Annotated in this window: 234 protein-coding genes, 9 tRNA genes and 4 pseudogenes (1 of these 247 only partly in view); 108 read left to right on the top strand and 139 right to left on the bottom strand. The window is 64.6% G+C overall.

The genetic code is table 11. The annotated features are described in order from the left end of the window. From BM167_RS08830 to BM167_RS08815, 4 genes are all read right to left on the bottom strand, one after another. Positions 1-732, bottom strand: the 5' portion of a protein-coding gene (locus BM167_RS08830; RefSeq protein ID WP_092891607.1) for an ABC transporter ATP-binding protein. 456 nt of this gene lie to the left of the window's left edge; 732 of the gene's 1,188 nt are visible here — the first part of the coding sequence; it begins with the start codon at positions 730-732; its stop codon lies off the left edge, out of view. A 4-nt stretch (positions 733-736) separates the two neighbouring features. Beyond that, positions 737-1,708 carry a carbohydrate ABC transporter permease gene (locus tag BM167_RS08825; protein WP_092891605.1) on the bottom strand — a complete coding sequence of 324 codons (972 nt, stop codon included), beginning with the start codon at positions 1,706-1,708 and terminating at the stop codon, positions 737-739. A 2-nt stretch (positions 1,709-1,710) separates the two neighbouring features. Then, the gene (locus BM167_RS08820) at positions 1,711-2,670 is read right to left on the bottom strand and encodes a carbohydrate ABC transporter permease (RefSeq protein ID WP_218153791.1); all 960 of its coding nucleotides are present in this window, start codon (positions 2,668-2,670) and stop codon (positions 1,711-1,713) included. 124 nt (positions 2,671-2,794) lie between these two features. Then, entirely contained in the window at positions 2,795-4,252 is a 1,458-nt protein-coding gene (locus BM167_RS08815; RefSeq protein WP_092891601.1) for an extracellular solute-binding protein, read from the bottom strand. Between the two features lie 420 nt (positions 4,253-4,672). On the opposite strand from BM167_RS08815, the gene priS reads away from it, so the two are divergent. From priS to bcp, 3 genes are read left to right on the top strand one after another with little or no spacing between them, the layout of a single operon-like run. Then, a complete protein-coding gene (priS, locus tag BM167_RS08810; protein WP_092891599.1) occupies positions 4,673-5,830 on the top strand; it encodes a DNA primase small subunit PriS in 1,158 nt (385 codons plus the stop codon). Next, positions 5,827-6,750, top strand: coding sequence for a DNA replication complex subunit Gins51 (locus BM167_RS08805; RefSeq protein WP_092891597.1), 924 nt, complete (start codon positions 5,827-5,829; stop codon positions 6,748-6,750). Before priS ends, BM167_RS08805 begins: the two co-directional genes overlap by 4 nt. Positions 6,751-6,798: 48 nt before the next feature. Then, positions 6,799-7,266 (top strand): thioredoxin-dependent thiol peroxidase, encoded by a 468-nt coding sequence (bcp, locus tag BM167_RS08800; RefSeq protein ID WP_092891595.1) that lies wholly within the window; start codon positions 6,799-6,801, stop codon positions 7,264-7,266. 264 nt (positions 7,267-7,530) lie between these two features. Here bcp and BM167_RS08795 read toward each other — a convergent pair whose 3' ends face one another. Beyond that, on the bottom strand, positions 7,531-9,795 hold the full coding sequence (locus BM167_RS08795) for a CDC48 family AAA ATPase (protein WP_092891593.1): 2,265 nt from the start codon (positions 9,793-9,795) through the stop codon (positions 7,531-7,533). Beyond that, the gene (locus BM167_RS08790; RefSeq protein WP_092891591.1) at positions 9,792-10,040 is read right to left on the bottom strand and encodes an Hsp20/alpha crystallin family protein; all 249 of its coding nucleotides are present in this window, start codon (positions 10,038-10,040) and stop codon (positions 9,792-9,794) included. The genes BM167_RS08795 and BM167_RS08790 overlap by 4 nt, the downstream gene beginning before the upstream one ends. Positions 10,041-10,203: 163 nt before the next feature. Between BM167_RS08790 and BM167_RS08785 the strand changes: the two genes are divergently transcribed. Further along, positions 10,204-10,980 (top strand): alpha/beta fold hydrolase, encoded by a 777-nt coding sequence (locus tag BM167_RS08785; RefSeq protein ID WP_092891589.1) that lies wholly within the window; start codon positions 10,204-10,206, stop codon positions 10,978-10,980. A gap of 271 nt (positions 10,981-11,251) precedes the next feature. Here the strand turns inward: BM167_RS08785 and panB are convergent, their stop codons facing one another. After that, on the bottom strand, positions 11,252-12,061 hold the full coding sequence (gene panB / locus BM167_RS08780) for a 3-methyl-2-oxobutanoate hydroxymethyltransferase (protein ID WP_092891587.1): 810 nt from the start codon (positions 12,059-12,061) through the stop codon (positions 11,252-11,254). A gap of 123 nt (positions 12,062-12,184) precedes the next feature. On the opposite strand from panB, the gene BM167_RS08775 reads away from it, so the two are divergent. From BM167_RS08775 to BM167_RS08765, 3 genes are all read left to right on the top strand, one after another. After that, positions 12,185-12,691 (top strand): type IV pilin domain-containing protein, encoded by a 507-nt coding sequence (locus tag BM167_RS08775; protein WP_092891585.1) that lies wholly within the window; start codon positions 12,185-12,187, stop codon positions 12,689-12,691. Between the two features lie 58 nt (positions 12,692-12,749). Beyond that, positions 12,750-13,034 (top strand): DUF5822 domain-containing protein, encoded by a 285-nt coding sequence (locus BM167_RS08770; RefSeq protein WP_092891583.1) that lies wholly within the window; start codon positions 12,750-12,752, stop codon positions 13,032-13,034. A gap of 92 nt (positions 13,035-13,126) precedes the next feature. Further along, a complete protein-coding gene (locus BM167_RS08765; RefSeq protein ID WP_092891581.1) occupies positions 13,127-13,975 on the top strand; it encodes an eIF2B alpha/beta/delta subunit family protein in 849 nt (282 codons plus the stop codon). Between the two features lie 33 nt (positions 13,976-14,008). Here BM167_RS08765 and BM167_RS08760 read toward each other — a convergent pair whose 3' ends face one another. The 3 genes from BM167_RS08760 to BM167_RS08750 form a co-directional block, all read right to left on the bottom strand. Beyond that, complete coding sequence (locus tag BM167_RS08760; protein ID WP_092891579.1) at positions 14,009-15,121, bottom strand: Gfo/Idh/MocA family protein; 1,113 nt, start codon at positions 15,119-15,121, stop codon at positions 14,009-14,011. A 13-nt stretch (positions 15,122-15,134) separates the two neighbouring features. Next, on the bottom strand, positions 15,135-16,103 hold the full coding sequence (locus tag BM167_RS08755) for a sugar phosphate isomerase/epimerase family protein (RefSeq protein ID WP_092891577.1): 969 nt from the start codon (positions 16,101-16,103) through the stop codon (positions 15,135-15,137). 146 nt (positions 16,104-16,249) lie between these two features. Then, entirely contained in the window at positions 16,250-16,726 is a 477-nt protein-coding gene (locus BM167_RS08750; protein ID WP_092891575.1) for a GNAT family N-acetyltransferase, read from the bottom strand. Between the two features lie 143 nt (positions 16,727-16,869). Here BM167_RS08750 and BM167_RS08745 point away from each other — a divergent pair, with 143 nt between their 5' ends. Next, positions 16,870-17,307: an archease gene (locus BM167_RS08745; RefSeq protein WP_092891573.1), complete on the top strand. Its 438-nt coding sequence runs from the start codon at positions 16,870-16,872 to the stop codon at positions 17,305-17,307. Between the two features lie 10 nt (positions 17,308-17,317). Here BM167_RS08745 and BM167_RS08740 read toward each other — a convergent pair whose 3' ends face one another. Beyond that, complete coding sequence (locus tag BM167_RS08740) at positions 17,318-17,542, bottom strand: hypothetical protein (RefSeq protein ID WP_092891571.1); 225 nt, start codon at positions 17,540-17,542, stop codon at positions 17,318-17,320. 132 nt (positions 17,543-17,674) lie between these two features. Between BM167_RS08740 and BM167_RS08735 the strand changes: the two genes are divergently transcribed. The 3 genes and pseudogenes from BM167_RS08735 (at position 17,675) to BM167_RS08730 (ending at position 21,767) form a co-directional block, all read left to right on the top strand. Beyond that, a complete protein-coding gene (locus BM167_RS08735; protein WP_092891569.1) occupies positions 17,675-18,799 on the top strand; it encodes a DoxX family protein in 1,125 nt (374 codons plus the stop codon). 64 nt (positions 18,800-18,863) lie between these two features. Continuing rightward, positions 18,864-19,184, top strand: a pseudogene (locus tag BM167_RS18920) (RtcB family protein); the annotation flags it as partial. Further along, positions 19,176-21,767 (top strand): RtcB family protein, encoded by a 2,592-nt coding sequence (locus BM167_RS08730; protein WP_342708170.1) that lies wholly within the window; start codon positions 19,176-19,178, stop codon positions 21,765-21,767. The pseudogene BM167_RS18920 and the gene BM167_RS08730, both read left to right, overlap by 9 nt. A gap of 10 nt (positions 21,768-21,777) precedes the next feature. Here BM167_RS08730 and BM167_RS08725 read toward each other — a convergent pair whose 3' ends face one another. The 7 genes from BM167_RS08725 to BM167_RS08695 all read right to left on the bottom strand — a co-directional run bounded on the left by BM167_RS08725 (position 21,778) and on the right by BM167_RS08695 (position 26,664). Then, entirely contained in the window at positions 21,778-22,143 is a 366-nt protein-coding gene (locus BM167_RS08725) for a hypothetical protein (RefSeq protein ID WP_092891565.1), read from the bottom strand. Positions 22,144-22,212: 69 nt separating this feature from the next. Next, complete coding sequence (locus BM167_RS08720; protein WP_092891563.1) at positions 22,213-22,563, bottom strand: DUF7969 family protein; 351 nt, start codon at positions 22,561-22,563, stop codon at positions 22,213-22,215. A 177-nt stretch (positions 22,564-22,740) separates the two neighbouring features. Beyond that, on the bottom strand, positions 22,741-23,304 hold the full coding sequence (locus BM167_RS08715) for an HAD family hydrolase (protein ID WP_092891561.1): 564 nt from the start codon (positions 23,302-23,304) through the stop codon (positions 22,741-22,743). Positions 23,305-23,390: 86 nt separating this feature from the next. After that, positions 23,391-24,536: an acyl-CoA dehydrogenase family protein gene (locus BM167_RS08710; protein WP_092891559.1), complete on the bottom strand. Its 1,146-nt coding sequence runs from the start codon at positions 24,534-24,536 to the stop codon at positions 23,391-23,393. A 53-nt stretch (positions 24,537-24,589) separates the two neighbouring features. Beyond that, positions 24,590-25,789 (bottom strand): alanyl-tRNA editing protein, encoded by a 1,200-nt coding sequence (locus BM167_RS08705; RefSeq protein WP_092891557.1) that lies wholly within the window; start codon positions 25,787-25,789, stop codon positions 24,590-24,592. A gap of 57 nt (positions 25,790-25,846) precedes the next feature. Beyond that, entirely contained in the window at positions 25,847-26,368 is a 522-nt protein-coding gene (locus BM167_RS08700; protein ID WP_092891555.1) for a helix-turn-helix domain-containing protein, read from the bottom strand. A 211-nt stretch (positions 26,369-26,579) separates the two neighbouring features. Then, positions 26,580-26,664, bottom strand: a tRNA-Leu gene (locus BM167_RS08695). A gap of 151 nt (positions 26,665-26,815) precedes the next feature. On the opposite strand from BM167_RS08695, the gene BM167_RS08690 reads away from it, so the two are divergent. Together BM167_RS08690 and BM167_RS08685 are read left to right on the top strand one after the other, a co-directional pair. Further along, positions 26,816-27,376 (top strand): DUF420 domain-containing protein, encoded by a 561-nt coding sequence (locus BM167_RS08690; protein ID WP_092891553.1) that lies wholly within the window; start codon positions 26,816-26,818, stop codon positions 27,374-27,376. Positions 27,377-27,435: 59 nt separating this feature from the next. After that, on the top strand, positions 27,436-27,954 hold the full coding sequence (locus BM167_RS08685) for a hypothetical protein (RefSeq protein WP_092891551.1): 519 nt from the start codon (positions 27,436-27,438) through the stop codon (positions 27,952-27,954). 52 nt (positions 27,955-28,006) lie between these two features. Here BM167_RS08685 and BM167_RS08680 read toward each other — a convergent pair whose 3' ends face one another. Next, positions 28,007-28,510 (bottom strand): YciE/YciF ferroxidase family protein, encoded by a 504-nt coding sequence (locus BM167_RS08680; RefSeq protein ID WP_092891549.1) that lies wholly within the window; start codon positions 28,508-28,510, stop codon positions 28,007-28,009. 238 nt (positions 28,511-28,748) lie between these two features. Between BM167_RS08680 and BM167_RS08675 the strand changes: the two genes are divergently transcribed. Further along, positions 28,749-29,156, top strand: coding sequence for a MoaD/ThiS family protein (locus BM167_RS08675; protein ID WP_092893031.1), 408 nt, complete (start codon positions 28,749-28,751; stop codon positions 29,154-29,156). 58 nt (positions 29,157-29,214) lie between these two features. Here the strand turns inward: BM167_RS08675 and BM167_RS08670 are convergent, their stop codons facing one another. From BM167_RS08670 to BM167_RS08660, 3 genes are all read right to left on the bottom strand, one after another. Beyond that, on the bottom strand, positions 29,215-30,816 hold the full coding sequence (locus BM167_RS08670; RefSeq protein WP_092891547.1) for an amidophosphoribosyltransferase: 1,602 nt from the start codon (positions 30,814-30,816) through the stop codon (positions 29,215-29,217). A gap of 238 nt (positions 30,817-31,054) precedes the next feature. Beyond that, entirely contained in the window at positions 31,055-31,231 is a 177-nt protein-coding gene (locus BM167_RS08665) for a 50S ribosomal protein L37e (protein ID WP_092891545.1), read from the bottom strand. Next, positions 31,228-31,464, bottom strand: coding sequence for an LSM domain-containing protein (locus BM167_RS08660; protein ID WP_092891543.1), 237 nt, complete (start codon positions 31,462-31,464; stop codon positions 31,228-31,230). Before BM167_RS08660 ends, BM167_RS08665 begins: the two co-directional genes overlap by 4 nt. A gap of 474 nt (positions 31,465-31,938) precedes the next feature. On the opposite strand from BM167_RS08660, the gene BM167_RS08655 reads away from it, so the two are divergent. From BM167_RS08655 to BM167_RS08635, 5 genes are all read left to right on the top strand, one after another. Next, positions 31,939-33,291, top strand: coding sequence for a ribonuclease J (locus BM167_RS08655; protein ID WP_092891541.1), 1,353 nt, complete (start codon positions 31,939-31,941; stop codon positions 33,289-33,291). Between the two features lies 1 nt (position 33,292). Beyond that, positions 33,293-34,339 carry a geranylfarnesyl diphosphate synthase gene (gene idsA3 / locus BM167_RS08650; RefSeq protein ID WP_092891539.1) on the top strand — a complete coding sequence of 349 codons (1,047 nt, stop codon included), beginning with the start codon at positions 33,293-33,295 and terminating at the stop codon, positions 34,337-34,339. Positions 34,340-34,431: 92 nt separating this feature from the next. After that, entirely contained in the window at positions 34,432-35,205 is a 774-nt protein-coding gene (locus BM167_RS08645; protein WP_092891537.1) for a helix-turn-helix transcriptional regulator, read from the top strand. 106 nt (positions 35,206-35,311) lie between these two features. Next, positions 35,312-37,027, top strand: coding sequence for a glutamate--tRNA ligase (locus BM167_RS08640; RefSeq protein WP_092891535.1), 1,716 nt, complete (start codon positions 35,312-35,314; stop codon positions 37,025-37,027). 69 nt (positions 37,028-37,096) lie between these two features. Further along, positions 37,097-37,711 (top strand): cyclase family protein, encoded by a 615-nt coding sequence (locus BM167_RS08635; RefSeq protein ID WP_092891533.1) that lies wholly within the window; start codon positions 37,097-37,099, stop codon positions 37,709-37,711. Here BM167_RS08635 and BM167_RS08630 read toward each other — a convergent pair. Then, the gene (locus BM167_RS08630) at positions 37,708-38,187 is read right to left on the bottom strand and encodes a DUF456 family protein (RefSeq protein ID WP_092891531.1); all 480 of its coding nucleotides are present in this window, start codon (positions 38,185-38,187) and stop codon (positions 37,708-37,710) included. The two genes, BM167_RS08635 and BM167_RS08630, sit on opposite strands and share 4 nt — an antisense overlap. Positions 38,188-38,294: 107 nt before the next feature. On the opposite strand from BM167_RS08630, the gene BM167_RS08625 reads away from it, so the two are divergent. From BM167_RS08625 to BM167_RS08600, 6 genes are all read left to right on the top strand, one after another. Further along, a complete protein-coding gene (locus BM167_RS08625; RefSeq protein ID WP_092891529.1) occupies positions 38,295-38,624 on the top strand; it encodes a 4Fe-4S dicluster domain-containing protein in 330 nt (109 codons plus the stop codon). 109 nt (positions 38,625-38,733) lie between these two features. Continuing rightward, entirely contained in the window at positions 38,734-39,606 is an 873-nt protein-coding gene (locus tag BM167_RS08620) for an electron transfer flavoprotein subunit beta/FixA family protein (RefSeq protein WP_092891527.1), read from the top strand. A 2-nt stretch (positions 39,607-39,608) separates the two neighbouring features. Then, complete coding sequence (locus BM167_RS08615; RefSeq protein WP_092891525.1) at positions 39,609-41,351, top strand: electron transfer flavoprotein subunit alpha/FixB family protein; 1,743 nt, start codon at positions 39,609-39,611, stop codon at positions 41,349-41,351. Further along, the gene (locus BM167_RS08610; protein ID WP_092891523.1) at positions 41,344-43,014 is read left to right on the top strand and encodes an FAD-dependent monooxygenase; all 1,671 of its coding nucleotides are present in this window, start codon (positions 41,344-41,346) and stop codon (positions 43,012-43,014) included. Before BM167_RS08615 ends, BM167_RS08610 begins: the two co-directional genes overlap by 8 nt. A 4-nt stretch (positions 43,015-43,018) precedes the next feature. Beyond that, on the top strand, positions 43,019-43,444 hold the full coding sequence (locus BM167_RS08605; protein WP_245781333.1) for a DUF8055 family protein: 426 nt from the start codon (positions 43,019-43,021) through the stop codon (positions 43,442-43,444). A 73-nt stretch (positions 43,445-43,517) separates the two neighbouring features. Beyond that, positions 43,518-44,252, top strand: coding sequence for a GNAT family N-acetyltransferase (locus BM167_RS08600; RefSeq protein WP_092891521.1), 735 nt, complete (start codon positions 43,518-43,520; stop codon positions 44,250-44,252). A gap of 9 nt (positions 44,253-44,261) precedes the next feature. Here BM167_RS08600 and BM167_RS18455 read toward each other — a convergent pair whose 3' ends face one another. Both BM167_RS18455 and tmcA read right to left on the bottom strand, forming a co-directional pair. Further along, positions 44,262-44,426, bottom strand: a complete 165-nt coding sequence (locus BM167_RS18455; RefSeq protein WP_177213324.1) for a DUF8014 family protein — start codon at positions 44,424-44,426, stop codon at positions 44,262-44,264. A gap of 57 nt (positions 44,427-44,483) precedes the next feature. Further along, positions 44,484-46,736: a tRNA(Met) cytidine acetyltransferase TmcA gene (gene tmcA / locus BM167_RS08595; RefSeq protein WP_092891519.1), complete on the bottom strand. Its 2,253-nt coding sequence runs from the start codon at positions 46,734-46,736 to the stop codon at positions 44,484-44,486. Between the two features lie 303 nt (positions 46,737-47,039). Here tmcA and rpl7ae point away from each other — a divergent pair, with 303 nt between their 5' ends. The 5 genes and pseudogenes from rpl7ae (at position 47,040) to BM167_RS08570 (ending at position 49,038) form a co-directional block, all read left to right on the top strand. Continuing rightward, entirely contained in the window at positions 47,040-47,402 is a 363-nt protein-coding gene (gene rpl7ae / locus BM167_RS08590; protein ID WP_092891517.1) for a 50S ribosomal protein L7Ae, read from the top strand. A gap of 6 nt (positions 47,403-47,408) precedes the next feature. Next, positions 47,409-47,633 carry a 30S ribosomal protein S28e gene (locus tag BM167_RS08585; RefSeq protein WP_006054022.1) on the top strand — a complete coding sequence of 75 codons (225 nt, stop codon included), beginning with the start codon at positions 47,409-47,411 and terminating at the stop codon, positions 47,631-47,633. 3 nt (positions 47,634-47,636) lie between these two features. Then, positions 47,637-47,834 (top strand): annotated as a pseudogene (locus BM167_RS08580) (50S ribosomal protein L24e); the annotation flags it as partial. Between the two features lie 5 nt (positions 47,835-47,839). After that, positions 47,840-48,319 (top strand): nucleoside-diphosphate kinase, encoded by a 480-nt coding sequence (ndk, locus tag BM167_RS08575; protein WP_092891514.1) that lies wholly within the window; start codon positions 47,840-47,842, stop codon positions 48,317-48,319. 182 nt (positions 48,320-48,501) lie between these two features. Next, a complete protein-coding gene (locus BM167_RS08570; protein WP_092891512.1) occupies positions 48,502-49,038 on the top strand; it encodes a hypothetical protein in 537 nt (178 codons plus the stop codon). 26 nt (positions 49,039-49,064) lie between these two features. Here the strand turns inward: BM167_RS08570 and BM167_RS08565 are convergent, their stop codons facing one another. From BM167_RS08565 to BM167_RS08525, 9 genes are all read right to left on the bottom strand, one after another. After that, on the bottom strand, positions 49,065-50,081 hold the full coding sequence (locus BM167_RS08565) for a plastocyanin/azurin family copper-binding protein (RefSeq protein ID WP_218153781.1): 1,017 nt from the start codon (positions 50,079-50,081) through the stop codon (positions 49,065-49,067). A 204-nt stretch (positions 50,082-50,285) separates the two neighbouring features. Continuing rightward, entirely contained in the window at positions 50,286-51,371 is a 1,086-nt protein-coding gene (locus BM167_RS08560; protein WP_092891510.1) for a methionine synthase, read from the bottom strand. Further along, a complete protein-coding gene (locus BM167_RS08555) occupies positions 51,371-52,378 on the bottom strand; it encodes a 5-methyltetrahydropteroyltriglutamate--homocysteine methyltransferase (protein ID WP_092891508.1) in 1,008 nt (335 codons plus the stop codon). Before BM167_RS08555 ends, BM167_RS08560 begins: the two co-directional genes overlap by 1 nt. 59 nt (positions 52,379-52,437) lie before the next feature. After that, positions 52,438-53,013 (bottom strand): HemK2/MTQ2 family protein methyltransferase, encoded by a 576-nt coding sequence (locus tag BM167_RS08550; RefSeq protein WP_245781350.1) that lies wholly within the window; start codon positions 53,011-53,013, stop codon positions 52,438-52,440. Positions 53,014-53,042: 29 nt separating this feature from the next. Beyond that, on the bottom strand, positions 53,043-54,278 hold the full coding sequence (locus tag BM167_RS08545; protein ID WP_092891504.1) for a mechanosensitive ion channel family protein: 1,236 nt from the start codon (positions 54,276-54,278) through the stop codon (positions 53,043-53,045). A 4-nt stretch (positions 54,279-54,282) separates the two neighbouring features. Beyond that, complete coding sequence (locus BM167_RS08540; protein ID WP_092891502.1) at positions 54,283-55,155, bottom strand: 16S ribosomal RNA methyltransferase A; 873 nt, start codon at positions 55,153-55,155, stop codon at positions 54,283-54,285. 75 nt (positions 55,156-55,230) lie between these two features. Continuing rightward, on the bottom strand, positions 55,231-55,851 hold the full coding sequence (locus tag BM167_RS08535) for a DUF655 domain-containing protein (RefSeq protein ID WP_092891500.1): 621 nt from the start codon (positions 55,849-55,851) through the stop codon (positions 55,231-55,233). Between the two features lie 42 nt (positions 55,852-55,893). Continuing rightward, a complete protein-coding gene (locus BM167_RS08530) occupies positions 55,894-56,250 on the bottom strand; it encodes an RNA polymerase Rpb4 family protein (protein WP_092891498.1) in 357 nt (118 codons plus the stop codon). Positions 56,251-56,262: 12 nt separating this feature from the next. Next, complete coding sequence (locus BM167_RS08525) at positions 56,263-56,553, bottom strand: 50S ribosomal protein L21e (RefSeq protein WP_092891496.1); 291 nt, start codon at positions 56,551-56,553, stop codon at positions 56,263-56,265. 141 nt (positions 56,554-56,694) lie between these two features. On the opposite strand from BM167_RS08525, the gene BM167_RS08520 reads away from it, so the two are divergent. Further along, a complete protein-coding gene (locus BM167_RS08520; RefSeq protein WP_092891494.1) occupies positions 56,695-57,858 on the top strand; it encodes a cystathionine gamma-synthase in 1,164 nt (387 codons plus the stop codon). Between the two features lie 84 nt (positions 57,859-57,942). Then, a complete protein-coding gene (locus BM167_RS08515; RefSeq protein ID WP_092891492.1) occupies positions 57,943-58,158 on the top strand; it encodes a glycine zipper domain-containing protein in 216 nt (71 codons plus the stop codon). Between the two features lie 12 nt (positions 58,159-58,170). Here BM167_RS08515 and BM167_RS08510 read toward each other — a convergent pair whose 3' ends face one another. The 8 genes from BM167_RS08510 to BM167_RS08475 all read right to left on the bottom strand — a co-directional run bounded on the left by BM167_RS08510 (position 58,171) and on the right by BM167_RS08475 (position 64,131). Further along, complete coding sequence (locus BM167_RS08510; RefSeq protein ID WP_092891490.1) at positions 58,171-58,437, bottom strand: elongation factor 1-beta; 267 nt, start codon at positions 58,435-58,437, stop codon at positions 58,171-58,173. 3 nt (positions 58,438-58,440) lie between these two features. After that, entirely contained in the window at positions 58,441-58,620 is a 180-nt protein-coding gene (locus tag BM167_RS08505) for an HVO_2753 family zinc finger protein (RefSeq protein ID WP_092891488.1), read from the bottom strand. Positions 58,621-58,665: 45 nt separating this feature from the next. Further along, positions 58,666-59,967: a tripartite tricarboxylate transporter permease gene (locus tag BM167_RS08500; RefSeq protein WP_092891486.1), complete on the bottom strand. Its 1,302-nt coding sequence runs from the start codon at positions 59,965-59,967 to the stop codon at positions 58,666-58,668. Positions 59,968-60,123: 156 nt separating this feature from the next. Continuing rightward, complete coding sequence (gene rpl12p, locus BM167_RS08495; RefSeq protein ID WP_092891484.1) at positions 60,124-60,459, bottom strand: 50S ribosomal protein P1; 336 nt, start codon at positions 60,457-60,459, stop codon at positions 60,124-60,126. A gap of 18 nt (positions 60,460-60,477) precedes the next feature. Beyond that, positions 60,478-61,533: a 50S ribosomal protein L10 gene (locus tag BM167_RS08490; RefSeq protein ID WP_092891482.1), complete on the bottom strand. Its 1,056-nt coding sequence runs from the start codon at positions 61,531-61,533 to the stop codon at positions 60,478-60,480. Then, positions 61,530-62,168: a 50S ribosomal protein L1 gene (locus BM167_RS08485; protein ID WP_092891480.1), complete on the bottom strand. Its 639-nt coding sequence runs from the start codon at positions 62,166-62,168 to the stop codon at positions 61,530-61,532. Before BM167_RS08485 ends, BM167_RS08490 begins: the two co-directional genes overlap by 4 nt. A 290-nt stretch (positions 62,169-62,458) precedes the next feature. Continuing rightward, positions 62,459-62,938: a 50S ribosomal protein L11 gene (locus tag BM167_RS08480; RefSeq protein ID WP_092891478.1), complete on the bottom strand. Its 480-nt coding sequence runs from the start codon at positions 62,936-62,938 to the stop codon at positions 62,459-62,461. Between the two features lie 107 nt (positions 62,939-63,045). Then, positions 63,046-64,131 (bottom strand): zinc-binding metallopeptidase family protein, encoded by a 1,086-nt coding sequence (locus BM167_RS08475; RefSeq protein WP_092891476.1) that lies wholly within the window; start codon positions 64,129-64,131, stop codon positions 63,046-63,048. Between the two features lie 82 nt (positions 64,132-64,213). On the opposite strand from BM167_RS08475, the gene BM167_RS08470 reads away from it, so the two are divergent. The 3 genes from BM167_RS08470 to BM167_RS08460 all read left to right on the top strand — a co-directional run bounded on the left by BM167_RS08470 (position 64,214) and on the right by BM167_RS08460 (position 66,544). Beyond that, positions 64,214-64,639: a hypothetical protein gene (locus BM167_RS08470; protein WP_092891474.1), complete on the top strand. Its 426-nt coding sequence runs from the start codon at positions 64,214-64,216 to the stop codon at positions 64,637-64,639. A gap of 117 nt (positions 64,640-64,756) precedes the next feature. After that, positions 64,757-65,773, top strand: a complete 1,017-nt coding sequence (gene mvk, locus BM167_RS08465; RefSeq protein WP_092891472.1) for a mevalonate kinase — start codon at positions 64,757-64,759, stop codon at positions 65,771-65,773. A 3-nt stretch (positions 65,774-65,776) separates the two neighbouring features. Beyond that, positions 65,777-66,544, top strand: coding sequence for an isopentenyl phosphate kinase (locus BM167_RS08460; protein WP_092891470.1), 768 nt, complete (start codon positions 65,777-65,779; stop codon positions 66,542-66,544). Positions 66,545-66,993: 449 nt separating this feature from the next. On the opposite strand, the gene BM167_RS08450 is transcribed toward BM167_RS08460, so the two are convergent. After that, the gene (locus BM167_RS08450; protein ID WP_092891466.1) at positions 66,994-67,608 is read right to left on the bottom strand and encodes a hypothetical protein; all 615 of its coding nucleotides are present in this window, start codon (positions 67,606-67,608) and stop codon (positions 66,994-66,996) included. Between the two features lie 38 nt (positions 67,609-67,646). Further along, positions 67,647-68,399 (bottom strand): MBL fold metallo-hydrolase, encoded by a 753-nt coding sequence (locus BM167_RS08445; protein WP_092891464.1) that lies wholly within the window; start codon positions 68,397-68,399, stop codon positions 67,647-67,649. A gap of 151 nt (positions 68,400-68,550) precedes the next feature. Here BM167_RS08445 and BM167_RS08440 point away from each other — a divergent pair, with 151 nt between their 5' ends. Continuing rightward, positions 68,551-71,376 carry an ATP-dependent helicase gene (locus BM167_RS08440; protein WP_092891462.1) on the top strand — a complete coding sequence of 942 codons (2,826 nt, stop codon included), beginning with the start codon at positions 68,551-68,553 and terminating at the stop codon, positions 71,374-71,376. Here the strand turns inward: BM167_RS08440 and BM167_RS08435 are convergent. Beyond that, the gene (locus BM167_RS08435; protein ID WP_092891460.1) at positions 71,373-71,558 is read right to left on the bottom strand and encodes a hypothetical protein; all 186 of its coding nucleotides are present in this window, start codon (positions 71,556-71,558) and stop codon (positions 71,373-71,375) included. The two genes, BM167_RS08440 and BM167_RS08435, sit on opposite strands and share 4 nt — an antisense overlap. Positions 71,559-71,614: 56 nt before the next feature. Beyond that, complete coding sequence (locus BM167_RS08430) at positions 71,615-74,353, bottom strand: AAA domain-containing protein (RefSeq protein ID WP_092893025.1); 2,739 nt, start codon at positions 74,351-74,353, stop codon at positions 71,615-71,617. A 99-nt stretch (positions 74,354-74,452) separates the two neighbouring features. Here BM167_RS08430 and BM167_RS08425 point away from each other — a divergent pair, with 99 nt between their 5' ends. The 3 genes from BM167_RS08425 (at position 74,453) to BM167_RS08415 (ending at position 75,762) form a co-directional block, all read left to right on the top strand. Continuing rightward, positions 74,453-75,007: a hypothetical protein gene (locus BM167_RS08425; RefSeq protein WP_092891458.1), complete on the top strand. Its 555-nt coding sequence runs from the start codon at positions 74,453-74,455 to the stop codon at positions 75,005-75,007. Positions 75,008-75,082: 75 nt separating this feature from the next. Next, positions 75,083-75,355, top strand: a complete 273-nt coding sequence (locus BM167_RS08420) for a HalOD1 output domain-containing protein (RefSeq protein WP_092893023.1) — start codon at positions 75,083-75,085, stop codon at positions 75,353-75,355. A gap of 164 nt (positions 75,356-75,519) precedes the next feature. Then, complete coding sequence (locus BM167_RS08415; protein WP_092891457.1) at positions 75,520-75,762, top strand: hypothetical protein; 243 nt, start codon at positions 75,520-75,522, stop codon at positions 75,760-75,762. Between the two features lie 4 nt (positions 75,763-75,766). Here the strand turns inward: BM167_RS08415 and BM167_RS08410 are convergent, their stop codons facing one another. Further along, positions 75,767-76,750, bottom strand: coding sequence for a zinc-dependent metalloprotease (locus BM167_RS08410; RefSeq protein WP_092891455.1), 984 nt, complete (start codon positions 76,748-76,750; stop codon positions 75,767-75,769). Positions 76,751-76,885: 135 nt separating this feature from the next. Between BM167_RS08410 and BM167_RS08405 the strand changes: the two genes are divergently transcribed. Continuing rightward, on the top strand, positions 76,886-77,725 hold the full coding sequence (locus BM167_RS08405) for a VOC family protein (RefSeq protein ID WP_092891453.1): 840 nt from the start codon (positions 76,886-76,888) through the stop codon (positions 77,723-77,725). 6 nt (positions 77,726-77,731) lie between these two features. Here BM167_RS08405 and BM167_RS08400 read toward each other — a convergent pair whose 3' ends face one another. The 14 genes from BM167_RS08400 to BM167_RS08335 all read right to left on the bottom strand — a co-directional run bounded on the left by BM167_RS08400 (position 77,732) and on the right by BM167_RS08335 (position 85,235). Further along, a complete protein-coding gene (locus BM167_RS08400; protein WP_092891451.1) occupies positions 77,732-78,892 on the bottom strand; it encodes an MBL fold metallo-hydrolase in 1,161 nt (386 codons plus the stop codon). A gap of 100 nt (positions 78,893-78,992) precedes the next feature. Then, on the bottom strand, positions 78,993-79,817 hold the full coding sequence (gene rpsB, locus BM167_RS08395) for a 30S ribosomal protein S2 (protein WP_092891449.1): 825 nt from the start codon (positions 79,815-79,817) through the stop codon (positions 78,993-78,995). Further along, positions 79,814-81,019, bottom strand: coding sequence for a phosphopyruvate hydratase (gene eno, locus BM167_RS08390; protein ID WP_092891447.1), 1,206 nt, complete (start codon positions 81,017-81,019; stop codon positions 79,814-79,816). Before eno ends, rpsB begins: the two co-directional genes overlap by 4 nt. Further along, the gene (locus tag BM167_RS08385; RefSeq protein ID WP_177213358.1) at positions 81,016-81,198 is read right to left on the bottom strand and encodes a DNA-directed RNA polymerase subunit K; all 183 of its coding nucleotides are present in this window, start codon (positions 81,196-81,198) and stop codon (positions 81,016-81,018) included. Before BM167_RS08385 ends, eno begins: the two co-directional genes overlap by 4 nt. After that, positions 81,195-81,389: a DNA-directed RNA polymerase subunit N gene (locus BM167_RS08380; protein WP_092891443.1), complete on the bottom strand. Its 195-nt coding sequence runs from the start codon at positions 81,387-81,389 to the stop codon at positions 81,195-81,197. Before BM167_RS08380 ends, BM167_RS08385 begins: the two co-directional genes overlap by 4 nt. 12 nt (positions 81,390-81,401) lie before the next feature. After that, positions 81,402-81,800 (bottom strand): 30S ribosomal protein S9, encoded by a 399-nt coding sequence (locus BM167_RS08375; protein WP_092891441.1) that lies wholly within the window; start codon positions 81,798-81,800, stop codon positions 81,402-81,404. Then, complete coding sequence (locus tag BM167_RS08370; protein ID WP_092891439.1) at positions 81,794-82,231, bottom strand: 50S ribosomal protein L13; 438 nt, start codon at positions 82,229-82,231, stop codon at positions 81,794-81,796. The genes BM167_RS08375 and BM167_RS08370 overlap by 7 nt, the downstream gene beginning before the upstream one ends. Further along, positions 82,228-82,578 carry a 50S ribosomal protein L18e gene (locus tag BM167_RS08365; protein ID WP_092891437.1) on the bottom strand — a complete coding sequence of 117 codons (351 nt, stop codon included), beginning with the start codon at positions 82,576-82,578 and terminating at the stop codon, positions 82,228-82,230. Before BM167_RS08365 ends, BM167_RS08370 begins: the two co-directional genes overlap by 4 nt. A gap of 27 nt (positions 82,579-82,605) precedes the next feature. Then, positions 82,606-82,690, bottom strand: a tRNA-Leu gene (locus BM167_RS08360). A gap of 193 nt (positions 82,691-82,883) precedes the next feature. Beyond that, a complete protein-coding gene (locus BM167_RS08355; RefSeq protein ID WP_092891435.1) occupies positions 82,884-83,666 on the bottom strand; it encodes a DNA-directed RNA polymerase subunit D in 783 nt (260 codons plus the stop codon). Positions 83,667-83,678: 12 nt separating this feature from the next. After that, positions 83,679-84,074, bottom strand: a complete 396-nt coding sequence (locus BM167_RS08350) for a 30S ribosomal protein S11 (RefSeq protein WP_092891433.1) — start codon at positions 84,072-84,074, stop codon at positions 83,679-83,681. A 3-nt stretch (positions 84,075-84,077) separates the two neighbouring features. Further along, on the bottom strand, positions 84,078-84,605 hold the full coding sequence (locus BM167_RS08345; protein WP_092891431.1) for a 30S ribosomal protein S4: 528 nt from the start codon (positions 84,603-84,605) through the stop codon (positions 84,078-84,080). Continuing rightward, positions 84,605-85,129 carry a 30S ribosomal protein S13 gene (locus BM167_RS08340; protein WP_092891429.1) on the bottom strand — a complete coding sequence of 175 codons (525 nt, stop codon included), beginning with the start codon at positions 85,127-85,129 and terminating at the stop codon, positions 84,605-84,607. The genes BM167_RS08345 and BM167_RS08340 overlap by 1 nt, the downstream gene beginning before the upstream one ends. A 20-nt stretch (positions 85,130-85,149) precedes the next feature. Then, a tRNA-Ser gene (locus BM167_RS08335) sits at positions 85,150-85,235 on the bottom strand. A 260-nt stretch (positions 85,236-85,495) separates the two neighbouring features. On the opposite strand from BM167_RS08335, the gene BM167_RS08330 reads away from it, so the two are divergent. Together BM167_RS08330 and BM167_RS08325 are read left to right on the top strand one after the other, a co-directional pair. Continuing rightward, positions 85,496-85,870 (top strand): thioredoxin family protein, encoded by a 375-nt coding sequence (locus tag BM167_RS08330; RefSeq protein WP_092891427.1) that lies wholly within the window; start codon positions 85,496-85,498, stop codon positions 85,868-85,870. Positions 85,871-85,953: 83 nt separating this feature from the next. Next, positions 85,954-86,178 (top strand): DUF7130 family rubredoxin-like protein, encoded by a 225-nt coding sequence (locus BM167_RS08325; RefSeq protein WP_092891425.1) that lies wholly within the window; start codon positions 85,954-85,956, stop codon positions 86,176-86,178. A gap of 83 nt (positions 86,179-86,261) precedes the next feature. On the opposite strand, the gene moaA is transcribed toward BM167_RS08325, so the two are convergent. After that, positions 86,262-87,221, bottom strand: a complete 960-nt coding sequence (gene moaA / locus BM167_RS08320; protein WP_092891423.1) for a GTP 3',8-cyclase MoaA — start codon at positions 87,219-87,221, stop codon at positions 86,262-86,264. 204 nt (positions 87,222-87,425) lie between these two features. Between moaA and BM167_RS08315 the strand changes: the two genes are divergently transcribed. The 3 genes from BM167_RS08315 to BM167_RS08305 all read left to right on the top strand — a co-directional run bounded on the left by BM167_RS08315 (position 87,426) and on the right by BM167_RS08305 (position 89,586). Continuing rightward, entirely contained in the window at positions 87,426-88,472 is a 1,047-nt protein-coding gene (locus BM167_RS08315; RefSeq protein WP_092891421.1) for an Mrp/NBP35 family ATP-binding protein, read from the top strand. After that, on the top strand, positions 88,469-88,738 hold the full coding sequence (locus BM167_RS08310; RefSeq protein WP_092891419.1) for a DUF7976 family protein: 270 nt from the start codon (positions 88,469-88,471) through the stop codon (positions 88,736-88,738). The genes BM167_RS08315 and BM167_RS08310 overlap by 4 nt, the downstream gene beginning before the upstream one ends. A 212-nt stretch (positions 88,739-88,950) precedes the next feature. Further along, entirely contained in the window at positions 88,951-89,586 is a 636-nt protein-coding gene (locus BM167_RS08305) for a uracil-DNA glycosylase (protein ID WP_394327236.1), read from the top strand. A gap of 12 nt (positions 89,587-89,598) precedes the next feature. Here the strand turns inward: BM167_RS08305 and BM167_RS08300 are convergent, their stop codons facing one another. Further along, positions 89,599-89,955 carry a hypothetical protein gene (locus tag BM167_RS08300; RefSeq protein ID WP_092891417.1) on the bottom strand — a complete coding sequence of 119 codons (357 nt, stop codon included), beginning with the start codon at positions 89,953-89,955 and terminating at the stop codon, positions 89,599-89,601. Positions 89,956-90,075: 120 nt separating this feature from the next. Then, positions 90,076-90,351 (bottom strand): HalOD1 output domain-containing protein, encoded by a 276-nt coding sequence (locus BM167_RS08295; protein WP_092891415.1) that lies wholly within the window; start codon positions 90,349-90,351, stop codon positions 90,076-90,078. 374 nt (positions 90,352-90,725) lie between these two features. On the opposite strand from BM167_RS08295, the gene BM167_RS08290 reads away from it, so the two are divergent. Beyond that, positions 90,726-91,730: a potassium channel family protein gene (locus BM167_RS08290; RefSeq protein ID WP_092891413.1), complete on the top strand. Its 1,005-nt coding sequence runs from the start codon at positions 90,726-90,728 to the stop codon at positions 91,728-91,730. A gap of 60 nt (positions 91,731-91,790) precedes the next feature. Here the strand turns inward: BM167_RS08290 and BM167_RS08285 are convergent, their stop codons facing one another. The 3 genes from BM167_RS08285 to BM167_RS08275 form a co-directional block, all read right to left on the bottom strand. Next, on the bottom strand, positions 91,791-93,347 hold the full coding sequence (locus tag BM167_RS08285) for a hypothetical protein (protein ID WP_092891411.1): 1,557 nt from the start codon (positions 93,345-93,347) through the stop codon (positions 91,791-91,793). A gap of 122 nt (positions 93,348-93,469) precedes the next feature. Then, entirely contained in the window at positions 93,470-94,300 is an 831-nt protein-coding gene (locus tag BM167_RS08280; protein WP_092893019.1) for an ABC transporter permease, read from the bottom strand. 32 nt (positions 94,301-94,332) lie between these two features. Further along, a complete protein-coding gene (locus tag BM167_RS08275) occupies positions 94,333-95,415 on the bottom strand; it encodes an ABC transporter ATP-binding protein (protein ID WP_092891409.1) in 1,083 nt (360 codons plus the stop codon). A 444-nt stretch (positions 95,416-95,859) separates the two neighbouring features. Here BM167_RS08275 and BM167_RS08270 point away from each other — a divergent pair, with 444 nt between their 5' ends. The 4 genes from BM167_RS08270 to BM167_RS08255 all read left to right on the top strand — a co-directional run bounded on the left by BM167_RS08270 (position 95,860) and on the right by BM167_RS08255 (position 98,477). Further along, entirely contained in the window at positions 95,860-96,621 is a 762-nt protein-coding gene (locus tag BM167_RS08270; protein ID WP_092893017.1) for a glycosyltransferase family protein, read from the top strand. Positions 96,622-96,699: 78 nt separating this feature from the next. After that, on the top strand, positions 96,700-97,785 hold the full coding sequence (locus BM167_RS08265) for a YihY/virulence factor BrkB family protein (RefSeq protein ID WP_092891407.1): 1,086 nt from the start codon (positions 96,700-96,702) through the stop codon (positions 97,783-97,785). 57 nt (positions 97,786-97,842) lie between these two features. Then, positions 97,843-97,925, top strand: a tRNA-Ser gene (locus tag BM167_RS08260). Positions 97,926-98,171: 246 nt separating this feature from the next. Continuing rightward, complete coding sequence (locus BM167_RS08255) at positions 98,172-98,477, top strand: DUF5785 family protein (protein ID WP_092891405.1); 306 nt, start codon at positions 98,172-98,174, stop codon at positions 98,475-98,477. An 82-nt stretch (positions 98,478-98,559) separates the two neighbouring features. On the opposite strand, the gene udk is transcribed toward BM167_RS08255, so the two are convergent. Then, complete coding sequence (gene udk / locus BM167_RS08250; RefSeq protein ID WP_092891403.1) at positions 98,560-99,249, bottom strand: uridine kinase; 690 nt, start codon at positions 99,247-99,249, stop codon at positions 98,560-98,562. A 200-nt stretch (positions 99,250-99,449) separates the two neighbouring features. Between udk and BM167_RS08245 the strand changes: the two genes are divergently transcribed. Beyond that, positions 99,450-100,781 carry an ABC transporter substrate-binding protein gene (locus BM167_RS08245; RefSeq protein WP_092891401.1) on the top strand — a complete coding sequence of 444 codons (1,332 nt, stop codon included), beginning with the start codon at positions 99,450-99,452 and terminating at the stop codon, positions 100,779-100,781. Between the two features lie 165 nt (positions 100,782-100,946). Continuing rightward, positions 100,947-102,053: an Ig-like domain-containing protein gene (locus BM167_RS08240; RefSeq protein WP_092891399.1), complete on the top strand. Its 1,107-nt coding sequence runs from the start codon at positions 100,947-100,949 to the stop codon at positions 102,051-102,053. A 39-nt stretch (positions 102,054-102,092) separates the two neighbouring features. Here BM167_RS08240 and BM167_RS08235 read toward each other — a convergent pair whose 3' ends face one another. The 4 genes from BM167_RS08235 to BM167_RS08220 are packed head-to-tail and all read right to left on the bottom strand — an operon-like array spanning position 102,093 to position 106,000. After that, positions 102,093-102,845, bottom strand: coding sequence for an ABC transporter ATP-binding protein (locus BM167_RS08235; protein ID WP_092891397.1), 753 nt, complete (start codon positions 102,843-102,845; stop codon positions 102,093-102,095). After that, the gene (locus tag BM167_RS08230; RefSeq protein WP_092891395.1) at positions 102,842-103,705 is read right to left on the bottom strand and encodes an ABC transporter ATP-binding protein; all 864 of its coding nucleotides are present in this window, start codon (positions 103,703-103,705) and stop codon (positions 102,842-102,844) included. Before BM167_RS08230 ends, BM167_RS08235 begins: the two co-directional genes overlap by 4 nt. Further along, on the bottom strand, positions 103,698-105,065 hold the full coding sequence (locus BM167_RS08225) for a branched-chain amino acid ABC transporter permease (RefSeq protein ID WP_092891393.1): 1,368 nt from the start codon (positions 105,063-105,065) through the stop codon (positions 103,698-103,700). The genes BM167_RS08230 and BM167_RS08225 overlap by 8 nt, the downstream gene beginning before the upstream one ends. Next, positions 105,062-106,000 carry a branched-chain amino acid ABC transporter permease gene (locus BM167_RS08220; RefSeq protein WP_177213357.1) on the bottom strand — a complete coding sequence of 313 codons (939 nt, stop codon included), beginning with the start codon at positions 105,998-106,000 and terminating at the stop codon, positions 105,062-105,064. Before BM167_RS08220 ends, BM167_RS08225 begins: the two co-directional genes overlap by 4 nt. 337 nt (positions 106,001-106,337) lie before the next feature. On the opposite strand from BM167_RS08220, the gene BM167_RS08215 reads away from it, so the two are divergent. Both BM167_RS08215 and BM167_RS08210 read left to right on the top strand, forming a co-directional pair. Continuing rightward, positions 106,338-106,853 (top strand): GNAT family N-acetyltransferase, encoded by a 516-nt coding sequence (locus BM167_RS08215; RefSeq protein WP_394327235.1) that lies wholly within the window; start codon positions 106,338-106,340, stop codon positions 106,851-106,853. Between the two features lie 14 nt (positions 106,854-106,867). Next, a tRNA-Thr gene (locus BM167_RS08210) sits at positions 106,868-106,941 on the top strand. A 77-nt stretch (positions 106,942-107,018) separates the two neighbouring features. Here BM167_RS08210 and BM167_RS08205 read toward each other — a convergent pair. From BM167_RS08205 to BM167_RS08195, 3 genes are all read right to left on the bottom strand, one after another. Beyond that, the gene (locus BM167_RS08205; RefSeq protein WP_092891389.1) at positions 107,019-107,441 is read right to left on the bottom strand and encodes a DUF8133 family membrane protein; all 423 of its coding nucleotides are present in this window, start codon (positions 107,439-107,441) and stop codon (positions 107,019-107,021) included. 160 nt (positions 107,442-107,601) lie between these two features. Further along, entirely contained in the window at positions 107,602-108,666 is a 1,065-nt protein-coding gene (locus BM167_RS08200; protein WP_092891387.1) for a DUF7096 domain-containing protein, read from the bottom strand. A gap of 146 nt (positions 108,667-108,812) precedes the next feature. Beyond that, a complete protein-coding gene (locus BM167_RS08195) occupies positions 108,813-110,024 on the bottom strand; it encodes a helix-turn-helix transcriptional regulator (RefSeq protein ID WP_092891385.1) in 1,212 nt (403 codons plus the stop codon). A gap of 86 nt (positions 110,025-110,110) precedes the next feature. Between BM167_RS08195 and BM167_RS18450 the strand changes: the two genes are divergently transcribed. Both BM167_RS18450 and BM167_RS18445 read left to right on the top strand, forming a co-directional pair. After that, positions 110,111-110,251, top strand: a complete 141-nt coding sequence (locus BM167_RS18450) for a hypothetical protein (RefSeq protein WP_177213323.1) — start codon at positions 110,111-110,113, stop codon at positions 110,249-110,251. A gap of 49 nt (positions 110,252-110,300) precedes the next feature. Then, a complete protein-coding gene (locus tag BM167_RS18445) occupies positions 110,301-110,459 on the top strand; it encodes a DUF7563 family protein (protein WP_177213322.1) in 159 nt (52 codons plus the stop codon). Between the two features lie 9 nt (positions 110,460-110,468). Here the strand turns inward: BM167_RS18445 and BM167_RS08190 are convergent, their stop codons facing one another. The 7 genes from BM167_RS08190 to BM167_RS08160 form a co-directional block, all read right to left on the bottom strand. Next, positions 110,469-110,708, bottom strand: a complete 240-nt coding sequence (locus tag BM167_RS08190; protein WP_092891383.1) for a helix-turn-helix domain-containing protein — start codon at positions 110,706-110,708, stop codon at positions 110,469-110,471. Between the two features lie 220 nt (positions 110,709-110,928). Further along, positions 110,929-111,023 (bottom strand) — tRNA-OTHER (locus BM167_RS08185). Positions 111,024-111,147: 124 nt separating this feature from the next. Then, positions 111,148-113,001 (bottom strand): FAD-binding protein, encoded by a 1,854-nt coding sequence (locus tag BM167_RS08180; RefSeq protein WP_092891381.1) that lies wholly within the window; start codon positions 112,999-113,001, stop codon positions 111,148-111,150. Between the two features lie 46 nt (positions 113,002-113,047). Continuing rightward, on the bottom strand, positions 113,048-113,938 hold the full coding sequence (gene sdhB, locus BM167_RS08175) for a succinate dehydrogenase/fumarate reductase iron-sulfur subunit (protein ID WP_092891379.1): 891 nt from the start codon (positions 113,936-113,938) through the stop codon (positions 113,048-113,050). A 1-nt stretch (position 113,939) separates the two neighbouring features. Beyond that, positions 113,940-114,317: a succinate dehydrogenase hydrophobic membrane anchor subunit gene (locus tag BM167_RS08170; protein ID WP_092891377.1), complete on the bottom strand. Its 378-nt coding sequence runs from the start codon at positions 114,315-114,317 to the stop codon at positions 113,940-113,942. 1 nt (position 114,318) lies between these two features. Further along, positions 114,319-114,711, bottom strand: a complete 393-nt coding sequence (gene sdhC, locus BM167_RS08165) for a succinate dehydrogenase, cytochrome b556 subunit (RefSeq protein WP_092891373.1) — start codon at positions 114,709-114,711, stop codon at positions 114,319-114,321. 146 nt (positions 114,712-114,857) lie between these two features. Beyond that, complete coding sequence (locus BM167_RS08160; RefSeq protein WP_092891371.1) at positions 114,858-115,883, bottom strand: succinylglutamate desuccinylase/aspartoacylase family protein; 1,026 nt, start codon at positions 115,881-115,883, stop codon at positions 114,858-114,860. Between the two features lie 141 nt (positions 115,884-116,024). Here BM167_RS08160 and BM167_RS08155 point away from each other — a divergent pair, with 141 nt between their 5' ends. The 3 genes from BM167_RS08155 (at position 116,025) to BM167_RS08145 (ending at position 118,982) form a co-directional block, all read left to right on the top strand. Then, on the top strand, positions 116,025-117,383 hold the full coding sequence (locus BM167_RS08155) for a putative ATP-dependent zinc protease (RefSeq protein ID WP_092891369.1): 1,359 nt from the start codon (positions 116,025-116,027) through the stop codon (positions 117,381-117,383). Between the two features lie 81 nt (positions 117,384-117,464). Beyond that, the gene (locus BM167_RS08150) at positions 117,465-118,163 is read left to right on the top strand and encodes a universal stress protein (RefSeq protein WP_092891367.1); all 699 of its coding nucleotides are present in this window, start codon (positions 117,465-117,467) and stop codon (positions 118,161-118,163) included. Between the two features lie 75 nt (positions 118,164-118,238). Beyond that, positions 118,239-118,982, top strand: coding sequence for a winged helix-turn-helix transcriptional regulator (locus BM167_RS08145; RefSeq protein WP_092891365.1), 744 nt, complete (start codon positions 118,239-118,241; stop codon positions 118,980-118,982). On the opposite strand, the gene BM167_RS08140 is transcribed toward BM167_RS08145, so the two are convergent. The 3 genes from BM167_RS08140 to BM167_RS08130 are packed head-to-tail and all read right to left on the bottom strand — an operon-like array spanning position 118,979 to position 121,451. Next, positions 118,979-119,191 carry a hypothetical protein gene (locus BM167_RS08140; protein WP_092891363.1) on the bottom strand — a complete coding sequence of 71 codons (213 nt, stop codon included), beginning with the start codon at positions 119,189-119,191 and terminating at the stop codon, positions 118,979-118,981. The genes BM167_RS08145 and BM167_RS08140 overlap by 4 nt on opposite strands. Next, complete coding sequence (locus tag BM167_RS08135) at positions 119,188-120,735, bottom strand: TrkH family potassium uptake protein (RefSeq protein WP_092891361.1); 1,548 nt, start codon at positions 120,733-120,735, stop codon at positions 119,188-119,190. The genes BM167_RS08140 and BM167_RS08135 overlap by 4 nt, the downstream gene beginning before the upstream one ends. Further along, a complete protein-coding gene (locus BM167_RS08130) occupies positions 120,732-121,451 on the bottom strand; it encodes a potassium channel family protein (protein WP_092891359.1) in 720 nt (239 codons plus the stop codon). Before BM167_RS08130 ends, BM167_RS08135 begins: the two co-directional genes overlap by 4 nt. A 128-nt stretch (positions 121,452-121,579) precedes the next feature. On the opposite strand from BM167_RS08130, the gene BM167_RS08125 reads away from it, so the two are divergent. After that, positions 121,580-121,945: a hypothetical protein gene (locus BM167_RS08125; RefSeq protein ID WP_092891357.1), complete on the top strand. Its 366-nt coding sequence runs from the start codon at positions 121,580-121,582 to the stop codon at positions 121,943-121,945. A gap of 70 nt (positions 121,946-122,015) precedes the next feature. Here BM167_RS08125 and BM167_RS08120 read toward each other — a convergent pair whose 3' ends face one another. Further along, complete coding sequence (locus BM167_RS08120) at positions 122,016-122,600, bottom strand: DNA-3-methyladenine glycosylase family protein (RefSeq protein WP_092891355.1); 585 nt, start codon at positions 122,598-122,600, stop codon at positions 122,016-122,018. Positions 122,601-122,889: 289 nt separating this feature from the next. Between BM167_RS08120 and BM167_RS08110 the strand changes: the two genes are divergently transcribed. The 3 genes from BM167_RS08110 (at position 122,890) to BM167_RS08100 (ending at position 126,267) form a co-directional block, all read left to right on the top strand. Continuing rightward, positions 122,890-124,872 carry a 3-hydroxyacyl-CoA dehydrogenase/enoyl-CoA hydratase family protein gene (locus tag BM167_RS08110; RefSeq protein ID WP_092891351.1) on the top strand — a complete coding sequence of 661 codons (1,983 nt, stop codon included), beginning with the start codon at positions 122,890-122,892 and terminating at the stop codon, positions 124,870-124,872. Between the two features lie 69 nt (positions 124,873-124,941). Beyond that, a tRNA-Glu gene (locus tag BM167_RS08105) sits at positions 124,942-125,016 on the top strand. A gap of 150 nt (positions 125,017-125,166) precedes the next feature. Next, complete coding sequence (locus tag BM167_RS08100) at positions 125,167-126,267, top strand: tyrosine-type recombinase/integrase (protein WP_092891349.1); 1,101 nt, start codon at positions 125,167-125,169, stop codon at positions 126,265-126,267. Here BM167_RS08100 and BM167_RS08095 read toward each other — a convergent pair. Beyond that, positions 126,264-127,166, bottom strand: coding sequence for an AlbA family DNA-binding domain-containing protein (locus tag BM167_RS08095; RefSeq protein WP_092891347.1), 903 nt, complete (start codon positions 127,164-127,166; stop codon positions 126,264-126,266). The two genes, BM167_RS08100 and BM167_RS08095, sit on opposite strands and share 4 nt — an antisense overlap. 182 nt (positions 127,167-127,348) lie before the next feature. On the opposite strand from BM167_RS08095, the gene BM167_RS18440 reads away from it, so the two are divergent. Continuing rightward, the gene (locus BM167_RS18440) at positions 127,349-127,516 is read left to right on the top strand and encodes a hypothetical protein (RefSeq protein WP_177213321.1); all 168 of its coding nucleotides are present in this window, start codon (positions 127,349-127,351) and stop codon (positions 127,514-127,516) included. A 328-nt stretch (positions 127,517-127,844) separates the two neighbouring features. Further along, entirely contained in the window at positions 127,845-129,071 is a 1,227-nt protein-coding gene (locus BM167_RS08090; protein WP_092891345.1) for a helix-turn-helix transcriptional regulator, read from the top strand. A gap of 171 nt (positions 129,072-129,242) precedes the next feature. On the opposite strand, the gene BM167_RS19010 is transcribed toward BM167_RS08090, so the two are convergent. Continuing rightward, positions 129,243-129,407, bottom strand: coding sequence for a DUF7837 family putative zinc-binding protein (locus BM167_RS19010; protein WP_449271681.1), 165 nt, complete (start codon positions 129,405-129,407; stop codon positions 129,243-129,245). A gap of 206 nt (positions 129,408-129,613) precedes the next feature. On the opposite strand from BM167_RS19010, the gene BM167_RS18110 reads away from it, so the two are divergent. After that, positions 129,614-129,886, top strand: a complete 273-nt coding sequence (locus BM167_RS18110) for a hypothetical protein (protein WP_143095488.1) — start codon at positions 129,614-129,616, stop codon at positions 129,884-129,886. A gap of 743 nt (positions 129,887-130,629) precedes the next feature. Here the strand turns inward: BM167_RS18110 and BM167_RS08080 are convergent. Further along, the gene (locus BM167_RS08080; protein WP_143095487.1) at positions 130,630-130,815 is read right to left on the bottom strand and encodes a hypothetical protein; all 186 of its coding nucleotides are present in this window, start codon (positions 130,813-130,815) and stop codon (positions 130,630-130,632) included. A 326-nt stretch (positions 130,816-131,141) separates the two neighbouring features. Between BM167_RS08080 and BM167_RS08075 the strand changes: the two genes are divergently transcribed. The 3 genes from BM167_RS08075 (at position 131,142) to BM167_RS08060 (ending at position 133,088) form a co-directional block, all read left to right on the top strand. Further along, positions 131,142-131,798, top strand: a complete 657-nt coding sequence (locus BM167_RS08075) for a uracil-DNA glycosylase family protein (protein ID WP_177213320.1) — start codon at positions 131,142-131,144, stop codon at positions 131,796-131,798. Positions 131,799-132,123: 325 nt separating this feature from the next. After that, positions 132,124-132,789 (top strand): HNH endonuclease, encoded by a 666-nt coding sequence (locus tag BM167_RS08065; RefSeq protein WP_092891335.1) that lies wholly within the window; start codon positions 132,124-132,126, stop codon positions 132,787-132,789. After that, the gene (locus tag BM167_RS08060; RefSeq protein ID WP_092891333.1) at positions 132,786-133,088 is read left to right on the top strand and encodes a hypothetical protein; all 303 of its coding nucleotides are present in this window, start codon (positions 132,786-132,788) and stop codon (positions 133,086-133,088) included. Before BM167_RS08065 ends, BM167_RS08060 begins: the two co-directional genes overlap by 4 nt. Before the next feature lie 490 nt (positions 133,089-133,578). On the opposite strand, the gene BM167_RS18105 is transcribed toward BM167_RS08060, so the two are convergent. Beyond that, positions 133,579-134,862 carry a hypothetical protein gene (locus BM167_RS18105; protein WP_143095486.1) on the bottom strand — a complete coding sequence of 428 codons (1,284 nt, stop codon included), beginning with the start codon at positions 134,860-134,862 and terminating at the stop codon, positions 133,579-133,581. Positions 134,863-135,010: 148 nt separating this feature from the next. On the opposite strand from BM167_RS18105, the gene BM167_RS18435 reads away from it, so the two are divergent. The 3 genes from BM167_RS18435 to BM167_RS08055 all read left to right on the top strand — a co-directional run bounded on the left by BM167_RS18435 (position 135,011) and on the right by BM167_RS08055 (position 135,655). Further along, positions 135,011-135,079: transfer RNA gene (locus BM167_RS18435), tRNA-Glu, on the top strand. A gap of 47 nt (positions 135,080-135,126) precedes the next feature. Continuing rightward, on the top strand, positions 135,127-135,285 hold the full coding sequence (locus tag BM167_RS18430; protein ID WP_177213319.1) for a hypothetical protein: 159 nt from the start codon (positions 135,127-135,129) through the stop codon (positions 135,283-135,285). Positions 135,286-135,367: 82 nt separating this feature from the next. Further along, complete coding sequence (locus BM167_RS08055) at positions 135,368-135,655, top strand: hypothetical protein (RefSeq protein WP_092891331.1); 288 nt, start codon at positions 135,368-135,370, stop codon at positions 135,653-135,655. A gap of 96 nt (positions 135,656-135,751) precedes the next feature. Here the strand turns inward: BM167_RS08055 and BM167_RS08050 are convergent, their stop codons facing one another. From BM167_RS08050 to BM167_RS08040, 3 genes and pseudogenes are all read right to left on the bottom strand, one after another. Beyond that, complete coding sequence (locus BM167_RS08050) at positions 135,752-136,111, bottom strand: SHOCT domain-containing protein (RefSeq protein WP_245781349.1); 360 nt, start codon at positions 136,109-136,111, stop codon at positions 135,752-135,754. 118 nt (positions 136,112-136,229) lie between these two features. Continuing rightward, on the bottom strand, positions 136,230-138,458 hold the full coding sequence (locus tag BM167_RS08045) for a copper-translocating P-type ATPase (RefSeq protein WP_177213318.1): 2,229 nt from the start codon (positions 138,456-138,458) through the stop codon (positions 136,230-136,232). A gap of 98 nt (positions 138,459-138,556) precedes the next feature. Further along, positions 138,557-138,865: pseudogene (locus tag BM167_RS08040) on the bottom strand (permease); the annotation flags it as partial. Between the two features lie 176 nt (positions 138,866-139,041). On the opposite strand from BM167_RS08040, the gene BM167_RS08035 reads away from it, so the two are divergent. The 3 genes from BM167_RS08035 to BM167_RS08025 all read left to right on the top strand — a co-directional run bounded on the left by BM167_RS08035 (position 139,042) and on the right by BM167_RS08025 (position 140,913). Further along, entirely contained in the window at positions 139,042-139,293 is a 252-nt protein-coding gene (locus BM167_RS08035; protein ID WP_092891327.1) for a hypothetical protein, read from the top strand. Positions 139,294-139,749: 456 nt separating this feature from the next. Continuing rightward, entirely contained in the window at positions 139,750-140,379 is a 630-nt protein-coding gene (locus tag BM167_RS08030; protein ID WP_092891325.1) for a DUF7344 domain-containing protein, read from the top strand. An 84-nt stretch (positions 140,380-140,463) separates the two neighbouring features. Beyond that, the gene (locus BM167_RS08025) at positions 140,464-140,913 is read left to right on the top strand and encodes a disulfide bond formation protein B (protein WP_092891323.1); all 450 of its coding nucleotides are present in this window, start codon (positions 140,464-140,466) and stop codon (positions 140,911-140,913) included. A 45-nt stretch (positions 140,914-140,958) separates the two neighbouring features. Here the strand turns inward: BM167_RS08025 and BM167_RS08020 are convergent, their stop codons facing one another. From BM167_RS08020 to BM167_RS08000, 5 genes are all read right to left on the bottom strand, one after another. Continuing rightward, a complete protein-coding gene (locus tag BM167_RS08020; protein WP_092891321.1) occupies positions 140,959-141,522 on the bottom strand; it encodes a DUF7344 domain-containing protein in 564 nt (187 codons plus the stop codon). Between the two features lie 89 nt (positions 141,523-141,611). After that, on the bottom strand, positions 141,612-143,621 hold the full coding sequence (locus BM167_RS08015) for a SpoVR family protein (protein WP_092891319.1): 2,010 nt from the start codon (positions 143,619-143,621) through the stop codon (positions 141,612-141,614). After that, a complete protein-coding gene (locus BM167_RS08010; protein WP_092891317.1) occupies positions 143,618-144,940 on the bottom strand; it encodes a YeaH/YhbH family protein in 1,323 nt (440 codons plus the stop codon). Before BM167_RS08010 ends, BM167_RS08015 begins: the two co-directional genes overlap by 4 nt. Further along, entirely contained in the window at positions 144,931-147,210 is a 2,280-nt protein-coding gene (locus BM167_RS08005; RefSeq protein WP_092891315.1) for a PrkA family serine protein kinase, read from the bottom strand. The genes BM167_RS08010 and BM167_RS08005 overlap by 10 nt, the downstream gene beginning before the upstream one ends. A 7-nt stretch (positions 147,211-147,217) precedes the next feature. Further along, a complete protein-coding gene (locus tag BM167_RS08000; protein WP_092891313.1) occupies positions 147,218-149,290 on the bottom strand; it encodes a PrkA family serine protein kinase in 2,073 nt (690 codons plus the stop codon). Between the two features lie 496 nt (positions 149,291-149,786). Here BM167_RS08000 and BM167_RS07995 point away from each other — a divergent pair, with 496 nt between their 5' ends. Both BM167_RS07995 and BM167_RS07990 read left to right on the top strand, forming a co-directional pair. Beyond that, complete coding sequence (locus tag BM167_RS07995) at positions 149,787-150,236, top strand: DUF5820 family protein (protein WP_092891311.1); 450 nt, start codon at positions 149,787-149,789, stop codon at positions 150,234-150,236. After that, on the top strand, positions 150,233-150,682 hold the full coding sequence (locus BM167_RS07990) for a UPF0179 family protein (RefSeq protein WP_092891309.1): 450 nt from the start codon (positions 150,233-150,235) through the stop codon (positions 150,680-150,682). Before BM167_RS07995 ends, BM167_RS07990 begins: the two co-directional genes overlap by 4 nt. A 55-nt stretch (positions 150,683-150,737) precedes the next feature. Here the strand turns inward: BM167_RS07990 and BM167_RS07985 are convergent, their stop codons facing one another. Beyond that, positions 150,738-151,556, bottom strand: coding sequence for a M14 family metallopeptidase (locus tag BM167_RS07985; protein WP_092891307.1), 819 nt, complete (start codon positions 151,554-151,556; stop codon positions 150,738-150,740). A gap of 70 nt (positions 151,557-151,626) precedes the next feature. Beyond that, positions 151,627-152,109, bottom strand: coding sequence for a DUF309 domain-containing protein (locus BM167_RS07980; protein ID WP_092891305.1), 483 nt, complete (start codon positions 152,107-152,109; stop codon positions 151,627-151,629). A 103-nt stretch (positions 152,110-152,212) separates the two neighbouring features. On the opposite strand from BM167_RS07980, the gene BM167_RS07975 reads away from it, so the two are divergent. Then, positions 152,213-152,536 (top strand): hypothetical protein, encoded by a 324-nt coding sequence (locus tag BM167_RS07975; RefSeq protein WP_092891303.1) that lies wholly within the window; start codon positions 152,213-152,215, stop codon positions 152,534-152,536. Between the two features lie 62 nt (positions 152,537-152,598). Continuing rightward, a tRNA-Leu gene (locus BM167_RS07970) sits at positions 152,599-152,682 on the top strand. Positions 152,683-152,959: 277 nt separating this feature from the next. Here BM167_RS07970 and BM167_RS07965 read toward each other — a convergent pair. Next, on the bottom strand, positions 152,960-153,250 hold the full coding sequence (locus BM167_RS07965; RefSeq protein ID WP_092891301.1) for a hypothetical protein: 291 nt from the start codon (positions 153,248-153,250) through the stop codon (positions 152,960-152,962). A gap of 155 nt (positions 153,251-153,405) precedes the next feature. Next, positions 153,406-153,753 carry a DUF8101 family protein gene (locus tag BM167_RS07960; protein WP_092891299.1) on the bottom strand — a complete coding sequence of 116 codons (348 nt, stop codon included), beginning with the start codon at positions 153,751-153,753 and terminating at the stop codon, positions 153,406-153,408. 100 nt (positions 153,754-153,853) lie between these two features. On the opposite strand from BM167_RS07960, the gene BM167_RS07955 reads away from it, so the two are divergent. Together BM167_RS07955 and BM167_RS07950 are read left to right on the top strand one after the other, a co-directional pair. Beyond that, positions 153,854-154,303, top strand: a complete 450-nt coding sequence (locus BM167_RS07955; RefSeq protein ID WP_092891297.1) for an Lrp/AsnC family transcriptional regulator — start codon at positions 153,854-153,856, stop codon at positions 154,301-154,303. 90 nt (positions 154,304-154,393) lie between these two features. Further along, a complete protein-coding gene (locus BM167_RS07950; protein WP_092891295.1) occupies positions 154,394-155,533 on the top strand; it encodes a DUF63 family protein in 1,140 nt (379 codons plus the stop codon). Between the two features lie 123 nt (positions 155,534-155,656). Here BM167_RS07950 and BM167_RS07945 read toward each other — a convergent pair whose 3' ends face one another. Both BM167_RS07945 and tbsP read right to left on the bottom strand, forming a co-directional pair. Continuing rightward, positions 155,657-157,369 (bottom strand): YcaO-like family protein, encoded by a 1,713-nt coding sequence (locus BM167_RS07945; protein WP_092891293.1) that lies wholly within the window; start codon positions 157,367-157,369, stop codon positions 155,657-155,659. 102 nt (positions 157,370-157,471) lie between these two features. After that, positions 157,472-158,296: a transcriptional regulator TbsP gene (gene tbsP, locus BM167_RS07940; protein ID WP_092891291.1), complete on the bottom strand. Its 825-nt coding sequence runs from the start codon at positions 158,294-158,296 to the stop codon at positions 157,472-157,474. Positions 158,297-158,635: 339 nt separating this feature from the next. Between tbsP and glyA the strand changes: the two genes are divergently transcribed. The 3 genes from glyA to folD all read left to right on the top strand — a co-directional run bounded on the left by glyA (position 158,636) and on the right by folD (position 161,613). Beyond that, the gene (gene glyA / locus BM167_RS07935) at positions 158,636-159,886 is read left to right on the top strand and encodes a serine hydroxymethyltransferase (RefSeq protein WP_092891289.1); all 1,251 of its coding nucleotides are present in this window, start codon (positions 158,636-158,638) and stop codon (positions 159,884-159,886) included. 87 nt (positions 159,887-159,973) lie between these two features. Beyond that, positions 159,974-160,621: a hypothetical protein gene (locus BM167_RS07930; RefSeq protein ID WP_092891287.1), complete on the top strand. Its 648-nt coding sequence runs from the start codon at positions 159,974-159,976 to the stop codon at positions 160,619-160,621. Between the two features lie 98 nt (positions 160,622-160,719). Then, positions 160,720-161,613, top strand: coding sequence for a bifunctional methylenetetrahydrofolate dehydrogenase/methenyltetrahydrofolate cyclohydrolase FolD (folD, locus tag BM167_RS07925; protein ID WP_092893011.1), 894 nt, complete (start codon positions 160,720-160,722; stop codon positions 161,611-161,613). A gap of 35 nt (positions 161,614-161,648) precedes the next feature. Here folD and BM167_RS07920 read toward each other — a convergent pair whose 3' ends face one another. After that, positions 161,649-161,879, bottom strand: a complete 231-nt coding sequence (locus BM167_RS07920) for a DUF7385 family protein (protein WP_092891285.1) — start codon at positions 161,877-161,879, stop codon at positions 161,649-161,651. A gap of 32 nt (positions 161,880-161,911) precedes the next feature. Continuing rightward, the gene (locus tag BM167_RS07915; protein WP_092891283.1) at positions 161,912-162,652 is read right to left on the bottom strand and encodes a DUF7117 family protein; all 741 of its coding nucleotides are present in this window, start codon (positions 162,650-162,652) and stop codon (positions 161,912-161,914) included. Between the two features lie 94 nt (positions 162,653-162,746). Between BM167_RS07915 and BM167_RS18425 the strand changes: the two genes are divergently transcribed. Continuing rightward, entirely contained in the window at positions 162,747-162,893 is a 147-nt protein-coding gene (locus tag BM167_RS18425; protein ID WP_177213317.1) for a hypothetical protein, read from the top strand. A gap of 298 nt (positions 162,894-163,191) precedes the next feature. Here the strand turns inward: BM167_RS18425 and BM167_RS07910 are convergent, their stop codons facing one another. Then, positions 163,192-163,482 carry an amphi-Trp domain-containing protein gene (locus BM167_RS07910; RefSeq protein WP_092891281.1) on the bottom strand — a complete coding sequence of 97 codons (291 nt, stop codon included), beginning with the start codon at positions 163,480-163,482 and terminating at the stop codon, positions 163,192-163,194. A gap of 240 nt (positions 163,483-163,722) precedes the next feature. Between BM167_RS07910 and BM167_RS07905 the strand changes: the two genes are divergently transcribed. After that, positions 163,723-164,019 (top strand): PadR family transcriptional regulator, encoded by a 297-nt coding sequence (locus tag BM167_RS07905; RefSeq protein ID WP_092891279.1) that lies wholly within the window; start codon positions 163,723-163,725, stop codon positions 164,017-164,019. A 93-nt stretch (positions 164,020-164,112) separates the two neighbouring features. On the opposite strand, the gene BM167_RS07900 is transcribed toward BM167_RS07905, so the two are convergent. Continuing rightward, on the bottom strand, positions 164,113-165,393 hold the full coding sequence (locus BM167_RS07900) for an AI-2E family transporter (protein WP_092891277.1): 1,281 nt from the start codon (positions 165,391-165,393) through the stop codon (positions 164,113-164,115). A gap of 101 nt (positions 165,394-165,494) precedes the next feature. On the opposite strand from BM167_RS07900, the gene BM167_RS07895 reads away from it, so the two are divergent. The 3 genes from BM167_RS07895 to BM167_RS18100 all read left to right on the top strand — a co-directional run bounded on the left by BM167_RS07895 (position 165,495) and on the right by BM167_RS18100 (position 168,706). Continuing rightward, a complete protein-coding gene (locus BM167_RS07895; RefSeq protein WP_092891275.1) occupies positions 165,495-166,814 on the top strand; it encodes an MgtC/SapB family protein in 1,320 nt (439 codons plus the stop codon). A 59-nt stretch (positions 166,815-166,873) separates the two neighbouring features. Beyond that, positions 166,874-168,226, top strand: a complete 1,353-nt coding sequence (locus tag BM167_RS07890; RefSeq protein WP_092891273.1) for a class-III pyridoxal-phosphate-dependent aminotransferase — start codon at positions 166,874-166,876, stop codon at positions 168,224-168,226. A gap of 117 nt (positions 168,227-168,343) precedes the next feature. Next, entirely contained in the window at positions 168,344-168,706 is a 363-nt protein-coding gene (locus BM167_RS18100; protein WP_143095484.1) for a DUF7344 domain-containing protein, read from the top strand. 24 nt (positions 168,707-168,730) lie between these two features. Here the strand turns inward: BM167_RS18100 and fen are convergent, their stop codons facing one another. Together fen and BM167_RS07875 are read right to left on the bottom strand one after the other, a co-directional pair. Further along, the gene (gene fen / locus BM167_RS07880) at positions 168,731-169,711 is read right to left on the bottom strand and encodes a flap endonuclease-1 (protein WP_092891269.1); all 981 of its coding nucleotides are present in this window, start codon (positions 169,709-169,711) and stop codon (positions 168,731-168,733) included. A 26-nt stretch (positions 169,712-169,737) separates the two neighbouring features. After that, positions 169,738-170,352: a GNAT family N-acetyltransferase gene (locus BM167_RS07875; protein ID WP_092891267.1), complete on the bottom strand. Its 615-nt coding sequence runs from the start codon at positions 170,350-170,352 to the stop codon at positions 169,738-169,740. Positions 170,353-170,428: 76 nt separating this feature from the next. Here BM167_RS07875 and BM167_RS07870 point away from each other — a divergent pair, with 76 nt between their 5' ends. Then, a complete protein-coding gene (locus BM167_RS07870; RefSeq protein WP_177213356.1) occupies positions 170,429-171,052 on the top strand; it encodes a class I SAM-dependent methyltransferase in 624 nt (207 codons plus the stop codon). A gap of 22 nt (positions 171,053-171,074) precedes the next feature. Then, a complete protein-coding gene (locus tag BM167_RS07865; RefSeq protein WP_092891263.1) occupies positions 171,075-171,497 on the top strand; it encodes a DUF3054 domain-containing protein in 423 nt (140 codons plus the stop codon). A 54-nt stretch (positions 171,498-171,551) separates the two neighbouring features. Here the strand turns inward: BM167_RS07865 and BM167_RS07860 are convergent, their stop codons facing one another. Next, entirely contained in the window at positions 171,552-172,892 is a 1,341-nt protein-coding gene (locus tag BM167_RS07860; protein WP_092891261.1) for an MFS transporter, read from the bottom strand. Between the two features lie 300 nt (positions 172,893-173,192). Between BM167_RS07860 and BM167_RS07855 the strand changes: the two genes are divergently transcribed. Together BM167_RS07855 and BM167_RS07850 are read left to right on the top strand one after the other, a co-directional pair. Continuing rightward, entirely contained in the window at positions 173,193-173,447 is a 255-nt protein-coding gene (locus BM167_RS07855) for a DUF8015 family protein (protein ID WP_092891259.1), read from the top strand. A gap of 130 nt (positions 173,448-173,577) precedes the next feature. Beyond that, complete coding sequence (locus tag BM167_RS07850) at positions 173,578-174,576, top strand: ornithine cyclodeaminase family protein (RefSeq protein WP_092891257.1); 999 nt, start codon at positions 173,578-173,580, stop codon at positions 174,574-174,576. Between the two features lie 116 nt (positions 174,577-174,692). Here the strand turns inward: BM167_RS07850 and BM167_RS07845 are convergent, their stop codons facing one another. From BM167_RS07845 to rqcH, 6 genes are all read right to left on the bottom strand, one after another. Beyond that, a complete protein-coding gene (locus BM167_RS07845) occupies positions 174,693-175,208 on the bottom strand; it encodes a DUF8162 family protein (protein WP_143095483.1) in 516 nt (171 codons plus the stop codon). A gap of 81 nt (positions 175,209-175,289) precedes the next feature. Then, entirely contained in the window at positions 175,290-176,357 is a 1,068-nt protein-coding gene (locus tag BM167_RS07840; protein WP_092891253.1) for an mRNA surveillance protein pelota, read from the bottom strand. Between the two features lie 94 nt (positions 176,358-176,451). Further along, a complete protein-coding gene (locus BM167_RS18420; RefSeq protein WP_177213316.1) occupies positions 176,452-176,601 on the bottom strand; it encodes a hypothetical protein in 150 nt (49 codons plus the stop codon). 43 nt (positions 176,602-176,644) lie between these two features. Then, entirely contained in the window at positions 176,645-177,331 is a 687-nt protein-coding gene (locus tag BM167_RS07835) for a DUF4013 domain-containing protein (protein WP_092891251.1), read from the bottom strand. Between the two features lie 71 nt (positions 177,332-177,402). Further along, complete coding sequence (locus tag BM167_RS07830) at positions 177,403-178,119, bottom strand: DUF4013 domain-containing protein (RefSeq protein ID WP_092891249.1); 717 nt, start codon at positions 178,117-178,119, stop codon at positions 177,403-177,405. 205 nt (positions 178,120-178,324) lie between these two features. Next, positions 178,325-180,427: a ribosome rescue protein RqcH gene (rqcH, locus tag BM167_RS07820; RefSeq protein ID WP_092891245.1), complete on the bottom strand. Its 2,103-nt coding sequence runs from the start codon at positions 180,425-180,427 to the stop codon at positions 178,325-178,327. Between the two features lie 102 nt (positions 180,428-180,529). Here rqcH and BM167_RS07815 point away from each other — a divergent pair, with 102 nt between their 5' ends. Both BM167_RS07815 and BM167_RS07810 read left to right on the top strand, forming a co-directional pair. Then, the gene (locus BM167_RS07815) at positions 180,530-181,852 is read left to right on the top strand and encodes a hypothetical protein (protein ID WP_092891243.1); all 1,323 of its coding nucleotides are present in this window, start codon (positions 180,530-180,532) and stop codon (positions 181,850-181,852) included. A 48-nt stretch (positions 181,853-181,900) separates the two neighbouring features. After that, complete coding sequence (locus BM167_RS07810) at positions 181,901-182,344, top strand: GNAT family N-acetyltransferase (RefSeq protein ID WP_092891241.1); 444 nt, start codon at positions 181,901-181,903, stop codon at positions 182,342-182,344. Between the two features lie 43 nt (positions 182,345-182,387). Here the strand turns inward: BM167_RS07810 and BM167_RS07805 are convergent, their stop codons facing one another. The 11 genes from BM167_RS07805 to BM167_RS07755 form a co-directional block, all read right to left on the bottom strand. Next, positions 182,388-183,605, bottom strand: coding sequence for a mechanosensitive ion channel family protein (locus BM167_RS07805; RefSeq protein WP_092891239.1), 1,218 nt, complete (start codon positions 183,603-183,605; stop codon positions 182,388-182,390). Positions 183,606-183,799: 194 nt separating this feature from the next. After that, positions 183,800-185,473, bottom strand: a complete 1,674-nt coding sequence (locus BM167_RS07800) for a tRNA uridine(34) 5-carboxymethylaminomethyl modification radical SAM/GNAT enzyme Elp3 (protein ID WP_092891237.1) — start codon at positions 185,471-185,473, stop codon at positions 183,800-183,802. Positions 185,474-185,700: 227 nt separating this feature from the next. After that, complete coding sequence (locus BM167_RS07795) at positions 185,701-187,872, bottom strand: DHH family phosphoesterase (RefSeq protein ID WP_092891235.1); 2,172 nt, start codon at positions 187,870-187,872, stop codon at positions 185,701-185,703. 206 nt (positions 187,873-188,078) lie between these two features. After that, positions 188,079-188,681 (bottom strand): YIP1 family protein, encoded by a 603-nt coding sequence (locus tag BM167_RS07790; protein ID WP_092891233.1) that lies wholly within the window; start codon positions 188,679-188,681, stop codon positions 188,079-188,081. A 10-nt stretch (positions 188,682-188,691) separates the two neighbouring features. Beyond that, the gene (locus BM167_RS07785) at positions 188,692-189,279 is read right to left on the bottom strand and encodes a thymidine kinase (protein WP_092891231.1); all 588 of its coding nucleotides are present in this window, start codon (positions 189,277-189,279) and stop codon (positions 188,692-188,694) included. Positions 189,280-189,394: 115 nt separating this feature from the next. Beyond that, positions 189,395-189,976 (bottom strand): NADPH-dependent FMN reductase, encoded by a 582-nt coding sequence (locus tag BM167_RS07780; protein WP_092891229.1) that lies wholly within the window; start codon positions 189,974-189,976, stop codon positions 189,395-189,397. 126 nt (positions 189,977-190,102) lie between these two features. Continuing rightward, a complete protein-coding gene (locus BM167_RS07775) occupies positions 190,103-191,419 on the bottom strand; it encodes a hydroxyacid-oxoacid transhydrogenase (protein ID WP_092891227.1) in 1,317 nt (438 codons plus the stop codon). 3 nt (positions 191,420-191,422) lie between these two features. After that, positions 191,423-192,223 carry an N-acyl homoserine lactonase family protein gene (locus BM167_RS07770; RefSeq protein WP_092891225.1) on the bottom strand — a complete coding sequence of 267 codons (801 nt, stop codon included), beginning with the start codon at positions 192,221-192,223 and terminating at the stop codon, positions 191,423-191,425. 142 nt (positions 192,224-192,365) lie between these two features. Next, positions 192,366-192,689, bottom strand: coding sequence for a rhodanese-like domain-containing protein (locus BM167_RS07765; protein WP_092891223.1), 324 nt, complete (start codon positions 192,687-192,689; stop codon positions 192,366-192,368). Beyond that, positions 192,689-192,982 (bottom strand): sulfurtransferase TusA family protein, encoded by a 294-nt coding sequence (locus BM167_RS07760; RefSeq protein ID WP_092891221.1) that lies wholly within the window; start codon positions 192,980-192,982, stop codon positions 192,689-192,691. The genes BM167_RS07765 and BM167_RS07760 overlap by 1 nt, the downstream gene beginning before the upstream one ends. 55 nt (positions 192,983-193,037) lie before the next feature. After that, complete coding sequence (locus tag BM167_RS07755; RefSeq protein ID WP_092891219.1) at positions 193,038-194,210, bottom strand: YeeE/YedE family protein; 1,173 nt, start codon at positions 194,208-194,210, stop codon at positions 193,038-193,040. 296 nt (positions 194,211-194,506) lie between these two features. Here BM167_RS07755 and BM167_RS07750 point away from each other — a divergent pair, with 296 nt between their 5' ends. Then, positions 194,507-198,328 carry a PAS domain-containing sensor histidine kinase gene (locus BM167_RS07750; protein ID WP_218153779.1) on the top strand — a complete coding sequence of 1,274 codons (3,822 nt, stop codon included), beginning with the start codon at positions 194,507-194,509 and terminating at the stop codon, positions 198,326-198,328. Positions 198,329-198,349: 21 nt separating this feature from the next. On the opposite strand, the gene BM167_RS07745 is transcribed toward BM167_RS07750, so the two are convergent. Further along, positions 198,350-199,342, bottom strand: coding sequence for an HhH-GPD family protein (locus BM167_RS07745; protein WP_092893007.1), 993 nt, complete (start codon positions 199,340-199,342; stop codon positions 198,350-198,352). A gap of 123 nt (positions 199,343-199,465) precedes the next feature. Between BM167_RS07745 and BM167_RS07740 the strand changes: the two genes are divergently transcribed. Continuing rightward, the gene (locus tag BM167_RS07740) at positions 199,466-199,789 is read left to right on the top strand and encodes a ribbon-helix-helix protein (RefSeq protein ID WP_092891217.1); all 324 of its coding nucleotides are present in this window, start codon (positions 199,466-199,468) and stop codon (positions 199,787-199,789) included. Positions 199,790-199,798: 9 nt separating this feature from the next. On the opposite strand, the gene BM167_RS18410 is transcribed toward BM167_RS07740, so the two are convergent. Continuing rightward, entirely contained in the window at positions 199,799-200,254 is a 456-nt protein-coding gene (locus tag BM167_RS18410) for a DUF7988 family protein (protein ID WP_177213315.1), read from the bottom strand. 84 nt (positions 200,255-200,338) lie between these two features. On the opposite strand from BM167_RS18410, the gene BM167_RS07730 reads away from it, so the two are divergent. Beyond that, complete coding sequence (locus BM167_RS07730; protein ID WP_092891215.1) at positions 200,339-200,599, top strand: BolA family protein; 261 nt, start codon at positions 200,339-200,341, stop codon at positions 200,597-200,599. Here the strand turns inward: BM167_RS07730 and BM167_RS07725 are convergent, their stop codons facing one another. From BM167_RS07725 to BM167_RS07710, 4 genes are read right to left on the bottom strand one after another with little or no spacing between them, the layout of a single operon-like run. Beyond that, a complete protein-coding gene (locus BM167_RS07725) occupies positions 200,600-201,787 on the bottom strand; it encodes an ABC transporter ATP-binding protein (protein ID WP_092891213.1) in 1,188 nt (395 codons plus the stop codon). Then, positions 201,787-202,683: a carbohydrate ABC transporter permease gene (locus BM167_RS07720; RefSeq protein ID WP_092891211.1), complete on the bottom strand. Its 897-nt coding sequence runs from the start codon at positions 202,681-202,683 to the stop codon at positions 201,787-201,789. Before BM167_RS07720 ends, BM167_RS07725 begins: the two co-directional genes overlap by 1 nt. Then, positions 202,680-203,687, bottom strand: coding sequence for a carbohydrate ABC transporter permease (locus BM167_RS07715; RefSeq protein WP_092891209.1), 1,008 nt, complete (start codon positions 203,685-203,687; stop codon positions 202,680-202,682). The genes BM167_RS07720 and BM167_RS07715 overlap by 4 nt, the downstream gene beginning before the upstream one ends. Positions 203,688-203,699: 12 nt before the next feature. Continuing rightward, positions 203,700-205,076: an ABC transporter substrate-binding protein gene (locus tag BM167_RS07710; RefSeq protein ID WP_092891207.1), complete on the bottom strand. Its 1,377-nt coding sequence runs from the start codon at positions 205,074-205,076 to the stop codon at positions 203,700-203,702. Between the two features lie 324 nt (positions 205,077-205,400). On the opposite strand from BM167_RS07710, the gene BM167_RS07705 reads away from it, so the two are divergent. The 3 genes from BM167_RS07705 to gatE all read left to right on the top strand — a co-directional run bounded on the left by BM167_RS07705 (position 205,401) and on the right by gatE (position 209,134). Continuing rightward, on the top strand, positions 205,401-206,810 hold the full coding sequence (locus BM167_RS07705; RefSeq protein ID WP_092891205.1) for a class II fumarate hydratase: 1,410 nt from the start codon (positions 205,401-205,403) through the stop codon (positions 206,808-206,810). A gap of 157 nt (positions 206,811-206,967) precedes the next feature. Next, positions 206,968-207,132, top strand: coding sequence for an HVO_2901 family zinc finger protein (locus BM167_RS18405; protein WP_177213314.1), 165 nt, complete (start codon positions 206,968-206,970; stop codon positions 207,130-207,132). 133 nt (positions 207,133-207,265) lie between these two features. After that, the gene (gene gatE, locus BM167_RS07700; RefSeq protein ID WP_092891203.1) at positions 207,266-209,134 is read left to right on the top strand and encodes a Glu-tRNA(Gln) amidotransferase subunit GatE; all 1,869 of its coding nucleotides are present in this window, start codon (positions 207,266-207,268) and stop codon (positions 209,132-209,134) included. Between the two features lie 37 nt (positions 209,135-209,171). Here gatE and BM167_RS07695 read toward each other — a convergent pair whose 3' ends face one another. Both BM167_RS07695 and BM167_RS07690 read right to left on the bottom strand, forming a co-directional pair. Further along, complete coding sequence (locus tag BM167_RS07695; protein WP_092891201.1) at positions 209,172-209,414, bottom strand: DUF2249 domain-containing protein; 243 nt, start codon at positions 209,412-209,414, stop codon at positions 209,172-209,174. Positions 209,415-209,504: 90 nt separating this feature from the next. Next, positions 209,505-210,434: a M48 family metallopeptidase gene (locus BM167_RS07690; RefSeq protein WP_092891199.1), complete on the bottom strand. Its 930-nt coding sequence runs from the start codon at positions 210,432-210,434 to the stop codon at positions 209,505-209,507. A 160-nt stretch (positions 210,435-210,594) separates the two neighbouring features. Here BM167_RS07690 and BM167_RS07685 point away from each other — a divergent pair, with 160 nt between their 5' ends. Next, positions 210,595-211,053 carry a MaoC family dehydratase gene (locus BM167_RS07685; RefSeq protein ID WP_092891197.1) on the top strand — a complete coding sequence of 153 codons (459 nt, stop codon included), beginning with the start codon at positions 210,595-210,597 and terminating at the stop codon, positions 211,051-211,053. Positions 211,054-211,091: 38 nt separating this feature from the next. Here BM167_RS07685 and BM167_RS07680 read toward each other — a convergent pair whose 3' ends face one another. Further along, positions 211,092-211,925: an RNA methyltransferase gene (locus BM167_RS07680; protein ID WP_092891192.1), complete on the bottom strand. Its 834-nt coding sequence runs from the start codon at positions 211,923-211,925 to the stop codon at positions 211,092-211,094. Further along, entirely contained in the window at positions 211,926-212,534 is a 609-nt protein-coding gene (locus BM167_RS07675) for a DUF8114 family protein (RefSeq protein ID WP_092891190.1), read from the bottom strand. 95 nt (positions 212,535-212,629) lie between these two features. On the opposite strand from BM167_RS07675, the gene folP reads away from it, so the two are divergent. Both folP and BM167_RS07665 read left to right on the top strand, forming a co-directional pair. Beyond that, positions 212,630-213,772 (top strand): dihydropteroate synthase, encoded by a 1,143-nt coding sequence (folP, locus tag BM167_RS07670; protein WP_092891188.1) that lies wholly within the window; start codon positions 212,630-212,632, stop codon positions 213,770-213,772. A gap of 209 nt (positions 213,773-213,981) precedes the next feature. Beyond that, positions 213,982-214,665 carry a 6-hydroxymethylpterin diphosphokinase MptE-like protein gene (locus BM167_RS07665; RefSeq protein WP_092891186.1) on the top strand — a complete coding sequence of 228 codons (684 nt, stop codon included), beginning with the start codon at positions 213,982-213,984 and terminating at the stop codon, positions 214,663-214,665. Between the two features lie 7 nt (positions 214,666-214,672). Here the strand turns inward: BM167_RS07665 and BM167_RS07660 are convergent, their stop codons facing one another. Beyond that, on the bottom strand, positions 214,673-215,563 hold the full coding sequence (locus BM167_RS07660) for a DUF8054 domain-containing protein (RefSeq protein WP_245781331.1): 891 nt from the start codon (positions 215,561-215,563) through the stop codon (positions 214,673-214,675). A 242-nt stretch (positions 215,564-215,805) separates the two neighbouring features. Between BM167_RS07660 and BM167_RS07655 the strand changes: the two genes are divergently transcribed. From BM167_RS07655 to sod, 4 genes and pseudogenes are all read left to right on the top strand, one after another. Beyond that, positions 215,806-217,200, top strand: coding sequence for a cryptochrome/photolyase family protein (locus BM167_RS07655; RefSeq protein WP_092891184.1), 1,395 nt, complete (start codon positions 215,806-215,808; stop codon positions 217,198-217,200). Between the two features lie 37 nt (positions 217,201-217,237). Beyond that, positions 217,238-217,861 (top strand): DJ-1/PfpI family protein, encoded by a 624-nt coding sequence (locus BM167_RS07650; RefSeq protein ID WP_092891182.1) that lies wholly within the window; start codon positions 217,238-217,240, stop codon positions 217,859-217,861. A gap of 103 nt (positions 217,862-217,964) precedes the next feature. Continuing rightward, a complete protein-coding gene (locus BM167_RS07645) occupies positions 217,965-218,591 on the top strand; it encodes a superoxide dismutase (protein ID WP_092891180.1) in 627 nt (208 codons plus the stop codon). Between the two features lie 177 nt (positions 218,592-218,768). After that, positions 218,769-219,114, top strand: a pseudogene (sod, locus tag BM167_RS07640) (superoxide dismutase [Mn]); the annotation flags it as partial.

Below are 219,114 nucleotides of genomic sequence, written 5' to 3'. Positions count from 1 at the left end.
CCCGTCTACGAAGTTCATCGCCGGAGAGCCGATAAAGCCCGCGACGAACAGGTTCTTCGGTTCGTTGTAGCAGGTCAACGGCGGGTCTATCTGCTGGAGTTCACCCGAGTCGATGACCGCGATGCGGTCGGACATCGTCATCGCCTCCGCTTGGTCGTGAGTGACGTAGATGATGGTCGTGTCCAGTTCCTTGTGGAGTCGCTGGAGTTCCGTCCGCATGTGGACGCGGAGTTTCGCGTCGAGGTTCGCGAGGGGTTCGTCCATCAGGAACACTTCGGGGTTGCGGACGATGGCGCGTGCGATGGCGACGCGTTGTCGCTGTCCGCCCGACATCTCGTCGGGCATCCGGTCGAGCATCCCCTCCAACTGGACGATGTCGGAAGCGCGTTCGACCCGTCGGTCTATCTCCTCTTTCTCGAAGTCGCGGAGGCGCAGACCGAACGAGATGTTGTCGTAGACGTCCATGTGCGGGAACAGCGCGATGTTCTGGAACACCATCGCGATGCCGCGGTCTTTCGGCGGCAGGTTCGTCACGTCGTGACCGGCGATGAACACCTTCCCCTCCGTGGGTTTGGTGAGGCCGGCTATCATCTCCATGGTCGTGGACTTCCCACACCCGGAGGGTCCGACGAGGCAGACGAACTCGTTGTCCCTGATTTCGACGTTCATGTCGTCGACGGCCGTTACGTCGGCGTAGCGTTTCGTTACGTGTTCGAGTTTGACTTCTCCCATTGTATTACTCCTTGAGTGCTCCGGCGGTTAGTCCGCTGACGATCTTTTCCTGTGCGATGATGACGAGGATGGCGACCGGGAGGACCCCGACGATGCTCGCCGCCGCCATCAGGTTGTAGGGCGTGTCGAACTGCCCTTGGTACTTCAGGATGCCCGCGACGATTGGCGCCCACGAGTTCGCCTCCCCGTTGTTCATGAGGAACGAGAAGAAGAACTCGTTGTACACGCTAATAAACGTGAGGACGCCCGCGGTGGCGACCCCCGGCGCGGAGAGGGGGATGATGACCCGGAACAGCGCTCCGAGTCGCGTCGTCCCCTCGACCCGCGCCGCGTCCTCTAACCCGTCGGGAATCTGCCCGTAGAAGGTCGTGAGGATGAAGATGGAAAGCGGCATGAACAGCGCGCTAAACGGGAGCACCATCGGTGCCGGCGTGTTGAACAGGTCCGGACTGGAGATGGTGAGCGGTCCCAGCGAGACGGCGAGGTTGCCGGTGAAAAGCTCGAACAGCGGCAGGAAGAACGCCGCCGGCGGGAAGTACGATATCGCCAGGATGGCGAGCATCAGCACGGACTTCCCGGGGAATCGGAGGCGTCCGAAGACGTACCCCGCGAGGCTGGCCAACAGCAACACGATGACCGTCGTGGCGATGCCGAGCACGAAGCTGTTGAACATGAACAGGTGGAACGGCACCCGCTCGAACATCAGAACGAACACCTCGGGGTTGAACCCCTTCGGGACCAGCCCCATGTTCGAGATGAGGTTGTTCGGCGTCAGCGCGAGCACCAACAGCCAGTAGAACGGGAACAGCGTGGTCACCAAGAAGAAGAACGTGGCGACGTAGAACATCGCTCTGTACGCCCGTTTCGGGTTCTTGATGACTTTGCCGACCCACCGTTCGAGCGGACCCCTGGAGATGTCCGCGTCCTGCGCCGTCCCAACGTTCGTTCCGCCGTCAGTTTGTTTCTTTCCGGGCATGGTCAGAACCCTCCTTCAGCGTCCGCGAACTTGACGATGTAGACGGAGACGACGATGCCGATGAGCGCCGCCGTGACGAACGCCACCGTCGCGGACGTGGCGTACAATGAGTTGTTGAACGTCGACACCACGAGACACGACAGCGAGGGCACGGTCGTACACCCCGCCATCGTCTCGATGATACCGTACACCCGCATCGCCGCGATGGTGCGGAACAGCATCGCGACCAGCACCGTCGGCAGGATGAGCGGGAAGGTGATCATCTTGAACTGCTGCCACTTCGTCGCGCCCGACACCTTCGCGACGTCGTACAGAGACCGGTCGATGCTCTGCAGACCCGCGAGGATGAGAAGCGCCATGAACGCCGTCGTCTTCCAGACGTCGGCGATGATGATGAGAAACAGCGAGTCGGCGGTGTTTCTCAGCGGCGTGAAGCTGATGCTCAGCGGCCCGAGCTGGTTCATTATCGACGGATTTCCGGGCGTTCCGACGAGGAACCCGATGTTCGGCTGGAACATCAGGAAGAAGATCATCCCCTGGATGACGATGGGGACGGCCCACGGGATGATGATGGCCACGCGCACCCACCGCCGACCGCGGAAGTCCTGGTCGAGGATGAGCGCCTGACCGAAGCCGATGATTGTCTCGAACAGCACGCTGAAGACGGTGAATATGAGCGTCACCATCAGCGCGCTGTTGAACCAGTTCGTCACGAACGGGAACTGCGACGAGAACGTCGGGAGGAAACTCGACGGGAGCGACGCGTCGCGTGCACCCGTGAAGAGAGCCACGTAGTTTTGGAAGCCGACGAACTCCCCGAGTCGTTCGACGCCCGTCAGCTGATTTGCGAACAGCGAGTAGCTGAACGTCTGAATCAGCGGATAGACGGCGATGACTGTCATGAGGAGTAGCGCCGGAGCCAAAAGGAAGTACGCGAACGCGCTCTCCGATAGAGACTCCATCCATCGGATGAACGCCACGTACGGGCCACTCCGGGTGCTCTCCCGCAGTGTCTCGCCTGACTCCTGTTCAGTTGCCATGACAAATAATAACGTAGTCGAGGTAACTTATGTCTATGCGCTTAGTTTAAGTGCTCTGTTCTATCTCTTCGAGCGAAGACTTGAGGTCCGACATCGCCTGCTCGGGAGCTTTCTCCCCGGCGTACGCGGCGTTGACCTCCTTTGCGATCTGACTGGACTGCTGGGGCCAGACGACGGTCACGGGGCGCGGCACCGCGTTCTCGCCGGCCACCTTCAACTGCGGCAGGTAGCGGCCGATGACGTCGACTTCCTGTGCCTGGTCGGCCTCGAGGAGTTCCGGGCGCGGCGGAATCCAACCCATGATGCCGAAGATGTCGAGTTGGAACTGTTCTGTCATCATCGCCTTCATCACTTCCACGGCCGCCCGCTTGTGCTGTTGCGACGAGTTCGGGTTCAGCGCCATGTGCCATCCGCCGAGGGCGGCGACCGGACCGCCGGTGCCCTCGTACTCGGCTTCGCTCTCCTCGACGCCGTACGGGATGGGCATGACGCCCAAGTCCTCGCCGTACACGTCCTCTGCGCCGGCCGCGATGATCGAGTACGGCCAGTTCCGGTGCATGATGGCGTCGCCGTTCATGAACGGCTTTCGCGACGGTTCTTCGGTCCACTGGAGGACCGCCTCGGGGGCGATGTTGCCCGTGATTCCGTCGAGGGCGTGTTCGTCGTCCTCGCCGTTGATGAGCGTTCGGACCATCTTGATGGAGTCGATGACCGGTTGCTCGTCGACGGTGATGGGTCGGTCGCCGATGGGGCCGAAGAGGTTGTCGTGAGAGCCGAAGTACGCCCCGCCGTAGGAGGTCATGAACTCGTTGAAGTCACAACAGGAGAGACCCTCGTAGGTGTTGGCTTGGAACGTGTATCCGTACTGGGCGTCGTTTGCGTCCAGCGCCTCCTTCGTGATTTTCGAGAACTCCTCCCACGACATCGACTCGGTCGCCCACGTCTCGAAGTCGGAGTCGCCGTAGCCCGCCTCTCGGAGCAGGTCCTTTCGGTACTGCATCGTCGGGAAGTCGGGGAACAGCGGAATCCCGAACAGGTCGCCCGAGTCCGGGCTCTGTGCCGTCTGGACGGACGCTTGGAAGTAGTTGTCTTCGACGGTCGAAACCATCTCGTCGGGCAGCGACTGCGAGAGGTTCTGCAGTTGGTCGCGGGCGATGAACGGAATCATCCACCCGCTGTCCATCATCATCAGCGTCGGCTCCTCGCGGCCGCCCGAGAGCCACTGCTGGTACTGGTTCTGCCGGTTGTTCGTCACCTGCGAACCGGCGATAATCTCGACCGAGATGTTGTCCGGAAGACCGGCGTCGTGAAGCGCCTTCTTCGTGGCCTCCGCGTTGTCTGCGGCGCGCGAGTCCGCGGCCCACTGGACGGTGATGTCCTCGGTGGGTGCGCCCGTCTCGATGGGCGTATCTGTCTCTTGGTTACCGCCCCCGTCGCCGCCTCCGCCGGTACTCACACAGCCAGCGAGACCGACTGCAACTCCGGATGCACCTGCCGCCTTCACGAAGCGTCGCCGCGAGACGCGGCTTCGCCTTTCCTGCGATGAATCAGTATCAACCATTACAGTCTGTCTTCTTCGAATCAAGATTATTTATAGTTTTGGTCACGCTTACTACTATTGTTGTGGTAAACTGGATACTACCGGTGTTGTGGTCGATCTGTCAGCTCGCTCTATACCGCGTTTTTTGCGGTTTTTGACCGTTCTATCTGCAGTTGTCTCGTTCGACGAACGTCCCGCCCGGACTGCTACGCGTTCGAGTCAGATAATTCTTTCTCGTCACAATGTATGTAAGAATGTTTATCAGAATTAGTCATTATGTTTTGTCCGGGCGCGGAATCGCGCTCTCTGACGGGCCGCCCGCGAGTGGGGGACGAAATCCGAGACGCAATTGCTTTATCCGCCCCTTCGGAATCACCGAGAGACATGGAGGCGCGCACACGCGAGTATCTGGAGGGGCGTTTCGGCGACTACTACCGGAGCGTCGACGCTTCGTTGCCTCCCGCGCCCGAACGCCGCGAGTGGGGGTACATCCCGTGGAGTGCGGGCGGGACGACCATGATTCGCCACCAGTCGCTTCTGGACGTGGGCGACTTGGGTGACTTCCTCCACCGGACGGCACCTCGACACGTCTACTTCTCGTCTGCGCGGTTCGACGACCCCGGCGCGGGAACGATGGAGGAGAAAGGCTGGCGCGACGCCGACCTCGTCTTCGACCTGGACGCCGACCACCTGCCGGGCGTCGACCCCGAGGAGACGTCCTACGCCGACATGCTCGCGGCGTGCAAAGACGCGCTCGTTCGCCTGCTCGACTTTCTCGACGACGACTTCGCGTTCGAGGAGACGCAGGTCGTCTTCTCCGGCGGGCGGGGGTACCACGTGCACGTCCGGGACGAGAGCGTCCGCCACCTCGACAGCGAGGCCCGCCGCGAAATCGTCGATTACGTCCGCGCGATAGATTTAGACGTGGACGGGCTAATCGAAACCGCGTCGGTTCGCGGGACGACTCGCCGCGTCCTCCGGCGCCGCGGCGGATGGGGCGCACGCGTCCACGACAGACTGCTCGAACTCGCCGCCACCCTCAGAGAGATGGACGAGGCGTCGGCGCTCGAACGACTACAGGAACTGCAGGGCATCGGCGAGGGCCGAGCGAAGACCATCTACGGGCAACTCCGGCACAACTTCGACGCCATCCGCGAGGGCAACGTCGAGGCGGGCGGTCCGGGGACGCGCATCCTCGTGGACGCCCTCGCGGCCGAGGCGATGCGAGAGGAGACGGCCCCGATCGACGAACCGGTCACGACGGACACGAAGCGCCTCATCCGACTGCCCGAGAGCCTCCACGGCGGGTCCGGACTCTGCGTTCGGTCTCTCGACCGCGACGACGTCGATTCGTTCGAACCGCTCGTGGACGCGATTCCCGACCGGTTCCGCGGGCGCGACATCAAAATCGAAGTGACGGACCCCGGGCCGACGGAGTTCGGTGGCGATAGCTTTACACTCAGCGGCGGACCACAGTCCGTCGAAGAGTGCCTCGGGGTGTTTCTGATGACCCGCGGCAGAGCCGAGAAGGTGAGAGAATGAACCTAGACGAGTTACGGAGCGTCCGACGGACCGAACGGCAGAAGGACAGCCTCCAGCATCTTCGGGACTCGTTCTACGAGGACGTCGCCGACTACATCGCAGAGCGGAAAGCCGAACGGAAACGCGCGGCGGACGACGCCGAAGACCCCTTCTCGGACCCCGACGTGGGGCGACTCACGGACGAGATAGAGACGGCAGAAGAGGTCGTCGAGGCGATATACGAGCGTCGAGTCGGGAAAGTCGTCAAACTCGCCTCGTTCGCCGCCGCCGACATGAGCACGGACACGAACGGTCTCACGGCCGAGGAGCGAGCGCTGTTCGACGACATGGTGCGTCGCATCAAAGAGAACCGGCGGACGGTCCTCGAAGTGCTCGGCGGCAAGCGGAAAGTGTCCGAACACGAGACGACGCAACCGACGCCGACGCACGACCAGACGAACGAAACCGACGGTGCGGCCGTCGTCCGCGACGCGGCACCGACTCCGGAGTCGGACGCGCCGACGGCCGACGACGCCGACGCCGCGGGCGAGGACGGTTCGGGCCCTCCGACCGCATCCGACGCCGAGTCGGGCGACGCCGACGGCGGCGTCCTCGCGGACGCGATGGGCGGCGATTCGGCGGACGAGGCGGACCCAGACTCCTCGACCGAGGAGATACCGGACCGACCGGCGGAGGGCGAGGCGGCCGCGGTGACGGGGGCCGACGACTCGCCCGACGAACCCGGAGACGCGGCGGAACCCGCCGCACCCGCCCCGACGGACGGGACGGACCGGGTGACGCTCCGAATCACGAGCGACGTGGGCCAGATTTTCGGCGTCGACGAACGGGAGTACGACCTCGCGACGGAGGACGTGGTGACCCTGCCGACGACGAACGCCGAACCCCTCGTCGAACGCGGGGCGGCCGAACGACTCGACTGACCGTCCGGAACCGGCGAGATTTTCACGCGCGGTGCCGACCGTCGAGGCATGCTCAGCGTCGGCGACGAGGCACCCGATTTCGAACTGCACGATCAAGACGGCGAGACGGTTTCGCTGTCGGACTACCGCGGCGACTACGTCGTGGTCTACTTTTACCCTCGGGCGGACACGCCCGGATGTACGACCGAAGCCTGCGGGTTCCGCGACGAGTGGAGCGAGTTCGAAGACCGCGACGTGGCCGTCGTCGGCATCAGCGACGACCCCGTCTCGGACCTCGCGGAGTTCGAAGACGACTACGACCTTCCGTTTCCCCTCCTCTCGGACGAGGACGGCGCAGTCGCGTCGGCGTACGATTCCTACGGCGAGAAGAACATGTTCGGAAACACCTTCGACGGCGTCTTCCGTAACACGTACGTCGTCGGCCCCGAGGGTCGTATCGTCCTCGCGTACGAGGCCGTCTCACCCGACGGCCACGCCGACGAGATTCTCTCGGACGTCGACGACCTGACGGCGTGAGACCGGTCGCGCCTTCGGAGCGGTCGCGAAGTGAAAACTGACTGTGACACACCACGTTTCCGGTGAAATAAACTTGCAACTAGTTGTCCGTGTCCGGACGGGAGAAGACGTACCTCTACGTAGTCGACGTGAGTGATAAAAACCCATCGTGTCCGCGTCGGCGGCGGGACGATACGAGAGCGAGACCGGTGGTGACGAGCGACGAGGCGGCGACGAGAAACCGGAGAGAAAAGCGGCGAGAACGGCGAGAACCGCGTCGGCCGCTTACTGGAACGTGCGGCTGACTTCGGCTTCCTTGCCCTTTTTGACCTCGCTGGTCTGGAACCGCTCTTCTATCTCGTCGTAGCGTTCGCGCACCTCTTGGGTGACGCTCGGGCCGACTTCGTCGAGAGCGTCCTCGAAGTGGTCCATCGTGACGCGGACGTTGTCGAGGGAGTCGCCGACTTCCTCGGGCGAGACGCTGTGGATGAACTCGCGACTCGCGGCCATCGACGCCTCGCGGCAGAGCGCTTCGATGTCCGCGCCGACGTAGCCGTCGGTGCGTTCTGCGAGTTCGTCCAAGTCCACGTCGTCCGCCAGCGGTTTACGCTCGGTGTGCACGGCGAAGATGGCGCGGCGCGCGTCCTCGTCGGGCACGGGCACGTGGATGTGCCTGTCGAGACGACCCGGTCGGAGGAGGGCCGAGTCGATGAGGTCCGGGCGGTTCGACGTCGCGATGACGACCACGTCTTCGAGGGCTTCGAGGCCGTCGAGTTCGGTCAGCAGTTGCGAGACGACGCGTTCGGAGACGCCCGAGTCGCCGGTGTTGCTGCCGCGTTCGGTCGCGATGGAGTCTATCTCGTCGAAGAACACCACCGTGGGGGCGTTCTCCCGAGCCTTCGAGAACACCTCGCGGACGCCCTTCTCGGACTCCCCGACGAACTTGTTGAGGAGTTCGGGGCCCTTGATCGAGATGAAGTTTGACTCGGCCTCGTTGGCGACGGCCTTCGCGAGGAGCGTCTTCCCGGTCCCCGGCGGGCCGTAGAGCATGACGCCCTTCGCGGACTGCATGTCCATGGCCTCGAACACTTCGGGGTACTCGAGGGGCCACTGGATGGTCTCGCGGAGACGCTCTTTCGTGTCTTCGAGTCCGCCGACGTTCTCCCACGTGACGTCGGGAACCTCGACGAACACCTCGCGGAGCGCGGAGGGTTCGATACCCTTCATCGCCTCCTTGAAGTCTCCGGGGCGGACTTCGAGCGATTCGAGCACTTCGGCGTCTATCTCTTCGGCCTCCAAGTCGAGTTGCGGGCGGATGCGGCGAAGCGCGGTCATCGCCGCCTCCTTCGCCAGCGATTCGAGGTCCGCGCCGACGAACCCGTGCGTGTTGTCGGCGTACGCGTCGATGTCCACGTCGTCGGTCAGCGGCATGTTCCGCGTGTGGACCTGGAGAATCTCCTTGCGGCCCTCGCGGTCCGGGACGCCGATTTCGATTTCGCGGTCGAACCGCCCGCCGCGGCGGAGAGCGGGGTCGATGGCGTCGACGCGGTTGGTCGCCCCGATGACGACCACTTCGCCGCGTTCGTCGAGTCCGTCCATCAGAGAGAGCAGTTGCGCGACGACGCGGCGTTCGACGTCGCCGCCGGCCTCACCGCGCTTGGGCGCGATGGAGTCTATCTCGTCGATGAAGACGATGGCTGGCGCGCTCTCTTCTGCCTCCTCGAATATCTCGCGGAGCTGCTCTTCGGACTCCCCGTAGTACTTCGACATTATCTCGGGGCCCGAGATGGTGTGGAACGAGGCGTCTATCTCGTTTGCGACGGCCTTCGCGATGAGGGTCTTGCCCGTCCCCGGCGGCCCGTGGAGGAGCACGCCCTGCGGCGGTTGGATGCCGAGGCGCTTGAACAGTTCCGGGTGGCGCATCGGGAGTTCGATCATCTCCCGGACCTGTTCGAGTTCCCTGTCGAGGCCGCCGATGTCCTCGTACGCGACGGACGGGCCTTCGCCGGTGCCGCCGCCGCCCGTCTGCTGTATCTCCTCTGCGGGTTTCTGGCTTATCTGGACCTCGGTCGAGTCCGTGATGACGACCGTCCCCTGCGGTTGAGTGGAGGCGACGCGGACGGGGACCGTCTGGTTCGAGGAGGCCATAAAGCCGAACCCGAGCGGAAGCTGGAGGCTCTGGCCCTTCGTGACGGGCTGACCCGAGAGCTTGTCTCGGATGTACGTCCCGACGTTACCGCCGATACGGAGGTTCTGCGGGAGCGCGATGGAGACCCGCTGTGCGGGCTTTACGTCGGCTTTCTCCACCTCGACGCGGTCGTCTATGCCAGCGCCCGCCTGCTGGCGGAGTCGTCCGTCGATGCGGATGACGCCGGTTCCCCGGTCTTCGGGGTAGCCGGGCCAGACGCGAGCGATAGCGGTATCGTCGTCGTTCTCGATGCGGATGTAGTCGCCGCCTTCGAGACCGAGCGATTCGGCCGCCTCGCGGTCGATGGCCGCGAGTCCGCGGCCAGCGTCCTTCTGCTTTAGGGGTTTGACGATGAGTTTCATTTTTGAACGGTGATCGTGAGTACGCCGTTTTTCGTCTCGGCCGATGCGTCCTCTCCGGGGAGTTCGAGTTCCGTTTCGGTAATTCTATCGCCCGTTTCGGCGACCACGATGGCCGTCGTGCCCACGATGTCCACGTCCAGGCTCTCGTCGTCGAGACCGGTGTCTGCGGCGATTACCCAACTGTCGTCGTACTCGTAGCGGCGGATGAAGCGCTCGTTTCCGCCGGCGAACTGTTGCGTATCCATGTTGGTTCCTAACCACAAGTTAGGTGCTTAAGTATTTAAATCTGTCGCCCACAAATCGGCCGACGGCGTCGGGATGAGTAATCGCGAGTTGAATTGCGGTTCACAGTCGATGGTCGGCGCGGACCGGAGTTGGGTTTATACGCCGACGGAGAGACGGTTCAGTATGGAATCGGTCACACACCACGGGCGAGAGACTGCCTATCGGACGGCGAACCGCGGTGGCGAAGGGCCGACGGTCCTGTTGGTCCACGGAAGCGGTGGTACGAGCGACGTCTGGAAGTCGCAACTCAGAATCGCGGACGACTACCCCGTCGTCGCAGTCGACCTGAGCGGCCACGGCGAGAGCGACGACGCGAACGCCGACGCCGGGTACGAAGCGCTCTCGGCGTACGTCGACGACGTCCTCGCCGTGGCCGAGGAGACGGACGCCACCGTCTTCGTCGGCAACTCTCTGGGCGGCGCAGTCGCTCTCAGCGCCGTCCTCCAACGCGAGGTATCGCTCGACGCCCTCGTCCTCGCGGGCACGGGCGCGAAACTATCTGTTTTGGACGACTTGCTCGCGTGGCTTCGCGACGACTTCGAACGCGCGGTGGAGTTCCTCCACGAACCGGACCGACTGTTCCACGACGCCTCCGAAGCGTACGTCGAACACTCCCGCGAAGCGATGTTCGAGGTGGGTCGGGAGGTCACGGAGCGCGACTTCCTGACGTCCCACGACTTCGACGTGCGCGGGAAACTGGACGACGTCGAGGTTCCGACCCTCGCTCTCGTCGGCGAACACGACCACCTCACGCCCCGGTCGTATCACGAGTACTTCGTCAGAGAGATACCCGACTGCGAACTCGCAGTCGTCGAGGACGCCGCCCACCTCGCGATGCTCGAAGAACCGACGGCGTTCAACGCCGCCCTGACGGACTTTCTCGACCGGCGAGTGAAGTGACTCCCACTCTCCGTCGAGAGGCGAGTCGTGTATCGCGTTCGCCGCCGTCGCCGCCTGCGTCGTCGGGACGGGCGGGTTCGTCGTGGGGACGGCGGCGAGGCGGTTACGGAGCGATGCAGGTAGTCGAGAAGCGGACTGACCGAATGCGTCGGCAAAGCGTCGTCTGACTCACTCACCGCGAACGAGCGAAGCGAGTGAGCGGCCCTTTTTGGTCCAGCTTTTTGCGAGGAGTGGTCGCGCTCTGCGCGACCCGACGAAGTAAAAAGGTGGGTTAGTAGAGGTCTTCGAGTTCGTCTTGGACGTGTTCGTGTTCGTCGGCCGGGAACTCCCCGGACTCGACGGCGTCGCGGTACGCTTCGACGGCCGACGTCATCTCCTCGCGCACGTTTCCGAACTGCCGTGCGAACGGCGGCGACCGGTCGCTGAGTCCGAGAACGTCGTCTACGACGAGCACCTGCCCGTCGCACTCCGCGCCCGCGCCGATACCGATGGTCGGAATCGAGAGCGCTTGGGTCACCTGTTTTGCGAGGTTCGCCGGGACGTGTTCGAGGACGAGAGAGAACGCGCCCGCCTGTTCGTGTTGGCGCGCCAAGTCGAGAATCCCGTGGGCCTCGTCGCGGTTCGTCCCCTGTCGCCCGTAGCCCGTCTCTTTCATCCGTTGGGGCGTCAAGCCGAGGTGCGCCATCACGGGGATGCCGAGTTCCACGAGTCGTTCGGTCAACTCGACGGTGTGGGGGCCCGATTCGAGTTTCACCGCGTCGGCGTTGGCCTCCTTGAGCATCCGCCCGCAGTGTTCGATGCTCGACGCCTCGTCGACGCCGACGGAGAGAAACGGCATGTCCGCGACGACCAGAGCGTCCGTCGTCGCCCGCCCCACGGCCGCCGTCCGCGACGCGACGTCTTCGACGGTCACGGGAAGCGTCGTGTCGTACCCGAGCGCCGTGTTCCCCATGCTGTCGCCCACGAGAACGACGTCGATACCCGCTTCGTCCACGACTGCCGCCGTCGTCGCGTCGTACGCGGTCAACATCGTTATCGGTTCGGTCCCCGCCTTCTCGCGGACGTCACGTACCGTCGTCATACCCAGTCGGTGTGGCGGCACCGCGTTAAATCGCTCGCTGTCCGTCGTTCGGCCGCCGCGCCCGAGACTGCGGACCGTCCGCACGAAGTTTTACTTACGCTGAAAGTGGGGTATATCTATACGATGTCCCCGTCCGGTCGCCCCACTCCATCGCTCCACCAGAACCGCGGCGTCTCGCCCGTCGTCGGCGCGGCGTTGATGCTCGTCGTCGTCGTCCTCCTCGCGGCGACGTTCGCGGTCATGGCGTTCGGGTTCGCCGACGCCCTGCGGGAACCGACGCCGCAAGTCGCCTTCGAGACGGCGTACGTCGCCGACGGGGCGGGAAACGGCGGTAACGGCGCGTACGTCAACGTCTCGCACGTCGCCGGCGACGTCGCCGACGGGTCGACGGTGTACGTGCGCGACGAGTCGGGGAACGAAATCGCGTGGGAAGACGTCTGGATGGGGTCGTCCACCATCTCTCCCGGCGGATACGTCCACATCGACGGCCACGGAACCGACGGCGTCCTTGACCCCATCTGCGAGGCCGGACAGACGTACTACGTCGTCGTCGAGCAGTCCGACGGCGGTTCCGCCGTCCTCCGCGAGGTAACGGTTCCGACGAAGCCGACGGCCACCAGCGGTTGCTGACGGCCCTCGCGGTGCGACGAACCGGCACGCATTAACCCCCGCCGTCCAACAGACGACCGTGCAACCGGTCGAACGGACGAACCCCGAGGGCGTCGATTACGGATGGGTGATGCAGACGACGTTCGTGGTCACCATCCTCGTCGGCGCGCCCATCGTCGCGGTTCTCTCGACGGGCGTGACGCTTTCGACGTGGGAAGCGCGCGTCAGTTTCGCCGTCAGAGTCGGAGCCATCATCTGGTTTCTCACCGCCGTCGCCGTCTTCGCGTACGCGAAGCGAACCGACGCCGGAGACGGCGGCACCGACCCAGATAGCGTCGCCGAGAGCGGGACCGACGGCGACTGACCGGGCGGCGCGGACGGCCCGGACGCCGCGTCCGAACTGCGACTGCTCCGCATTCCCGGAAGGCCTTTGACGCGTCTTGATGAGGTCAACGTATGATAGACGAGACGATAGAGGAAATCCGGGAGATGCAGACGCACAGTTCCTCGGTCGTCGCCATCAAGGCAGCACGGTCGTTGCGGGAACTGCTCGACCGTGACCACGCGACGGTCGAGGACTTCGAACGCGACTTAGAGCGTAACGCGAGCGCACTCCGGCGGGCGAACCCGTCGCACGCGTCGCTGTACAACGCGATGCAGGGCATCCTCCGGAACGTCGTCGGACGCGCCGACACCGTCGCGGAGTCGAAGTCTCTCACCGAGGAGATAATCGAACGCGTCGTCGAGGACGTCGACCACGGGAAATCTCGCGCCGCAGAGAACGCCGTCGAGATGTTCGAAGACGGCGACGTGTTTCTCACCCACGACTACTCTTCGACGGTGTTGGAAGCCGTCGAACTCGCCGCCGCCGAGGGGATGGACCTGACCGCGTACGTCACCGAGGCGCGCCCGCGGTTTCTCGGCCGAAAGACAGCCAGAACGCTCGCCGCCATCGACAGCGTGGAGACGCACCTGCTCGTCGACGGCGCAGTCGGAATGGTGTTAGGAGAGTGCGACCGTGTCGTCATCGGGATGGACTGCATCGTAGACGACACTCTGTACAACCGCGTCGGCACGTTCCCCATCGCCGCGACGGCCGCCAGACTCGACGTTCCCGTCGTCGTCGTCGGCTCCGGCGCGAAGCTAGTCGACGACGGGTTCGCCTTCGAGAACGAACACCGCTCGTCGGCCGAGGTGTCGTTGGAGCCGTTGGAGAACGTCGAAATCGAGAACCCCGCCTACGACGCCACGCCAATGGAACTCGTCGACGAAGTCGTCACCGACTCCGGCGTCGAACCGCAGTAAGGCGAAACTGCCTCGCGGATGTCGCTCTCGAACTCAGCCGAGAGCGACCCACTCGCCAGTTTCGTCCGACCGCTCTATCGCGTCGAGAATCTCCTGTACCTCGTAGGCGTCCTCGAACGACGGGTGGAACTCGCCGCCGTCGGCCACCGCAGAGAGGAACTCGTAGTTCTCGTGGACGAAGGTGTGTTCCCACCCGAGGACGTGACCCGGCGGCCACCAGTGGTCGAGATAGGGGTCGGACTCGTCTGTCACCAGAATCGTCTCGTACCCTCGGTGGTCCGAACCTTTGTACTCCAGTTCGTTCAGCCGTTCCAAGGAAAACTTCAGGCTCCCCTCGGACCCCTGTATCTCTATCGTGTGGTCGTTTTTGTGTCCGTTCGCGAACCTCGACGCCTCGAACGAGCCCATCGCGCCGTTTTCGAACTCGGCCTGCGCGGTGTAGGCGTCGTCTACGGTCACCGGCTTCGTCTCGCCCGTGTCGGGGACGGGGCGTTCCTCCACGAACGTCTGGAGATGCCCGGAGATGCGGTCGATGTCGCCCGCGACGCTACCGACGAGGAAGGAAACGAGGTCGATGGTGTGTGCGCCCAAGTCGCCGAGTGCGCCGCTTCCGGCCAGTTCCTCGTCCATCCGCCACGCCCACGGCGCGTCGGGGTCAACGAGCCAGTCTTGGAGGTAGCGCCCGCGGACGTGGTGAATCTCGCCGAGTTTGCCGTCCTCGATGAGACCTTTCGCGTACCGAATCGCGGGGACGAACCGGTAGTTGAACGCGCATCCGGCGGGCACGTCGGCGTCCGCCGCGGCGTCGCGCATCGGTTCGGCCTCTTCGAGCGTCGGCGCGAGCGGTTTCTCACAGAACACCGGGACGCCCGCGTCGAGGGCGGCGATGGAGGGTTCGGCGTGGAGGTGGTTCGGCCCGAGGTTGTAGAACACGTCCACCTCGTCTACGGCGTCCGCCCAGTCGGTGGCGGTGTTCTCGAAGCCGAACCGATCTGCGGCGTCGGCGAGTGCCTCCTCGTCGCGCCCGACGAGAGTGTGTCGGTTGACGTCGGGCGCGTCCGGGAAGAACATCGGCAGTCGCGCAATCGCGTTCGAGTGCGCCTGCCCCATGAAGCGATACCCCAACATTCCGATGTCGAGTGTCATCTGTCTATCCTCCTCACTCCGCCCAGTAGGCGTCGCCCGGTTGCGTCTCGAAGACGGCGCGGTCCAACACGTCGACTGCCTTCTCTAACCCCTCCGTCGAAGAGGTCAAAGAGTCCTCGTGTTCGATGGAGAGAGCGCCCTCGTAGCCGACCATCCGGAGGGTCGAGACGACGTCCTTCCAGTGGCCTTCGTCGTGGCCGTATCCGATCGAACGGAACAGCCACGAGCGCTCGGGTTCGTCCGTGTAGTCCGTGGTGTCGAGGACGCCCTTGACGCGCGACTTCGGCTCGTACACCTTCGTGTCCTTGGCGTGGAAGTGGTGAATGGCGTCGCGTTCGCCGAGGAAGCGAATCGCGTCCGTCACCTCGATGCCCTGCCAGTAGAGATGCGAGGGGTCGAAGTTCGCGCCGATTCTGTCGTTCGTCGCCTCGCGGAGTTCGAGCATCCCCGTCGGTTCGTAGACGAGCATGTTCGGGTGCATCTCGATCGCGATATCGACGCCCTGCTCGTCGGCGAACTCGGCGAGTTCGGACCAGTAGTCGACGGCAACCTCCCACTGGTAGTCGTGCGCATCCGCGTGTTCGGTCGGCCACGGGGCGGTAATCCAGTTCGGCACCTCGTCGTTCGGGCCGCCCGCCGGAAGCCCCGAAAAGCAGGTGACCGTGTTCACGTCCAGTTGCGCGGCGAGTCGAATCGCCTCGCGCAGTTCGGTGTCCGCCTCCTCTGCGGTGTCGTCGTCGGGGTGGAGGGGGTTGTTGTGCGTCGCGAGAGCGCTGACCTGCATGTCGTGTTCGTCGAGTGTCTCGCGGAGTTCCTCCTGTGCGCCGTCGTCGTCCAGCATCTCCTGCCGGTCGACGTGCGCTTCGCCGGGGTGTCCTCCGACGCCGAGTTCGACGCCCTCGACGCCGATATCGTCGAGATACGACAGAGCGTCGGGGAGCGATTCGCCTCCGAGCGGAACGGTGAGTACGCCGATGTACATACCCGACGTACAGAGAGCGTTTGAATAAAAGTTTATGAGATACGTAGTAAAGACAGGATGTCGGCGACGCGGGCCGCAACGGCCGGGTGAGTGGGTCCGTCGGTGTCAACGAAAGCGGGTGTCGGGCGTGCGCGAACGGCCTCCGCTCACCGTCTCAACAGGTCGGAGAACTTCTCGCGGAGCCCCGACTTCTCCCCGAGTCGGAGATAGTACGCGTTGCCGCCGTCCTCGTAGTAACTCGTGATTTCTCGCTCCACCTCGAACCCGATGTGCTTGTAGAACGATAGCGCCTCCTCGTTGGTCGTTCGGGCGTGACAGGAGACGGAGCCGTGGTCGTTCGCGACTTCGGCGACGAGTCGCTTTCCGAGTCCCTCGCCGCGCGCCTCGGGCGCGACGGCGAGAAAGAGTATGTAGCCGTCGCGCCGCGCGGACGCGAAGGCGATGAGGTCCTCCTCCAAGAAGAGAAGATGCGTCTTCGAGCGACGGTACGCGTCCGCGAAGAACCGCCGTCGCTGCTTCAGGACGCCCTCCTCGCCGCGGATTCGCTCTTTCAGCTCCCACGCCTGGTCGGCGTACTCTTCGGAACCCGGCCCGTCTACCCGCTTTTGAACGTTGACACTCACGCACACGGATAGTGGGGTGACGAATATAACTCCACCGTCGTCGTGGCGATATCGCGGCCGCGGGCGCCCCGTATCGCTCGCTCTGACGGCCCCGACGGCGTCGGACCGGAAGACAGACGGCGGGGCGAGAGAGAGCCGTCTGTATGAGCTTCGAACTCCGAGACCACACGGCCGACGTGGCCGTCGAGGCGACGGCGTCGGACCTCTCGGGGGTGTTCGCCGCCGTCGCGGACGGACTCGCCGCGGCCGGATGCGACTCCATCCCGGAGACGGGCGGCGAACGATTCGACGTCGCGGTGCGGGCGGAGGGCGTCGAAGCCCTGTTGTTCGACTACCTCGACCAACTCATCTACGAACGGGACGTTCGAGGCGTCCTCCCCGCGGACAACGCCGCGGCGGTTCGCGGGCCCGACGACGGGGCGGAACGCTGCGACGACGAGGCGTGGAGGCTCGAAGGGTCCGCGCGCGGAATTCCGCTCTCGGCGGTGGACGCCCGGGAGATAAAGGCGGTGACCTACTCCGAGATGGCCGTCGCGGAGACGGACGACGGGTGGCGCGCGTACGTCGTCCTCGACGTGTGACCGGGCTGACTCACCGCCTGCGTGACTCCTGTTCGTGGTACGTCTCGATGTGGTGTACCGCCTGCGGGGAGATGAGACGACCGCTCGGGAGTTCGACCCACCCGTTCGCGAGGACGCGAACGTCTCCTCTGTGGAGCACCGTCTCTCCGGCGTCGGCGTACACGACGGCATCTCGGCGCTCTTCGACGAGGAGAGCCGTCAGTTCGTTCCAGAGGGATTCGGGCGAGATGACCATGCGCCATCGTCCTCGTGACAGATACTAAACGTTACTGCGCCTCGTAAACGGGCGCGAGCGTCTCCTCTCGTACCGTCTGCGGCTTCCGAACGAGCCGAGAGTCTTACCAGCGGTCGGCCGTAAGACTCTCGTATGAGATACGGACAGTCGGTCCGACGGGGGGGAGCGTCGCTCCTCGCATCGGTCGTTCTCCTCGCGTTCGCCGGGCGCGCGAGCGCACACGTGAAGTACGTCACGCCCGGAAGCGACCCTATCGCCGTCGCCGAGTTCCTCGCGAACGCCCTCTCGGACCCGTTGAATCTGGCCGTCCTCCTCGGCGGGGCGGCGTCCGTTGTCGCCCTCCTCGTCGGCTATCTGGCCGTCCGCCCGGCGCGACGGGACGTGACGGTGTTCCGCGAGACGATGGAGAGCTACCGGGACCTGTTGCCGTGGCTGCTCCGCCTGAGCATGGGCCTTCCGCTGGTCGGCGCGGGCTTTGCGGGCTACTTCTTCTCGCCCGTCGTCCAACCCGCCGCGCCGACGTTCGTGCGACTGTTCGGCGTCACCGTCGGCTTTCTCCTCCTGTTCGGGTTCGGGACGCGCATCGTCGCCACCGTCGGCCTCGTCTCGTACCTCGTCGGACTGGCTTTCGAACCGGCGCTGTTTCTCGCAGTCGAGTACGTGCCGGGCTTTCTGGCCATCGCACTCACGGGCGGCGGGCGTCCGAGCGCAGACCACGCCGTCTCGCGGATGGCGGCGGACGACGGGACGGTGTACTCGCGAATCGACCCGTTCTACCGCGCCGTCGCGGTGCCGTTCGTAAAGCGCGTCCAACCGTTCGCGTCGCTCGTTCCCCTCGTCCTTCGCGTCGGCGTCGGTATCTCGTTCGTCTACCTCGGCGTCGCACAGAAGATAATGAACCCCGGCGAGGCGCTTTCGGTCGTCGCCAAGTACAACCTCACCGCCGTCGTCCCCGTCTCGGCCGAACTGTGGGTCGTCGGCGCGGGACTAACCGAAGCGCTCGTGGGCGTCCTCCTCGTCGCCGGCGCGTTCACCCGCGCCGCGTCGCTGACGGCCTTCGCCCTCTTCACGACGACGCTCTTCGGACTGCCCGACGACCCCGTCTTGGCGCACGTCACGCTGTTCGGCCTCGTCTCGGCGCTTCTCGTGACGGGTGCGGGACCGTTCTCGGTGGACGAGTGGCTCCGGTACTGGGCCGCGCGGCGCGACAGTGACGCCGCCGCGACGACGACGCGACGCCCGCGGACCGACACCTGAGAGCGAGTTTCGGAGCGGTCCTCGTGACGGAATCCTTTCGTGGCGGCCGACCGACTGTCCACGTATGACAGACGACGCCGACGTGCGAGAGTTCGACGGTATCCGACTCGAACGCGTGCGCGACTACGTGTGGGAGATTCCCCGAGAGGGTGATATGCGCGTTCCAGCGCGCGTCCTCGCGAGCGAAGAACTCCTCGAACAGATAGGGGGCGACAAGACGCTCCAGCAGTTGCGCAACGCGACGCACCTGCCCGGTATCGCAAAGCACGCTCTCTGCATGCCCGACGGACACCAAGGCTACGGCTTCCCCGTCGGCGGCGTCGGCGCGACGGACGTAGAGACCGGCTGTATCTCGCCCGGAAGCGTCGGCTACGACATCAACTGCCTCTCGGGTGACAGCGAGGTTCTCCTCTCTTTCGGAAGACGACGTAAAATACGCAACCTCTGGCGCGACTTCGACGAGCAAGACGCGGTTGTCGCGACCGACGAGGGAGAGCGCGACTCTCGAATCCGCCTCTACACCGAGACGGACGATCGGACGGTTCACGAGGTAGAGACGACGGTGGGAGAGACTATCGAAGCGACGGCAGACCATCCGTTCTCGACGCCGAACGGGATGGTCGAACTCGGTGACCTCGGTCCCGGTGATGCGGTCTTCAGACACCCGTTCGTCGGAATCGAAGACGAAGAACCGCCGGAGTTCACCGTCCTTGACGAAGACGACTTTGCCGACGAAAACCCGCAACTCGTGCGAGGACTCCGAGAGCGCGGTCTCCTCCCGCTGAAATCGACCGACGACGCGTTTAACCGACTCCTGAAGCTCGTCGGTCATCATACGGGAGACGGGTCGTTCAGTCGGGAGCAGTCGTGGTTTTACGGCGACCCCGGGGACTTGAAATCGATTCGAGAGGACATCGAGGCGGTCGGGTACACACCGTCTCGCATCTACGAACGAGAGCGGAAACACGAAATCGACGGAAACGAGTTCGAACGGACCGAGTACAGCGTTCGTGCGACCGCGAACGGGTTCCGACTCCTGCTAACTAAGCTCGGCGCACCGGCGGGAAAGAAGGTCGAGTCCGCCTTCGGTGTCCCGGACTATCTCGACCGCGTTGCGGACTGGCAGAAGGCGCTCTACCTGTCGGCGTTCTTCGGCGCGGAGATGAGTGCTCCCGCGGCGATGACGGCGAAGAATCTGTACTGTCCGTCCGTCTCGCACAACCGACTCGCCAACGAGTACGACGCCGGCGAACGGTTTATGAGCGACCTCATGCGCCACCTGAACGAGCTCGGTGTACGGACGAACGGACTCGAAGAGGTGGAGCGAACGACGACGGCGAGCGGAGAGACCGTTCGGTTCCGCTTCGGCGTGAAGAACGACTCGGAGAACCTCATCCGCTTCTTCACTCGCATCGGGTACCGTTACAACCGCGAAAAACAGAAGCGTGCGGTACTCGCGGCCGAGTATCTCTCGCGAAAGGAGCGCATCATCGACGAGAGAGCACGAATCGCAGAGGAGGTGCGGGCGCTCGCTGATGGCGGCGTCGCGCCAAAAGATATCAAGACGCGATTCGACGAAGTGAACGACCGATTCGTCGAACGAAGCTTGTACGGCGGTCGGACGGGTCGCCCGCGTCCACCGAGAACGTTCCCCGACTTCGACGAGTTCGCGGAGACGACGTCGGTCAGAGAGGACATGACGGTCGAGTCCGAGATAGTCTCGATAACGGAGCGCGGGACGAAGACGGTGTACGACATCGGCGTCGAACACGAGGCCCACAACTTCGTCGCGAACGGGTTCGTCGTATCGAACTGCGGCGTCAGAATGATGAAAACGAACCTCACCTACGACGACGTGAAGGGACGCGAGGAGGAACTCGTCGAGTCCCTCTTTGCGAACGTCCCCTCCGGCCTCGGCGGCGGCGGCGTCGTCCAAGGCGACACGGACGCCGTCGAGGGCGTCCTCGAACGCGGGATGGACTGGGCACTCGAAGAGGGGTGGGCCGTGAGAGACGACTTGGCCCACTGCGAGGACGAGGGCGTCCGCCACGACGCCGACGCCGACGCGGTGTCGAAGAAAGCCAAAGACCGCGGGAAAAACCAGTTGGGCAGTCTCGGGTCGGGAAACCACTTTCTCGAAGTCCAGCGAGTCACCGACGTGTTCCGCGAGGAGGTGGCGGACTCGTTCGGCCTGTTCGACGACCAGATAGTCGTCCTCATCCACTGCGGGTCGCGCGGACTCGGCCATCAGGTGTGTTCGGACTACTTGCGGCGAATCGAGAAGGAACACGGCGACTTGCTCGCGGACCTGCCGGACAAGGAACTGGCCGCCGCGCCCGCCGGGTCCGAACTGGCCGAGGAGTACTACGGCGCGATGTGCGCCGCCATCAACTTCGCGTGGGTGAACCGCCAACTCGTCATGCACCGCACGCGGCAGGTGTTCGAACGCGTCTTCGGGCGCGACTGGGAGGAGATGGAGATGGAGTTGCTCTACGACGTGGCCCACAACATCGCGAAGAAGGAAGTCCACGACGTGGACGGAGAAGAGAGGGAACTGTACGTCCACCGGAAGGGCGCGACGCGGGCGTTCCCGGCGGGCCGACCGGAACTTCCCTCCGCGTACCGCGACGTGGGCCAACCCGTCATCATCCCCGGGAGCATGGGTGCGGGGTCGTACGTCCTCCGCGGCGGGGAGAACTCCTTGGACCTGACGTTCGGTTCCACCGCCCACGGCGCGGGCCGGACGATGAGTCGAACGCAGGCGAAACAGGAGTACTGGGGCGAGACGGTCCAGAACGAACTGCGCGACCAAGAGAAGATATACGTCAAGGCGCAGTCGGGCGCGACGGTGGCCGAGGAGGCACCCGGCGTCTACAAGGACGTAGACGAGGTGGTCCGCGTCTCGGACGAACTCGGCATCGGCGACAAGGTGGCTCGGACGTTCCCGGTCTGCAACATCAAAGGCTGAGTCGCGCGGGTCAGGACCGAGTCGCCGACTCGGGCGCGGGTCGTTCGCTCACGCGGCGCTTGTAGAAGTAGTACGCAAGCGCCGCGAGGCCGACGAACGTCGCCGCGACTCCCTCCTGCGGGACGCCGCCGGCGAGGAGCGTGGTCGTCACGTCCGCGAGGCCGAGAGCGAGGGCGACGAGTCCGCCGCCGAGTATCCACGCGCGCGGGTCGGCCGCCTCGGGGTCGTACATCCCCGCGTCGATGAGGGCCATCTCCTTTCTGTGTTCGAGGTAGGTTATCCCGCCCGCCAACGCCACCATCGCGAGTACGAGGACGAAAAACGGGACGAGGAACATCGCGTCGTCGAGTCCGAAACCGATCTGTAAGGGGATCATACCCTACTACACGCGCGCTCAGGAGATATCCTTACTGTGACAGTTCGTATCCGGCGGCGCGGCAGCGATTCACAGACCGATGTCGACGTACTCGCTTTCGGGCACCGACTCCACTTCTCTGCCGTCCTCGTAGCGGACGAACGAGAGGTAGAACTCCCGGCCGCACGGCGAGTCGCCGTGCGGATTCTCCACGTCGTCCGCCTCGCTTCTCTCGCCCGTCCACGTCAGGCCGGGGGCGTCGCTCTCGCCGCAGACGAACTGGACGCCGTCCGCGTCGCCTTCGAACTCCGCTTCGGGCGCGGCGTACTCCCACCCGACGAGGGGGTACGGCGTGACGGACTTGTCGGCGAGATAGCCCTCGCGTTCGATTTCGACGAGTGCGCCGCAGTGCGGGCAGTAGTAACTGACCGGGAAGCTCATCGGAGATAGGTACGGCGCAGACCGACTTAACGCCCGCGTCTGTCCCGCCCCGCGGTCGCCGAACGTTTATCAGCGATGCGGGGGCCAGACGCCGCGTGCGCTGAGTTCGACCCGGCGGCGAGAGCGGTTGTTCGGCACACCGCCGCCGGCGCGACGACGTGCCGACTGCAAGCCAACTCAGCCGAGTGACGACGGCCGACCGCCCACGTACAGGAACTCGACGCCCGCGCGGTCTGCGGCCTGTTCGTCGGTGAGAGAGTCGCCGACGAAGACGGTCGAGTCGGGGTCGGCACCGATTCTGTCTATCGTCTCCAACAGCGGTTTCGGGTCGGGTTTTCTGGTGGCGACGGAGTCGCGCCCGACGACGGCGTCGACGTGTTCAGTGAGGCCGTGGACGTCGAGTGCGGTGCGGCAGGCGTCCTCGCAGTTGAGCGAGCAGACGCCCTCTGCCGCGCCGTTCGCGCCGAGTGCGTCCGCGTGGGGGAGTCGCCCGGACTCCCGCGCACCCACGGACTCGTACTCTGCGATGACCGCTTCTACCTCGTCGCGGACCGTCGCCTCGTCCGCGAGGTCCAACATCGCCCAGAGGTCCATCCCGCCGGCGTCTACGCCGTGTGCGTCGAGCGTCTCCGTCACGTCGGCCGCCACGTCGTCCCAATCGACCGTCAGGTGGACGAGCGTCCCGTCCAGGTCCCACACGACGGCGTCGAACGCCGCGAGGTCCGTCTTCGTCGGATTCACGTTCGGAGTTGCATCCGCACCGGAAAGACGGCTTCGGTCCGCGAGAAACGGCGCTTACTCTCGGTCTCCGACGTCCCGGCGACGCGTCAATCGAGGACGCCCCGCGCGATTATCTCCTTTTGTATCTCGGAGGTGCCCTCGTAGATGGTCGTTATCTTCGCGTCGCGGTAGAACCGTTCGACGTCGAAATCCGTCGTGTAGCCGTATCCGCCGTGAATCTGGACCGCCTCGTTGGTCACGTCAACGGCCGTCTCGCTGGCGGTGTACTTCGCCATCGCGGCGGCCACGCGCGTGTCTTCGCCCTCGTCGTCGAGTCTGGCCGCCTCGCGGACCGTAAGACGCGCGGCGTGGACGTCAGTCGCCATGTCGGCTATCTTGTGTCGAATCGTCTGTATCTCGCCGATGGGGTTCCCGAACTGCTCTCTCTCCGTCGCGTACGCTTTCGCCTCGTCGAGGGCGGCCTGCGCGAGTCCGACCGCCTGCGCGGCGATGCCGATTCGCCCGCCGGTGAGGATGTGGAACGCCGCGGAGAGACCCGCACCTTCGTCGGTGAGTCGGTTCTCCGCGGGGATACGCACGTCGTCGAAGGAAAGTCCCGTCGTGTCGGACGCGCGGAGACCGAGTTTGTGTTCTTTCTTTCCCACCTCGAACCCGGCGTCCTTCGGGACGAGAAACTGCGTGACCGAGTTCGGGTCGTCGGGGTCCGTCTTCGCGAAGACGATGCACACCTCGCCGCGCGCGCCGTTCGTTATCCACTGTTTCTCGCCGTTCAGGACGTACTCGTCGCCCTCTCGCCGCGCGACGGTGGACATCTCCGCCGGGTTCGACCCGGCGTGCGGTTCCGAGAGCGCGAACATCCCCACCGGCCGACCGGACGCCATCTCGGGAAGCCAGCGTTCCCTCTGCGATTCGGAGCCGAACTCGGCGATGCAGGACGTGGCCAGACAGTGAACGGAGAGGGCCGTGGCGACGGCGAGTTGACCGTGTGCCACCTCCTCGTTGACGAGGGCGTACGTCGTTCGGTCGGCGTCGACGCCGCCGTACCTCTCCGGAACCGTCAACCCCGTCAGATCGAGTTCGGCGAGTCCGTCCCACACCTCTTCGGGGAACCGTTCGTCGTCGTCCGCCGCCGCGGCGGTGGGACGAATCTCCTGCTCTGCGAACTCACGCACCACGTCGCGTACCGCGCGTTGTTCGTCCGTGAGCGCCGAACCGGCGTCTGCGAGTGTCATGCCTCCGAATCGTATCTCCCATGGAAAAAGATGATCGAATCGCGGGCGGAGGGTTACTCCTCCTCGCGGACGTGGGAGACGACGTCCTGGGGGTCGGCGTCGAGTCCGCCGCCCTGCGCGAACGCGGCCCCGCCGCCCCCGCCGCCGCCGAAGGCGTCGGTGACGTTCGAGACGACTGTTCCGGCGTCCACGTCGGCGTTTTCGGCCGCCGCGACGACGACGAAGGGGCTGTCGCCGTCGCCCACCGCGACGACCACGTCTTCCCCGTCCGCGACGGCGTCTTTCGCCGCCTCGCCGACGTCGTTCGGACCGAACCCGCCGATGGTTCCGACGCGCCACGTCGCGCCGTCGCGTTCGACGGCCTCCAACTCGGAGATTCGCCCGGCGAGGAGGTCCGATTCGAGTTCTCGCAGGTCGCTCTCTAACGACTCCGTCTCGGCGCGAAGCGACGCCGCGGCGTCGCCCACCTCTTCGACGGCCGTCCCGAGTTCGCGCGCCGCGTCGAGGGCGGCACCGTGGACGTTCGCGCGTCGTTCGATGCCCGAGGGTCCGACGGCGAACTCGACGCGGGTGAGTCCCTCGCCGGGGTTCGACCGCCCGACGACGGTTACGGGTCCGATTTCGAGCGTGTTCGCGACGTGCGTCCCGCCGCAGGCGGCCACGTCCCACTCGTCTATCGTCACGAGGCGAACGGTATCCGCGTCGGCCATCACCCCCTCTTCTGTCTTCGTGTTGAACGCCACGTCGTCTCGGGCCGCCGCCTCGTCGGCCGGCACCTCCTCCCACGTCACCTCTCGGGCGTCCCAGACGGCCCGGTTCGCCAGTCGTTCGAGTTCGACCAACACCTCGTCGTCGATGTCTGTCGTCGTGGCGAAGTCCACGCGAACCTTCTCTTCGCCGATGTCGAACCCGCCGTACCCCAACTCGTCGAGGAGTCGGCGGCCTGCGCCGTAGAGGACGTGACTGGCGGTGTGCGCTCGCATGCAGTAAGTCCGGAAGTCGTCGTCTACGACGCCCGCCACCTCGTCGCCGACGCCGAACTCGGGCGCGTCCGCGAGGACGTGGCGGACGTCGTTTCCGCTCTTTTGGACGTCCGCGACGGGGACGCCGCCGAGGGTTCCTCTGTCGGCCGGTTGGCCGCCGCTCTCGGCGTAGAAGTACGTCTCTTCGAGTGTGACGGTTCGCCCGTCGACGCCCGTGACTTCGGACTCGAACTGACGAACGTCGGGTTCAGCCGGGGCACGCGTTAGCATGGGTTTCGGTGAAGCGGTCGTCGGAGAAAAAAGTGACCGGTCGCGGTCCGCCCCGACTCACTCGTCGACGAGGACCACGTCGAGTCGGTCTTCGAGGGCGCGGATGACCGACCCGCCGACGTTCGCACGTGCCGCACGGCCCTCCTCGATGGCTGCGATGTCGGACTCCGGGACGTCCAGTTCTTCTGCGAGTTCCGCCGCGGTCAGGTCGGCGTCCTCGCGCGCCGACTCGACGACGCCGCCGTACCCCGAGACGAGGTACGGGAGTCTGTCTTTCTCGTAGTTCGTCCCCTTCTTCTCCCAGTGCGAGGAGTCGCCCTTCGATTGGTCGTACATCTTCGCCGTCCGTTGGGCCGCCCGCTTGCGACGGTTCGGTTCGCCGTCGTCGCGTTGCGAGGACGTGTCGCGCTTCTTTTGGTCTTTGTGTCGGTTGTCGTCGTGCGGCGCGCAGTCGGGGCAGACGAGCAACTGGGCGCCCTCGACGTTGGCGTGCCGGAGTTTGGCGGTGGTGCGACCGCAGAGTTCGCAACTGTCGCCGTCTCCTCCGCCGCCACCCCCTCCGGTGGAGTACTTTGCCATGACACGTCATATCGTCTCTACGCTTTTAAAACCGCGGCTGAGTCGGCGTCGGACGACCGGTATCGGGCGATACGCGGACGCGCGTCTCCGGTCGTCTGCGTCCGTAGAACGAAAGCCGACGCTACGGGATGTAGCGTCGGAAGGATTGTGCGTGGGTGATGTCCCGGAAGGGAATCACCTGCATCGGTGTGGCGGGTGTGCCGCCGTGCGATGCGTGGGACCGGATTTGAACCGGCGGACTCCTACGAGACAGCGCCCTCAACGCTGCGCCGTTGGCCTGGCTTGGCTACCCACGCTCGCTGTGTCGTGTGCAACTCCACGTTGTCCGGGGTAATTTAAATGAGTTTCCTTTCCAGCGCGGAGTGTCGGGCGTTCGCAGTCGACATCTCCGGGCGGACGCCGGCATTCGAGGGGAACCGTTTTGTCCGCGCGGGCGCCCGATTACGTATGGAACGCGGCGTTCGAAATCACGTCCCGGGTCTGACTGCTATCCTGACGGCGGTATCACTCGCGCTCGTCTTCGGGGCGGTGCTCGGTGCGATTCCGGAGACGGTTCTCCCGGGGGCGTCCGACGGCGTCTTAGACGCCATCCCCCACGTCAACGCCGCCGTCAGCACCGTCGCTATCGGCACGATTCTCCTCGGCGTGCGCTCGATTCGCCGCGGAAACGTCCGCAGACACCGGACGCTCATGCTCACTTCCGCCGGCCTGTTCGCTATCTTCCTCGTGTTGTACCTCTATCGAATCATCCTACAGGGCGCAGCGGAGTTCCCCGGCCCCGAGAGCGTCTACCAGTTCGTCTACCTGCCGACGCTGGCCGTCCACATCCTCTTGGCTATCGTCTGTATCCCGCTTCTGTACTACGTGCTCTTGTTGGCGGTTACCCGTCCCGTGAGCGAAATCTACGACACGCGACACCGGTCGCTCGGTCGAATCGCGGCGGCGCTTTGGCTCGTCTCCTTTTTCCTCGGGAACGTCGTCTACACGCTACTATACGTGGTTTACTGACAGAAACGCGGCCGACGAATGCCAATCGTTATTCCTCCGGAGCCGTCACCTCGACCCGAATGGACGACTCGACTTTGCAGAACCGGCGGCGGTTTCTCGAAGGCGTGACCGTCGGCGGCGGCGTGCTTTTGGCCGGATGTACCGACCAGTTCGGAGGAGACACGCAGGACAACGTACAGGAGGGCACCGAGACCGGCGGCGGCGCAAACGGCGGTGCAAACAGCGCCGCCGCAATCGCCGCCGTCGACCAGCAGGCGATGCGGGAGGAACAAGCCGCCATCCGAGAGGAGGTCCAAAGCGGCGAGATGAACCAGACGGAGGCGCGAGAAGAGATGTCGAGCGTTCAACAGAAGTACGTCGGCGAGGCGATGGACTCGCTGACTGCGACCGTAGAGGAGACGGACGGCGTCTCCGCCGGACAGACGTACGACGAGTTCGGCGTCGTCACCGTCGAGGGCGGCGCGGGGGCGATTCTCGGGATTCTCGACTCCGACGACGTGAACGCTCTCGTCTCGATAGCGGACGTCGAAGAGCAGATACAGGGTCAGGGGACGACCACGACCGAATCCGGCGCGTAACGCCGCGGACGACGCGCGCGAAAAAGAGATTCAGCGGAGCGTCGAAGTCGGACTACAGGAGGTTCTGAATCGCGTTCTTGATGTTCGAACCCTTCTGCATCGTCGTCAGCGTCTTCAGGGTGTCCTTCTCTTCGTCCAAGTTCTCCTTGAGGGGCCCTTTCACGTCGCCGTCGAAGTCGATTTCGTTCGCGAGCGTGATGAGGCTCTGATAGCCCGTTATCTCCATTCGCTCGGTTTTGATGCCCGCCGCGAGGTGGTACGGCGTCTTCAGGTCGTCCGACGCGACTTCGCGTTTGAACTCCTCGTGGTCCTGTTTCATCCCGTCGAGAGCGCCGCTTCCGCTCGCGTCCGGCGTCTCGTGAATCTCTCGGAAGACGGCTTCGAGACGCTCGACTTGCTGTCGCGTCTCCTCGCGGTGGGACTCGAACCCTTTCGCGAGTTTCTCGTCCGGCGTGTCGGACGCGAGTTCGTCCAACATATCGACGAGTTGGTTCTCGATGTAGTACATCTCTTTGAGGTTGTGAACGAACAGGTCACGGGGTGTTTCGAGAGCCATTGATGTCACCGTCGGTACCTGCTCGCGCGACGCGGATAAACGGCTCCGGCCGCGATACTGACTGTCGGACTCTCTCTGGTAATCGGGCGAACCCGTCGGCGAAACGACCCGTCTCGTCGGCGTCTCTCCGGCACGAGAAACGTGAACAGATCAACGACGAGCCGAACATGTCAGGTCGGCGTCCCACAACGTGAGAGCTAGCGCCGCGGCGATGCGCCCCGCGGACGTACCGTCGGTCATGGCTCAAAGTGGAGCACGCGAGGCGGAGGAGGTACCGCGGGAGACGACGACCGTAGAGGTGCGCGCCACCGGTCACATCCGCGACGCACTCGGGACGCCCCGGATGGAGTTCGCGTTCGAAGGCGACACGCTCCGGGAGTTCGTCGGCGCGTTCCTCGAAGAACACGACGTTCGAGAACTCCTCATCGCGGAGACGACGGCGGACGCCACCGCGTCCGGATGGGTGCCCGCCGACGCCGACGACGTCCGGGGGTCGCTCCGCAAGAACCCGGACGGCGAACAGACGAGAGCGTACGCTCGCATCCTCGTCAACGGGCGATTCAACGAGAACCGACGCGGGTTCGACACGGAACTGAAAGACGGTGACCGCGTCGCTCTCGTCAACCCGTTTATCTTCTGTTGTTGAGGCGACGAGAGGGATTCGGGCGGCGAGAGGCGCGTCGGGGCGGGTTCGTCGCGGGGCCTCAGTCGTCTGCGGGCGTCGCTTCGGTTCCGATAGTCGGACGAGAGACGTCCCGGTCGGTCTCCTCGTCGTCTATGTCGTAAGGGTACTCGCCGGTGACGCATCCGAGACAGAGGTCCGCGCGCGAACGTTCGAGCACGTCGGCGACGGCGTCGATAGAGAGGTACGCGAGACTGTCCGCGCCGATGTCCTCGCGAATCTCCTCGGTGGACTTGTCCGAGGCGATGAGTTCCTCGCGGGTGGCCATGTCGATGCCCATGTAACAGGGCGCGACGATGGGCGGCGCGCCGATGCGGACGTGTACTTCCTCCGCGCCGGCGTCGCGGACGAGTTGGACGAGTTGCCGGGAGGTGGTGCCGCGGACGATGCTGTCGTCGATGATGGTGACGGAGCGACCTTCGATGGTGCTCTTTATCGGGTTGAGTTTGAGTCGGACCGCGCGTTCGCGTTCGTCCTGCGTCGGCATGATGAACGTCCGACCGACGTATCGGTTCTTCATCAGGCCCTCCGCGAACTCGACGCCCGCGTCACCAGACCGCGTCTGGTTGGCTGACGAGCGTTGCTCGTCAACGTCGCCGTCGGGGCGTTCGTCGCCGTCCGCCGTCGTCTCGTTGGCCGCCTCGGCGTACCCCGACGCGAAGGCGCGTCCGGAGTCGGGAACCGGCATCACCACGTCCGTCTCGATACCCGACTCCTCCCAGAGTTTCCGGCCGAGGTTGCGGCGCGCCTCGTAGACGAGGGTGTCGTCGATGACGGAGTCCGGTCGGGCGAAGTAGACGTGCTCGAAAAAGCAGTGAGCGGTGTTCTCCTCTTCGACGAGTTGGTAGGAGTCGAATCCGGAGCCGTCGGGTTCGAGGACGACGAGTTCGCCCGGTCGAACGTCGCGGACGAGTTCGCCGTCGAGGGTGTCGATGGCGGCGGACTCCGAGGCGAGGACGTAGCCGTCTTCGACTTCTCCGATGCAGAGCGGTCGGTTCCCCTGCGGGTCGCGCACCCCGAGAACCGTCTCGTCGTGCATGATCGTCAGCGAGTACGACCCGTGGATACGTTGCATCGTGCGCTTGACCGCGCGGACGAGGTCCTCGTTCAGGAGGTTGCGCGCTAAGTCGTGTGCGATGACCTCCGTGTCGCCCGTCGAGGTGAACGCGTGGCCGAGTCCCTCCAGTTCGTCGCGGAGTTCGTCGGCGTTGACGAGGTTGCCGTTGTGCGCGAGTCCGAGCGACCCCGACTTGAAGGAGACCGAGAAAGGCTGGGCACAACAGGAGTTGACGCCGCCCGAGGTGGGGTATCGGACGTGACCGATGCCGCCCGTTCCGGCGAGCGAATCGAGGTCCGACTCGTCGAAGGCGTCGCCGACGAGTCCCATCTCGACGTGGCTGTGCTGTTGGAAGCCGTCGTGAGTGACGATACCCGCCGACTCCTGGCCGCGGTGTTGGAGTGCGTACAGGGAGTAGTACAACGGCCGCGACGCGGCGCGGTCGGAGAGAGAGACGCCGACGACGCCGCACTTCTCGGTCGGTCCCGAGAGGTCGGCCGGTGTCTGTCGGTCCGCGTGACCACCGCGTCCGGATGTGGGATTCGGGGAGTCCCGCCCGTCAGGCATAGTCGAAGGTAGGGTGCCCAGAGGGTAAAAAACCCGTCCTTGTGCACTCTCTGCCGTATCCGCAACCCGAAGATATCCACAACCATGCATAGGTACTCCGTGGCACAACGGAGGAGGCGTGCGGTCTGCGGAGCGCGAACTGTCCGGGGGTGAGAGACAACGGGAAAGAAGACGTCGGACGACGCAGTCGCTGAGAGAGGAGAGTCGAGAGTGAGAACGGAGTGAGAGTCCGGGCCGGTTAGTTGTCGCCGGCTTTCGACTGCCACTCGTAGCCGCGCTGTTTCGCGGACTTACCGAAGCCGCAAGACGAACAGACCTTCTTTCTGCTGTGGTAGGACTTCTCGCCGCAGCGACGGCACTTCACGTGCGTCGTCTTGTTCTTCTTGCCTTGGCTTGGGGTTCCTGCGCCCGTCATGCTTTGATTGTGACGACGTTATCGCCGCGTATAATCGTTGTGTCTTCGACCGGGGTGAGCTCTATCTCGCCGAGAACGTCGTCTTCCTCGTCCGCCTCGGGCGGTTCGAGAACGACGTTCATGTGTTGGTCGTACCCGGCGAGTGTGCCGTAGTATGCGCTCCCGTCCTTGAGATTGACCGTGACAGGCTCCGTCAGAGAAGCCTCGAGCACGTCTAGGGGTCGTCCGCTCATGACACAGACGCATCCCGTTTCGGTATTAAATGTGCCGAACCCGACGATACCGGACGTTCGTTCGCGCATACCGGTTCAGTCGCCGCCTGGAGCCGGTATTCGGAGCGTGACGACGCTTCCGCCCCCTCTCGGTCGGTCACGGAGACGTGTTCGCCCGCGTGTGTCGTCGGACGACTCGGGCCGGGTGACGACGAACATGACCGGAAACTGGTCGAACAGGTCGTCGACGCGCACGAGACAACCCACGTAGTTTTTAATACCCCGGCGTGTAGCCTCACGTACCGAGATTCCCGCGGGTAAGTGCGGCGGATGCGACCGCCGCACGCGGGACCGACGACCGACGCGCTGTAAGACGCCGGGGCCGTTCGGTCCCACGGGAGCGTCCGGCCGATTTGCGGCTGGACGACGCCCACCGACGGGACGTTTACGTGAGCAACCGCGCCACGACTGTGGCTTTCAATGCTCGGACCAACAATGGAAATCGAAATTGCGACAATCGGCGGATACGAAGAAGTCGGTCGACAGATGACGGCCGTTCGCGCGGGCGACGACGTCGTCGTCTTCGACATGGGCCTGAACCTGTCTCAGGTTCTCATCCACGACAACGTGGAGACCGAAAAGATGCACAGTCTCGACCTCATCGACATGGGTGCGATTCCGGACGACCGCATCATGTCGGACTTAGAGGGCGACGTGAAGGCCATCGTTCCGACACACGGCCACCTCGACCACATCGGTGCCATCTCCAAACTGGCCCACCGCTACGATGCGCCCATCGTGGCCACGCCCTTTACCATCGAACTGGTGAAACAGCAGGTCGAAGGCGAGAACAAGTTCAACGTCGGCAACGACCTGGTGAAGATGAGCGCGGGCGAGACGATGTCCATCGGGGACTCGGAGCAGGTCGAACTGGAGTTCGTCAACGTGACTCACTCCATCATCGACGCCATCAACCCCGTCCTCCACACGCCGGAGGGAGCCGTCGTCTACGGCCTCGACAAGCGGATGGACCACACGCCGGTCCTCGGGGACCCCATCGACATGAAGCGCTTCCGCGAAATCGGTCGCGAGGGCGAGGGCGTCCTCTGTTACATCGAGGACTGCACGAACGCCGGACGGAAGGGTCGAACGCCCTCCGAGTCCGTCGCGCGCCGTCACCTCAAAGACGTGATGACGAGCATCGAGGACTACGACGGCGGCATCGTGGCGACGACGTTCTCCTCTCATATCGCCCGCGTGAAGTCCCTCGTCGAGTTCGCGAAGGACATCGGCCGCCAGCCCGTCCTCTTGGGTCGGTCGATGGAGAAGTACTCCGGAACCGCAGAACGCCTCGGCTTCGTCGACATTCCGGACGACGTCGGCATGTACGGCCACCGTAAGTCCGTCGACCGGGCGTTCAAGCGAATCATGAAGGAGGGCAAAGAGAACTACCTGCCCATCGTCACGGGCCACCAGGGCGAACCGCGCGCGATGCTCACTCGGATGGGCCGCGGCGAGACGCCGTACGAAATCGAGAACGGCGACAAGGTCATCTTCTCGGCGCGCGTCATCCCGGAGCCGACGAACGAGGGCCAGCGCTACCAGTCCGAACGCCTCCTGAAGATGCAGGGCGCTCGCATCTACGACGAAATCCACGTCTCGGGCCACCTGCGCGAGGAGGGACACTTCGAGATGCTCGACGCGCTTCAGCCCCAGCACATCATCCCGGCTCACCAGAACCTCAAAGGCTTCGCGCCGTACGTGGACCTCTGTGAGTCGCAGGGCTACGCGTTGGGTCGTGACCTTCACGTCACGCGCAACGGGAACATGATCCAGCTGGTGGAGTAAGATGAACTCGGAAGCGACGGAGGAACGGGTGCTCGAAGCGGTCAAACAGCGGCGCGAACTCGTCAACGACGCATTGGACGAGGATATCCCGCTGGAAGAGCCACAGCGGCTCTACGAGGCGACGCGCTACCTGCTTCAGGCGGGCGGCAAGCGCCTCCGACCGACCGTGACGCTCCTCACGGCGGAGGCGCTCGCGGACGTCGAACCCCTCTCTGCGGACTACCGTGCGTTTCCGTCACTCGACTCCCGCGAGATAGACGTGATGACCGCCGCCGCGAGCATCGAGGTCATCCAGTCGTTCACGCTCATCCACGACGACATCATGGACGACGACGACCTCCGTCGCGGCGTCCCCGCAGTTCACAAAGAGTACGACACGGAGACGGCCATCCTCGCGGGTGACACGCTCTACGCGAAGGCGTTCGAGCTGATGACGCACACGGGCGCAGACCCCGAGAACGGACTCGAGGCCGTCCGCATGCTCGCGACCACCTGTACGCAGATCTGTGAGGGGCAGGCCATCGACGTCGAGTTCGAACGACGGACCGAGGTGTTGCCCGACGAGTATCTCGAGATGATAGAGCTGAAGACGGCCGTCCTCTACGGCGCCGCGGCGGCGACGGCGGGCGTCTTGATGGGCGCCAGCGACGACGTGGTCGAAGCGCTCTACCGGTACGGCATCGATTCGGGCTGTGCGTTCCAGATTCAAGACGACGTGTTGGATCTGACGGTGCCGTCGGAGAAACTCGGCAAACAGCGCGGCTCGGACCTCGTCGAGAACAAAGAGACCATGATCACGCTCCACGCCCGGCAACAGGGCGTCGACGTCGACGGCCTCCTCGACGCGTCGGACATCGACGACGTGACGGAAGCGGCGGTCGAAGAGGCGGTCTCCGAACTCGACGACGCCGGCTCTATCGACTTCGCCCGCGAGAAGGCCCAAGAACTCACCGACAGAGCGAAAGACCACCTCGAAGTCCTCCCCGACAACGAGGCTCGGTCGCTCCTGCGCGACATCGCCGACTACCTCATCACGCGCGGCTACTGACGTCGGCGCTGCAGTCGGGCTTTTTTTGTCGCCGGACGGTCGGAAATCCCGACGCATCGAAGGTATATACCGCTGGAACCCGTCCCCGGTGTATGGCGGATGCACTGACCGTCGTCCGGCGACGCCGCCGCATCCTCGAATATCTCTCGGACCGGACGGCGTCGAAGCGCGATATCGTCGCGGCGACGGATTCGTCGCGTTCGACCGTCAACCGCGCCATCTCCGAACTCTCGTCGCTCGGGTTGGTCGAACGAGTCGAGGGCGGGTTCCGGACGACGACGCCCGGGCGACTCTCATTGGGGGTGGTGGTGGAGGCGACAGAGACGATGCGGACGATAGAGGAGTGGAGTGACGTGCTCTCGAACGTCCCCGTCGATGCGTCCGTCTCGCACCGGTTTCTCGTCGGGGCGGACGTCGCCGCCGGAGATTCGGCCGCGCCCTACTCGGGCATCGACGACCTGTTCGACAGACTCCGGCGGGCCGACCGTATCCGCGGATTCTCCGTCACCGACAACGACCCCCGATGGACCCGGACGCTACACGAACGGGCGGCGTCGGGGGCGATGAGGGCCGATATCGCTCTCACCCGCCCGATGGCGGAGTACATCATCGAGGAGTACGCAGAGCAGTTCGACGAGTACCTCGCCGCGGACGGGTACGAGATTCGGGTCTGCGAGACGCTCCCGTTCGGTCTGATTCTCCTCGACGTGGACGGCCGGACGGTGGCGCACCTCCTCGTCCACGACGACCGGGGGTCGTTGGTCGCGCAGGTCGAAAACGCCCGCCCGGACGCCGTCGAGTGGGCCGAGTCGCGCTTTATCGACCGGTTCGAGGACGGCACTCCGCTCTCTGCGTTCGTCGAGTGAGTCGGCGCGAAACCCATATGTGTCTGCGTGTGGTACTGTCTACCGTACCCCTGCCCGTGACCCTAATCCGGGCCTGTTTTTATCCGCGGCGGAGAATCGACTTGCAATGAACGACGAGTTACGCGAACGCGTCGAGCGAGCCGCAGAGAAGCACGCCCTGCTCAACGCGGTCAAATACGAGAGCGACGCCGACGTGGGTGCGGTGATGGGACCGCTCATGGGAGAGAACCCGGACTTTCGGCCCCACGGAGACGAGATTCCGGGAGTCATCGGCGGCGTCGTCGCGCGGGTCAACGACCTCTCGACCGAAGAAAAGCGCGACAGACTCGCCGAACTCGCGCCCGAGGAACTCGCGGAACTCGAAGCCGACGACGAGAGCGAGGAGGCGGTGCTTCCGGACCTCCCGAACGCAGAGGAGTACGACGAGGTTCGGATGCGGGCGGCCCCGAACCCGAACGGCCCGTGGCACGTCGGCCACGCGCGGATGCCCGCGGTCATCGGGACGTACAAAGAGCTCTACGACGGGTCCTTTATCGTCCGCTTCGACGACACCGACCCGGAGACGAAGCGTCCGGACCTCTCGGCGTACGACGCCATCCTCGACGACATCGACTACCTCGGCTTCGAACCGGACGACGTCCTCCTCGCCTCCGACCGAGTGGAGACGTACTACGAGTACGCTCGGGACCTCATCGAGGCGGGCGGCGCGTACACCTGTTCGTGTTCGGGCGAGGCGTTCTCGGAGTTGAAAAACTCCGCGGAGGCCTGCCCGCACCGGGACAAAGACGCAGAGACGACGCTGTCCGAGTTCGAGGCGATGGTCGACGGAGAGTACGACTCCGGCGAGATGGTCCTGCGGGTGAAGACGGACATCGAACACAAGAACCCCGCCCTCCGCGACTGGGTGGCGTTCCGGATGGTCGATACGCCGCACCCCCGCGAGGAGGCCGAAGAGTACCGCGCGTGGCCGATGCTCGACTTCCAGTCCGGCGTCGACGACCACCTCACGGGCGTCACGCACATCGTCCGCGGCATCGACCTGCAGGACTCGGCCAAGCGCCAGCAGTTCGTCTACGACTACTTCGGGTGGGAGTACCCCGAGGTCATCCACTGGGGCCACGTCCAAGTCGACGAGTACGACGTGAAACTCTCCACCTCGACCATCAAGGAACTCATAGACGAGGGCGAACTCGACGGGTGGGACGACCCGCGCGCGCCGACGCTCAAGAGCCTCCGGCGGCGGGGTATCCGCGGTGAGGCCATCGTCGATGCGATGGTCGGACTCGGCACCTCCACCTCGAACGTCGACCTCTCTATGTCCGCCATCTACGCGAACAATCGCGAACTCGTGGACGACGAGTCGGACCGGTACTTCCTCGTCCGCGAGGGCGAGGTGTTCGCCGTCGAGGGCGGACCCGAGGCGGGACACCCGGCACTCCATCCGGACCACGAGGAACGCGGCGACCGGACCGTCCCCGCGGCGGGCGGCGTCGTCGTCGAATCCGAAGACGTGCCCGCGGAAGACGAACGCGTCTGGCTGAAAGGCTACGGATGCGTCCGTCGCGAGGGAGAGACGTTCGTCCACACCGGCGACGACATAGCGGCGGTTCGCTCCGGCGAGGTGGACGTGATTCACTGGGCGCCCGCCACCGACAACGTCCCCGTCCGCATGCGGACGCCCGATGGCGACGTGGCGGGCGTCGCGGAACCCGACTTCACGGACGCCGAGGTGGACGAGGTGATTCAGTTCGAACGCCTCGGGTTCGTCCGCGTGGACGAACGGGGCGAAGACGAGACGGTCGTCTACTGGGCGCACAAGTAGTCGCAGTCGCGTCTCGCGGTTCTCCTCGGAGGCGGTAGAGCTTTGCCGCGGGGTGGGCCATCCTCTCGCATGACGCTCGTGGACCTCACCCGGCGGGTGGAATCGGGAATGCCCGTCTACCCCGGTGACCCCGACGTCGAAGTCGAACCGCACGCCGACTTCGAGGCGGACGGCTACCGCGTCTCTCGACTCGAACTGGGGACGCACGCCGGGACGCACGTGGACGCGCCCTCGCACACCGAACCCGACGGGGACTCTCTGGGCGCGTTCGACGCCGACGACTTCCGGTTCGACGCGCGACTCGCAGACTGCCGCGACGCGGGCGAAAACGGGCTCGTCGGACCCGACGCGGTGCCGGACGACCCCTCCATCGAGATGGTCGTCTTCCGGACGGGGTGGGAGACGGAGTGGGGGACAGACCGGATGACGGACCATCCCGCCCTCGCGCCCGAGACGGCGCGACTGTGCGCAGACCGGGGGTACGCGGTGGCGACCGACGCGTTGAGTCCGGACCCGACGGGCGGCGACGGGGTGCCCGCACACCGCGCGATACTCGGCGCGGGACGACTCGTCGTCGAGAACCTCCGGAACCTCGACTCCGTGCCGGAACGGTTCGAGATGCTCGCGTTCCCGATACGGGTGGACGCCGACGGCGCGCCCGCCCGCGTCGTCGCGGCGGTTTAAAAGAAGAGGACGAAGAGGAACGCGACGAGCATCGCGCCCGTCAGGAGAACTTGGGCCGCGGTGGAGGCGAGGACGCCGACCGTCGCGTACAGGGCCGCTTTACCGCTCTGTTCCGCGTTCTGGTTCCGAGCGAACTCCGCGACGAACACGGTGACCGCGATGCCGACCAGAAATCCCACCGGCCCCGTCACGAAGAGGAGGACGAAGCCGACGACGACGGCGATACCGGTCGTGAGCGTCGACGCGCCCGCCGCCTTCGCGGCCACCGCCCCGCCCGCGTAGTCGATGACCATCGTCGCAACGCCGACGAGAAGCAACGAGACGAAGACGGGAAGGCTCGGATCGCTGAAGCCCGTAGACCACCAGTAGAGCACCACACCGGCCACGGACAGGAGTGCGCCGGGCACGAGTGGGGCGACGGTTCCGACGACGCCGAGGACGAGAAGCGCCAGTGCGATCCACGCGAATATATCCATACGTCGAGGTCGTCTTCCGGCGTGTTAACGCCGGTGCCCGATTCCTCCGAGGGCGGAGGCGTTCGGAGTATAATTTAATACCCCACGAAAGATTGTTATGGTATATCATGGCAATCGATCCGAACTTCGAGACGAACCGCGAGAAGGTCGGCGAGGAGAACGGCGTCGCCGTCTGGGGACCGGTGGACCCGCCCGAACAACGCGGCATCCACGGAACGCACGTCGCCGTCGACTACGACATCTGCATCGCCGACGGCGCGTGCCTGGAAGACTGCCCCGTGGACGTGTTCACGTGGGTAGACACCCCCGGTCACCCCGAGTCGGAGATAAAAGTCGAACCGACGCACGAAGACCAGTGCATCGACTGCATGCTCTGTGTCGACGTCTGTCCGGTGGACGCCATCGACGTAGACCCCGGACGCGCCGGACGGACCTGAAGCGTCCACCCGGCGCGCGGGTCTCGTTCTCCTCTCCCTGACTGTTTCGTATAGCTCACAAAAGATTATTATAAATACCTAGTGGCAGTTACCGTGGGAGTTAGTACCAATGCACGTGGTCACTCTGACCAAGGGCGTCCCCGACTTTCGAGAGGGACAGGTATCGTTCGACGAGGACGGCCACCTCGAACGAGGGAAGACACCGACGGTGATGAATCCGAACGACTCGCACGCCCTCGACGCGGCCCTCCAGACGCACGTCCGCCACGGCGGCCGTGCGAGCGTCGTGAGCATGGGTCCGCCGGGGTACAAAGACGTGCTTCGGGAGGCGATGGAGACGGCGTACGCCGACGACCTGCTTCTCGTCTCGGACCGAGAGATGGCCGCGGCGGACACGTGGGCGACGGCCATCACGCTCAGCGCCGGAATCGAGAGGCTCGGCGACCCCGACATCGTCTTTGCGGGGTTCAAGACGGCCGACGGCGAGACGGGTCACACCGGCCCGCAGACGGCGTGGTGTCTCGACATGCCCATCGTGACGCACGTCGTCTCGTTGGACGTCGACGAGGAAAGCGAGACGCTCCGCGCGAGACGCCTCGTCGAGGGCGACATCGCGGAGATGGAGACGGTCGAACTGTCGCTTCCGGCGTTCGTCGTCGCCGACCCCGAGTTCGAACCGTCGTATCGCACGGCCGAACACAGACTCACGCTGAAGGACAAACGCGCCGAGGCGGCGGCCCGCGCCGAGGAGTACGAAGAACATCTGACGGTGTGGGACCACGCCGATTTGAATCTCGACCCGGACTACATCGGCCTCGACGGCTCTCCGACTATCGTCTCCTCTGTGGACCCCATCCCGAAAGCGCCCGCCGAACGCGAGGCGACGATGGTAGACCCCGGAGACGCGGAAGGGATGACCGAGGTACTGGAGACGATGCAGTCGCACGCCGCGGGCGACGCGGCGGCCGCGGGGGGTGACTGACCGTGCCCGCAATCGACCCCGGCGAGTACGACATCTCGGCGCTCGGCCCGGAACTGCGGGAGATAGAGGACGCCGAGGAACTCAGAGAAATTCTCGCGGCCGAACGCGACGGGAAGGACCGCGACGCCGTGATTTCGCTCGTCGAGAGCCGCATCGAGAAGTTCGAGGGCGACGACGGGGAGACGGACGCCGACGCTCTCGACCTGACGGAGATGAGCACGGCGGAGGTGGGCAACGCTCTCACCGACATCGACGACCCGGCGGAGTTAGAGTCCATCCTCGAACGCGAGGAGTCCGGAGAGAACCGAGACGGCGTCAAGCGACTCGTGGAGAACCGCCTCGACTCCGTTCGCGGAAGCGAGGAAGGAGGCGAACGCGAGGAGCGAGAACCGCCCGAGGAGAGACATCCCGAACTCGACCATCCGACGAACGACAAGCGACACGTCAGAGCGTTGGAGGGCGGCGTCTACCGCGACATGTGGGTGTACTGCGAGACGCAGGCGGGCGACCTCGTCGACGTGTCCAAGGAGATGCTCGGGAAGGCCCGCGAACTGATGGACGGCTACAACGAGGAGTACGGCGGAGACGAACGCGTCGTGGCCGTTCTCATCGGCGACGACGTCGAGAAACATACCGACGACGTGATAGCCTACGGCGCGGACGTCGTCGTCTCCCACGAGGACGCGCGACTGTCGCGGTTCCAGCACAAGCCGTACACGGAGATATTCTGCGACATGGCCCGCGCGGGCGCGACGCACGAGGACGGCGAGTCGCGCGGCGGCCGAGACGAGGCGTGGCGCGACTACGACAAACCGCGGTACGTCCTCTTCCCGGCGACGAACAACGGCCGGGACCTGTCGGCGTTGGTGCAGGCCGAGTTAGATTCGGGTCTCGCGAGCGACTGCTCGGGTCTCTACATCGAAGACGAGGTCATCTCGAACCCCGTCAAGACCGGCGCGGCGGGCGACAAGAAGAACTTCGAGCGCGTGTTGCACATGAAGCGGCCGGATTTCTCGGGGTTCGAGTACTCGACGATTCTCTGTCTCGACAACCCCACCCGCGAGTTCCACCCGCAGGGCGCGTCGGTCATCCCGGGAAGTTTCGACGTGCCCGAACCCGACGCCGAACGCGACGGCGAGGTGGTCGAACACGACGTCCCACTCGACGACGAGTGGTTCCGCGTCTCCGTAACGGACCACGACCGGTTGGACGAGGGCGTGGACCTGACGGGCAACGACGTCGTCGTCGCCGTCGGGCGCGGTATCGGCGACGCGCCGACGCGCGGGATGGAACTGGCTCTCGAACTCGCAGACCAGTTCGAGGAGGCGGACGTCGGCGTCTCTCGCGGCATCGTCACCGGTTCGTACCAGTTCGAGGGCCACGTCGAACGGTACACGACCGAGGACCGCCAAATCGGCGAGACGGGACAGGTCGTCGCGCCGGACCTGTACGTCGCCGCGGGCATCTCGGGGGCCGTCCAGCACAAAGTCGGTATGGACGAGTCAGACACCATCGTCGCCGTCAACACCGACCCCGACGCGCGCATCCGCGACTTCTCCGATTACTTCGTCGAGGGCGACCTGTTCGAGGTACTCCCCCGACTGACGGAGGCGTTGAAGGAGGGGCGCACGGACTTCGCGTCCGTCGCCGCCGCGGGCGACGCCGCCGCCACGGACGGCGGCCGACCCGCGGGGACGACACCCGACTCGGACGCGCGACGGACGGGAGGTGAGGCCGGTGAGTGAGACTCCCGACGAACACTACGAAGCAGTCGTCGTCGGCGCGGGACCGGGCGGTGCCGCCGCGGCGGCGACACTCGCGAACTACGGCGTCGAGACGTTGGTGCTCGAACGCGGCGTCGAGGCGGGGTCGAAGAACGTCTCCGGCGGCCTCATCTACGCCGAGGAGTCCGCGCCGTACACGATAGACGACATCTTCGACGGCTTCCGCGAGGAGGCGACGGAGCGTCCGGTCACGCGGTACTACCTCCACAACGTCGCGGGCGAGATGGTGGAAACGTTCGACATCACCTCGCTTCACGACCACGACACGGCGTGGGCCGACGCCGTCCTGCGCCGGAAGATGGACTCGTGGCTCGAAGACAGAGTCCACGAGATGACCCGCGAGACGGGCGGCGGCCTGTTGACCGACGTTCGCGTGAACGGACTGCTCAGAGAGGGCGGCGACATCGTGGGCGTCACCTGCGACGAACTCGACCCGATACGCGCGGACGTTGTCGTCGCCGCCGACGGGGTGAACTCCGAACTCGCGCGCGACGCGGGGTTGATGGACTGGGAAGAACCCGACGAGTGGTTCCAAGGCGTCAAAGCCGTCGTCGATATGCCCGAAGAGATCATAGAGGACCGCTTCGCCGTCCGAGCGGACGACGGAGTCGCGCACCTGTTCTCGGGCGACCTGTTCGAGGGCGTCCGCGGCGGCGGCTTCCTCTACACGAACCGCGATTCGCTCTCCATCGGGACGGTGTTTCACCTCGATAGCCTCGTCGCCCGCGAGGCGGAACCGCACGAACTGCTCGACGCCCTTCTCACGCACCCGCTCCTCGCGAAGTGGTTGGGCGACGACTACCGCGAACGCGAGTACAGCGCGAAACTCGTCCCTGACTCGAAGAAGGTGGCACTGCGCGAACCGCACGAGGGCCGACTGCTCGTCGTCGGCGACGCGGCGGGGCAGATGCAGGCGCAAGGCCCCATCATCAAGGGGATGAACCACGCCGTCACCGCGGGCGCACTCGCCGCCGAGGCGTTCGGGAAGGCCAAAGCCGGGGGGAAGCCGGAACTCGCCGGGAGGCTGTACGCGAAGAAACTCCGCGACGAGGGCGTGATGGGGAAACTCCGGCCGCGGGGGTACGAACTCCTCGGACGCCTCGGCGAACGCGAGTCGATGACCGAGATAGCCGACAGCGTGCTCACCTCTCGCGTCGGACGGATGGGCGTGCGGGCGTTGTCCGGGCGACTCGAAGAGCTGTACGGGTCGCCGACGCTCTCGGCTTTGGTCCCGGACACGCAGACGCCGTACGTCACGCTCCCGACGGTCATCGCAGAGGAGTTGGGAACGCGCGTCACGGAGCGGAACCGAATCGAACCGCCGAGCCTCGAAGCGCGAATCGGCGACTTGACGTACGACACCGACGTGGGGAACCCCCACATCGAACTCCGCGACGAGTCCTACGAGGCGAGCGGAGCCGCCGTCTCGGCCTGTCCGGTCAGCGCCGAGGAGTTCGGCGGCGGCTGTTACCGCGAGGAGCTGAGACGGACGAACGGTCAGGAGGAACGCGTCGTCAGCCTCGACACCCAACCGTGCATCGAGTGCGGCACCTGCGCCGTCGTCGCCGACACGGAGTGGACGCACCCCGCGGGCGGCAAAGGCGTCCAGTTCGAGGAGGGGTAAGCGGATGGCGACGGAGGAGTCGGCCGCGGGCGGTGGCGGTGACGGGCCCGAGGCGCGGGCCGAAGCGGAGTCGGTCTACGCCGAGCGAATCCGCGAACTCGCGGCGGAAGCGCGGCGGAAGCGCGAGGCGTTCGACGCGCCCGAAGGTGACGAGAGGGTCGAGAGGGCCGCGGAGTGCGCCCGAGACGGCGTCGGACCCGTTCTCTCCGTCTACGTCGAGGCGCGGACGGCGGCGGCGGACGTCGCGTTCTCCGCGGCGGAGCACCGACTGCTTCGCCGCGCGCTGAACGACTGGCTGACGCTGTACGCGCGGTGTCACGGCGTCGAACTCGACGCCGACTTCGCGGTTCGCGCGGCGGCCGAACTGCTCGTGGAGACGCACGACGTCCACGATACCGTCCAACTCCTCACGCGCGTCCCGGAACGGTAGCGAGCCGTCCGTTCGGGCGACCGTTCTATGTTGCCGAATAAACGTTATGGTTCGGTATGTGGTATTCGGTAGCATGGAGGTAACAGAGGCGCTCGACTTCGACCACGGAGACAGAAAAGACATCTACGAGTACATCGAACGGCACGGAATCGTCCGCGAGGACGACCTGCGCCGGAAACTCAACTTCGACCCCGGGGCGCTGGGGACGCATTTGACCATCCTCCGGCGCGACGGCTACGTCAGGAAGGTCGGCGACAAGTACGAAGTCGCCTATCAGCGAGACGACGCGGAGATGCACGAATCGGAGGGGACCGAATACACCATCCGGATGGCCCAAGAGGTCGATTTAGAGAGTCTGGTCGAGGCCATCCGCGAGGTGGCCCAAGAGGGGACGTACATCGAAGCCGAAACCGTCGCCGACGTGGTGGACCACGAGGAGGTCATCATCCGGCACAACGACGTTCACTCGCGGATGTTCTTCGTCGCCACCGTCGGCGACGAACTCGTCGGCTGGGTTCACCTCGACCTCCCGGAGACGGCGAAACTGAGCCACACCGCCGTCCTCACGGTCGGCGTGCGCTCGGAGCACCGAGGGAACGGTATCGGCGCTGCGCTCCTCGAACGCGGCGTTCGCTGGGCGCGCGAACACGAGTACGAGAAACTGTACAACAGCGTTCCCGCGACCAACGAGGAGGCCATCGACTTCCTCGAAGCCCACTACTGGGAGACGGAAGCGGTCCGCGAGGACCACTACAAGATAGACGGCGAGTACGTCGACGAGGTGATGATGGGCGTGGAACTCCGCTGAGACGACGCTCTACCGCCACTCGTCGCTCTCGCCCGCCAACGGTTCGGCGACCACGCCGTCCCGTTGGACGAGTGCCCGACCGTGGGCCGCACAGACGTCTCTGTCGTCGTCCCACGGGACGTACAATCTGACCGACGCCTCGTTCTCACAGTCCGGTTGGCTACACTGCGCCATGGCGAAGATTACGACGCCGAGACGCTTCGGTGTACCGTCCGAGTCGTTCGGCCCGACTCACTCCGTGTACCGCGCACGCTCCTCACGGGCGCTCTCGGTCCCGTACTCGTCGACCAGCGGTTTGTACGCGTCGCCGAGGGCACGCATGCACTGGCCCTCCGAGACGTAGCCGAGTTCCTCGGAGACGGGCGTCCACGGGCGGCCCTGTAACACCTTCCGCACGAGCAGTCGCTCCGCTCTGGCGTCGAGGGGCGCGCGGTCAGGCGACACGAGGTGCGCGAGCGCGAGTCGGCGGAACGCTTCGGGGGCGGCGCTGTAGATGCCGGGTCCGTAGGAGGCACCGACGACGACGCGCCACTCGCGGTCCGAGAGCGAGGGGTCTCTCGCGCCGCCGCAGGCGCGAATCGCCGCCCGGGCCACGTCGGGGTCTAAGTCGCGGAGCGGGTCAGAGAGGACGGCCGAGATCCGGTCGAGGAACCACTCGGCGTGTCTGTCGCGGAGGGCCGCGCCCGCCGCAGAGAGGGGACGGAGCATCAACGCGGAGTACTCGCCGCTCGTCGCGTTTCGAGTCGTCGAGAGGTGGACCGTCGAGTAGCCGTTCGCCTCCCAAAACGAGAGGAGTTCGGGCGTCGCGCCGTAGCCGACGCCGAGGTAGTCCGCCGAATCGTCGAACTCCCGTCGCACCTCCGCTAGGAGTCGCGACCCGAGTCCCCGAGAGCGAACGGCGTGGTGGGTGGCGATGCGCATCACCCGGTAGCCGACGGGGACGCCCGCCTCCTCGTCGCGGAGTTGGCTCGTGAACACGTCGGGGAGCATGTTCCCGCGGACGCGAGCGCCGTCGTACATGCTTCGGCGCGTCTCCGCGTTCAAACCGCCTTCGCGGGCGAGGAGGGCGACGCTCGCGACGTGCCCCTCGTGGAGGAGCGCACGGAGTTCGAGGTTCGGCGCGTCCAACAGGCGGGCCAGGTCGTTCGGCTCCGTCCGGTAGTGCGCGAACACGAGGAGGCCGAACGCCTCCGAGAGGAGGTGGTCGTCCGCGAGGAGTTCCGACGGGGAGACGGCGCGGTACTCGACGGTGTCGGGCGTCGCGTCTTCCACGAGTGGGTCCACGGGCGGGCGAGCGTCCAAGAGGAGGGCGCGGAACGCCCACGACTCCACCGGGTCGCCGCGGGCGTACCGGATGGGTTCGTCCAACTGCGCGTCGGTGACCGTGAAGTCGCTCGCGTCGAGCGTATCGCGGAAGCGAACCGAGAACCCGCGGCCCGCGCCCTCGTAGCCGTGGACGGTGGTGAAAAAGCCCGCCGCGGGCGCGTCGAGGAACGACGAGAGGAGGCGAACGGGAAGCGCCGCCGCCTCGTCTACGAGCACGACGTCCGGGTCGTCCGGAAGCGTCGCCGCCGTCGGCGGGTCCGCGAAGCGAACGCGGCCGGACTCCGCGTTCGTCGGTGTCGCCCGGAGGAGGTGGGCCTCCGCATCGTGACCGGCGAGTGCGTCGAGGTCGGAGAGAAGCGTCTCCGCTCTGACGAACACCTCCTCGGCGCTGCGATACGACGGCGCGGTCACCACCACGTCGCGTCCGGCGGCGGCGAGGGAGGCGGCGGCCAGACCGGCGGCGGCGGACTTCCCGCGCCCGCGGTCGGCCTCCGCGACGACCGCCTCGCCCGGATGCGAGAGCCGTTCTAACGCCCGGAGCGCTCTCGACTGGTCGCCGGTCAGACACGACTCGTAGGCGAGGCGGGGAAAGGAGTGCTCGCGCGGAACCGACGGCGACCGGTCGCCGACGTCCGGCGGTGACGGGGCGGAGCCGTCGCGTTCGACGACGCCGTCGTCCACGTTCGCGATGGCTACGCCGGGGTGGTCTCGGAGCGTCGAAACGAGGCGTTCGCGGAACCGTCCGGTCACGTCGGAGACGGAGAACGGCGGGACGGCGAGCGACTTCTCGAACGACCCGACGCGGGCGGGCCACTCGTCGAGAGGCGGCGCGAGGAGGACGAACAGGCCGCCGCCGTCCACCGCGCCGACGAGTCGGCCGACGACGTTCGGCGAGAACTCCTCGTGGGCGTCGCAGACGACGGCGGTTCGCGTCGAACCGAGGAGTTCGCCCGCCTGCTTCGGATGCAGACGTTCGAAGCGAAAGCCCTCTCGGGAACTGACGATGGTGGTCTCCTCGTCCGGAACGTCGGCCCCGCAGAGAACGTCGAACGCGGCGTCGACGCAGGCGTCTCGGTCGCCCGCGAGGACGACCAGTCGTCGGTGGTTCGCCCGCGTCGCCGCCGCCCGTGCGTCGGCGGCGAGGGCGGCGATATCCATGCACCGCGGTTGCCCGCGGCGACGTAAGGCCGTTTCCGTTCTCGCCGGGCGGACGACGACTGAGAACGGCTGCCTCGTTCGCGCGGAATCGACACGGTACGAACCGGCAATTTCGGCCGAACCGGCGTGTGTGTTCGGATACCACGGCAGGCGGGCATTGAAAGCGCTTTTATGGGGTCCGACGCTATCGAGGTGTACAGCCTGCCCGGGGTTGATGATTCTCCCCGCCGTCAGGGAAGACCGCGACCAATGTGGTCAGCCGGCGGGGCAGTCGAGCCCGCGAGCAGGATAGGTGAACAACCCATGCCAGTCTACGTAGAATTTGACGTCCCAGCCGACCTCGCAGAGAACGCCCTCGAGGCGCTCGAGGTCGCACGAGACACCGGTACAGTGAAGAAAGGAACCAACGAGACGACCAAGTCCATCGAGCGCGGCAACGCCGAACTCGTCCTCATCGCGGAAGACGTCTCCCCCGAGGAGATCGTCATGCACCTGCCCGAACTCGCAGAGGAGAAGGGCATTCCGTACATCTTCATCGAGACGCAGGACGAAGTCGGTCAGGCCGCAGGCCTCGAAGTCGGCTCCGCCGCCGCAGCCATCGTCGACGCTGGCGAGGCGGAAGAGCAGGTCGAGGACATCGGCTCGAAGGTCGAGGAACTTCAGTAATCCACCATGAGCGCAGAAGAGACTGCCAGCGACTCGACGTCCGCAGAGGTCATCGAGATCGTTGGCAAGACCGGGATGCATGGCGAAGCCATGCAGGTCAAGTGCCGCATCCGCGAGGGCTCGAATCAGGGCCGCATCATCACGCGGAACGTGCTGGGCCCCGTCCGAGAGGGCGACATCCTGCAGCTTCGCGAGACCCAACGCGACGCCGACTCCATCGGAGGGCAGTAACTCATGGTCGAAAAGCGAACCTGTGACTTCAGCGGACAGGAGATCGAGCCCGGAACGGGCACGATGTACGTGAAAAACGACGGTACCATCCTCCACTTCAAGGACTCGAAGGCCGAGAAGAACTACTTCCTCGGTCGCGAGCCCCGCGACGTGGAGTGGACCGCCGAAGGACAGGCCGAGAGCGGCCCCGCCCACGGGGACAACGAATGAGCCACCACGACGAGCGCACCTTCGTGATGGTCAAGCCCGACGGCGTCCAACGAGGACTCATCGGCGACATCGTCTCTCGGTTCGAGGACCGAGGACTGAAGCTCGTCGCGGGCAAGTTCATGCAGATAGACGACGACCTGGCGCAAGAACACTACGGCGAACACGAGGACAAGCCGTTCTTCGAGGACCTCGTGGAGTTCATCACGTCCGGCCCCGTCTTCGCGATGGTCTGGCAGGGCGCCGACGCGACCCGTCAGGTCCGTTCGATGGTCGGCGAAACCGACCCCGCCGAATCCGCACCGGGTACCATCCGCGGCGACTACGGTCTGGACCTCGGTCGGAACGTCATCCACGCCTCGGACCACGAGGACGAGGGCGCAAACGAGCGCGAAATCTCGCTGTTCTTCGACGACGACGAACTCGTCGCGTACGACCGCGTCGACGAGACGTGGCTCTACGAAGAAGAAGACCACTGAACCGACGGCCGACTCCGCGCAGTTTTCTCTTTCGTCGCGACGCCGAGAGCGACGCCGTCGTCCGACGACGCGCCCCGTCGCTCCGGCCCGGATACGGTCTGCGAATCTAACTCTCACCTCGCGGAGATGGTCTCTGTCGGGGCAGAAAAACCGTATTGGGACCGAGTACCAAGCCCGGTTCGATGACGGAACTGGAACTACTGCTGTGGCTGTTTGCGGGCGGCCTCCTCGCGGGCGGCATCGCGCTTCTCGTCGCGGTGTCCGTCACCGTCGTCGCCGCGACGCGCCTCCTGAAGGCCGCGAGTGCGGTGCTCGCGCCCACGGTGACCGCCGAACCGACCGCGATACGCGACGTCGAACGGCATCTCACCGACCTCCGGGACGCGCCGCGAGTCGATAGCGGCGTCGTCCGCGAGGTGGTTCCCGAGGCGCGTCGCGGCGGGGGCGACTCGTGGGTCCGGCGGGCGCCCGGCGTCCGGTTCGACGTGGCTCTCCCCCTCGACTCCACGGAGAGTCGGGTGGCGACGGTGTGGGTACCGACGCCGGACCGCTTGACCGGCGAGACGGAACTCGAACGAGTCGCCGCCGCCTGCGGCGTCGACCCGACGCGGGTGTCAGACGCCGTCGGCCGGGAACTACCACTCGACTACGCGGGCGACGGGCAGTGGGTGATACCTTCGCTCGCGAGAGGGGCGACGAGAGAGACCGAACGCGCCTGATTCGGCGTCGGCCCCCGCGTCCGCCCTCAGTCGGTTCGGTGTTCCTCCACGACGTCGTCCCACGACACCGTTCCTCGCGAGGCGATTCGCTCCGGGTGGAGTGCGTCGCTCTCGAGGGCGTCGTGTGCGCTCGGGACGTTCGGGTCGAGTCCGCCGAGTATCGACCCGAGAGCGTTCTCCTCCTCGGGCGGCCGACCGGTGTCCTCGACGCTCAGTTCCGCCGCGTCGTCCTCCTCGTCGGTGACGACGACGCGGTGAACCATCCCGAACGGTTCGTGCGGCGGGCAGTTGAAGTCGTAGACGCCCTCCTCTTCGAAGCGGTAGAGCCAGTACCCGCCGACCGGAACGAGAGGCGACGAGACGGCTTCGACGCCGTCGGGCACGCGGTTCTGTCGCCCGTGGCGTTCGTGGTAGGCCGTCACGGCGTGGTCCGGCGTCTCCGCGCTGTACAGAACCACGTCACCCGGACTGACCCGCAGTCCCGCCGGTTCGAAACGGAACCCGGTCGTGTCGGCGAGCAGGTGGGCGATTTCGCGGACTGTCACCGTCTCCCCTCCCTCGGGGGTCCGAACCGACACACCGGCGTCGGGCCTGTCGAGTTCTCCCTCGTCTACGGACCCGTCTTCGACGGCGGCGGTGACGTTCCCCGTCGTCCCCTCCGAGAGGCCGCCTCCCTCCACGAGGGCGAACAGGAGTTCCGGGATGTCTATCTGCATCTCGACTTCGTGCGCCGGGCGGACCGGGTTCGCGAACGACTCGAAGCAGTCGTCCGACGCCTCGCCGGAACACGGGTTCTCCGCCGCGGACGCGTACCCGAAGATGGGGTCTATCTCCTCGGGATGCTTCGGTGCCGCCGGACCGTCCGACCCGTACCCGTGGTCGTCGTCTGAATCGTCGTCTCCCGACGCCGTCACCGCACCCGACCCGAGCGAAAGCGCCGCCGAAGCCCCCGCGACGCGCAGCACCGTCCGGCGCGGGAACCGCCGCGCCGTCGATTCACCCTGTCCGTCTCCCTTCGTCTCGTCGTCTGTCTGTGGTGCCATACCACACCAGATATGAATTCTGAGAGACATAATCCTACGGATGGTGGCGTATTCGTGACATTCTCTGGAACCGTCGATGGGGCCTCTCGGCTCCGACGAACCGCCCGAGAAGGAAAATGTACGCCGAATAGTTTAGAATTCGATACGAACGACGGCCGGCGGTCGGCGGTTTACCGACCGCAGACGGGCGTCGGCGTCGTCAGGCTACGCCTGACTGCCCGCCGGACTGCGACGCAGACCGGCGACGTCTATCTCGCCGTCGTCGAGTTCCGCCTCGACTTCGCGGGCGGCCGTGACCATGTTCTCCATCTTTCGGTAGGCGACTTCGCGGGGGAGGAGTTTGACGCCGCAGTCGGGCGAGACGGTGAGTTTCTCCGGCGGGACCACCTTCAGCCCCTCCTTGATGTTCTCTTTTATCTCCTCGACGGACTCCACCTCGGCGGTGTGGACGTCCACGACGCCGAGTGCGAGGTCGGGTTCGAACTCGGGGTCTGTGAACACGTCTATCTGTTCGTACCCGCCGTTACAGAGTTCCACGTCGAACTCGTCGATGGGGTAGTCGTTGAGTTCGGGGTAGATGCGCGAGTAATCGCCGTAACAGACGTGCAGGCCGATGCGCACCTCGTCGTCGATGCCGTCGACGATGCGTTCGAGACACTCGCCGACGATGGCGTGGTCGTCGGGCGTCGTCGCGAGTGCGGGTTCGTCTATCTGGACGTACCGCGCGCCCGCCTCGACGAGTTTCTCGACTTCCGTGTTCACGAGGTCCGCGAGGTCGTAGGCGAGTTCCTCCTCGGTGTCGTACGCCTCGTTGAACGACCAGCGAGCGAGGGTGTACGGGCCGGTGATGGGTACCTTGACGGGCTTTTCGGCCACGTCGGAGGTGAACTCGAACTCGTCGACCAACCACGGTTCGTCGTACTCGACTTCGCTCGCGACGGAGGGTTTGTCGAAGTAGTTGTGTCCCCACACCTTCACCGGGCCGTTGAACTCGTAGCCGGGGATGCGGTGGGCGAAGTACTCGACCATCTCCTCGCGGCGCATCTCGCCGTCTACGACGGTGTCGAGGCCGGAGTTCTCGTGTTCGTGCGTGATGACGCGCGCCGCGTCGTCGTACGCCTCCGCTAAGTCGTCGTCGTCGAACTTCGAGGACTCGTCGTCCGCGAGTTCCTTCGAACGGTTCAGCCACTTCGGCTTCGGGTAACTCCCGACCACCGTGGTCAGGAGGAAGTTGTCGTTGTCGTGGCCGTTCGGTCGGAACTGCTCGCGGTTGTCCGCGTGTCGTGCCATTATGCCTCCACCTCCGTCTCGACGTCGGCCGCCTCTGCGAGGGCGGCGAGTTTCTCTTTGTGCTTGTTCACGGGCAGGTAGAACGGTTCGGTGTTCGTCGTCAGATACGTCGTGTCGAACGTCGACATCTGCACTTGGTCGAGTACCCACTCGGCGCGTTCGCGGACCGTCTCCGCGCCTTCGACCAGCGTGTTCTGGCCGTCGACGAGGCCGAGCGAAATCGACTCTTTCGTCCCGTACTCGTTTATGTTGTACAGCGTCTGTTCTCTGTCGGCCTCGACGAAGTCGAAGCCGATGGCATCGACGTCCGCGTCCATCAGGTGGGCGTACGTCTTCTCGTCGAACGCCTCCCAGTAGGTGTGGACGACGACGTCGGCGTCCGTGGCGTCGGCGACGGCGTCTATCGCGTCGGGGACGCGTTCGGCGATGTCGTCGTCGGGCGCGTCGGTGACGAGAGAGGGTTCCAGAAGGTAGAGCGTCTCGTGGTCGGGGAACGCGTCGACTTCGGCCGCGAGGAACTCGGAGACGGCGTCGAGAAAGTCCGCGTCGTCGCCGTAGTGTTCGTCCGAAGCGAGTTCCGAAAGCGAGTACGGCCCCGGGAGGACGCCCTGAAGCGGTTCGCCGTCGAGGTGGTCCGCGGCCGCGTTCAGTTCTTCTGCGACGTCGCCGGAGAAGGTGAGTTCGCCGACGACCTGCGGGTCGCGGTAGAAGTTGTTGTTGTCGTAGTATCGGACGATGCCGCCCGTCTCGACGTTCTCGTGGACGGTGAGGGGGTGTGCGAGCATGTCGTCCCAGCGGAGTTGCCCCTCGACGATACGGTCTAACCCGGCGTCGAGTTGGTCGCCGACGACTTCCGCGCGCGCCTCCTCGTAGGCGGCGACGATGTCGCCGGACTCGTCTCCGGAGATGAGGTCGTGTTTCTGGTGGCCTTTCAGGTCCGAGAGGTCTGACTTCGCCCAGTCGGGGAGGGGATACAACCCGGGCGTCGTCGCGACGAACTCTGTCATCGTCACACCGTTAGAAATGCCGCTGCTTAATATTTGCTAATGCGTCTAATGCTTACTGGTTATTTCACGGAGAGCGCGAGGACGCTGAGCGTCTCGAAGGGGTACGACTCTCGGACGACCACCTCGTGGTCGAATCCCCGGCGTTCGACTCTCTCGACGACGTCGTCGTATCCGGTCAGCGAACTCACGAGAAGCAAGACGACGCCGCCGGGCGCGAGTACGCGGCCCACGTCGTCCACGAACGGGTCGATGAGTTCTCGGCCCGTCTCGCCGCCCGAGAGGGCGCGTTCCATCCAGTCGGACCACTCGTTTTCGGGGTCCGTCGGGAGATACGGCGGGTTGAACGCGACGGTGTCGAACGCGTCGTCCGCGAAGGGGTCCAAGAGGCTCGCTCGAACCACGTCGATGCCGCCCGCCGACGCCACCTCTCGGCCGCGTTCGCGCGCACTCCGGCACGCGTGGGGGTTCACGTCGGTGGCGACGACGCTCTCTACGTCGTCGGCGTCCGTCACCGCCTTCTGTGCGACCCACCCGGACCCGGTACCGACCTCCAGAAACCGGCCGTGACCGCGTTCGACGACCGCCTCCGCGAGCAGTCCGGAGTCTTCGGCCGGTTGGTACACCGCCGTCTCCATCCCGCGTCGGTCCGCCAGGTCGTCGCCCGTCACGACTCGTCGCCTCCGTCCGTTTCGGTGTGACGCGCCGTCTCGTCGTCGAGGCTTCCGTCGGTCGCGGCCGTCCGTGACGAGTCTCGCGGGGCGTCTCCGTCCCGGTCGCCCGCGAGGACGAACCCTTCCTTTTCTTCGCGTGCCATGAGTTCCTGTTGCGGGTAAGGTATCTTGATTCCCTCGCGGTCGAACGCCTCTTTGACCGCGCCGACGATGGCAGTCTGCGTCCGCGCCCGACGGCGGGCGCTCGGTCTGTCTATCCACGCCCGAACGCCCAGGACCACCGCGGAGTCGCCGAACTCCTTGAGAACGACCTGCGGCGACGGCACGCCGAGTACGTCCTCCAGTTCCGAGACGGCCTCCTGTGCCACCTCGGCGGCGTGCGTCGGGTTTTCGTCGTAGTCGACGCCGACTTCGACTTCGATGCGGAGCCTCCCCTTTCGGCTCCGGTTTACGAGCGTCTCCGCGGAGATGACGTCGTTCGGCACCATCACGTACTCGCCGTCGAACGACTGAATGCGGGTGTTGACGACGGTGATGTCGGTGACGATACCCTCGTACTCGCCGATCTCTATCCAGTCGCCGATTTCGAACGGCCGCGAGAACATGAGGACGAACCCCGCGATGAGCGACCCGAGCGTCTGTCTCGCGGCCATACCGACGACGATGCCGAGGAATCCGGCCCCGACGAGGAGTCCCCCGAGGTCGACGTTCCAGACGCCGAGTATCACCACGAGAGCGACGAAGTACACGGACAGTTGCGCGAGGCGGTAGATGACCTCTCGTTGGTGGTCGCTGACGTTCGGTTGGGTGCTCGCCACCTCGTTCGTCAGTTGGTGGACGAGTCCCGTCATCGTGTACGCCCCGACGACGAACAGCACAGAGAGGGCGATTTGGACGACCACCCGCCGCCCGAACTTGTACTGGTCGTAGAGGTCGACCAGTTGCCCGGAGAACCCCCAGACGGCGACGATTACCGCCGCCGCGCCGACGGTCAGTCCCATCGTCGCGACGGTGACCGCGACGTGCCACGCCGCGGCCGGAACCCGCGGAGGCACCCGGTCGTGGAACGCGTTCGTCCGACTCAGCACGAACCCGGCGGCGGCTATCGCGAGGACGGTGACGGTGATTTTCACCGCCAACTGGGGGACGAACGACTGGAGGACCGCGAGGGGAAACTGGCTCTCCGCGGACGCCGTCGCCGTCGCGGTGATCGGTGTCTGAGGCTGCATCTCGCTATCTACCGTGCTCGTCCGCGAGCGTCGCCAAGGCGGCGAAGTCGGCCGGTTCCATGTTACCGGCGCGCTTCCGAAGGACCGCCTCGTCGGCCGCCTCGACGACCGCTTCGGGGTCGTCGAGTCCGGAGATGTGCGCCGTGTTTCGGATGCCGTTCCGTATCGTCTTGCGCCGTTGGGTGAAAAGCGCCTTCACGAAGTCGAGGAAGAACTCCTCGTCCGCCACCTCGTAGTCGGGCGCTCGCGGCGTCACGCGGACGATAGCGCTCTGAACCGCCGGTTTCGGGGAGAACGCCTCCCGCGGAACGGTCTCGACGACGTCCACGTCGCCGTAGTGCTGTGCGCTCACGGAGAGGCGGCCGTAGTCGTCGGTGCCCGCGTCGGCGGCCATCCGCTCTGCGAACTCCTTTTGAAACATCAACACGAGCGGTTTCCCCCGCGGGAGCAACCGGAACGTTATCTCCGACGAGATGCCGTACGGGAGGTTCGAGACGCACGCCGTAAACTCGGGGAGTTCGACCGACAGCGCGTCACCCTCGAGGACGGTCAACCGACCGCTCGCTACGTCGTCTGCGAACTCCTCGCGGAGGAACGCCGCGAGTCGCCGGTCCCGTTCGATCACGGTCACCCGGTCCGCGACGCCGAGCAGTCTGTCGGTGAGCGCTCCGGTTCCGCCGCCGACTTCGAGGACGTGCGAGCGGTCCGCGTCGGCGGGGAGGTAGCCGGGGACCCGGTCGAGGACTCGGTCGTCGACGAGAAAATGTTGGTCTTGGTCCGGGTCGCCGCGGACGCCCGCCCGACGCAGGAGTTCGTCCGGGTCGCGCGACGGGCGTGTCAGGTCGCCCGGTTCCGCGTCCGACTGCTGCTCTGTCATTGGTCGCCGTTTCGTCCGCGCGAGTGTAAACGTCCCGGGTCGGTCCGTCGGCGACGATACCGAAGAAGAGGTTCGCTACTGCTCGTTTCGACCGACGAACGCTTTGTACTTCAGGTCGTCGTCGCGCAGTTCCTCCATGATGCGTTCGACGAGAACCTCCTTCGGGTGGTGGAGGCCGGAGACCCGTTCTTCTAGGTCCTCGAAGCTCTCGAAGGGACCGCGCTTCCGTTCGTCTAAGATGTTGTTTCGGAGTTTCTTCCCGATTCCCGGAAGCAGATTCAACTGGTGGAGCCTGAGAGTGATCGGCTGGGCGTCGTTGTAGAAGTCGACGAACCGACGCTCTTGGTCTTCGACTATCTCTTCGACCACGTACTCGAGTTCGGCGTTCGCCGTGTTCGAGAGGTCGTCGTACTCTATCTCGTATAACTCCTCTACCGCGGCGCGTTCGCCCGGCGGGCCGACGGCGACTCGGTCCCCGATGCCGAGGCCCGCCTCTTCGTCGAGGCGGAGTTCGAAGAGGCGGAAGTCGCGGAGGCCGAGTGCGTACGCCAAGGGCGATTGATCGTAGTTGCGGTCCTCGGCTCTGCCGTGAGCGAGATAGTCCAATATGACGGCGTAGCGGACATCTGGACCCGAGTCGTCGCCGGTTGCCGGGTCGGTCTCGGCGTCGGCGTCTCCGCTGTCAGGGGGCGTCATGTCAGTAGATACGCCGACGCCGTATTTAAAAAGTTGGCCGTCTCAGGCGTACTTCGCGACCACGTTCAGAATCTCGTCGAGTTCGTCGCCGCTCAGGGCGTACCGCTGCTGTGCGTACAGCGAGCGAAGTTCGTCTCGACTCTGCGGAAGCAGGTCGGCGATTTTGAACGCCGTCGTCTCGTCTACCTTCTCCAGTTCGAGGAGGTCCTCGACGAGTTCGCGCGACTCCTCGGGGTCGAGGATGGCAAAGCGGTTGACGTGTTCGATGGCGCGTGCGAGCTCGTAGCGGATCTCACGCTCTTCGTCCGCGGCGCGTTCCGCTTCCACGTCTTGGAGGAGCGATTTGACCTCGGAGACGGTGAGGTATTCCTCGTCTACCTTCTGTTTGAAGATGGTCATCGGCGTAGGGACCTACTGCTGTGCGCGGAGGTGAGCGGGCTTTGCGATGACGACTTTCTCCTTTCCGCCGTCGTTTATCTGGACCTTGAACGCGCGGCCCTGTTTCCCGAGGACTTCGCCCGTGTGCCCGTTGAAACGCGGGTGGAAGCGCCCGCCGCGGACGCTGGGGTCGATGTGGAGGTGGACTTTCTGGCCCTCCTCGTAGTCCTGAATCGCGCGCTGCGGCGGGGAAGTGCCGCGCTCGCGTGCACTGTTCGAGAGCTTTCCTCGCGTACCCTTGAGCGGACCGTTGGAACTCGGCATAGTCGTGAAGACGAATACAGCTGTCGAAGTTATAAAAGACACGTTCCCGTCCGGAGCGTGTGTCACACCCACGTGGGCGAGCGAGGACGACGCCCGCTCGCAGACGGGAAGGAATTTGGGGACGGTCCACCGAGTGAACCCATGACCGACGAAAGCGAGGAGCGAATCGAGACGCGCGCCATCCACGCCGGCCAAGAGCCGGACGAAGAGACGGGCGCGCTGATGTCGCCCATCTTCGCGAACTCGACGTACGTCCAAGACGGCCCCGGCGACCACCGCGGGTACGAGTACTCCCGGACGGGCAACCCGACGCGGACGGACCTCGAAGCGAACGTCGCGTCGCTCGAAGGCGGCGAGTACGGCCGCGCGTTCGCCTCCGGGATGGCCTCTATCAACACCGTGTTGAACCTGCTCGAATCGGGCGACCACGTCGTCACCGGCGACGACGTCTACGGGGGGACCCACCGCATCTTCACGCAGGTGTACGAGGATTACGACGTGGAGTTCGACTTCGTCGACACCACGGACCACGACGCCGTCGAAGACGCCGTGCGCGAGGAGACCGAACTGCTGTGGGTCGAGACGCCGACGAACCCGCTGATGCGCGTCAACGACATAGAGGCCCTCGCGGACATCGCCCACGAACACGATGCGCTCTGTGCCGTGGACAACACGTTCGCGACGCCGTACCTCCAGCGACCGTTAGACCACGGCGCCGACGTCGTCTCGCACTCGCTGACGAAGTATCTCGGCGGCCACTCGGACGTGGTCGGCGGTGTGCTCGTCACGGACGACGAGGAGTTGGACGAGCGACTCGGCTTCTATCAGAACTCCGTCGGCGCGACGCCCTCGCCGTTCGACTGCTTTCTCGTCCTCCGCGGGACGAAAACGCTCCCCGTGCGGATGGACCGCCACTGCGAGAACGCGGACGAACTGGCGCGGTGGTTGGACGACCACGGCGCCGTCGACGCCGTCTACTACCCCGGACTGGAGTCACATCCGCAACACGACGTGGCGAGAAAGCAGATGGACGACTTCGGCGGCATGCTCTCTTTCGAACTCGACGGGACGCTCGAACAGGCGTCCACGCTCGTCTCCGAGACGGACGTGTTCACCCTCGCGGAGAGTCTCGGCGGCGTCGAGAGCCTCATCGAACAGCCCGCGGCGATGACCCACGCCGCGATTCCCCGCGAGGAACGGGTCGCGGCGGGCCTCTCGGACGGACTCGTCCGCGTCAGCGTCGGCGTCGAACACGTAGACGACCTGAAGACGGACCTCGAACGGGCGTTCGAGGCGGCGTTGTAACCGGCGTCGCGCGCTGACCGGCCGACGCTTACGTGACGGAGGGATACGGGAAAAGATAACACGTCGGCGCGCCTATTCGAAGACATGTCACAGTCCGATATCGCCCATCCAGACACGAGTCATCTCGCAGAAAAGTTCGGCGCGGGCGTCTCCGCGGCGGTGGTACTCGGTGCGTTCGTCGGCGTCGTCGCGACGTCGCTGCTCGGAGTGACCACGGGGGAGGCGCTCATCGTCGCGGTCGGTGTCGGATTCCTGGTCGCTCCGCTCGCGGGTATCGCGTTCTCGGAACGCGGAGAATAGGGGTCCGCGCCCTCAGATACGGCCGACGTTCTCGACGGAGACGCTCTCTACGTCCTCGACGCCGTTGAACGCCTCTTCGACGGCTTCCGTCCCGCCCGCGTCGTCGGGGACGATGACCGTCGGCAGGAGGGCGATGAGGCCGAACGCGACGTTGTCGCGCTCGAAGCCGTTTATCTTCGCGCCCTCGGGCAGAGAGTCCTCGAGACGCTCTTGGAGCTCGTCGAGGTCGATTTCGGGGCTACTCGGCATGACCTTGAGTTTCGCAGCAACTTTTCCCATCGTTCAGGGTCCCATGAAGCCACAGTCGGGGCATTCGTAGAGGTTACTCTGCTTGCGGCACTTGGAACAACGCGAAATTTCGTGGCCACAGTCTGGGCAGTCGAACGTCGCGGCGGACATACCCGAGATGTTGATGCCACAGGACACGCACTGGTGGGCGTGTCGCTGTTCGGACTCGCTCATGTAGTCGATAAAGCCGTCCGCGACTTTTAACGGTTGTCTTTCCCGTCAGCCGACGACCACCGGACCGACGAGAACGCCCATCAGGTGGACGCGCCGCGTGCCGAACCGAGGCGGGAGGAGGCCGACGACGGCGGCGACGGCGAACGCGCAGACGCCGACGACACCGGCGAACGCGAACGACGACGCCCACAGGAGCGCGAGCACCGAAAGCGAGAGTCGCCGGTGAGAGACCGACCGGGCGACGCGGAGATACCGGTCCCCGAGGAGGGGGACGAGAACCGCGCCCGCCCCGCCCGCGAGGACGGCGACGGCCAGAAAACCCGCCAATCCGAACGGAGCGTCGCCGGGCGCGGCGGACGCGACAGCGACGGTGACTCCGCTTCGTGGCGTCCCGACCACCGCCAGCGACCCGAGCGCGAATACGGCCGTCGCGGTGTTGGCTCCGCTCGTGGCGACGACGTACGCTCTGTCGGTCGTCCCCTCCGCGTTCGGCGTCGCCCCGCCGCGCCCTCCGAGTGCTAACACCGCGGCGACGCCCGCGGAGACGCCCGGCAGGTAGCCGACGAGGACGCCGCCGCCGACACCCGAGAGCGCCGAACGGAGGACGGCCCCCGGCGAGAGGCCCACGCGGCCGTCCGCTTGGGGCGGAATCGGCCCCGCGGAGTCGACGGCGTCCAACACGACCGGTGCGCCGAACAGACCGGCGAAGAGCGGAGCGAGCATCGACGCCACGCCCGCGGGGACCACCGCCCGCGTCGGGGAGAGATCGAGCGTCACGAAGCCGAGTGCGGCGGCGAGGAGGAAACAGCCGACGCCGGCGACGCGCGCCCGCCGGGTGGGTTCCGAGAGGACGAGCAGACAGACGACGGCGGCGAGCAAGACGGGAAGCCACGTCCGAAGGAGGTTCGACCCCTCGGCGACGAGATGCGAGAGGGGAACCGAGAGCGGAACGGCGACGACGAGGGCGGCGACGCTCCCCAGCGCGGAGAGTCGCAGCGCCTCGGTACCGCGCCCCGCGAGGACGAGTCTGTGACCGGGGAGCGACGCCGGGGCCGTCGCCGCGTCGGGGACGCCGAGGACGAGTCCCGGAATCACGTCGAGGAACGTGTGGACGACACCGGCGGCGAGAATCGCGGCGACGACTGCCGTCGGCGGCCCCGGGAGTGCGGGCGCGGCCGCCGCGAGTGCGAGCGCGAAGGCGTTGGCGTGGAGGCCGGGGACGAGTCCGCTCACCGACCCGAGGGCGACGCCGCCGAGCGCGAACGAGAGCGTCGTCGCCGCTGGACCGAACGCGGCGCTCGCGGACGCGAGTACGGCAGTCGCCTGACCGGCGGCCGATGCGGGCATCGCGGCTGAGTGGCCGCCGCATCCTACTTGAACGTTCGCCGGGCCGCGTTCGACGACGCGAGGTTCGGTTCGACGACGCGGAGAGAGCGGCCGCTACTCGGGAGAGCGTCGAAAGAAATCGGGATTACGAGACGATTCGAGGCGCGAACTCCGGCGTTAGCCGAAGAGTTCGCCGAGACCTTCGCCGGACTCTTCGTCTTCTTCTTCCTCGTCGGCTTCGGCTTCGTCGGCACCGGCGTCGGCTTCTTCCTCGTCGTCGTCGTCCGCGGTCTCGACGTCGCCACCGGCGCTACCGCCCGAAGCGGGCGCGGGAGCGGCGGCGGCCGTCTCGACGGCCTCCTCGATGTCGACGTCTTCCAGCGCGGCGACGAGCGCCTTGACGCGGGATTCCTCGACGTCCACACCGGCGGCCTCGAGGACCGCGGTGACGTTGTCTTCGTTGATCTCTTCGCCCGTCTCGTTCAGGATGAGAGCTGCGTAAACGTATTCCATTGTTGTGTACCTCCGTAGTTATCCGAACATCGCTCCGAGACCTTCGCCACCGTCGCCGTCGTCTTCGTCGTCGTCGTCGGCTTCGGGTTCGGCGTCCGCCTCGGCTTCCGCATCTTCGTCAGACGATTCGTCTTCCGCCGCGTCAGCCTCGTCGTCCGGCTGGGCTGCGGGGGCTTCGACGCCGCGGAGTTCCTCGGGGAGGGCCTCCTCGTCGTCGATCTGGGCCGCGAGCGCGCGGAGTTGCGCGTCCGCCTTCGCGACGAGGTCCGGAACGAGGTCCGGGTCCTCGATGGCGGCGAACAGGCCGAGGGCCTTGGCGTCGCCGGTCGCTTTGGCGAGAAGCGCGGGCGCGGTCTCGGTCGTCGGGTAGACCGCGTTGATCGAGAGGTTCCGCGCGCCGGCCGCGGCCGACTGGATGTCCGCGCGGTACTCCTCGACGTCGATGGCCAGTTCGTCGGGCTCGAACAGCACGCCCTCCGAGTGGACGCCGCGCAGGTCGAGACCGACCTCTTTCGGCTCGATGCCGAGTTCGCTCAGCACGTTGGCGAGGTCCTGGGAGACCACCTCGCCCTCGTCGAGGACGTGGGAGTCTTCCGTGACTTGGATGGACCCGTCCATGATGCGAGCGTTCGCGCCGACCTGTTGCAGTTCACCCACGAAGGGACCGGGATCGACGCCGGTGTCGCCCTCGGGGATGACGATGTCGTTGGGCGCGACTTCGCCCGCGTTGATCGGAGCAGGCGTCTTCGACGCTTCGAGGTCCTTGTACAGGCCGAACGGGTTGTCGTTCGTGCCGATGAGCGCGACCTGTCCCTCGACGTAGTCGACGAGTTCCGCCAGACCGTCGTCGACCTCTTCGAGTGCGCGGACGGTCAGCGTGTTCCGGCTCATCCGGACTTCGGCGCTGCCGTGAAGGTCGCGCCGCATCGCCTGAAGCTGGCGGCTCGGGATGCCCGCGACGCCGACGACGCCGACGGACTCGTAGTTTTCGAGGAAATCGACGAGTTCGTCGACTTCGATTCGCTTCCACTCCGGGATGGTCTCGGTCTTGCGGACCGATTCGGATTCGCTCATCCGCGAACCTCCACCGATGGTCCCATCGTGGTTTTCACGTAGACGCCGTCTATGTTGAGCGGGCCTTTCTCGAGGTCCGCTTCCAGACGGCGAATGATGACGTCGATGTTCTCCGCGATTTCGTCGGCGGACATGTCCTCTGCACCCACGCGGGTGTGGAACGTCCGGCGGTCACGGCTGCGGAGTTGGACCGTATTCTTCATACGGTTCACGGTCTCCACAACATCGTCGTCGGGCTGGAGCGGCGTCGGCATCTTACCGCGAGGACCGAGGACGGTACCGAGGTACCGACCGATGTCCTGCATCAGATTGGCTTCCGCCACGAAGAAGTCGGTTTCGTCCGCGAGGTCCTTTGCGGCGTCGGAGTCGTCTCCGAGGTCCTCGAGGTCGTCACCGTCCAGTACTTGATCAGCTACGTCCTCCGCGCGAAGTGCGGTTTCTCCGGTAGCGAACACCACAATCTGTGTGTCCTGGCCGGTACCGGATGGGAGAACGACGCTTTCGTCGACACGCTGCGACGGGTCGTTTAGGTCTAAATCGCGCAGGTTGACTGCGAGGTCCACCGTCTCACGGAAGTTCCGCTCGGGGGCCTCGTCGAGTGCGCGAGAGACTGCGTCAACTATCGTATCTGCCATTATTCACCTCCGTAGTACGCAGGATTGCTCCTACGGGTCAGTGAAACAGGCTACTGCCTGCCTCGTACGACGCGAGGAGAGTTTCGGCCTTAAGTCCGTCGAAGCAATCGCTCGTTTTCGGCGGGTTTCCCGGCGGAAACGCCCGTTTCCGTGTGAACGTCCCGCACGTCGAAGCCGACGTCCGACGGGCGAGACAGAGCGGCGCGCACCGGCGAAGAGACGCGCGGCTACTGGCGTAAGGTTCCGAAGAGGAAAACCGCTCGTTGGTCCCGAGCGAGATGCAGAGAGCGTTACTCGTCGACGAAGACGTCGTCGTACTCGCCGTCGTCGATGCGCTTCTTGAACTCGCGCGGGTTGTTGCCTTCGATGGTGACGCCGAGAGACGTACACGTTCCGACGACTTCCTTCGCCGCGTTGAGCGAGTCGTACGCGAGCAGGTCGGTCGATTTCTGCTCCGCGATTTTCTTCACCTGGTCGGCGCTCAGGTCGGCGACGAAGTCCTTCTGCGGTTCGCCGGAGCCGGTGTCGAACCCGGCTTCGTCTTTGATGAGTGCCGCAGTCGGCGGGACGCCGACTTCGATGCTGAAGGAGCCGTCGTCGTCGTACTCGACGGTGACGGGGACCTCCATGCCGTCGAATGCGGCGGTCTGGTCGTTTATCTCCTGAACGACATCTTGCACGTTTACGGGCGTCGGGCCGAGCTCGGGACCAAGCGGCGGACCGGGATTGGCCTCCCCGCCGGGAACGAGCACTTCGATAGTTCCAGCCATACCTCAAAGGACCCAGCGGCGACTTTTAACGGTTTTCTTTCGGGCGAACGGCCGTGCCATACGGACACAGGGAGCGGCGGGGGACGCGGCCCGGAGCGACCGCCGCCTCAGAGTTCGACCTCGAACGGCGCGGCGTCGGCGGCGGCCTCCGCCATCGCGCCCAGAAGCGTCGAGACGCCGTCTAAGTCCTCCGTATCGACGACTTCGACGGGCGTGTGCATGTAGCGGTTCGGGATGCCGACGTTCAACGAGGGGATGCCGCTTCGGGAGGTGTAGAACGCGTCGGCGTCCGTTCCCGTCCGGATGCCAGTCGCCTGCAGTTGGACCGGAACGTCCGCCGACTCCGCGGCCGTTCGCGCGAGAGACACGACGGCGGGGTGGTTCGCGCTCCCGCGAGAGACGACTGGACCGCCGCCGAGTTCGACGGGGCCTTTGCGTTTGCCCGGAACGTCCGGGTTGTCCGTCGCGTGCGTCACGTCCACGGCGACGACGGCGTCGGGGTCGAGGTCGTAGCCGACCATCTTCGCGCCCTGTACGCCCACCTCCTCTTGGACGGTGCTCACGGCGTACACGGTCGCCTCGGCATCGGATTCGACGGCGTGGCGGAGACCCGCGGCGGCGGCCCACGTCCCGACGCGGTTGTCCATCCCCCGGGCGGCGACGCGCGTCCCGTGCAGGTCGCGGACGCGCGTCTCGACCGTGACGGGGTCGCCGACTTCCACGAGGTCCGTCGCTTCCGCCTCGCTCTCGGCTCCCACGTCCACGAACTGCTCTTCTAAGTCCTCGTAGGACTCCTCGCCTTGCTCTCGGAGGTGGATAGCCGTCTGCCCGACGACGCCCGGGACGCCCTCCGTTTCCGTTCTTTCACCGCCTACGGCGGCGTGGACGGTCACGTGTTGCCCCTGCGAGACGGTCCGGTCCGCGCCGCCGATGGGACCGATGCGGAGGAACCCGTCGTCCGTCACGTCGCGGACGATGTAGCCGATTTCGTCGGCGTGTCCGGTGAATGCGATTTCGGGGGCGTCGTCGGCCCCCTGGTGAACCGCGACGGCGTTACCGTAAGCGTCGATCACGACCTCGTCCGCGAACTGTTCGACGTAGTCCACCCAGACGCGTTGGCCGCGAGTCTCGAACCCGGAGGGACTCGGCGTCGTCAACAGGTCGTCGAGGAACGCTCGTCGCTCGTCGTCCATGAGAGACGGTTCGAAGAAACGGGGGATTAACGCACCGGTCGGGCACAACCTCTAAGACACTTGTCGGCGTAGTGATATTGCTATGGTAGACATCACGTTTTTCGAGATCAATCTTCCGGAAGGGACGTCGTTCAACGCGAGCAACGAAGCGCCGTTCATCGGCGGTCGGAAAGGAAAGGACGACTCCGAGGACTCCTCGGGGTCGCCCAGCCTCGAAATCGGCAGCATAACCGAGAAGGGCGACGACGACTCCGAGTCCGACGACTCCGAGTTCGAGTCTGAAGAGTCAGAGGAGTCCGAGTTCGAGGCCGACGACTCCGGATTCGACGCCGACGCCGACGCCGATTCGGAGTCCGGCGGCGGAAAGGCCGTTCCGCTTCTCGGTCTCGTCGCTCTCGCCGTGTTGGCCGTCGCGGTGCGAACGCTTCTGGGCGGAAGCGACGAGGACGCCGAAGAACTCGACGAACTCGACGACCTCTCGGAGATGGACGTCGAGTCCGGCCAGTAACTCGGCGACGCCCGGTCGGTCGGACCCGCATCGTTCGATCCCGCTTTTTTCGGCGCGACGACGCCGCCCCCGACTCGGTCGGATAGTCTTAAGCGGCGGCCGTGAAATTCCACGAACATGACCGTCTCCAGCGCTCCCGGGAAGGTCTACCTGTTCGGGGAGCACGCAGTCGTCTACGGGGAACCGGCGGTCCCGTGCGCCGTAGAGCGACGGGCCGCAGTGACCGTGGAGGCGCGCGACGACGACCGTATCCGCGTCGAAGCCAGCGACCTGAGCCTCGACGGGTTCACAGTCGAGTACGGCGGCACCGCGGACAGGCGACCGGACGTGGACGTGCCCGCGTCGCTTCTCGACGCCGCCACCGGCTACATCGACGCGGCGGTCGAACAGGCCCGCGACGCCGCCGACGCGCCCGACGCCGGGTTCGACGTGACAATCGAGAGCGACATCCCCCTCGGCGCGGGACTCGGCTCTTCGGCCGCCGTCGTCGTCGCCGGTATCGACGCCGCGACGCGCGAACTCGGCGTCGAACTGGAGAAGACGGAACTCGCGGACCGAGCGTACCGCGCCGAGTACGAGGTGCAAGACGGCGAGGCGTCCCGCGCCGACACGTTCTGTTCGACGATGGGCGGGGCCGTCCGCATCGAGGGCGACGACTGCCGCCGCATCGATACGCCGAACCTCCCGTTCGTCGTCGGATTCGACGGCGGCGCGGGCGACACGGGCGAACTCGTCGCCGGCGTCCGCGCCCTGCGCGAGGAGTACGGCTTCGCCGCGGACACCGTAGAGAACATCGGCGACATCGTCCGACGCGGCGAGACGCTTCTGTCGGCGGCGGACCCGGGTGCGGACCCGACCGAGGACCTGTTGACCGAACTCGGTCGCCTGATGAACTTCGACCACGGTCTGTTGGAAGCGCTCGGCGTCTCCTCGCGGACGCTGGACAACATGGTCTGGGCCGCCCGCGAGGCGGGCGCGCACGGCGCGAAACTCACCGGCGCGGGCGGCGGCGGATGCATCGTCGCCCTCGACGACACGCGAGAGACGGAGACGGCGCTTCGCTACACGGCCGAATGCGAGAACGCCTTCCGCGCGGAACTCGACAGAGAGGGCGTCCGCGTGGAGGAGGCGTAGACGATGCCGTCGTCGCCCTCGACCGAATCGCCCGCGCCGGTCGTTCTCAAACTCGGCGGGAGCGTCGTCACGGAGAAGGATTCGCCGGAGACGCTGGACGAGGCGGCACTCGACGCCGCCGTCTCGACGATAGCGGCGGCCGGGGTAGAGAGCCTCGTCGTCGTCCACGGCGGCGGGAGTTTCGGCCACCACAACGCCGAGAGACACGGCGTCAGTTCCACCGCGGGGACGCGCGACGCCCGCGGCGTCTACGAGATTCACGACGCCATGCGCCGCCTCAACGACGCCGTCGTCGGCCGACTGCAGGACGCGGGCGTGCCCGCGCTTCCGGTTCACCCCCTCTCTGCGGGCGCGCGAGACGGGGACGCCGTCCTCTCGCTTCCCCTCGATTCGACGGCGGCGATGCTCGGCGAGGGGTTCGTCCCCGTTCTCCACGGCGACGTGGTCGCGCACGCGGGCGAGGGCGCGACGGTCGTAAGCGGCGACGAACTCGTGACGCGACTCGCCCGCGGCCTCTCGGCCGACAGGGTGGGTCTCTGTTCGACCGTTCCGGGCGTCTACGACGAGAACCGGGAGGTCATCCCGGAGATTACGGCGTTTTCGGACGCCGCCGACGCCCTCGGCGAGTCCGACGCGACGGACGTGACCGGCGGGATGGCCGCGAAGGTGCGCGCCCTGTTGGAACTCGGCGCGCCGGCACACGTGTTCGGCCCCGACTCGCTCTCTGACTTCTTGGCGGGCGAGGACGCGGGCACCGTGATTCGCGGGTAGCGGTCGGACGTCCGTTCGAGAGAGCCGTCTCCGACGTTCCCGGCGTCGTCCCGTGCCGGCCGTTCGCGATGCGCTTTCGTCACTCGCAGCGGCGTCAGAAACGGACATCGAGTGACGGCCACAGGTCGAAACGGTCGATGACCGCCACGACGACCACACCGGCGATAATCGTACCACCGACGACGGCACCGGCGAAAGTGACCACGGTACGGTATCCCCGCACGGCGTTCACGAACTCGGAGAGGACGAGTATCCAGAATCCGAGTTGGATTACCTTCGTGCGAGTCGAATAACCGGGAATTACGGAGGGCATGGGTGAGAGCGTCGTCCGGACGGACGAACGTTTTCGGGCCTTCTGAGAAGTGTCTTCCGCAGCAATAGCCGTCGCCACTATCGTTCAGCCCGAACAGCTACGTAACGAGGCCGACTCTCCGGTTACCGCGGGAGCGTCAGGCGTCCTCGACGGTCAACTCGAACGCCCACGTCGCTTCGGCCGTCGCCTCCCCGTCCAGATGGCTCTCCGGCGGCGCGACGGTGACGAGATGTTCCCAGCGGTACGTTCCGGGTTCGTGGTACCCCTCCGTCTCGAAGTCGTCCCACACCGCGTAGACGTACTCCCGGAACTCGCCGGCGTCCCACGTCCGTCCGGTACACCCGTAGGCGGGGTAGCCCACCGGGCCGTCGGCGTCGTACTCCCACCGCCCCTCGACCCGGTCGTCGGGTTCGTCGTCGGCCGGATAGAGCCACAGACCCCCGTTCTCGCTCCGTCCGTCGGAGCGGTCGAACGGGTGGCACATCTCCGTCCCGACGCTCACGTCGCGCCGTTGGCCCTCGTTCGTCGCGGTGAGGACGACCTCGGCGGGGTGTCGCTCCGTCACGTCAGAGACGCTCACCGCCGCGTCGACGGTGAACCCGATATCGTCGGGCAGGGAATCGACGGCGGAGAGCGCGACGCTGCGGTCGGGGTGAGAGTCGGAGAACGGAGGCGACCCGACGGAGCCGAGACATCCGGCCGTCGCGGACGCGACGAGGGGGAGGGCGGCGAGGTACGTGCGGCGGTTCACGGTTCGTCCGTTCCCGTCGCCGCACAAGTACTTTCAGGTCAGATGTCCACCCGCAGACCGTCGCGCGCGAACCGAACGTCGCCGTCGTACGCCGACCCTATCGAATCGAGCATCTCCTCGTGTCTGCCCTCGGTGTGCGGGTACAGATGCGTGAGGTACACCCGTCCGATGTCGTGCCCGGCGAGAGCCTCGCCCAACTGCGACGGCGTCGGGTGATTCGACACGTCCACGTCGTCGGGGAACGAACAGTCGTGCGCGAGGACGGCCGCGCCCTCTGCGAAGTTCGCGAGTCCCTCGAACGCCTCCGAATCGCCCGAGAAGACGAACTCCTCCGACCCCTCGTCTCCGCTGAACCGATACGCGAGACACGGAACCGAGTGCCGCGTCTCCATCGCCTCGATTTCGAATCCGGCCACCTCGAAGGAGTCGCCTCCGGCGGTCACCTCCCGCACCGTGAGGTCCATCCGACCCTGGAGGTAGTCGTGGACGTCCAACAGGCCGTCCACGAGCGACTTCGTCCCCTCGGGGCCGACGACTTCGAGATGCTCCTCGCCGGCCAACCACCGCGCTTTCAAGAGCGAAAAGAGGTCCGAGACGTGGTCGAGGTGGTGGTGGGTCAGAAGGACCGTTCCGACGCCCTCGTACCCCGCGTCGGTGGCGCTGAGTCGACCGAGGACGCCGCTCCCGCAGTCGACGAGGAGCGCTCTGTCGTCCGATTCGAGGAGGAGTCCGGTCTGGGCGCGGTCCGGGAGGGGCATCGCGCTCCCGGTTCCGAGAAACGTGACGCGCATGCGTCCGTCTACTCTCACCGCGCGGTTAGGCGTTCGGGGTATCGACCGACGGACGCCGGACGGCGTATTTCGGCCGCGTTCCGGGCTCGAACTCCGCGTTCGACCGGCGCGCGACACAACCCACTTACCCCTCGCGCCCCTCTCTTCGGTGATGAGTGGGCGCGGACGAGAACTCCTCGCGGCGGCCGCGGCGGACGCCGACGACCCGTACGACTTCGACCCCGAGACGGTCGGAATCGAGGACGAAGCCGTCTTGGAGAGACTGGAACCGTCGGTTCGAGAGTGGTGGGTAGCGCAGTTCGGTCGGTACGTCGAGGGCAACGGCGGCTTTTTCACGCCGCCGCAACGCGAGGCGATTCCCCTCATAGACGACCGACAGAACGCGCTCATCTGCGCTCCGACCGGGTCCGGAAAGACGCTCGCCTCGTTCACGGCCATCATAAACGAACTGTTCCGGCGGGACAGAGAGCGAGAAGACGGCTTGGAGAACTCGGTCTACTGCCTCTATATCTCGCCGCTGAAATCGCTCGCGAACGACATCCACCGGAACCTCACGGAACCGCTTTCGGGCATCACAGACAGGATGGACGAGAGAGGCGACGCGGTGGACATCCGCCACGCCATCCGCCACGGCGACACCGACGACGCCGCCCGCCGAAAGATGCTCTCGGAGACGCCGCACATCCTCAACACGACGCCCGAGACGCTCTCTATCCTGCTGAACTCACCGAAGTTCAAGGAGAAACTCCGCACCGTCGAGTACGTCGTCGTCGACGAGATACACAGCCTCGCGGAGAACAAACGCGGCACGCATCTGTCTGTCTCTCTCGAACGACTGGAGAATCTCACACGCGAGTCCCCCACCCGAATCGGCTGTTCTGCGACCGTCGAACCGCTCTCGACGATGGGGGAGTTCCTCGTCGGACAAGACATCGACGAGCGGAACTCGTCGGGCAGCCAGACGCAGTCTGGCGACGATTCGGGAGCGACCCGCGACTACGAACTCGTGGACACGCGATTCGTCCGCGATTTCGACCTCCAACTCGAGTGTCCGACGGACGACCTGATAGACGCGCCGCACGACGTGGTCCAGTCGCGCTTCTACGACCGGGTGGACGAACTCGTGCGGTCGCACACGAACACGCTCGTGTTCACGAACACCCGGTCGGGGGCAGAACGCGTCCTCCACAACCTCCGCGAGGAGTACGACGGCTACAACGAGGAGAACTCGGGCTGTCACCACGGTAGCCTCTCGAAAGAGCGCAGACAGCAGATAGAATCGCAGTTGAAAGACGGCGAGTTGGACGTGGTGACCACCTCGACGAGTCTCGAACTCGGCATCGACATGCCGCACATCGACTTGGTGATACAGGTGGGGTCGCCCAAATCCGTCGCCTCGCTGCTCCAACGCGTCGGTCGGTCGGGTCACAGGCTCGGTCAGACCGTCGAAGGGCGGGTCATCGCCCTCGACAGAGACGAACTCGTCGAGTGCGCGGTGATGCTGAAGAAGGCCGAAGAGGGGTTCGTAGACCGGGTGTTCGTCCCCGAGAACGCCCGCGACGTCGCCGCACAACACGTATACGGGATGGCGATAAACGGGCCGATACGCGAGGCGGACGTGCGGCGGACGCTGACGCGGGCGTATCCGTACCGGAACTTCGGCGACGAGGAGTTCGAACAGCTATTCCGCTATCTCACCGCCGACTACGGCGGACTGGAGGAGAAGAACGTCTACGCGAAGGTGTGGCGCGACGCGAACGACCCGCCCGACGGCGAACACCACTACGAGGAGTTCGACGTGGGAGAGCGGTTGATAGGCAAGCGCGGACGACTCGCGCGGGTCATCTACATGACGAACGTCGGCACCATCCCCGACTCGTTCACCTGCGACGTGAAGACGCGCGGGTCCGGCGAGTGGGTCGGCAACTTAGACGAGAACTACCTCGACACCTTAGAGAAAGGCGACGTGTTCGTCCTCGGCGGCGACCACTTCGAGTACCGCTACCGCCGCGGGTCGAAGGTGTACGTCGACCGGACGAGTGCCCGGCCCACGGTGCCGTCGTGGTTCTCAGAACGACTTCCTCTCTCCTACGACCTGGGGCGCGAGATTACGTCGTTCCAGCGAACGCTGGTAGAGCGCTTGGAGAACGGCGGGCGACCGGCGGCCCGCGAGTGGCTTCGCGGGTTCCCGTTGGACGAAAACAGCGTCCGCGCCATCGCGCGGATGTTCGACGAACAGGTGCGATACGCCGGTACGGAGAGCGTCTCGACCGACGAGCGAATCGCCATCGAAGAGCATCTGAACCGCGAGGAGTACCGACGGCAGTTCTACGTCCACTCGAACTACGGGCGGAAGTTCAACGAGGGGTTCTCCCGACTCGTCGCGTACCACTGCTCGCGGCGGGCCGACACGAACGTCCAACTCGCCGTCGCGGACAACGGCTTCACCGTCTCGATGCCGTTGAACCGCAAGGTGGATATCGAATCCATCGTGACCGATATCGACCCCGCGGACGTCGACGCCGACCTGCGGGCCGCGCTGAACGGGACGGACCTCCTGAAGCGCTACTTCCGTATCAACGCCACGCGGTCGCTCATGATTCTGAAACGCTACAAGGGGTACGAGAAGTCCGCCGCCCAACAGCAGGTGTCCTCGGAGATGCTCCTCTCGTTCGCACAGGGGTTAGACTCCTTTGCCGTGATAGAAGAGACGTACCGCGAGATACTCGAAGACAAACTCGACGTGGCGGGGCTGAGAGAGGTGTTCGGCGACGTGCGGGCGGGCGATATCGAGGTGGCGTCCACCCGCGTCGATTCGCCGACGCCCCGGTCGTTCGGCCTCGCGACGCTCATGGCGAGCGACGTGGTCCTCGCCGAAGACGAGAACGCGGCCCTCCGAGACTTCCACGCTCGCGTCCTCGACGAAATCGGCGACGAGAAGGCGGAGCATCCGGCCGTCTCGACGGACGACGACTAACTCGTCAGAAGCCACAGTGCGACGTAGAGAACGCCGCCGACGAATATCGCCACCAAGAACCGTTCTATCGTTCCTCCCGAGTTCAGCGATGCGGCCGTGAGTCCGGCGACTGCGCCCGCCACCGCGCCGATGGCGCCGCGTCGGAGCGTCTCGTCCTCCGAGAGGCGTTCTCTGAGTCCCATCGCAGGCGATTCTCGGGCGGCAGATAAGAAGGCGTCGTCGCGGCGGGAGTCGTCGGCTACCGTCTGGCCCACTCCAGCATCCGGCGGTAGAACGGGTCCGAAGCGAGGGCGTCGGCGTCGCCGACGAGCGTCAGCGCCTTCTTCGCGCGCGTGAGAGCGACGTTGATTCGCCGGTGGTCCTCGAATATCGGGCCGTCTAAGCTACCGCTCGCGACGAACGAGACGAGGATGACCTCCTTCGAGGAGCCCTGAAAGCGGTCTACCGTGTCCACCGTCACGTCCGTCCGACGGGAGATTTCCGCGACCTGCGCGCGGAACGGCGCGATGACGCCGATATCTTCCGACTCGACGCCGGCCGCCTCGTAGGCGTCGACCAATTCCGCGATTCGGTCCGCCTCCGCCGGGTTCGTGTTGCCGACTCGGTCGCCGTCGGGGTCCACGAACGACACCGGGTCCCGGAGTTCCGCCGGGAGCGCCGACTCCTCGACGCCCGGCAGGTCAGAGAGTCGCTGGGCGGCCACCGCACCCGTCGCGGGGCGGAGCGTCCCGTCGTAGAACTCCGCGGAGGAGAACGCCTGAATCCGCTGTGCCATGCGGTACTGGCGGTCGAGCATCACCGACGCGTCGGGGTGGTCGGTCACCAGACGCTCGAAAAGCGAGGTCTGCAGGTCGTTCTCCGCGCGAACGACCGGCGGGAGCTGTTCGTGGTCGCCGACGAGGACGAACCGCTCTGCGAGGTTGACGGCCGCGAGCGTCCCGGGTTCGGTGAGTTGCGACGCCTCGTCGACGAGTGCCACGTCGAAGGCCTGTTCGCGGACGACGCGCGACCCGCAGGTGGCCGTCGTCGCGGCGACGACGGGCGCGTCCCGCAGCGCCGCCGCGCGTTCGTTCGGGTCGCCCGCGCGTTCGAGTCGGACGTCCATCATGTCCTCGCGGACGCCGTTCTCGGTGCCGACGCGGACGGCCCCCTCGAAGCCTTGGTCCCGCAGGGCTTCGAGCGCGTTGTCAACCGCGCGGTTCGTGAACGCGGAGAGCAGCACGCGGTTCCCCTCGGAGACGAGAGCGCGGACGATGCGGGCGATGGTGTACGTCTTACCCGTTCCCGGCGGCCCGTGGACGAGGGCGAAGTCGTCGGCGTCCACCGCGAGTTTCACCGCCTCGTTTTGCGCGCCGTTGTTGTCGATGTACGTCTCCGCGCTCCGCGCGGAGAACTCGGGTTCTCGTCGCCCGAACAGCACGTCCTTGCGGTCGGGGTCGCCCTTGAGCAAGGCGTCGTGGACGGCGGTGAGCATCCGGTCGACGGAGAGTTCGGAGGGGTAGACGTCGAGGCGGCGGAGCGTCACCGGTTCGTCGGCGGTGACGACCACCTCGTCGTCGAGTCGCTCGATTCGCGCGAGTTCGGCGTGTCCGCGGACCGGGTCGCCGTCGCTGGCGAGTGCGATGTCGCCCTCGCGGAGTTTCGACACCGCATCGTTCGGTTTCCGAGCGCGGAGTTCCCACCGGCCGCCCTCGATTTCGCGCTTGTCGTCGGGTTCGGGGTGCGGCTCTAAGTCGATGAGCGCTCTGTCGTCCTCGGCGCGTTCCGCTGCGGTCTGTTCCCACAGTTTCCGGTACTCGCTGTGCGTCTCGCGGCGTTCCTCCTCTATCGCGCGGTAGATTCGGTCGAAGTAGTCGCGTTCCGCCTCCGGGAGCGGGGTGCCTATCTGCCCGGCTTTCGACTCTTGGTCGAGGCGTCCGGAGACGACCATGCAGGTGTCTTTTTCGAAGCAGTACTCGCATTTCGCGTCGGCTTCGAACCCGGTCGGAACCGACATGTCGAACTCCATGGCGGCGATTTCGTTTCGCTGCCGGACGACGAAATCGAGCAGTCCCTTCCCGATTGCGAACTCCTTTGCGGGCGAGAGGTCGCCCGCCTCCTCGTTGCGTTCGAGCGCGGTGTTTTTCGTGTACAGCAGCGTCCCCGTGTCGGCGGGAACGCCGCGCTCGTCGAGGACGAGAGCGTACGCGGCGGCCTGAATCTTGTCCTGAAACCGCGGCTCGCGGTTCGTGTTCTTGCCCGTCTTCAGTTCGACCGGCATGCCGCGGCGGAGGGCGTCCGCGCGTCCCTTGACGCCGAACGTCGGCGAGATGAGCGTGTACTCCGAGCGCCACTCGTCCGTCTCCGTCAGCGTTCCCTGCGCGAGCCAGCCCTGAATGGCGGCGGCGTTCCGCCGCACCTCGTCACGCACTTCGTCGGCTTCGTACCCCAACAGGCCGAGTTGGAGGCCCGCCTCCCGGACGCGTTCGTCGATAGAGTCCGCCAGGACGCCTTCGTCGAGAGCCTCGTCGGCGTCGCTTCGGCGGAGCAAGTCGCCGAACACCTCGTGGACGATGGTCCCTTTCACCACCGGGTAGTTCAGCGGGATGCCGGACAGTTTGTTGAGGTAGTACATCCGCGGGCACTGCACCCACGACCGGATGTTCGTCACGTCCACGAGAAACCCCGGTTCGAGGACGACGTACGACTCCTTGGACGTGCCGTACGTCGTCTCGCCGCGGTACTCGGACTCCTCTATCTCCGTCACGAGAACGTCCATCCCCGGTTCGGCGAGTTCGGCGCTCTGGGTCCACTTGCCCCACAGCGTCACCCGAACCGAGTCGGCGTCCGAGTCGGAGTCTGCGAGTTCCGCGCCCGCGTCGGGGTCCGAGTCGCCGTCGGTCCGGACCACCGACAACTCCGCGAGAGAGCGTGTACCGTGCGACGTCTCCACTTCTCGTTCGTCTCCCACGTCGACGATGCGGCCGCGGAGGTTCACGACAGAACCGTGCGCGTCGGCGCGAAAAACGCTGTCGGTCACGGCTGTCGCCCGCCTCGGACCGTCACGCTCTTTCTCTCTCGGGCGGTACCGGCGGGCATGCGCGTCAGAGACTGGCACGACATCCTCGAAGACGTCGCGGAGTCGGACGCCGACCCCGAGGGCTGGCGGGCCGTCGCCGGTGACCGCCGCCGCGGACTCGGCGAGGACCTCTTTCTCGGCCACCCCGACGTCGGCGTCTACGAACTGAAGACGTACACGAAGAACCCCTACGAGGTTCGCGGCGTCGGGGGGCGCGTCGCCCGCCGAATCGACGACGACATCGAACCGCTTCTTCCGGGCCGAAACGGCGAGGACGGCCTGTTCGCCGTCCGGACCCCGCCGGAGGACGAAGACCACGCCTCCGAGATGGCGACGCGCCTCGAAGAGACGGTGAAAGTCCACGCGGAAGCGCCGACGACGCCGGACGACTTCGTCGAAGACGTGATGGACGCCGTCGAAAGTCCGGCGTTCGGGCCGATGGAGTACGAGTTCGACGGGCGACCGGACGCGTTGGACGACCTGACCGACGAGTTCGCCGACGCCGACGAACTGCTGACCGAGGACTTAGACGATTTGGTCGAAGACGACGGCGTCGGACGCGGATTCCAGTAGCCGGTATCGCTTCTGCGTTCTGTCGCTCCTCGCGTCGCCGTACTATCTATGGCGGCGGAAGCCGAATCGGCCCGTATGGGAGAAGATACCGACCGCGAGACGATCAGTCGAGAACTCGACACCGACGCGGAGAGCCCGGGCGTCGAAGTCGCGGTGGCCGTCGCCGGTATCGAGGGACGGGACGCCGCCGACTTGCCGGCGATACACGGTTGCATCGACAATGTCCTCGCTGACCTCTTTTCGAATCCGCCGTCGCCGGAGGCGCGGATGCGAGTCGAGTTCACCTACGAGGGATACCGAATCGCCGTCGAACAGAACGGCACCGCGACGTTCAGCGAGACCACCTAGTCGCCGAGTGCGGGTCACAGACCCCCACGGCGTCACTCGCGAACCGCGGTTTCAAATCCCTCCGTTCCCAGAACAGAGATATGATCGCAGGGGCCGCCGTCGCACCCGACGGCATCGTCGAGAGCGCCGTCGCAGAACGCGCACGCGGGGACGGAGGCTGACGGATGGTCGGACCGAGCATGACCGACGAGGAACGAGACGACGCCAACCGCCGCCTGCGAACGGGGTTCGTTCTCCTCGTCGCCGCCTCAGGAGCGCTCGTCGCGGTCGAGGCGGGCGGCGACCTCTCGGTCGTCGCGGCGGGCTTTGTCGGCGGCTTAGTCGTCGGACTGCTGCTTTTGGCCTTTCTGATACGGTGGGCCCGTGAGTTCCAACCGGACACCGGCCGCCGCCCGCCGGGTCGTTGAGAGTTTAGGGGTCGACGCGGCGAATCCACGCCCGGGGGTCGTCCAGTTCTTCGTCGGTCGGGAGGTTCTCCGGCCGGTCCCAGACGACGGAGGCCGCGGCCACGCCGCGTTCGTCTGCGACCGTCTCGAAGAACGCCGCACCGCGTTCGTACTGCCGTCGCTTCAGCCCCAATCCGAGGAGACGACGCACGAGGGTTCCGAGGGGGCCTGCGCTGTTTCGCTTCTCGTCTAACTTCTCGCGGAGGTCCTCGTAGTCGTCGTCGAACGCGCGGTCCATGAGCAGTTCGGCGTATCCCTCGACCGCCGTCATCGCCGTGTCGAGGTCTTTGAACGCCGCGCGGTCGAACTGGCCCTCGGCGAGAGCCTCCAACCCGTCTTCCATCCGAGTTTCGAGGTGGTCAGAGAGCCACGGCGCGGCGCCGAACTCGGCGGCGTGAGACACCTCGTGGAACGCTATCCACCGGCGAAACCGGGGGTAGTCCACGTCGAGCATCTCCGCGACGCGGACGATGTTCGGGTGAACGAAGTAGAGGCCGTGTTCCGCCGCCTCGTCTTCGTCCGGCGGTTCGGCCAAGAGCAACGGGTCGTACTGCCCGAGGACGTTCTTCCCGAGAAACGAGAGCATGAACGCCATCGTCCCGGTGTTTATCACGCGAGTGACGCCGGGGAGGGCGACGCGCCCGCGCATCTCGACTGGACGCATCACGCGTTCGAAGGTCCGGATGTTTGCGTCTATCCAGTGGTGCCGGTTCTGCACCTCTATCGTCCCCGGCACCTCGAACTCCACCTCGCCGACCTCTCGGAGACGTCGCCGCGCGTCTCGCACGTCCGCGGCGTACCCCTCGCGGTCCTCGTCGGTCAGTTCGAGAGACCCGGGGTCTACAGCGTTCTTCGCCGCATCGGCCACGGCGACCCAGTCGATGCTGCCGGTTCCGTCGCCGTCGCCCTCTGCGCCCGCGACTGCACGGACGCTACGGAGGAGATTCATGTGAATTGGTCGGAGACGGGGAGACAAAACCCTTGTTCCGGTCGGCGCGGTTCGACCCCGACGGACGGCCGGACGGCCGGACGGCCGGACGCCGGAGGGCCGAGTATATGCCTCGGGCGTCCGTCCGTGGACGCGATGATCGATATCGACCACGTCGCGTTCGGCGGGCGGAGTCTCGACGAACTTCGCGACGCCGCGGCGAACGTCGGCCTCCCGACCGAGTACGGCGGCGAACACGGCACCGGCACGACGGAGATGGCCGTGGTGGGCCTGCCGGACGGCGCGTACCTCGAACTTCTCGCCCCCACGCTGGGGACCGACCCGGACGACGCCGGGTTCTGGCCGGCGCATCTCGCGGCGGACGCCGGTCCGGCGGGGTGGTGTCTCGACGTTCCGCGCGTCGCAGACGAAGCAAAACGGGCGATAGACGCCGGCGTTCGCGTGGACGGCCCTCGCGAGGCGTCTCGGACGCGCCCCGACGGCGCGCGCGTCGAGTGGGACATGTGCTTCGAGGGCGAGGAGGGCGACGAACGCCTCCCGTTCGTCATCGCAGACCGGACACCGCGGACGTACCGCGTCCGCCCGCACCCCGAACTCGCGGAGTCGCCTCTCTCGGGCGTCGGAAGCGTCGTCCTCGCCGTCTCGGACCGCGCGGCGACGTCCGACCTCCTGACGCGACGCCACCGCCTCCCGTCGGCCGTCGAGGCGGCGGGGCCGTTCGACGAGTTCGACGTGCTACCGGGGTCGCCCGTCGCACTCGCGGCGGCGGGCGGCGATGGAGACGGACTGGCCGACAGAGTCAGTCGAGTCGGCCAAGGGCCCTGCGCCGTTCTCCTCGAAGCGAACGACTTCGACGCCGCCGCAGACCGGTTCGCTCTCACCGACGCCGAGGCGTTCGGACCCGAGGGCGAAAGCAGAGTCGCGTGGTTCGACGACGACGCGTTCCGCGGGCGACTCGGCGTCGTCGGTCGGTGAGTCGAGTCAGGCCGCGCAGTTGTTCGGTCCGAGTTCGAGTTCCGTCGCGGAGTCTTCGTCCTCGGGCGTCTCCCGGCCGGTGTTGACGGCGATGACCGTCTCGTAGTTCGAGGGTTTCTCCGGCGTCTCGTCGGTGAGGCGCGCGACGAACTCCGATTCGTCGAGTCCCAACAGAGTCAGTTCGTCGCGCAACTCTCCGAGCGTCGCCGAGACGAGTTCGCCGGGCGAGGCGACGGCGTACGCGCCGTCTTCGGCCACGGTGACGTGACCAGGGAGGACCCGCGTCTCGTCTGGGAGTTCGAGAATCGACTCGTGAAGCGTCTCGTAGAGCAGTTCCGCCCCTCTCGCCGCGTCGTCGTCGCCGAACTGCAGTTCCGTCCGTCCGACGGACTCCACGAACAGGGTGTCGCCCGAAAGCAGGAGTTCGCCGCCGACGAGGAAGTTCACCATCTCCGTCGTGTGACCGGGAGCGGCCAACACCTCGACTTCCACGTCGCCGACGGAGAACGTCTCGCCGTCTTCGACCGGTCGGTAGTCGTACGCGACGTCCCGTTCGGCGGCGCGTTCGCCGAGGTGGTACGGGGCGGCCACTCTCTCTGCCAACGCCGCGCCCCCGGAGATGTGGTCGGCGTGAACGTGGGTGTCGAAGACGCGCGAGACGGTCATCCCCTCGTCGGCCGCGACGAGTTCGAACTCGTGGTGCTGTCTCGTCGGATCCACGACGAACGCTTCGCCCGCCGACCGGGACCCGACGACGTATCCGAGACAGCCTTTCGCCCGGCGCTGTATCTGTGCGACGAACAGGTCGTCGTCGTCGGTGGGCACCTCGGCTACCTCGTACAGTTTGCTCCACTCCTGCATGCCGCCTTTGAGGACGCTCACGTCTTCGTAGCCGCGTTTCTGGAGTTCGAGCCCGAACACGGTAGAGGTGATTCCCTTCCCGCAGAGAGCGAGAACCGGCCCGTCACCGAGACGTTCCTCGACTCGGTCCCAGTCCCAGTCGTCGCCGAGTCCGTCCTCGGGGTGGTAGGGGACGTTCACCGCGCCGCCGACGTGCCACGCGTCGAAACTCTCGGCGGGTCGCGTGTCGACGACTGTGGCGGACGCTTCCGAATCGAGCGACTCGGCCAGTTCTTCGACTGTCGTCTGGTGGAGGAGCGCACACATGCGTCGGAGTACGCCGACGACGCGGATAACCGTTTTTGCGGTCGTGCGACTCGTCGGACGAGCGCACGCCGAGAAATGAGAATCGAAACTGCTCGCGGCGTTAGACCTCGGCCTCGAAGTCTTCGAGGGCGTAGGCCGGTTCGGAGCCGCGTCGGTCGAGCGTCTCGTTGGCCAAGAGCCAGTAGACGACCGATAGCGCGCGTCGACCCTTGTTGTTCGTCGGAACGACGAGGTCGACGTTGCTCGTCTGGTTGTTGGAGTCGCACATCGCGATGACCGGGATGCCGACCGTGATGGCCTCTTTGACCGCCTGGGAGTCCCCGATGGGGTCCGTGACCACGACGACGTCGGGTTCGATGTAGCCCGCGTAGTCGGGGTTCGTCAGCGTCCCCGGGATGAAGCGGCCCGTCCGGGCGCGCGCGCCGACGGCGTCGGCGAACTTCTTGGCCGGGAACCGGCCGTACTGACGGGAACTGGTGACCAGAATCTGCTCTGGGTCGTACCCCGAAAGGAAGTTCGCGGCCGTCCGGATGCGCGAGTCGGTCTGACTCACGTCGAGGACGTACAGACCGTCGTCACGGACGCGGTGGATGAACCGCTCCATGTCCTTGGTCTTCTGTTGGGTACCGATGTGGACACCGGCACCGAGGTAGTCCTCGACCGGGATGAGGAGGTCTGCCTCCTCGTCCGGCATGACGTCCTCGTCGAAGACCGGTTCGGCCTCCTCCTCTTCTTCGGCCTCGGCGGCCTCGTCCTCGGCCGCGCCCTCCTCGGCGGCGGCGGCCTCGTCCTCGGCGGCCTCGGCGACTTCTTCCGTCGTCTCGGCTTCGGTCTCGGTCGTTTCGGACTCCGCTTCGGCCGTGTCTTCGGCCTCGGGTTCGTCTTCGTTCACGACTTCGACCGCGTCGTTATCGTTGTCTGTCATACTGCGTCGTCCGCGATGCGGATGAGTTCGTTGAGTTTGGCGGTTCGCTCGCCCTGTACCGTGCCGGTCTTGATGAACGCGGCGTCGGTGGCGACGGCGAGGTGTGCGATGGTCGTGTCTTCGGTCTCACCGGACCGGTGAGAGATGACCGACTCGTAGCCGTTCTTGTTCGCGAGTTCGATGGCGTCGAACGCGTCCGAGAGCGTCCCGATCTGGTTCGGCTTGACGAGAATGGAGTTCCCGGCGTCGGCGTCGATGCCGTCCTGCAGTCGTTCGACGTTGGTGACGAACAGGTCGTCACCGCAGACGAGGGTGCGGTCACCGACGCGGTCGGTGAGTTCCGCAAAGCCCTCGTAATCGTTCTCGTCGAGGGGGTCTTCGACGTAGACGAGTTCGTACTCGTCGACGAGGTCTGCGACGTAGTCGATCTGCTCTTCGGTCGATTTGACCTCGTCGCCGTAGACGTAGCCGTCCTCGTCTTCGTCGTACAGTTCCGCCGCGGCCACGTCGAGGCCGAAGCGAATCTCGAACCCGAGTTCGTCCGCCACGTCGGAGACGGCCTCGTCCATCACCTCGAACGCTTCCGCGTCCGAGATGGGCGGCGCCCACGCGCCCTCGTCGCCCTTCGCCGCGGGCGTGCCGCGTTCGTCCAGAATCTCCGAGGCGCGAGCGTGGACCGCCGCGTTGGCGAAGACGGCTTCGGAGACGCTCGGCGCGCCGACCGGCGCGGCGAGGAACTCTTGGATGTGAGTCGCCTCTTTTGCGTGTTCGCCGCCGCCGACGATGTTCCCGAGCGGTACGGGGAAGTTGTCCCCGCGGAACGCGCCGCCGAGATGCTGGTACAGGGGTGCACCGAGCACGTCGGCACCGGCCTTCGAAGCCGCCATCGAGATGGCGACAGCGCTGTTTGCGCCGATTTCGGAGAAGTCGTCCGTGCCGTCGGCGGCCCGGAGCGTCGAATCGACTTCCCGTTGGTTGCCCGCGTGGACCTCGCCGACGAGGCGCGGGATGGCGTGTCGCCGCGCCGATGCGATGGCCTCCGAGGGCGGCAGTTCTATCGCCTCGTACTCGCCCGTGCTCGCGCCACTCGGCGCTGCCGCGCGGCCGAAACCGCCGGATTGCGTGAGCACGTCGGCCTCGACCGTGGGGTTACCACGAGAGTCGAGTACGCGTCGGAGCGAAACGTTTTCGATGAGTGTCATGTTTTGCCCTCTCGTCTTACCGTGAACGGAAGGACGCCCGCGTCGTACTCCTCTGCCGCGACGAGGATGGGTTCGCTCTGGTCCGTCTCGATGAGGACCGGGGCCCCGTACGACACCTGCAGCGCTCTCGCGCCGAGGATGCGTGCCTTCTCGTACCGATTGTAGCGCTGTTGCATTATTGGTACGGTGCTACGACGTCGACGAGGTCCTTGTGCGAGACGAGCATCCGGCGGCAGCAGTGCCGCTCGACGCCCAGTTCGTCGAGGACCTCGGCTGGGTCTTCGTCGCCCTCTCGGGCGCGAGCTTTGAACTCCTCCCAGTGTTCGCCCACCACGTTTCCACAGGTGAAACACCGGACAGGTATCATCATGGCTAGATCACCTCAGCGGTAGGATTTCTGGTAGCGAGCACGAGCGCCCGGTCCGCCCCACTTTTTGGGTTCGGACTGACGGACGTCGTTGACGAGGAGCGATCGGTCGAACTCCATGTACGCGTCGCGGAGCTCCGCGTCGTTGAGATACTGCACCAGCCCTCGTGCGATGGCCGTACGAGCGGCGTCAGCCTGCCCGGCGAAACCGCCACCGGAGATGCTGACGTCGATGTCGACCTGCGAGCGGAGGTCCTCGCCTGCGATGCGGAACGGCTCCAGCATCTTCAGACGGGCCATCTCCGGCTCGACGAGTTCGACGGGTTGGGAGTTGATTCGGACGCGCCCTTTGCCCTCGCGCACGGTGGCGCGGGCGATGGCGGTCTTCTTCTTACCGGACGTGTTCGTTACCATGTGACGTTAGCACCCAGCTTCTGGGAAATCTCTCCGAGCGAGATGAACTTGATGTTCGAGAGGCGGTCCAGCGAGGTGTCCTCTATGACGTCGCCGTCCTCGTCGAACGGGTTGCCGACGTAGACGCGCACGTTCTCGAACGCCTCGCGCCCGTCGGTCGTCTTGTAGGGGACCATACCGCGGATGGCGCGCTTGAAGATTCGGTCCGGACGCTTCGGGTAGTACGGCCCGCGGTCCGATCCGACTTCCACGCGCTTGCGGTAGACGCCCATCACGTCGTCTTCCGATCCCGTGATGACGGCGTCTTCGGCGTTGACGACGGCGACTTTCTCGCCCGCGAGCGCACGTTGTGCGACTTCGCTGGCGACGCGGCCGACGATGCAGTTCCGGGCGTCGACGACGACGTCGGCGTCGAACTCCGCTAGATTCATCGAATCACCCGCACGTTGGATCCTTCGGGGTTGTTCTCTGCGATCTGTTCCAGCGCCACCGCGTCTCCGACCTGTTCGATCTTCTTACGCGCGGACGAAGAGAAGTCAACCGCAGCGACGGTGACGTTCTTCTCCAGCACACCGCTGCCCAGCACTTTGCCGGGGACGACGACGGTCTCGTCTTCCTTGGCATACCGTTCGATGCGCCCAAGGTTGACCTCCGCGTGGGTGCGCCGGGGCTTTTCGAGACGGTCTGCGATGTCCTGCCATACGTTGGCACCGGAATCGCGAGAAACCGCCTTCAGCTCGGCGATGAGACTGTTGAGTCTCGGATTGGTCTTACTCATTGTCTACCTCCTTTCGAGAAAGTGGAGTGCAGGGAGCAGGATTTGAACCTGCGGACTCCTACGAGACAGCGCCCTGAACGCTGCGCCGTTGGCCAGACTTGGCTATCCCTGCTCGCACTCCGACTTACTGCGTGCCCCTTCAAACCTGTTTCGGTCTGGCCGTTGCGCCGAGGGATACTCGGCGACGCGCCGGAGATGGTCCGGCAGTCGAGTCCGCGGGATTCGTTCGCGGGAGACGACGCTCTCGCTCCGCGAGTCGAAGCGGACGAACGCCGTGTCTGCGGTGAAGGGACAGTCATCGGTTCTTAGATAGCGACCTTTTCTTCGAGTTCGGCCGCGCGCGCGCCGAGACTCTCGGCGGCGCGGCGAACGAGTTCCTCGACCGTGAACGACCCGTCCGTCTCCACGTTGAAGACGAACGCGTCGGGCACGTCGGTTACCTCGACGTCCTTGCCGGGGTACCGTTTCGTGAGGTCGTTTTCGAACTCGTCCGTGGCGACGAGGTCACCGTCTGTGGCGGTGTCGTCTGCGGCGTGGTCCGCCGCCTGCTCCTCGATGACGCCACGGAGGATGTTCGAGTCCTGTTCTTCGAACTCGCCGGCGTCGCCGACGACCTCCACGCGTTGGAGGTGTCGGTAGCCGACTGCGACTCCGCCCTGGTGCTTTGCGTGTTCCTTGCCGCGCCCGAGGACGGCGTCCGCCTCCAGTTCGAGGCGTTGGCCCTCCTTGAGTTCGATAATGGGGACGTTGTCGTCTGCGGGTTGCACCATCGGGTCCGCAGACTGGATGTCCCCCGAGTACGCCGTGGCGGGGCCCTCGACGTCGAGAGACAGCGTCACGGCGTCGCCCTCCTCGAAGTCGTCGAGGGGGGTCGTGAGCGGAACAAGGCCGAGTCGAAGTCCGATCATCTCGTCGAACATCACGGACGAGTTCTCGACGAACCGGACGGTGTCGACGCTGAACGTCGGCACGTCCGCGATCATCGCTCGGCGGATGCCGTTTGCGACCGCCGGGGTCAGGCCTCGTACGAGGAATCTGGCCGATCGCTCGTCGCGTTCGATGAACTCGACCTCGAAGTCGTGTGCCATGTATCTGTATCCTCAGAGTCGGCTGTTTTTCGGCGCTCGGGTCCCGTCGTGCGGGATGGGCGTGACGTCCTCGATGCGACCGATTTCGAGTCCGGCGCGGGCCAGCGCTCGAATCGTCGCCTGCGCGCCGGGGCCGGGGCTTTTGTTACCGTTTCCGCCCGGGCCGCGCACGCGAACGTGGAGGCCCTCGATGCCGGCGGCTTTGATCTCCTCTGCCACCGTCTCGGCCATCTGCATCGCGGCGTACGGGGACGCCTCGTCGCGGTTCTGCTTCACCACGGTCCCGCCGGACGACTTGACGATCGTCTCTGCGCCGGTCAGGTCGGTGACGGTGATGAGCGTGTTGTTGAACGATGCGTGGACGTGGGCGATTCCCCACTTGTCTTGGGTGGTCTCAGAGTCGCTCATTGGTTACTCCTGTCCCTCCGCGCGTGCGGGGTGAAGGTCGTCCGAGAGAACGCTCGTCTCGTCGAACGCGACCGAATCCTCTTCTGTCACTTCGACCTTCTTCGAGGGCGCGGTGACGCGAGCGTCGTCGACGACCACGTGGCCGTGCGTGATGAACTGTCGCGCCTGCTGGGGGGTCTGTGCGAGACCCTTGCGGTACGCGACGGTCTGGAGACGACGTTCGAGGATGTCGGACACGTCCAGTCGCAGGACGCGGTTTATGTTGTCGTTCTCGGAGAGGATGCCGAGACGGCGGAGGCGAGCGAGGAACTCCTCGCCTGCCTCCTCTGCGACGTCTAAGTCTCCCTGCGCTTCGCCGATGAGGCGTCGGGCCTCGCGGCGGTAGTCGCGCAGTTCCGACTGCGCGCGCCAGAGTTCCTCTTTGTTCTTGAGGCCGTAGCGGCCGAGAAGGTCGGACTCTTGGGCGATGCGTTCGCCCTGCCACGGATGGTTCGGCGTCTCGTAGAACTTCGTGTTGTTACCAGTCGCCATTATTCGTCCTCATCCTCCGCTGCTTCCTCTGCCTGCTCTTGTTTGATGGCTTCCACGTTCACACCGATGGTGCCCTCGGACCGGCCCGTGGACTTGGTCCGCTGTCCGCGGACCTTCTGTCCGCGCTGGTGGCGGACGCCCTTGTAGGAGCTTATCATCTTCATCCGGTTGATGTCGTGGCGGCGCGACTGTTCGAGGTCGGAGCCGGTTTCGTGGCTGGTCTCTCCGCTGTAGAAGTCTTCGCGGCGGTTGACCATCCACTCGGGGGCGTGACTGTCGTAGCTCTCGACGGCATCGATGACGGCATCGATTTCCTCTTGGTCGAGAAGACCGAAGGTTGCCGTTCGGTCCACACCCGCGGCGTCGACAACGATACGCGCCGTGCGCTTGCCGATACCCTTCATGTCTGTGAGACTCCGCTCTACCGATTTCGTTCCGTCAAGGTCGGTCTGACCTATCCGGACGAAGTATCGGAGGTCTTCCTCCTCGTCGGGAGCGTCGTCCTGTGGTTCTTCTGCACTCATGACTGGAAAGTCGCGATCAGCGTTGCGGCGGGGATTCGAACCCCGGAGGCATTAACGCCACTGAGTTAGCAACCCAGCGCCTTGGGCCAGGCTTGGCTACCGCAACACGCTCATTCACTTTCGCCCGGTAGGACTCGGGGCGTCCGCCCCTACAGTGTATCTATCGCAGTCGAAACAAAACGTGGTGATTACTTAAACATCACGATACCCCCGCGGGAGAGAGGGCCTCTACGCGTCGGTTTTCGCGAGCGTGACGGCTTGCGATACGATACCGAACGACCCGCGCCGCGTGCTCGCGTTCGGCGGGCGTGCGCCGACTCCGACAGTCCACAGAATCGCTTTACCCGTCGTGGACGTATCGTGCGTGTGAGCGCAGACACTCCCTCCTCGGACGCCGAACCGCCGACGAAACCCGTCCACGTCGAGAGCGAAGCCGAACTCGACGCCCTCGTGGCGGACCACGAACTCGTCCTCGTGGATTTCTACACGAAGGGCTGTACGCTCTGTCAGAGCATCGAACCCGTCTTGGGGAACGTCGCCCGCGCCGAGGAGAACCTCGTCGTCGCGATGTGCAACCCGCGCGACGACCTCTCGTTGGTGGAACGATTCGACGTCCGGAGCGTTCCGACGCTGCTTCTGTTCGAAGACGGCGACGCGGTCGGACGACTCGCAGAGGGGTTCCGAGGCGCGGAGGCCATCGTCGAGTTCGTTCGCGACGCCCGCACCGAAAGCAGGCGGTGACGCGTTCGCTTCGCTCGGACGACGCGGTCCGTCGTCTCGGCCACGCCATGATTTAACATACCACAGGGCGTAGGTAGAACGTGATGAGTTCCGAAAACGACCAGTCCTACGTGGACGACCTGTTGGACGGCAACAAAGACGAGATGGAGTACCCGATAGGCGACGTACAGGACATCGAGACGCGGAGTAACGCCATGTGGCGGTGCGGCGAGTGCGGGGAGATGGGGCGGATTCGCGACGCCCTCCCGGAACGGTGTCCGGGGTGCGACGCCGCGCGAGAGGAACTGTTCTACTGGGTGGAGGATTGAGCCTCCCCGCGGTCGTACCGCCGCATTTTCGCGGACGGTTCGCACGGAGGTGCCGCGCTATCGGCCGGTGACGGAGAGACGCCTCACGCCCCGATGTACTCCTCGTTGACGACCCATCCGTCCTCGTCGTCTTCGACGAGATACTCCCCGTAGTAGGGGACGCGGTTCGCCACCACCTCGCGGAACGCCTCGCGAATCTCGGGTTTCGTCATCTCGCCCATCGCCCGCAGGTCGTCGTTGCGGTTCAGACACCCCTTCAGGTACCCCTCGTGCGTGACGCGCACGCGGTGGCAGTTCGCGCAAAAGTCGGCGTTGCCGACGGGGTCTACGATTTCGACCATCCCCTCGCCGACGAAGTACCGACGGCGGTGGTGCATCTCTCGTCTCTCGACTCGGTCCGCTTTCTCTTCGAGCCAGTCGTGGACGCGTCCGATGTCGATGTTCCACTCCGGTTTCCCCGTCAGTTCGGGCATGTACTCGATGAGTTGGAGTTGCAGACCGGCGTTCTCCGCGACGTGGTCGACCATCCCCTCTACGTACCCGGCGGTGTGTTCGAAGACGACCATGTTCAGTTTCACCGGGTCCAGACCGGCGTCGAGTGCCGCCTCGACGCCTTCGATGACTTTCTCGTACGCGCCGGATTTGGTTATCTCCGCGAACTCGTCTGGGTCGAGTGCGTCTTGGGAGACGTTCACCCGCGAGAGACCGGCGTCCTTCAACGCCTCCGCGCGCCCGGGGAGGAACGTCCCGTTCGTCGTCAAAGACGTCTCCATCGAGTCGGGCGTGCGTTCGATAATCTCCTCTAGGTCCTGCCGGAGCATCGGTTCGCCGCCGGTGAACTTCACCTTCCCCACGTCGAACTCCGCTGCGACTTCGAGAAATCGCACCACGTCGTCGGCACTCATCTCGTCGTCGCTCGGTTCCATCGGTCCCCGCGTGTCGCCGAGTCCCTCGTTGTGACAGTAGACGCAGTCGAAGTTACACCGGTCGGTGAGGGAGATGCGGACGCCCGTAACCTCACGTCCGAAGTCGTCCACGAGCATATACCCAACCCTGGCCGCCGTCGTTGATAAATTCGCTGTCGCACCGCGGGGGACCGTAACCGAAGACGGTTACGCACCCCCCGCTCTCGGCGGCGGTCGGAAACGGTCCGCGGAGACCGACGCCCCGAAACCGGCCCGCCGACGCGGCCCCGACGACCCTCCCCCTTCACAACCCTTATCGGCGTTTCACCCGACGTGTGAAGCATGAACGACGAAGCGGTACGCGACCGTCTCCGCGCGGTCGAGGACCCCGACCTCGGCGGCGACATCGTCTCTCTCGGACTCGTCAACGCCGTGGACGTGGACGAGGACGCCGGCGTCGTCCGCATCTCACTCGCACTCGGCGCGCCGTACTCGCCGACCGAAACCGACATCGCCGCCGACGTGCGGGAGGCCCTCGCGGACACCGACTTGGACGTCGAACTCACGGCTTCCGTCCCCTCCGACCTCTCGTCGGACGAGACGGTGTTACCGGGAGTGAAAAACATCATCGCCGTCGCCTCCGGAAAGGGCGGCGTCGGAAAGTCCACCGTCGCCGTCAACCTCGCGGCCGGACTCTCGCAGATGGGCGCGAAAGTGGGCCTGTTCGACGCCGACGTCTACGGCCCGAACGTCCCGCGGATGGTCGCCGCCGACGAAGCGCCGCAGGCCACCTCGTCGGAGAGCATCATCCCGCCGGAGCGATACGGCGTGAAACTGATGTCCATGGCCTTTCTCGTCGGCGAGGACGACCCGGTCATCTGGCGCGGCCCGATGGTCCACAAGATTCTGACGCAACTGGTCGAAGACGTAGAGTGGGGCGAACTCGACTACATGGTGCTCGACTTACCGCCGGGGACGGGCGACACGCAGTTGACCATCCTCCAGACCCTCCCGCTTACCGGCGCGGTCATCGTCACGACGCCGCAGGACGTCGCGGTGGACGACGCCCGGAAGGGACTCCGGATGTTCGGCAAACACGACACGAACGTCCTCGGCATCGTCGAGAACATGTCCACCTTCGTCTGTCCCGACTGCGGCGGCGAACACGACATCTTCGGCACGGGCGGCGGCGAGGCGTTCGCCGCGGAGAACGACATGCCGTTTCTCGGCTCTCTCCCCCTCGACCCGGCGGTCAGAACGGGGGGCGACGGCGGCGACCCGGTCGTCTTAGACGAGGACAACGAGACGGCGGACGCGTTCCGACTCGTCACCGAGAACGTCGCGGACATGACCGGCGTCGTCCGCCGACGCGGGGCCGCGAACAGATGAGCAGGAAAGGCGACGGGGAACCCGACTGGGAGATGGCCCCCGACTCGGACGCCGCCTTCGAGGCGGACGCCGAACGCCGCGCCCGCCTCCGCGACATCGCCGACGACATCTACGGCGACACCTCAGAGAGCAAGCAGGTCGCCGCCATCCTCTACCGCGTCAGCGACCTGTACGACCCCGACGAGGACACCTCGCCCGAGGAGATATATCTCAACGTCCGCCACATCATGGACATCAAAGCCGAGGGCGGCCTCCGGAAGGAGTAGGCGCGTTCGCGTTCACTTTCATCGCTTGCTCGGCGCGCCCACCGGCGCTACGTCCTCTCTCCGTCGGAGAGACCTCCGTTTCGGTACTGTCTCGTCCGGCTTTACTTTCACTACGCACCCCCGAGTCCGACGCTCGGCGGGCGCGGTGCGCCCGCGCCGCCCGCGGCGCCGCCAGAGGAGACGCTTTTCCCCGTCGCGCCCGAGGGGCGAACGTGGACGCAGAACAGGACACGCTCGAAAATCCGTTCAACATGGACGAAGGGTGTACGAACTGCCCGGAACTCTGTGAGACTCGAACGTCTATCGCGCACGGATACGGCGACGTCGGCGCTGAGTTCCTCTTCGTCGCGGAACAACCGAGCGAAGGAGCAGACCGCACGGGCGTTCCCTTCACGGGCGACGCGGAGGGCGAGAAACTCCAAGCCGTTCTCGGCGAGTTGGGCTTCTCTCGGTCCCCGCCCGACTCCGAGAGGCCGGACCTCCAGAACGTCTTTCTCACCTATCTGACGCGGTGTCGAAACCCCGACCGCCCGCCGACGGACGAGGAGGTGCTGACGTGCGAACCGTACCTCAACGCCGAGATTCGGATGATAAACCCCGAGATTATCGTCCCCGTCGGGCAACGCGCCCTCGAAGCACTCGCCATCGACTACACGACGCGCCGCCCCGACAGTTTCGACGTGGACGAGGAACACGCCACGACCATCCGGGGCCGAGGGTTCGAACTCGTGCCGATGGTCGAACTCGACCGTCAGACCGACGAACAGAGCGAGGCGTTCGTCGACCACCTCTTAGAAAGCGTCTTCGCGCGCGACTATCGACAGACGAAGGGGCGTCGCGGTCGGTAGCCCGAGAGTCGCTTACGCGTCGGTGTCCGTCTCTCCGTCCGAATCGGCCATCTCGTCGGACTCCTCGGCCGCCGACGATTGGACGTCGTCCATATCGACGACGGAATCTAACTTCTCTTTGTTTATCGCGGAGTCGAGCGTCTCTCTGTCCTGTACCGCCGCGAGTCCCTCTCTTTCGACCGCGCGCTTTATCTCTCCGGCGTCGATGGCCGACGTGACGTCGCCGGAGTTCGTCGACGACTTCAGCGCTCGTCGCACGACGACGTATCCGGCGAGTGCCGCCCCGCCCGACGCGACTGCCCCCGGGACGCCGTACCGTTTGTACCCGAACTGTACCGCTTTCTTGCCTATCGTGTACGCACCAAACACGATACGCAGTTCGCCCGTGAGAGGCAAGAGGCTGTTTGCCCCCTGCGGACTACTGTCTGCGTTGCCTATCTCTCGGCGGACCCGACGGATGACCGAACGACCGACAGTCTGTCGACGAACCTATCCCACGTTGTCGGTGACGCGGACGTCGATTCCGCCGTCGCTCCAGAGACTCACGGTGACGTTCGTGAGGTGAATCTTGACGCTGACTTCCACGTCCGAGGTGTTTTTGAACAGCATGTCGATGGCGTCGGGGTGGATGTGGTCGTACAGCGTGAACTCGTCGTCGCGAAACGACGCGTTCTCGTGGGCTTGGACGGCTTCGAGGACGACTTCACTGAGCGCGACATCCTCGTCGCCGGGGAAGTAGCGTCGGCGTTCGGGGTGGTCATCCATTGCAATAGTGTCTAGGCGTCCGCCACGACCAAATTCTTCTCGGCAGGCGCGCCGGACCGCTTCCGCGGCCGCCGAGCGACAAACGCACGCGTCAGCGGCACTCTGTGGCAGTGTTCGGCGACTCGGTTCGGTGGCCCGGAGTTCGGATGGAAAGAGTCACCACGGGGCGGCTACCGACTCGCTCGTCGAACACCGTCTTCCACGGAGGTCGTATCGGCCCCGAAGGCTATGGGACAGAGCACCCAACTGTGAGGCGTGACAGGCTTCGAGGCGCGCGAGGGCCCGGCGTCCGCGCGACGCCGATATCGGCTCCGTCGGAGTTCGCCGGGGAGGAAAACTCGGCGCGAATCGCTCTCGGTGGCGGTGGTGAGACGATGAATCTCGTCTACTTCGCGCTCGGCGCACTCCTTCTCGTACTCGTCGTCGTGGACCTTCTGTGGACGACGCTCTGGGTCGAGGGAGGCGCCGGGCCGCTTACGTCTCGATTGATGTCGTGGTCGTGGCGAACGTTACGGAAGCTAGCGGGGCAGAACTCGCGCGTGCTCAGTCTCTCGGGGCCGCTAGTCTTCGTCGTCGGCCTCTCGGTGTGGATTGCGCTCCTCTGGAGCGGGTGGACTCTCATCTATGCGAGCGTAGACGGCGCCCTCGTCGATACGCTGAACAGAGGCGCCGTCTCTTGGGCCGACCTGCTCTACTTCACGGGATACACGATGTTTACGCTGGGAAACGGAGATTTCGTTCCCGGGAGCGGAATCTGGCAGCTCACGACCATCCTCGCGACGGGGAGCGGGATGCTCTTTGTGACACTGACCGTCACCTACATCCTCTCGGTGTTAGACGCGGTCACTCAAAAGCGCGCGTTCGCCATGGGCGTGAGCGGGTTCGGCACGCGCGGCACGGAGATCGTTCGGAAGGGATGGACCGGCGAGGAGTTCCGAGGGCTGGACCTGCCTCTCAACACGTACGTGTCTCAGGTGAACACGCTCACGTCGAATCACAAGGCCTACCCCGTCCTCCACTACTTTCACACGCCGCGGGCCGAGCAAGCCCCCACGATAGGGGTCGCCGTTCTCGACGAGGCGTTGACGCTCTTTAGATTCGGAGTTCCACAGCAGGACCGACCTGACGAAGTCGTTATCGACAACGCACGTTCGGGCGTCCACACCTACTTGCAAACCCTCGAAACAGCGTTCGTCGAGCCCGCGGACCGAACACCGCCGTCTCCGGATCTCGATGCCCTCCGCGAAGCAGGCGTTCCCACGGTCTCCGACGACGAGTTCGCGGCCAGCCTCGCCGAGTTAGACGACCGGCGTCGGATGTTACTCGGACTCGTCGAATCCGACGCGCGGCAGTGGCCGTCGGCGGGCGACACCGAGTGAGGGGGTAACCGCGGCAGCGCCGGACCTCGAACTCTCGCCGGTCGGACCGCGTCACCGGACTCAGTACGCAAAGAGGTCCCACGTCCACTCACCGACGGAGCGGGGTCCGAGGACGGACGGTCGGCGCGCGTCCACGCCGTCTCCGGTTTCGACGGCGTAACTGACGTTTCGAATCACCCGCCTCTCGCCGACCGTCGCGTTCAGGCGCGTACGGCCACCGACGACGACGCCGCGGTCGGTATCGACGCGCATCCGAATCACCGCCGTCTCGTAGCGTCCGTTCTCGGCGGGAGCGTCGTAGAGTGCGGCGAACACCGCCGGGCCGTCCGCCAGTTCGAGCGTCCGCGTCCCGTTTTCCGCTGCCACCGTCGTCCACCTCCCGGTTCGGGATTCGGGAAGGCCGTAGCCGATTCCGCGACTGAGACTGTACTCGTCGCGGACGTACCAGTAGTACGGAAGCGCGCGTGCGACACCGCCGCCGACGCGGCGTTCGCTCGCGGCGTACGGGAGAACGCCGGAGGAGCCGCCGAAGTTGTAGCTGACGCCGCTGTCGGCGTACCCGACCGACGTCCGCCCGTCGGACCTGCGCGCGGTCAGGTACCGGCGCGCGGAGCGCTCTAGAACCGTCGTCGAAACCGACCGTTCGCCGTCTCTCACCTCGCGAACGACGACGCGGTGGTCTTCGGAGGCCGTGCGGTCGAGGGCGGTTGCGTAGGCGTCTGTCGCGTCTCCGGGGAGCGACGCCGACGCGGACGGGCCAGTCGACGGACGCGCGTCGGTCACGCGAATTGCCGCCGCGCCGACGACGAGTCCCGCGACGAGAACGGCGGCGAGGGCGACGCGACGCACCGGCACGGTCTGCGTCTCGTCGGCGCGTTCGGCGGCGAGGGCGACGTGTATCGGGTAGACGAACGCACCGAGAATCGTGAGCGTGACGGTGGTGACTGCGACACCCACCAGAAGGGCGACGACCGCCGCCTCCTGTGTCGCGTAGCGGTCGCTCCCGAGAACCAGACAGACGCCGAACGCGCCGGCAGCGACGAGAACGCACGCGGCGTGGAGACAGAGCACGCGACTGGTTCGCCGCCGGTCACCTATCGCACGGACGGAGGCGGTGGCGGCATCGCCGAGTCCGGTTCCGGAGACGACGCGCGCTACCGTCGGTGCGATCAGCCCCCACGCGACGAACGTTCCCGCGGCGACGCCTGCGAACGGGGTCAGGACGACGACGGCCGTCGGGACGGTACCGCCCGCAGCGTAAATCACCGCTCTGAGTGCGGTATCGACGACGAGAAACCCGGCCGCGCCGAGAGCGAGCGAGACGAGGTGACCGCTGACGGCGACCGCACAGAGCCGAGCACCGCGCTCGCGGAGCGTCGAACGGACGGTCCAGTCGGGTGTCGCCTCCGGGGCGACGACGGCGGTGCGAACGGTCGGCGCAGCCGAACCGAGCGCGAGGAGCGAGACGAGCGGAGGACAGAGGAGAGACAAAACCGGGTGGAGGGCAGCGAGAGCGACGCGGACGAGGCCCTCGAAGAGGAGGACTCCTACTGAGAGGCCGAAGACGCGCTGGCGGTTCAACGCGACGCGCAGGCCTGCACGGAGGACAGCGAGCATCGTCGAGTTCTGTAGATTCCTCTCTCATAAATTTTCTTAGAGGAGAACGTATCTCCAGCGGAACTACCGTTCGACGGTGGAAAACGCGTCCCACGCGAGGCGGTTGCACGGCGAAAGCCGAGTCAGTAATCGCCGAGTACGCCGAGTCGTCGCGCGCGCCGCGTCGCGTAGTGGAACACGACGTAGCCTCCGAGGAGGTAGCCGAGAGCGACGGCGACGAGCAGTCCGAGCTCTCCGGCCCCGAACTCCCACAGTCTGACCCCGTCCACCATCGCTCGTTGGAGTAGTGCGCTGCCGTGAGCCAGCGGCAGAAATCGAGTCCACGGCGCGTCCAACACCGGCGCGGATATCAGGGCGATAAAGCCGAACTGCAAGAGGTTGAGCCAGTTGCCGATTCGCTTGTAGAGAACGGTGACGCCGCCGGCGGCGAACCCGAGTCCTAGCACCGAGGTGATCGCTAGCCCCGCGACGACGACGACGGTGACGGGGTCGAGGCTGAGCGTCGTCCCCGTGAGAAACAGCATCACCGCGAGCACGACTGCGGACGTGAGAAACGTCCGGACGACTTTCGCGATTCCCTTCAGTAGCGCGACCGGAGCGAACCCGAACGGCGTGGTGATGTGGCGTTCGAGCGTGCCCCACTGCACCTCGTTTCCGATGTCGTTCGAGACCGACGAGTACGCGCCGACAGAGAGCGTCCACAGGAAGTAGCCGACGACGATGCCTTCGAGCGAGTCGGTGAGTGCTCGCCCGGCTAACAGCCGTCCGCCGTAAAACAGCACGCCGAAGAAGAACAACGCGACGACGATTCCGCCGACCGCGTTGGCCGGGTACCGCACGAAAAGCAGGTATTCGCGGTACAGAACCGCGCGTGCGAGGTGGTAGTACGTCGCCGGGCGCGGGGCGTCGCGTCCGTCGCCCGCGTCGGAGGGGTTCGGCCCGCCGGACGGCACCGATTTCGGGTCCTCGGTGTCGATGCCCGCCGTCACTGCGACCACCGGCTCTCGGCGGCCGACCCTGCCAGTCCGTTCGCGTCCCCGGTCAGAGAGACGAACACGTCCTCTAGGTCGGGTTCGGCGGTTCGCACGTGTTCGAGCGCGACGTCCGCGTCGCGGAGATGGTCCATCAGCGCGTACAGTTCGTCGCCCGCGGCCGCGACTTCGATGCGAACGCTGTCGCCGCGTCGCTCTGAACCGCGCACGTCGAACTGCGCTCTGAGCGATGCGAGAGTTTCGTCGTCGAGGTCCGGACTCGTGATGCGGACGGTGTTTCGGTCGGCTCTCTGCAGGAGCGCATCGACCGTATCGTCGGCGACGATTCGTCCGTCGGACATCACGACGACTCGGTCGCAGACGTCCTCGATGACGCTCATGTCGTGGCTGCTGACGACGATAGTGAGTCCGTCCTCGGCCGCGAGGCGGCGGAGTTCGCTCCGGAGCGTCCGGGAACTCTCGACGTCGAGTCCCAGCGTCGGCTCGTCGAGGAAGACGAGTTCGGCACCGCCCGCGAGCACGCTCGCGAGCGACACCTTCTGTTTCATCCCGCGCGACAGCTCTCTGACGGGCGTGTCGGCTTTCTCGGTGAGGTCGAGACGCTCCAGCAGACGGTCGTGCCGCGCCGACACCGAATCCGGGTCGACCCCGCCGATGGTCGCGAAGTATCGAAGGTTCTCGCGGACGGTGAGCCGCCAGTAGTCGTTTCGAGCGCCTTCGAGCATCGCGTCGACGTCGGCGTACACGGTGCGCCGACCGTCCCCAACCTCGGTACCGAAGATGCGAATCGAGCCCGCGTCCGCGAACACGATGCCGAGGATGCTCTTTATCAGGGTCGTCTTACCGGCACCGTTCGGGCCGAGCAGACCGACGACGGAACCGCGGTCGACTGCGAAGCTCACGTCGTCGACGGCGAGAACCGCGTCGTCGCCGCTCCCGAACCGCTTCGATATCCCCTCGACGACGAGCGCCCGAGTGCTCCGAGGCCTCGATGCGTCGGTACCGACGGTGGCGTCACGGGGGTCGTCGCCCGAGTCGCTCTCCGGCGTCCGGCGGGTCACCACGGTATCTTCCATTGCCGCGGATAGGGGCTCCGTACCGATAAGCAGCACCCGATACGCACGTCCGTTCGGCACGTCGAACGAGTCGGGTCCGAGCCCACCCCGAAGAGAGCACGCATTGCTGACTAGCGGGAGCAGTTCGTCGGTTCGGAGAACGCCGTAGCGGCCGCTCGCGAGTGTTAGAGAGACGGGGTAGGTCAGTCAGCGGTAGACCCACGTGGTAACCCACGCGAGCCGAAAGGTGACTGGCTGACCGTGCCGTCTACGTTATCCTCTCTGCTCTCGTTACAAAACACCTCCGATAGTCGGGGCCGCCAGACGCAGTCTGGCGACGGCGACGGCGGCGACGAGTCGGAGGCCGGACCCGTCGGAGGCGGTGGCGCGGTGAGAATACGCTCTCTTCGGCTCCCGGCGACTTGAAGCGGCGGCTTGAAGGGCGCGCCACTCGGAATGACGGATATGACAGTCGTCGCCGTTCTCGCGGACCCCCCGCGCCCCGGACTCGTCCTCTCGGAACTCGCAGAAACGAGTCCGCTGACCGAGGCGGAGGCCGCGGAACTCTACGCTGCATTGCTGAAAGACACCGTCAGCGCCATCGAACGGTCGGGCGGCGAACTCCTCGTGAACTACCGATCCGAGGAGATGCTGCCCGACGAGTACGCCGGAACCGGCGACGCCGACGCCGAGGCGGAGGTTCGCGCAGTCGTCGCGGACGCGCTCGAAGAGCCGAGTGGCGCCCGCTACGAGGTGCAGGTGGGGTCGAGTTTCTCCGCGCGTGCGGGCAACACCGCGACGCACCTCCTCCGCGAGGAGGGCGTCCAGTCCGTCGCCGTCGTCCGCGGCACCGCCCCGTTTCTCCTGCGGTCCACCGTCGATTCCGCGGCGATGAAACTGCGGACCAACCCGGTGGTGCTCGGGCCGTCGGCGGAGGGTCGAACGTACTACGCGGGCTTTTCGGAGCCGATAGACTACGCAGGGGCGTTCGAGACGCCCGAGGTGGAGACGCTCGTCGCCCGCGCGAACGAAGCCGGTTCGGACGTGGGGTTCCTGCCGATGCAACCGTCGGTAGAGCGCGGCTCGGACCTCCTCTCTGTCGTTCCGATGGTCCGCGCTCGGTGGCAGGCCGACCGCATCGTCCCCGCCCACACCGCGGCGTTCGTCGTCGACCACGGCCTGCGCGTGGCCGCCGAAGACGGAACGCCGACGCTCCGTAGAGAGTGAGTCCGGCAGTCGTCTAGGCAGGTCACCGCGTCCGAACCGGGCCGTACCGACTATCCCCGTTCCTCCCGAACGCCGTGTATGGTCAGTCTCTCCGGCGCTAAACGGACGGGAAAACACATCGCCTCGGACTTCTCGAACAAGAACGTGACGTTCATGGCGGCCGGTATCGCCTACAACGCGTTCGTCTCGCTGGTTCCGATGTTACTCCTCGTGCTCTTGGTCGTCTCGTCGTTCGGCGGCGGCCTCGAAGACCGACTTATCGTACTCGCCGAGCGTTCCCTCCCGGGACCCATCGCGGGCGTGATCACGAGCGTGTTCGTCGGCGAAAGCGCCGCCGGTGCGTCGGCGATCGGACTCGTCGTGCTCGTGTGGGGGACGCTGAAGATATTCCGCGGCCTCGACACCGCTTTCTCGGAGATATACGAGACGGTCGATGAGAACTCCATCGTCGACCAGATAAAAGACGGCCTCGTCGTCCTCGTCGCCCTCGTGGTCGCAGTCGTCGCGACGGCGGGCGCGAGCATCGCCTTCGCGTGGCTCTCGGACCAGATTCCGTATATCGGCGTCCTGACGCCCCTCGTCCTCGTCGGCGGACTGTTACTTGCGTTTCTCCCGATGTACGTTCGGTTTCCGGACGCGGACCTCGGGTGGAGAGACGCGCTCCCCGGCGCGGCGTTCGCGGCGGTCGGATGGGCGGCGCTGCAGGCGCTGTTTCAGGTGTATCTCTCGTTCAAAGGCGGCGGGTCGGAGGGCTTTTTCGGCGGCGTCATCGTCGTCGTCACGTGGCTGTACTTTTCGGGGATGGTCCTGCTTCTCGGCGCGGTGATAAACTCAGTCGTCACCGGGGAGTCCTCGGGGCGCGCCGGCGGCGTCGGAACGGGGGCGTCCGGGTACGAGACGCGGCGAGAGGGGGAACTGGACCCGGACGAGTTCGCCCGATATCTCACGGAACTTCGCGAGGACGTGACCGGCCGCTACGAGGAGATGCGTCCGGCCGTCGGCGCGGAGAGCGAAGACAGACGCCCGCGTCCGCGCGGTAACGTCGAGTTGGTCGAACAGTCGAAACCGAACGGCGACGAAGAGGAGTGGTCCGTCGCGTTCCGGTGGCAGAGTCCGGCCGACGACTCGGACCGAGAGCAGACGCCCGCGCCCGCGGACGACTGAGAGGCGTGGGCCGTAACCGACAGTCCTTAGACGCCGCCGCGTCACAGTTCGACCGAAGGTGGGATGGCAGAGTGGACTATTGCGCCTGCCTTGAAAGCAGGTGGCCTTCGGCCTCCTGGGTTCGAATCCCAGTCCCACCGCATTCTGACGCGAATCACCTGGCGAGCACCTCGTGTGCTCGCCGCCTCGTGAGCGTCGTATCGCGTGTACGGAGGGATTCGAAGCAGGGAACGGTGAGTGACTGAGGTTCGAATCCCAGTCCCACCGCATTCTGACGCGAATCACCTGGCGAGCGTCCGGTGTGTTCGCCGTCTCGACGGACCGCCGCGCGTGAGAGCCTTCCCCAGATGCGTAACGGCTTTGGGTCGGCCTGCTAACAGGGAGGTATGGACTGGCCACACGACCCAGATGGCGAAGCGGGGTCAGAGGGAATGCGGAAGTTCGGCCACGCGATAATCGCAAAGAAGATAGACGAAGAGGAGGACTTTCCCCTCTCGCGTGAGGAGTTCGTCGCCGAGTACGGCGACGACCCGATTCGCATCGACTACGAGCGAGTCGTTCCGCTCCGCGAGGTGTTCGAGAACGTCGAGGGCGAGGAGTTCGACGACTTCGTCGAGTTCCACAAAGCGCTCGGCCGCGCGATGCGGAGCGCCGGATACTGGTTCTACGAAGGCCCGGAAGCGTTCGCCTGAACCGGACCCCTCGGTTCGTCTTCCGATTCGACGGTGAGCCACCGGTGTTCGACTGCGACCGCGCCTGCGCGCGTCTCGCCGATTACTCGTCGTCGAGAGCGACCCGGTCTGCGATCTCCTGTTCGGGCGACTCCCGTTCCCAGTCGCGGGGGGCGTCGCCGCCGACTTCCGCCTGCACTTTCTCCTCTAAGATGTTGACGGCGACGCTGTTTGCTCCCTCGGGGATGATGAGGTCTGCGTGTTTCTTCGACGGTTCGATGAACTGCTCGTGCATCGGCTTGACCGTCGAGAGATACTGGTCTATGACGCCCTCCAAGTCGCGGCCCCGGTCGATGACGTCGCGTTGGATGCGACGGAGGATGCGGACGTCGGCGTCGGTTTCGACAAACAGGCGCAGGTCGAGCATCTCGTTTATCTCCTCGTCGTAGAGCGCGAGGATTCCTTCGAGGATGACGACGTCCGTCGGTTCGACGGGGACGGTCTCCTCTTTGCGGTTGTGCACCTCGAAGTCGTACTGCGGCATCTGTATCTCTCGGCCTTCGAGGAGCGTCGCCAACTGCTCGCGGAGCAACTCCCACTCGAACGCCGAGGGGTGGTCGTAGTTGAGCGCCTCCCGTTCCCGGAGGTCGAGGTGGCTCTGGTCCGCGTAGTAGTTGTCGAGTGGGATTCGCGTGACCGACTCGCCGACGTTCTCCGTGACGAGTCGCGCCACCGTCGTCTTCCCCGCGCCGGTCCCACCGGCGATACCGATCACGAACGAGGGGATGGTCATCGGTGAAAAACTCGCGGCGAGCGGTTTCAACATGGTGGTTCGCACGCCCGCCCGTGACGTGCGGACAGTTCGCTCACGGACGGCAGCGGGTCATAACCGTTCTGGCCGCCGCCTCCTAGACCCTTCGAGAGTAACAGAATCGGCCGATAGCATGGCACCAAGAGGTAAATTTATAACTGGGTGATGCATTTGCGTGCCACATGGCACGTGATATCGTACGGCGAGACTTTCTGAAACGCGTCGGTGCGGCGGGAGCCGTCGGCGCAGCAGGACTATCGGGCTGTATCGGCAGTCCGGGAGAGGGTGGCGGCGGCGGAGGTGGAGGCGGACCCGAGGGGCTGGTCGTCATCGGCTACCCCGAGAGTGGTATCCAGTTGTTCCGCGACTACTACAGCCAGAGCGACGGACAAGAGGAGATTCTCGTCCCCGACGGACTCCGAGACGGGTCGATGCCCGGGCAGGTGGGCAACGACATGGAGAACGTCACCGGAACCGCACCGGCCGCGGGCGGTCCGAATCAGGAGGCGTTCGCGTCGATGTTCGAATCGGAGTACAACAGCGCGCCGAGCGTCTTCACCGCGCAGTCGTACGACTCGGTCGCGCTCTTGCTCCTCGCGAACGCCGCCGCGGGCGAGAACAACGGGGCCGCGCTGCGAGACCAGATGCGGCGCATCGCCAACCCCGGCGGGACGGAAATCGGCCCGGAGAACTTCATAGAGGGGATAGAGGCGGCCGCGAACGGCGAGGACATCAACTATCAGGGCGCGTCCTCGGCGACCAACTTCAACGAGGACGGCGACCCCGCCTCCGCGGCGTACTCCATCTGGGAGTTCGCGCCCGACGAGGAGTCCACGACCCAAGTGGAGACGCAGAACTTCGAGGGAGACAACCCCGACGGGAGCGGACCCTCCGCCGACAGCGGACCCGGCGGTTCGGACCGCGAACTCTCCGTCGGAATCCTCCTGCCGGAGACGGGTGACCTCGCGTCCGTCGGTCAGCCGATGATTCAGGCCGCGCAACTGCCGGCGAAACAGGTCAACGACGAGAACCCCGCCGGTCTCACCGTGAACGCCCAGATAGAAGACACGCAGACGTCGCCGGACTCCGGCGTCTCGGCGGCCCAGTCGCTCGTCAGCGCGGGCGTCCCCGGCGTCTGCGGGTCGGCCTCTTCGGGCGTGAACGTCCCCGTCTCTCAGCAGGCGTTCATCCCGAACGAAGTCGTCGGCTGTTCGCCGTCCTCGACGGCACTTTCGGTGTCGAACCTCGAAGACAACGACTTCATCTTCCGGACTGCACCCTCGGACTTCCTACAGGGCCGCGTCATGGCGCAGGTGATGTCCGAACGCCTCGAAGCCGGGTCCGTCTCGACGCTGTACGTCAACAACGACTACGGACAGCAGCTTTCAGAGCGGTTCACCAGCGTCTTCGAAGACGAGTTCGACGGCGACGTCTACAACCAAGTCGCCTTCAACATCGGCGAGTCCTCGTACTCGTCCGTCATCGAGTCGGCGCTGTCCGGTTCGGAGAACTGAGCGGCGGACCGACACCCGACTGTTGTTTCGTCCGCGACGCAGAACGGAGTGACCTGCGGTCGAACGCGGTTCGACGAGAGCCGCCGACCCGACAGCGACTGCTCTGACTCCCCTGGGAGGGAACGAACAAAAGATACTCATGCACCGGTCGAAACGACCGAGAGCATGGACCGCCGTACCCTCCTCTCGACGCTCGCCGGGTCGTCTCTCGTCGGTACCGCGGGCTGTCTCGACGACCCGTTGGGAACGGAGACGGACACCCGCGCGCCGACAGACGAGACGGTGGAGACGACGCCGACGGACGAGGCGGTGGGTCTCAGCGTCACGAACGAGGACGACGAACCGCACTCCGTCTCGCTTCGGGTCGAAGACGGCGACGAGACGCTGTTGGAGCGAACGGTCGACGTGGACCCCGGCGTCGGACGACTGGTCGAGGGCCGCCTCGTCGGCGAGGGGGCCTACCGGGTGGTCGCCGAACTCGACGACGGACCCCGACTCGACTACCGGTGGCGCGTCACGAGCGAACTCGGCTTTTTGGATATCGTCGTCAGGGACGGGGGCCGCCTCGAACCGCGCCAACGCGCAGAGAGTACGCCCACCGGCGGGGACGGCGACGGCCCGTACACCGTCTCCGGCGCGGACGACGTGCTCACCCCGCCGAACGTCGAGATCAGAAACTGGAGCGACGAGGACGCCGTCGTGGCCGTGTCGATATCCCACGAGGGCGACCGGTTCTTCGAGCGGTCGTTCGAGGCGACGACGGACCGAGAGGTGTTGACCGAACCGGTCGTCGCCTCGAAGGCCGTCTACCGCGTCGTCGCAGAACTTCGTTCGGCTGCCCGCCGGACCACGTCCGGCGATGTCGCGGAAACCGACGACGGCCGGCGGGCGACCTACGAGTGGAACGTGGCGGGAAACTGGCCGCTCTTGGCCGTCCTCGTCGACGAAGACGGGACGCTCCGAATCGGATGCGACTGGCCCCACGAGACGGAGATAGCCGTCGAGAACGCGGACGAGGAGTCGCGGACGGTCGCGGTGACGCTCTCGGACGGCGAGGGCGTCGTCGCGGAGGCGACGCGGACGGTGTCGCCGGGCGACGGACGGGTGCGTCTCGACGTGCCGATGGGCGACGAGTTCAGGCTTCGCGTCGAGACGGAGGCGGGAACCGACGAGGCGGAGTATATCGACTGTTACTGCCGGAGTTCGACCGCGGAAATCTCGATCGAAGACGGCGTCCCGACGGTCGATTCCTACGTGGCCGTCTGCGAGTGAGAGAGAAGAGAGGCGAGAGGAGAGACGGCGGTGCGGTCGCTATCCGCCGAGGAAGTCCTTGCGGACCTGTTCGTCGCCGAGCAACGCGTCGCCGGTGTCGACGTAGCGGTTCTGCCCGTTCGCGAGGACGTAGCCGCGGTCACACCGCCGGAGCGCCTCCTTCGCGTTCTGTTCGACCATCAGGATGGCCGTGCCGTCCTCGTTGATGGCGTCGATTCGGTCGAACATGTCGTCTACGAGGTCCGGGGCGAGTCCGGCCGAGGGTTCGTCCAACAGCAGGAGGTCCGGTTGGAGCATCAACGCGCGCCCCATCGCGAGCATCTGCTGTTGCCCGCCGGACATCGTCCCGGCCTTCTGGTCGCGTCGTTCTTCGAGGATGGGAAAGCGGTCGTACACCGCCCGCATGGCGTCTTGCGGTACCTCGTCTAAGATGTACGCGCCCATCTCCAAGTTCTCCTCGACCGTCAGAGAGGCGAAGACGTTGTCGTTCTGGGGGACGTAGCCGATGCCCTTGTGGATGATGTCCTCCGGTTTGAGACCCGTCACGTCGTCGTCCGCGAACCTGACCGTCCCGCCCATCAGGGTCGTCAGTCCGAAGACGGACTTCATCATCGTCGACTTGCCCGCCCCGTTGGGGCCGACGATGGTGACGTACTCGCCGTCGTAGACGTCCATGTCCACGTCCGTGAGAATCTGCAAGTCGCCGTACCCGGCGTCTAAGTTCCGGACGCGGAGGAGAGCCGCCTCACCCTCGCGGGAATCCGCGTCCTCGGCCCTGACAGCGCCGCTCATACGTTCCCTCCGAGGTACGCCTCGATGACGTCTTCGTTGGATTTGACCTCCTCCGGGTCGCCCTCCATGAGGACGCGCCCTTGGTGGAGGACGATGACGTGTTCGCAGTTCTTCATGATGAGGTCCATGTCGTGTTCGACCAACAGGAACGTGTAGCCCTGTTCGCGGAGTTCGTGGATGTGTTCGAGCAGTCGTTTTTCGAGCGTCGGGTTGACGCCGGCGAACGGTTCGTCCAAGAGGAGCATATCCGGGTCGGTGAGTAGCGCCCGCGCCATCTCTAACAGTTTCCGCTGTCCGCCAGAGAGGTTGCCCGCGTACTCCTCTGCGATGTGGGCGATGTCGAAGAAGTCCAACACCTCCCAGACGCGTTCGAGGAGTTCCGACTCCTGTGCGATGACGTCGTCGCGGACACCCGGCGTGACCGACCGCCAGAGCCGTTCGCCCCGTTGCGCCTTCGGAGCGAGCATCATGTTCTCTAAGACGGTCATGTCGCCCAGTTCGCGGGCGATTTGGAACGTCCGGACCATCCCGCGGTTGGCTATCTGGTGCGGTTCGAGTCCCGTCACGTCCGCCCCGTCGAACGTGACCGTTCCCGAGTCGGGAGTCAGCATGCCCGTGATGAGGTTGAACGTCGTGGACTTGCCAGCGCCGTTCGGGCCGATGAGCCCGGTGAGACTGCCGCGTTCGACCTCGAAGGACGCGCCGTCGACGGCGGTGATACCGCCGAAGGACTTGTGGAGGTCCTCGACACGAAGCGGGTAGTCAGACGAGATGTCCGGCCCGGTTCCGAGGTCGAGAGAGCCCGAACCGGCCGGTTCCGGCGCGTCGTCGGCGTCGGTGCCCGGGTCGGTCTCACTCATCGGTCTCACCTCCGTCGGACTGCGTCCGACGTGCCGTCGAGTCGTCGTCGACGCCTCCGTCGGTCGCGGCGGTAGATTCGTTCGGCCTGCCGAGCGGGATGCTCGCGGCCGTCTCCTTGCGGTGGCCGAGGAGCCCTTCGGGTCGGTTGTGCATCAGCCAGATGAGGACGAGGCCCATGATGACGAGTTGAAGCTGTCGGATGCTGTCTATCGTGTACAGCACGAACGGAAGCGGGTCGAGGTTCGAGACCAGCGGTGCCACCGCCTGTCCGAACCCGTTCGGCGCGTTCGACGTCGGCAGCACTATCTCGACGAGGTTTTTGAAGTAGCGCGGCCCCTGGTAGAGGACGGCCGCGAATATCGCGCCGCCGAGGACGCTGCCGGTGTTCGACCCCGCGCCGCCGATGATGAGCGCGATCCAGACGAAGAACGTCACGCGCGGGCGGAAGAAGTTCGGCGTCACCGCGCCCTGGGTCATAAGCCAGAGGATTCCGGCGAGTCCCATCAGCGCGCAGCCGAGCATGAACGACTTGATCTTGAACTCGTTCGTGTTCTTCCCGAGGGAGTTGGCCACGTCCTCGTCCTCGCGGATGGCCTTGAGGACCCGGCCGAACGGCGACTCGCCGGTCCGCTTCAGGAGCCAGAAGTACGCCGCGACCATGGCCAAAAGCATCGCGCCGTAGACCAAGCCGTTCGCGACTGGCATCGGGTTGTTCAGGTCGAACGTCGCCCCGAACCAGCCGACGAACCCGCGGTAGGCGTCCCACAGGCCGAACACGGAGAAGAACGCGTTGATCGGGTCCGGGTAGTCGAGGATGAGTCCCGACCCGCCGCCGAAGCCGACGCGCTTGCCGAACAGTTGGAACTGCTGGAACTGACCGGAGAGAAACGAGAAGCGGACGATTTCCGACATCGCGATGGTGACGATGGCGAGGTAGTCCGCGCGCAACCGAAGCGCCGGTAACGCGATCACCAACCCGAGGAGTGCGGCCGCGAGCATCCCCGCGATGATGCCGACGACGAGGGGGAGACCGAGTCCGCCGACCTGCGCCGCGCCGCCGGCCTCGTACACCGGTTTCGAGACGAGAGCCATCACGTAGACGCCGACGGCCATGAAGCCGACGATGCCGATGTTGAACAGCCCAGTGTACCCCCAGTGGAGGTTCAACGCGAGACTGAGCATCGCGAACACACCGATGTAGAACGTCAGAACGGCGATGGTGTTGAGTTGGCCGCGCAGCGAGTAGCCGAGGGCCAACCCCACGGCGACGTACGCGGCGTAGACGACTGCGAGCGTCGCGAGAATGAGGCCCGCGTCGCCGCCGGGGACGCGGTCCGTGAAGTCCGCTCGAACGCTCATGCGGTCGACCTCCCGCTGAAGAGACCTTCGGGTTTCACGAGTAAGATGACGATCATGACGACGAACGCCGCCGCCCGAGCGAACGCCGACGGTATCCAGATGACCGAAAGCGACGCCGTGAGACCGATGACGAGGCCGCCCGCGATTGCACCGTAGACGGATCCGATGCCGCCTAAGATGACCGCGGCGAAGATGAGAAGCAAGAGGAGCCAGCCGTCGTTGAATCCGAGCGTCCCCTTCCAGAGGATGAACGTGTAGCCCGCGACGCCGGTGAGACCCCCACCGATGATCCACACGGAACGGACGACCCGTTCGGTCGGGATGCCGGTGACGCGGGCGAGGTCCTCGTTGTCGGACATCGCGCGCATCGCCTTCCCGAGTTTCGTCCGTTGGAGGAGAAGGTGGACGCCGAGCATGAGACCCCCCGCGACGACGGCGAGCGTCAGGTCGTGCATGTTGATTCGAATCGCGCCGTCGACGAGATACAGCGAGAACGACGGCGGTTGAGCGGTCGTCCCGCGCACGTCGGACCCGAAGACGAACTGCATCAGGTAGCGAAGCGCGAAGGCGATACCGATACTCGTGATGAGAAGCGTGATGCCGTCTTCGTCGCGAATCGGTCGGAAGACGGTGCGGTCGACGACCAGCGACAGGACGATGGTGAAGACCCCCGCCACGAGCAAGCCGAGCACGATCGCGAGCGGAGTGGACGTGATTCCGATGCCGAGCGTTCCGCCGTAGACGGACCCACCGGCACCGACGAGAAGCAACGCGCCGATGTCAGCGCGCCCCAGTCCGGCGACGAGGTAGGTCGTCGCCCACCCGGAGAACGCTCCGGCGGTGATGTAGTCGCCGTGAGCGAAGTTCGCGAAGTTCAGGATGCTGTACGTCATCGACAGTCCGATTCCCGCGAGACCGATGACCAGTCCGCGCATCACCCCGTCCCAGACGAGAGACCCCACGTCGCTGAACGCGGTTCGACCGGTCGCCAAGCCCACGAACAGGTCGCCCAACAACAGAACGGCGACGAACGCCACCACGAGCGCGAACGGACGGTCCACCGCGAACCGCCGCCCGCGTGTGTATGTCTCAGCAATCCCCATTGATAACTATCCTCATGATATTTGCGGACGTGATTAAGTGATAAGTCTTTCTTCACTGGTGCGAAATTAGCGGTGAAATGTAGCCCGGAGCGGAGGTGGGCGGCGCAGAGCGAGGTTCGGCCACCCTGAAGGAGTAGTTCTATCGCGTCGGCGCTCCAAACGGAGACCGATGAGGGAAGCCGACGAGGGGGCCGCGCCGAGTCCCGCGGTGGTCGACCGGCCGTCGATGGACGAGGTAGACGCCCTCACGGATCTGTGGGTCGACCTCGCCGCGAGTCAGAGAGCGTACCGCTCGCACATCCGCGGTTCGGAGAACCGCGGGACGATTCGCGACGCGATGGCGCGCCACGTCGTCACGGACGGTATCCGAGTCGCCCGCGTCGACGGCGAGGTGGTCGGATTCGTCATGTTCGGCTTAGAACGCGGTGAGTACGTCCAAGACGTGACCCGCGGCGTCGTTCGGAACATCTACGTCGAACCGTCGGCCCGAAACCGCGGCGTCGGGTCGGACCTGCTCTCGACCGCGGAGCGAGAACTCCGCGACGCCGACGCCGACGCGATAACGCTCGACGTCATGGCCGACAACGGCGAAGCGCGGCGGTTCTACCAGCGACACGGCTACCGTCCGCACCGCGTGGGATTCGAGAAACGGGTCGAAAGCGATACACACTCAAAGGAGGACTGACTACGACGAACCGTGCCAGGGGAGCATGGGCGGTTCATGCACTCGACTTGTAATCGAGACTTCCGGGGTTCAAATCCCCGCCCTGGCTCTTCTGTCCGAACGACGGCGAGACGGTAGCGCTGAATAACGACTATATCACCCGCAGAGCAGGTAATACGGCGAACTTCACCGCGAGTGGTCGCCGTCGCGCGGGGCCAAGAGGATGAGCGCTCCCGGAATCGAGAGCGCGACCAGTTTCATCGGATTCTGTCGGATGTCGAAATCCGGGTCCAGCGGTTCGCCCTGGAGGTCCGTGATGCGGAGACAAGAGTAGTAGACGACGACGTGCGTGACGACGTACGCGAAGGCGCACGGGACGATGATGGGGTACGTCACCCCGAACTGCCCCGCCAGTACGTCGAAGAGAATCGCGGTAACCGAAGAGACGGCGACGAAGTCGCCGATTTGGAGCGTGACGCCCGTGAACGCGGTGACGGACGTATCGAGGAGCGACGTCGTGTACGGCGTGTAGACGAACGCCGTCAGGACGCTGACTCCGACGAGACAAGCGCCTACGACGAGGCCCACGACCGGATACACGTACTCCATTCTCGTTGTACTGAAATACCCGATAGAATATAGGTTTACCTCCCTACTATCAGAACTGAATTTCGACGACGCCCGGCTGAATCGAACGCCGATGTCACGGTGCTGTCACGCGTGGAACCGCAGAACAGTCGTCGGACGAAGGCGAGGCGACGAACGGAAGTCACCGACTAACGAGCGAGTAAAGAGACGAGCGGAGACCGTCGAAACCGGCGTTCGGTCCGCGAGGGGCGTTCGAGTTCGTCGGGCCGTTCGCGCCGTTCGAGTCGCCGTCGCCGCGTTCCCGACCGACCCCGGAGTTCCCGGGCCTGTCTGTACCGTTCACTTCGGTCTCGTTATCTCCGCCGATGGTTCCAGCCGAACGTCCGGGAGCGACTGCCGACGAGTCGCCGTCGCCGTCGGCTTCGTCGGTCGCGCGTCCGGGTGCGGAATCGACGCCCCGGTCGCGTTCGTCCGACCGACCGGGTGCGTCGGCGTCGCCGTTCGCCCGCGACGGCCCGCGTTCGTCCGACCGACCGGGCGCGTCCGCCTCGGAGTTCTCGTTGCTCTCGTTTCTCCGGTTACCGGGCTTCTCCTCGTCCGCGAGTCCGTTACCGACGTTCGGTCCGGCGACGCGCCTCGCGGTGGCGGACACCTCGTCGCCCGAGAGGTTGCGCGCGTCGGTCCGGAGGCGTTCGACCGCCTCCGAGTCGATTCCGTTCGACCGCCTGGTCTCCTCGGGGAGTTCCCGCGCGGCGTCGGACGACCGGTCCAACAGGCGTTGGAGCGAGCGTATCTCGGCGGTCAGTCGGGCCGCCTCCGCGTTGTACCGGCCCCGAGAGACGTTGCCCGCCTCGCGGGCCGCCCGGAGTTCGCTGCGGCGTTCTCGAAGTTCGTCGAGACGTTCGCGACTCTCGTTCATCTGGTCGGCGACGACGCGGGCCTTCGAGTCGTTGGTCGCCGCCTCCGATACCCGAGTTCCGAACGACCGAGATTCGAGTTCGCCGTCGATTTCGGCCCGTTGGACGGCGACGACGCCCGCGAGTTGCTCGCCCGGCGCAATGCGGTCCGAGTCGTTGTCGCTCGTCTCTGTGGTGTTGGCGTCCGCCGTCTCGCTTCCCGTCGCTGTCGTCTCTGTCGGCGTGTCCGCGGGCGTCTCCGCCACCTGACTCCCGGCGGCAACCGCGCCCACCGGTACCGCGGCGACGACGACGAACACGACGGCAAAGAGTACAGTCACTCGCCTCATTTCGTCTCTCCGTACTGGCTGTTCGACCATATATACCGTCTATCTTCGTTCGGGTTTTGTCCCATTCAACCGGATTTTCACGTCGCTTCCGTCCGTCGATTGCATCCCATAACGCCCGTCGTCCGACGTAAACGGTCGAAAGCTTCTTATTCTGCCCCCGGTCCGTCGTCGGACTCCTCGGGCAACACGAGGACGTTCTCGCGCCCGAGGCGGAACGCCTCCAGCGTTCCCGCGTCGCGCATCTTGCGGACGACCTGACTCGTCTTGGCGTCGGTCCAATCGAGCGTCTGTGCGACTTCCTGCTGTTTCAACCGGCCGCCCTCGTGTTCGACGAGGGCCAACACGCGCTCCTCGTTGCTGAGGAGTTCGTCCTCCCACGGCATCTCGTCGGCGTCGTCGCCGGTGACGTCGCCCGCGTCGCCCGCGCCGCCCGCCGAGACATCCCCTGTCGCCGACTCGTCGGGTGCCTCCGAGTCGTTGGTCTCTCGGGGCGCGGTGGAATCGTCGCCGCCGGTGGCGGAGGCGCGACCGCTCGGTTCGGCGTCGCGGGGCGTCTGCTCGCCCTCGTATCGGCGGTACAGCGTCCATCCGCCGCCGACGATTCCGACGGCGAGGAGTGCCAACGCACCGAGGACGGCGACGCTGTTCCCGGAGGACCCCTCTTCGTCGGCCGACGCCTGCGTCGCCGTCGCCGACGATGATTCGGCCGGCGGCGTCTCGGTGAGAACGAGTGTCGGTTCGCCGGGTCCGAAGTCGATCGGACCGTGCCAGACGATGGTTCGCGTCCGTCGGTCGTTCGGGTCGGGCGACACCGACTCCGCTTCGTACCCCTCGGGCCACGTCACGAGAAGCGAGGTTTCCCCGTCGAGGAAGAACCCCGCAAGCGCGTCGCCCGCGCGAATCTGCCCGTCCTCGACGGCAGAGAAGTTCGTCCAGGTGAACGAGTAGGTGATGATGCCGTACTCCTGCGGCAGTTGCTGTCGGGAGGCGGAGACGTCCACGTTCTCGACGCTCATCGAGCGCTCGGTGGAGTTTTCGGCCGTCGAGGCCGTCGCGTCCATCCGAGAGCCAAACTCCGAGATGTAGGGCGACTCGTTCGCCCGGATGTCGCTTCGGACCGACTCGAACGCCTCCGTCTCGTTCTCGTCGTCGAGTCGGACGCGGTACTCGACTTCCCACGCTGCGGTGCCGTTCGGTCGGAGCGCGATTCGGAGGGAGACGTCGTCGGGAGCTATCTGGGTCCCGGCGATAGTCGCCGTCGATTGAGCCGACGCCGGGGCCGAACCGCCGCCGAAGACGGCGAGGGCGACGAGGAGGGCAACGAGGGCGCACGATGCGGTGGGTGCGAGACGAGTCATCTCGGCGGAACTCGAACGGGGGGGCACAAACCACTTCCGCAACGGGACAGTCACGAAGAATTGAAAACGGAGATACAGACAGTACGGTGACACGATCGAGAGACCAGTTCGATTGCGTCAGCGCGCGCAGAGCGGACGGTGAGATAGGCCGGTGTCTGCTACCCGTCAGAATCGACTCGGCGCTCCCGGCGACTGTTCTCGACGTGATACTCGGCGTCGTCTGGTGAAGTCCGGGCGAACGTTTATGTCAGATAGGTATAAGAGTTCAGATGTCTCATGCCCGAGTGCCAGAACTGCGGTTCGTTCGTGACGCCCGCATACGCACGGGTCTTCGCCCCCACCGAGATGGAAGACCCCCGCGTCTGTCCGTACTGTGACGACATGGTACGCGACGGTGCGGACGTGAGAAAGGCCCGTTCTCCGAGAAACTCCTGACGAACAGCGTCAGGCGATACGGTAGCGTTCGGCGTCCTGGTCGACGAGGCCCCGTTCGCGCAACGTCCCGAGGATGCTGTACAACGAGAGCTTCTTCATCTCCAATCCGTTCTGTAGGTCGGTAATCGAAGCGTCGCCCTGCGTCGAGAGATAGAGATAGACCAGTTTCGCCCTGGGAGACTCCAAATCGGCGGGCATCGTCGAGAGACCTGTGCCGGACGGCGAGTTGGACTGGATGGGTCGTTGCATGGTTGTTGCCGAGTGATTGGGTTCGACGATAATAAAACCAATCCACGACGATTGTCGAAATGGGTCGGACGGCGAAGGCGAGGTAGCGGCCCTCTCTGCGGCGAACGGCGTATTCGTCAGGAACGTTCACGGACGAACGGCGGCAGTTTCGGCGGCTTATTTTCGACTACCGACGACAGTGACACGGCGACACACGGAGAACGAAGCGGGAGGTGGCGAGTGGAAGGGGCGGGAATTGAACCACGCGAAGCCATCTCCGATGGGACCGCAGGGCGGTCTCCCCCGGAAGTCGCTCTACCACTGAGCTACCCTTCCTATCTCGAACTACGAGGGTGCGGCACAAATAGCCGTTGGTGAATCGCCAAGTCGACAACAGAGGCGGCGACGAACGGGGTGCCGCCGCGCGAGGAGTCAGTCCGTCGCGAACGTCGCGGCGGGGTCAGTAGCTCCGAACCTTCGGTTCGTACGTCTTGTCCTCGCCTTCGAGGATGACCGGCCGGTACCAGAGTTCGGGCGTCCCCCCGTTCCACGACAGCATCGTGTGTTTGAGCCACACGTCGTCGCGTCGCTCTTGGGCTTCTTTCCGCCAGTGCGCGCCGCGGAACTCGTCGCGCGCGAGTGCGCCGAGCGTTATCGCTTCGGCCACGTCGAGGATGTTCTGCATCTCGATGGTCTGGATGAGGTCCGTGTTGAACGTGCGCGACTTGTCGGCGACGTACACGTCCTCGTAGCGTTCGCGCGCCTCGCGGATGTCTCGAAGCGCCTGCTTGAGGCCCGGTTCCTCGCGGAAGACGTTGACGTTCTGCGTCATCGACTTCTGGACGTCGGCGCGAATCTCCGCCTGTTGGATGCCGTCGTCCTTCCCCAAGAGGTGGTCGACGCGTTCGCGTTCGGCTTCGAGGGCGCGTTCGACGTACCCCTCGGGCGTCAGCGAGGAGGACCCGCCGGACGCCGCCGCGCCGCCGTCGGCGACGACGTCGTCGCTCGAGGACGCTATCGCGCCCGGTTCGACGGGCGTGTCGACGTCGCCGCGTTCCCACTCGCCGCGCTGACCGGTCTCTATCTTCGCGTCCTCGACGTCCTTGCCCGCGGCGTGGTAGCCGGCGCGCTTGCCGAAGACGATGAGTTCCGGCAGGGCGTTGCCGCCCAGTCGGTTCGAACCGTGGACGGAAGCACAGGCGCACTCCCCGGCCGCGTACAGGCCGTTGACGCACGTCTCGCCGTTCTCGTCCGTCTCGATGCCGCCCATCGCGTAGTGTTGTCCGGGCTTGACCGGCATCGGTTCTTCGAGGCCGTCGACGCCCTCGAAGTCCTCCGCGAGGTGGAGGATGTTCTCCAAGCGGTCCAAGATGCGCTCCTCGCCGAGGTGGCGCATGTCGAGGTGGACGTACTCGTCCTCGATGCCGCGGCCCTCGTTTACCTCCGTCAACTCCGCGCGCGACACCACGTCGCGGGAGGCGAGTTCCCCGGCGTTGTTCGCGTAGCCGTACTCGAACATGAACCGCTCGCTGTTCTCGTTGTAGAGGATGCCGCCCTCCCCGCGGACGCCCTCGGAGATGAGAACGCCGGTCGAAGGGAGCGTCGTCGGATGGAACTGGATGAACTCCATGTCCTCTATCGGGACGCCCGCCCGATACGCCATGGCGACGCCGTCGCCGGTGTTGGAGACGGCGTTCGTCGTGTGGTCGTACACCTGTCCGAGTCCGCCCGTCGCGAGGATGACCCCGTCTCGGGCGTGGAAGCCGGATATCTCGCCGGACTGGATGTCGTAGGCGACGACGCCGTGACACGTCCGCTCTTCGGGGTCGGCCTCGTCGGTGACGGCGAGTCGCGAGACGTACCACTCGTCGTACACCTGAATGCCCCGTTTGACCAACTGCTCGTACATCGTGTGGAGCAGTTGGTGACCGGTTTCGGCGCCCGCGTACGTCGTCCGCGGGAACGACAGACCGCCGAACGGTCGCTGGGAGACGGTGCCGTCCTCCTCGCGGGAGAACGCCATCCCCCAGTGTTCGAGCTGCATCGTCTCTTTGGGGCTCTCTCTACAGAGCGCCTCCACCGCGGGGGCGTCCCCGAGGTAGTCCGAGCCTTTCATCGTGTCGTACGCGTGGTCCGTCCACGAGTCGCCCTCTCGGAGCGCCGCGTTGATACCGCCCTCCGCGGCACCCGTGTGGCTTCGGACCGGGTGGAGCTTCGAGACGATAGCAACGTCCGCTCCTGCTTCTTGCGCCGCGATGGCCGCGCGGAGGCCCGCGCCGCCCGCGCCGACCACGATAACGTCGTGTTCGTACATGGTATGAGTTGTGTGTCGTGTTTGATGCTGGTTCGATTCGACTATCTCACCAGAACTTCAGGTTGCTCTTGACGGCTTCGCGCTTCAGTTCCTGGATGTGTTCCGTCAGGGGGATGTCTTTCGGACAGACGTTGCTGCAGGAAAACTGGGTCTGACAGCGCCAGACGCCGTGTTCCTGCTCCAGAATCTCCATCCGGTGTTGTTTGATGTCCTCGCCCTCGCGTTCGTCCATCGTAAAACGGTAGGCTTTGTTGATGGCCGCCGGGCCGAGATACTCGTTGTCGCCCGCGGCGATGTTACACGAGGACATACACGCACCGCACCAGATACAGCGCGTGGACATCTTGACCTTCTCGCGGTTCTCTCGGGACTGCTTTTGTTCTTCCAGTTCGTCGTCCGGCAGGTCGTTCGTCTGGAAGTAGGGTTCGACCGCCTCCATCTGGTCGTAGAAGTGGTCCATGTCCACGACGAGGTCCTTGACGACTTCGGCGTGGGGGAGCGGTTCGACGCGAACCGGCTCTTCGAGGTCGGACAGTTGCGTCTTGCAGCCGAGTCGCTGACGCCCGTTGATGAAGAACGCGTCCGACCCACAGATGGCCTGTCGACAGGAGTGTCGGAAGGTCAGACTCGAATCGTACTCGTCGCGGGCGTACATCAGAGCGTCGAGGACGGTCATCCCCTTGTGGTAGGGGACGTGGAACTCGTCGAAGCGGGGTTCTTGTTTTCCGGCGACTTCGGGGTCGTACCGGAACACCTTCAGAACGTTCGTCTCCTCGTCTCTTTCGGCTTTCTCCTGTTCTCTCTTCTGCCGCTGGCGCTCGCGGGCCTCCGCTCTGTCGCGCTTCTGTCGCATGCGCTCTTTTTGAGCGGCGGGAGTGTCCGACTCCGCGCTCGCGGACGATTCTTCCTCGGATTGTTCGGGAACTTGTGTGCTCATGTTAGAACGGAAGGATGGTGATACCGGCCCATGCGTTCGCGGTTCGGATGCCCTGCACCACGAGGAGGAGGCTCGCGGCGCCGAGCGTCCACTTGACTGCGGTCTTTCGCGTTCCGGTGAGACCCTGATTGATGAGGGCGTTGTAGACGCCGTTGACCCCGTGGAACGTCGCGGTCACGAGGAAAAGCACCATAAGCGAGTAGTAGGTCCACGTCTCCATCCGCCCCGCCGACATGGCGAACGTCACCTCGTCCGCGTGGTGGACGAAGTGAAGCAGGAAGAAGTGGAACGCGAGCACGACCACGAGGAACGCGGCCGTGATTCGCTGCCAGAGCCACCGACTACCGCCGCGTTCGAACGAGGAGTAACGCTCTGCCATCTCAGAACACCCCCGAGAGGAACGTCGGCACGCTGGCGACGACTATCGCCCCCGTCAGAACGAGCGACGCGTAGAAGCTCTTGTCCTGCGATCCCAATCCGACACCGAGGTCGACGAAGAGGAGGCGAAGCCCGTTGAGGATGTGGAAGACGGCAACTGCGAGGAGTCCCACTTCCATGATACGGACCACCAACAGACTCTCCAGCGTCCGGATGGTGGTCGTGTACGCATCCGGGCTCTGCAGCGCCGTCGAGAGGACGGCGATGTGGGTGAACAGATAGCCCACTAACACCCAGCCCGTGAACTTGTGGAAAACCCAGGCCCACATCCCTGCTGAGAACTCCCGCCACCGGCCGAAGTCCTCGATGAGGCCCCGATTGTAAGACTGACTCATGCTCTCGTGAATCTGAGTACCGGCATCGTATAGAACTTACGTGTACGAACGCACCCGGCGGGCGGGAATCGGACGACGGCACTCCGTCTCGCCGCCCGGACGCGCACGCGGTCGCGATTCGGCCGTTCTCACCGCCGTCGGAGCCGTCAGGTGCGGGTGTCGCCCCTCGGGGATTGCCGCTGTTCGACGACGCGGCGGACCGGTTCTTCGAGTTCGACGAGGTGACAGAGCGGGTTTCCGGGGTAGACGACCGGATTTTCGAGGACGCCGACGAGGAGGCCGGTGAACGGCGCGTCGATGGTGACGTTGTCGTCTTTGAACGGGTTCGTGATGGTGCAGATTCGGTCGCCCTCGTTGACGAGTGCGCCCCGGTTGTGGTGCATGTCCACGATGCCGCCCGCGTCCGCGCGAATCCACGTCTTCTCGTTTTCGTCGTCGATTATCGTCTGCCACCCCGGCCAGCGAACCACGGTGGTGTCGCGGAGGCCGTACTCGGCGAACACCGATTCGACGCCCGCGAGGGCGTCGTCGATGAGTTCGCGTTGGAACCGGTGGGCCTCCCCCATCTCTATCGTGATGGTGGGGATGCCGACTTTGGTCGCCTCCGTGCGGAGAATCCCGTCGGAGCCGGTGCTGTCGATGATGACGTTCGGCCCGTACGCCTTCGCCAGTCGCGCGACGCCGTCGTCGGACATGTCGGCGCGGACGTGGAGCATGTTCGTCCGCCCGCGCGTCGAGGTGTGAAAGTCGAGGCCGAAGTCGCAGGGCGCGATGAAGTTGTCGAAGATTCGCGCCGCCATGCGCTTTGCGCTCGTGGAGTCGTACTGTCCGGGGAACGACCGGTTCAGGTCGCGGTCGTAGATGGGGAGGTATCGCTGCTGTGCCAAGAACCCGGGAACGTTCAGAACGGGCATGCAGACGAGCGTTCCCGCCAGGTCCGAGAGGTCCCACTCGAAGGCGACTTCGCGGACAACCTCGATGCCGTTCAGTTCGTCGCCGTGGGCGGCCGCGGAGAGGAACACCGTCGGACCGGGCCGTTCGCCGTTGATGATAGTGACCGGGATGCGGACGGGGTCACCGAGATAGGTCTCGCTGATACCGTACCGGATGTTTTGGGTCTCTCCCGGAGCGACCTTCCCGCCGTTGTACGTGAAGGTCACATCGTCGCTCATACCCCGCATTCGGGGTGGCCACTACATAACGCTCCCGCACCGAGCGTCCGCCCGGGGTCGCAGTCCGAGAAACTGAATCTGCGTCGCCGAGGATTCACCGTACCGGCATGCCTTTGAAACCGCGGAATGTTACTGTCTATTATGTCTACGGACGGAACCCAAGTTCGAGTGGGTGTACTCTCTCTGCACACCAGTAAGGAGACGAAAGCGATTCTCAACGCGGTCGACGACCTCGGCCACCGAGGGTTGTGGCTGCGACAGGAGAACACGGCGATAAGCATCGAAGACGGCGAGGTGGCCATCGAACCCGACGTGGACATCATCGCGAACCGACTGCTCCTGTCGAACACGGAGGAACCCGCGGAACTGCTCGGCCTCGCGACGACGTTCGAGCGCATCCGTCCGATGCTGAACGAACCGGCGCACGTGCTGACGGCGATTCACAAGTTCGCGACGGCGGCGACGCTGGCGAACTGGAACATCAAGGTGCCCGACGCCTTGCTCGCGCTCTCGAACGAGAAACTGAACGCCGACCGCGAACGGTTCGGCGACGTGGGCGTCTACAAGAGCGCAATCGGGACCCACGGCGGCGGCACGTGGAAGGTAGACCTCACGGAGACGGTCAACCCGAAGGTCGGAAACCGACAGGCGTTCCTGCAGGACCTCATCGAACGCGACGAGGAGAAACACCGCGACCTGCGCGTCTACATCGTCGACGGGGAGATAATCGGCGCGATGTACCGCTACGCGCCCGACGGAGACTGGCGGACGAACGTCGCCCTCGGCGGCGACGTTCTCGACGCGACCGGCGAGATGCCGAAAGAGGCCCGCGACACGGCCCTGTACGCGGCGGAAGTGATGGACCTCGACTACGTGGGCGTCGACCTCGTCGAGGGCGAGGAGGGCTGGTTCGTCCTCGAGGTAAACCCGACGGCCGGGTTCAAGGGACTGCACAAAGCGACCGGTAAGAGCCCCGCCCCGTACATCGCAAAGGCCGCGATAGAACGTGCGGGCGGCGAGGTGGACGACGACCGCGTCGCGGAACTTGCATCGACCTTAGACGACTCCCGCCCCGCGAGCATGCCGCGCGTGGACCCCTCCTCCGACGAGGAGACGCCGACGATAGGCTACATCGAGGAGATAATCGTCTCGGGGACCAGCGGTTCGACGCAGACGCTGGCGAAGTCCGACACCGGCGCGACCCGGACGAGTATCGACACGTCGTTGGCGGCCGAAATCGGCGCGGGACCGATAAAGAGCATGACGCGCGTGCGGTCGGGGAGCCACAAGTCCGGTAAGGCCCGTCCGGTCGTCGACTTGGTCATCGGTATCGGCGGCACCCAACACACCGTCACCGCGAGCGTCGAAGACCGCTCGCACATGGACTACCCGATACTCCTCGGCCGGGACATCCTCGAACACTACCGCGTCGACGTGCGCCGCCGCGCGGACTCGGGGTCGAAAGACGACGACGAACGCGAAGAGGAGTACTTGGAGTAAACTGCGCTCCGGCGGCGCCCAGTGTCGGATGGGCGATATTTTTCACCGGGTGGCTCGTAGTTCGGCGTAGGTGACTCGAATATGGACTCTCCGACGCTACTGATACCGATACGGTTCCCCGACCCCGACCCGCTTCCGTCGTCGTTCGTCGACGGCTTTACGAACTGCAGAGTCCTCCTTCTCGGTCTCTACGAGGGCCCGGCCGGTTCGGACCCAGACGAACGACAGCGCAGTCTGGTCGAGGCGAACTACACCCTGTACTCTCTCGCTCACCAGTTCCTCCGTCGCGGAGAAACCGCGGAGGTCGAACTGGCCATGGGCGACGACTTAGACGGGGAACCGACGAGAGTCGCCGAGGAACGCGACGTCGACGCGCTGTTAGTTCCGCGTCCGATGACCCACCTCGGGCGCGTTCTCATCGCCGTCAGAGACGAGACGTTCGCCGAGTCGATAGCGCAGTTCGTCGGCGCGTTAGACGCGGACGTCATCACCCACACGACCATCGTGAACGTCACGGAGTCGGACGACGTCGAAGAGAAACGGGAGGTGCTCTCCTCGCTGAAAGACCGGCTCGTCGACGCGGGGTTCTCCGAGTTCTCCATCGACACCGAGGTGATCGTCTCCGACGACCCCTCGTTCGAGATCAGTCAGAAGGCGCGCGGCCACGACATCATCGTCATGGGCGAGACGGAAGAACCGACGTTCGAGAGGGTGTTCGGGAAGACGTACGACTCTATCGCCGACCGAACCGACGTTCCCGTGGTCGTCCTCCGAAAGTGAGCGCTCTCCTCGGTTCGGGGGCGCTCGCGGCGTGATCTGACAGCGTTTATCATCCATCGACGCGCAGTAACGCGCATGGTCGACCGCCTCGACGAAGTCGACAAGCGAATCCTCTATCGCCTCGTCCGCGACGCGCGGAACACCTCCGCGCCGACGGTGGCAGACGAGGTGAACGTCTCCGCCGGGACGATTCGGAACCGAATCGACCAACTGGAGTCCGACGGGGTCATCCGAGGGTATCACGCGCACGTCGACTACGAACGCGCCGAAGGCCGCCTGACGAACCTCGTCGTCGGGACGGCGCGCATCGACGAGCGAGAACGCCTCGCGAAACAGATAGCCGAGGTGCCGGGCGTCGTCAACGTCCGGCAACTCATGTGCGGGACCGGAAACATCCACGTGACGACCGTGGGCGAAGACGCACAGGAACTCTCCCGAGTCACGCGAGACGTCTCCGAGGTGGGCCTCGAAGTCGAGGACGAACATCTCCTCCAACACGAAGAACACCGCCCGTACCACGCGTTCGGACCGGAGGGGCGGCGCGAGGGCCAGTCTATCGCCGACTTCATGTCGCTGTCGGGGGGAGCGGAGGTGGTCGAAGTGAGCGTCGCTCGCGGGGCCGAAATCGACGGCCTGACGCTCAGGGAGGCGAACGAGCGCGGACTCGTCGCCCCGGAAGTGCTCGTCGTCTCCGTCGAACGCGACGAACGGATTCTCACCCCGAAGGGGAACACCGAAATCCGCGCCGACGACCTCGTGACCCTGTTCGCGCGCGGCGGTCTCTCGGAGGAGACCGTCGCCGCGTTCCGCGGCGATTAAGCACTCTCGTATTTGCCCGCTTTGTAGAGTATGTACCCGACGAAGACGAGGAGATAGCCTGCAGCGATTACTGTCGTGACTCGCGTTCGACCGACGAGAGCGAGGACGCAGAGCAAAAGTGGCCCTGCAAGTAGCAGTCCGTCGAATACGTGGTCGTCGGCGCCCGAATCGAAGACAGGACCGAGAATCGGCAGGTCTTCGACGCTCATCTGTAGACTCCTCCTCGCTCGAACAGTGCTCTCAGAAGGACGAGAACCGGGATGATTTCGAGCCGTCCGATCCACATGTTGAACAGAAACATCACTTTCGCAGCCGTCGGCATCGACGCGCCGGTGATACCGGAGGAGAGGCCGACGTTCCCCTGTGCGGATGCGACCTCGAACACGACGTTTTCGAGCGTGAACTCGCCCGTCGGGAGGACCGTGAGGAGGACGAAGATACCGACGGCGAGAAAGACGACCCACAGGAACGCGATGATCGCGGCTTCCTCGAACTCTCGGGTCGCCTCCTGTTCTGTGAGGTCCCGGTCGTTGACCTCGAAGTGCCGAACCGCCGCGTCGGGATAGAACGCGTCGCCGATTCTGAACGCGGTCCCCTTTATCAGCGTCAACGCCCGGATGAGTTTAATTCCGCCGACGGTAGACCCGGCGGCCGCGCCGACGAACATCCCGAGAGAGACCGTCAGTTGCGCCTCCGGCGACCATCTCGTTCCGAGCGACCCGGCCGTCTGGAACCCCGTACACGACGCGGCCGAGACGAACTGGAAGAGACCGTACCGAACCGCCTCGAACAGCGATTCGTACGTACCGTTGAAGAACAGTACCGCCACCAACAGGAGGGTGCCGAGTCCGAAGTATCCGAACACCCACCGCGTCTGCAAGTCCGTGTAGATATTCTTCAACTCCCCTTGGAGCATCAGGTAGTGGACCGGGAACGCGATACTCCCGAGAATCATCACGGGGACGAGCGCGAAGTCGATGACCGCGCTGTCGTACGTGGCGATGCTGTTGTCCGTTATCGAGAACCCGCCCGTCGCGAGTCCGGTCATCGCGTGGTTGATGGCGTCCCAAAGCGGCATCCCCGCCAACCAGAGGACGAGTATGGAGACGAACGTGAAGAGGAGGAATATCCACCAGATGGTTCGAACGGTCGAGACGATACTCGGGTGAATCTTCTCCGACCGCGCCTCGGACTCGTAGAGGGTGAGTGACCCGCTACCCGGCCGAGAGAGGATGGCGGTCGTGAGGACGATGACGCCCACGCCGCCGACCCACTCGACGAACGACCGCCACCACTGAAGCGTCGCGGGGAGTGCACTCTCGTCGTCGGTCATCGTCAGTCCCGTTCCGGTGAATCCGCTCATCGACTCGAAGAAGGCGTTTATCGGGTTCCGGAACGCGCCGATGGTACTCGCCGCGCGACCCGTCAGGTCGGGCGCACCCAAGAACGCGGGGTCGAGGTGAATCGTCCACGCGACGAAGAGAAACGGCAGCGAGCCGAATAGCGCGACGAAGAACCACCCCGAGGCGGCGATCATCATCCCGTGTAACTTCCCCGGATTCGGCGCGTCGGCGAAGTACCGGGCGAGTGCGACTCCAATGACGAACGGAATCGCTCCCCCGACGAGGAGCGATGGGACGGCCCAGAACTCACCCCAGACGAGAGGGACGACTACCGACACCAACATCAACGCGGCGAGTGCCTGGAGCATCCGTCCGACGTCGCGTGCGACCGTTCGAACGGTGGTTTTCATGAGTCGTTCGCTCGCCGACTTCCTCTGGACGCCCCGGCGTGGTCTTCGTAGTGTCCGAAGAGATCGGTCACGTCCGGTGTGGCACCGCGGCCGGAGTAGACGGTCAGGAGATCACCCTCGCGTATCTCCGTGTTGCCTCGCGGGGTTATCGGACCGTCCGCCTCGCTTCGTTCGACGGCGACGACGAGTGTGTCGTCGGGCAGGAGGCCGTGGTCCGCCGCCTCGTCGAGTCGTTTCCCCGCGACCGGTGCCGACTCCGCGACGCGGATTTCGAACACCTCCGCCTCCTCGCCGACGCGCATGTAATCGACGATAGAGGGACGTTTTACCGCGTAGTAGAGATACTCGGCGATGAGGCGTTGGGGGTTTTCCATCGTGTTCACGCCGATCTGTTCGAAGAGACTCATGTGCTCGGGGTTGTGGACGACCGAGACGACGTCGGGTATCTCCAGTTCCTTCGCGAGGAGACTGATCATCACGTTCGTCGCGTCCTGATCGGTCGTCGAGATTATCGCGTCGGCCCTCCGGGCGCCGGCATCCAAAAGCGTGTCCTTGGTCGTCGCGTCGTCGTTGAGAACGAGACAGTCGAACGCTCCCGCGATAGCCTCGGCTTTCACGCTCTCTTTCTCGATTACGACGACCTCGTTGCCCGACGACGTGGCGATGTCTATGAGGGGGCGACCGATGTTCCCTCCTCCGACGACGATGATGTACATAGGACGCAATTGTCGAACGCACATTGAAAGCGTATCGATTTGAGTATCCATTAATATATACTGTTTTCATTGATCGGTGCGAAGAATCTATAGGGGAAGTTAAGTATGAGGGGCCCATCCGAACCGACATGATAGACGAGTCGGGAGCACAGGACGATTGGTCCCTTCCGGACGAACTCGTGACGGAACTAAACGAGTTGCAAGAGCACGAACTACGGGAAGTAGTTCACCTCGCGCAACGTCGGATACGAGAACTGCAAGCGCCCGTTTCCGATAAAATAGAAGCGGCGCCCGGAGAGGAGATACTCTCGACCGAGGAGCGAGCGGAGTACACGGAGGTCATCAAGAGCGAACCGTGCGGTGAAGGCTGTTCCGAGTGTCCGCACGGTCCGTACCTGTACCACGTGTACGAGGAGGTCAGGCCCGACGGACGCACGTCGCTCCACTGGGTGTTTCTCGGACGAGTGTTCGGTCGGATCGACCGCCGCGAATAGCTATCCTCGGGGTACCGCGTGCTCTCTCGGAGAGGCGGTCACCGAGATGTCGGGGCGACGGACGGGGACGCTAACTCTCGTAGTGTTCCCAGACGTAGAGCGTTCCGTAGGACCTGAACGGGCGCCACGCGTCGGCGATATCTCTCATCTGCGCTCGCGTCTCGACGCCGTAGAGGTCCTCCAGTCCGCGTCGGACGGCCAAATCTCCCAATGGGAGGACGTCTTCTCGACCCAGTACGAACATCAGGAACATGTGCGCGGACCACTCGCCGATACCTCTGATCTCCGTGAGGAGGTCGACGACTTCGTCGTCGGTGTGCCCCGCGAGTCCCTCCCGCGTGAGGTCCTGCGTCCGGAACGCCTCGGCGGCGTTGCGGAGGTACTCGACCTTCGTGCGCGAGAGTCCGGCGTCTCGGAGTGTGTCGTGTTCGAGGGCCGCGAGCGCTTCGGGCTCTATCTCGCCGTCGAACAGCCCGAAGACGCGTTCGCGAATCGCTGCGGCCGACTGCGTCGAGAGTTGCTGGTTGATGATGGTGGTACAGAGTCGCTCGAACTCGCTTTCGGCGGGAGCGAACTCGACCTCTCCGTAGGTCTCGACGAGGTCAGCCATCACGGGGTCGGAACGAAGCACCCGCTTCCAATCAGTCGTTGTCATCCGGTGTCTCCACTCGGGTGCCCACAGACTTGACGTACTCGCTCTCTTTCCACCGAGACGCCGCAAAGCGCCCGCGACGAAGCGCCGTGTCGAGGGGCAAACGAGAGTCGCGTCGGCCGAGTACTGCGTGGTCGCGGCCCGCGACTCCCGTGCCAGCCGTGAGTCCGTCCATACCGGGGACAGCGATTCCCTCGCCGATAGTTTCAGTAAAAACCGTTAATGAACTCGTTACGGGTTTCCTTTTCAGCCGAGGGAAACGTTGAAACCCCACGCAGGCGAGGAATCAGGCATGGAGATAGACGATGTCAACACTATCACGGTTCTCGGTGCCGGGAACATGGGACACGGTATCGCCGAAGTGGCGGCACTCGCGGGCTACGCCGTCAACCTCCGGGACATAAACGAGGAGTTCGTCGGGAAGGGGTACGACCAGATAGAGTGGAGCCTCGGCAAACTGGCGGAGCGAGAACAGATATCCGAGGCGGACGCCGACGCCGCCCTCGAACGCGTCACGACGTACGTGGACCTCGCAGAGTCCGTCGCCGACGCGGACGTCGTCGTCGAAGCGGTACCGGAGAAGATGGAGATAAAGAAGGACGTCTACACCGAGTTGGAGGCCGCCGCCCCCGACAGGACGGTGTTCGCGACGAACACCTCCAGTCTCTCGGTCACCGAACTCGCGGACGTGACCGACCGTCCAGAGCAGTTCTGCGGGATGCACTTTTTCAACCCGCCGGTCCGGATGCAGCTCGTCGAGGTCATCTCCGGCGCGGAGACGGCCGACGAGACGATGGATCTGATCGCCGACTTGGCCGAAGAGATGGGGAAGACGCCCGTCCGCGTCCACAAGGACAGCCCGGGGTTCATCGTCAACCGCATCCTCGTCCCCCTGATGAACGAGGCGGCGTGGATAGTCGAGTCCGGTGACGCCACCGTTGCGGAAGTCGATTCGACGACGAAGTACGGACTCGGCCTCCCGATGGGCACCTTCGAACTCGCCGACCAAGTCGGCGTCGACGTGGGGTATCACGTCCTCGACTACATGCACGAGGTTCTCGGCGACGCCTACGAACCGTCTCCCCTCCTCGAAGCGAAAGTCGAAGCCGAGGAGTTGGGCAAAAAGACCGGGTCGGGCTTTTACGACTACGAAGACGGCGACGGCGCACAGATACCCTCCGACCAGGTCCGCGAGGAGTTACAGCGCCGCCTGATGGCCGTGATGGCGAACGAAGTCGCCGGACTCGTCGAAAACGACGTCGCCGACGCCGAGGCCATCGACCGGGCCGTCATGCTCGGCGCGGGCTTCCCCGACGGCCCCGCGAAGATGGCCGACGGCGCGGGACTCGAGTCGTTGGTCGAAACGCTCGACGAACTCCGCGAGGAGACGGGCGCGGACCGCTACGAGGCCGTCGAACTGCTCCGCGAACTCGGCGACTCCGGGGCGGGCTTCCGCGACGGGGGCGAGTCCGACGACGAATCCGCGGGACGCGACTACGAGACGCTCTCTGTGGAGGTTCGCGACGACGTGGGTCACGTCGAACTCGACCGACCCCACCGGATGAACACGATAAGCGAGGAACTCCTCGACGAACTCGCCGTCGCGATAGACGAACTGAACGACGACGACGGCGTTCGCTGCATCCTCCTTTCGGGCGCGGGGGACCGGGCGTTCTCCGCGGGCGCGGACGTGCAGGCGATGGCCGCCGGCGGCGGGCAACCGGTCGTCGCCGCGGAACTCTCCCGGAAGGGCCAGCGGACGTTCGGAAAACTCGAAGCGAGCGACAAACCCGTCGTCGCCGCCATTGACGGCTACTGCCTCGGCGGCGGGATGGAACTGGCCACCTGCGCGGACCTCCGGGTCGCCTCGGAACGTTCCGAACTCGGCCAACCGGAGCACAACCTCGGTCTCCTGCCGGGGTGGGGCGGCACCGTCCGCCTCCAGCGCATCGTCGGCACGGGTCGTGCAAAGGAGATCATCTTCACCGCCGAACGCTACGACGCGGAGACGATGCGAGAGTACGGCTTCCTGAACGACGTCGTCGAGAACGACGAACTCGACGAGAGAGCGTGGGACCTGGCGCGTGACCTCGCCGCCGGACCGCCGGTCGCCCAGCGGTACACGAAGCGCGCGATGCGGAGCGGATGGGCGGACGCGGACGCCGGACTCGAAGTCGAGTCGCAGGCGTTCGGCCTCCTCTACGACACCGACGACCTGATGGAGGGCGTCACTGCGTTCATGGGCGACCGAGAGCCGGAGTTCGAGGGTAAGTAAGAGGTTCACACCCTCGGCCGTCCCGTAACGGAATCTTTAAACAATTCAGCCGACGAGAAATGAGTGCAGGCTCGGTTGGTGTAGTCCGGCCAATCATCTTGGCCTTTCGAGCCGAGGACAGGGGTTCAAATCCCCTACCGAGCATTCCTACAGCACTCCCGTCCTGTAGTTTTCACACGTGACATAGCATGGAGCAAATCCTATGTCACAGGCCGATACGATTCGATGTAACCACCACCCCGACGTTGTACCGCGATTAGAAAATATCAAAGCCGAAGAAGGAACGGGGTCGAATTGAAAGACCTCGACAAATACCCCGTCGTAACCGACCCATCCTCCGAGATACTAAACCCGAAGGAACTTCTCGACTACCGCGAGGCGCGCGAGGACTTCCTCTCGTGGCTCCTCGCGTTCGGAAAGGACCCATCGACCGCGACGGGATACAGCCGCGACACGGTCCTACGAACGGCTTACAGAACGGACCAATTCAATCGGTGGGTGTGGCAGAACCACGGCTACACGACGAACTTCACCCACGACCACGCTGACGCCTATATGCGCGAACTCGCCTTTAGTGATAAGAGTCGGACCCACAAGGCGAACACTCAGAAGTCCCTCAAACGGTACTTCAAGTGGACCGCGTACGCGCGCGGAAGTGACGAATGGGAACCGGCCCACTCGTTCTCCTCGTCCAGTAGTCCGAATCCACGTGACTACCTCACCATCGAGGAGAGGGTTCGAATCCGTGAAGCAGCATTAGAGTACGGGTCCATCCCTGCCTACGGAGGTCTTACTCCTGACGAGCGTGACCGCTGGAAAGCACTCTTAGCACAGCGCTTTGGAAAGCCAAAGAGTGAGGTAGGCTCCGAGGACTGGGACCGAGCGAACGGCTGGAAGTTCACCTCCCTCGTCTGGACGAGTCTCGATGCCGGGCTACGCCCTGTCGAAGTCGAACGCGCGCAGACCACGTGGGTAGACGTAGAGAATCAACTCCTCCGAATTCCCCGAGAAGAGTCGAGCAAGAACGAGGACAACTGGGTAGTCGGACTCACCGAGCGAACTGCCGACGCTCTCGAACGGTGGCTCGACGAACGAGAGATGTATAGCCGATACGACGATACGAATATACTCTGGCTCACCCGCGAAGGAAATCCGTATCAGACGAGTTCACTCCGGAGCCTACTCCAACGCCTCTGCGACTTAGCCGACATCCCTTACGAGAACCGTCGCATGAGTTGGTACGCAATCCGGCACTCTGTCGGGACGTACATGACCCGTGAGGAGGACCTCGCGGCGGCGCAAGCGCAACTCCGTCATAAGAGCGAGCAGACGACGATGAAGTACGACCAGACACCCGTGGAGGACCGACGAGAAGCGCTTGACCGGATGGGCTAGCGGGGTTCGACATCTAAGTCTGCAGACTCAATGAGCTGTAAAATCATGTTCTTTAATCGATTAACCTGTCGCTCCAATTCTTGTCGGCCCGCTACATTCTTTCGCTTTGAATCCTCGAATGGGTTAGGTACCTCCCCATCCTTAAGCCTCCTCTCGTATCTCTCTCCCAATTCTATTTTCCGGAGTTCAGAGAGTATGTTACGAATATTTTGAGATACCTCCTCATCCGAATACAGGTGAGTGTTTTCCTGAAATACGCGATAGAAATCTATTTTATTTATTAAGTAGTAATCCGGAGGTGCGTCAGTTAGCAGATAATCATCAAATGTTTCTTCATAAATATCTAAAAATTGTTCTATTTCCATTTCTAATTGTCTGACCGCCTGTTGCCGACGGTCAGCTTCGACAAACATGGACTCAATCTGTTCACGTGACATTGGATGCTTTGATTCTGTAATCCGGACATAGCACGCCGATTTCGAGGTCATCACCGGTTTTCGGGTTGCTTCGTGAACTCGAACGACAACGATTATTCGGTCTACCTCGTCGGTAGGTGCCCTCATCGTTGACACATCAACTTGAGGAACCGGAGTCGAATTCTGGATGAATTGGTTGACTGTCCGAGCTACGTCGTGTTCTGGAGGCTCGAACGGTATCGGCGTTCTATCGTCGCCTACTCCGAAGAGTAGGATACCACCGTTCGCGTTCGCAAAGGCCGTAATCTCTGCCTCGATGTTATGACGCCACTCCGTCTTCGACTTGTCATTCTCATCTTCAGGATAGTGTAGGTGAGCTTTGTACTCTAAGTAGCGATTTTCCTCCTGTTCATTCTCTCGAAGCGATTCAATCGTCTCCCACGTCCACTCCAAGACCTCAGTAGGGAAGAGCTGAGATTCCATATCAATGATAACAGTAGGTGATGTATGGTTCTTTCTCAGGTTCTTGGGCAGCTTCGATAGCGGTCTTCTAGAACCACCCCACCCCTCTTAAAGTTTTGAATACAAACCGAAAAACCGCTTTTAAGATTGATATCTAAAATTTTTGCGGTATGTTTATGACCGTACGGGAACTATGTAGTAACATGGAAGTCGCAAAAGCCTCGAACACGGGAAACACCAACGAGGTCGAAGAACAACGAACCGTTCCTGTATATCAGTCCACCAGAGCGCGTCTCCGGCCACTCAAGCAAGAGTTGACTTGGGACGAACTCGTCAACGAGATGGCTGATGTATACGAGGAGGTACGCTAGCGACTCCCTACAGTCGGAACACGTTGGTTGCGTTTGGTTCCAATCAATTCAACCGACGTGCTCCACAGCGGGTAGACCATCCCGTCCGGAGTAGGTGGCCCACCATGTCCCTAGTAGGGACTATGGGTATATGAAGCTTATCGGGTCGCTTTTCGGAAAATTCGGTTACATAGCCTAGCGGCTATCCAGAAACTCAAACAATGAGCGACCTAACAGAACTCATCGAAAACGCATGGACCGGGTACGAATCAATCTTCGCTGAAGCGGAGAATCAATCTTTCACTCGCCTAATCGCAGGCGTACGACCGAGGCTTACAGGGTGGTTTGCATGAGGTTCGGTGAAACCGACCCCGTTTGGGGAGACGAGTTCATCGAGAGGTATCTCGAAGATGCAGAGCGGTACTCAATGGACAACGAGACGCTTCACACGGGCTTCATGCTGGCTCTGCTCGGACAAGCTGTCGGTGATTCGAGCTTCGATATTGGAGACAACGAAAAGCACTGCCGAGTCCACCCGTTCATGGTGCAGGATTCCGGGAGCGGGAAGGACCCGGCATTCGATTACGCGAAAAAAGTCGCCACATTCGCCGATATGAATTTCAGCGACTCGAACGACTTGACGAATGCCGGTCTCGTCGGAACCTTCGTTGATGGAGAAGAAGAGCCAGGTGCCGCAGAAAAATACGACATCGTCGGCTTCCGCGAGGCAATACAGCTGTTACGGTCCGGGAGTTCGGATTGGAATAAAAATATCCCTGAGAATATAAATTCGATTCTGGACGGAGGACATGTTGAACGCCACATGGCCGCCGGGACTATCGAATATAGAGCGACCTGTACCCTTATTGGAACGAGTTATCCACCGACAGAGATGGATATGAACTTAGAGAATCTGATGCGCAACGGAACATTGGCACGATTCTTCTACTTCTTCCGTGATATCCCCCCGGAGTTCCGATTCCGTGTCGGCGATGCGATTCTTGAACGAGCTGTCGAAGACAGCAATGGAAGCAACTTCCGGAGTGACGATGTAGTGGACACGCTTACTGAAATTAAAAACGAATTCCATGGAGGAAAGAAATTTAGTTTCGATTATGACACGGAACGAGTTCAACGTAAAGTAAGAGATGTCATAGTTGGTAATCTTGAAAAATCGGAAGTGGGTACAAGGAAAATCGTTGAGCCGTCCGTAACTCGCTACATTGAGCACACGCTCCGGTTGGGCTGTCTCATGGCGGCTTTAGACAAGTGCAGCACCGAGGTAGACGAGGAGCACATCGACCAAGCGCTGGAGTTTATCGAACTCTCGTGGACGCAGATGTTAGATTTCTTCCAGAGTTATCATGATGAAGGAGAAAGTTCGGATAATTCACCGAACGCCCGCGAGAGGATGGTCTACCTCCTCGGTCGAGAGGGTCAAATGACAAAATCAGAAGTGGCCGAAGAAATGGATGTTTCTGATAAAACGGTTCAGCGGTCTGCTCGCGAACTCGAAACGCTTGAAATGATTGAAAGTCTGTCCGTAGGGAAGAAACGAGCGTATAAGCTAACCTAGACATCGGACACCGGACATCCGGGGAGTCTCGAAGACGTATTATTTGAAGTAGATTCTAACTTTATTTCAATTAATTACTATACGATATTATACCTAACTCACTCATTTCCTCGCGGAATACACCTATGTCCCATGTCCGATGTCTAGCTAAGAACCCGCAGAGGACAACAGTCATTGGTGGATAGGCTTCGGCTCGACGACAATATCGCACCAGCGGCACCCGGCTACCACGATGGTCCAGCCATCGGCTCGCTCGTAGTGAATGATGAGGTTCTCCTCGGGAATCGACTCGCCGCAGTGGGGGCAGAGACCGACGGTAGACTCACTCGTGGTCATAGAACTCGATACGACAACTACGAGCTATCGGAACAAGAACATACCGAATATCTACGTTTGAAGCATTCTCTGTTTCGATTTCGTCAGATTAGAACCGCGCTTTCATTACGATTCTCGGCGTACGTCGGAGAAGAGAGTCGAGTCGTCGGACCTCGAAAGTCCAGGTGGTAAGAGCACCCAGACTCGGCTTTCTTAGGATGAAAGCCATGCGAGAACACGAACGCAGCGACCATGAAGATGATGCACCGATTACGACTGAATTGAGCTATTGGCAGACGGGTGGCGGCTACCTCGTCTTTAGAGTGCGGCGAGAGTATCACCCGCGCTTCGACAACGACTTCGTCGTCGGTCGGCGGCTCGTCGGGGTAGCCGAGGTTGAAGACGAACAGATTGTCCGAGATATCCTTAGAGTCCACGACTACAATCCGAACCTCATCAACGAACTTCCGACGTTCAAGAAGCCTCCAATAGACGGGTAGGTGCAGCCACGTTCGATAGAATCTGTTACCCGAGGGAAGCCTACCCAGTAACATCTTTTTTCCTAGAACAGTCTTCAGCGTCTCAGCGGAGCTCACCCTCTGTGTGATTTCAACGAAGTTGCTCAGTTTTTCAGAACCGGTGGTAGGTGTCGTGCTGGTCTACTCAGAGTAGGATGTGGCTCTGTTGTAATCCTATTTTTGATACATAACACAGCGTGTCACAGCCGGGCGGTGCGTCTGTTTCTCTATCGTGGTGAGGCAGAATGGGTGTCTGACCCGGATTTTCCCATCCACATTACGATTCCCCCGAGTATCATAATCACGCTACAGATTATCCCCATCCACAGTTGGAGCGACTGCTCAAGAGGGAAGAAAGTTCCAAGGAACGCGATTCCTGTTGAACCACCAAGAGACATAAACAGCCCGGATATCCAAACCGTCCCCTTGTTCCCCTTCCGGAAGTGATAGATGAAGATAACCCAAGAGAGACAAACTAATACGAGTAGGAGAAGAGGTTTCCAGTCCATACCTACCGATAATGAACGCAAACAGAATGAATTTTGGGTAACAAATTCGCACGCTGTATTCAGCACGGCTTCGAGAACCTAACCGAGAAGCAGCGGGCTACGCTAAAGATACTCCTGGTCAATGGGTCGAGGAGAGCAACGCACATACCGAGTTCAAACTGAGTGAGAAGTACGAAGACGAAATCCGTCGAAATCTGTAGGAGAGTTCTTCCCCGCCTACCCTTCGACTGCGAGCTCGTCGGCTAAATCGTCGAACATCTCAGCGAGGTCCTCGGCGCGGACTGCGTCGATAGGGAACCGGACTCCGCCATTGTCACCCTCAATGTAGAACAGGGGGTCAGGGGAATTAACGTCGGTATTCTCGGTTACACCGAACGAACGGACGAGGCCGATGTTCGGCATCACTTCCTGAATTCGTTGGAAGTTCTTGTAGGCTACTACCGCAGAGCAAGAGATACACATCCGAAGCCTACCTCAGTAACATCTTTTTTGCTAGAACAAATCAGTCTCTGAACTACCGACTTCACCCTCTGTTCGTCATTCAGAAGTTTGGCCAATTTTCTCAACCGAGGATAGGTGGCTCAGAATGCTCGAAATCGGACCCTCAGTATATTTGCCGAAACATTATTGGGACCATTGTCACGACCATTATTGGAGCATTGACTGGTACATTAATCGACATGTTCTTGTGCGAAGGCAACTTCGGTCGAGGTGGGTCATACCATATCATGATTCAGAAACTCGATGTTATCAGACAGAACGCGCAGGAAGGAACGGGTCCGTGTGAGGGGTGCTCCGCTCAGTGTGCTTCGGAGGGCAGGCTCGTGAATCCCGGTCTCGGGAATCCCGATGGAGAGGTCATGTTCGTCACCGACGAGCCTCGACATCCGACGGACTGGTCGAAGTACGACTCGTGGGAAGAGTACAATGAAGAGTGGATGCGACGGTTTGCAAACGCTCGTGGGGGTCGGTTCATCAATCGACTGCTCTCTCGGACGAACTACCGACTGGGAGACGCCTGGGTAGCGGATTCGATTAAGTGTCCGACGAGTCCGGACGAGAACAGAGGAATTCCCGGTGCAGACACAGACGACGCCTACTCTCATTGCCGCGCCTACCTCGAAGCCGAGTTCGGGCGAGTGGACCCACAGGCCGTGGTGACGCTCGGGAAGGGAGCGACGATTCGTACCCTTCGTGCGCTCGGGGTCCCCGTCTCACAGGCGAAGAGCGTGCGTGTAACGAAAGAGTACGGAACGGCGGATTTCGACACCGCCTACCCCCTCGTTATTTCCCTTCATTGGGCGCAACGGACGGTCGCAGAGGACGAGTGGGTTCCGATGGTGCAAGAGGCTATCAGTCAGGCTCTTCAATCAAGTTCTCTATGATGTCGACTCAGAATATCCCGAGGAAATTAGAGGAAGTGGAGACGGGAGACTATCTCCTCTGGAACGGTCGAACGATTCCGCAGCCGGTCGTCGACGAAGATAAAGATGCGATGACGTTTGAGGTAGAAGGGAGCAGAGGTGGTAGATATCGGTTCTATCGTACTGGAGAGCCACGGCTCCTCAATCTCAACAGTTCTACCGAATACGATGTGAAGGAGCTCACTATCCTACGGGGAGTAGAGATTGACTGAGTATCTTTTCTATACATTCAGGATAGTGGACTAATGTGAACTACCATTACTCATGTAGCTCAATTATACATTATATGGCTGAATATCCCTCAGATTGGAACTCCCGCCGAAAGAAGGTTTATCAGCGCGATAGCTATAAGTGCCAGAACTGTGGACGGAAAGGAGGATGGAAGGGTAATGCAGAGCTTCATGCTCATCACATCGTTCCGAAAAGCAAGGGTGGCACTCACAAGATGAGCAACCTCAAGACGATGTGTAAGGGGTGCCACAACGCGATACACGGTAGACGCATGGCCCCTTCAGCGAAGTCGGAGTCAGGAGGTTGGGGTAGTCTCGGAGGTCACGCTGCTGTTGCCACCCTAACTGGGTGGTGGACGCTTGGAGCCGGTAATGCACTCTATGCAGCTGTGTCTCGCACGAGGTCGTCATCGAGTGAGGACCCTACTCTGAATGACCTAAGAGACGACGACCCCGTTAGACTCGGAAAATCAGAGAAGAAGGGCTATTTCCAGAAAGAAGTCGATAAGGAACTTAACGAGGAGACCAGTGGATGCCCTTCATGTGGACAACCGGGATTAACGAAGAGTTGGATACGTGTAGAGGGTGGAAAGGTCAAAGTCGTCGAGTGTGAGAACTGTAAGGCCCTCTTCGACCCGACTGGTGATGACCTTCAAGAAGTAGACGGACCGGAAGAGCTGGAGCCGACGAAATCTGCGGTACTAAGCGAGTTGTTTGGATGAGTGGAACGCCCGAATCGTTAGACCAGATTATCGAGGAGAACACCGAGGAGGCCGTCAAGCGATACTGGGGCGCAGATGAGGCGACGGCCACGGTTGAGAAACGTGACGATGAGTTTGAAGGTGGAACCCGATTCGTCTTGGTAGTGAGCTACGAGGGTGAACTTGAACAAACGGACGAACTCTTCGGACACGAAGACCGGGCGGGATTCCAGGTGATGATGATTCAAAAAGAGACGCCGAGCAAACTAGTGGTCATCTACGTGATGTCGGACCCTGATTCGGGAGGTGTCTCCCTGTAGCACATCTGCGCTCTACCCTATCGGGGATTTTCTGCTAATCGGCGCTGAGCCCTCTGATGGATAGAATATTTGGCGATTTTTTCTCGGTGAGAGATGTGCAACTGATGTCCGGGATTTCTACTAAAACGGTAATAAGTGAATGCCCCTTGGTGGGTAAGTCTGGAGCTTGACTGTTTTCTTGTCGTCGCCAGCGTAAGCAATTTGGAACGATGCCATTTTGTAGAACTCCGAGTTCGGAGGGCGTCTCGGCGGTATCTTCAGTGAGACCTCCGAGGAGATGCAGAAAGAGATGGATGAGTGGTGTGTGAGGAAGCAGACAGAGTAGAACGCTACTCTGTCCAAGGGATAGCGGATTGCCGCGATTTTTCGCGGTGAAGAAGATGCAGTCGAAATCTCCAGTTTCCCATTCTGGAGGATATAAGTGAGTTATAGGTTGTACACGCTACGTATGTAAACAAGTTATATGTCAAAGACGGTGGAGAATGTGTATTTACTCCCATTCAGTCATTAATTCATCCAATATCTCTATCTCCCGTTCTATCCGTTCACAATTCTGCATCCTCGCATTCCTCTGCTGTTGGAGCCTATCCGTTTTATCAATATCACACTCATGAAGGACAAATCTAATGTCACTCACCGTCCATTTGTCTCTTCTTCGCATATACAGGTTAATCAGGCTTTCATGTATATCCTTCAATAGGTTAATGTTCGCTTGAGAGATGTCAACGCTAAGGTCACCATGAACAAGATTGTTGCGAGTATTAACTAAACTGTCAACGTGTTTGCCGAATAAATCTTCCTCATCTGGAATAACGGTCGTTATTGCTCTTTCGGTGATATCACTTGAGGTGTCCCCTGGGCTAGACAGAGTCAACGTTTCTAACCCTCGCCAGAAATCCAGAAATGCACCAGTTCTATTCGCATTAGTTATTCCACTAAAGAAGAAGTGAATTCCAGAAATTAGGTATTGGTCAACCTCGTAGGATTCGCCAGTAAAGGTCGGTAAGTCACCTATATTATCTACTACTTCTTCTGTGACTTCTACTACAGTTCTAGGACGAGCATCTTCTGAAAAGTCTTCTTTGACGAATTTACCTTCTTGAAATAGCAGAAGTGCAAATGGAAGTAGGATATCGCTCCAGCCTCTCGGCCAAGGATGAGAGGTCGGTTCGTGGTAGTTTTTGACATATCCATAGTGCTCTAAGAAGTTAATTTCTCCCAGAAGTGTCTTTAGGGCGAACCTCGTTCTCTCAAGAGCGAAATCAGGGTCAATAGCGGTTGTCTCTGTCTTCCAGAATGAACCGTCATCTGGTAGTTGGTATGGTGACTTCGTAAGTTGTATTTCGAACGAGGCGTCGTTCCGTGCTATTTCAAGGAAATCATCCTCCCAGACCGACTGCGAAATTTGTTTGATTTCTATTCCATGGTATTCGAACACTCTGTCATCTCTCTGATTCGGGAACTTAATTGGTAGTGCAAACACTACTGAGTATTCTACTTCTTCACTAGTGCCCAACTCTTTCTTTAGTTCTCCGAGTAGGTCATAGAATTCAGAATCAATCTCGCCCTTGGTGTCAATTTGGCCGATTTTCTGTCTGAGATGTCTTTCGAATGCCTGTTCTGACAAGCCGAACTTCCTACGAGGGAAATCCAAGTCCTCTATGATTAGCGCAATTAAAGTCGAGACCCTATCTGCGTGTTTAAATGAAGACCTACCATCTTCATCTATTAGTTTAGACGCCTTCTCAATGAGCACTTTAATGTCAGCATCCATGCGCCCAATAGACAGCCTAGGATAATGAATCTCATTCGGCGGGGGGCCGAGAATGTGGGTTTTATATTGGATGCAGTCATATAATCGACTACCACGTGTGAAAGAAAGGCCGAGAATCGATAGACGGTCCGATATTCGCGCGGGACGCGCGAATTAGTCCGGCCAATCATCTTGGCCTTTCGAGCCGAGGACAGGGGTTCAAATCCCCTACCGAGCATTCTCAAGACTTCTACCGCCTGTTTTCAGCCGTGGAGTGACAAAACCATGATCATCCCACAGGCCGATACGATTCGACGGAACAGCACCGACCCGACGGCACAATCATCGAGAGCGCACGGTCGGGCAGTACACGCGTACCTCCGAACCGCCTCCGGTGCGGTCCTCATCGTCATGGAAATCGGCTTCGCCATCGGAGCGTTCTGACTCGGTTGACTTCTCGGTTGTTGGGAATCAGAGGGCTTGCTATCCCCGCTCAGGTCCTCTTTTCACGTGAGAGGTGAAACTAATGAGCACGATATCCCGACTGACTGTGGCGGGCCTCGCCGTCCTGGTCCTACTCGGGCTTGGCATCCCTGTGGCGACGGGCGTCCCCGTTTCAGACGTCGCCGCCGACCCCGTTTCGACTGTGGGACACGTCTCCGACCAGTGGGGCTGGCACAACGACTGGGGTGCCCACCAGCACGGCGACCACTGGGGTGAACATCCCTACCACGGCGGGAGTGACCACCACGGACCCTACGGTCCTCAAGACCACCAGAGCCCCCACCACGGCCCTCACGGTATGGGGAGGTAGGTGATTCTCCCATACGTACCGACCTACTGAACCCCCCTCTCTATTCCGCACGCCGGTCTGATCAGCTTCGAGTAGTATTGAAAATACATGGCTCTCTTACTCTCGGTCTCGTTGCAGGCGCTCTCGTCGTTGTTCGAACTCATCATCAGTTAGATCACCGCGGGCGTACGCTGTCCGCAGTTCTTCGAGCGCACGGTCGTGCCCGAGGACCTGACCGCCCACGAGACCACGGTAGAGGAAGTATCCGACGCCGAGTAGGACGACGAGGAACGAGAGCATCATACCGATGCCCCAGATCGGTGAGACTCCGGTGCCGGGACCTCCGCCACCCCACCAGCCCATCATGCCCATCATCGGCATCGCAAACACCATCATCAAAAGCGGAAGTAGCAGGATAACGGCGAGTACGATGAGGGCTATCCGAAGTAGCGAGTCGCCTCGATGCTGGCTCGATATAGTGACTCCTCGTTTAGTGATTAGCGGGAGACAGCGATAAAACCGACCTCCGGGCGGAGTGACTTTCATGCACTCCGACCTGTGGCTCAGAAACGGCCGAAGGAGACGTGATCTTCGGTCAGTCTGTTGCTCGAGGACTTCCGGACCGAGCGACGCCCGGAAGCGATGGGAGGTCAAGATCAACGCGACGGAGGAACTGGGCGTTGATGGCCACGATGACCGTGCTCAGCGACATCAGGAGTGCTCCGACGGCCGGTGAGAGGAGAATGCCAATCGGTGCGAGCACGCCCGCAGCGAGCGGAATAGCGAAGATGTTGTAGCCCGCGGCCCAAACGAGGTTCTCCTGCATCTTCCGATAGCTCGCTCGGCTGATTTTGACGAGACGGACGACATCGAGCGGGTTGTTCTGCACGAGGATGATGTCGGCCGACTGGACGGCGACGTCGGTGCCGCTCCCGATTGCTATGCCGATATCGGCACGGGTGAGCGCTGGCGCGTCGTTGACACCGTCGCCGACCATCGCGACGAGCTTCCCCTGTTCTTGGAGTTCGCTGACTTTCTTGTCCTTGTCCTCCGGCAGCACTTCGGCGAACACGGTGTCGATTCCGAGTTCTTCGGCGACGGCGCGGGCGACGTCCTCGGAGTCACCGGTCAACATCGCCACCTCGATGCCGAGTTCGTGGAGAGCGTCTACGACCTGGTAGCTCTCTTCGCGGATGACGTCTGCCAGCGCGAAGGCTGCGACCGGCTCGTCGTTTCGAACCAAATAGACGACTGTGCGCGCGTTCTCACCTGCCCGGTCGGCGAACGTCGTGAGTTCGGGTGGGACCTCGCTGTCGAGTTGCGAGAGGAGGTTCGGTCCGCCCACGTACACCATCTCACCGTCCACCGTGGCCCGAACACCGCGGCCCTTGATCGCCTCGAATCCCGTCGCATTCTGCGGCGTAACCCCGCGTTCGGCCGACGCTTCGCGGATGGCCTCCGCGATCATGTGCTCCGAGTCGCCCTCGACAGCGGCTGCGAGTGCCAGCGCCTCGTTCTGGGTGACGTCGCCTACCGCCTCGATCTCCACGACTCCCTGCTCTCCCTCTGTGAGCGTGCCCGTCTTGTCGAAGACGACCGTGTCGAGGTCGCGTGCTTGCTCCATGGCGATTCGGTCGCGAACGAGCATCCCGTTTCGAGCGGCGAGCGACGTGTTGATGGCGACGACGAGTGGGATAGCGAGTCCGAGTGCGTGCGGACAGGCGATCACCAGTACCGTGACGGCTCGCTCGATTACTGGTGCACCGAAGGAGGTTGCGACCGTCCACGCGACCGTCGTGACTACTGCTGATGCGACCGCAACGTAGAACAACCACCCGGCCGCGCGGTCGGCGAGCATCTGCGTCTTGGACCTGCTCTGCTGGGCTTCTTCGACGAGTCGCATGATCCCCGCGAGGGCAGTATCGTCACCCGTCGCCGTGATACGAACTCGGAGACTGCCGTCACCGTTGATGGTACCCCCGACTACCTCGTCGCCGGGTTCCTTCGAGACAGGACGTGACTCTCCCGTGATCATCGCTTCGTCGACGTCAGAGTCACCCTCGTCGACCACGCCGTCAGCGGGAACGTTCGCGCCGGGGCGCACGAGGACGAGGTCTCCATCGTTGAGCTCATTCACGGGGACCTCCTCCGTCTCGCCGCTCTCGGTGATACGTTCGGCGGTATCCGGAATCAGCTTGGCCAGTTCGTCGAGCGCGCTCGACGCCCGGCGGACCGACCGCATCTCGATCCAGTGGCCCAACAACATGATGTCGATCAGCGTGACGAGTTCCCAGAAGAACGCCGATTGCGTGGGAAAGACGACGCTCGCCAGGCTATAGACGAACGCGACGGTGATCGCCATCGAGATGAGCGTCATCATCCCCGGTGAGCGGTCCCGGAGTTCGGGGATGGCCATCCGGAGGAACGGAACACCACCGTACGCGAAGACGATCACAGCGAATACGGGGTTAATCAATTCGCTCCCGGGGAACGCCGGGACGGAGAATCCGAGCCACTCCTGAAGGGCCTCACTGTAGAGGAGGACGGGGATCGAGAGGAGCGTCGAGACGAAGAACCGCCGGCGGAACATCTGTTCGTGGCCCTCGTGCATTCCGCCGTGACCGTGATCGTGCTCGCCTCCGTTGTGACCGCCGTGATGTTCGACGTGTTCTGTCGCCTCATCAGCGTCGGCTTCCTCTTCGAGGAGTGACTGCTCTACTCGGTCATCTGCGTTGGTCGTAGATCTGTCGTGGTCAGTGGGAGGACGGTCTTCGTGGTCGTGATGTCCTGAGTGGTCGTCGTTCGGTTTATCGTGGTCGTCCATATGTGAATCCTCAGTCTCGAGCTACGTTAACGAGGGTGATGGTTGTCTCCTGTGCCGATGTGCTTATTCGAGCTTTGAATCCGATTTCACCGCAGAGATTAGTCTGCGGTGTGAGTGTGTTCCTCGTGCCCGCCTTCACCTCCGGTCGGATCGGAGCGATGGAGCCAGTAGAGAAACAGGAAGAAGACCGTCGCTAAGGCGTTCAGCACGAGTTTGTAGTTCAGTTCGATAGAGACCTCTGCGATGGTCGCGGTCGAACGGGCGGGGATCCACCCGGCACCGAGAAAGAGACAGTGGATGAAGACGCCAGTCACCACCGCCGAGACGAAGATCATCCCCGACAGTATCGCCGCGAACTTCGTGCCGTAGTACTCGCGGTACGCGTCCACGATCGGCGGAACGATCACTCGGTCGACGACACGGAAGCAGTACTGTCGGGTCGAATCGATCTTTCTCGGTGGACAAGCAGGTGGTGATTCGACTAGGGAGCCCCTGTGCGTCCCGTGAGTAGCGGCCGAAAACAGAAGATGCGTGGACCCCCTTCGTCCAAGACTCTATCAGCGGGGTCGTCGAATAGACAGAGATGAACGCTTCTCGAGATATCCTGAGAAAGTTAGCGCAGGTCGAGGAGGGCGACTATCTCCTCTGGAACGGTCGTGCGGTACCGCAGGAGGTGGTCGAAGGCGGTTCTGACGAGAGTACGTTCGAGATCGAGGGAAATCGAGGCGGGAGATATCAATTCTCTCGGGCAGAGCCGTCTCTTCTGAATCTGAATAGTGAGGTAGAGTACGAGGTCGAGGAACTGACCGTTCTACGCCCCGTGAAGTTGGACTGAGACCAGATCACGTAGAGAAGCGTCGGATACGTGTAGAGGGTGGACAAGTCAGAGTCGTCGAATGTGAGAGCTGTAACGCCTTTTTCGACCCGACAGGTGATTCCCTTCGAGAGATGGGCGGGCCGGAAGAACTGGAGCCGACGAAATCTGCGGTACTAAGTGAGTTGTTTGGATGAGTGGAACGCCCGAATCGCCGGACCAGAGTATCGAAGAGAACACTGAGGAGGCAGTCGAGAGATACTGAAGCGCAGATGGGGCGATAGCCGCAGTCGAGCAACGCGACGGCGAGTTCGAGGGCGGACCCCGATTCTGGCGGTGTCTCTCCGTAGTGTAGGTTCGGCGGCGACCGAAGAGAGTACCGAGACCGAACCGGATTCCCGCGGAAACGGCCGTTTCGAGGGGGTAGTTTATATCTGCCGCTAGAATAACTACAGGGAGAGTGAGGGGAGGAAAGACGTGTTAGACACCGAGCGACTCTTCGCGGACGCCGACCGAAGACAGCGCCTGACGAAAGACGACATCTTCTCCGTGCTGAGCAATCGCAGGCGTCGTCTGGTCCTCCATCACCTCCACCGGGGGTCGGGAACCGTCTCCGTTCGAGAGCTTTCGAAACAGGTCGCAGCGTGGGAGAACGGCGTCGAGATGGAGGACCTGACGTACAAGCAGCGAAAGCGGGTGTACACGTCGCTCCACCAGACGCACCTCCCGAAACTCGACGACGAGGGCGTCGTCGTCTACGACCGAGACGGGGGGTCGGTGAACCTCACCGACAGAGCCGCCGAGTTAGAACCGTACCTCCAGGTCCAGAGCGAACCGGTGGCGTCGTGGCCTCTCTACTACCTCGCGTTGTCCGGACTGTCCGTGCTCGTCGTCACCTTCGCGTGGACCGGACTTTTTCCCTTCCCGTTGCTTTCCGACATCGCCTACGCTGCTCTCGTGACGGGCCTCTTTGCCGCGTCGGCGGTGGTTCACGCGTACCAGACTCGCTCTGCGACCGTCGACGCCGACGCCGAACCGCCCGACTCCGCCCGGCCCAGTCGGACCCGAGCCGACGAGACTGCCGCCGACACCGGCGGCGACGAGTGACGCTCGCCGTCTCATCGGACGCAGTCTCGCGCCACCGACCGAACCAACGACACGTTGAAGAGCGTTCGATGCGCCGTCGAACACATGTCCACTCGCCGGACGCGGGTCGTTCTCGCCGCCGCGACGGCAGTCGCTGCGGTCGCCACCGCCGGAAGCCTCTACTTCAGTCTCGGACTCGGATTGGTGCCGTGTGACCTCTGTTGGTACCAGCGGATTCTGATGTACCCCCTCGTGGTCGTCCTCGGCGTCGCCGCCGTCGAACGGCGCAGGACGGTGTTTTGGACCGTCCTTCCGCTGTCGGCACTCGGCGTCGTCGTCTCGTCGTATCACGTCTACCTCCAAGTCGCGCCCGGCGGCGGAACGTGTTCGCTCGGCGGCGGATGCGCGTCGATTCAGTACGCGATGCTCGGCGGACTGCTCACGATTCCGCGCCTGTCACTTCTGGCGTTCCTCCTGATAACGGGCCTCGCCGCGACGCTGGCGCTTACCAGAGAGGACGCGTGGGCGGCGAACGCCCGGCGAAGTATCTCGTGACGGTCTGACGACCGTAGAACGCGGTTCGGTTTGCGGCCCCTCGACTCACTCCCGCAGTCTGTGGAGGAGCGAACTCCGTTGCTCCAGCAGTTGGTACGCCGCCGAGAGAACGACGAGAGCGAGGAATGCCGCGGCGACGTACGTCGGGTCGAGAGCCGAGAGCGTCGGAACGCCGACGCCGTTTCCGAGCACCGAAAGCAGGCCGAGAACGCCGAGTCCGAGGTAGTACTCGGCCCACGAGATGCCGTACTTCGGGACGACTTCCATGTACACTGCGACTTCTTCGGCCCCCTCCGCGATGGCGACTCGCTTCTCGTCGTCGTCGTACGTCACGATTCCCAAATCGTCGAGTTTCGGGAGGTGCGTCTGGTGAAGCGAGACGTAGACGCTCTGTCGGACGTTGCGCGGCGGCGGCGACTCGCCGGACTCGATGCTCGCTATCAACTCGGCTAAGTCGGCGACGGACTCCTCGCCGCTCTCCTCGCGCAGGCGTTCGATGACGAGTCTGCGCCTGTCGTTTCTGAGAACGTCGTGTATCTCCGCTTCACCCAACGTCTCGCCGTCTCCGTCGTCGGTCGCCCCCCGCGACTCGACCCCACCCGCAGACATGTTCGTCTCTGCATCTCGGGCGGGGGGTTAAGAATATAACCTATATTGACAGTCACCGAATACGACCGTAACGAGTGGCCACCGGAGAGCTACGACAGCCACTCGTCGGGTTTCGTGTCGTAGTCGATATCGGTCGCTTGGATGCGCTCTTCGAGTTCCGGGTCCAAGTCGTACGTCTCGAACGCCGCCCCGTCGTAGCGGATTCGTTTACCGACTTCCGTCGGGACGGGTTCGCGGTTGCGGCGACGGGCGACTTCCACCTCGTGTTCGTCGAACTCCTTTACGATAGTCATGAGGTTGACCGGTCGGCCCCAGATGTCGTAGAGACGTTCGAGCACGCCTTTCGCCTCCTCCGCGTCCAGCATGATGCCGTTGTACTGGTGACCCAACAGCAGTTCGTTTCGATTGCGGAAGTTGCCGTCGTAGACGGCTATCGTCGGCTTTCCGAAGTTCGTGAACTGCAACAGCAGTTTCTTCTTTACGTCCTGGTAGTCGACGCTCGCGACGCGGAACTGGTCCGTCGACCGAGTGAACTCGTAGGTGAAGTAGTTGTTGTCCGTGACGAACTCTTGAGTCAAGAACGCGTCGAGGAACGTCACGTCGTTGTGGCTCTCGCGAATCTCGCGCATCCGGTCCCAGCCCGCCGCGTAGTCCACGTCCGCGAGTGCCGCTTCGACGGTGTCGTACTGTTCGTCGTCGAACATGTACCGCGAGAGCTGTTCGAGTTCCGACCGGCGGATGCGCCGGAGGAAGCCGCGGTTCTGCGGTTTGACGAGCGAGAAGTGCCGTTCCGCGAGACCCTCGTAGGTGAGGACCTTCCACGGATACCGGTCTACGTCCACGTCCGCGCCCGAACGGGCGGCGTCGAGCGTCTCCCAGTCGATGCGCGGGTCGTCCTCGTCGAAGGCGGCGAGGTCGTCGAGCGTCTCCGCGCGGACGGCGTCTATCGCCGGGTCCGGTTGGATGCGTTCGCTCACCTCCTCGAAGTCGATGACCTCGTGGAAGTTCCGCCACGTGACGCCCTTCACGCGCAGGAGTTTGTCCGCGACTTCGGCGCGGTTCGTCGTGTTCTCGACGTACTCCCAGAGTTCCTTGCCCAGTTTGTAGGGGTTGAGTCCGGGCGACCCGAGGACGCGGGCTTGGTGGTCCGCGTACGTGATGAACTCGTCCGTGCCCGCGAACTGCTCTTCGCCCATCATGAGCGACTCCCAGTAGGCGGCCCACCCCTCGTTCATCACTTTCGTCATCTTCTGGGCGGCGAAGTAGTACGCCTCCGTCCGAAGCATGTCCAAGACGTCCTTCTGCCACGGTTCCATCTCGACGGCTCTGCCCTCCTCCTCGTCGTAGCGCATGCCGTGTTCGCGGACGAACGCCAACACGTCTTTCCGCGGTTGGTCGAGTTTCGCGGCTTCGGCCTCGGCTTCGGCGAAGTCGTCTAACCACTCTTCGTCGAACACCTGCTTGCGCACGTCGGCGGAGATGTCCATCTCTTCGAGACGCTTTCGGAGGTCCTCGGGTTGGACGCGGTCACGGCCATCGAGGGCGTCGGCGAGGGTTCGGTGTTGGTCGATGGTGTCTTCGAGACAGAGTGCGGCGTCGATGAACTTCTCGACCTCCTCGCGGTCTATCTCGGGGTCTTCCATGTACGACTGGATGGCCTCCCCGTGGCGTTCGAGCATCGCCGCGGCGTCGAGTTCGGTGTCGCCGACGAACAGGCCGAACCACTCGTTGTTGCGGAAGAAGTCCGCGTGAGCCTCGACGTGCGTGATGACCGCCTTCTGGTCCGCGAGGGAGTTCGACTCCTGCAGGAAGGCGTGACTCGGGTTGTCGTTGTTGACGATTTCGAACGCCTTGCCCATGCCGAACTGGTCTTGCTTGCGTTGGCGGTCGTACGTCATGCCCCACCGCCAGTGCGGGTAGCGTCGCTGGAACCCGCCGTAGGCGATGAGTTGGTTCATCTCGTCGTGGTCTACGACCCAGTAGTTGACCGGGTACGGTTCGAGTCCGAGCTTTTTCGCGAGTTCGTTCGCCTCCTCGACGGGTTCCTCCAGGGACTCGGCCTCGCGCCGCGCGGTCAGTCTGAAACGTTTCGTGCTCATTGTTGCTCCGTGCTCAGTATCTCGTATATCGCGTCCATCACGTCCTCCGGCGAGGAGACGTACGAGACGACGACGTTACCCCGGTCGCTCAGCGAGCGCTCTACCTCCTCTGCGTGCGTCGCGTTGATCGCGGTGCCGCCGGGTTGCGTCTCGACGTAGGCGTGGAGGTTCGCGTCTATCTCCTCCATCAACGGGACGACGTTCTCCGTCGTGTCGTTCGAGGAGTTCTCCGAGTCGCCCGCGGCGAAGACGTAGCGGTTCCAGTCGCTCCAGGGGTACTGCTCGTCGAGTATCTCTTTTGCGAGGCGGTACGCACTGGAGATGCGCGTCCCCCCGCCCGAACGGATGCCGAAGAACTCCTCGCGTTCGACCTCCCACGCGTCGGCGTCGTGGGCGATGTAGACGAACTCGGCGTTGTCGTACTTGCCGGTGAGATACCAGTCCAACGGCATGAACGTCCGCTCGACGAGTTCGCGCTTGCGTTCGCGCATCGACCCCGACACGTCGCGGATGTTCACCACGACGACGTTCTTCTGTTTCTTCTCGACTATCTCGGGGTGGCGGTAGCGTTCGTCCTCTTGGCGGAACGGGACGTTCTTGAGTCCCTCGCGGCGGATGCGCTGGAGCGTCGTCTGGCGGTCGACGTTCTCTTCCATCTCCTCGAAGGAGTCCCACGCGCCGCGTTCCTCGTCCGGGATGTCGTCCCACGCGCCCTCGACCCACGCGTGCGAGACGAGGATGTTCTTTTCGCGGCACCACCGGTAGACGGACTCGGGCGTCTGGCCCGCGACTTTCATCGCCTCGCGGACGAACTCCTCGTCGAAGTCCATCGACAGTTTGCGCTTCAGACCCTCCTTGAACAGACGCTCGAAGTCGAGCGTGCTGTTCGGCCCGGTGCGCGTCACGTCCGTGAAGTCGCCTTCGACCTCCTCTATGACCTCCTTGCCTTTCGGTTCGAGGTCGAGGCCGAGTTCCTCGTCGAGTTGCTCTGCGAACTCTTCGGGGTCCATCTCGTAGTACTCGTGCTCTGCGCCCTCCTCGCCGGGGTCGCCGTCCTCGTCGCCGTCGCCGTCCCCGTCGCCGGGTTGCGGCGGGCCGACGGGTTGCCCCACGTCGGGCGTGTCGCCGTTCCCCTGTCCGACGCCGCCTTGGTCGAGGCGGTCGTACTTGAACTCCGGGAGGTCGACGACCTTTATCGGTATCTGGATGTTCTCGGGGCCGGACCCGCCGAGGTTGCCGTAACTGATGAACTGCTCTAAGTCTTGGCGGCGTTCCTCGCCGACTTCGCGGAACCGTTCGAGGTCTTCTCTCAGTCCCATCTGTAACGCACCTCGCGCATGACAGCGCGACTCGTGAGTTCGGCCGAGGCCGGACTGTACCCGGCGTCGACCATCCGGTCTATGGTCGCTTCCTTCACCGCTTCCGTCTCGGTGTTCGCCGGCGGGTCGTCCCACTGGGCGGGGTCGAAGTCCTCGAAGAGGCGGCGGACGTCGTCCCAGTCGTGAGATTCGAGCACCGCGCGGATGACCGGTATCTCCGAGAGTTCGACGTCTCGGACGGTGAACCCCTCGTCGCGGTTCTCCCACGCGTAACGGTTCAGCGCCGTGATGACCTTCTCGCGGCGGAACTCCTCGACCGTCGAGGAGGGTTCGTTACCGGCGTACTCGCTCTCGTCGAACCGACCGAGATGCTCCGTCTCGAACAGTTTCATGATGAGGGGGTCGGGGTCCGCGGGGCCGCGGTCCGTCTCCACCTGTTCGTCCGCCGCCCACGCGTAGACGTGTTCGACGTACTGCTCTACGGTCGCTTGATCGACGTTCTTCTCCGCCAGTACCGCAGAGAGCACGTCCTCTTCCTGTCTGTCGAGGATGTACTCTTTGACGAGGGCGACGCGGCCTTCGTACTCGGCGCGTTCGGCGCGCGAGAACACCGGCGCGTCGTGGAGGCCGTCCGCCATCGCGTCCAAGACGTCCTCCGGCATCACCACGGCACCGACGTCGAGTTCGGGGTGGTGTCTGTCCCTGTCGTCGTGGAGGAGGTCGGCGATGACGTCGCGGGTGAACGTCACGGGGATGCCGTGCGTCCCCTCGTCGTCGGCGTCGAACTCGAACTGGTCGATTTCGACGCGCGTGTCGCCCTCTTGGAGGTAGCCTCTGTCGAAGAGGAGTGCCTTGTCCACGATGTCGTACTCGCCGGGCACGTCCTCGGATTCGAGGCGCGTGACGACGCTGTACATCCCGGCGGCTTCGACGGTGTGCGGGGCGAGTTCTCGCCGTCGCACCGAACCGGGCCCCTCGCGAACGTCGAGAGAGACGGGTTGCCGGATGCGCTCTTGCAGTTCCGCCTCGTCTTCGACGTCCCAAACCGCCTTCTCGTTGGTGAGTTCGCGGTGGATCAGTTCCGTCTCCAAAGAGAGGTTCGTCAGGTACCGGAACTCGTGTTTGTCGAGGCGGCGCTTCAGCGCCTTCAGCGGGTCCCGACCGTTTCTGTCGGAGTATTTGTCCAACTCGACGTCCAAGTCCGGGTTCGAGATGATGACCATCTGGGTGTCGATGTCCATCCCGATTCCCTTGTCCAGTTTCACGTGCCCCTCGTCGGGGACGTTCAGCAGTTTCTGAAGCAGGTCGGCGTGTTGCGTGGCGTCCTCGACGATGGTCAACAGGCTGTTGCCCTGCGAGAGGACGCCGTCGTAGCTGAACGCCTGCGGGTTCTTCCGCCCGCGGGAGTCGAGTTCGCGGAGCATGCTCGGCATCCACGACCCGACCAGTCGCTCTTTGGGCGTCCCGTCGTCCTCGGAGTGGAGGACGCCGATGCCTCGCCCCACGTCGACGACGTAGTTTTTCACGCGCAGATGTTTCGGGTCCGTGACTTCGCTGAACAGTTCGCGCTTGCCCGCCCGGCGGTACGTCTCTTCGAGGTAGTCGTACGCTTCCCGGCAGAACGGGTCGAGGCTCTCGTTCAGAGATACCGGGATGTGGTCGCCGCCCCTGTCGTTGAGGTCGGCGAGCAGTTCGCGTTTGACCTCGTCCGGGAACACCGACAGCGGATGCGACTGGACCGGGCTCTCGTACCAGTCGTCCTCGCGTTGCTCGTCGGTGTCGCCGCCGTACGAGAGGCCGCGCGTGTCCGAGGAGGCGGCCGCGACGTTCCACTCGACGGTGTAGCGACGACCCGCTTTCGTCTTCGAGTACTCGCGGAGGCCGTTGACGAGACAGCGCTTCAGTTCGGACTTGCCCGTCGCGGTGGGACCGTCGAACCAGATTATCTTCTCTCCTTTCCCCCGTTCGGCGGCGATGGTCCGGAGGTCGTCGACGAACCGGCTGAGAACCTCGGTGTTGCCGAGAATCGCGTGTTCGCCGTCGTTTGCCGGGTCGTCGAAGAAGCGATACCGCTGTCGCTCCTCGCCCTCCTCGATGACGGTTCGCGTGCCTTTCGCTTCGATGGCCTCCACGAGGTATTTCGAGGCGTGCGAGGCTATCGACGGCTGTTCGAACACCGCGTCGACGTACTCGCCGAGGCTCATCGGCTCCTCGTAGGTGCCGCGGAGGCGTTCGTCCGCCCGACGGACGTAGTTCTTCTTCGGTCCCATCACTGTATCAGGCCTCGAGTTCGCTCTTTGCGACTTCCGCGCCGGCGAATTCGAGCACTTCGCGGGCTCCCTCGCGTGAGTAGCCCTGTTCGACGAGGGCGTCTATCCACGCGTTGCGCTCGTCGTCGTCGAGTTCGTTCGCGGACACCAACGCCGAGAAGTTGATGTTGTGTTTCTTGTCTTCCCAGAGTTTCCGCTCCAGTGCGCGGCGGAGTCTGTCGTTGTCCTGCGGGTCGAACGCCTGTCCCTCGCGGGCGCGCCGCGATACCCAGTTCGACACCTCTTGGCGGAAGTCCTCCTTTCTGTCCTCGGGAATCTCCAACTTCTCTTCGACGGAGCGCAGGAACTTCTCGTCGGGTTCCTGTTCGCGCCCCGTGAGTTCGTCTTGGACCGTCGCGTCGTCGATGTACGCCATGACGTGGTCCATGTACTTCTCGCCCTGCCGCTGAATCTCGTCTAGGTCGTACGCCAACGCGTGGCGGACGTCCTCGATGGCGCGCTCTTTGTACTCTTCGCGCACCATCTCCAGATAGCGGTGGTAGCGTTCGAGGTTCTCCTCGGGAATCGAGCCGTGGTTCTCCAAGTTCTCCTCGAAGTGGGTGAACACCGAAAGCGGCGAGAGGTACGACCGGCCGCGGTGCGTCGAGTCCATGATGGCTTCGGCTATCTCGTCGCCGATGAAGCGCGCGGAGATACCTTCCATCCCTTCGGCGATGTCGGACTTCGCTTCGCCCTCCTCGCGGAGTTTCTTCACGTCCACGTCGTCGGATTCGTCTATCTCGCCGTTGTAGGCTTTCGCCTTCTGCGTGAGCGTGATGTTCCCGCCGTCGGGTTCCGCGATGCGGGTGAGAACGCCGAACAGACCGGCCATCTCCAACGTGTGAGGTTCGATGTGCATGTCCGGCACGTCGGCGTTCCGGAGCATCTTGCGGTAGATCTCGGACTCTTGGGAGTATTCGAGGACGTACGGGAAGTCGATGCGCTTCGTCCGGTCGTTGAACGCCTCCATCTTCTCGTCGCCTTTCTTCTCGCGGTACTCCGGCATGTTCGTCCGGCCGACGATGACCTGGTCGATGTCGATGCGCGGGTTGTTCGACGGCTTGATGGTCTGCTCTTGGGAGGCGTGCAGGAAGTCGTAGAGGAACTCTCGCTGTAGTTTCAGCAGTTCCTCGCCGGAGAACAGCCCCCTGTTGGCGTTACAGAACGCGCCGGAGTAGTCGAACGCTCGCGGGTCGGACTCGCCGTACACCGCCAGTTTCGAGTAGTTGACGTCGCCGGTGAGTTCCGTCTCGTCTTGGTTTTTCTTGTCTTTCGGCTCGAACGTCTCGACGCACTGCCGTTTGTTCTCGGAGGCGACGAGGCGGATTATCTCGACGTGGTTCTCTAAGACCTCCTGCAAGTCGTCGTCGTAGTACGCGAGCAGGGTGTCCATGTAGAACTCCGACGCCGGGTCGAGGGCCTGGTCGTTCCGGATTGTGTAGGGCGCGTCGAACGTCTCGTTGAGACGCTCTATGATCACGTCTCGTTGCTCCTGCGGGAGGAGAACGAGAGGGTCTTGGTTCATCGGGGACTGCACGACGGTGTCCGCTGGGTCTTGGTCGCGGATGACGTCGGTCAGGTTCGTCCACCGGAAGGTGTACATCCGACCGTCGTCGGTCATCGTGTAGTCCTCGAAGTAGCGGCGGACCATCCAGTCGAAGTGTGATTTACCCGACCCGACGGGGCCGAGGAGGAGTTTGATGCGCTTCTCCGGCCCGAGGCCGCGAGCGCCCGACTTGACCTTGTTCACGAACTCGTGGATGGACTCGTGGACTTCGCGGCCGTAGAAGGTGTTCTCCCCGTCGTGTATGGGGTCCTCCGAGGCCATCAGGTACTCGACGACACCCGCCTCTTCGTCGTAGGTGGTGCCGTAGTGGTCGAACATGTCAGCAACGCGCTGGTGGGCGTTGCGAGCGATTCTGGGGTCGTCGTAGACCTCTTGCAGGTACCAATCGAAGCTCTTTGCCTCGCGGAGGTCCGCGGGCACGGAGTCTTTGTAGTGCTTGCTCAGGTCTGCGAGGGTTTCGATATCACCGTTCATTGTTGAGGGACGGAGTCTCGACGGGAAGAGCGACCGGACGCTCGGGACGTTGTTCGGACGAACGCCCCACGAGCGTCGTCGGACGGAGACGAGCGAATTCGGCGCGGAAGCTCTCGCTACCTGTCGTCTGAACTCCGCTCGTCCGAGCCCGGTTTCGTGGCATGTTTCTCCATACCACCCTCTCCGGACGCACAACGGGTCGGCGGTGGGCGACGGCGACGAGTCGACGAATAGCGACAGAACGTCTTGGTTCGGCGGGCGGTCCGGTGAGAGTCGGTCGCTCGGTCCGGTCGACCGAGACTGAATGTGTGTGAGTGACCAACATACATAAGCCTTTCCGCGAGCAATATCTGCCGAACGCCTAAATGGGACACCTGAAGGGGGTAGTACGCGTGAATTCTCCCGAGTATGGGCTGCTTTATTACTGACAGGTAGTCGTCGGGCGCGAGAGCGACCGACCGAAGGGGTGTTGCCCGTCCGTCACGAACGGTGCCGCATGAACGCCGACGACGCCGCAGAGGGCAAAACGGAGGGCGACGCGCCCGCGGGGTGGACGTTGTGGAACGACGAACCCGAGGGGCGGCGAATCCTCGTCTACCGGCCCGACGTGTTCAAAGAGAGCGACTTCCCGTCGGAGTGTCTCCCGACCATCTTCGTCTCGAACGGGTCGCGGGGGACCCGTCCGGGGTCCACGCCGCGGGACCCGACGTGGGACGTGACGCTCTACCTCGAACCACAGGTGGACGCGGAGGCGGAGACGTACGACAGTCGCGAGGCGGCGGTGGACGCCGCCGCGGAACTCGCCCGGAAGTTCGACGGCGGCGAGGTGGACTACCGGTCTCTGTATCAGGTGCCGCGCGAGGAGTACTTCGAGAGACTGGACGAACTGACCGGACGCGACACACAACGTTATGCGGACGGCTCGACTAGTGACGACGACGAATGACGAAGGTCACACTCATCGGGGACCGTCTCGCGGACGTCGGACGGGAGTTCGTCTACGAGGGTCCGTCCGAACTGTGTGAAGGCTGCCCGTACCGCAAGCAGTGTCTGAATCTCACCGAGGGGACCCGCTATCGCGTGACCGACGTCCGCGAGAACGCGCAACTGCTCGAGTGCGCCGTCCACGACACCGGCGTTCGCGCCGTCGAAGTCGAACCCGCCCCGGTGGCGGCGAACGTCTCCGCGAAGGGAACCTACGCCGGGAGCAAAGCCACACTCGAAGGGCCGTGCCCGCACACGCAGTGTCCGAGTCACGAGTACTGCGTGCCCGACGGCGCGGAGTTCGGAACGGAGTACCGCATCGCCGAGGTTCTCGGCGACCCGCCGCACGACACCTGCTATCTGGACCGCGACCTGACGCTGGTCGAGTTCGCGCCCAAAGAGGAGTAGCGCGGCGAACCGAGACGACAGGAGAGAACGGAACGGGTCGGGGGAGTCGAGAGACTCAGGCGAGCGTTCCGACTTTGTCGGCGGCGAAGCCGAACACGTCCTCGTACCCGTACGCGGAGAGAAGCACCGGGTAGAAGTCGCGGTCGGCGGTGAACTCTCGGTCGTCCGCCGCCGCGAACCGGTCGCCTTCCGAGACGAGTTCGAAGTTGTCCACGAACACCTCGTACGTGCTCGCGGGTTCCTTCGGGATGCGTTCGAGCATCCGGTAGACCGCCACTTCGTCCGCGCCGCGCCGTTCCAACGAGAGGGGGGCTTCGGTCCCCTCTTCGAGAGGTGCGGCGAGCACGCCCGTGGCGGCGAGAAACGCCCGGACGAGCCAGTACGCGTTCTCCGCGGCCTCGTCGGTTCCTTGGAGGCCGCACTCGACGTCGATGGTGTGGGCGTGGTCGATGAGGCGGCCGCCGACGAACTCCGCGGTTTCGACTAGTTCCTCGATGGGCAAGAACGGACAGATAGACCGCGAGACGGCCCCGACGGTGTCGACGAGGGCGAACGGCTTTCCGTACGACTGCGTCGAGTGCAGAGAGAGCGTCGTACAGCCCCGAACCTCGCGAAGCAGGTCGTGGGCGAGTCGGCGTTCGTGGCTGTCGGCGTTCGGGTCGCCGGGGAAGACGCGGTTGAGGTCCTCTTCGAGGTAGCGAACGTTCGCTTCGAGAGCCTCCTCGTTCGCGACGACGAGTTTCACCGGGCGTTCCACGTCGGGTTCCGTCGCGACGAATCGCTCTATGGCTCTGACGCCGCAGGGTTCGTCGCCGTGGATGGTCCCGACGACGGCCACCTCCGGCGTTCCCTCCCCCAGTTCGTAGATTTGCATGGAGATACTCTACGGGTGGAGGGTGAAATGGGTTAAGATTCGGGCCGAGACGCCGCGTCGCGCGTCCGCGTCAGTCCAGTCTCTCGGCGTACTCGTAGTCTGCGTCGTACGCCTCGGGTCTCTGGCCGTCTATCGTTATCTGCCAGCCGTGGATGACCGTCGGGTCTTCGAGCGCGTCCGTCAGCGTCTCGCGGATATCCGCGACGTCGACGCCGTAGAAGTCGTCGGGCGTGCCCCGGAGATACTCCAAGGCGGTCGTGAAGAGAGACCGCATGCCCGCGTCGCTGTCGAAATCGAAGTGCTTGTACGCACCGGCGGCGACTTGGACCATCCCGTGGAGGAAGGCGGACTCTCTGTTTCCGGAACCGTAGTTGTACCACTCGTCTTCGAAGCAGTCGTGGCTCTCGTGGTAGTCGCCCGAGTTGAACAGACGGACGCCGTGTTCGACTGCGCGACGGAGCGTCGCGTGTTCCCACACGCGTTCGTCCGTTCGCCACCCCGTCGGGTCCCCGAGTGGCGGGGCGACGCTCGGGTCGCGGGTGTGTTCGTCCATACCACCGTTCGGGTCGTGAGTCACCTAATCCCATCGCTCGACTCGGCCCTTCGGACGTCGCTCGGGGCGAAGGGCTATGGGTCGTGTCGTCCATCGTGTACGTATGACCACGACGAGACAGCGAGTGGCGGAGGTGCCGGGCGCAATCGGCGACTGGGCGGCGGGAGTCGCGGCGGTGGTGGAGGAGAATCTCCCGCGTGCGGCGGTGTTCGTTCTGGCGTTCTTGGGCGTGGGGTTGGCCCCGTTCGGCGCGGGACTCCTCGCGGTTCTCCTCGCAGTCGTCCTCCCAGCCCTCGGCGTCGGGGTGTTCTCGCTCGCGAAATCGAAGGTTCCGCCCCTCGTCCGAGAGCGGTTCGGGTCGTCGCGGCCCGAACCGTTCGGCGACCGACCCGACACTGCCGTCGAACGGCGCCCGTCGGGTCGGTGAGAGATGTCCGCAGACACGGATTCGCAACGTTTTAGCGGCGGGGGGTCCCCACCTCTACACGCGCGAGGGTAGCTAAGTCAGGAAAAAGCGGCGGACTCAAGATCCGCTCTCGTAGGAGTCCGTGGGTTCAAATCCCTCCCCTCGCATTTTCTCCGGCCCGAACGAACGCACAGAGCATAGCGTGCGGACGGCAGATTCGCCCGTCGGCACATATCGGACGTTCTATTCTCCCAGTACGGGAGTTACGGGCAGTAACCCGTGCGACGCCGCGTCCGACGACGCCCGCCGCATCTCTCGCAGAGAGACGGTGCCGCTTTCGGAAGCGTCCGCGTAACCGTGGTACAGCGGCGGTACTGCTCGTGGCCGCGCCTCGGGGGGTCGAGCGAAAACGAAGAAAAACCGATGTGGAGGGAGGTGTCGCCGTCAGTCCGACGATTCCATCTCGTCGCCGCCGTCGGTGAGGGGTCGTCCGCCGTCCGTCAGAACCGAATCGGCGACTACCTTCACCTGTTCCGGAGACGGTCGGGAGTCCTCGGAGCAGTCCTTGGACACCTGTTCTATGACGCTCATCACGTCGTAGAGGTCGCCACGCTCCGTCACGTCGGCGAACACGTCTTCGTACGCGTCTGCCCAGTGGGTTATCTCGTAGTCGTACGAACCGGTGGTCGGTGCAACGGCGTATTCGAGTTGTCGGACCGCATCGGCGGGGTGCATACACGAACGAACGGTCGGGAGTAATAAAAAGGTACTCAGACTCGAAATTGAGTTAATTGTCTCTCAGAGTATGTCGTGCGGTGCCGTGAGAGCGTGTCCCAGGGCTTGAGAACCGGGTTTGGGGAGCGGACGCGCCGGGCGGTGGCGGCCGCGACTCAGGTGGAGTCCGCGTCTCTGCTCTCGTCGGAGTCCGCGTCTCCGTTCTCGTCTCCGTCGTCCGTTGGCTCTCCTGCACCGCCCTCGTCTTCGACGAGTCGTCGCATCGACGCCAGATATTCGGCCGCGACGAGCGGTTCGGTCTCGACGGTCCTTCGAACCTGTCGAACCCCGTGTCGAAGCCGTTCTTTCCCGGAACCGCCGGGTACCTCTTCGTCGGTGACCGTTTCGACTCTCCGGAGGCGGTCGCGAACCGAATCGGCGTCGCGGGTGCGCGCGTCCTCCGCCGCCGATTCGAGTAGCTGCGTGAGGGTCGCGCGCACGTCTGGCGGCAACTCGTCGGACACGTCCGAGGGAGACGGGGTGCGAGAGTAAAACCTGCCGGGTTCGTACCGCGTCGAGTGTGGGATTCGCAACCCAAAAGTCACGGCTCACCTACGTATCATTATGGAACTCGACGAGACGGACCGGGCGATTCTCCGTATCCTCCAAGCGGACGCGCGAACCCCGTTCAGCGAGATTGCGCGCCAAATCGACATGTCCAGCGCGACAGTCCACGACAGAGTCGGTCGGATGGAGGAGGCGGGCGTCATAGAGGGCTACCACGCGAAAGTAAACACGAAAGAGGTCGGACTCGGAACCTCGGCGCTCGTCGGTCTCCGCGTCCAACAGGGCCGCGAGGAGAACGCGCTCGAACGACTGCGCGAGATAGACGGCGTCCAAGAGGTCCACCTCACGACCGGCGAGTGGGACGTGATGCTCCGGGTGTTCGCGGAGGACACGGACGCCCTGCGCGAACTCATGTTCGACGAAATCGCCGAGATGGACGGCTTCTCGCGCTCCCAGACGATGGTCATACTCGGGACCGACTTCGAGGACCGTTCGCTCCCGCTCTGAGGTCGTCTCCCCGGAACGGGAGCGTTCGTCCGACGGCGCGGCGCGTCAGAGACCGGAATCCTCAACACTACCGACGCCAGGAATTGAGGTATGGCAACGGTTGCAGAACGGGTCGGCGCCGACCCCGAACGTCTGTGGGGTGGGTCGGTGGCGGCCGTTATCGCGGTTCTCGTCGCCGGATGGGTCGTCTTTCCCGAACTCGTCTACGACCGCTTCATCTGGCAGTACTTCTGGGGACCGGTACAGGCCGACGCCAACTCGGCCGTCTGTGCGACGCGGGCCGACGGCGTCGTCCAGTACCTGAGCAGCACGCAAGCGTGCGCTACTGCCCCTGAACCGGTCGCGTACCCCGGCTACACGCTCGTCTCCGAAGTGGGGTACATGGTCACGCTCTTGGTCGCTCTCTCGGGTCTCGTCTTCCTCCTGCGACGACTCGATATCGGCACGGACCGGCGTTTCTTCTACGCTCTGTTCCCGTTCATGCTCTTCGGCGGCGCGTTGCGCGTCGTCGAGGACGCGAACGATACCCCCAGCGCGACGGACGCACTCGTCAGTTACCCGTGGAACACGCTCGTCATCAGCCCGATAATCTACTTCACCGTCTTCGCTATCACGCTCGCGGCAGTCGTCGTCAGCGTCGCGGCCGAACGCTCCGGGGCCATCGACGGCTACGAGGTTCCGCTGTTCGGCATCGGAACCGGCGCTCTCGCGCTCTCGTTGGGCTATCTCGTCTCGCTCGTCGTCACGGACGCGCCGGGCGTCGAGTTCCACCCGCAGGTGCTTCTCGTGACTCTCGTCGGCGCGACGCTCGCGGCGGGCGCGACGTGGTGGGTCATCGAACGCTTCGCGCCGGAGATAAACGCCGGGACGGGACTCATCGGCTTCGTCATCATCTGGGGACACGCCGTCGACGGCGTCGCGAACGTCGTCGGCCTCGACTGGATGCCCGCCCTGAACGCCGGGCGGAACCTCGTCCCGAAACACCCGGTCAACCAGTTCGTCGTGGACGTCACAGCCAGCGTCCTCCCCGCGAGTGTCGTCGCCGTAACGGGCGACACGTGGCCGTTCCTCGTGATCAAACTCGTGGCGGCGACGTTCGTCGTCTGGGTGTTCGAGGAGGGTATCTTCGAGGAGAGTCCGCGGTACTCGATGCTACTGCTCGTGGCCGTCCTCGCCGTCGGACTCGGCCCCGGAACGCGCGACATGCTCCGGGCGACGTTCGGCGTCTGAACCGGACGAGACTTTTTGTCGGATGCGGCGGCCAGTCGCCGCATCCGCCGCAAACTCACCGCACGGCGACACGCGGGTGTCCGACACGCCGCCGTGCGGGCGACAACCGTGTCGGCTGTTCGCCTACGGATACGGATGGTACGGGCCGTCGAGTCGCGGGTCGAACCCTAGGTCCGCCGGAACCGACTCGGCCCTGTCGCCGAAGAAGGGGTCTCCCTGAAACAGGGGTTGGGCCTCCGGAAGCAGCACGCGGACGGCCTCGAATCCGAGTCGCTCCACGTCCTCGGTCGTCGTCCGCGCGGCGTACGCGTCTAACTCGGCGTCCGAGACGCGTTCGACGACGGCGGCGAGTTCCTCGGTGCCCGTCGGAACGTCGTCGGGGCCGACGCTCGACGCCGGAACCGCCGGACTGGCGTCGACGAACTCCCGGGCCGCGTCCGGAAACTCCGCGTACGCGCCGATAGCGCCGCCCTCCGCGTTCGCCTCGTCGGGCCCCAGCGCTCTGAGTTCCATCCAATTTTGGAGCGCTTCGGCCAGCGCGGACCGCGCGGCGTCCGTCGGGTCCAACGACGCCCCCGACCCGACGGCGAAGTTCGGCCACTCGCCGTCGCGGTGAACCGCCGCGGCGACGACCGGAACGTCCACGTCCTGCGTCACCAAAAGCGGCGTCGCAGTCAGGTTCTCCGCGTGCGCTCGCTTCTCCAGTTCGGCGTACGCCTCGTCCTCGACGTCGAGAGCGAGGGGGTCGAACGTCGAGTACCACGAGAGCATCGTCGCGTCGCGTTCGACGACTTCGTACAGACCCGAGAGAAGCGCCTCCACGCCCGAGTTCCCGAGGCCCAACCCGGTCGTGATGGATGGTTTGTGTCGGTCGCTCGGCGGAGGATAGTGGACGAACTCCGCCGGAAGGGAGACGGCGTCGCCGGTGTCGAGGTTCTCGCCGTCGACCCACGGAATCGGCTCTTCGGGGTCGGGCGGGCGGTACGACTCGGGGCGAACGAACCGAGACGGCGAGACGGGGGTCGCGCGCGTTCGTTCCGGCGCGACGGTGAACTCGGTCGAACGGAACACGCCCGCGCAGTAGCGTTCGAGACCCTCGCCGAGAGCCTTCATGAAGGCGGCGTCCCAGTCGGGGTCGACGCCCGCCGCGAACTCGGCGGCGCGAACGTCGCTGAACCCTCTGGTTTCCGTCGTCTGTGCGAGGTAGTACGGAACCGGGAACGACTCGCGTTCGCCCACCTGTGCGACGAGGCCGGTTCGGTCGTCGAGTGCGCGTTCGGCCCGCGTCAGCGAGTCGTCCACGCTCGCCTCGCGGTACTCTCGCCGCACCCTCCTATCGCGCGTCGACGGGTCCGGTACCGGAAGAATCGGTCTCTCCGCTACGACGCCCGTGCCCGCGACTTCCGCGACGGTACCGACCACCGACTCGTCGTTCGCGAGGAGCGCAACCCCGCGCCGACCGGCGAGTGCCCCGGCAAATCGGACGGCGCTTCTGTCTCCCGACGGCGACCCGTCGCCGTCCGTCGTCGCGGCGACGCGGCCGCAGAGGTCCGAGAACCGCGCGCCGTCGGTGCCGAACACGGAGACTGCGGCGTCTACTTCCTCGACGGGGTGCCCGCCGACGCCGCCCAGTTCGACGACGACGAGTCCGCCGCCGCGTTCGTCCACCGCGCGAGGCGCGTCGGTTCCGGCGGGCGCGACGACGACGCTCAGACGCGCGTCTCCCGCCTCGTCCGGCGAGGCGTCGGAGACGGTGGCGTCTACGTCCGCGAACGCCGCGCGGACCGCCTCGGCGGCCGGTCCACTCCCCACGAGGGCGATGTCGTTCGATGTCACGGACCGATAGAGACGCGAGTGGCGGAAAAAGCGAGGGGATCCGAGACGGAGCGAACGGACGCAGGGGGCCGCGACCGAAACGCGAGCAGGGAATCCGACGGGTCAGTCGAGGAGGGTCTGAGCGACGCCTGCGAGTTGGGTCGGGTCGGCGTTGACCAGTCTGTCGTCGCCGAGTTTGAGGCGGAGGCGGGGTCGGCCCACGTCGATCGGCACCTTCTCGGTGTCGATGAGGCCCAAGTCTTCGAGTTTGGTCTTCGTCCGAGAGAACGTCGCTTTGCTCGCGATGCCGACGTCTTCGCCCCACTTGGAGATGTCGTAGAGCAACACGTCGTTCTTCGCGGCGACGAGGAGACTGATGGTCACCTCGTCCAGTCCGTCGCCGTCGCCGCGGGCGGTCTGAAGCGACGAGAGGACGGCGTCGAAGTCGTCGCGCGCCTTCGGTCCGACGTCCGCTTCGAGCGTCGAGCGAACCTTCGATATCGGCGGGGTTCGGAGTTTGAACGTCGGGGACTCCTCCCACTCGGTTCGGTAGGCGTCGCGCGCCTGTTCGACGAACGCCTCGTCTTCGGTGACGAGTCCGGCGACGCGGTCACCCGCCGAGACGAGTGCGACCACGGAGTCTCCGGTCACGAGAAGGGCGTTTTCGGCCCCCTCGGTCGCCGTCCGCATCGACAGCGTCTCGGCGTCTACGAGGTCGGCGGCGTTGCTCGCGACGATGAAGTCGTCCATCACGTCTTTCAAGAGCGGTTCGTCAGCAACCATCCTGATCGTCGGAGTCTCTCCGCCGAGTTCCGACGCGACGGCGACGAGAGTCTCGACGACGTCCGCCGTCGGGTCGACGACGAGAACCTCGTCGCCGCCCGCCGAGAGAACTGACTGAAGAATCTCCTCGACCCCCTCCGCGAGCATATTAGAACGGATAGCCATACCCACAATATGAGTGAGAGATTATTTAATATTAACGCACTACCGGTATCGTAATCACCTTCGTAGCGCCTTGTAACAAGCTCAATGCGTAGAAATTCTGTTTTTATTCCGAGTAAGAATACCCGTTCGAGGACGAATTAATAAACTCGACGTAGCCGCGTATTCAGCTGTTTCTCGTGGCGTAATTTGAATCTGGCGTCTGGCGGGCGGAGAGACGGACTCTCCGTCGTCTCCGCGCGGCGAGCGCGCCGGGCCCAGGTTGCACCGACGTGCACAGAAGAAGGGGCAGTCGTAGCCAAAGTGGACACACTTATTGGTCACACGGCCCCCCTCTCTGACATGGATTACAGTCACGTCCGCGACGTCGACCCCGCCGTCGCAGATGCGCTGTCGGGCGAAGACGAGCGACAACGGAACACGCTCGCGATGATAGCGAGCGAGAACCACGTCAGTCGCGCGGTTCTCGAAGCCCAAGGGAGCACCCTGACCAACAAGTACGCCGAGGGGTATCCCGGCTCTCGGTACTACGCTGGCTGTGAGTACGCCGACGAGGTCGAGAACCTCGCTATCGACCGCGCGAAGGAACTGTGGGGCGCGGAGTACGTCAACGTGCAACCGCACTCGGGGACGCAGGCGAACATGGGCGTCTACCTCGCGATGTTGGAACCGGGCGATAAGATTCTCTCGTTGGAACTGAGCCACGGCGGCCACCTCAGCCACGGCCACCCCGCGAACTTCACGGGTCAACTGTACGACGTCGAACAGTACAAGGTCGACCCCGAAACGGGCTACATCGACTACGAGAGCCTCGAACAGAAGGCCGAGGAGTTCGACCCGGACATCATCGTCTCGGGGTACTCCGCGTACCCGCGGGCGGTGGAGTGGGAACGCATCCAAGACGTGGCCGACGACGCGGACGCCTACCACCTCGCAGACATCGCACACATCACCGGACTCGTCGCCGCGGGCGTCCACCCCTCGCCCGTCGGCGTCGCCGACTTCGTCACTGGTTCGACGCACAAGACCATCCGCGCGGGTCGCGGCGGCATCATCATGTCCTCGGAAGAACACGCGGACGCCCTCGACAAAGCCGTCTTCCCCGGCGGGCAGGGCGGCCCCCTCATGCACAACATCGCGGGCAAGGCCGTCGGCTTCCGCGAGGCGCTTCGACCGGAGTTCGAGGAGTACGCTGAACGGACCGTCGCCAACGCGAAGGCCCTCGCGGAGACGTTCGAGGCGGAGGGGCTGGAAGTCGTCTCCGGCGGCACCGACAACCACCTCGTCCTCGTGGACCTGCGGCCCTCGAACCCAGATACCACCGGCAAGGACGTAGAGTCGGCACTGGAGGACGCCGGCATCGTCCTCAACGCCAACACCGTCCCCGGCGAGACGCGTTCGGCGTTCAACCCCAGCGGTATCCGCGCCGGCACGCCCGCACTGACGACTCGCGGGTTCGACGAGGAGGCGACGCGCGAGGTGGGCGAACTCATCGTCCGCGTCATCGACAACTACGACGACGACGCCGTCGTCTCCGAGGTGGCAGACAGGGTGCAGGAACTCTGCGACGACCACCCCCTGTACGAGGAGTAACCCCCGTTCGGCGCTTCGCGCTATCTCTCGTTCGCACGGACTGACGCGCCGCGTCTACTTTTTGCGGCACCCGCCCGATGACGACGTATGGTGACTCGGAGACGCCTCCTCGCCCTTCTCGGTGCCGCGGGCGTTCCACTCGCCGGGTGTTCCGACAGGGAGCGCCGAACGCCCGGAACGGATAATCCGGGCGGGTTCGGAACGCCCGTAGACGACACCGTGACCGCGGTGAGCGTCACCGAGACGCCGACGGAGACGGTCACGGGAACACGGACGGCGAACGACTCGGCGCACTCGAACAAGACGGCGACCAACGGAACGGTGACCGACGGAACGGCCACCGCAACCGGGACGCCCGAACGCGAGTTCGACCTCCGGGAGGCGAACGTCGTCGCCGTCGAGTGGCGAGTCATGAACGGCGTCCACCGGTTCGACGTGACGCTCTATCACGACGACGACGGCGAGGCGGGGTACGCGGACTGGTGGCAGATAGAGACGACGGACGGGACGGTACTCGTCCGCCGCGACTTGCTCCACTCCCACGGGACGCGCGAGTTCACTCGCTCAGAGAACGTCCGAGTGCCCGACGGCGTCACCTGCCTCGTCGTCCGCGGACACGACCAAACGCACGGGTTCGGCGGGCAGGCGATGGTCGTGAATCTGGAGACGGAGGAGACGACGCCTGTCAGACAGGGCTCGGAGGCGGACTCCGACATCGCCGACGACGTCTGTTGAGCCACGGTATACACGTATGTGTTCATATAACCATTTCTCGACCCTCATGTATGCACGAATCCGCGAGTTTGAAGTGTGCGGGGGACGCCGAAGTAGGTATGACCGACATCATCGACGGAAACGCGGTGGCCGAAGACGTGCGCGCGGGTCTGACAGATGCCATCGACGCTCTCTCCGAGGCGGGCGTGACGCCCGGGTTGGCGACGGTGCTGATGAGCGACGACCCCGCGAGTCAGACGTACGTCTCGATGAAACAGCGAGACTGCGAGGAGGTCGGTATCGAGGCGCTCGACTACGAACTCGACCCCGACGCGCCCGCCGAGGAACTGTACGAACTCGTCGACGACCTGAACGCGGACGACTCGGTGCACGGCGTTCTCGTCCAGATGCCCCTCCCGGACCACGTCGACGAACGCGAAGTGCTCCGGCGCATCGACCCGGCGAAGGACGTCGACGGTTTTCACCCCGAGAACGTCGGCCGCCTCGTCGCCGGGAACCCCCGGTTCAAGCCGTGTACGCCCCACGGTATCCAGAAGCTCCTCCAGTCGGCGGACGTCGACACGGAGGGCAAAGACGTGGTCGTCGTCGGCCGGTCGAACATCGTGGGCAAACCGATGGCGAACCTCCTCGTCCAGAAGGCCGAGGGCGGCAACGCCACCGTGACGGTCTGTCACTCTCGAACCGAGGACTTGGCGGCGAAGACCAAACAGGCCGATATCGTCATCGCCGCCTGCGGCGTCCCCGAACTCGTCACCGGCGAGATGCTCTCTGCGGGCGTCGTCGTCGTCGACGTGGGCATCAACCGCGTCGACGCGGACACGGAGAAGGGCTACGAACTCGTCGGCGACGTGGAGTACGACTCCGCAGAAGAGAAAGCGAGCGCCATCACGCCCGTCCCCGGCGGCGTCGGCCCGATGACGCGCGCGATGTTGCTCTGGAACACGGTCAAATCCGCCGGAGAAGCCGCGGACGTGGACGTGGACCTGCCCTGACCGCGGCGGAACTCGCAAACCGGACGAACCGCGGACTACCGGTGCATCGACACGACCAACCGACCCTCCTCGCGCGTCACGCAGAGCGTTCCGCCGTCGAGGTCGAAACTGTGCGCGTCGCGTTCCGTGAGGAGAACGCGGTCGAACGGGTCGCCGCAGGCCGGGCAGGCGACGTCGTCTCTGTTCTCGTACAGCGTCGTCTCGCCGGTGTCTCGGAGCAGTTTCATCCGGTGACGGACCGCGTGTTGGTCGAATCGGTCGGCCATCGGTCGAGACGCGTCCCGGCGGGCAAAAGAGGTTAGGAAAGCCGGGTGAGCCTGTCGCGGGCGGTGGCCAACGCCGCCTCGTCGCCCTCGCGAGCGTACCGTGCGAGTTCTCGCGCGGCGCGGACGAGAGCCTCCGATTCTCGGAGCGGAACGTCGCCTTCGAGCGCTTCGACCCGCGTGAGGTGGTCGCCGAGCGTTTCGAGCGTCCGGCGCGCGTCGGCGTCGGGGTTGTCGTCGAGCCAGAGCGAACAGTCGCGCCGGAACGCAGAGAGCGTCTCCGCGTAGGCCAACCCGCGCGCGGCGGTCAGAGAGGGCGGCACCTCCGCCGGGTCGGGACGCTCCCCTCGGTCCGCGCCGCGCAGAAGCGAGATGACGTACAGGTGTTCGTCCTCGCTCACGTCCCGGAGTCGGGCGTAGGCGTCGGCCGCGTGGAGGAGTTCGTTCGCCGCGAGGTAGGTGTCGTCCACGTCGCGGAGTTCGCCGCCGCGCACGAACCCCCGTTCGCGAACGTACGCGCGGAGGTCGGACTTCAGGTCGTCCGCCGCGTCCGCCGGAAGCGCGTGGCGTCCGGTCGAAGCCTCCTCGTCGAACCCGCCGATTGCGTTTCGGTGCGGCGTGAGGTCGAGTTCCGCCGCGGCGTCCGTGTGACGCTTCCGGTCGCCGATGCCGACGCTCCGGAGACTCCCGCAGTCCGGACAGGTGACGCTCCCCGTGTCGTAGTACGCCCACTCTCGGTGACAGTCTTTGCATCGTCTGCGGCCCCGGATGCGCATACGTATCGGTGGGACGCGCCGAGTGAAAAGCCCGACGCCCCCGCCGCGGCGGACGCGCGCCACCTTCTTGACTCGAACGCGCCTACGGGCGACCATGCGCTCCGAGGAGGACGTTCGCGAGCAGTACGAGTTCCTGACAGAGCAGTTAGAATCCGAGGAGATGCGCCACCAGGGCGTTCGAGAGCTCTTCACCCACTACAAACGCGCTCTGGGCTGGGTCTTGGAGGAAGAGCACATGTGAGCCGAGACGGACAAACGGACAGTTCGACAGTCGCGAGGCTGGGATAAACTGACAAACGATGTCGCCGGTCGGTATCTTTAAGCCCAATCGGCCGGTAGTCGTTATCGACGCTTCGCTTTGGAGGGCCGAAGCGTCAGCGGGGACCAATTCAGGGCGGCAAGCACCACGCGGTTTTTCCGCGTGGCTTGCTTCCTTTCGACGATACGACACCGACGAGCGATGCGTTCTTTTCGTCTCGATTCGACCGGGTGAGCCTCGCGTCCGTCTCAGACATTCAGACGCCCCGCCGTCGCGGCGTTCACTCGATACTCAGTTCGCCGCTTCCGGACCCGTCGCCGTCCGCGCCTTCGTCCCACTCCAGTTCGAACTCGATGCTGAGTTCGTCCGCCGACGCCCCGCCCGACGTCTCGCGTTCGGCTTTGACCTCGAACGTGAGAGAGCCCGGAACCGACATATCGAGCGATTCGCTGCCGGACCGAAGCGAGATGTTCCCGTCGTCGTCGAGTCTGTCGGCCACGGACCGGAGGTAGGCGGCGATCTCGTCGCGACTGTGCTTCGACTCCGTCTCGAAGAGTACTTCTTCGGGCATACCCGCGAAGACGCACCGAGGGGGTATAAGTCATGCACCGCCCGCCGGTCCGAGGCGTCTAGTTAGTTCGGAGACAGTTCGGTCCGGGGCTCGGACCGTCCGTCGAACGGCGGTGTACGTGGTGTCACACCGGTGACGGCATCGATACTGACCGAGACAGCGGTGCTTCCCGCAGTTGCCGAACATCTAGTCCGATATGTTTATTTCAACCACACAGTAACATACTAACTGAATTTACCGATGTACGACTTGACAGGATTCCAGCGTGACTTGCTGTACGTGATTGCGGGACTCGACGAACCCCACGGACTGGCCATCAAAGAGGAGCTAGAAGAGTACTACGAAAAGGAGATACACCACGGCCGACTCTACCCCAACCTCGACACTCTCGTCGAGAAGGGACTCGTCGACAAGGGCCAACGTGACCGTCGAACGAACTACTACACCCTCACTCGCCGCGGCCGCCGCGAGATAAAGGCCCGCAAGGAGTGGGAATCGAACTACATCGACATCCAGTACGACGGAATCAGCGTCTGAACGGTTCGGAACGAACGCCCGCCTTCGACCGAGTGGTTCCCCGAAGCGACAGCGAACAGAGAGCAACGGCACCGCTGGAATCCGTGGCGTCGGTCACGACGGCGTCGGACCCTCGTCGTCGCCCGGCGCGTCCAAGCGCTCTCTGTCGTCTCCGGCGGCCCTCTGGGACTCTTTTTCCACTCCCGCGTGAGGGCTTTCACCCGCGGCGTCGTCGGCACCGACGGCGTCTGCGACGAGTTCGGCGTCCGCGCCCGAGAGCGGTTCGACCAGTCCCTCCGCCGCCGGGTCGACGGCGTACGGTTCGATGGGCGTCCCGCCGAGGAGTTCCGGGAGGACGAACTTCGCGAAGTTCACGGCGAGAACGAGCAGAATCGGCATGAGGAAGATACCGTACCAGCCGAACATGAAGGGGCCGAGCGTGTACGCTATCATCACCGCACCGACGTGGAGCGACCGGCCCGAGACGTACGGTCTGAGAACCAGGTCGGGGATGGTATCGACGACGACGAACGAGACGGCGACGAAGACGAAGACGAACCAGAGCGTCCCGGGGTCAGAGAGGTACGCCGTGAGTGCGACGTACGCCGCGACGGGGACGTAGACGAGTTTCATGCCGACGACGGGGACGAGACTCGCCGCGCCCGCCAACAGACCGACGAGTGCGGCCGCAGGAATTGCGACGCCCGCGGGTGCGACCATGTTCAAGCCGGTGTAGGCGATGACGCCGATTGTCCCCGTCAGCACCGCGTTGAGGATGTTCCCGAAGAAGATGTTGTGGAAGTCTCGGTCGACGGCCCTCGCGTACGCCTCGAAGACGCCCCTATCGTCGGCGAATCGGGTTCGCGTCCACTTCGCGAGGCGGTGGTCGTCGCGCAGGAGGTAAAACGCCAGCGCGACCATCACGAACAGGTGAACCGCGCCGACGCCGAGGAACGCGGCGGTACCGGCCGCGGAGTTCAGCGAGTCGAAGACCGAGCGGAGTTGCTCCGGCGAGAGGGCGGCGAAGTCGAGCGAAAAGAGGGTGTTCGGGTCGGCGAGCAGGTAGAACTGGTCTGTGGTGATGGGGTAGTTCGAGAGGTCGAACACCCCGCTGTCCGTCAGTTTCAGCGCCTCGCCCGCCGCGACGGCGACTGCGTAGGCGACCAAAGAGAGCGCGGGTAAGGCGAGAGCGAAGAGGGCGACGGCGGCGGCGACACTCGGCGGGTGGACGCGCCTCCTGAGTCGCCGGTAGATGGGTCGCGTGGCGTAGTAGATGAAGAGTCCGAACACGACGGTGCCGACGAACGAGTAGAGGACATAGAGGATGGCGGCGGCGAGCAGTCCCCCCAGAGACCACCACACCAGTCGTGACCGTTCCATGTCCAGTAGATTCATGTTCGTGTACGGGTACCGTCGGTGCAAAAGTCTATCGAGGAACTGACTGGTCACGCAGCTAGCCAGCGGGTTCAAGTGACGATTCGTGCAACATCGACTCGATGTCTCCGCCCCTCGCCGTTCTCTCGGCCGACGTCCTCCAGACGGGAGCGCTCGGCACGGCGCCGTTACTGGCCAACCCCGTGGTTCGACTCGTCCTCGCGGCCCTGTTGGGTCTGTTTCTCGGACTCGAACGGGAGTGGTCCGAGAAGACTGCGGGCATCCGGACGTTCTCTCTGACGAGTCTCGTCGCCGCCGTCTTCACTCTCGTCGCCGTCGAAGAGACGTTCGGAGCGGTGCTTCTCGGCGTCGGCGGCGTCCTCGTCGTCGTGCAGGGTATCCTCTTGGCTATCCAAGGACTCCGAAAGGAGGGCCAAGACGCGCTCTCTTTGACGACGTCGGTCTCTCTGATGGCGGCGTACGGCGTCGGCGTCCTCGTCGCCGCGGGCGACGTTCTCGCGGGCGTCACCGTCGCCGTCGTCTCCTCTCTGTTGCTCGTGTTGAAGCGCGAACTCCACAGTCTCGCGGGGCGACTCGACCGGCAGGAACTCCGCTCGACGGCGGAGTTCGCCATCCTCGCGTTCGTCGCGTACCCGTTGCTTCCCGCCGGGTCGGTGACGGCTCTCGGCGTGAATTTCGAACCCCGCGTCGCGTGGTTGATGGTCGTCACCGTCGCCGGAATCGGCATCGTCAACTACGCCGTCGTCCAGCAGTACGGGGGTCGCGGCGTCGCGGTCACGGGCTTTTTCGGCGGTCTGGCCTCCTCGTCGGCCGTCGTCGGGACGATGCTCGACCACGTCAAACAGCAACCCGACGCTCGGATGTACGGCGTCGCCGCCGTCCTCCTCGCCGACGCGGCGATGGCGCTTCGGAACCTCGGCATCGCACTCGCCTTCACCTTCCCGCGACAGACGCTCGTCGGCGTCTTCGTTCCTCTCGGCGCACTCGTCGTCGGGAGCGTCGCCGCCGCGTGGTACGTCACCGACTGGCGGGCGCACGTCGATATCCCGCTCGAAAGCCCCTTCTCGCTCAAGAACGCGCTGGCGTTCGGCGCGATGTTCCTGTTCATCCTCGTCGTGGGCGCGGCCGCACAGAGCGAGTTCGGCACGTACGGCCTGTACGTCAGCGCCCTCCTCTCGGGATTCGTCTCCTCTGCGGGCGCGACGACGACGGCGGTGCTTCTGTACCGGGGCGGGACCATCGGCTCCGCGCCCGCGGTCATCGCTATCCTGTTGGCGACGGCCGCGAGCGTCGGCGTGAAGGTGATTCTCGCCGCGACCGGACCAAAAGCGTTCGCCCGTAGCGTGACCGGGTGGTCGGCCGGACTCCTCGTCGGGGCGGGACTCCTCACCGGACTGGTCGCGTGGGCGGGCGTCCTGTGAGTCGGACGCGACACTCCGGAGAGCGAACTATTTAACCGGCAAGTATTCGTACGCGGGTCATGGACCGAGACACGGCCGTCCCGCAGGTCGATTCTCTCCCCGGTGAACGCGCGCGCGAGTGGGTCGAGTACCACCGCGAGAACGCGGCTCCGAGCACCTACGTCTACGACTTCGTCTGGGATATCACCGAAGACGCCGAAGGTCCGTTCTGCACCGACGCCGACGGCAACGTCCTCCTCGATTTCACCAGTCACGTCGCCGCCGCGCCCCTCGGCTACAACAACCCGAAGATCATGGACCGAATGCGAGAGTTCGACCTGGTGGACCCCCTGAAGATAGCCGGACAGGACTTCTACGCCTCCGGCGGCGACGACCCCGGAGAGGAGGAACTCCCCGGCCCGGCGGGACTGATGCAGCGACTCGTCGACATCACGGACCACTACGACATGGACACCGTCTTCCTGTCGAACTCCGGCGCGGAGGCGGTGGAGAACGCCATCAAGATAGCCTACGACGAGTCGGACGGCGCGAAGTACGGCGTCACGTTCGAGGGGGCGTTCCACGGCCGGACGCTCGGCGCGCTCTCTTTGAACCGCTCGAAGTCGGTGTACCGACGGAAGTTCCCCGAGGTGTCGGGTATCGTCGACCTGCCGTTCTGCGACGACCGGACGTGTTCGGCCGACTCCTGTTCGTGCGGCTTCTTCCCCGACGACGAGTCGGCCGCCTCCCGCCTCCGGCGGAAACTTGACCCCGACCGGGGCCACGTCGACCCGGAGGACGTGGCGTACGTCATCGTAGAGCCGATTCAGGGCGAAGGCGGCTACAGAATCCCCTCCGACGCGTTCATGGACGAACTCGCCGCCCTCGTCGACGAGCACGACATCACGCTCGTCGCAGACGAGATTCAGTCCGGCGTCGGCCGGACGGGCAAGATGTGGGGGGCCGACCACTTCGCCATCGAACCGGACGTCATCACCTCCGCGAAAGCGCTCCGCGTCGGCGCGACCATCTCCCGAACAGACGTGTTCCCCGAACGGAAGTCCCGCCTCTCCTCTACGTGGGGCGCGGGCGACATCATCGCCTCGCTTCAGGGTGCGCTCACCCTCGACGCCATCCACGAGTACGACCTGATGGACAACGCCGTCGCGCGGGGCCGCCAGTTCACGGAGACGCTGTCGGACGCCGCTCTCGACGCCGTCGTCGACGTGCGCGGGAAAGGTCTCATGCTCGGCGTCGAGTTCGACACCAAAGAGCGCCGAAACGCCGTCCAAGAGGCCTGTCTGCAGTCGGGGCTTCTCACCCTCGCCTGCGGGTACAAGGTGCTCCGCGTCCTCCCGCCTCTCGACGTGACCGAACGCGAGATAGAACTCGGCGCGACGCTCCTCGCGGAGGCTATCGAAGACTGCTCGTAAAGTCCGCCGCCTCGCGTCCGGCCGGTTCGAACGGCGGCCACAGAGCTCGTCTGACGTTCTTTTCTTCGACCTCACCCGCACACTTATGGATGACAGAGACGTGTGACAAATGTACCTATGACTACATGTGGCGGTGACAGTCCCGAAAGCGAAGGACCCCCGTTGGCTCTCGATACCGTGTTAGAGATATTAAGCCATCACCACCGTCGCGACCTGTTTCGTCTGTTTCGGGAGGAATCGACGAAGGTGGTCGATTTCGAACGGTGCGTGAGTCACCTCGTCGAACGAGAACGGGAGCGGACGGGGCAGATACCCGGTCCCGACCACCTGAGAATCACCCTCCACCACGTCCACCTGCCGAAGCTAAGTCACGCGGGACTGGTCACCTACGACGAGTCGGCGGAGACGCTCCGATATCACCGAGACGAGGGGATAGAAGAGTGGCTCGGCCTCATAGAGTCGGAAGGCGACGGGGAGTAAAGTGCCCCGACCGGTGAGCGGTCGTCAGGTCCAGCGGTCGAGACCGGTCTGGACCGCCGCCTCCTCGATTCGCTCGAAGCCGCGTTCGACTTCGTCGGCCGCGACGTCCCACTCATCGACGACGTACGCGCGGGCGGCGTCCAAGTCGGGGTCGATGTCGGTGTCGAACTCGTAGTCGTCCGTGACCGGCGGGTCGACGAACAGGTCCCGGACCCGGTCTGCGTTGTCGATGTAGACGTCGCGGGATTCGAGGACGCCCCACAGGTCGCCGTGCTCTTTGACCTCCTTCAGCGCCGTCTTCGGGCCGACGCCCGCGACGCCCTCGTTGAAGTCGGTTCCGCAGAGCATCCCGATATCTATCAACTGCTCTCGGGTCACGTCGAGGTTCGAGAGCGTCGCTTCGAGGTCCATCAGTTCGGGGTCGCCCTTCGAGGTGATCTGTCGGAGCGTGTACGGCGCGCCGAACAGCAACGTGTCGTAGTCCTCGCTGCCGACGTAGTCCGCGTCGCCTCGCCTCGCCATGTACGACGCCTGCGCTTCGCCCTCGGCGGGGGCTTCGACCATCGGTACGTCGAGGCGTTCGAGGAGGCCGCGCGTCGTCTCGTGAATCGTCGAGGTGAGTCGCTGGGTGCGCGCTTCGAGGCGCGCGGCGGCCACGGAGTCGCCGCGCTCTCTGGCCGCCGCTTGGAGCTCCTCAGCCTGCTTTCGTTTTTCCCGGCGCGACTCCACCTCGTCGTCTTTCAACTCCGTGACGCCGCCGTCGAAGACGAACACCGGGACGATGTCGTGGTCCAGAAACTTCGGGAGACCCTGCACGACGCCGATGAGGTTCGCCACTTCGACGCCGTCTTCGGTCGTGTACGCCTCCTCGCGGGTGAACTTCACCGTCGTCGTGAGATAGCGGTACAGCCAGTTGTGCGCGTCGACGGCGACGACGCTCCCCGACACGTCGTCGAACGACACGTCCGAGAGCGATGCCAGACTCCGGAGGTCTGCGTTTCCCATTGCCCCCCGTTGGGCCCCGATTCGCTTTAATATCCCGCGTTCGCGTCGCCGTCGCGGCCGTCTCCGAACGCCGCGCGTTCGACGGGGGCGGGGGGCGCAGAGCCACGTCGGTCGTCGAGAAACGACGACTCCGCGGCGCTCAGGTCGCGTTCGCGGAACTCGTCGAGTCCGCGCTGATAGCGGTCCGTCTCTCTGTCTGCGGGGGCGTCGGCGGGTCGTTCGAGGACGAGTTCCGCGATGCCCGTCGTCGCTCCGGTCCACGCGAAGCCCGCCTCGTACAACGCCTCGTACGCGAAGGGGTTGTTCACCGCGATGCGGAGGCGGTCGTAACCGCGTTCGGCCGCGCGGGCGACGACGAACGCGCAGAGTTCCGGGCCGAGGTTCTCTCCTTTCCGGTCGTCGCGGACGGTGACGTACCGAAGCCAAAGCGTTCCCTCGTCGGTTCGGTCCTCGTTGAACGCGACGGCGGCGAGAACGTCCGACTCGTACTCCTCGCTCGGGACGGACGCGTCGGCGGTGCGGTCGGAGGCGACGGCCTTCCCGGTGTTCGACATCACGAACTTCCCGGCGTAGGCGAACCGCCGGTAGTCGAGGCGGAGCGTCGGCCCGTCTGCGGGCCACCCGAGGAGGACGAACTCCATACCGGCTACACGTCGGCGCGCGGAAAGAGACCGTTGGTTCTTGCCACCCGAGACCGTACCGGAGCGTATGTCCTCTCTGTACGGGTCCGGAGACGTGCGCTTTTTCGACCGAATCGCCCGCCTGTACGACGTGGCGATGCCGTCCGCGCGCGTCGGTCCGCTTCTGTCCGGACTGGAGTACGCCCGGCGACCGGTCGAACGCGTCCTCGACGTGGCCGGCGGAACGGGCCGAGCGACTCGCGCGCTCTCGCGGGAGGGTCCGGAACCGGTCGTCGTGGACTTCTCGGCGGGGATGCTCGCTCGGGCGCGCGCCGACGGGCGAGAGGGGGTGAGAGCCGACGCCGGAACGCTCCCGGTGCGCGACGGTGCCGTCGACGCCGTCGTCGTGGTGGACGCTCTGCACCACCTTCCCGACCCGAAGCGCGCAATCGCCGAGGCGGCCCGCGTTCTCGCGCCCGGCGGCGTCCTCGTCGTCCAAGAGTTCCACCCCACGACGACGTTGGGCCGGGGGCTCGTCCTCGCAGAGAGCGCTGTCGGGTTCGATTCCACGTTCTGGACGCCGGCCGAGTTGTGCGAGATGTTCGGGCAAGCGGGATTACGAACCCGCATCGTCCGCGACGGGTTCGAGTACGTGGTCGCCGGGCGGCGCCCGGAGGACGTTCCCGTCGCTTCGGACGAGCGAAAACGAGAGAGACATTAGGGACCGGGTGAATGCTTCGGATATGGCAACTTCGGTCGCGTCGTTCATCGACCGCCGTATCGACTCCGGGGCGCTCCCGCTCGCGGTGGGGGACCTGGTGGCTCTGTCGGCGATTCTCACCGTCGGCGTCGTCATGCACAACGGGGTGGACTACCTCGCCACGTTCACCGTGGCGTGGCTCTTGACGCTCGTTCCGTTCCTCATCGGGTGGGCCATCGCCGGACCGCTCATCGGCGCGTACTCCGCGGGGGCCGCAGAGTCGGCGAAAGCCGCGATTCCGCTCGCGGTCCGCGGGTGGATTCCCGCCGCGATAATCGGCCTCGGACTCCGGTGGACGCCGCTTTTCGAGGGCGGCGTCGCCCTCGTCTTCGCGGCAATCACCCTCGTCACCGGGGCCCTCGCACTCGGCGTCTGGCGGTGGCTGTACTTCAAAATCGTCGGCTGACCCCGACCCGACTCTTCCTCGCTTTCTCGACGCGATACGTTCTCGACGCTGCGCTCAATCGGCGGTCGCGCCCGCGTCTTCGTTCGCTCCGCGCTGTCGGACGAGATAGAGACCCAATCCGGCCCCGGTAGCGGCGAACCCCGCGAGCGTGAGAAACAGCACTTGAGGCGTGCTGTACGTCAAAATCGTCCCCGCGACGGCACCACCGAGAGCGCCGACGCCGAAGACGCCGAGATACGTGAAGCCGTACGAGAGGCCGCGCGTCCCGGCGGGCGTGTACTCCGCGACGGTGGCTTGGTAGAACGGCTGGATGACGAAGAGGAAACAGCCCAACACCGCACCCAGAGCCAACAGCGGAATCAGACCGGCGTTCGCGACGGGCAGAAAGACGACGGCCAACGCGGCGAGGACGCCGAACGAGCCGACGATACCCCACTCGACGGGGATTCGGTCGGTGAGTTTGCCGCCGACGTACTGGCCGACGACGCCGACCATGAGAAGGCCCGAGTAGAAGTACCGCTCGGGGTTGAGCGTCCGGCCGGAGCCGGATTCGACGCCGAGAGCCTCCGCGACGCCCACGGGGAGGAACGTCGAGAGCGGAATCGGCCGGAACGTCGGGATGCCTTCGAGGAGGTTCGGCAGGAACGTGAGGATGCCGCGGTAGTACAGCCCCGAACACATCACGACGAGAAAGACGACGGCGAACCCGCCGACGAACATGCGCTTTGACTCGCCGAGGAACTCCGCCAGAGAATCGACGCCGCTTCCGGCTTTCGAGTCGCCTCCGTCACCGCCGTCGGCGGCGACTGCGGCCGTCTCGTCGAACTGCGCGCGGGTGGCGTACGCCCCGGCGACGAGAGCCGGAATCGCGAGCAGACCCGCGACGAGTTGCCACTCGAAGAACAGAAGCAAGATGGCGGTCAAGAGCGGTCCGAGCCCGATGCCGACGTTGCCCGCGATACCGTGGTAGGCAAAGCCCGTCCCGCGCTCTTCGACGCCCTTCGAGATGAGAGCGAGCCCGGCCGGGTGGTAGACGCTCGCTGCGGCCCCCCAGAGGAGCAACGCGAGCGTGATGACGACGACGCCGGGAGCGAGTCCGAGAAGCAGGAACGACGCCGACATGCCGAAGAGGCAGATGCCGATGAGTCGCCGCGAGCCGATTCTGTCTACGAGGACGCCACCGGGAAGCGCGCCGACGCCGAACAGACCGTACCCCGCGGTCACGACCAGACCGAGCGTCGCGGCGGTCACCTCGAACTGCGTCAAGCCGAGATTCACCACGTCGTACTCCACGAGCCAGATGGAGACGAAGATGGGGATAGACAGTTCGTACGTGTGCACCATCCCGTGTGCGAGCATCACGAGAGCCACGATGGCGCGGTCGTTCCGGTTCACGTGCGTTGTACGCACGAGCGTCCAATTCAACCCACCGGTGTGGGCAGTCGGCGAGGGTGAACGCGCGGCCTCAGCGCGCGGAACTCGGCCGGACGAAGCCGGGGGTCAAGCGACGCCAGCTATCGGACGGCGTAAACGTTCTTCGAATTCGATGGTATCGCGTTTTCGAGCAGAAGAGACCGGTTACCGACCCATCGCCAACTCATAAGTTATGGGTATCCAACTCAGTACCAACTGAGGAGATATCTGTGTCTCATGGGAAAGAATTATATGACGTGTGTCCGTATATCATAATGTCTTATGACAGGGTATTACGACTACGTACTTGGACTCATCCCGCTCGCACTCTTCGGACTCACCGGAACGCTTCACGTCGCCGGACTCGGCGTGACGCAGGCCGTTCCCATCGCTGCAGGCGTCGCCGCCGGTATCGTGGGCCACGCGCTGTTCGTCAACGGCCCCGTCTCCGAAGTCGCCGCGCGGACCGTCGAATCAGCGGCCGCCGCCGACCCGCGCTCGAACCGGAACCCGAGCGCTCCCGTCGACGCCGACTGAACACCCGAACCCTGTCCGACGCGCACTGCGCGTCTTTTCGTCTCCGACTCGAACCGCCGCCTAACTACCGCTCTCGTTCTCGCGGACGTTCTCCCGCACGGTTTTCACGCTGGGCGACGATTGCCCGCACATGACGGAAACGCTGTTTCTGACGAGCGACGAGGTGTCCGGCTTGGCGACGCCGGCCGAGTTCGTCGACGCCGTCCGCGACGCGTACCGCCAGCGAGGCGAGGGTGCGGACGCGGAACCGCGCACGAAACTGACGAACGCCGACCCGCCGGGCTTTCTGACGACGTACGCCGCCGTCCTCCCCGAGACGGGTGCGATGGGCGGATACACCTACTCTGCGGGGTTCGGCGCGAGAGATGCGTGGTTCATGACGCCGCTTTTCGACGCCGAGTCGGGCGAACCGCTCGCGCTCCTCGACGGGGCAAGCATGAACCCGTTTAAAACCGGCGCGGCGGGCGCAGTCGGCGTGGACGCACTCGCCCGCGAGGACGCCTCCTCGATTGCCCTCGTCGGAAGCGGGTCGCAGGCCCGCGGGCAACTCCGCGCCGCCGCCGCGGTCAGAGACGTGGACACGGTCTGGGTCTACTCGCCGACGAAAGAACACAGAGAGAAGTTCGCGGGCGAGATGGACCGAACGCTCGACGCTAGCGTGGCCGCCGTCGCCTCCTCCGCGGCGGCAGTCGAGGGAGCGGACGTCGTCATCACCGCGACGAACGCCTCCGAACCGGTGTTCGACGGCGACCACCTCGAACCCGGCGCGCACGTCACGGCGATGGGCCAGTACAACGCGAAAAAGCGCGAACTGGACGCGACGACCATCCAGAAGTCCAAATACGTGCCGGACCTGAGAGACCGAGTCATGCGGGACGCGGGGTCGTTCATCCACGCCGTAGCGGAGGGCGTCGTCGACGAAGACCACGTCCACGCGGAACTGGGCGACGTCGTCGCGGGCACCGAACCGGGCCGGACCGACGACGACGAGATAACCGTCTTCGACAGCGGCGGGACCGGAATCGAAACCGTCGCCGCGGCGCACCTGCTCTACGAGAAAGCCCGAGAGGAGGGTCTCGGCACGACCATCGACTTCTCGCCCGCGAGCGAATCGCTCACCGGAGAGTAGCCGAGGCGGACGCTGGCAGTACGCTCGGATTATCGCCTGAACGAACCACCCCCGCGCGGACTCTCGGGAAGAGTCGTAGGGTCCGTTCTCTATCGATGCGTCCGCGGACGCACCGACTACGTCGCGCTGAAACTGTCACCGAATCCGGCGAAGACGGCGAGAACGTACGTCGGAACGACCAGCCACAGGAGGTACCAGACGGCGGCCGCGACGACGAGCAGAACCGTCGTCGGGACGCGGTCCTCGGCGTACCAGTCGAACCCCCTGTTCGGCAGGACGTACAGAAGCAGCGTCGGCCACAAGAGCAGCGAAACCGCCGTCGCGGCGGCGATGCCGTCCACGCCCGAGACGTAGAGCGGCGACGCCTTCCCCGTCGGTCGGACGTCGAGACTCAGAGAGACGACGCAGCCGCAGAGAAACCCCCACACCGCTCCCGGCACCGGCAGCCAGAGGGCGTAGTTGACGCGCCACTCGGAGGGCGGAATCGAGTCGAACAGCCGTCGCACGCGCCCGGCGAGGAGAAACGGCGCCCACGGGACGGCGACGAGCCAGCCGTACAGTCCGTAAACGACGGCGAGAAAGACGCCCGTGTGGAGTATCGAGAGCGGTTCGACGGCCATCGTCGTACTCACGCCCGACCGTCGGTATGGGCTTTGTGTTCCGAGCGGTGCCGCCCGCAGACCGAGAGACGCGAGGCGGCGACCCCGAGACGATTACTGGAGTCGGTACCGAAGTAACGCCGCGATACCGCCGAGATTGCTGAGTTGGCGTCCGGGGTCGAACTCACCGGAGAAGACGGTGACCTCGCCGCCCTGTCGTTCGACGTTCTGGATGACCTCGTTTACGTCCACGTCCCAGTCGCCCTCGCCCTGTCGTTCCTCGCGGAGGCGTTCGTCCACGACCAAAAGCGTCTCGACGGCCCCGAACTCGGCGGCCTCCGTGACTTGGTCGATACCGTAGGCCACCTTCTCTCCCGTCGAGATGCCCTCGGTCAGGTCGTCTATGAGGTCGGCCTCCCGAGAGATGCGCGTCTGCGTCTGCACCTCGTCCACCGCGCCGCGTTTCAGCACCTCGTGAACGCCCCTGTCCCCGACGCCGGCGGTGTCCACGACGGTCATCTTCTCGGCCACGTCGGCGTGGTTCTCCTTTATGTAGTCGCGGGCGTCCTGTTTCGTGAACCCGGGTCCAGCGAGGATGACGGCGTCTACGTCCATCCGGCCGAGGGCCTGCCCGAGTTCGGCGAACAGTTCCGACCGGGGGCGAGCGTACTCGCCTTTCCCCGTCGGCGCGGTGTAGGAGAAGCGCTCCTCGGTGCCGTACTGCGCGACGGTGTGGATGTGCGCCTCGCCCTCTTCGACCGTCGCGATGGCAACGTCCGGGTTCTCGGCCGCCTCTTTGGCCTCCTCGATGCGGTCGAGTTGATCCGGCTTGAAGTGTTTCTCGACGGTTATCTCGTCGTGTTCCTCCACGTTCAGCGTGTGGTGGTGGCCGAGTTGGTCCTCGCGGGAACAGGAGACTATCTCGCCGCCGACGCGCAGGCGGTTCGCGAACCGCGCGAACTCCACGTCGTCGACTTCGATGGTGAGAAAGAGGTGTTCGCGCTCTCCGCCCGTGTCGCGGAGGTTCTCCTCGTTCCGTTGGATTCGTCGGGTGGTGTCGCCGGAGACCGAATCGCCCGATTCGAGGACGTGCGAGAGATGCCAGAGGTCGTCCACGTTCTCGGGGACGAGCGTGATGCGTTCGCGGCCCTCCTCGCCGCGTCCGCGACTCGAAATTCGCATACTGTGGCGTCCGACGCCCGCGGGTAAGTGTCCTGCTATCCGCGAGAGGGGGGTCGTGCTCCGTCCCGATTCGAGCGAGACGGACGCTTGACGGTTAGATTATCCGTCGGGTGAAGAACACGAGGATGCCGACCACGAGCAACCCGATGCCCCAGTAGAGGGAGGGGTACGGGAGGTACGCTAAGAGGAGCGTGACGATACCCGACGTGATGAGGGACCAACCGATAGTCGTTCGATAGGACACGCAGTTGTCATCAACGGTCTGACGGAAGAGTGTACTGACCGTTTCAGACGTTCGTCTCGGCGGCGGCGCGGCGCTTCTCGCTCAGACCCTCGGTGAACCCGCGACCGAACAGGTAGTAACTGACCACCTGCACGTAGAAGAGGACGAAGATGCCGACGAGAACGACCGAGAGAGCGCTCCCGACGAGGCCGCCGACGACGCCGACGACGATGGCGAGCACCCACCCGACGAAGTACTCGCTCGTGGTCGCTCCGGACCAGATGGTAGAGAAGTCGAACGCCGCGCCGAGAGAGTCCTCGACGGCGAAGTTCGTCATGGCCGCAGGGAGGACGTACGCGACGAGGAGAGCGAAGACGAGGAGGAGCAAGCCGCCGACGACGGCGACGATACCGACGGCGGCGCTCGGTTGCGGGGAACCGCCGTTAGAACTGACGCTCACGGGGACGAACAGCGCGAAACTGAAGACCGCCATCGGAATCGCGATGAGGAGACCGTACGCGAGGTTGACGACGAACAGTTTGATGCCGTCCACGATGAGGTCCCCCCAGTCGGTGAAGGAAGGGGCGGCCGGTTCGCCTTTGGCCGCGCCCCGGAGGACGCGCACGAGGTAGCCTTGGATGACGAAGGCCGGAATCACGAGAACTCCGAGGACGCTCAGCAAGCCGCCGATGAGTATCGTGGCTATCCTGTCGTCGCTGTTCAGGGGATACGAGAGGGAGTCACCTAGCATGAGTTGAAAGACTGACGTAGCTGGGTTAACTCTTGCCCACAAATACGCCGAATCGGGTCGCCGTCTGCCGTTCAGACGACGGGTCGTTCGTCGATGGTCTCGCCGCCCTCGTGCATCTCGATTTCGCGCAGGTCGCCCCACGCGTGTCCGACGAGGTAGTACGCGGCGACGGCGGCGTAGAAGCCGACGAACCCGCCGACGACGACGCCGAGGAAGGGCACGACGTTCAGCAGGCCCGAGACGATGCTCCCCGCGACGATGATTGCGAGTCCGCTCACCCACGCGGTGAAGTACTTCCCGGAGGTCAACACGGGCCGGAGTTCGCCGACGCGAAAGCCCGCGCCGAGTTCGCCCGTCTCCGCGAAGTTCGCGATGGCCGCGGGGACGACGTACATCGCGAAGAGTCCGAGAGCGAACATCGCGAGGACGCCGACGAACAGGGCGATGCCGCCGAGGGCCACGAGGCCGCCGGAGTTACCGTTTCCGCCCACGACGATGGTCATGATGCTCCCGCCGACGAGGAGGCCCGCGAGGGCAGTCGGGACGAAACCGTAGACGAACGTGATGACCGCCGCCTTCAGGCCGTCCATCCCGAGTTCGCCCCAGTCGTCGAACGCCGGAACGGCGTCGTCGCCGTGCATCGTCGCGCGGATGACGCGGACGATGTATCCGAGGACGAAGACGGCGGGGACGACGAGGAACCCGAGGAGTGTGAGGATACCGCCGACGAGGAGGGTTCGGACCCAGTTTTCGCTCGTGCGCAGGTAGTTGAGTGAGTCGTTTATCATGGTGTGTCACCGAGCGCTCGCGTCGTCCGACGATGCGTCTCGGGAGGCGTCTCGGCCGGTCCGAACTCCGCCGCCAGTTCGACGCCGCGTACGGAGTTTCGTACGCGCTCTACCGCTCAGTTACGTCGTTCGAGGAGATAAATATAGAGTATCGGACGCGAAAGCAGACGGGGTCGCGCGGCGCGTCACGCTCTGTGCGCCGCGTTCAGTCGTCCATAATCTGACTCCCGCCCGACGGGAGGAACTCCTGTATCTTGTCCGCGCTCGCTATCTTGCGGACGAAGGAGGTATCTGCGAACCGTTCTCGGAACTTCCGGTAGCACATCATCGCGGCGTCGTTCTGCGCGTACTGTCCGGGTTGGAGGCGAATCGTCGTCTCCGCTTTCCCCTCGATGGCCGACGGCGGGCCGCCGACGACGCGCGTCTCGCCCACGCACTGGATGCCGACTGCGACTTCGGCGGCCACGTCGCGGAAGTACGTCCTGTCGCCGCGAACCACGAACGACCCCTTCTCTATGTACTCGCCGGACTCGGGCGTCTTCGACACCTGATCGGGCGACACCATGTACGCGTCGTCGGCGAATCGACCCTCCTTCCAGATGGAGGAGTACGAGACGGCGAACTGCGCGGCCTCCCGTTTCGTCGAGTCGGGGAACTCCACCGGCTTCGACGGTTCGGACGGGCCCGTCGCCTTCACGACGGTGACCGGGCCGCCGTGGGCCTGCGTGTGGAAGAACAGGTCGTGTTTGTTCGTGTACTTCTTGACTATCTCCTCGTTTTGGTCGGCGTTGCGCCCGCCGATGACGAGATAGCCGTCGGAGGTGTGGAACCACCGGAACCGCTCGTACCAGTACTCCTCGGTCCGAAGCGGTATCGACTCGCGGTTCAGCCAGTCGATGTCTTTCGGTTCTACCTCCTCGTCTTCGTCGTCGTCTTGGTCCTCTCTTTCCCACTCGTCGCGTCGCTTCTGTACGTCGGCTAAGTCCTCGCGGGTGTCCTCTATGGCCGCGAGTGCGCCCTCTTTCTTCTCTTCGATGCGCTTTGCCTCCGTGTACAGGCGGTCCGCGTTCTTCTCGACGCCGGTCGAGACGTCGAGTTCGACCGTCACGTCCTCTATCTCGACCGTGACCGTCCCCTCGGCGCTGTCGATGTCTCTGACCGCTTCCGCGGCGGTGATTCCTCGCTCTGCCCCCGATTGAAGCGTCTCCTCGATGTCGTCCCACGGGACGCCCTCCTCGCGCGCGCCGCGAACGGTCGAAAGCACCTCGTCTACGAGTTCGTAGTTCGCGTACAGCAGTTCCGCGCGGCGACGCTCTTCTTGGGCCTGCTCTTCGAAGCCCTCGATAGCGCCCTCCTGTTGGTCGATGATGCGCTGTTTCTTCGCGATTTCGGCCTCGAAGTCCGGGCGGTTGTCGTTCTCCTCGGGTTCGTCGTCCGAGAGGTCCAGACGGTGGAAGTAGGCGTCTAAGGCGTCGTTGAACGTGTCGAACGCCTCGCTGTTCAGGTCGTCACGCTCGTGTTCTTCGAGGGGGAACGGCGTCACGTCGACGACGGAGTCGTCTTCGACGTAGACGCGCGGGTCGAAGTCGCCGGATTTGACCGTCTCTCGGAGTTCCTCCATCGCGCCGTGGATGGCGCGGTACTCGTCGTCGCCCGCGTCTTCTATCGGGATGGTCTTCTCGACGCCCGCGCGGGTGCAGAGTTCCTCCGCGTAGAGGCCGCCGAGGTTCAACTGCGTCGCCAGCGTCCGCACCACGTCCGTGTCCGACTCGTCCATCTGACGCTTCAACGCGTCGTACCCCACGGTGAGCGGATTGAGTCGCGACGAGGGGTACTCGTACTGCGCGCCCGGCGCGACGGTTCTCGACTTCAGGCGGACGGTTTCGAGGCTCCGAACGACTTCGCCCGTCTCGTCTAAGACGGCGATGTTGCCCTGTCCGAACAGTTCGGCGACTATCTTCGTGTTCTCGTCGCCGCGTTCGAACTCGAACGTGAGGATGCGGTCGAACTCGAACTGCTCGACGCCCGCAAAATCCGCCCCGGAGAGGCGGTTCCGCAGCATCATCGCGAAGTTCGGCGGCCGCCCCGGCGCGTCGGGGACGTGTTCGGGTTTCGCGGCGTGCGCGCGCTTTATCTCGCCGACTTCGATTAAGAGTTCGACGCGACCCCTCTCGAAGTCGCGCATGCGGAGACGAAGCAGGTCGTCGCCGTACAGGTAGGCCTTATCGACCTTCGCTCCCTCGTACCGGTTCAACTCGGTGACGAGGGCCGCGAGGTCGATGCTCGTCAACTCCCGCTTCGGGTCCATGGACTCGTTTTTCGTCGGCGGGGGAAAAGGGGTGTCGCTTCGGGCGGTTCGGTCGCCCCGAGGGGAAAGCACTTACCGATGACTCGAACTCTGTTCGGTCGAATGAGACGTGTCCCCGCCGCCCTCCTCGCTCTCCTCGTCGTCGGTACCGTTCTCGCGACGCCCGCACCGGTCGCCGCCAGTTCCCCGCCCGAACCGGTCTGCGGCGTCTGCGGGAGTTCCCTGAAGTCGGCGGCCCACGAGGCGGGCGTCGACCTCACCGTCGAATCGAGCACCGCGACCGTCCGAATCGACGACGACGGCACCGGGCGATGGACCGCGCGGACGACGGTGGACCCGGACGCGGCGGACGCGTTCCGCGAGGACCCCGCCCGCCTCGACCGAACCGTGCGAGACGCGTTCGAGAACGGGCGTTCTCTCGTCGACGACGACGCCGAGAACGTCACCGCGGAACTCGACGGCGACACCGTCGTCGTCACGTTCGCCGTCCCCGAGATGGCCCACGAGGGGACGGGCGGCGTCCTCCTCGTGGACTACTTCAACTCCGAGGGGACCACTCGCTGGGTGTACGTGCCCGTCGACCGCTTCGAGGTCAGAGGACCCGAGGGAACCGTCCTCGTGAACGACCCGCCAGACGCCCTCGAAGCGGACGGTGCGGCGTACTGGCCGCGCGGCGACGACGGACGGGAGTCGATAGACTCAGAAACGTACCTCGCGTTCGGACCCGACCGGAGTCTCGGAACTCGCGTCGCGGCGGAAGGAAAAATCGCCGCCGACGCCGCGCCGTACCTCCTCTCGGACCTCCTTGGCGCGGCCCTCGTGCCGACCGTCCTGATGGGTCTCGGCGTCGTCGTCGTCGGACGACTCGCCCGCCGGTTCGACGGCGACGCGTCGTCGCCGCGGACGCTCGGTTACCTCGTCGTCGGCCTCGCGGGCGCGTGGGTGCTCCTCCTCGCCGCCTCTCGCGTGAGGTTCTACGGCGCGGGTGCCGTCGCGTGGACGGTGGGCGCGCAGTTCGCCGCCGTCGGTGTCGTCGCCGCCAACTCCCCGGAGTCGGTGACGTTCCGCAGACTCCTCGCCGCCGCCGTCGCACCGCCAGTCGTCGTCGCGGGCGTCGTCTCCGCCCTCGCGGACTCGCCTCTCACGTGGAACGCTCCCGGCGTCGTCTCTCCGGCGGTGACGGTGTCCCTGTTTCTCCCCCTCGGGTACGCGACGCGTCGGGGGACCGAACGCCGACCGCTCGTCGCCGCTATCGTCGCCGCGCCCGTCGCCTTCGCCGTCCCGATGCTTCCCATCGGTGGGTTCGGCCCGCCGTTCGCGGCGATGCTCATCACCGGGTGGACGCTCGTCACCCTCGTCGTCGGACTTCTCGTCTACCGTCTCGGGTGGGCGCTGGCGGCCGACGCGGGACGAGCGGTCGATTGACCCGGCGAATCCACAACCGTCAGGTACTCCGACGCGGAACCTCCGACCATGACCGACACAGACGTCCGCGTCGTCACCACCGACGCGGAACGCGAGGACGCCTTCGCCGTCAGACGGGCCGTCTTCGTCGACGAACAGGGCGTAGACGAGGAACTGGAGTGGGACGAACACGACGAACCCGACGCCGACGCCACCCACTTCGTCGCCTACGACGACGGCGAGGTTGTCGGCGCGGCGCGACTCCGAGAGGCGGCCCCCGGCGTCGGCAAAGTCGAACGCGTCGTCGTCGCCGAGGCCAGACGCGGCGAAGACTGGGGAAAGCGCGTGATGGAGAGCGTAGAACAGACGGCACGAGAGGAGGGATTCGATCGGATAACGCTCCACGCGCAGACGCGCGTCGAGGGGTTCTACGAATCGCTCGGCTACGAATCGGTCGGCGAGGAGTTCGTCGAAGCGGACATCCCGCACGTCGAGATGCGCAAGTCGCTCTGAGACGGCGTCCCGGGGGGCGAAGCGTCGGCGGCGACGCTCGGTCTCAGTCGTCCGTGGTGTTCGACACTCGCTCGCTCCGTCGGTCCTCGCGGGCCCCGAAGGACGTCTCGGAGTGCCGAACCCGAAAGCCGTTCGTCTCCGCGCGACCCTGCAGTTCTCGCTGCGGGTAGGGAATCTTGATTCCCTCCCCATCGAACGCCGTCTTCACCGCGCGGACGACGGCGGCGCGGGCGCGGGCCCGTCGCGGCGCGGAGGGGTTCTGTATCCAAAAGCGGACTTTGAGTCCCACGGCCGAGTCGTCGAACGTCGCGGGCAGGACGCGCGGTGCGGGCACGTCCGCGACCACGTCCGCGTCCTCTATCGCCGATTCTGCGATCTGCTCTGCGCGCTGGAGGTCGGTCCCGTAGTCGACGCCGACGTCGACCGTCAGGCGGAGTTGCCCGCGACGGGTCCGGTTCGTCACCGTCGCGTTCGTCACTCGGTCGTTCGGGAAGACTATCTCCTCGCCGTCGAAGTTCCGCAGGCGGGTGTTGACGATGGTGATGTCGGAGACGATTCCCTCCTCGCCGTCTATCTCGACCCAGTCGCCGATTTCGAACGGCCGCGAGAACATGAGGACGAACCCCGCGATGAGAGACCCGAGCGTCTGCCTCGCGGCCATACCGACGACGATGCCGAGGAACCCGGCCCCGACGAGGAGTCCGCCGAGATTGATGTTCCACACGGTCATCGTCGCGAGGCCCACCGCCAACAGGACGACCAGTTGGAGGACTCGGAAGACGATTCCCTCCTGGTGTTCGTTGATTCGCTCGGAGTCCGCGGCGTACGCTTCGAGGTTGCTTTCGAGCAGGTCGGTGGCGACGACGGCCGCCGCGAGGAGCACCAGCGTGACGGCTACTCGGGCGATTTCGGGCGCGAGCGTCGCTAACAGCGTCGCGCCGGTGAGCGCAACGTCTTCGAACCCCCAGACGACGAAGAGAGCGAGTCCCGTCGCCGCACCCACCGAACACTGCAGGAGGCGAACGACCACGGACGGCGGGAACAGCCACACCACGTCGTCTACGGCCTCCGGAACTCTCGGATGCGAAATCACGCGCTCTCGAAGTTCGCTCGCCACTCTCGACACGACTCGCGGTGCGACTAACAGACCGGTCGAGAGAGCCACCACGACGAGAGCCGCCGTCGCCCCGAGACGGGCCTCCGTGGACGCGAACTGCGCTAACGTCGACTCAACGTTCGCGAGCCACGCCGAGAGCTTCACACCGCGTCCTCCGCTCTATAATCTCTGCGTACCGCCTTCCCCTTCCCCTTCATCATCTCTACACCTATAGAGCGGTTACAAAACACCCACGGTATTATTTCTTTCTATAAAATGAGATATTCTCTCTGTCTCCACTCTCCGAACGCTCTCGGGTCGGTCACGAAGCCCGGAGAAGAATACGGACGAAACCGGCTCTACCGCAGTCGTTTCGAGACGTACGGGCCGTCTTGGTGGTAGCCGAGTTTTCTCGTGTAGTACTCGCGGACGCCGATACCGCTTATGATGCTCAACTTGTCATAACCGGCGTCTCGGGACATCTCTTCTGCGCGTTCGACGAGTCTTCGGCCGTAGCCTTTGTGTTGCCAGTCGCCCTCGCCTCCGATTCCCACCTCGCTCCCGTAGACGTGGAGTTCGCGGACGAGAGCGGCGTTTTCGAGTTCGCGGCGCACCGGGTCGTTCGGGAACCGAAGCCGACAGAACCCGACCAGGAGGTCCTTCTCTCTGTCCTCGAAGGAGATGAACTGCTCCGTGCCGCCCGCGACGTCGTACGTCATCACGTCGAGTTCGACGTTCTCGGGGTCGGGGTCCTCCTCGTTCATCCCCACCTCGCGGGCGCGGACGTCCCCGATTTCGATGCCCTTCTCTTCGGCTTTCTGGGCGGCGAGTTGCCGGAGGTTCGACTTCCAGACGCCCGCGTCGATGAAGTCCGCGGGGATGTCTCGCTGGACGCGTTGGAGGCGGGTGTACTTCGGAATCATCCCCATCACCTCCGCGACGATGTCGGCGGCGTCCTCGTTGTCGAGCGGTTCGAACTCGTCTCGTCGCCACTGGTCGTAGATGCGCGTCCCGCGGACGACGAGCGTCGGGTATATCTTCAGGTAGTCCGGGCGGTAGTCCTCGTTTTCGAACACCTGCCGGAAGTCTTCGAGGATCATCTCTTTGGTCATCCCCGGTTGTCCCGGCATCATGTGAAAGCCCACCTTGAACGCGGCGTCGCGGAGGCGGCGGTTCGCGTCGATGGAGGCCTGCACGCCGTGGCCGCGGTGCATCTCGCGGTTGACGCGTTCGTACGTCGTCTGGACGCCGACTTCCACCTTCGTCGCGCCCAAATCGAGCATCCGGTCTATCTGTTCTGGGTCGCACCAGTCGGGTTTCGTCTCGAACGTCGTCCCGATGTTCCGGACGTCCGCCGTCTCGTTTTCGGCGATGACGTCTTCGAGGTAGCGGAACTCCACGTCCTCGGGGTCGGGTTTGAACGACTGGTCCTCGGCGGGGGTCGGTTCCGAATCGAGGTCGTAGTCGTTCATCGCCTCCAACGCCCGCTTTACGAACCACTCTTGGTAGTCGTGACTGCGCGCGGTCATCGTCCCGCCCATCAGGATGAGTTCCACCTTGTCGACGGGGTGGCCGATGTTCCGCAGTTGTTCGAGGCGGAGGGTGACCTGTCCGTACGGGTCGTAGTCGTTTTGGACGCCGCGGGCGGCGGCGGGTTCGTGGCCCGTGTACGACTGCGACGACGAGAACTCCGATGCGGGGCCGCCGGGACAGTAGAGACACTTCCCGTGCGGACACATCTTCGGCGAGGTCATGATGGCCACCGGCGAGACGCCCGACGCGGTGCGGACGGGCTTTCGCATGACCACCTTTTTGACCTCCTCGCGGCGCGCCTCGGGCGCGTACCCGAGGATGTCGGAGTTCTTCGGCACCTTCGGCGAGGAGTGGTTCGAACAGGCGTTCAGCTTCGCCGATTCGAGGTCGTCGCGCTCTATCTCCCCGTCGAGGATGCGTTCGACGAGTTCCTCGCACGTCCGGCGGAACGCCTCCGTCTCCGTGGGGTCGTCCGCGTCCGGTTCGGCGTCGGTGCTCACGGCCGACTCACCTCGGTCGGACCGCGTCTGACGCGCTGTCGACGTACCGTCGACACCTCGGCGAAGCGTACCGGGAGAGAGACGTCTGTCATTACCGGTGAATCGTCGCGTTTCGTGGTTAAGGGTGTCGCTCGGAGGGGCGCGAGTCGGGAGACGAGAGAGAAGAGAGACGGCGACGCCGCTCTCGGAGCGGGGACGAACGGACGGAGAACGTGAGGGTCCGTGCGTTAGAACTGGTCGACGACGGCGTCGATGACGGCGTCGATGACCGAGTCGCGTGCGCCCGAGAGGAACTCGATGCGGTTCTCGCGGACGCCGACTGCGGTTACGCCGCCTTCGGGGACGGCGTCGCGGGCGGCCGCCGCCGCGGCGCGCACGTCGATGTCGGCCGTCGAACGGACGAACAGTTCGTCCATCGCGGCGGCGACGGTGACGTACCGGTCGCCCTCGCGGTTACGGCGGTGGAGTTCGTCGACGAGAAGCGACGTCGGCGGGAAGTCGTACCGGTGCGTGAAGGAGTCGGCGTCGAGGACGGCGACGGTGACGCCCTCCACGTCTCGGGTTTCGAGGTTCGCCTGCGCCGTCTCGACTTCGTCGTCGAGTTTGATGCGGAACTGCTCTGCGACGTGTCCGGCGAGGCCGCCGTCTCCGGCGGCGTCGCCGTCGAAGAGGAGGTCCGTGACGAGTTCGCGCTTGTCCTCGTAAGACTGGTAGTACGCCTCCAGAGCGACCGCTTCGCGGAGTTCCCGCGCGCGTTCGGCGTCGACTCCGGCCTCGTCGGCCAGTTCGACGTACGCCTCGGGCGTGTCCTCCCAGTAACTCACCGCGGGGAGGTGCGCGACGTCGTCGCGCACGTCCTCGTTGACCGTCGCCGCGAGCGTCGCGCCGAGGGCACCCGTCGAGAGGTCGTGAGCGTCCGCCCCGGCGAGGCCGGGGTTGACGAGCACTTCCGCCTCTTCTTGGACTTCCTCGTCCGCGTCGGCCGCCTCGACCACGACGCGTTCCGCGTCGTAGACGCCGAGGAGACCGAGGCCGTCGAGCGACTCGGTGGTGCCGCCGGTTCCGACCAACAGGACGAGCGGCAGTTTCTCGTCGTGGCGGTCTCTGTCCTGCAGCATCCGGGTCACGTCGTTCGTCGCGGCGTCCATGCCGTAGACGGCCTCGTCGAGGGGACGGCGGACGAAGTAGTGGTACTGCGCGTCGTCTCGTGCGTGTTCGTCCTCGATGAGGGGCAGAACCGCGCGTTCGACCGCGGCACCGGCGACGTAGCCGTCCGCGGTGGCGGCGTGGCGAACGACGATGGGGCGCGACTGGAGAACGGCGCGTCGGACGGTCTCTGCGGCGTCGAGCAGTTGGTCCGAGACGGCGTCGACGGGGTCGTGCGCCGCGAGCGCGGTCACGTCGTCGGGTCGGGCCTTCGCCGAGAGGGCGTCGTCGAGTCGCTTTTCGATTTCGTCCGCCTCGTCGTCCGAGAGAACGACGAGGTCTTCGGTTTCGACCTGCAGTTCGCCGCGGCGGCGTTCGACTTCGCCGGTGAGTCGGACGGCGTCGCCCTCGTCCACTTCGGGGTACGCGCGGACGCCCGCCTCGACGAAGGCGGCGCAGTCGACGGTGCCCGTCTCGTCGCGCACCTCGAAGATGGTCGGACCGCCGGTCTGGCGCGCACTCGCGATGGTACCTTCGATGGTGACGACGTCGCCCACGCGGTCGGCGAGGCTGTCGACGCTCACGCGGTCGGCAGACTCGTCGGCGTCAGCGTCGCCCTCGTCGGCGTCAGTTCGGTCGTCGTCGCTCTCGTCTGTCACGTCCACGTCGGCGGAGTCGGACCGAGACCGAGCCTCGGCTTGGGTTTCCGCGCGGGCGGAACCGCTCTCGTCGTCGGACGCGGAGTCCGAGTCGGACGCAGATTCGTCGTCCTCTGCGGACGCGGACGCGGACGCGGAGGCAGTCTCGTCGTCGTCGGTCGCCTCGTCCTCGCCGTTCTGCGAACGGGCGGGCTGTGAGAGGTCCTTCGGCTTCGTCTTCACCGGGCCGTCGTCGTCCGACGTGGAGGTGATCTTCTCGCCGTCGGCGTCGCCGTTCGGGTCGTGGATGCGCGCGCCGCGGAACTCGCGTTCCGCCTGGCGAATCGACCACCCGAGGTCTATGTTTCCGTTGTCGCGGATGTTCTTCACCTGGACGAACACCGTGTCGCCGGACTCCCAATCGAGGGTCTCGAGTCTGCGGTCGAGTTCGCTCCGGTGGAGGAGACCGGTGACGCCGGGAGAGAGGTCGACGAAAACACCGAATTCGGCGAAGCCGTCGACGGTACCCTTGTAGTACCGCCCGGGAGTGAGTTGCTGCGGGGAGTTGCCCCTGAATTCAAACCACACGTCTTCTTCGTGTGTTATCCAATCCATTGAGTGCTACAAAAGACCGCGGCCTAAAACGATTGTCGAAAGCTCCGCGAAAACTACGCCCTCGCGCCGAAGTTCGACCGTTTTTCCAGAACGCCGCCTCTCTCGCCGGTGAGAGGGTCATACGGACGACATCTCCGGTCGGCGAGAGGCGTTCGTCGCGTTCGCCCGCGACGCGCCGCCAGCGTGTGAGCGTCCCACGGAACCTCTTAGAGGAAACCTATCGCGCGCGCGACGGCGTCGACTGCGTCGAACCCGCCGAAGCCGTATCCGAAGAGGAGTGCGGCGGGGAGGGCGGCGGCGACGGCGGCCCGCGTGAGGGACGTCTCGTGGACTTCGGCGACGCCGAGGACGAGCAACCCGACACCGTAGGCGGCGCAGGCGACTCGGACGGCCGGGATGGGGACGCCCGCGAAGACGCACGGCGCGGTGGCGTAGGCGATGACCTGCACCGTCTCGCTGACGCCCGCCCGGTCGCGAACGAGGAGGATGAGAAGGACCGTCTGCAACGCGGCGGTCAGATGGAGGACGGCGGGCGCGACGAGGAGAGCGACGACCGCGAGGCCGAGAAACGCCGAGACGGCCGGGCCGCCGCCGAGAGACGGCAGTCGCCCCGGGACGAACGCGAACAGACCGCAGACGTACGCGACGGCGACGACGACGGCGAAGACGAGGCCGGGGGCTTGGTCGCCCGGCGCGACGCCGTTTCGGAAGAACCGACGGGGGCGAACCAGCACTTCGACCCACGCGCGAGCGATACCGCGCGGTCCGCGCTCTCGCCCGCCCTCGGGATGTTGGACCCAGGTGGTCACGTCTGTTCGACTATCCGCGTCGGAACGTATGACAGTTCCGACACCGCGCCTCGTAGGACTCCTCCGCGCCGACGAGGTAGGTGGGGTCGTTCTCGTGGGCCGGTTCGCCGTCGATGAGTCGCTGATTCCGCGTCGCGGGTTCGCCGCATATCGAGCAGATGGCCTGCAGTTTGTCGACGTACTCCGCCACCGCCATCAACTGCGGGAGCGGTTCGAAGGCTTCGCCGCGGTACGTCTGGTCGGTGCCGGAGACGAGGACGCGGCGGCCCTCGTCTGCGAGGTGTTCGCAGAGTTCGACGAGTTCGTTCGAAAAGAAGTTCGCCTCGTCTATCGCGACCACCTCGTGGCCGTTGAGAGCGTCCAAGGCGTCCCACATCTCCTCGCCCTCGGCGGGGATGACCGTCGCCTCCCACTGCCGGCCGACGTGTGACCCGACCGTCGTCTCGCCGTACCGGTCGTCGAGTTCGGGTTTGAACGCCGCGACTTCCTGCCCCGCGATTTCGGCCCGTCGGAGGCGGCGGAGTAACTCCTCTGTCTTCCCCGAGAACATAGAGCCCGAGATGACCTCTATCCATCCGCTGTTCGTGATGGCGTGCATATCTCCTTCGGGCGTGAAGGAACGTCAAAACGGTTGTCTCTTCGAACGGAGACCTCGCGGTCGCGTGTCATATCCGCTCGCTTCGACTCCGTTTTCCGCCGGGTCGCCGCCGCGGCTACTTCCCTTCGGCCCCGACGTTCTCTCCGCTTTCGAACGTCGCGGGGTCGGGTTCGATGGAGGCGAATCCGACCGTCCGCCGCCCGAGGACGGCGAGTCGTTCGCCTATCGACTCGTTTTCGAGTTCCCTCCCGTCGAACTGCGAGGAGGCGTTCGGAACGGCGGCCTGGTGGGGAAGCACCCACGCGTTCAGCGACCGACAGACGGAGCGGAGGTGGTCGAGGGCGGTCACCGGGAACGACCCGCCCGCGACGGCGACGAGGCCGACCGTCTTCCCGTCGAACTCGTCGAACCCGCAGTAGTCGAGTGCGTTCTTCAGGACGCCCGAGTACGACCCGTGGTACATCGGCGTCCCGAGGACGACGGCGTCCGCCTCGCGGATGCGTCGGACCACGTCCGCGCTGTCGCCCTGTCCGTCTCTGTCGGCGTTCATCGGCGGCAGGTCGTACTCGCGCAGGTCCAGCATCTCGCCCGTCGCGCCCGCGTCTCGAACCCCGTCGAGGACGCGTTCGAGCGAGAGTCGGGTGTAGCTTCGGTCTCGGAGACTTCCGCAGACGGCGACGACGTGAGTGTCCGTCATGCGCGGTCCGACGGACGGAAAGAGTATAAGCGCCGGTGGCGGGCCGTGGTCGCGTCGCCGCACCGCCCCGTCGCTTCGCCGTTGGAGAGGCGAGGAGAGACCCCACCGCTTGGCGCGGGCGTTGCGTCACTCCTCCCAGTTCCGAAGCGCGTCGAGAAATATCTCTCGGACGTCCGATTCGGTCACCGGACGGGGGTTGCACCGCAGGAGTCGGTCCTGCGTCTCGACGGTCTGTTTCGCCAGCCAGTCCACGTCGTCCGCGGTGATATCCGCCAACTCGGTGAGACCGCTCGGGAGGACGTTCAGGTCCCGTTGGAGTTGGATGTACTGCTCTTTGAGGGCGTCTGCCGCCTCTCGGTTCGTCATCCCCGCCGTGTCCACGTCGAACATCTCGGCGAGTTTCGCGAACCGCGCGGGGTCGCTCGCCGAGTTGTAATCTATCGTGCTCGCGGGCGTCAAGACCGCGATGGTCTCGCCGTGTTTCGTGTGGTACTTGTTTCCGACCGGATACGCCATCGCGTGACAGAGGCTCGCGCCCGCGGTGAGTCCCGCGATAGCGCCGAACAGCGCGCCCTGAAGCATGCGTTCGCGGGCCTCCAAGTCGTCGCCGTTGTGGACGGCGGCCCGAACGTTCGACGAGAGGAGGTCGATGGCCTTCTCGGAGAACATCTCCGTCAGCGGCGTCCGCCCGGCGTAGACGGGGCGTTCCGAGGGGTCTTCGGGCCGCAAAAGCGAGTCGTACTCGTGGGTGGTGTAGCCCTCGATGGCGTGTCCGAGCGCGTCCATCGCCGTCTTGGCCGTGAGGTCCGGCGGGAGCGTCGTCGTCAGCGTCGGGTCGAGTACCGCCGCGTCGGCGCGCAGGTGCCCGCTGGAGATGCCCTCTTTTATCTGTTTTTCCGGTACCGAGAGGATAGCCACCGGCGATATCTCCGCGCCCGTCCCGGCGGTGGTCGGCATCAACACCAGCGGTTCGCCCGACTGCGTCAGCGAGTTCCCCTCGCCGGTCGGTTCCGCGACGTAATCGAGGGGACCGCCGCCGTTGGCGATGACCGCCCGCGTCGCCTTCGCGGTGTCCATGCAACTTCCGCCGCCGAGGCCGACGTAGAAGTCGTACCCCGCCTCGCCCGTCTCGTCGCGGACGAACGAGATGCAGTCTTCGACCGCCTCGACGGACGGTTCGCGTTCGGATTCGTCGTAGACGTCGACGGCGAACCCGGCGTCTTCGAGATGCGCCCGAACCCGCCCGGCGTGCCCGATATCGACGAGGTTCTCGTCGGTCACGACGAGGCCGTGCGCGTCGTCGCCGACACCCAAATCGCGTAACTGGAAGGCGAGTTCGTCGGTCGCGTCTCGACCGAAGCGGAGTTCCGGCATCTTGATGCTCCAGACCGTCTCCGGCGAGAGACCGGAGTTCCCCGCGGAGACCGAGCGTTCGTATCCCATCCGTCACCACCCCTCGCGGATGCGTTCGAACTGGTCCGGGTCGTGGCCGTACACGACCTCCGCGTCGTGTCTCCGTTCTATCTCCTTCAGGCGTCGGAGGCTCTCGTACCAGTGGCGGTGGCTCCACAGGAGACCGGCGCCGAGGGGCACCTCGTCGTCGTAGTTCTCCGTCTGGTAGATTTCGTCGCCTGCGAACGCGACGGTACCCGCGTCGTCGAGGTGGACGACGGTGCCGGTCAGGCCGGGCGTGTGCCCCGGCAGTCTGACGAACTCGACGTCCTCGAAGTGCGTCTCGCGGTCTCGGTGGAGTACCGTCCAGTTCAGGTCGTGGTCGAAGTCCTCTAAGATGTACGCCGCGCTTCCCTCGTCGGTCTTCGCGGAGTAGTACGCGAACTTCAGTTCCTCCTCGTGGACGAACACCGGGACGTCCGTCCCGTCGAAGTGGTGGAGGCCGCCGGCGTGGTCGAGGTGGAGGTGCGTCTGGAACACGTAGTCGATGTCGTCGAGGTCGTATCCGGCGTCCTGCAGGTCGCCGCGGAGGGTGTGGTCACGGACGTCGTGCGGGTAGAACGCCTGCTTCAACCCCTCGGGCCAGTGGCCGTCCAACGCGTCCTCGTGGTTGCCGGTGTCCCAGAGGATGGTCCCCTCGGGGTGGTCGATGACGAGGTTCCAAACCGGAATCTCGACGTAGTCCGTGTCCGGGTTCGGTTCGTCGTGCGACCCGAGCGTGTTTCCCTCTACGAGATAGTTGAGGTCGCACTTCAGTCCGCCGCGGTCGATGACGTCGATGGTGGCGTCGACCATGCCCAAGTGACATCTATTCTACATAATTAATCTCGGGACGAGTCGCAGCCGACGCGACGACCGAAACGCAGTAGTTCGCGCCGTCCGTACCGGAGGGGTTCGGTCGGTCGTCGATGACCGGTGGAGAGGCCGATTTCGTCCGTCAGTCGGAGGCGGGCGTCTCCGCGTCGGCGTCGTCCCACGCGTCGTACCCGCCGGCCATGCTGGCGACGGAGTCGGCGTCGCCGTACTCTTCTATCAGGCGGCCGGCTTGGATCGACGTCTGGCCGATGTAGCAGTAGACGACGACGTCGTCGGCCCACTCTCTGTCGATGACGGTGTCTTCGAGTTCCTCGATAGAGAGGTTCTCCGCGCCTTCGACGTGTCCATCGGCGTAGTCGTCCTCATCGCGGATGTCGACGAGGTCGAACTCCTCGTCGCGTTCGAGATAGTCGCGGACCGTCTCGGGTGGCAGTTCCTCGACCATTACTGTTTCTGGAGGTAGATGCGGTACGTTCCGTCGCCGCTACGCCACACCTGCGCGTCGGCGTCGTCGCCGACGGCCCGGGGGACGTTCTCGGTGCAGGGGACGTGGTCCGTCTCCTGAACGAGAAGGTCACCCGGCGCTATCTCCTGTAGTCCCTTCTTGGCCTCGACCTGCGGGTACGGGCAGACTTCGCCCATCATGTCTTGGACGAGGTCAGCCTCGTCGAGGAGTTGTTCGGCCCGTTCGTCGTCCAGTTCGTCCGGTGCGTCGGTAACGTCGTCTATCGAAACCATCGTGTCGTGTGTTCGTGTTCGGCGTTCGTCTGTCGGTTGTCGAGCGATTCGAGAGTCAGATGGCGCAGCCGACTTCGCGGTATATCCAGTGGGTCATCACGTAGACGCCGGCGACGATACCGACCGCCGCGACGAACGAGTGCACCGAGAGTTCCGCGATGCCGGAGTAGATGTTTCCGATGTTGCATCCGGGCGCGAGTCGCGACCCCGCGCCCATGAGGAAACCGCCGACGACGGCGTTCGGCAGGCGTCGTCGCTTGGGGACGCGCAGGGAAAAGTCCCCACTCCAGAGGGCGGCGAGAAACGCGCCGACGATGACGAAGCCTATCATCGCCATGTCGACGGTGACGCCGACGCCCTGTCCCTGAAAGAGGACCGACCCCCAGTACTCGAACGACGACGCGTCGACGCCGACTTGCGAGAGCAGATAGCCCGTCCAGCGGGCTTCGGGGCCGGTGACGCCGACTATCGACACCTGCGTGAACCAGAGGACGGCCGCGGCGGTGATGCCGAGAGCGGCGGTCCGAGGGTCCCACGGGCGCTTGCTCGATTCGAGCGGGTTTCGCCACGCGCGGACGAGACCGCGGACGTACGTCTCCGTCCCGGCCGCGAATCGCCGGAGTCCGACGACGGGCGCGAGAAGCACGGTCAACTGGACCCGACCGGTCGACGCGCGTTCGGAAGGGTCGGCGTCGCGTCCGGAGCGACCGATGACCGTCGCGTAGACGAGTGTGAACGCGGCGGCCACGAGAAGCGCCAACAGGCCCGCCGGGATGGGTGAGATGCTGAACAGACTGACGCCCTCGGCGACCGTGAGCGGTTCGAAGTACGTCGATTGGAGCGTCGGGAACGCGGCGGTGAACGCTGCGTAGCCCACGCCCATGAAAAGGAGCGTCAGCCAAAACTGGAGGTAGCCCTCGCCGGCCCGGTAGAGCGTTCCGCTGGCGCACCCGCCCGCGTAGGTCATTCCCACGCCGAAGACGAACCCGCCGACGAGGCCGGTCAGTCCCCAGTCGGGCGTCCAAAAGCCCTGATAGTACCCTAGCTGATAGGCGATGCCCCAGAATATCATCGTGAGAAACGTCGCGGCGAAGACGCCTTTCGTCACCCGGGAGTCTTTGTACGCGAAGAAGTCCCGGAAGGCGTTCACGAAGCAAAAGCGGCCCTTCTGGAGGAACACTCCGAGCGTCAGGCCGACGACTGCCGCGACGACCACCGTCGGTATCATCCGTACTCGCCGTAGGGGCCCGACGACCTAACGTGCTATCGAAGCGGTGTAGCGTTCCCTGACCGCTGACGCGACAGGGGACCGAATTCGGTGTCTCGGAAGTGTACGTCCGCGATATCGAGACGAACGGGGACGCCGTCTGTCTCGTACCTTTCAGCAAGTGTTGCCGCCGGGGCGCACGGTGCTCTCGCGCGGCGACGCATCGCCACACAGGGGTCGAGACGGGTCCGTGCGGTGGTCGCGCGGGTTCACCTCTCGGGAAGAAGCTTATTCACCCGGCAGCCTTTGGTGCCCCCATGAGTGAACGGGCTGACGCCTCCGACTCGGCGTTCTGGGGGGACGCCGACGACACCGAGGCCCGCAAGCGGTATCAGACGCTCGTGGACGCGATAGACGACGGAATCTACCGACTCGACGCGGAGGCTACCGTCGTCGCGGTCAACGACGCCGTCGTAGAGCTAACAGGCCACCCCCGCGAGGAACTGCTCGGCGAGCACGTCTCTGCGGTCTTCGGCGCCGACGGCGGAGCGGCGATAGAGCGCGAGGTGGACCGCCTCCGGGAGAATCCCGCCGAACGAAGCTCCCCTCTCGGACTCACCCTCCGAACCGCCGACGGGGAACGGATTCTCTGCGACGTTCGGACGGCGGCGCTGGACGCCGACGGGGCCGTCGGCGTCGTCCGCGAACGGAGCGAATCGGACGGAGAGGCGCGGTCGAGAGACCGCGAGCGGAACGAACGCGAGCGCCGACTCGAGGAGTCCGAGCGCCGATATCGGACGCTCGCGGAGCACTTTCCGAACGGTCTCGTGACGCTTTTCGACCGCGACCTGACGTACACGCTGGCGGCGGGGCGGGGGTTCGACGAGATACCGGTCGACCCCGAAGACGTCGAGGGAAACCGGTTCGACGACGTCTGGGACGAGGCCACGACCGAGATGCTCGACCCCCTGTTTCGGGGCGCGCTCGACGGCGACGAACGGTCGACCGAACTCGAGTACGCGGGTCGCGACTGGGTCGTCCACGTCGTTCCGCTCACCGACGCTCGGGGCGACGTCTTCGGGGGGATGACGGTGAGCCAAGACATCACCGAACGGAAAGAGCGTGAACGGCGACTCGACGAGACGATCACCGAGTTGCGAGAGAGCAAAGAGTGGTTGAACCTCGCGTTCGAGGCCGGGAATATGGGCGCGTGGGAACTCGACTTGCGGACGAACGACGCGCCCGTTCGCTCGGCGCAACACGACCGAATCTTCGGCTACGAAGACCCCCTCGAAGAGTGGAGCTTCGACATCTTCATCGACCACGTCCATCCGGCCGACAGAGAGGACGTGAGACGGAGCTTCGAGGACGCCTCCGAGACGGGCGAGTGGGAGTTCGAGTGTCGCATCGTCCGCGCGGACGACGGCGTTCGGTGGGTATCGGCCCGAGGGGAGTTCTACTACGACGGCGACGGCGACCCGGTTCGCGCCATCGGCATCGTCCGCGACGTGACAGAACAGAAAGAACACGAGCGGTACTTGTCCGACGCGAAGTCGCAACTGGAAGCCGCGGCCGAGGCCGGTGCGGTCGGCACGTGGGAGTGGCACGTCCCAGAGGACCGACTCGTCGCCGACGCGTCTCTCGCGAGGAAGTTCGGCATCGACTCCGAAGCGGCCCGCGAGGGCGTCTCGATCGACCGCCTCGTCTCGTCTGTCTACGACCCCGACCGCGAGCGCGTGAGACGGGAGATAGAGAACGCCGTCGAGTCCTGCGGCGAGTACGAGTCCGAGTACCGCGTCCGGAACGCCGACGGCGACATCCGGTGGGTCGTCGCTCGCGGTCACGTCGAGTGCGACGACGCCGGGACAGCCGTCCAGTTCCCGGGTGCCCTCACCGACATCACCGAACGCAAGGAGGCCCAGCGCGAAATCGAGGAGTCAGAGCGACGCTACCGGGTGCTCGTCGAGAACTTCCCGAACGGCGCGGTGGGGCTGTTCGACGAGGAGTTCCGGTACACCGCCGTCGGCGGACAACTCCTCGAAGACGTCGGTATCTCGAAGCGAGACCGGATCGGACACAGCCCCTTCGATATCTACCCCGACGAACGCGTCGAGGAGATCAGACCGTACTTCCGGGCCGCCCTCGACGGCGAGGCGAACTCCTTCGAGACCGAGATTCGGGGTCGTCACCTCTTTGCGCGCACGCTCCCCGTCAGAGACGCCGACGGCGAGGTGAACGCGGGAATGATCGTCGTCCAGGACGTCACCGAACGCCGGGAGGCCGAACGGGAACTTCGCGAGAGCGAAGCGAAGTTCAGGATGATGGCCGAGAACCTGGACGAAATCGTCTGGATGGCGACCGCGGACAGAGAGGAGTTCCTCTACATCAACCCCGCCTTCGAGGAGGTGTGGGGAATCGACAGAGAGACGCTGTACGACGAACCGCTCGCCTTCCTCGACGCCATCCACCCCGACGACCGCAGTCGCGTCCGGGAGGGGTTCACCGCGCTCTCGGAGACCGAGTTCGACGAGGAGTTCCGAGTCGTCCGACCCGACGGCGAGACCAGGTGGGTCTACGTTCGAGGCACCGAAGTCCAAGCGGCGGACGGAGAGATAACTCGAACCGTGGGCATCGGCGAAGACGTCACGGACCGGGTCGAGCGCGAACGCGAACTCGAACGGAGCGAACACCGCTACCGGACGGTCGTCGAGAACTTCCCGAACGGTGCCGTGGCCCTCGTCGACGAGGATATGCGGTACGTCACCATTGGGGGGAGCCCGCTCACCGACTCCGACTTGGCGGCCGAGGACCTCGTGGGCCGCCCGGTTCGAGAGCTGCTGTCGCCGCCGCTGGCAGACCTCCTCGCGCCTCGGTATCGGGCCGCGCTGCGAGGCGAGTCGAGCACGTTCGAGTACGCACACGAGAGCGGAGACAGGCACGCAAGATACCAGACGTTCCCCGTCCGGGACGACGATGGAACCATCTTCGGCGCGATGGGAATGTCTCAGGATATCACCGAACAGGTCGAACGCGAAGCCGAACTCGAACGGGCCCTCGAACTTCTCGAACGGACGGAGCGAATCGCCGACGTCGGCGGGTGGGAGATAGACCCGGAGTCGACGGACGTCTTCTGGACCGACCACACGTTCTCTCTGTTGGAGGCGGAGGGAACGGAGGAACCGCCGCTGGACGAGGCGCTCGACATGTACCACGAAGAGGACCGACAGGTGGTCGAAGACGCAGTCGAGAACGCGTTGGCCTCCGGCGACCCCTTCGACGTCGAGGTGCGCCTCCGGGCGGCAGCGAGCGGCGAAGTGCGCTGGCTGCGACTCCACGGCGTCCCGCAGACGGTCGATGGCGACGTCGTCTCGTTCCGCGGGGCGGCCCAAGACATCACCGAGCGAAAACAGCGCGAGCAGCGACTCGAAGAACTGATCGACAAACTCGAAGAGTCAAACGAACGGCTCGAACAGTTCGCGTACGCCGCCTCCCACGACCTCCAAGAGCCGTTACGGATGGTGTCGAGCTATCTGCAACTCGTCGAGAGGCGCTACGCCGACGCACTCGACGACGACGGCCGGGAGTTCATCGAGTACGCCGTCGACGGGGCCGACCGGATGCGCGACATGATAGCGGGATTGCTCCGGTACTCGCGCGTCGACACTCGCGGAAACCCCTTCGAACCGGTCGATCTGAGTACCGTCATCGCGGACGTGCGCGACGACCTCCAGGTCCGAATCGACGAGTCAGACGCCGAAATCGCCGTCGGGGAGTTGCCCCGCGTCGACGGCGACGCGAACCAGTTGCGCCAACTGTTCCAGAATCTGCTCGACAACGCTATCGAGTACAGCGGCGACGACCGGCCTCGGATCGACATCTCGGCCGAACGCGACGGAGATCGGTGGAGGATTTCGGTCGAAGACGAGGGGATCGGCGTCGCCCCGGCCGATACCGACCGCATCTTCGAGGTGTTCCAGAGCCTCCACGCCCCCGACGAACACGCCGGAACCGGCATCGGACTGGCGCTCTGTGAACGCATCGTCGAACGACACGGCGGCGATATCTGGGTCGACTCCGAACTCGGCGAAGGGTCCGTCTTCTCCGTCAGCCTGCCCGCCGCCGACGACCGCGAGAAGTGATCGAACGCGCGAACGCGCGTCTCACCGGCGCAGTCGCGCGGCGCTCTCTCCGTCGCGTTCGACGACGTCGACCAGTCCGTCGTCGGCCAGGTCGGAGAGCAGTCCCCGGAGCCACTCGCGTCCGTGTTCGCCGTCGGGCGCGTAATCGACTCGAATCCGCGGTCCGAGTTCGTCTACCGTCAGTTCGTCGTACTCGCCGAGCGTCCGAACGATGCGCCCTCGGAACTGCCGGCGGCTTCCTTCGAACGTGGGTTGCGTCGGAACGTCCGGCGCGGTGAAATCTCCCGTCTCGTAGGCGCGACACCACCGCCGCCACGGACAGCCTTCCTCGTCGCACCGGGGTGTCTTCCCGCAGGCGACGCCGCCGAGTTCCATGATGGCGTTGTTCCAGACGCGCGATTCGTCATCGGGCATGAGATTTGAGGCGACTCGCTCGAACGTACGGTCGTCGTCGGGGACGTCGAAGGCGCGGTAGAGAACTCGCTTGACGTTCGTATCTACCACCGCGTCGCCGTTGTTGAACGCGAAGGAGGCGACGGCGTTCGCGGTGTAGGGGCCGACGCCCATGAGTTCCGACAGTTCCGCGGGCGTCTCCGGGAACTCGCCGTCGAACTCGGTTTGGACCTGTCCGGCGGCCTCGTGGAGGTACTTCGCGCGGTTGTTGTACCCCAGAGAGTGGTCGGTCCAAAAGGAGACCACGTCGCTTCGGTCGGCCGACGCGAGGGCCGCGGCCGTCGGCCACCGGTCTACGAACGCCTCCCACGCCTCGACGACGCGTCCCAGTTGCGTCTGTTGGCTCATCACCTCCGAGACGAGAATCTCGTAGGGGTCGTCCGTCCGCCGCCACGGGAAGTCACGGTGGCTCTCCCCGTACCATCCGACGAGTGCCTCGCGGACGGCGTCCACGTCCTCGTCCGGGAGGGCGGGCGCGTCGTCGTCTGCGGGGGCGTCCGCGTCGACGTCACCAGACGCGGTCCGGTGGGTCGACGAACTTCGTTCGTCGCCGTCGGTCATCGTCGGTTCGTCGGGCACGGCGCGGTTTATCCCTCTCGATTCGCCGGGCGACGAACCCCTCGACTGGCCCGTGACGGGACCGAGGCGAAAACGGTATCCGGGAACCGGCCCTCGGGCCGCGACATGGGACTCGACGAACTCACGGAAGACGTAGAAAGCGCGTACGCCGAACTCGACGAGGAGTCGGCGGTATCGTTCGACCGCGAGACGAGACACGAACTGGCGATGCTCTCGGCCGTCTTCGACACCGACGACCCCGACGAACTCGTCCGACGGGCGGTCCACCACCTGTTTCAGACCACCGTCGAGAGGGGAACGCTCGACTTCCACCTCCGGCAGGGCTACGACGTGACGTACGACGAGTACCTCTCGGGGATGACGTACGACGAGATGACCGGACAGGACCAGTACCCCCAACGCGACGACGAACGCCGCTACCAGATGTAGACGCGGGCCTCACCGGACGAACTCGACGGAGACGGCGACGCCGACCCCGTCACCGCCGACCCGAACGTACCGCGGAGCGCTCTCGCCTCTCTCTACCTCGAAGACGCGTAGCGTGACGACGAGTCGACCGTCCGAGAGCGTCGCCCGAAGGACCGGCCCCGAGGAGGTAGAGACGACGTACGGCGGCGCGGCCACGGGCGTCGCACGGAGCGTTCGTCCCGCGGCGGCGACGCATCCCGCCAGTGCGTCGGGGAACGCTTCGAAGACACCTCGCGACCGGAGTTCGCGTTCGAGTTCGTCCGCGACGTCGCCTCCGTCGGCGGTCGAATCGGTCGCCGAACGCCGGTCTGCAACGGCGTCTGCGGCGTCCGCGACGGCGGCCAACAGAGTCGGCCGTTCCTCGCGGAGGAAGTCTGCGACGGCGGCGGAAACGGAGTTCGCGTCCGAGTCGGTGCCGGGGGACATCGGTGGTCCGTCTCGTCGCGACGACAAAAGGCTGCGGTCGGCGACTCCGGAGGGTTTTATCCGCGAGCGACCCACCGTTCCGACATGGACACCGCCGAAGTCGAACGTCTCATCGAAGCGGGCATCGCGGACGCCGAAGCGACGGTGACGTTACCGCGGATGCCGGACGAAGAACACGAGGACGCGCACTTCGCCGCCGTCGTCGTCTCGCCGGCGTTCGAAGGGAAGTCGCTCGTACAACAGCACCAGATGGTGTACGACGCGCTCGGCGACGCGATGACGACGGACATCCACGCCTTGGAGATGAAGACGTACACGCCCGACGAGTACGAGGGACGCGAGTAATCAGAGCCGCGGTTCGGTCTCTTCGAGTTCGTCGAGAGAGCGGTTCTTCAGCGTGCGACCGCTCTGCGTGTCGAAGAGGTGAACCGCCGACTCGGGGAAGCGCGCGACGACGGACCGGCCGCCCTCCAGAGAGCGCATCCCGTCTATCGTCGCGACGAAGCTGACGTTGTCCGAGTCGATCTGGCTCCCCACCGTGGTACCCTCGCCGGTGTCGGCGGACGCAAAGGAGAGGTAGACGTTGTTCTCGTTACCCATCGGTTCGACCACGTCCACGACGGTGTCGAAGTCGTGGCGGGCCGACGCCGACTCCGAATCGACGATTGCCACGTCTTCGGGCCGGATTCCGAGCGTGACGCGCGTCGCGTCGCCGATTGCGTCCAGCGTCTCCTGGGAGAGGGGGTACTCGAACGCGTCGCACGTCAGTCGGTCGCCCTGTAACTCCGTCTCGAAGAAGTTCATCGACGGTTCGCCGATGAAGCCCGCGACGAACAGGTTCGCGGGTTGGTGGTACGCTTCGAGCGGTGTCGCCACCTGTTGGAGCACCCCGTCGTTGAGGATGGCGATTCGGTCGCCCATCGTCATCGCCTCCGTCTGGTCGTGCGTGACGTAGACGGTGGTGACGTCGAGGTTCTCTTGGAGTCGCTGCAGTTCGGTCCGCATCTGCGAGCGGAGTTTCGCGTCGAGGTTCGAGAGCGGTTCGTCCATCAAGAACACCTTCGGGTCGCGGACGATTGCGCGCCCGAGGGCGACTCGCTGTTGTTGCCCGCCGGAGAGTTCGCCGGGCTTTCGGTCCAAAAGCGGCGAGATGCCGAGCATCTCGCCCGTCTCGGTGACGAGCGAGTCTATCTCGTCGTCGGTCTTCTCCGTCGATTCTTCCAGCCCGAAGCTCATGTTCTGCCGGACGGTCATGTGCGGGTAGAGGGCGTACGACTGGAACACCATCGCGATGTCTCGGTCCCGCGGCGGTTTCGCGTTGACCACCTCACCGTCGAGGCGAATCTCGCCGCTCGAAACCGTCTCTAACCCCGCAATCATGCGGAGAGTAGTCGACTTCCCACACCCCGAGGGGCCGACGAGGACGAGAAACTCACCGTCCGCGATGTCGATGGACACCTCGTCCACCGCGACGATGTCGTCTCCGCCGTCGTCGAACACTTTCGTGACGTCGTCTAATACGAGTTCTGACATTATGTGTTACCTGCGACTCCTTCTGCGAACTGTTCTCCGAACAGGACGTACACCAGAAGCGTCGGCAACGCCGCGACGAACGCGGCGGCCATCTGGACGTTGTACTGTTGGACCATCGACCCCTGCAGTTTGTTCAGGGCGATGGTGGCGACTTCGTTGGTCGGCGACGATACGAGCACGAGTGCGAACAGGAAGTCGTTCCACACCTGCGTGAACTGGTAGATGAGCACCACCGCGAACATCGGCTTCGACAGGGGGAAGATGATGCGACGGTAGATGCTCGTGAACGTCGCGCCGTCGATGCGCGCCGCCTCCAGCATCGAGTCGTCGAACCCCGAGTAGTACGACCGAAACAGGATGGTACAGATGGGAATCCCGTAGGCCGTGTGGGTGACTATGAGTTGGAGGAGTCCGACGCGACTGCCGAGGAACGGCACTCCGGCGAGGATGTCCCTGAGTCCGACGATGCTCCAGAACCGAGTCAGCGGAACCAACACGGACTGGTAGGGGACGAACATCCCCGCGACGAACAGCATCAACACGCCGGCCTGTCCGCGCCACTTGAGGTTCGTGAGGCCGTACGCCGCGACGGACCCGATGAACCCCGACAGCACCGTCGCCGGGACGGCGACGAACATGCTGTTGTACATCGCGCCCGAGAAGTTCGTCAGCGGTCCTTGGAGACGGCTCCACGCCTCGAACCACGGGTCGAGGGTGAAGCCCTCGCCGAGTGGCGGGACGAACGGCGTCGTCGAGAAGAACGCGTCCTGCGTCTTTATCGCGGTCATGAGACCGCTCTCCAACGGCGCGAGGTAGAACGCCGCCATCGCGACGAGGACGGCGTACAACGCCGCGCGCGAGGAACCGACCGACCGAACGCTGTCGCGGACGCTCATAGGTCACCTCGCTTGTACTGCACGTACAGATACGGTCCGATGACCACCAACGCCAACAGGAACAGGACGGTGGCTATCGCCGCGCCGTACGCCCAGTTCGAGGAGCTGAACGCCTGTCTGAACATCATCGTCGCGAGGATGTCCGTCGAGGGGCCGGGCGTGTCGCCGAACATGACGTAGAGGAAGTCGAACGCCTTCAGCGCGAACACCATCAGAACGACGGCGGCACTCATCGTCGACGCCCGCAGTTGCGGGATGATGACGCGCCAGTACATCCGAATCGTGGACGCGCCGTCGATGCGGGCCGCCTCGAACTGGTCCGTCGGGATGGCCCGCAGACCGGCGAGGTAGACGACCATGCAGTAGCCGCTGAACTGCCACATCAGCGCGAAGATGACCGCACCCAGTTTGGTCTGCGGATTACTGATCCACGCCGTGGTGAGAAAGTCGAGGCCGATACCGCGAAGGAAGACGTTGACGAGCCCGATTTCGGGGTTGTACATCCACGCCCAGAATATCGCCGTCACGACGAAAGAGAGGCTCATCGGGAGCAGATAGATGGTTCGAAGCGTGTTCTCGAACCGTATCCCCCGGTCGACGAGGATGGCGACGAGGAGGCCCAAGAGAAGGGACGCGACGGTGAACACCACGAGCAACACGACGGTGTTGCGCGCGGCGGCCACGAACGAGGGGTCTCCGAGCATCCGCGAGTACATCGAAAAGTCGAGATTTCCGTAGTCGGGTGACCCGAACCCCTCCCACTCGGTGAGCGAGATGATGGCGTTCCAGCCGATGGCGCCGTAGACGAACAGTCCCATCAGAAGCGCCGGCGGGAGCCAGAACGGAAGCGACCGGACGAACTCGCTGTCGCGCCACGACCGACTCGACTGCGTCGCCGTCGCGGGCGAGTCCGTCACGGTGCCGCCGTCGGTTCGCACGCCGTCCGCGTCGCTGTCGTCCCCCCACCGACGGCTCACGAGTCGTCGAAATAGTGAGTTGGACATTCTGATCGCCCTCTATTCGGAGAACGCGTTTTCGAGGCCGCTGTACGCGGAGTCGACGTTACCCTGTTCGTTGAAGCTCGCGAACACTTCGTCGATGTTGCCGTGGACTTCCGGCGTGACCGCCGTTCCGTGCGCGATGGTCGGCGGCTGGCTGTCGGAGTTTTTGAACTCCTCTATCTGCGACTGCAGGAACGGACCGAACGGGTCCGTCGGCACGTCGGTCCGCGGCGGGATAGAGCCCTTGATGGGGTTGAACCGCTCTTGGGCGTCGACGGTGCCGCAGTATTCGAGGAACTTCCGCGTCGTCTCCGGCGACGGGTTGTTCTTCGGGAAGACGAACGAGTCCGTCACGACGGAGTACATCCCCTCGGTGCCGGGGAACGGAACCATGCTCCAGTCCGAATCGTACTCGAAGCCGTCGGCAGACTGGTACTGACCCGCGGCCCAGTCGCCCTGGTGGATGAACGCGGCGTCGCCGTTGACGACTTTCCCGTTGGCTTGGTCCCACGAGATAGAGCCCGCGTCGCCGTTGTAGTACTCGCTGTAGTCTTTGAGCGTCTGCAGCGACTCTCTGACGGCGTCCTCGTGGTCGGAGACGTTCCCCTCGACGAGCGACGTGTAAGCGTCGACGCCGTTGTAACCGAGGAAGATGTTCTCCCACAGTTGAACCGACGACCACGGCGACTGCGTCTGGTGAGCCATCGGCACCGCATCCGTCTCGCTGGAGATGGTTTCGAGGGCGTCCGTGAGCGCTCCCGGGTCGGAGATGCTCGACGGATCGACGCCCGCCTCGTCGAGGACGGCGGTGTTGTAAAAGAGGTTGTTCAGTCGGTGGATGTTGATGGGTACCGCGACGTAGCTACCGCCCGGTTGCGCGAGGTTCTGGACGCCCTCGCGGTACGCGCCGCGCATGTCCTCGTTCCACACCGAGTCGCCGATGTCTCGAAGCACGTCGCCCTCGACGTACTCCGTGAGCGCCTTTCCGGGCCAGATCTGGAAGGTGCTCGGGGGGTTCTGATTGAGGACGCGGTTCTTGATGACCGTGTCGAGTGCGGAGCCCGCGCCGCCCGGCGCGGGGTTGTTGTTGACGCTCGCGTCCGGATACTCCTCTTGGAAACCTTCGAGGAGAGCGTCGAGGGCGTCCTGTTCGCCGCCCGCGGTCCACCAGTGGACGATTTCGAGCGCGTTTCCGCCGTCGCCGCCGCCGTCGCCGCCGGACGTCGTCTCGGTCCCTCCGTCCGTGTTTTCGCCGCCGGAGTCCGTCGCCGTCGACCCCTCGTCGCCGCCACCGGAACAGCCAGCAACGAGTCCTGTGGTCCCTACGATACCGCTCAGCTTGATGTACGTCCGACGGGAGACCCCGCCGTCCGCATCCTGATTTTCCTTCATAATCGTTCCTCGGTATGCGTTTCACTCTACCATTCTACACGATTAACTTAAAGATTTCTACTAGTTTACTTATTTGTGAGTCAGTTTTTAGATTCGGAATCACGAGGCAGAAAATATGGGGAGTAGCGCCGGTTCCGCGCCGAATTCAGCGTCGTTTCGGATACCGCGAGTCTCGTCGGGTTTCGCTTCCACACATCATAAACCCTCGTATAGTTCAGACGGTCGGGGGTCGGAGTCGGTGAAGAGAGCGTTCGTCGTCGGTCCGACTCCCGCGATAGATTCGTATCGTTGGGTTTTACGCGGCCGCCCTTCGTGCCCCCGGATATGAGCGACGACGACTATCGCACCGAACGGGACAGCCTCGGCGAGATGGAAGTGCCAGCGGACGCGTACTGGGGTGCACAGACTCAGCGTGCGGTGGAGAACTTCCCCATCTCCGGAATCGCGTTCGGACGGCGGTTCGTCCGCGCACTCGGCGTGGTGAAAAAGTCCGCCGCGCAGGCGAACCGAGAGTTGGGACTCGTCGAGGAGGACGTCGCAGACGCCGTCGTCGAGGCGGCGGACGAAGTCATCGCCGGCGAACTCGACGACCAGTTCCCGGTCGACGTCTTCCAGACGGGGTCGGGTACCTCCTCGAACATGAACGCGAACGAGGTCATCGCCAACCGCGCCGCCGAGATTATGGGCGAGGAAGTCGGCGACCGGTCCGTTCACCCGAACGACCACGTCAACTACGGGCAGTCCTCGAACGACGTGATTCCGACGGCGATGCACGTCGCCGCCCTCGAAGCCGTCGTCAAGGACCTCGTCCCCGCGTTGGAGACGCTACGCGACTCCCTCGCGGAGAAAGAAGACGAGTTCGACGGCGTCGTCAAGACCGGTCGGACGCACCTGCAGGACGCTACGCCCGTCCGCCTCGGACAGGAGTTCGGCGGCTACCGGACGCAGGTCGAGAAAGGCATCGAACGCGCAGAGAACGTCCAACCGCACCTCGCGGAACTCGCACTCGGCGGCACCGCTGTCGGAACGGGTCTGAACACCCACCCCGAGTTCCCCGCGACGGCCGCAGAGTACATCTCCGAGGAGACGGGCATCGAGTTCCGCGAGGCCGACGACCACTTCGAGGCGCAGGCGGCCCACGACGCCGTGAGCGAGGCCCACGGTGCGCTTCGAACTATCGCGGGTTCGCTGAACAAGATAGCGAACGACCTGCGCCTCCTCGCCTCCGGGCCGCGAAACGGTCTCGGCGAAATCGAGCAACCCGAGAACCAACCGGGGTCGTCCATCATGCCCGGCAAGATAAATCCGGTCGTCGCCGAGGCGGTCAATCAGGTCCACAAACAGGTCGTCGGCAACGACGCCGCCGTCGCCGCGGGGGCCGCGGAGGGGCAGATAGACCTCAACCTCTACAAACCCGTCCTCGCGCACAACTTCCTTCAGTCGGCGGAACTGCTCTCGAACTCCGCGGAGGTGTTCGCAGAACGGTTCGTCGCGAAACTGGAAGCGAACGAAGACCACTGCGAGACGCAGGTCGAACAGAGCATGGCGCTGGCGACGGCGCTCAACCCCGCCATCGGCTACGACAAGGCGTCTAAGGTCGCGAAGAAAGCGCTCGCAGAAGACAAGACGGTCCGCGAAGTCGCCGTCGACGAGGGCTACCTCACCGAAGCGGAGGCCGACGAGGTTCTCGACCCCGAGAAGATGACCCACCGGGGCATCCTCGGCGACGACTGAATCGCACGCCCGAACGGCGACACTCCGCTCGACGCGAGGCGTCGGCCCGCGCCCCGTCCGAAAGTCGGGTAGCGACCGGATATTCCGGGGAGTGAGGCAGTCACACGGCGCGCAAGGAACCGATATTTTCAAGGTTTAGTCAGACGAATCTCATTTTATGCCGAGCCTTCAGTATCAGCGAGAGCGGGGCCGAGATATGCTCGAATGTCGAAGCTGCGGCGCCACGTTCCCCGAGGGGCGAGCGACCGACGACGGGTGGCACTTCCGGTGTCCCGAGTGCGAAGAGGGCAAGGGTATCGGACAGGGGCTACGACGGCTCTGAGACGGCGGACGGACTCGACGAGAGGGAGCCGACGACGAACGCGCTCGGCCGAACCGCTCTCGCCGACACCGCGGCGGCGACTCGCGTCGCGGACTGAATCCTTTTTTACTCCCCGCACACGCAGTTGCCACCAATGAGCGAGTACGACTACCAGGATTTGGGGCTCGTCGCGGGGTTGGAGATACACCAGCAACTCGACACGGCGACGAAACTGTTCTGTAACTGTCCGACCGAGATTCGAGAGCCGTCGGCATCGACGCGCCGGTTCACGCGGTTTCTCCACCCGACGAAGAGCGAACTGGGCGAACTCGACGACGCCGCCCTCGAAGAGAGTCGCGTCGACCGCGAGTTCGAGTATCTCGCCTACGATACGACCTGTCTGGTCGAAGCAGACGAGGAACCGCCCCACCGCCTCGACGACGAGGCGCGCGACGTCGTCCTCCAAATCGCGTCGCTTCTCGACATGGAGGCCGTAGACCAAGCGCACGTGATGCGGAAACTCGTCATCGACGGGTCGAACACCTCCGGGTTCCAGCGGTCGGCGCTCGTCGCCCAAGACGGCGAGATTTCGACGAGCGACGGGCCGGTCGGCGTCGAGGACCTGATGCTCGAAGAGGAGTCCGCCCAGCGAGTCGAAGAGACCGACGAGGGCGTCGTCTTCTCGCTCGACCGCCTCGGCATTCCGCTCGTCGAAATCGGCACCCGACCCGACATCTCCTCGCCCGAACAGGCCCGCGAGGCGGCCGAGACCATCGGGATGTTGCTTCGCTCTACCGGGACGGTAAAGCGCGGACTCGGGACCATCCGACAGGACGTGAACGTCTCCATCGCCGAGGGCGCACGCGTCGAAATCAAAGGCGTACAGGCGTTAGACCAGATAGACGAAATCGTCCGCCTCGAAGTCGGCCGCCAGGTCGAACTCCTCGATATCCGTGACGAACTCAGAGCGCGAGACGCGTCGGTGGGCGAGACGGCGGACGTGACGGACGTCTTCGAAGAGACAGAGAGCGGCGTCGTCGGCGGCGCGGTGAACTCCGGCGGGAAGGTGACGGCGGTCCCCCTGTTCGGCTTCGACGGACTCGTCGGCCGGGAGGTCCAACCCGACCGGCGTCTCGGGACGGAACTGTCCGACCACGCCAAACGTCACGGCGCGGGCGGCATCTTCCACACGGACGAACTCCCGGCGTACGGCGTCACGGCCGAGGAAGTCGCGGCACTGCGAGACGCCGTGGGCGCGGGCGACGACGACGCCGTCGCCATCGTCGCCGCGGATGCGGAGACGGCCGACCTCTCGATAGAGGCCGTCGCGGAACGCGCCGAGACCGCCCTCGACGGCGTCCCCGAGGAGACGCGCGGCGCGAACGAGGACGGCACGACGCGGTATCTCCGCCCGCTTCCCGGCGCGGCGCGGATGTACCCCGAGACGGACGTGCCGCCGGTCGAACTCGACCCCTCGGAGGTGGAGACGCCGGAACTCCTGACCGAGAAGGTCGAACGCTACCGGTCGGAGTTCGGTCTCGGACCGGGACTGGCAGAACAGGTCGCCTACGGCCGCCGGATGCCGTTGTTCGAGCGAGCGATTTCGGAGGGAATCGACGCGACGTTCGCGGCCGGGTTGCTCGAATCCACCATGACCGAACTCCGCCGCGACGACGTCCCCGTCGAGAACGTCACGGAGGACCACTTGCTCGACGTGATGCGTCTCGTCGAGGACGACGAACTCGCAAAGGAGGGCGTAAACGACGTGCTCGAAACCGTCGCGGAGGACCCGACGCTCACCGCGGACGCGGCCGTAGAGGAGGCCGGACTCTCCGGCGTCTCCGAGGACGAGGTTCGCGACGCCGTCTCCGACGTCGTCGAGCGAAACGAAGGGCAGGTGAAAGAAGAGGGGATGGGCGCGTTCTCCGCGCTCATGGGCGAAGCGATGGGTGCGCTCCGCGGCCGGGCCGACGGCGAAATCGTCAGCGACGTGCTCCGCGAGGAGATTCAAAAGCGCGCCTGAGGCGCGGCGTCGTCGGACCCGCGCCTCCCGGCGGCGTTCAGGCGCGCGTGATTTCGACGTGCCACTCGTCGGGTGCGACGTCCGTCGTCTCGTGGCGGAACCCCCGCCGTTCGAGGACGGCGTACAGCGGTTCGGGTTCGAAGCTGTTCACGAGCAGAAGCGTCTCGTCGTCGCCGAGTTCGTCGAGGGCGGCGGTGATTTCCGAGAACGGTTCGCCCGCTATCTCGCGCGCGTCGAGGGTTCGTCGGGCCGCGTCGGCGGCGTCGGTTGCATCGGACATACGTGACCGTCCGTCGAGAATGCCATTGGGTGTTCTCCCGATAGTGTTCGCCGCCTCGGGGACGAGGGACGGGCCGGGAACTTTTGTCTCCTATCGGACCCGTATCTCGGTTCGGCCGGAGTCGGCGCGCGAGCGGAGTCGTTCGACCCTGTCTTCGGTCCGGGGGTGCGTCGAGAACAGGTCCGAGAGCGCGCGTTCCTCTTCGGACTCGACTTCGCCGTACACCCAGAGCGGAGAGAGCAGGCCGAACTGCGGGTCGGCCGTGCGCTCTATCTTCCGAAGCGCGCGGGCGAGAGCCACCGGTCGGCCGGTCACTTCGGCGGCCCTGTCGTCTGCGGCGAACTCCCGGCGTCGCGAGTGCGCACGCGCGAGAAGCGTGATACCGAGCATGAGGGCGGAGACAGCCGCCTCTATGCGCGCCCGAACTCTACCGGGGAGCGTCCGCGGCCACGACGCGGGGTCGCCGCGGACCCACGCCGCCGCGAGGGCGAGGCCGGTCACGAGAAAGACGGGCGGCGCGACGAGAAGCGAGACGAACCCCACCGCGGTCTGAAGCGCCGTGAACGCGAGGGTCTGTACGAGGCTGTCTTTGCTCTCTAAGTGCGCGAGTTCGTGCGCCAACAGTCCCGCGAACTCCTCGCGGTCGAGGAGTCGAAACAGCGAGGCGTCGAGGACGACGGCGTCGCGGCCGGCGGTGTCGAGTGCCATCGCGTTCGGGACGGAGAGCCGCGTCACCAATATCCGGGGCGCGTCGAGGTCCATCTCCGCCGCGAGGCCGTCCAAGATGCCGTAGACGCCCGGATACTCCGTCCGGGGGAGTTCGCGCGCGTCGAGGCGCGACAGCAGGCGGCGCGTGCCGACGCGGAAACTCGCGTACCCGAAGAGAACCGTCGTCGCGCCGACGACGAGTCCCGCCGTCACCGGGTCGGGGCGCAACCGCCACAGCGTCACCAACAGGACGTAACTCCCGTACGACAGAAGCGAGTAGAACGCCAGAACCGAGACGCCCACCAGAAGCATCAGCGGGCGGTGTCGTCGGGGTGGACGAGAGGCCATACCGTTCGTTGGGGTGCGACGCGCAAAACGGTTACCGAGAGGCCGCGTAGTCGCTCGATTGCGCGCCCGTCGGGTGGTTCCCCGCACCCGTACGTACTTGGCGGCGGCGGACGACGTGCGTCCAATGACGACGTTCTTCGAGGATTTCTCCGTCGGCGACGAGGCGGAGTTCGGAAGTTACGACGTGACGGAGGCGGAGATACGCGAGTTCGCGGAGAGCTACGACCCCCAGTGGTTCCACACCGACCCCGAACGGGCCGAAGCCGAGTCGATGTACGGCGGCATCATCGCGAGCGGGTGGCACACCACCGCGATGACGATGCGGATGTTGGTCGACGAGTTCCTCTCGGAGACGGCGGCGCTCGGTGCGAAAGGCGTCGACGAACTCCGGTGGCGACGGCCCGTTCGACCCGGCGAGACGCTGTCGGTCCGGACCGAGATACTCGAGACGACGCCGGAGACGGAGCGTCGGGGACTCGTCCGCGTGCGGATAACGACCGCGAACGGGGACGGCGAGGAAGTCTGTTCGATGGTGGCGTTGACGATGTTCGCGCGGCGCGAGGGCGGCGAGGGCGAGAACTGAGTCCGAGGCGGCGGCGCGAGGCGTCGGGGGCGCGGCGGTCAGTCGTCGTCCGGACGCGGTTCGACCTGCGCGTCGGCGTCGGCGTCCGCCTTCGCGTCCGCGTCCGAGTCGGCATCGGCGTCGGCGTCGGCGCTGTAGGCGCGTTCGCCCAGATAGCGGTTCGCACGCCGGAAGATGCCGATGAGGGTGTGTACCTCGCGTTCGGTCGGGTGGGCGCGTCCGAGGAGGCGGCGCATCATCCGCATCGTCTTCGGGCGCTTGTGGTCGCGGTGTTCGACGGAGTCGAGGAACTGAGAGAAGAAGTCGTAGAAGCGGTCTACGTCCGCCTCGTCGGCGCGTTCGCGCTCCACGTCGGGGAGTTGCGTCTCCTCGACGGTGAGCGTTCGCAGTTCGTAGAAAAGCACCGTCGCGGCCTGACCGAGGTTCAACACGGGGTACTCGGAACTCGCCGGGATGGAACACACCTCGTCCAGTCGGGCGAGTTCCTCGTTGTTCAGGCCCTTTCCCTCCCGCCCGAAGACGAGTGCGGTCTTCGTCTCGACGGTTTCGAGGCTCTCTCGAACTTCGAGAGGCGTCTTGAACGGGAAGCGGACGTGCTTTCTGCTGTCTTCGTTCGTTATCGCGGTGGTGCCGACGGTGTGGTAGTTCTCGACTATCTCCTCGAAGGTTACCTCTTCTGCGTTCGGGAGGACGTCTTCGCGGGCGTGTCCGGCGAAGCCGTACGCCTCGCTGTCGCGGCCCATCTCCGGCGGATTCACGAGTTTGAGGTCAGTCAGACCGAAGTTCTTCATCGCGCGGGCGATAGTGCCGACGTTACCGGGCGTCTTCGGGTCGACGATGACGACGACCGGTTTCTGTGTTCGCGGAGGCATCTACTTCGTGGGGTACTCTCTGTCGAAGTCGATGTCGGAGTCGTCTATCTCCGAGGCGGCATCGTCTCCGTCCTTCGCCTCTCCGCCGGGTTCGTCGTGCGTGACGGTCCCCGCCTTGAGGTCGATGCGCTTTCGCTTCCCGCCGTAGTTCTCGTTGAGACGGGCGTTCAGTTCGTCGGGGTCCGGCGGCGACGGGAGTTCGCTCGGGTCCGTCTCGACGTGTTCGAGTCCGCCGTACCCGTCGGGGGCGCGGCCGCCCGCGGCGAACCACTCGTGGAACTCGTCGCGGAACTCCTCTCGTCCGCGGAACTCGCTGCCGCCCGCCTCGCGGTACCAGTAGAGAAAGTCCGCTTCGTGGTCGTCGCAGAGAAGCACCTCCTCCATCGGTTCGCCGTAGACGATGGCCGCCTGATTACAGCGGCGTTTCTCCGCCTCGCCGTGGACGAGATAGCAGGCGTCGCACGGTTTCCCGACGAGATAGCTGAGTCGGATGAGCCGTCGCCTCGCGTCGTCGGGCACCTCGTCGAGCGGTTTGAACTCCTCGTCGTCTGTGAACACCTCGGACTCCTCGAAGCGCCACCCGCGGAGTCCGATACTGACCTTCGCCATGAGTCGAAGGTAGCCGACGGGCGGATAAAAAGAGCGTGACTCGGCGGTCTACCCGTACCGTGCGGACTATGTGACCGCCGTCCTTCTCTCGGGACATGCAAACCGTGGACGCGGCCGGACTCGGTATCGGCGACGACCATCCGCCCCGCATCATGGGCGTCCTGAACGTCTCCGAGGAGTCGCCGTACGAGCCCAGCGTGTTCGACGACGCCGGCGACGCCGCCGAGTACGTCGATACCGAACTCGTAGACGAGGGCGCGGATATCGTCGACGTGGGACTCGAATCGGCGAACAAGCGGTTCGAGGTGCTGTCGGCCGACGAGGAACTCGACAGACTGGAGACGGCCCTCGACGCGATAGCGTCCGTCTCCGGCGACGCCGTCTTCTCCATCGAGACGCGGTATCACGAAGTCGCGGAGGCGGCCCTCTCGCGGGGGTTCGACATGGTCAACGACGTCTGCGGCTTCGCCGACCCGGAGATGCCGCGGGTCTGTGCGGAGCACGACGCCGCCGTCGCGAAGATGGCGAGTCCCCCTGACCTCGAACGGCCGGGCGCGGTCGAGGAGGTAGACGACATCTACGAGGCGTTGAAGCGGAACGGACTCACCGACAAGACCATCGTCGACCCGGCGTTCGGCGGGTGGTCGGAAGCGAAGACGCTCGAACACGACAGAGAGACGTTTCGTCGTCTCCGGGAGTTCCGCGGGTTGGGACAGCCGATTCTCGTCTCCATCAACCGGAAGAACTTCCTCCGCGAGTTCGCCGGGCGTTCGACCGAGGAGGCGTTGCCGGTGTCTCTGGCGGCCACGTCGATGGCCGTCGAACGCGGCGCGCACGTGGTTCGGACCCACGACGTCCGAGAGACGCGCGACGCGGCGCTCATCGGAGAGGCGTTCGCCCGCGACAGAGTGCACACGAGAGACGACGTTTCCGTCGAGGAACTCGACGCGACGACGCCCCGAGAGACCGAACGGCACCTCGAACGCCTCGGAATCGAGTCGGACGTGGCCGGAGACACCGTCGTCAGGGTCTTCGAAATCGACGGCCTCTCTCCGGACGACGAACGGACGCTCTCTGCGGCGGCGTCCGACGGCGGCGCGACGTTCGTCCGCGGGACGACGAGCGGAACCCTCCTGTTCGGGACGCCGACCACCCTGCAGGCGACGCGTGCGGCGGTCGAGTCCCCCTCCGACGCCGTCGGTGCCGCACTCGACGCCGTCGTCTCGGAGACGGAGTGAACGGATGAGACCGAAGAGGCCGACGTTTGCTAGTCCATATCGTGCCAGCGGCCTCTCGAAGGGCGTTTCCGGGCGTTCGCGGACTCAGTTAAGAGAAAACTTATGACGGACGACTGTAAAACGGACTACTGGACGCCGGAAGGGCATACGGGTAGGGGTACTTGGTGCCATTCCGGCCCACACCGTACTATTATCGGAGAGCGATAGCCGTGCGTTTCGAAGCGTGGGAACCGGTGTACGAGTCGATATTGTCCGACTTCGGCTACCCGCGGGCGGGCGACGAACGCGCGAGGGACGTCCTCGCCGAGTACGCGACGCCGTTCGATTTCGAGAGAGTCGACTGTACCGGAGACACAGTCGCAGTCGTCGGTGCCGCGCCGTCGCTTCCGGCGGAACTCGAACGCGTCGGCGAGGCCGACCGGGTGTTCGCCGCGTCGACGGCCGCCGACGCGGTCCGAGACGCCGGGTTCGACGTGGACCTGATGGTGACGGATTTAGACAAAAACCCCGAGACGGCGCGGGAGTTGACGCGGGAGGGAACGCCCGTCGCGGCACACGCCCACGGCGACAACGTTTCGGCGGTGCGCGAGTGGGTCCCGAGATACGACTCGGACCACGTCCTCGCGACGACCCAAGCGGCGCCCGTCGCCGCCGTCTACAACTTCGGCGGGTTCACCGACGGTGACCGCGCCGCGTTCGCGGCGGACGCGTTCGGTGCGGACCGACTCCTCTTTGCGGGGTGGGAGTTCGACGACCCGACGGTGACGGAGGCGAAGGCGCGGAAACTCCGCTGGGCGGAGCGTCTGCTCCACCTGTTGGAGCGTCTGCGCGGAGAACGGTTCGGCGTCCTCGACGGACGGCGGGCGGACGTGGACCCGGTCTCTCTCGGTTGACTCGGCGTCAGCGCTCTCCGTCCGCATCGACGGGAACGGCCGGGGGAGGGAGGCGTTCGTCGTCGAGTTCGGCCGAGAACAGGTCCGCGCCGCACGCCTCGCATCTCGCCGCGAGGACCGTCGTCGCGTCGAACTCGTTTCGCCGTCGCTTCCCGACCGAGAGTGACCCGTCGCAGACGGGACACCAATCGAGACAGAGTCTGAGCGCAGAGAGAACGCGCGTCCGCATCGCCGGAGAGAGCGACCACCACTCCGGGAACGCCGACCGGAACTCGGCGACTGCGGTCACGTCGGCGACGAACGCCGCCCGAGACGGCCAGTTGCCCGCGCGTTCCCCGCGAACGGTGGCGACGAGCGACGACGCTTCGGGCTCCCACTCCACCGTCACCTCCGCTTCGGACACCTGCATGAGAGACGCGAGGGCCGCGGCGTCTCCCTCGCGGCCGTCCATAGAGACGATTCGACGCCGCCACGCGGACTCGAAGTCGCGTTCGACGCGCGGAAGCCCGTCTTCCTCGACGAGCAGTCCGGCCTCTTCGAGACGCCGTTCTGCCGTGCGGGAGTCGTCCGTCGAGGCGGAATCGCCGTCGCTCCACCGACGGCCCGGTCGGCGGAACGCCGCGGAGAACGCCCGCAGGTCGTCGCGCGTGGATTCGGGCGCGTCGGGGGCGGTGTAGACGACCGAAAGCGTACCGACGAGCACGAACGAGAGGACGACGCCCGCAAGCGGCCACTGGGCTATCGTCCCGACGCCGACGCCCGCGACGACGGCGAACGCCGCCATCGAGAGGACGACCACGCGAGGGTCTTTTCGACGCCCCATCGCGGCCGCTCTCGACCGAAGCGACCCGAACAGAGACGCGGCGCGACGCGTCACACCGTCGATAGTTCTGTGCACTACGTCTCCACCGTAGCGTTTTCCACCGATAGGTATGCGCCGCATACTCAGTTTCACTGATACGTCTCCCGTTTTTTGGCCATTCCTACCGATTCTTAACGGCCCCCGGAACCGAGAGACTGCCGTCTAATCGTCCACTATCGGGCGGTAAAGTTCTCCCAACCTGACTGATAGCCGAGGGTACTCCCGACCGAGGGGCGTGTGGCAGAGACGTTAACGGGATCCGACTCGTGAGAGGGCGTATGCAACTCCACTGGCACCGCCGCGACGTGCGGGCGGCGGACAACCGCGGCCTCTCTGCGGCCGCGGCGGAGGGAGACGTGGTCCCCGTGTTCGTGTTCGACGACGCGGTTCTCGACCACGCCGGGGCTTCGCGCGTGCAGTTTCTCGTGGACGCACTCGACGAACTGCGGGCGTGGTATCGAGAGCGGGGGTCGGACCTCGTCGTCCGACGCGGTGACCCGCGGACGGTCCTCCCGGAACTGGCCGCGGAGCACGGTATCGACCGCGTCGTCTGGAACGAGGATTACTCCGGACTCGCGAGAGAACGCGACGCCGCGGTTCGGCGCGCCCTCGACGAGGCGGGCGTCCGGAGCGAGTCGTTTCACGACGCCATCTTCCACGAACCGGGGTCGATAACGACCAACGCGGGCGACCCCTACTCGGTGTACTCGTACTTCTGGAAGAAGTGGCGCGACAGGGAGAAACCCGCGCCGGTCGCCGCGCCCGAGTCGGACGCGTTGGCCTCGGTGTCGGGTGACCCGATTCCGACGTGTTCGGACCTCGGGTTCGAGAGACCCGACGCCGACGTGCCGGAGGCGGGGACGGACGCCGCCAGACGCCGCCTCGCGGAGTTCTGCGACGACCCGATATACCGGTACGCCGAGGGACGAGAGTATCCGGCGCGAGACGCCACCTCGGGCCTTTCTCCGGACCTGAAGTTCGGAACCATCGGGATTCGAGAGGTGTACGAGGCCACCGCGGAGGCGAGAGCGTCCGCCGCGGGCGAGAGAGACGAGTCCGTCGGGGAGTTTCAGTCGCAGTTGGCGTGGCGGGAGTTCTACTCGCACGTCCTCCGGTACAACCCGAACGTCGTCGCGGAGAACTACAAGGAGTACGAGAACGCCATCGAGTGGCGCGACGACCCGGAGGCCCTTCGCGCGTGGAAGGAGGGTCAGACGGGCTATCCCATCGTGGACGCCGGGATGCGGCAACTGAAGGCGGAAGCGTTCGTGCACAACCGCGTTCGGATGATCGTCGCCTCGTTTCTGACGAAAGACCTGCTTCTCGATTGGCGCGAGGGGTACGCGCACTTCCGCGACCGGTTGGTGGACCACGACACGGCGAACGACACCGGCGGGTGGCAGTGGGCCGCCTCCACCGGGACGGACGCCCAACCGTACTTCCGGATTTTCAACCCGATGACACAGGGCGAACGCTACGACCCGGACGCCGAGTACATCCGGCGGTACGTGCCGGAACTCCGCGACGTGCCCGCGGCGGATATCCACCGGTGGCACGAACTGTCGCCGACCCGGCGAGCGGAGTTATCCGAGGGGTACCCGGACCCGATAGTGGACCACGCGGAACGGCGCGAGGACGCGATTGCGATGTTCGAGGCGGCGCGCGGCGACTAGGCCGAACGGATTTACGCACCGGGACCGACTGGATACCGTGTACCACGTTGCCATCCTCCTCTACGACGGATTCGACGAACTGGACGCTGTCGGGCCTTACGAGGTGTTTCGGACGGCCGCCGGGTTCGGTGCGGACTGCGACGCGCGACTCGTGACGCTCGACGACCGAACGACGGTCACCGCGAATCACGGGATGGAGGTGGTCGTCGACGGCCAACTGGACCCCGAGGCGTCGGTATCGACGGACCTTATCGTCGTTCCAGGCGGCGGGTGGAGCGACGCCGCGAAGCCGGGTGCGGGGATGGAGGCGAAAAAGGGGGATATCCCGGGAGCGCTCGCGGCGTTCTCGGAGTTCGGGATGACCGTCGCCGGCGTCTGTACCGGCGGGATGCTCCTTGCCCGCGCGGGCCTCCTCGACGGCCGTCCGGCGGTCACTCACCACTCGGCGATTTCGGACCTCGAAGACGCCGGTGCCGACGTGCGAGACGCCCGGTTCGTAGACGACGGCGACGTCCTCACCGCCGGCGGCGTCACCTCCGGCATTGACCTGGCACTCCACCTCGTCGAACGCGAGTTCGGGCGAGATATCGCCGCGGACGTGGCACGCGAAATAGAGTACGACCGCCGCGAGGCGGCGTCGGCGGCGGTCGATATCGACTGAACAGACGGGAGACCGCGACTGTTTTTCGGCGGTGAAAGTGCCCCGAAAGTATAATTTGGCTAACATTTAACCGGACGCCTGCCGTGGATTCGTTCGAAGCACTATGTCCACCTACGAACTTCCGGACCTCCCGTACGACTACGACGCGCTCGAACCGGTTATCGACGAGCGAATCATGGAACTGCACCACGACAAACACCACCAGGGATACGTCGACGGTGCGAACTCCGCGCTGGAGCAACTCGAACAGATGCGCGAGAGCGGAGACATGGGGAACGTAAAGAGCGTAAAGCGGAACCTCGCGTTCAACCTCTCGGGGCACGTGAACCACACCGTCTTCTGGGAGAACATGAGTCCCGACGGCGGCGGCGAACCCGAGGGCGAACTCGCCGACGCCCTCGACGAACAGTTCGGCGGATTCGAGCAGTTCAAATCGGACTTCGCGGCGGCTTCGAAGGGCGTCGAGGGGTCCGGGTGGGGGCAGTTGGTGTACGACCACGCCGCCGACCAACTGATGGTCGTCGCCAACGAGAACCACCAGAACCAGCAGGTGTCCGGTTCGACGCCGATTCTCGTCCTCGACGTCTGGGAGCACGCGTACTACCTCCAGTACGAGAACAACCGCGGCGAGTACGTCGACAGTTTCTGGGACGTCGTCGACTGGGAGGACGTGGCGCAACGGTACGAACAGGCGCAGAGCGCCGACGTCGTCGGTCAACACACCCACTGAGACCCGACGCTCCTCGCTTTTTTCCGGTTAGAACGGCCACCCGTTCCGACGGCACTCCATCGGCCGACGCGAGGTGTACCTCTCGGCGATGACTCCGCCGACTCCTTGGTCGGTGTTACCGTATGACTTCTCAAACTTTATCCGATCTGTCAACGTACAGTATCACGAGGTATTATCATGAGCTACGAACTCGACCCGCTCCCGTACGACTACGACGCACTCGAACCGCACGTCTCCGAACAGGTTCTGACGTGGCACCACGACACTCACCATCAGGGCTACGTCAACGGCTGGAACTCCGCCGAGGAAACCCTCGAATCCAACCGCGAGGACGGCGACTTCTCCTCGTCGCCCGGCGCCATCCGAAACGTCACCCACAACGGGTCCGGACACATCCTCCACGACCTGTTTTGGAACTCGATGTCGCCGGAAGGCGGCGACGAACCCGAGGGCGCACTCGCGGACCGAATCGAAGAGGACTTCGGCTCTTACGAGGCGTGGAAGGGCGAGTTCGAGGCCGCCG

The organism is Halopelagius inordinatus (assembly GCF_900113245.1).
In the GTDB taxonomy this organism is placed as follows: domain Archaea; phylum Halobacteriota; class Halobacteria; order Halobacteriales; family Haloferacaceae; genus Halopelagius; species Halopelagius inordinatus.
This window is presented reverse-complemented; position numbering and strand designations above follow the sequence as displayed.

Coding starts and splice junctions, on each gene's coding strand:
- BM167_RS08350 (WP_092891433.1), bottom strand. CDS start 84,074: ATGAGCGACTCTGAGACCACCCAAGACAAGTGGGGAATCGCCCACGTC.
- BM167_RS08530 (WP_092891498.1), bottom strand. CDS start 56,250: ATGACCATCTTCAAACAGAAGGTAGACGAGGAATACCTCACCGTCTCC.
- BM167_RS08445 (WP_092891464.1), bottom strand. CDS start 68,399: ATGCGCGTCACGTTTCTCGGAACCGGGAGCGCGATGCCCCTCCCGGAC.
- BM167_RS07980 (WP_092891305.1), bottom strand. CDS start 152,109: ATGGACGAACACACCCGCGACCCGAGCGTCGCCCCGCCACTCGGGGAC.
- BM167_RS08065 (WP_092891335.1), top strand. CDS start 132,124: ATGGCTGAATATCCCTCAGATTGGAACTCCCGCCGAAAGAAGGTTTAT.
- BM167_RS08515 (WP_092891492.1), top strand. CDS start 57,943: ATGTCACAGTCCGATATCGCCCATCCAGACACGAGTCATCTCGCAGAA.
- rpl7ae (WP_092891517.1), top strand. CDS start 47,040: ATGCCAGTCTACGTAGAATTTGACGTCCCAGCCGACCTCGCAGAGAAC.
- BM167_RS07875 (WP_092891267.1), bottom strand. CDS start 170,352: ATGGAGTTCGTCCTCCTCGGGTGGCCCGCAGACGGGCCGACGCTCCGC.
- BM167_RS08055 (WP_092891331.1), top strand. CDS start 135,368: ATGAGCACGATATCCCGACTGACTGTGGCGGGCCTCGCCGTCCTGGTC.
- BM167_RS07955 (WP_092891297.1), top strand. CDS start 153,854: ATGGAACTCGACGAGACGGACCGGGCGATTCTCCGTATCCTCCAAGCG.
- BM167_RS08825 (WP_092891605.1), bottom strand. CDS start 1,708: ATGCCCGGAAAGAAACAAACTGACGGCGGAACGAACGTTGGGACGGCG.
- folD (WP_092893011.1), top strand. CDS start 160,720: ATGACCGACATCATCGACGGAAACGCGGTGGCCGAAGACGTGCGCGCG.
- BM167_RS08440 (WP_092891462.1), top strand. CDS start 68,551: ATGAGTGGGCGCGGACGAGAACTCCTCGCGGCGGCCGCGGCGGACGCC.
- panB (WP_092891587.1), bottom strand. CDS start 12,061: ATGACGACGGTACGTGACGTCCGCGAGAAGGCGGGGACCGAACCGATA.
- BM167_RS07680 (WP_092891192.1), bottom strand. CDS start 211,925: ATGCCTCCGCGAACACAGAAACCGGTCGTCGTCATCGTCGACCCGAAG.
- BM167_RS07990 (WP_092891309.1), top strand. CDS start 150,233: ATGACGAAGGTCACACTCATCGGGGACCGTCTCGCGGACGTCGGACGG.
- BM167_RS07655 (WP_092891184.1), top strand. CDS start 215,806: ATGCAACTCCACTGGCACCGCCGCGACGTGCGGGCGGCGGACAACCGC.
- BM167_RS08475 (WP_092891476.1), bottom strand. CDS start 64,131: ATGGACGACGAGCGACGAGCGTTCCTCGACGACCTGTTGACGACGCCG.
- BM167_RS08015 (WP_092891319.1), bottom strand. CDS start 143,621: ATGAGCACGAAACGTTTCAGACTGACCGCGCGGCGCGAGGCCGAGTCC.
- eno (WP_092891447.1), bottom strand. CDS start 81,019: ATGACACTCATCGAAAACGTTTCGCTCCGACGCGTACTCGACTCTCGT.
- BM167_RS08505 (WP_092891488.1), bottom strand. CDS start 58,620: ATGAGCGAGTCCGAACAGCGACACGCCCACCAGTGCGTGTCCTGTGGC.
- fen (WP_092891269.1), bottom strand. CDS start 169,711: ATGGGAAACGCAGACCTCCGGAGTCTGGCATCGCTCTCGGACGTGTCG.
- BM167_RS08660 (WP_092891543.1), bottom strand. CDS start 31,464: ATGAGCGGACGACCCCTAGACGTGCTCGAGGCTTCTCTGACGGAGCCT.
- BM167_RS08805 (WP_092891597.1), top strand. CDS start 5,827: ATGAACCTAGACGAGTTACGGAGCGTCCGACGGACCGAACGGCAGAAG.
- BM167_RS08600 (WP_092891521.1), top strand. CDS start 43,518: ATGGAGGTAACAGAGGCGCTCGACTTCGACCACGGAGACAGAAAAGAC.
- BM167_RS08735 (WP_092891569.1), top strand. CDS start 17,675: ATGAGATACGGACAGTCGGTCCGACGGGGGGGAGCGTCGCTCCTCGCA.
- BM167_RS08000 (WP_092891313.1), bottom strand. CDS start 149,290: ATGAACGGTGATATCGAAACCCTCGCAGACCTGAGCAAGCACTACAAA.
- BM167_RS07865 (WP_092891263.1), top strand. CDS start 171,075: ATGGCAACTTCGGTCGCGTCGTTCATCGACCGCCGTATCGACTCCGGG.
- BM167_RS08700 (WP_092891555.1), bottom strand. CDS start 26,368: ATGGCAAAGTACTCCACCGGAGGGGGTGGCGGCGGAGGAGACGGCGAC.
- BM167_RS08405 (WP_092891453.1), top strand. CDS start 76,886: ATGATCGATATCGACCACGTCGCGTTCGGCGGGCGGAGTCTCGACGAA.
- BM167_RS07930 (WP_092891287.1), top strand. CDS start 159,974: ATGGTGACTCGGAGACGCCTCCTCGCCCTTCTCGGTGCCGCGGGCGTT.
- udk (WP_092891403.1), bottom strand. CDS start 99,249: ATGACCATCCCCTCGTTCGTGATCGGTATCGCCGGTGGGACCGGCGCG.
- rpsB (WP_092891449.1), bottom strand. CDS start 79,817: ATGACAGACAACGATAACGACGCGGTCGAAGTCGTGAACGAAGACGAA.
- BM167_RS08680 (WP_092891549.1), bottom strand. CDS start 28,510: ATGGCTCTCGAAACACCCCGTGACCTGTTCGTTCACAACCTCAAAGAG.
- BM167_RS08215 (WP_394327235.1), top strand. CDS start 106,338: ATGAGGGAAGCCGACGAGGGGGCCGCGCCGAGTCCCGCGGTGGTCGAC.
- BM167_RS08605 (WP_245781333.1), top strand. CDS start 43,019: ATGGCGACGGAGGAGTCGGCCGCGGGCGGTGGCGGTGACGGGCCCGAG.
- BM167_RS07920 (WP_092891285.1), bottom strand. CDS start 161,879: ATGGCCGACCGATTCGACCAACACGCGGTCCGTCACCGGATGAAACTG.
- BM167_RS08560 (WP_092891510.1), bottom strand. CDS start 51,371: ATGGCACGACACGCGGACAACCGCGAGCAGTTCCGACCGAACGGCCAC.
- BM167_RS18440 (WP_177213321.1), top strand. CDS start 127,349: ATGGAAGTCGCAAAAGCCTCGAACACGGGAAACACCAACGAGGTCGAA.
- BM167_RS07830 (WP_092891249.1), bottom strand. CDS start 178,119: ATGATAAACGACTCACTCAACTACCTGCGCACGAGCGAAAACTGGGTC.
- BM167_RS08090 (WP_092891345.1), top strand. CDS start 127,845: ATGAGGTTCGGTGAAACCGACCCCGTTTGGGGAGACGAGTTCATCGAG.
- BM167_RS07690 (WP_092891199.1), bottom strand. CDS start 210,434: ATGCTTCTGGTGGGCGTCTCGGTTCTGGCGTTCTACTCGCTTCTGTCG.
- BM167_RS07895 (WP_092891275.1), top strand. CDS start 165,495: ATGTCTCCGCCCCTCGCCGTTCTCTCGGCCGACGTCCTCCAGACGGGA.
- BM167_RS08160 (WP_092891371.1), bottom strand. CDS start 115,883: ATGAGCGACGATGTGACCTTCACGTACAACGGCGGGAAGGTCGCTCCG.
- BM167_RS07850 (WP_092891257.1), top strand. CDS start 173,578: ATGACGGAAACGCTGTTTCTGACGAGCGACGAGGTGTCCGGCTTGGCG.
- BM167_RS08380 (WP_092891443.1), bottom strand. CDS start 81,389: ATGATGATACCTGTCCGGTGTTTCACCTGTGGAAACGTGGTGGGCGAA.
- BM167_RS08635 (WP_092891533.1), top strand. CDS start 37,097: ATGACGCTCGTGGACCTCACCCGGCGGGTGGAATCGGGAATGCCCGTC.
- BM167_RS07730 (WP_092891215.1), top strand. CDS start 200,339: ATGGACACCGCCGAAGTCGAACGTCTCATCGAAGCGGGCATCGCGGAC.
- BM167_RS08290 (WP_092891413.1), top strand. CDS start 90,726: ATGAATCTCGTCTACTTCGCGCTCGGCGCACTCCTTCTCGTACTCGTC.
- BM167_RS08820 (WP_218153791.1), bottom strand. CDS start 2,670: ATGGAGTCTCTATCGGAGAGCGCGTTCGCGTACTTCCTTTTGGCTCCG.
- BM167_RS07965 (WP_092891301.1), bottom strand. CDS start 153,250: ATGCACCCCGCCGATGCGGTCCGACAACTCGAATACGCCGTTGCACCG.
- BM167_RS08555 (WP_092891508.1), bottom strand. CDS start 52,378: ATGACAGAGTTCGTCGCGACGACGCCCGGGTTGTATCCCCTCCCCGAC.
- BM167_RS07815 (WP_092891243.1), top strand. CDS start 180,530: ATGAGACGTGTCCCCGCCGCCCTCCTCGCTCTCCTCGTCGTCGGTACC.
- BM167_RS07775 (WP_092891227.1), bottom strand. CDS start 191,419: ATGGGATACGAACGCTCGGTCTCCGCGGGGAACTCCGGTCTCTCGCCG.
- BM167_RS08170 (WP_092891377.1), bottom strand. CDS start 114,317: ATGGCAGAGCGTTACTCCTCGTTCGAACGCGGCGGTAGTCGGTGGCTC.
- BM167_RS08145 (WP_092891365.1), top strand. CDS start 118,239: ATGGTCGACCGCCTCGACGAAGTCGACAAGCGAATCCTCTATCGCCTC.
- BM167_RS07835 (WP_092891251.1), bottom strand. CDS start 177,331: ATGCTAGGTGACTCCCTCTCGTATCCCCTGAACAGCGACGACAGGATA.
- BM167_RS08345 (WP_092891431.1), bottom strand. CDS start 84,605: ATGGCGACTGGTAACAACACGAAGTTCTACGAGACGCCGAACCATCCG.
- BM167_RS08400 (WP_092891451.1), bottom strand. CDS start 78,892: ATGTGTGCGCTCCTCCACCAGACGACAGTCGAAGAACTGGCCGAGTCG.
- BM167_RS18105 (WP_143095486.1), bottom strand. CDS start 134,862: ATGGATGCTGACATTAAAGTGCTCATTGAGAAGGCGTCTAAACTAATA.
- BM167_RS08540 (WP_092891502.1), bottom strand. CDS start 55,155: ATGACAGAGCAGCAGTCGGACGCGGAACCGGGCGACCTGACACGCCCG.
- BM167_RS08180 (WP_092891381.1), bottom strand. CDS start 113,001: ATGTACGAACACGACGTTATCGTGGTCGGCGCGGGCGGCGCGGGCCTC.
- folP (WP_092891188.1), top strand. CDS start 212,630: ATGCAAACCGTGGACGCGGCCGGACTCGGTATCGGCGACGACCATCCG.
- BM167_RS08255 (WP_092891405.1), top strand. CDS start 98,172: ATGGACTGGCCACACGACCCAGATGGCGAAGCGGGGTCAGAGGGAATG.
- BM167_RS08585 (WP_006054022.1), top strand. CDS start 47,409: ATGAGCGCAGAAGAGACTGCCAGCGACTCGACGTCCGCAGAGGTCATC.
- BM167_RS08470 (WP_092891474.1), top strand. CDS start 64,214: ATGGTAGACATCACGTTTTTCGAGATCAATCTTCCGGAAGGGACGTCG.
- BM167_RS18100 (WP_143095484.1), top strand. CDS start 168,344: ATGACTACATGTGGCGGTGACAGTCCCGAAAGCGAAGGACCCCCGTTG.
- BM167_RS07780 (WP_092891229.1), bottom strand. CDS start 189,976: ATGACGGACACTCACGTCGTCGCCGTCTGCGGAAGTCTCCGAGACCGA.
- BM167_RS08125 (WP_092891357.1), top strand. CDS start 121,580: ATGATAGACGAGTCGGGAGCACAGGACGATTGGTCCCTTCCGGACGAA.
- BM167_RS08665 (WP_092891545.1), bottom strand. CDS start 31,231: ATGACGGGCGCAGGAACCCCAAGCCAAGGCAAGAAGAACAAGACGACG.
- BM167_RS08550 (WP_245781350.1), bottom strand. CDS start 53,013: ATGGAGACGGCGGTGTACCAACCGGCCGAAGACTCCGGACTGCTCGCG.
- BM167_RS07950 (WP_092891295.1), top strand. CDS start 154,394: ATGGCAACGGTTGCAGAACGGGTCGGCGCCGACCCCGAACGTCTGTGG.
- BM167_RS08480 (WP_092891478.1), bottom strand. CDS start 62,938: ATGGCTGGAACTATCGAAGTGCTCGTTCCCGGCGGGGAGGCCAATCCC.
- BM167_RS08685 (WP_092891551.1), top strand. CDS start 27,436: ATGGACGACTCGACTTTGCAGAACCGGCGGCGGTTTCTCGAAGGCGTG.
- BM167_RS18430 (WP_177213319.1), top strand. CDS start 135,127: ATGATCATCCCACAGGCCGATACGATTCGACGGAACAGCACCGACCCG.
- BM167_RS18110 (WP_143095488.1), top strand. CDS start 129,614: ATGCGAGAACACGAACGCAGCGACCATGAAGATGATGCACCGATTACG.
- BM167_RS07755 (WP_092891219.1), bottom strand. CDS start 194,210: ATGATACCGACGGTGGTCGTCGCGGCAGTCGTCGGCCTGACGCTCGGA.
- BM167_RS08525 (WP_092891496.1), bottom strand. CDS start 56,553: ATGCCGAGTTCCAACGGTCCGCTCAAGGGTACGCGAGGAAAGCTCTCG.
- BM167_RS08130 (WP_092891359.1), bottom strand. CDS start 121,451: ATGTACATCATCGTCGTCGGAGGAGGGAACATCGGTCGCCCCCTCATA.
- BM167_RS08720 (WP_092891563.1), bottom strand. CDS start 22,563: ATGAGCTTCCCGGTCAGTTACTACTGCCCGCACTGCGGCGCACTCGTC.
- BM167_RS08375 (WP_092891441.1), bottom strand. CDS start 81,800: ATGGTAACGAACACGTCCGGTAAGAAGAAGACCGCCATCGCCCGCGCC.
- BM167_RS08200 (WP_092891387.1), bottom strand. CDS start 108,666: ATGAGGCGAGTGACTGTACTCTTTGCCGTCGTGTTCGTCGTCGTCGCC.
- BM167_RS08675 (WP_092893031.1), top strand. CDS start 28,749: ATGGCTCAAAGTGGAGCACGCGAGGCGGAGGAGGTACCGCGGGAGACG.
- BM167_RS08245 (WP_092891401.1), top strand. CDS start 99,450: ATGGCACGTGATATCGTACGGCGAGACTTTCTGAAACGCGTCGGTGCG.
- BM167_RS08240 (WP_092891399.1), top strand. CDS start 100,947: ATGGACCGCCGTACCCTCCTCTCGACGCTCGCCGGGTCGTCTCTCGTC.
- BM167_RS08500 (WP_092891486.1), bottom strand. CDS start 59,967: ATGCCCGCATCGGCCGCCGGTCAGGCGACTGCCGTACTCGCGTCCGCG.
- BM167_RS08640 (WP_092891535.1), top strand. CDS start 35,312: ATGAACGACGAGTTACGCGAACGCGTCGAGCGAGCCGCAGAGAAGCAC.
- sdhC (WP_092891373.1), bottom strand. CDS start 114,711: ATGAGTCAGTCTTACAATCGGGGCCTCATCGAGGACTTCGGCCGGTGG.
- BM167_RS07685 (WP_092891197.1), top strand. CDS start 210,595: ATGACGACGTTCTTCGAGGATTTCTCCGTCGGCGACGAGGCGGAGTTC.
- BM167_RS08415 (WP_092891457.1), top strand. CDS start 75,520: ATGGTCGGACCGAGCATGACCGACGAGGAACGAGACGACGCCAACCGC.
- BM167_RS08025 (WP_092891323.1), top strand. CDS start 140,464: ATGTCCACTCGCCGGACGCGGGTCGTTCTCGCCGCCGCGACGGCAGTC.
- BM167_RS08315 (WP_092891421.1), top strand. CDS start 87,426: ATGAACGACGAAGCGGTACGCGACCGTCTCCGCGCGGTCGAGGACCCC.
- BM167_RS08010 (WP_092891317.1), bottom strand. CDS start 144,940: ATGGGACTGAGAGAAGACCTCGAACGGTTCCGCGAAGTCGGCGAGGAA.
- BM167_RS07745 (WP_092893007.1), bottom strand. CDS start 199,342: ATGACCGACGGCGACGAACGAAGTTCGTCGACCCACCGGACCGCGTCT.
- BM167_RS08745 (WP_092891573.1), top strand. CDS start 16,870: ATGAGCTTCGAACTCCGAGACCACACGGCCGACGTGGCCGTCGAGGCG.
- BM167_RS08190 (WP_092891383.1), bottom strand. CDS start 110,708: ATGCAACGACCCATCCAGTCCAACTCGCCGTCCGGCACAGGTCTCTCG.
- BM167_RS08045 (WP_177213318.1), bottom strand. CDS start 138,458: ATGGACGACCACGATAAACCGAACGACGACCACTCAGGACATCACGAC.
- BM167_RS08135 (WP_092891361.1), bottom strand. CDS start 120,735: ATGAAAACCACCGTTCGAACGGTCGCACGCGACGTCGGACGGATGCTC.
- BM167_RS08790 (WP_092891591.1), bottom strand. CDS start 10,040: ATGGATACGCAACAGTTCGCCGGCGGAAACGAGCGCTTCATCCGCCGC.
- BM167_RS08565 (WP_218153781.1), bottom strand. CDS start 50,081: ATGGCACCACAGACAGACGACGAGACGAAGGGAGACGGACAGGGTGAA.
- tmcA (WP_092891519.1), bottom strand. CDS start 46,736: ATGGATATCGCCGCCCTCGCCGCCGACGCACGGGCGGCGGCGACGCGG.
- BM167_RS08630 (WP_092891531.1), bottom strand. CDS start 38,187: ATGGATATATTCGCGTGGATCGCACTGGCGCTTCTCGTCCTCGGCGTC.
- BM167_RS08155 (WP_092891369.1), top strand. CDS start 116,025: ATGTCTACGGACGGAACCCAAGTTCGAGTGGGTGTACTCTCTCTGCAC.
- BM167_RS08225 (WP_092891393.1), bottom strand. CDS start 105,065: ATGAGCGTTCGAGCGGACTTCACGGACCGCGTCCCCGGCGGCGACGCG.
- BM167_RS07705 (WP_092891205.1), top strand. CDS start 205,401: ATGAGCGACGACGACTATCGCACCGAACGGGACAGCCTCGGCGAGATG.
- tbsP (WP_092891291.1), bottom strand. CDS start 158,296: ATGGCTATCCGTTCTAATATGCTCGCGGAGGGGGTCGAGGAGATTCTT.
- BM167_RS08705 (WP_092891557.1), bottom strand. CDS start 25,789: ATGCTAACGCGTGCCCCGGCTGAACCCGACGTTCGTCAGTTCGAGTCC.
- BM167_RS07765 (WP_092891223.1), bottom strand. CDS start 192,689: ATGGTCGAGGAACTGCCACCCGAGACGGTCCGCGACTATCTCGAACGC.
- BM167_RS08060 (WP_092891333.1), top strand. CDS start 132,786: ATGAGTGGAACGCCCGAATCGTTAGACCAGATTATCGAGGAGAACACC.
- BM167_RS08195 (WP_092891385.1), bottom strand. CDS start 110,024: ATGACTCGTCTCGCACCCACCGCATCGTGCGCCCTCGTTGCCCTCCTC.
- BM167_RS08725 (WP_092891565.1), bottom strand. CDS start 22,143: ATGATCCCCTTACAGATCGGTTTCGGACTCGACGACGCGATGTTCCTC.
- mvk (WP_092891472.1), top strand. CDS start 64,757: ATGACCGTCTCCAGCGCTCCCGGGAAGGTCTACCTGTTCGGGGAGCAC.
- BM167_RS08355 (WP_092891435.1), bottom strand. CDS start 83,666: ATGGCACACGACTTCGAGGTCGAGTTCATCGAACGCGACGAGCGATCG.
- BM167_RS08490 (WP_092891482.1), bottom strand. CDS start 61,533: ATGAGCGAATCCGAATCGGTCCGCAAGACCGAGACCATCCCGGAGTGG.
- BM167_RS07975 (WP_092891303.1), top strand. CDS start 152,213: ATGACCACGACGAGACAGCGAGTGGCGGAGGTGCCGGGCGCAATCGGC.
- BM167_RS07760 (WP_092891221.1), bottom strand. CDS start 192,982: ATGGTTTCGATAGACGACGTTACCGACGCACCGGACGAACTGGACGAC.
- rpl12p (WP_092891484.1), bottom strand. CDS start 60,459: ATGGAATACGTTTACGCAGCTCTCATCCTGAACGAGACGGGCGAAGAG.
- BM167_RS07785 (WP_092891231.1), bottom strand. CDS start 189,279: ATGCACGCCATCACGAACAGCGGATGGATAGAGGTCATCTCGGGCTCT.
- BM167_RS08120 (WP_092891355.1), bottom strand. CDS start 122,600: ATGACAACGACTGATTGGAAGCGGGTGCTTCGTTCCGACCCCGTGATG.
- priS (WP_092891599.1), top strand. CDS start 4,673: ATGGAGGCGCGCACACGCGAGTATCTGGAGGGGCGTTTCGGCGACTAC.
- BM167_RS18455 (WP_177213324.1), bottom strand. CDS start 44,426: ATGGCGCAGTGTAGCCAACCGGACTGTGAGAACGAGGCGTCGGTCAGA.
- BM167_RS08140 (WP_092891363.1), bottom strand. CDS start 119,191: ATGAGCGTCGAAGACCTGCCGATTCTCGGTCCTGTCTTCGATTCGGGC.
- BM167_RS08370 (WP_092891439.1), bottom strand. CDS start 82,231: ATGAATCTAGCGGAGTTCGACGCCGACGTCGTCGTCGACGCCCGGAAC.
- BM167_RS08755 (WP_092891577.1), bottom strand. CDS start 16,103: ATGTACATCGGCGTACTCACCGTTCCGCTCGGAGGCGAATCGCTCCCC.
- BM167_RS08295 (WP_092891415.1), bottom strand. CDS start 90,351: ATGGATGACCACCCCGAACGCCGACGCTACTTCCCCGGCGACGAGGAT.
- BM167_RS08220 (WP_177213357.1), bottom strand. CDS start 106,000: ATGCGCGGACTGGTCATCGGTCTCGCGGGAATCGGACTGTCGATGACG.
- BM167_RS08230 (WP_092891395.1), bottom strand. CDS start 103,705: ATGAGTGAGACCGACCCGGGCACCGACGCCGACGACGCGCCGGAACCG.
- BM167_RS07905 (WP_092891279.1), top strand. CDS start 163,723: ATGTACGACTTGACAGGATTCCAGCGTGACTTGCTGTACGTGATTGCG.
- BM167_RS08785 (WP_092891589.1), top strand. CDS start 10,204: ATGGAATCGGTCACACACCACGGGCGAGAGACTGCCTATCGGACGGCG.
- BM167_RS08620 (WP_092891527.1), top strand. CDS start 38,734: ATGCACGTGGTCACTCTGACCAAGGGCGTCCCCGACTTTCGAGAGGGA.
- BM167_RS08275 (WP_092891409.1), bottom strand. CDS start 95,415: ATGGAAGATACCGTGGTGACCCGCCGGACGCCGGAGAGCGACTCGGGC.
- BM167_RS08775 (WP_092891585.1), top strand. CDS start 12,185: ATGTCCCCGTCCGGTCGCCCCACTCCATCGCTCCACCAGAACCGCGGC.
- BM167_RS08625 (WP_092891529.1), top strand. CDS start 38,295: ATGGCAATCGATCCGAACTTCGAGACGAACCGCGAGAAGGTCGGCGAG.
- BM167_RS07915 (WP_092891283.1), bottom strand. CDS start 162,652: ATGCGCATCCGGGGCCGCAGACGATGCAAAGACTGTCACCGAGAGTGG.
- BM167_RS08420 (WP_092893023.1), top strand. CDS start 75,083: ATGGGAGAAGATACCGACCGCGAGACGATCAGTCGAGAACTCGACACC.
- rqcH (WP_092891245.1), bottom strand. CDS start 180,427: ATGGACCCGAAGCGGGAGTTGACGAGCATCGACCTCGCGGCCCTCGTC.
- BM167_RS08310 (WP_092891419.1), top strand. CDS start 88,469: ATGAGCAGGAAAGGCGACGGGGAACCCGACTGGGAGATGGCCCCCGAC.
- BM167_RS07985 (WP_092891307.1), bottom strand. CDS start 151,556: ATGCAAATCTACGAACTGGGGGAGGGAACGCCGGAGGTGGCCGTCGTC.
- BM167_RS08765 (WP_092891581.1), top strand. CDS start 13,127: ATGATAGACGAGACGATAGAGGAAATCCGGGAGATGCAGACGCACAGT.
- BM167_RS08005 (WP_092891315.1), bottom strand. CDS start 147,210: ATGGGACCGAAGAAGAACTACGTCCGTCGGGCGGACGAACGCCTCCGC.
- BM167_RS08690 (WP_092891553.1), top strand. CDS start 26,816: ATGGAACGCGGCGTTCGAAATCACGTCCCGGGTCTGACTGCTATCCTG.
- BM167_RS08510 (WP_092891490.1), bottom strand. CDS start 58,437: ATGGGAAAAGTTGCTGCGAAACTCAAGGTCATGCCGAGTAGCCCCGAA.
- BM167_RS08235 (WP_092891397.1), bottom strand. CDS start 102,845: ATGAGCGGCGCTGTCAGGGCCGAGGACGCGGATTCCCGCGAGGGTGAG.
- BM167_RS07725 (WP_092891213.1), bottom strand. CDS start 201,787: ATGTCAGAACTCGTATTAGACGACGTCACGAAAGTGTTCGACGACGGC.
- BM167_RS08425 (WP_092891458.1), top strand. CDS start 74,453: ATGCGCGTCAGAGACTGGCACGACATCCTCGAAGACGTCGCGGAGTCG.
- BM167_RS19010 (WP_449271681.1), bottom strand. CDS start 129,407: ATGACCACGAGTGAGTCTACCGTCGGTCTCTGCCCCCACTGCGGCGAG.
- BM167_RS07770 (WP_092891225.1), bottom strand. CDS start 192,223: ATGGTCGACGCCACCATCGACGTCATCGACCGCGGCGGACTGAAGTGC.
- BM167_RS08670 (WP_092891547.1), bottom strand. CDS start 30,816: ATGCCTGACGGGCGGGACTCCCCGAATCCCACATCCGGACGCGGTGGT.
- moaA (WP_092891423.1), bottom strand. CDS start 87,221: ATGCTCGTGGACGACTTCGGACGTGAGGTTACGGGCGTCCGCATCTCC.
- BM167_RS08520 (WP_092891494.1), top strand. CDS start 56,695: ATGACCGACGAAAGCGAGGAGCGAATCGAGACGCGCGCCATCCACGCC.
- BM167_RS18410 (WP_177213315.1), bottom strand. CDS start 200,254: ATGTCCCCCGGCACCGACTCGGACGCGAACTCCGTTTCCGCCGCCGTC.
- idsA3 (WP_092891539.1), top strand. CDS start 33,293: ATGAACTCGGAAGCGACGGAGGAACGGGTGCTCGAAGCGGTCAAACAG.
- BM167_RS08760 (WP_092891579.1), bottom strand. CDS start 15,121: ATGACACTCGACATCGGAATGTTGGGGTATCGCTTCATGGGGCAGGCG.
- BM167_RS07710 (WP_092891207.1), bottom strand. CDS start 205,076: ATGAAGGAAAATCAGGATGCGGACGGCGGGGTCTCCCGTCGGACGTAC.
- BM167_RS08265 (WP_092891407.1), top strand. CDS start 96,700: ATGGTCAGTCTCTCCGGCGCTAAACGGACGGGAAAACACATCGCCTCG.
- BM167_RS08795 (WP_092891593.1), bottom strand. CDS start 9,795: ATGAAACTCATCGTCAAACCCCTAAAGCAGAAGGACGCTGGCCGCGGA.
- BM167_RS08205 (WP_092891389.1), bottom strand. CDS start 107,441: ATGGAGTACGTGTATCCGGTCGTGGGCCTCGTCGTAGGCGCTTGTCTC.
- BM167_RS07740 (WP_092891217.1), top strand. CDS start 199,466: ATGGGACTCGACGAACTCACGGAAGACGTAGAAAGCGCGTACGCCGAA.
- BM167_RS08545 (WP_092891504.1), bottom strand. CDS start 54,278: ATGCAGCCTCAGACACCGATCACCGCGACGGCGACGGCGTCCGCGGAG.
- BM167_RS18445 (WP_177213322.1), top strand. CDS start 110,301: ATGCCCGAGTGCCAGAACTGCGGTTCGTTCGTGACGCCCGCATACGCA.
- BM167_RS08485 (WP_092891480.1), bottom strand. CDS start 62,168: ATGGCAGATACGATAGTTGACGCAGTCTCTCGCGCACTCGACGAGGCC.
- BM167_RS08080 (WP_143095487.1), bottom strand. CDS start 130,815: ATGCCGAACATCGGCCTCGTCCGTTCGTTCGGTGTAACCGAGAATACC.
- BM167_RS07795 (WP_092891235.1), bottom strand. CDS start 187,872: ATGGATTGGATAACACACGAAGAAGACGTGTGGTTTGAATTCAGGGGC.
- BM167_RS08710 (WP_092891559.1), bottom strand. CDS start 24,536: ATGACACTCGCAGACGCCGGTTCGGCGCTCACGGACGAACAACGCGCG.
- BM167_RS18425 (WP_177213317.1), top strand. CDS start 162,747: ATGCGCTCCGAGGAGGACGTTCGCGAGCAGTACGAGTTCCTGACAGAG.
- BM167_RS08570 (WP_092891512.1), top strand. CDS start 48,502: ATGACGGAACTGGAACTACTGCTGTGGCTGTTTGCGGGCGGCCTCCTC.
- BM167_RS08035 (WP_092891327.1), top strand. CDS start 139,042: ATGAACGCTTCTCGAGATATCCTGAGAAAGTTAGCGCAGGTCGAGGAG.
- gatE (WP_092891203.1), top strand. CDS start 207,266: ATGAGCGAGTACGACTACCAGGATTTGGGGCTCGTCGCGGGGTTGGAG.
- BM167_RS08075 (WP_177213320.1), top strand. CDS start 131,142: ATGATTCAGAAACTCGATGTTATCAGACAGAACGCGCAGGAAGGAACG.
- BM167_RS07910 (WP_092891281.1), bottom strand. CDS start 163,482: ATGCCCGAAGAAGTACTCTTCGAGACGGAGTCGAAGCACAGTCGCGAC.
- BM167_RS08535 (WP_092891500.1), bottom strand. CDS start 55,851: ATGACGCCCCCTGACAGCGGAGACGCCGACGCCGAGACCGACCCGGCA.
- ndk (WP_092891514.1), top strand. CDS start 47,840: ATGAGCCACCACGACGAGCGCACCTTCGTGATGGTCAAGCCCGACGGC.
- BM167_RS07995 (WP_092891311.1), top strand. CDS start 149,787: ATGAACGCCGACGACGCCGCAGAGGGCAAAACGGAGGGCGACGCGCCC.
- sdhB (WP_092891379.1), bottom strand. CDS start 113,938: ATGAGCACACAAGTTCCCGAACAATCCGAGGAAGAATCGTCCGCGAGC.
- glyA (WP_092891289.1), top strand. CDS start 158,636: ATGGATTACAGTCACGTCCGCGACGTCGACCCCGCCGTCGCAGATGCG.
- BM167_RS08095 (WP_092891347.1), bottom strand. CDS start 127,166: ATGGAATCTCAGCTCTTCCCTACTGAGGTCTTGGAGTGGACGTGGGAG.
- bcp (WP_092891595.1), top strand. CDS start 6,799: ATGCTCAGCGTCGGCGACGAGGCACCCGATTTCGAACTGCACGATCAA.
- BM167_RS18405 (WP_177213314.1), top strand. CDS start 206,968: ATGCCGAGCCTTCAGTATCAGCGAGAGCGGGGCCGAGATATGCTCGAA.
- BM167_RS07645 (WP_092891180.1), top strand. CDS start 217,965: ATGTCCACCTACGAACTTCCGGACCTCCCGTACGACTACGACGCGCTC.
- BM167_RS08460 (WP_092891470.1), top strand. CDS start 65,777: ATGCCGTCGTCGCCCTCGACCGAATCGCCCGCGCCGGTCGTTCTCAAA.
- BM167_RS08110 (WP_092891351.1), top strand. CDS start 122,890: ATGGAGATAGACGATGTCAACACTATCACGGTTCTCGGTGCCGGGAAC.
- BM167_RS08435 (WP_092891460.1), bottom strand. CDS start 71,558: ATGGGACTCAGAGAACGCCTCTCGGAGGACGAGACGCTCCGACGCGGC.
- BM167_RS08645 (WP_092891537.1), top strand. CDS start 34,432: ATGGCGGATGCACTGACCGTCGTCCGGCGACGCCGCCGCATCCTCGAA.
- BM167_RS07750 (WP_218153779.1), top strand. CDS start 194,507: ATGAGTGAACGGGCTGACGCCTCCGACTCGGCGTTCTGGGGGGACGCC.
- BM167_RS07810 (WP_092891241.1), top strand. CDS start 181,901: ATGACCGACACAGACGTCCGCGTCGTCACCACCGACGCGGAACGCGAG.
- BM167_RS07890 (WP_092891273.1), top strand. CDS start 166,874: ATGGACCGAGACACGGCCGTCCCGCAGGTCGATTCTCTCCCCGGTGAA.
- BM167_RS08020 (WP_092891321.1), bottom strand. CDS start 141,522: ATGTCTGCGGGTGGGGTCGAGTCGCGGGGGGCGACCGACGACGGAGAC.
- BM167_RS07720 (WP_092891211.1), bottom strand. CDS start 202,683: ATGAGCGTCCGCGACAGCGTTCGGTCGGTCGGTTCCTCGCGCGCGGCG.
- BM167_RS07695 (WP_092891201.1), bottom strand. CDS start 209,414: ATGTCCGATGCAACCGACGCCGCCGACGCGGCCCGACGAACCCTCGAC.
- BM167_RS07715 (WP_092891209.1), bottom strand. CDS start 203,687: ATGTCCAACTCACTATTTCGACGACTCGTGAGCCGTCGGTGGGGGGAC.
- BM167_RS08325 (WP_092891425.1), top strand. CDS start 85,954: ATGAGTTCCGAAAACGACCAGTCCTACGTGGACGACCTGTTGGACGGC.
- BM167_RS08285 (WP_092891411.1), bottom strand. CDS start 93,347: ATGCTCGCTGTCCTCCGTGCAGGCCTGCGCGTCGCGTTGAACCGCCAG.
- BM167_RS08365 (WP_092891437.1), bottom strand. CDS start 82,578: ATGAGTAAGACCAATCCGAGACTCAACAGTCTCATCGCCGAGCTGAAG.
- BM167_RS08410 (WP_092891455.1), bottom strand. CDS start 76,750: ATGAATCTCCTCCGTAGCGTCCGTGCAGTCGCGGGCGCAGAGGGCGAC.
- BM167_RS07840 (WP_092891253.1), bottom strand. CDS start 176,357: ATGCGAATTTCGAGTCGCGGACGCGGCGAGGAGGGCCGCGAACGCATC.
- BM167_RS07675 (WP_092891190.1), bottom strand. CDS start 212,534: ATGGCGAAGGTCAGTATCGGACTCCGCGGGTGGCGCTTCGAGGAGTCC.
- BM167_RS08340 (WP_092891429.1), bottom strand. CDS start 85,129: ATGAGTGCAGAAGAACCACAGGACGACGCTCCCGACGAGGAGGAAGAC.
- BM167_RS08740 (WP_092891571.1), bottom strand. CDS start 17,542: ATGGTCATCTCGCCCGAATCCCTCTGGAACGAACTGACGGCTCTCCTC.
- BM167_RS08150 (WP_092891367.1), top strand. CDS start 117,465: ATGGACTCTCCGACGCTACTGATACCGATACGGTTCCCCGACCCCGAC.
- BM167_RS08655 (WP_092891541.1), top strand. CDS start 31,939: ATGGAAATCGAAATTGCGACAATCGGCGGATACGAAGAAGTCGGTCGA.
- BM167_RS07855 (WP_092891259.1), top strand. CDS start 173,193: ATGACAGGGTATTACGACTACGTACTTGGACTCATCCCGCTCGCACTC.
- BM167_RS07900 (WP_092891277.1), bottom strand. CDS start 165,393: ATGAATCTACTGGACATGGAACGGTCACGACTGGTGTGGTGGTCTCTG.
- BM167_RS08270 (WP_092893017.1), top strand. CDS start 95,860: ATGACAGTCGTCGCCGTTCTCGCGGACCCCCCGCGCCCCGGACTCGTC.